Annotated in this window: 202 protein-coding genes, 1 tRNA gene, 1 other RNA gene, 4 pseudogenes and 2 riboswitches (2 of these 210 only partly in view); of the genes and pseudogenes, 61 read left to right on the top strand and 147 right to left on the bottom strand. The window is 53.3% G+C overall.

Going from position 1 to position 230686, the window contains the following annotated elements; all coding sequences use genetic code 11:
* The 7 genes and pseudogenes from SFC07_RS02130 to SFC07_RS02100 all read right to left on the bottom strand — a co-directional run.
* Positions 1–103 carry the 5' portion of a YifB family Mg chelatase-like AAA ATPase gene (locus SFC07_RS02130; RefSeq protein ID WP_411206573.1) on the bottom strand. It extends 1421 nt beyond the left edge of the window, so the window shows 103 of its 1524 coding nt (coding positions 1–103); the start codon lies at positions 101–103; the stop codon falls past the left edge of the window.
* A pseudogene (locus SFC07_RS02125) lies at positions 90–457 on the bottom strand (YraN family protein). The gene SFC07_RS02130 and the pseudogene SFC07_RS02125 overlap by 14 nt, the downstream one beginning before the upstream one ends.
* Positions 458–628: 171 nt before the next feature.
* Positions 629–934, bottom strand: coding sequence for a DUF2469 domain-containing protein (locus tag SFC07_RS02120; RefSeq protein ID WP_411206572.1), 306 nt, complete (start codon positions 932–934; stop codon positions 629–631).
* Positions 931–1599 (bottom strand): ribonuclease HII, encoded by a 669-nt coding sequence (locus SFC07_RS02115; protein WP_411206571.1) that lies wholly within the window; start codon positions 1597–1599, stop codon positions 931–933. Before SFC07_RS02115 ends, SFC07_RS02120 begins: the two co-directional genes overlap by 4 nt.
* Positions 1600–1626: 27 nt before the next feature.
* Positions 1627–2430, bottom strand: coding sequence for a signal peptidase I (gene lepB / locus SFC07_RS02110; protein WP_411206570.1), 804 nt, complete (start codon positions 2428–2430; stop codon positions 1627–1629).
* Positions 2431–2454: 24 nt separating this feature from the next.
* Positions 2455–3087 (bottom strand): hypothetical protein, encoded by a 633-nt coding sequence (locus SFC07_RS02105; RefSeq protein WP_411206569.1) that lies wholly within the window; start codon positions 3085–3087, stop codon positions 2455–2457.
* 78 nt (positions 3088–3165) lie between these two features.
* Entirely contained in the window at positions 3166–4755 is a 1590-nt protein-coding gene (locus tag SFC07_RS02100) for a S1C family serine protease (protein WP_411206568.1), read from the bottom strand.
* A 295-nt stretch (positions 4756–5050) separates the two neighbouring features.
* On the opposite strand from SFC07_RS02100, the gene SFC07_RS02095 reads away from it, so the two are divergent.
* The gene (locus SFC07_RS02095; RefSeq protein ID WP_411206567.1) at positions 5051–5989 is read left to right on the top strand and encodes an ABC transporter substrate-binding protein; all 939 of its coding nucleotides are present in this window, start codon (positions 5051–5053) and stop codon (positions 5987–5989) included.
* Positions 5990–6101: 112 nt separating this feature from the next.
* Here the strand turns inward: SFC07_RS02095 and rplS are convergent, their stop codons facing one another.
* Positions 6102–6443: a 50S ribosomal protein L19 gene (gene rplS, locus SFC07_RS02090; RefSeq protein WP_411206566.1), complete on the bottom strand. Its 342-nt coding sequence runs from the start codon at positions 6441–6443 to the stop codon at positions 6102–6104.
* Positions 6444–6681: 238 nt separating this feature from the next.
* Positions 6682–6794, top strand: a riboswitch (TPP riboswitch).
* Positions 6795–6799: 5 nt separating this feature from the next.
* Here rplS and SFC07_RS02085 point away from each other — a divergent pair.
* From SFC07_RS02085 to SFC07_RS02065, 5 genes are read left to right on the top strand one after another with little or no spacing between them, the layout of a single operon-like run.
* Positions 6800–7471 (top strand): thiamine phosphate synthase, encoded by a 672-nt coding sequence (locus SFC07_RS02085; protein WP_411206758.1) that lies wholly within the window; start codon positions 6800–6802, stop codon positions 7469–7471.
* A complete protein-coding gene (gene thiO / locus SFC07_RS02080) occupies positions 7468–8610 on the top strand; it encodes a glycine oxidase ThiO (RefSeq protein WP_411206565.1) in 1143 nt (380 codons plus the stop codon). Before SFC07_RS02085 ends, thiO begins: the two co-directional genes overlap by 4 nt.
* Positions 8607–8804 (top strand): sulfur carrier protein ThiS, encoded by a 198-nt coding sequence (gene thiS / locus SFC07_RS02075; RefSeq protein WP_411206564.1) that lies wholly within the window; start codon positions 8607–8609, stop codon positions 8802–8804. Before thiO ends, thiS begins: the two co-directional genes overlap by 4 nt.
* Position 8805: 1 nt before the next feature.
* Entirely contained in the window at positions 8806–9588 is a 783-nt protein-coding gene (locus SFC07_RS02070) for a thiazole synthase (RefSeq protein WP_411206563.1), read from the top strand.
* Positions 9589–10668: a ThiF family adenylyltransferase gene (locus SFC07_RS02065; protein ID WP_411206562.1), complete on the top strand. Its 1080-nt coding sequence runs from the start codon at positions 9589–9591 to the stop codon at positions 10666–10668.
* A gap of 76 nt (positions 10669–10744) precedes the next feature.
* Here SFC07_RS02065 and SFC07_RS02060 read toward each other — a convergent pair whose 3' ends face one another.
* From SFC07_RS02060 to trmD, 4 genes are read right to left on the bottom strand one after another with little or no spacing between them, the layout of a single operon-like run.
* On the bottom strand, positions 10745–13024 hold the full coding sequence (locus SFC07_RS02060; RefSeq protein WP_411206561.1) for a Tex family protein: 2280 nt from the start codon (positions 13022–13024) through the stop codon (positions 10745–10747).
* Positions 13025–13061: 37 nt separating this feature from the next.
* Positions 13062–13433 carry a hypothetical protein gene (locus SFC07_RS02055; protein ID WP_411206560.1) on the bottom strand — a complete coding sequence of 124 codons (372 nt, stop codon included), beginning with the start codon at positions 13431–13433 and terminating at the stop codon, positions 13062–13064.
* Positions 13434–13444: 11 nt separating this feature from the next.
* Positions 13445–14143: a DedA family protein gene (locus tag SFC07_RS02050; protein ID WP_411206559.1), complete on the bottom strand. Its 699-nt coding sequence runs from the start codon at positions 14141–14143 to the stop codon at positions 13445–13447.
* Positions 14144–15013, bottom strand: coding sequence for a tRNA (guanosine(37)-N1)-methyltransferase TrmD (gene trmD / locus SFC07_RS02045; RefSeq protein WP_411206558.1), 870 nt, complete (start codon positions 15011–15013; stop codon positions 14144–14146).
* A gap of 35 nt (positions 15014–15048) precedes the next feature.
* Here trmD and SFC07_RS02040 point away from each other — a divergent pair, with 35 nt between their 5' ends.
* On the top strand, positions 15049–15735 hold the full coding sequence (locus SFC07_RS02040; protein ID WP_411206557.1) for a DUF4232 domain-containing protein: 687 nt from the start codon (positions 15049–15051) through the stop codon (positions 15733–15735).
* A 16-nt stretch (positions 15736–15751) separates the two neighbouring features.
* Here SFC07_RS02040 and rimM read toward each other — a convergent pair whose 3' ends face one another.
* Both rimM and rpsP read right to left on the bottom strand, forming a co-directional pair.
* On the bottom strand, positions 15752–16267 hold the full coding sequence (gene rimM / locus SFC07_RS02035; RefSeq protein ID WP_411206556.1) for a ribosome maturation factor RimM: 516 nt from the start codon (positions 16265–16267) through the stop codon (positions 15752–15754).
* Positions 16268–16508: 241 nt separating this feature from the next.
* Positions 16509–17006: a 30S ribosomal protein S16 gene (gene rpsP / locus SFC07_RS02030; protein ID WP_411206555.1), complete on the bottom strand. Its 498-nt coding sequence runs from the start codon at positions 17004–17006 to the stop codon at positions 16509–16511.
* A gap of 299 nt (positions 17007–17305) precedes the next feature.
* Here rpsP and SFC07_RS02025 point away from each other — a divergent pair, with 299 nt between their 5' ends.
* Positions 17306–17782 carry an ankyrin repeat domain-containing protein gene (locus SFC07_RS02025; RefSeq protein ID WP_411206554.1) on the top strand — a complete coding sequence of 159 codons (477 nt, stop codon included), beginning with the start codon at positions 17306–17308 and terminating at the stop codon, positions 17780–17782.
* Positions 17783–17848: 66 nt separating this feature from the next.
* Here the strand turns inward: SFC07_RS02025 and ffh are convergent, their stop codons facing one another.
* From ffh to gdhA, 15 genes are all read right to left on the bottom strand, one after another.
* On the bottom strand, positions 17849–19477 hold the full coding sequence (ffh, locus tag SFC07_RS02020; RefSeq protein ID WP_411206553.1) for a signal recognition particle protein: 1629 nt from the start codon (positions 19475–19477) through the stop codon (positions 17849–17851).
* A gap of 78 nt (positions 19478–19555) precedes the next feature.
* The gene (locus SFC07_RS02015) at positions 19556–21634 is read right to left on the bottom strand and encodes a [protein-PII] uridylyltransferase (RefSeq protein ID WP_411206552.1); all 2079 of its coding nucleotides are present in this window, start codon (positions 21632–21634) and stop codon (positions 19556–19558) included.
* 27 nt (positions 21635–21661) lie between these two features.
* Complete coding sequence (gene glnK / locus SFC07_RS02010; protein WP_411206551.1) at positions 21662–22000, bottom strand: P-II family nitrogen regulator GlnK; 339 nt, start codon at positions 21998–22000, stop codon at positions 21662–21664.
* A 46-nt stretch (positions 22001–22046) separates the two neighbouring features.
* Positions 22047–23363, bottom strand: a complete 1317-nt coding sequence (locus tag SFC07_RS02005) for an ammonium transporter (protein ID WP_411206550.1) — start codon at positions 23361–23363, stop codon at positions 22047–22049.
* A 424-nt stretch (positions 23364–23787) separates the two neighbouring features.
* Positions 23788–25620 carry a signal recognition particle-docking protein FtsY gene (gene ftsY, locus SFC07_RS02000; RefSeq protein ID WP_411206549.1) on the bottom strand — a complete coding sequence of 611 codons (1833 nt, stop codon included), beginning with the start codon at positions 25618–25620 and terminating at the stop codon, positions 23788–23790.
* Positions 25621–25886: 266 nt separating this feature from the next.
* The gene (locus SFC07_RS01995; RefSeq protein ID WP_411206548.1) at positions 25887–29261 is read right to left on the bottom strand and encodes a hypothetical protein; all 3375 of its coding nucleotides are present in this window, start codon (positions 29259–29261) and stop codon (positions 25887–25889) included.
* A 140-nt stretch (positions 29262–29401) separates the two neighbouring features.
* The gene (gene smc / locus SFC07_RS01990; protein ID WP_411206547.1) at positions 29402–32863 is read right to left on the bottom strand and encodes a chromosome segregation protein SMC; all 3462 of its coding nucleotides are present in this window, start codon (positions 32861–32863) and stop codon (positions 29402–29404) included.
* 14 nt (positions 32864–32877) lie between these two features.
* On the bottom strand, positions 32878–33162 hold the full coding sequence (locus SFC07_RS01985) for an acylphosphatase (protein ID WP_411206546.1): 285 nt from the start codon (positions 33160–33162) through the stop codon (positions 32878–32880).
* Positions 33163–33238: 76 nt separating this feature from the next.
* Positions 33239–35071: a hypothetical protein gene (locus SFC07_RS01980; protein ID WP_411206545.1), complete on the bottom strand. Its 1833-nt coding sequence runs from the start codon at positions 35069–35071 to the stop codon at positions 33239–33241.
* Positions 35072–35260: 189 nt separating this feature from the next.
* The gene (locus SFC07_RS01975) at positions 35261–36733 is read right to left on the bottom strand and encodes an alanine/glycine:cation symporter family protein (protein ID WP_411206544.1); all 1473 of its coding nucleotides are present in this window, start codon (positions 36731–36733) and stop codon (positions 35261–35263) included.
* Positions 36734–36841: 108 nt separating this feature from the next.
* On the bottom strand, positions 36842–37696 hold the full coding sequence (gene mutM / locus SFC07_RS01970) for a bifunctional DNA-formamidopyrimidine glycosylase/DNA-(apurinic or apyrimidinic site) lyase (protein WP_411206543.1): 855 nt from the start codon (positions 37694–37696) through the stop codon (positions 36842–36844).
* Positions 37689–38432, bottom strand: a complete 744-nt coding sequence (gene rnc, locus SFC07_RS01965) for a ribonuclease III (protein WP_411206542.1) — start codon at positions 38430–38432, stop codon at positions 37689–37691. Before rnc ends, mutM begins: the two co-directional genes overlap by 8 nt.
* A complete protein-coding gene (locus tag SFC07_RS01960) occupies positions 38429–38959 on the bottom strand; it encodes a YceD family protein (protein WP_411206541.1) in 531 nt (176 codons plus the stop codon). The genes rnc and SFC07_RS01960 overlap by 4 nt, the downstream gene beginning before the upstream one ends.
* An 82-nt stretch (positions 38960–39041) precedes the next feature.
* A complete protein-coding gene (locus SFC07_RS01955; protein WP_411206540.1) occupies positions 39042–39821 on the bottom strand; it encodes a DivIVA domain-containing protein in 780 nt (259 codons plus the stop codon).
* A 160-nt stretch (positions 39822–39981) separates the two neighbouring features.
* Positions 39982–41325 (bottom strand): NADP-specific glutamate dehydrogenase, encoded by a 1344-nt coding sequence (gene gdhA / locus SFC07_RS01950; RefSeq protein WP_411206539.1) that lies wholly within the window; start codon positions 41323–41325, stop codon positions 39982–39984.
* A gap of 610 nt (positions 41326–41935) precedes the next feature.
* Here gdhA and SFC07_RS01945 point away from each other — a divergent pair.
* Entirely contained in the window at positions 41936–43036 is a 1101-nt protein-coding gene (locus SFC07_RS01945; protein WP_411206538.1) for a glycerate kinase, read from the top strand.
* Here SFC07_RS01945 and SFC07_RS01940 read toward each other — a convergent pair.
* Positions 43033–43431 (bottom strand): hypothetical protein, encoded by a 399-nt coding sequence (locus SFC07_RS01940; protein ID WP_411206537.1) that lies wholly within the window; start codon positions 43429–43431, stop codon positions 43033–43035. The genes SFC07_RS01945 and SFC07_RS01940 overlap by 4 nt on opposite strands.
* A 236-nt stretch (positions 43432–43667) precedes the next feature.
* On the opposite strand from SFC07_RS01940, the gene SFC07_RS01935 reads away from it, so the two are divergent.
* Positions 43668–44921 carry an amidohydrolase gene (locus SFC07_RS01935; protein WP_411206536.1) on the top strand — a complete coding sequence of 418 codons (1254 nt, stop codon included), beginning with the start codon at positions 43668–43670 and terminating at the stop codon, positions 44919–44921.
* On the opposite strand, the pseudogene glgP reads toward SFC07_RS01935, so the two are convergent.
* From glgP to hisD, 20 genes and pseudogenes are all read right to left on the bottom strand, one after another.
* Positions 44912–46247 (bottom strand): annotated as a pseudogene (glgP, locus tag SFC07_RS01930) (alpha-glucan family phosphorylase). The gene SFC07_RS01935 and the pseudogene glgP overlap by 10 nt on opposite strands.
* A 45-nt stretch (positions 46248–46292) precedes the next feature.
* On the bottom strand, positions 46293–46547 hold the full coding sequence (locus SFC07_RS01925) for a hypothetical protein (protein WP_411206535.1): 255 nt from the start codon (positions 46545–46547) through the stop codon (positions 46293–46295).
* Positions 46544–46783: a hypothetical protein gene (locus tag SFC07_RS01920; RefSeq protein ID WP_411206534.1), complete on the bottom strand. Its 240-nt coding sequence runs from the start codon at positions 46781–46783 to the stop codon at positions 46544–46546. Before SFC07_RS01920 ends, SFC07_RS01925 begins: the two co-directional genes overlap by 4 nt.
* Positions 46784–46858: 75 nt before the next feature.
* On the bottom strand, positions 46859–47170 hold the full coding sequence (locus SFC07_RS01915; protein WP_411206764.1) for a hypothetical protein: 312 nt from the start codon (positions 47168–47170) through the stop codon (positions 46859–46861).
* Between the two features lie 26 nt (positions 47171–47196).
* Positions 47197–47361: pseudogene (locus SFC07_RS01910) on the bottom strand (DUF3417 domain-containing protein); the annotation flags it as partial.
* A gap of 133 nt (positions 47362–47494) precedes the next feature.
* A complete protein-coding gene (locus SFC07_RS01905) occupies positions 47495–48397 on the bottom strand; it encodes a VOC family protein (RefSeq protein WP_411206533.1) in 903 nt (300 codons plus the stop codon).
* 171 nt (positions 48398–48568) lie between these two features.
* Positions 48569–49993 (bottom strand): pyruvate kinase, encoded by a 1425-nt coding sequence (pyk, locus tag SFC07_RS01900; RefSeq protein ID WP_411206532.1) that lies wholly within the window; start codon positions 49991–49993, stop codon positions 48569–48571.
* 213 nt (positions 49994–50206) lie between these two features.
* Positions 50207–51136 carry a prolipoprotein diacylglyceryl transferase gene (gene lgt / locus SFC07_RS01895; RefSeq protein WP_411206531.1) on the bottom strand — a complete coding sequence of 310 codons (930 nt, stop codon included), beginning with the start codon at positions 51134–51136 and terminating at the stop codon, positions 50207–50209.
* 116 nt (positions 51137–51252) lie between these two features.
* The gene (locus SFC07_RS01890; RefSeq protein ID WP_411206530.1) at positions 51253–52038 is read right to left on the bottom strand and encodes an indole-3-glycerol-phosphate synthase; all 786 of its coding nucleotides are present in this window, start codon (positions 52036–52038) and stop codon (positions 51253–51255) included.
* 77 nt (positions 52039–52115) lie between these two features.
* Entirely contained in the window at positions 52116–52775 is a 660-nt protein-coding gene (locus SFC07_RS01885; protein ID WP_411206529.1) for a TIGR02234 family membrane protein, read from the bottom strand.
* A gap of 25 nt (positions 52776–52800) precedes the next feature.
* Complete coding sequence (hisI, locus tag SFC07_RS01880; RefSeq protein ID WP_411206528.1) at positions 52801–53157, bottom strand: phosphoribosyl-AMP cyclohydrolase; 357 nt, start codon at positions 53155–53157, stop codon at positions 52801–52803.
* Positions 53157–53930, bottom strand: coding sequence for an imidazole glycerol phosphate synthase subunit HisF (hisF, locus tag SFC07_RS01875; RefSeq protein WP_411206527.1), 774 nt, complete (start codon positions 53928–53930; stop codon positions 53157–53159). Before hisF ends, hisI begins: the two co-directional genes overlap by 1 nt.
* A gap of 25 nt (positions 53931–53955) precedes the next feature.
* Positions 53956–54759, bottom strand: a complete 804-nt coding sequence (locus tag SFC07_RS01870) for an inositol monophosphatase family protein (protein WP_411206526.1) — start codon at positions 54757–54759, stop codon at positions 53956–53958.
* A gap of 3 nt (positions 54760–54762) precedes the next feature.
* Complete coding sequence (gene priA / locus SFC07_RS01865) at positions 54763–55503, bottom strand: bifunctional 1-(5-phosphoribosyl)-5-((5-phosphoribosylamino)methylideneamino)imidazole-4-carboxamide isomerase/phosphoribosylanthranilate isomerase PriA (protein ID WP_411206525.1); 741 nt, start codon at positions 55501–55503, stop codon at positions 54763–54765.
* An 18-nt stretch (positions 55504–55521) separates the two neighbouring features.
* Complete coding sequence (gene hisH / locus SFC07_RS01860; protein ID WP_411206524.1) at positions 55522–56157, bottom strand: imidazole glycerol phosphate synthase subunit HisH; 636 nt, start codon at positions 56155–56157, stop codon at positions 55522–55524.
* Positions 56158–56233: 76 nt separating this feature from the next.
* The gene (locus tag SFC07_RS01855; RefSeq protein WP_411206523.1) at positions 56234–57598 is read right to left on the bottom strand and encodes an MFS transporter; all 1365 of its coding nucleotides are present in this window, start codon (positions 57596–57598) and stop codon (positions 56234–56236) included.
* Between the two features lie 48 nt (positions 57599–57646).
* Positions 57647–57874, bottom strand: coding sequence for a hypothetical protein (locus SFC07_RS01850; protein ID WP_411206522.1), 228 nt, complete (start codon positions 57872–57874; stop codon positions 57647–57649).
* Positions 57875–57877: 3 nt separating this feature from the next.
* Positions 57878–58480 carry an imidazoleglycerol-phosphate dehydratase HisB gene (gene hisB, locus SFC07_RS01845; RefSeq protein WP_411206521.1) on the bottom strand — a complete coding sequence of 201 codons (603 nt, stop codon included), beginning with the start codon at positions 58478–58480 and terminating at the stop codon, positions 57878–57880.
* A 15-nt stretch (positions 58481–58495) separates the two neighbouring features.
* Positions 58496–59614: a histidinol-phosphate transaminase gene (locus SFC07_RS01840; RefSeq protein ID WP_411206520.1), complete on the bottom strand. Its 1119-nt coding sequence runs from the start codon at positions 59612–59614 to the stop codon at positions 58496–58498.
* A 3-nt stretch (positions 59615–59617) separates the two neighbouring features.
* Positions 59618–60946 (bottom strand): histidinol dehydrogenase, encoded by a 1329-nt coding sequence (hisD, locus tag SFC07_RS01835; RefSeq protein ID WP_411206519.1) that lies wholly within the window; start codon positions 60944–60946, stop codon positions 59618–59620.
* Between the two features lie 249 nt (positions 60947–61195).
* Here hisD and SFC07_RS01830 point away from each other — a divergent pair, with 249 nt between their 5' ends.
* Positions 61196–62326 (top strand): YbjN domain-containing protein, encoded by a 1131-nt coding sequence (locus SFC07_RS01830; protein WP_411206518.1) that lies wholly within the window; start codon positions 61196–61198, stop codon positions 62324–62326.
* On the opposite strand, the gene SFC07_RS01825 is transcribed toward SFC07_RS01830, so the two are convergent.
* Both SFC07_RS01825 and SFC07_RS01820 read right to left on the bottom strand, forming a co-directional pair.
* Entirely contained in the window at positions 62323–62961 is a 639-nt protein-coding gene (locus SFC07_RS01825) for a hypothetical protein (protein WP_411206517.1), read from the bottom strand. The genes SFC07_RS01830 and SFC07_RS01825 overlap by 4 nt on opposite strands.
* 131 nt (positions 62962–63092) lie before the next feature.
* The gene (locus SFC07_RS01820; RefSeq protein ID WP_411206516.1) at positions 63093–63752 is read right to left on the bottom strand and encodes a hypothetical protein; all 660 of its coding nucleotides are present in this window, start codon (positions 63750–63752) and stop codon (positions 63093–63095) included.
* A 126-nt stretch (positions 63753–63878) separates the two neighbouring features.
* Here SFC07_RS01820 and SFC07_RS01815 point away from each other — a divergent pair, with 126 nt between their 5' ends.
* The 3 genes from SFC07_RS01815 to SFC07_RS01805 all read left to right on the top strand — a co-directional run bounded on the left by SFC07_RS01815 (position 63879) and on the right by SFC07_RS01805 (position 68475).
* Positions 63879–64424, top strand: a complete 546-nt coding sequence (locus SFC07_RS01815) for a TetR family transcriptional regulator (protein WP_411206515.1) — start codon at positions 63879–63881, stop codon at positions 64422–64424.
* A gap of 6 nt (positions 64425–64430) precedes the next feature.
* Positions 64431–67160 (top strand): glycogen debranching protein GlgX, encoded by a 2730-nt coding sequence (glgX, locus tag SFC07_RS01810; RefSeq protein ID WP_411206514.1) that lies wholly within the window; start codon positions 64431–64433, stop codon positions 67158–67160.
* Positions 67161–67629: 469 nt separating this feature from the next.
* Entirely contained in the window at positions 67630–68475 is an 846-nt protein-coding gene (locus SFC07_RS01805; RefSeq protein WP_411206757.1) for a hypothetical protein, read from the top strand.
* Here the strand turns inward: SFC07_RS01805 and SFC07_RS01800 are convergent.
* Complete coding sequence (locus SFC07_RS01800; protein WP_411206513.1) at positions 68393–68758, bottom strand: MBL fold metallo-hydrolase; 366 nt, start codon at positions 68756–68758, stop codon at positions 68393–68395. The genes SFC07_RS01805 and SFC07_RS01800 overlap by 83 nt on opposite strands.
* 228 nt (positions 68759–68986) lie before the next feature.
* On the opposite strand from SFC07_RS01800, the gene SFC07_RS01795 reads away from it, so the two are divergent.
* A complete protein-coding gene (locus tag SFC07_RS01795) occupies positions 68987–70705 on the top strand; it encodes a CocE/NonD family hydrolase (protein ID WP_411206512.1) in 1719 nt (572 codons plus the stop codon).
* Positions 70706–70798: 93 nt separating this feature from the next.
* Here the strand turns inward: SFC07_RS01795 and SFC07_RS01790 are convergent, their stop codons facing one another.
* A complete protein-coding gene (locus SFC07_RS01790) occupies positions 70799–71236 on the bottom strand; it encodes a winged helix-turn-helix transcriptional regulator (protein WP_411206511.1) in 438 nt (145 codons plus the stop codon).
* A gap of 235 nt (positions 71237–71471) precedes the next feature.
* On the opposite strand from SFC07_RS01790, the gene SFC07_RS01785 reads away from it, so the two are divergent.
* Entirely contained in the window at positions 71472–72857 is a 1386-nt protein-coding gene (locus SFC07_RS01785) for an exonuclease domain-containing protein (protein WP_411206510.1), read from the top strand.
* Here the strand turns inward: SFC07_RS01785 and SFC07_RS01780 are convergent.
* Complete coding sequence (locus SFC07_RS01780; protein ID WP_411206509.1) at positions 72854–73546, bottom strand: hypothetical protein; 693 nt, start codon at positions 73544–73546, stop codon at positions 72854–72856. The two genes, SFC07_RS01785 and SFC07_RS01780, sit on opposite strands and share 4 nt — an antisense overlap.
* A 21-nt stretch (positions 73547–73567) precedes the next feature.
* Positions 73568–73969 (bottom strand): hypothetical protein, encoded by a 402-nt coding sequence (locus tag SFC07_RS01775; RefSeq protein ID WP_411206508.1) that lies wholly within the window; start codon positions 73967–73969, stop codon positions 73568–73570.
* Positions 73970–74506: 537 nt separating this feature from the next.
* Here SFC07_RS01775 and SFC07_RS01770 point away from each other — a divergent pair.
* The 5 genes from SFC07_RS01770 (at position 74507) to SFC07_RS01750 (ending at position 80244) form a co-directional block, all read left to right on the top strand.
* The gene (locus tag SFC07_RS01770) at positions 74507–75109 is read left to right on the top strand and encodes a hypothetical protein (RefSeq protein WP_411206507.1); all 603 of its coding nucleotides are present in this window, start codon (positions 74507–74509) and stop codon (positions 75107–75109) included.
* Between the two features lie 81 nt (positions 75110–75190).
* A complete protein-coding gene (treY, locus tag SFC07_RS01765) occupies positions 75191–77698 on the top strand; it encodes a malto-oligosyltrehalose synthase (protein ID WP_411206506.1) in 2508 nt (835 codons plus the stop codon).
* 42 nt (positions 77699–77740) lie between these two features.
* Positions 77741–78784: a GTP pyrophosphokinase family protein gene (locus SFC07_RS01760; RefSeq protein ID WP_411206505.1), complete on the top strand. Its 1044-nt coding sequence runs from the start codon at positions 77741–77743 to the stop codon at positions 78782–78784.
* Between the two features lie 73 nt (positions 78785–78857).
* On the top strand, positions 78858–78989 hold the full coding sequence (locus SFC07_RS01755; RefSeq protein WP_282101427.1) for a hypothetical protein: 132 nt from the start codon (positions 78858–78860) through the stop codon (positions 78987–78989).
* 187 nt (positions 78990–79176) lie between these two features.
* A complete protein-coding gene (locus tag SFC07_RS01750; protein ID WP_411206504.1) occupies positions 79177–80244 on the top strand; it encodes an LLM class flavin-dependent oxidoreductase in 1068 nt (355 codons plus the stop codon).
* Between the two features lie 66 nt (positions 80245–80310).
* On the opposite strand, the gene SFC07_RS01745 is transcribed toward SFC07_RS01750, so the two are convergent.
* The 3 genes from SFC07_RS01745 to SFC07_RS01735 are packed head-to-tail and all read right to left on the bottom strand — an operon-like array spanning position 80311 to position 81648.
* Positions 80311–80691: an RNA-binding S4 domain-containing protein gene (locus SFC07_RS01745; RefSeq protein ID WP_411206503.1), complete on the bottom strand. Its 381-nt coding sequence runs from the start codon at positions 80689–80691 to the stop codon at positions 80311–80313.
* A gap of 21 nt (positions 80692–80712) precedes the next feature.
* Entirely contained in the window at positions 80713–80946 is a 234-nt protein-coding gene (locus SFC07_RS01740) for a hypothetical protein (RefSeq protein ID WP_411206502.1), read from the bottom strand.
* A 24-nt stretch (positions 80947–80970) separates the two neighbouring features.
* The gene (locus tag SFC07_RS01735) at positions 80971–81648 is read right to left on the bottom strand and encodes a YigZ family protein (RefSeq protein WP_411206501.1); all 678 of its coding nucleotides are present in this window, start codon (positions 81646–81648) and stop codon (positions 80971–80973) included.
* A 53-nt stretch (positions 81649–81701) separates the two neighbouring features.
* Between SFC07_RS01735 and treZ the strand changes: the two genes are divergently transcribed.
* Complete coding sequence (gene treZ, locus SFC07_RS01730) at positions 81702–83423, top strand: malto-oligosyltrehalose trehalohydrolase (protein ID WP_411206500.1); 1722 nt, start codon at positions 81702–81704, stop codon at positions 83421–83423.
* On the opposite strand, the gene SFC07_RS01725 is transcribed toward treZ, so the two are convergent.
* The gene (locus tag SFC07_RS01725) at positions 83420–84001 is read right to left on the bottom strand and encodes a TetR/AcrR family transcriptional regulator (protein ID WP_411206499.1); all 582 of its coding nucleotides are present in this window, start codon (positions 83999–84001) and stop codon (positions 83420–83422) included. The two genes, treZ and SFC07_RS01725, sit on opposite strands and share 4 nt — an antisense overlap.
* A gap of 91 nt (positions 84002–84092) precedes the next feature.
* On the opposite strand from SFC07_RS01725, the gene SFC07_RS01720 reads away from it, so the two are divergent.
* Both SFC07_RS01720 and SFC07_RS01715 read left to right on the top strand, forming a co-directional pair.
* Positions 84093–84479: a DUF1304 domain-containing protein gene (locus SFC07_RS01720; protein WP_411206498.1), complete on the top strand. Its 387-nt coding sequence runs from the start codon at positions 84093–84095 to the stop codon at positions 84477–84479.
* Between the two features lie 25 nt (positions 84480–84504).
* Positions 84505–85515: an NADP-dependent oxidoreductase gene (locus SFC07_RS01715; RefSeq protein WP_411206497.1), complete on the top strand. Its 1011-nt coding sequence runs from the start codon at positions 84505–84507 to the stop codon at positions 85513–85515.
* A 67-nt stretch (positions 85516–85582) separates the two neighbouring features.
* Here the strand turns inward: SFC07_RS01715 and ilvA are convergent, their stop codons facing one another.
* The gene (ilvA, locus tag SFC07_RS01710; protein WP_411206496.1) at positions 85583–86893 is read right to left on the bottom strand and encodes a threonine ammonia-lyase IlvA; all 1311 of its coding nucleotides are present in this window, start codon (positions 86891–86893) and stop codon (positions 85583–85585) included.
* A gap of 157 nt (positions 86894–87050) precedes the next feature.
* Between ilvA and SFC07_RS01705 the strand changes: the two genes are divergently transcribed.
* On the top strand, positions 87051–87554 hold the full coding sequence (locus SFC07_RS01705; RefSeq protein WP_411206495.1) for a hypothetical protein: 504 nt from the start codon (positions 87051–87053) through the stop codon (positions 87552–87554).
* 107 nt (positions 87555–87661) lie between these two features.
* On the opposite strand, the gene SFC07_RS01700 is transcribed toward SFC07_RS01705, so the two are convergent.
* Both SFC07_RS01700 and dnaE read right to left on the bottom strand, forming a co-directional pair.
* Positions 87662–88867 carry a cobalamin-independent methionine synthase II family protein gene (locus SFC07_RS01700; RefSeq protein WP_411206494.1) on the bottom strand — a complete coding sequence of 402 codons (1206 nt, stop codon included), beginning with the start codon at positions 88865–88867 and terminating at the stop codon, positions 87662–87664.
* Positions 88868–88976: 109 nt separating this feature from the next.
* The gene (dnaE, locus tag SFC07_RS01695) at positions 88977–92543 is read right to left on the bottom strand and encodes a DNA polymerase III subunit alpha (RefSeq protein WP_411206493.1); all 3567 of its coding nucleotides are present in this window, start codon (positions 92541–92543) and stop codon (positions 88977–88979) included.
* A 107-nt stretch (positions 92544–92650) separates the two neighbouring features.
* On the opposite strand from dnaE, the gene rarD reads away from it, so the two are divergent.
* Positions 92651–93514: an EamA family transporter RarD gene (rarD, locus tag SFC07_RS01690; protein WP_411206492.1), complete on the top strand. Its 864-nt coding sequence runs from the start codon at positions 92651–92653 to the stop codon at positions 93512–93514.
* On the opposite strand, the gene SFC07_RS01685 is transcribed toward rarD, so the two are convergent.
* The 3 genes from SFC07_RS01685 to lspA are packed head-to-tail and all read right to left on the bottom strand — an operon-like array spanning position 93511 to position 95540.
* A complete protein-coding gene (locus tag SFC07_RS01685; protein ID WP_411206491.1) occupies positions 93511–94101 on the bottom strand; it encodes a hypothetical protein in 591 nt (196 codons plus the stop codon). The two genes, rarD and SFC07_RS01685, sit on opposite strands and share 4 nt — an antisense overlap.
* Positions 94102–95031 carry an RluA family pseudouridine synthase gene (locus SFC07_RS01680; RefSeq protein ID WP_411206490.1) on the bottom strand — a complete coding sequence of 310 codons (930 nt, stop codon included), beginning with the start codon at positions 95029–95031 and terminating at the stop codon, positions 94102–94104. It abuts the gene before it with no gap.
* Complete coding sequence (gene lspA, locus SFC07_RS01675) at positions 95031–95540, bottom strand: signal peptidase II (protein ID WP_411206489.1); 510 nt, start codon at positions 95538–95540, stop codon at positions 95031–95033. The genes SFC07_RS01680 and lspA overlap by 1 nt, the downstream gene beginning before the upstream one ends.
* A 296-nt stretch (positions 95541–95836) precedes the next feature.
* Here lspA and SFC07_RS01670 point away from each other — a divergent pair, with 296 nt between their 5' ends.
* Positions 95837–96907, top strand: a complete 1071-nt coding sequence (locus SFC07_RS01670) for a hypothetical protein (protein ID WP_411206488.1) — start codon at positions 95837–95839, stop codon at positions 96905–96907.
* 180 nt (positions 96908–97087) lie between these two features.
* Complete coding sequence (locus SFC07_RS01665; protein WP_411206487.1) at positions 97088–98725, top strand: ABC-F family ATP-binding cassette domain-containing protein; 1638 nt, start codon at positions 97088–97090, stop codon at positions 98723–98725.
* A 2-nt stretch (positions 98726–98727) separates the two neighbouring features.
* On the opposite strand, the gene SFC07_RS01660 is transcribed toward SFC07_RS01665, so the two are convergent.
* Positions 98728–99279, bottom strand: a complete 552-nt coding sequence (locus tag SFC07_RS01660; protein ID WP_411206486.1) for a hypothetical protein — start codon at positions 99277–99279, stop codon at positions 98728–98730.
* Positions 99280–99524: 245 nt separating this feature from the next.
* Here SFC07_RS01660 and SFC07_RS01655 point away from each other — a divergent pair, with 245 nt between their 5' ends.
* Positions 99525–100502 (top strand): asparaginase, encoded by a 978-nt coding sequence (locus SFC07_RS01655; protein WP_411206485.1) that lies wholly within the window; start codon positions 99525–99527, stop codon positions 100500–100502.
* 6 nt (positions 100503–100508) lie between these two features.
* Here the strand turns inward: SFC07_RS01655 and SFC07_RS01650 are convergent, their stop codons facing one another.
* The 26 genes from SFC07_RS01650 to SFC07_RS01525 form a co-directional block, all read right to left on the bottom strand.
* Positions 100509–101942 carry a DNA polymerase IV gene (locus SFC07_RS01650; RefSeq protein WP_411206484.1) on the bottom strand — a complete coding sequence of 478 codons (1434 nt, stop codon included), beginning with the start codon at positions 101940–101942 and terminating at the stop codon, positions 100509–100511.
* Between the two features lie 97 nt (positions 101943–102039).
* The gene (locus tag SFC07_RS01645; RefSeq protein ID WP_411206756.1) at positions 102040–102846 is read right to left on the bottom strand and encodes an EamA family transporter; all 807 of its coding nucleotides are present in this window, start codon (positions 102844–102846) and stop codon (positions 102040–102042) included.
* Between the two features lie 97 nt (positions 102847–102943).
* Positions 102944–103972, bottom strand: coding sequence for a MerR family transcriptional regulator (locus SFC07_RS01640; protein WP_411206483.1), 1029 nt, complete (start codon positions 103970–103972; stop codon positions 102944–102946).
* Entirely contained in the window at positions 103966–104544 is a 579-nt protein-coding gene (locus SFC07_RS01635) for a HEAT repeat domain-containing protein (protein ID WP_411206482.1), read from the bottom strand. The genes SFC07_RS01640 and SFC07_RS01635 overlap by 7 nt, the downstream gene beginning before the upstream one ends.
* Positions 104545–104642: 98 nt before the next feature.
* Positions 104643–107807, bottom strand: a complete 3165-nt coding sequence (ileS, locus tag SFC07_RS01630; RefSeq protein WP_411206481.1) for an isoleucine--tRNA ligase — start codon at positions 107805–107807, stop codon at positions 104643–104645.
* Between the two features lie 326 nt (positions 107808–108133).
* Complete coding sequence (locus tag SFC07_RS01625; protein WP_411206480.1) at positions 108134–108295, bottom strand: hypothetical protein; 162 nt, start codon at positions 108293–108295, stop codon at positions 108134–108136.
* A gap of 112 nt (positions 108296–108407) precedes the next feature.
* Positions 108408–109499, bottom strand: a complete 1092-nt coding sequence (locus SFC07_RS01620) for a DivIVA domain-containing protein (protein WP_411206479.1) — start codon at positions 109497–109499, stop codon at positions 108408–108410.
* Positions 109500–109972: 473 nt separating this feature from the next.
* On the bottom strand, positions 109973–110260 hold the full coding sequence (locus SFC07_RS01615) for a YggT family protein (protein WP_411206478.1): 288 nt from the start codon (positions 110258–110260) through the stop codon (positions 109973–109975).
* A 228-nt stretch (positions 110261–110488) separates the two neighbouring features.
* Positions 110489–110941: a cell division protein SepF gene (locus SFC07_RS01610; protein ID WP_411206477.1), complete on the bottom strand. Its 453-nt coding sequence runs from the start codon at positions 110939–110941 to the stop codon at positions 110489–110491.
* Positions 110942–111017: 76 nt separating this feature from the next.
* Positions 111018–111722: a YggS family pyridoxal phosphate-dependent enzyme gene (locus tag SFC07_RS01605; protein WP_411206476.1), complete on the bottom strand. Its 705-nt coding sequence runs from the start codon at positions 111720–111722 to the stop codon at positions 111018–111020.
* On the bottom strand, positions 111723–112463 hold the full coding sequence (gene pgeF / locus SFC07_RS01600) for a peptidoglycan editing factor PgeF (RefSeq protein ID WP_411206475.1): 741 nt from the start codon (positions 112461–112463) through the stop codon (positions 111723–111725).
* A 26-nt stretch (positions 112464–112489) separates the two neighbouring features.
* Positions 112490–113797 carry a cell division protein FtsZ gene (gene ftsZ / locus SFC07_RS01595; protein ID WP_411206474.1) on the bottom strand — a complete coding sequence of 436 codons (1308 nt, stop codon included), beginning with the start codon at positions 113795–113797 and terminating at the stop codon, positions 112490–112492.
* Between the two features lie 266 nt (positions 113798–114063).
* Positions 114064–114738 carry a cell division protein FtsQ/DivIB gene (locus SFC07_RS01590; RefSeq protein ID WP_411206473.1) on the bottom strand — a complete coding sequence of 225 codons (675 nt, stop codon included), beginning with the start codon at positions 114736–114738 and terminating at the stop codon, positions 114064–114066.
* Positions 114739–114759: 21 nt separating this feature from the next.
* Positions 114760–116217, bottom strand: a complete 1458-nt coding sequence (gene murC / locus SFC07_RS01585; RefSeq protein WP_411206472.1) for a UDP-N-acetylmuramate--L-alanine ligase — start codon at positions 116215–116217, stop codon at positions 114760–114762.
* Positions 116218–116248: 31 nt separating this feature from the next.
* The gene (murG, locus tag SFC07_RS01580; RefSeq protein ID WP_411206471.1) at positions 116249–117331 is read right to left on the bottom strand and encodes an undecaprenyldiphospho-muramoylpentapeptide beta-N-acetylglucosaminyltransferase; all 1083 of its coding nucleotides are present in this window, start codon (positions 117329–117331) and stop codon (positions 116249–116251) included.
* Positions 117332–117360: 29 nt separating this feature from the next.
* The gene (locus tag SFC07_RS01575) at positions 117361–119034 is read right to left on the bottom strand and encodes an FtsW/RodA/SpoVE family cell cycle protein (protein WP_411206470.1); all 1674 of its coding nucleotides are present in this window, start codon (positions 119032–119034) and stop codon (positions 117361–117363) included.
* A gap of 2 nt (positions 119035–119036) precedes the next feature.
* Complete coding sequence (gene murD / locus SFC07_RS01570) at positions 119037–120455, bottom strand: UDP-N-acetylmuramoyl-L-alanine--D-glutamate ligase (RefSeq protein ID WP_411206469.1); 1419 nt, start codon at positions 120453–120455, stop codon at positions 119037–119039.
* Between the two features lie 3 nt (positions 120456–120458).
* Positions 120459–121559: a phospho-N-acetylmuramoyl-pentapeptide-transferase gene (gene mraY / locus SFC07_RS01565; RefSeq protein WP_411206468.1), complete on the bottom strand. Its 1101-nt coding sequence runs from the start codon at positions 121557–121559 to the stop codon at positions 120459–120461.
* 3 nt (positions 121560–121562) lie between these two features.
* On the bottom strand, positions 121563–123113 hold the full coding sequence (locus tag SFC07_RS01560; protein ID WP_411206467.1) for a UDP-N-acetylmuramoyl-tripeptide--D-alanyl-D-alanine ligase: 1551 nt from the start codon (positions 123111–123113) through the stop codon (positions 121563–121565).
* A gap of 9 nt (positions 123114–123122) precedes the next feature.
* Complete coding sequence (locus tag SFC07_RS01555; RefSeq protein ID WP_411206466.1) at positions 123123–124709, bottom strand: UDP-N-acetylmuramoyl-L-alanyl-D-glutamate--2,6-diaminopimelate ligase; 1587 nt, start codon at positions 124707–124709, stop codon at positions 123123–123125.
* A gap of 107 nt (positions 124710–124816) precedes the next feature.
* Positions 124817–126922, bottom strand: coding sequence for a peptidoglycan D,D-transpeptidase FtsI family protein (locus SFC07_RS01550; protein ID WP_411206465.1), 2106 nt, complete (start codon positions 126920–126922; stop codon positions 124817–124819).
* The gene (locus tag SFC07_RS01545) at positions 126919–127698 is read right to left on the bottom strand and encodes a hypothetical protein (RefSeq protein WP_411206464.1); all 780 of its coding nucleotides are present in this window, start codon (positions 127696–127698) and stop codon (positions 126919–126921) included. The genes SFC07_RS01550 and SFC07_RS01545 overlap by 4 nt, the downstream gene beginning before the upstream one ends.
* Entirely contained in the window at positions 127695–128708 is a 1014-nt protein-coding gene (gene rsmH, locus SFC07_RS01540; protein WP_411206463.1) for a 16S rRNA (cytosine(1402)-N(4))-methyltransferase RsmH, read from the bottom strand. Before rsmH ends, SFC07_RS01545 begins: the two co-directional genes overlap by 4 nt.
* Positions 128709–128948: 240 nt before the next feature.
* Entirely contained in the window at positions 128949–129380 is a 432-nt protein-coding gene (gene mraZ / locus SFC07_RS01535; protein ID WP_411206462.1) for a division/cell wall cluster transcriptional repressor MraZ, read from the bottom strand.
* A gap of 652 nt (positions 129381–130032) precedes the next feature.
* Positions 130033–130425 carry a DUF3040 domain-containing protein gene (locus SFC07_RS01530; protein ID WP_411206461.1) on the bottom strand — a complete coding sequence of 131 codons (393 nt, stop codon included), beginning with the start codon at positions 130423–130425 and terminating at the stop codon, positions 130033–130035.
* Positions 130426–130611: 186 nt separating this feature from the next.
* Positions 130612–131037: an SAV_6107 family HEPN domain-containing protein gene (locus SFC07_RS01525; protein ID WP_411206460.1), complete on the bottom strand. Its 426-nt coding sequence runs from the start codon at positions 131035–131037 to the stop codon at positions 130612–130614.
* A gap of 192 nt (positions 131038–131229) precedes the next feature.
* Here SFC07_RS01525 and SFC07_RS01520 point away from each other — a divergent pair, with 192 nt between their 5' ends.
* A complete protein-coding gene (locus SFC07_RS01520; RefSeq protein WP_411206459.1) occupies positions 131230–131802 on the top strand; it encodes a GNAT family N-acetyltransferase in 573 nt (190 codons plus the stop codon).
* Here the strand turns inward: SFC07_RS01520 and metF are convergent, their stop codons facing one another.
* The gene (gene metF, locus SFC07_RS01515) at positions 131803–132783 is read right to left on the bottom strand and encodes a methylenetetrahydrofolate reductase [NAD(P)H] (protein ID WP_411206458.1); all 981 of its coding nucleotides are present in this window, start codon (positions 132781–132783) and stop codon (positions 131803–131805) included. It abuts the gene before it with no gap.
* A gap of 112 nt (positions 132784–132895) precedes the next feature.
* On the opposite strand from metF, the gene SFC07_RS01510 reads away from it, so the two are divergent.
* Positions 132896–133996: a polyprenyl synthetase family protein gene (locus SFC07_RS01510; RefSeq protein WP_411206457.1), complete on the top strand. Its 1101-nt coding sequence runs from the start codon at positions 132896–132898 to the stop codon at positions 133994–133996.
* Positions 133997–134001: 5 nt separating this feature from the next.
* Entirely contained in the window at positions 134002–135612 is a 1611-nt protein-coding gene (locus tag SFC07_RS01505) for an alpha-(1->6)-mannopyranosyltransferase A (RefSeq protein WP_411206456.1), read from the top strand.
* Positions 135613–135722: 110 nt separating this feature from the next.
* Here SFC07_RS01505 and SFC07_RS01500 read toward each other — a convergent pair whose 3' ends face one another.
* Positions 135723–136094, bottom strand: a complete 372-nt coding sequence (locus SFC07_RS01500) for an Rv2175c family DNA-binding protein (protein WP_411206455.1) — start codon at positions 136092–136094, stop codon at positions 135723–135725.
* 208 nt (positions 136095–136302) lie between these two features.
* Here SFC07_RS01500 and pknB point away from each other — a divergent pair, with 208 nt between their 5' ends.
* The 3 genes from pknB (at position 136303) to SFC07_RS01485 (ending at position 141130) form a co-directional block, all read left to right on the top strand.
* Positions 136303–138537 carry a Stk1 family PASTA domain-containing Ser/Thr kinase gene (gene pknB / locus SFC07_RS01495; RefSeq protein ID WP_411206454.1) on the top strand — a complete coding sequence of 745 codons (2235 nt, stop codon included), beginning with the start codon at positions 136303–136305 and terminating at the stop codon, positions 138535–138537.
* 5 nt (positions 138538–138542) lie between these two features.
* Positions 138543–139757, top strand: a complete 1215-nt coding sequence (locus SFC07_RS01490; protein ID WP_411206453.1) for a glycosyltransferase 87 family protein — start codon at positions 138543–138545, stop codon at positions 139755–139757.
* Between the two features lie 95 nt (positions 139758–139852).
* Entirely contained in the window at positions 139853–141130 is a 1278-nt protein-coding gene (locus SFC07_RS01485; RefSeq protein ID WP_411206452.1) for a glycosyltransferase family 87 protein, read from the top strand.
* A gap of 72 nt (positions 141131–141202) precedes the next feature.
* Here the strand turns inward: SFC07_RS01485 and SFC07_RS01480 are convergent, their stop codons facing one another.
* Both SFC07_RS01480 and SFC07_RS01475 read right to left on the bottom strand, forming a co-directional pair.
* Positions 141203–142591 carry a class II 3-deoxy-7-phosphoheptulonate synthase gene (locus SFC07_RS01480; RefSeq protein ID WP_411206451.1) on the bottom strand — a complete coding sequence of 463 codons (1389 nt, stop codon included), beginning with the start codon at positions 142589–142591 and terminating at the stop codon, positions 141203–141205.
* Positions 142592–142676: 85 nt separating this feature from the next.
* On the bottom strand, positions 142677–143180 hold the full coding sequence (locus SFC07_RS01475; protein WP_411206450.1) for a polyadenylate-specific 3'-exoribonuclease AS: 504 nt from the start codon (positions 143178–143180) through the stop codon (positions 142677–142679).
* Between the two features lie 130 nt (positions 143181–143310).
* Here SFC07_RS01475 and SFC07_RS01470 point away from each other — a divergent pair, with 130 nt between their 5' ends.
* Entirely contained in the window at positions 143311–145698 is a 2388-nt protein-coding gene (locus tag SFC07_RS01470) for a glycosyltransferase 87 family protein (protein ID WP_411206449.1), read from the top strand.
* Positions 145699–145724: 26 nt separating this feature from the next.
* Here the strand turns inward: SFC07_RS01470 and SFC07_RS01465 are convergent, their stop codons facing one another.
* The 7 genes from SFC07_RS01465 to SFC07_RS01435 all read right to left on the bottom strand — a co-directional run bounded on the left by SFC07_RS01465 (position 145725) and on the right by SFC07_RS01435 (position 152408).
* Complete coding sequence (locus SFC07_RS01465; protein WP_411206448.1) at positions 145725–145883, bottom strand: hypothetical protein; 159 nt, start codon at positions 145881–145883, stop codon at positions 145725–145727.
* A 35-nt stretch (positions 145884–145918) separates the two neighbouring features.
* The gene (locus SFC07_RS01460) at positions 145919–147097 is read right to left on the bottom strand and encodes an acyltransferase family protein (protein ID WP_411206447.1); all 1179 of its coding nucleotides are present in this window, start codon (positions 147095–147097) and stop codon (positions 145919–145921) included.
* Between the two features lie 355 nt (positions 147098–147452).
* Complete coding sequence (locus SFC07_RS01455) at positions 147453–148187, bottom strand: lysophospholipid acyltransferase family protein (RefSeq protein ID WP_411206446.1); 735 nt, start codon at positions 148185–148187, stop codon at positions 147453–147455.
* 140 nt (positions 148188–148327) lie between these two features.
* Positions 148328–149290 (bottom strand): ROK family glucokinase, encoded by a 963-nt coding sequence (locus tag SFC07_RS01450; RefSeq protein ID WP_411206445.1) that lies wholly within the window; start codon positions 149288–149290, stop codon positions 148328–148330.
* Positions 149291–149369: 79 nt separating this feature from the next.
* A complete protein-coding gene (locus tag SFC07_RS01445) occupies positions 149370–150515 on the bottom strand; it encodes a glycosyltransferase family 4 protein (protein WP_411206444.1) in 1146 nt (381 codons plus the stop codon).
* Between the two features lie 26 nt (positions 150516–150541).
* Positions 150542–151561, bottom strand: coding sequence for an NlpC/P60 family protein (locus tag SFC07_RS01440; protein ID WP_411206443.1), 1020 nt, complete (start codon positions 151559–151561; stop codon positions 150542–150544).
* 211 nt (positions 151562–151772) lie between these two features.
* Positions 151773–152408, bottom strand: a complete 636-nt coding sequence (locus SFC07_RS01435) for a C40 family peptidase (RefSeq protein ID WP_411206442.1) — start codon at positions 152406–152408, stop codon at positions 151773–151775.
* A gap of 11 nt (positions 152409–152419) precedes the next feature.
* Positions 152420–152589, bottom strand: a riboswitch (cyclic di-AMP (ydaO/yuaA leader).
* 331 nt (positions 152590–152920) lie between these two features.
* On the opposite strand from SFC07_RS01435, the gene SFC07_RS01430 reads away from it, so the two are divergent.
* On the top strand, positions 152921–153187 hold the full coding sequence (locus tag SFC07_RS01430; protein WP_411206441.1) for a hypothetical protein: 267 nt from the start codon (positions 152921–152923) through the stop codon (positions 153185–153187).
* 132 nt (positions 153188–153319) lie between these two features.
* On the opposite strand, the gene SFC07_RS01425 is transcribed toward SFC07_RS01430, so the two are convergent.
* The 6 genes from SFC07_RS01425 to SFC07_RS01400 all read right to left on the bottom strand — a co-directional run bounded on the left by SFC07_RS01425 (position 153320) and on the right by SFC07_RS01400 (position 159808).
* Positions 153320–154933, bottom strand: coding sequence for a cytochrome b (locus SFC07_RS01425; protein WP_411206440.1), 1614 nt, complete (start codon positions 154931–154933; stop codon positions 153320–153322).
* Positions 154930–156156: a ubiquinol-cytochrome c reductase iron-sulfur subunit gene (locus SFC07_RS01420; protein ID WP_411206439.1), complete on the bottom strand. Its 1227-nt coding sequence runs from the start codon at positions 156154–156156 to the stop codon at positions 154930–154932. Before SFC07_RS01420 ends, SFC07_RS01425 begins: the two co-directional genes overlap by 4 nt.
* The gene (locus SFC07_RS01415) at positions 156153–157043 is read right to left on the bottom strand and encodes a c-type cytochrome (protein ID WP_411206438.1); all 891 of its coding nucleotides are present in this window, start codon (positions 157041–157043) and stop codon (positions 156153–156155) included. The genes SFC07_RS01420 and SFC07_RS01415 overlap by 4 nt, the downstream gene beginning before the upstream one ends.
* Positions 157044–157121: 78 nt before the next feature.
* Entirely contained in the window at positions 157122–157739 is a 618-nt protein-coding gene (locus SFC07_RS01410; RefSeq protein ID WP_411206437.1) for a heme-copper oxidase subunit III, read from the bottom strand.
* Between the two features lie 540 nt (positions 157740–158279).
* Positions 158280–158711, bottom strand: a complete 432-nt coding sequence (locus tag SFC07_RS01405; RefSeq protein WP_411206436.1) for a cytochrome c oxidase subunit 4 — start codon at positions 158709–158711, stop codon at positions 158280–158282.
* A gap of 17 nt (positions 158712–158728) precedes the next feature.
* Positions 158729–159808, bottom strand: coding sequence for a cytochrome c oxidase subunit II (locus SFC07_RS01400; RefSeq protein ID WP_411206435.1), 1080 nt, complete (start codon positions 159806–159808; stop codon positions 158729–158731).
* Positions 159809–160330: 522 nt separating this feature from the next.
* Here SFC07_RS01400 and asnB point away from each other — a divergent pair.
* On the top strand, positions 160331–162253 hold the full coding sequence (gene asnB, locus SFC07_RS01395; RefSeq protein WP_411206434.1) for an asparagine synthase (glutamine-hydrolyzing): 1923 nt from the start codon (positions 160331–160333) through the stop codon (positions 162251–162253).
* Positions 162254–162418: 165 nt separating this feature from the next.
* Here the strand turns inward: asnB and SFC07_RS01390 are convergent, their stop codons facing one another.
* A complete protein-coding gene (locus SFC07_RS01390; RefSeq protein WP_015651722.1) occupies positions 162419–162763 on the bottom strand; it encodes a HesB/IscA family protein in 345 nt (114 codons plus the stop codon).
* A 330-nt stretch (positions 162764–163093) separates the two neighbouring features.
* Between SFC07_RS01390 and SFC07_RS01385 the strand changes: the two genes are divergently transcribed.
* Both SFC07_RS01385 and cobT read left to right on the top strand, forming a co-directional pair.
* Entirely contained in the window at positions 163094–163828 is a 735-nt protein-coding gene (locus SFC07_RS01385) for a DUF3043 domain-containing protein (RefSeq protein WP_411206433.1), read from the top strand.
* Between the two features lie 108 nt (positions 163829–163936).
* Complete coding sequence (cobT, locus tag SFC07_RS01380) at positions 163937–165019, top strand: nicotinate-nucleotide--dimethylbenzimidazole phosphoribosyltransferase (RefSeq protein ID WP_411206432.1); 1083 nt, start codon at positions 163937–163939, stop codon at positions 165017–165019.
* On the opposite strand, the gene SFC07_RS01375 is transcribed toward cobT, so the two are convergent.
* Positions 165016–165732 carry an SDR family NAD(P)-dependent oxidoreductase gene (locus SFC07_RS01375; protein WP_411206431.1) on the bottom strand — a complete coding sequence of 239 codons (717 nt, stop codon included), beginning with the start codon at positions 165730–165732 and terminating at the stop codon, positions 165016–165018. The genes cobT and SFC07_RS01375 overlap by 4 nt on opposite strands.
* Before the next feature lie 199 nt (positions 165733–165931).
* Positions 165932–167035, bottom strand: a complete 1104-nt coding sequence (locus SFC07_RS01370; RefSeq protein WP_411206430.1) for a branched-chain amino acid aminotransferase — start codon at positions 167033–167035, stop codon at positions 165932–165934.
* Between the two features lie 191 nt (positions 167036–167226).
* On the opposite strand from SFC07_RS01370, the gene SFC07_RS01365 reads away from it, so the two are divergent.
* Positions 167227–168771 carry a leucyl aminopeptidase gene (locus SFC07_RS01365; RefSeq protein WP_411206429.1) on the top strand — a complete coding sequence of 515 codons (1545 nt, stop codon included), beginning with the start codon at positions 167227–167229 and terminating at the stop codon, positions 168769–168771.
* Here SFC07_RS01365 and SFC07_RS01360 read toward each other — a convergent pair whose 3' ends face one another.
* Complete coding sequence (locus SFC07_RS01360) at positions 168772–169167, bottom strand: oxidoreductase (RefSeq protein WP_411206428.1); 396 nt, start codon at positions 169165–169167, stop codon at positions 168772–168774.
* A gap of 126 nt (positions 169168–169293) precedes the next feature.
* Here SFC07_RS01360 and sucB point away from each other — a divergent pair, with 126 nt between their 5' ends.
* The 5 genes from sucB to SFC07_RS01335 all read left to right on the top strand — a co-directional run bounded on the left by sucB (position 169294) and on the right by SFC07_RS01335 (position 176161).
* Entirely contained in the window at positions 169294–171393 is a 2100-nt protein-coding gene (gene sucB / locus SFC07_RS01355; protein ID WP_411206427.1) for a 2-oxoglutarate dehydrogenase, E2 component, dihydrolipoamide succinyltransferase, read from the top strand.
* Positions 171394–171509: 116 nt separating this feature from the next.
* Complete coding sequence (gene lipB, locus SFC07_RS01350) at positions 171510–172265, top strand: lipoyl(octanoyl) transferase LipB (protein WP_411206426.1); 756 nt, start codon at positions 171510–171512, stop codon at positions 172263–172265.
* A gap of 124 nt (positions 172266–172389) precedes the next feature.
* On the top strand, positions 172390–173436 hold the full coding sequence (gene lipA, locus SFC07_RS01345) for a lipoyl synthase (RefSeq protein WP_411206425.1): 1047 nt from the start codon (positions 172390–172392) through the stop codon (positions 173434–173436).
* A 154-nt stretch (positions 173437–173590) separates the two neighbouring features.
* Positions 173591–174373: a DUF4191 domain-containing protein gene (locus tag SFC07_RS01340; protein WP_411206424.1), complete on the top strand. Its 783-nt coding sequence runs from the start codon at positions 173591–173593 to the stop codon at positions 174371–174373.
* A gap of 168 nt (positions 174374–174541) precedes the next feature.
* A complete protein-coding gene (locus SFC07_RS01335; protein ID WP_411206423.1) occupies positions 174542–176161 on the top strand; it encodes an aspartate:alanine exchanger family transporter in 1620 nt (539 codons plus the stop codon).
* Between the two features lie 57 nt (positions 176162–176218).
* On the opposite strand, the gene SFC07_RS01330 is transcribed toward SFC07_RS01335, so the two are convergent.
* Positions 176219–176692 carry an RDD family protein gene (locus SFC07_RS01330; protein ID WP_411206422.1) on the bottom strand — a complete coding sequence of 158 codons (474 nt, stop codon included), beginning with the start codon at positions 176690–176692 and terminating at the stop codon, positions 176219–176221.
* A 325-nt stretch (positions 176693–177017) separates the two neighbouring features.
* Between SFC07_RS01330 and glnA the strand changes: the two genes are divergently transcribed.
* The gene (glnA, locus tag SFC07_RS01325) at positions 177018–178451 is read left to right on the top strand and encodes a type I glutamate--ammonia ligase (protein ID WP_411206421.1); all 1434 of its coding nucleotides are present in this window, start codon (positions 177018–177020) and stop codon (positions 178449–178451) included.
* A 151-nt stretch (positions 178452–178602) separates the two neighbouring features.
* Here glnA and SFC07_RS01320 read toward each other — a convergent pair whose 3' ends face one another.
* The 9 genes from SFC07_RS01320 to SFC07_RS01280 form a co-directional block, all read right to left on the bottom strand.
* Positions 178603–179394 carry an abortive infection family protein gene (locus SFC07_RS01320; RefSeq protein ID WP_411206420.1) on the bottom strand — a complete coding sequence of 264 codons (792 nt, stop codon included), beginning with the start codon at positions 179392–179394 and terminating at the stop codon, positions 178603–178605.
* 31 nt (positions 179395–179425) lie between these two features.
* The gene (locus SFC07_RS01315; RefSeq protein WP_411206419.1) at positions 179426–180184 is read right to left on the bottom strand and encodes an ATP-binding protein; all 759 of its coding nucleotides are present in this window, start codon (positions 180182–180184) and stop codon (positions 179426–179428) included.
* Positions 180181–181794: an IS21 family transposase gene (gene istA, locus SFC07_RS01310; protein WP_411206755.1), complete on the bottom strand. Its 1614-nt coding sequence runs from the start codon at positions 181792–181794 to the stop codon at positions 180181–180183. Before istA ends, SFC07_RS01315 begins: the two co-directional genes overlap by 4 nt.
* Before the next feature lie 409 nt (positions 181795–182203).
* Positions 182204–184009 (bottom strand): UvrD-helicase domain-containing protein, encoded by a 1806-nt coding sequence (locus SFC07_RS01305; protein ID WP_411206418.1) that lies wholly within the window; start codon positions 184007–184009, stop codon positions 182204–182206.
* A gap of 3 nt (positions 184010–184012) precedes the next feature.
* Complete coding sequence (locus SFC07_RS01300; RefSeq protein WP_411206417.1) at positions 184013–185884, bottom strand: ATP-dependent nuclease; 1872 nt, start codon at positions 185882–185884, stop codon at positions 184013–184015.
* Between the two features lie 379 nt (positions 185885–186263).
* Positions 186264–186995, bottom strand: a complete 732-nt coding sequence (locus tag SFC07_RS01295) for a M48 family metallopeptidase (protein WP_411206416.1) — start codon at positions 186993–186995, stop codon at positions 186264–186266.
* Positions 186982–190065: a type I restriction endonuclease subunit R gene (locus tag SFC07_RS01290; RefSeq protein WP_411206415.1), complete on the bottom strand. Its 3084-nt coding sequence runs from the start codon at positions 190063–190065 to the stop codon at positions 186982–186984. Before SFC07_RS01290 ends, SFC07_RS01295 begins: the two co-directional genes overlap by 14 nt.
* Positions 190062–191264: a restriction endonuclease subunit S gene (locus SFC07_RS01285; protein WP_411206414.1), complete on the bottom strand. Its 1203-nt coding sequence runs from the start codon at positions 191262–191264 to the stop codon at positions 190062–190064. Before SFC07_RS01285 ends, SFC07_RS01290 begins: the two co-directional genes overlap by 4 nt.
* Positions 191257–193692: a type I restriction-modification system subunit M gene (locus SFC07_RS01280; RefSeq protein WP_411206413.1), complete on the bottom strand. Its 2436-nt coding sequence runs from the start codon at positions 193690–193692 to the stop codon at positions 191257–191259. The genes SFC07_RS01285 and SFC07_RS01280 overlap by 8 nt, the downstream gene beginning before the upstream one ends.
* A gap of 351 nt (positions 193693–194043) precedes the next feature.
* Here SFC07_RS01280 and SFC07_RS01275 point away from each other — a divergent pair, with 351 nt between their 5' ends.
* On the top strand, positions 194044–194337 hold the full coding sequence (locus SFC07_RS01275) for a HigA family addiction module antitoxin (protein WP_411206412.1): 294 nt from the start codon (positions 194044–194046) through the stop codon (positions 194335–194337).
* A 10-nt stretch (positions 194338–194347) separates the two neighbouring features.
* Here the strand turns inward: SFC07_RS01275 and SFC07_RS01270 are convergent, their stop codons facing one another.
* The 4 genes from SFC07_RS01270 to thrC all read right to left on the bottom strand — a co-directional run bounded on the left by SFC07_RS01270 (position 194348) and on the right by thrC (position 197818).
* Complete coding sequence (locus SFC07_RS01270; protein ID WP_411206411.1) at positions 194348–195193, bottom strand: SGNH/GDSL hydrolase family protein; 846 nt, start codon at positions 195191–195193, stop codon at positions 194348–194350.
* A gap of 25 nt (positions 195194–195218) precedes the next feature.
* Positions 195219–195386 (bottom strand): hypothetical protein, encoded by a 168-nt coding sequence (locus SFC07_RS01265; RefSeq protein ID WP_411206410.1) that lies wholly within the window; start codon positions 195384–195386, stop codon positions 195219–195221.
* A gap of 307 nt (positions 195387–195693) precedes the next feature.
* The gene (locus SFC07_RS01260) at positions 195694–196224 is read right to left on the bottom strand and encodes an NUDIX hydrolase (protein ID WP_411206409.1); all 531 of its coding nucleotides are present in this window, start codon (positions 196222–196224) and stop codon (positions 195694–195696) included.
* 148 nt (positions 196225–196372) lie between these two features.
* Positions 196373–197818, bottom strand: a complete 1446-nt coding sequence (thrC, locus tag SFC07_RS01255; RefSeq protein ID WP_411206408.1) for a threonine synthase — start codon at positions 197816–197818, stop codon at positions 196373–196375.
* Between the two features lie 136 nt (positions 197819–197954).
* On the opposite strand from thrC, the gene SFC07_RS01250 reads away from it, so the two are divergent.
* Together SFC07_RS01250 and SFC07_RS01245 are read left to right on the top strand one after the other, a co-directional pair.
* Positions 197955–198245 carry a hypothetical protein gene (locus SFC07_RS01250; protein ID WP_411206407.1) on the top strand — a complete coding sequence of 97 codons (291 nt, stop codon included), beginning with the start codon at positions 197955–197957 and terminating at the stop codon, positions 198243–198245.
* Positions 198246–198324: 79 nt separating this feature from the next.
* Positions 198325–199680, top strand: a complete 1356-nt coding sequence (locus tag SFC07_RS01245; protein WP_411206406.1) for an MFS transporter — start codon at positions 198325–198327, stop codon at positions 199678–199680.
* 77 nt (positions 199681–199757) lie between these two features.
* Here SFC07_RS01245 and SFC07_RS01240 read toward each other — a convergent pair whose 3' ends face one another.
* The 4 genes from SFC07_RS01240 to SFC07_RS01225 all read right to left on the bottom strand — a co-directional run bounded on the left by SFC07_RS01240 (position 199758) and on the right by SFC07_RS01225 (position 205746).
* Positions 199758–200195: a hypothetical protein gene (locus tag SFC07_RS01240; protein ID WP_411206405.1), complete on the bottom strand. Its 438-nt coding sequence runs from the start codon at positions 200193–200195 to the stop codon at positions 199758–199760.
* 138 nt (positions 200196–200333) lie between these two features.
* Complete coding sequence (locus SFC07_RS01235; protein ID WP_411206404.1) at positions 200334–200996, bottom strand: heme oxygenase (biliverdin-producing); 663 nt, start codon at positions 200994–200996, stop codon at positions 200334–200336.
* Positions 200997–201237: 241 nt separating this feature from the next.
* Positions 201238–204372, bottom strand: a complete 3135-nt coding sequence (locus SFC07_RS01230) for a bifunctional [glutamine synthetase] adenylyltransferase/[glutamine synthetase]-adenylyl-L-tyrosine phosphorylase (RefSeq protein ID WP_411206403.1) — start codon at positions 204370–204372, stop codon at positions 201238–201240.
* A gap of 33 nt (positions 204373–204405) precedes the next feature.
* Entirely contained in the window at positions 204406–205746 is a 1341-nt protein-coding gene (locus SFC07_RS01225) for a glutamine synthetase family protein (protein WP_411206402.1), read from the bottom strand.
* Positions 205747–205944: 198 nt separating this feature from the next.
* Here SFC07_RS01225 and SFC07_RS01220 point away from each other — a divergent pair, with 198 nt between their 5' ends.
* Entirely contained in the window at positions 205945–207039 is a 1095-nt protein-coding gene (locus tag SFC07_RS01220; RefSeq protein WP_411206401.1) for a hypothetical protein, read from the top strand.
* A gap of 160 nt (positions 207040–207199) precedes the next feature.
* Positions 207200–209023, top strand: coding sequence for a CHAD domain-containing protein (locus SFC07_RS01215; protein WP_411206400.1), 1824 nt, complete (start codon positions 207200–207202; stop codon positions 209021–209023).
* Between the two features lie 103 nt (positions 209024–209126).
* On the opposite strand, the gene SFC07_RS01210 is transcribed toward SFC07_RS01215, so the two are convergent.
* Entirely contained in the window at positions 209127–209309 is a 183-nt protein-coding gene (locus SFC07_RS01210; RefSeq protein WP_411206399.1) for an SPOR domain-containing protein, read from the bottom strand.
* A 164-nt stretch (positions 209310–209473) separates the two neighbouring features.
* Between SFC07_RS01210 and SFC07_RS01205 the strand changes: the two genes are divergently transcribed.
* The gene (locus SFC07_RS01205) at positions 209474–210778 is read left to right on the top strand and encodes a galactokinase family protein (RefSeq protein WP_411206398.1); all 1305 of its coding nucleotides are present in this window, start codon (positions 209474–209476) and stop codon (positions 210776–210778) included.
* Positions 210779–210782: 4 nt separating this feature from the next.
* Here SFC07_RS01205 and SFC07_RS01200 read toward each other — a convergent pair whose 3' ends face one another.
* The 7 genes and pseudogenes from SFC07_RS01200 to SFC07_RS01170 form a co-directional block, all read right to left on the bottom strand.
* A complete protein-coding gene (locus SFC07_RS01200) occupies positions 210783–212192 on the bottom strand; it encodes an RNB domain-containing ribonuclease (protein ID WP_411206397.1) in 1410 nt (469 codons plus the stop codon).
* A 39-nt stretch (positions 212193–212231) separates the two neighbouring features.
* An RNA gene (gene rnpB, locus SFC07_RS01195) (RNase P RNA component class A) lies at positions 212232–212646 on the bottom strand.
* A gap of 205 nt (positions 212647–212851) precedes the next feature.
* A complete protein-coding gene (locus SFC07_RS01190) occupies positions 212852–213184 on the bottom strand; it encodes a HigA family addiction module antitoxin (RefSeq protein ID WP_411206754.1) in 333 nt (110 codons plus the stop codon).
* Positions 213159–213316, bottom strand: a pseudogene (locus SFC07_RS01185) (type II toxin-antitoxin system RelE/ParE family toxin); the annotation flags it as partial. The gene SFC07_RS01190 and the pseudogene SFC07_RS01185, both read right to left, overlap by 26 nt.
* 231 nt (positions 213317–213547) lie before the next feature.
* A complete protein-coding gene (locus SFC07_RS01180) occupies positions 213548–214729 on the bottom strand; it encodes a bifunctional RNase H/acid phosphatase (protein WP_411206396.1) in 1182 nt (393 codons plus the stop codon).
* A gap of 8 nt (positions 214730–214737) precedes the next feature.
* On the bottom strand, positions 214738–215457 hold the full coding sequence (locus SFC07_RS01175; RefSeq protein ID WP_411206395.1) for a zinc ribbon domain-containing protein: 720 nt from the start codon (positions 215455–215457) through the stop codon (positions 214738–214740).
* 21 nt (positions 215458–215478) lie between these two features.
* On the bottom strand, positions 215479–216636 hold the full coding sequence (locus SFC07_RS01170) for a Nif3-like dinuclear metal center hexameric protein (RefSeq protein WP_411206394.1): 1158 nt from the start codon (positions 216634–216636) through the stop codon (positions 215479–215481).
* Positions 216637–216732: 96 nt separating this feature from the next.
* On the opposite strand from SFC07_RS01170, the gene SFC07_RS01165 reads away from it, so the two are divergent.
* Genes SFC07_RS01165 through SFC07_RS01155 form a run of 3 tightly spaced genes read left to right on the top strand, consistent with a single transcriptional unit; the run spans position 216733 to position 218971 of the window.
* Positions 216733–217389 carry an HAD-IA family hydrolase gene (locus SFC07_RS01165; protein WP_411206393.1) on the top strand — a complete coding sequence of 219 codons (657 nt, stop codon included), beginning with the start codon at positions 216733–216735 and terminating at the stop codon, positions 217387–217389.
* The gene (locus SFC07_RS01160; protein ID WP_411206392.1) at positions 217376–217876 is read left to right on the top strand and encodes a low molecular weight protein-tyrosine-phosphatase; all 501 of its coding nucleotides are present in this window, start codon (positions 217376–217378) and stop codon (positions 217874–217876) included. The genes SFC07_RS01165 and SFC07_RS01160 overlap by 14 nt, the downstream gene beginning before the upstream one ends.
* Before the next feature lie 33 nt (positions 217877–217909).
* Complete coding sequence (locus SFC07_RS01155; RefSeq protein WP_411206391.1) at positions 217910–218971, top strand: SURF1 family protein; 1062 nt, start codon at positions 217910–217912, stop codon at positions 218969–218971.
* Positions 218972–219150: 179 nt separating this feature from the next.
* Here SFC07_RS01155 and SFC07_RS01150 read toward each other — a convergent pair.
* Positions 219151–219223, bottom strand: a tRNA-Val gene (locus SFC07_RS01150).
* Positions 219224–219331: 108 nt separating this feature from the next.
* Positions 219332–219763 carry a DUF3052 domain-containing protein gene (locus SFC07_RS01145; RefSeq protein ID WP_411206390.1) on the bottom strand — a complete coding sequence of 144 codons (432 nt, stop codon included), beginning with the start codon at positions 219761–219763 and terminating at the stop codon, positions 219332–219334.
* A 709-nt stretch (positions 219764–220472) separates the two neighbouring features.
* Here SFC07_RS01145 and aceE point away from each other — a divergent pair.
* A complete protein-coding gene (gene aceE, locus SFC07_RS01140) occupies positions 220473–223241 on the top strand; it encodes a pyruvate dehydrogenase (acetyl-transferring), homodimeric type (RefSeq protein WP_411206389.1) in 2769 nt (922 codons plus the stop codon).
* Between the two features lie 76 nt (positions 223242–223317).
* Here aceE and SFC07_RS01135 read toward each other — a convergent pair whose 3' ends face one another.
* Genes SFC07_RS01135 through SFC07_RS01125 form a run of 3 tightly spaced genes read right to left on the bottom strand, consistent with a single transcriptional unit; the run spans position 223318 to position 226010 of the window.
* Complete coding sequence (locus SFC07_RS01135) at positions 223318–224109, bottom strand: ABC transporter ATP-binding protein (RefSeq protein ID WP_411206388.1); 792 nt, start codon at positions 224107–224109, stop codon at positions 223318–223320.
* Between the two features lie 6 nt (positions 224110–224115).
* On the bottom strand, positions 224116–225021 hold the full coding sequence (locus SFC07_RS01130; protein ID WP_411206387.1) for an ABC transporter permease: 906 nt from the start codon (positions 225019–225021) through the stop codon (positions 224116–224118).
* The gene (locus SFC07_RS01125; RefSeq protein WP_411206386.1) at positions 225018–226010 is read right to left on the bottom strand and encodes an ABC transporter substrate-binding protein; all 993 of its coding nucleotides are present in this window, start codon (positions 226008–226010) and stop codon (positions 225018–225020) included. Before SFC07_RS01125 ends, SFC07_RS01130 begins: the two co-directional genes overlap by 4 nt.
* A 229-nt stretch (positions 226011–226239) precedes the next feature.
* Between SFC07_RS01125 and SFC07_RS01120 the strand changes: the two genes are divergently transcribed.
* The gene (locus SFC07_RS01120; protein ID WP_411206385.1) at positions 226240–226950 is read left to right on the top strand and encodes a DUF1707 domain-containing protein; all 711 of its coding nucleotides are present in this window, start codon (positions 226240–226242) and stop codon (positions 226948–226950) included.
* 3 nt (positions 226951–226953) lie between these two features.
* Here the strand turns inward: SFC07_RS01120 and SFC07_RS01115 are convergent, their stop codons facing one another.
* Positions 226954–227967, bottom strand: coding sequence for an alpha/beta fold hydrolase (locus SFC07_RS01115; RefSeq protein ID WP_411206384.1), 1014 nt, complete (start codon positions 227965–227967; stop codon positions 226954–226956).
* 58 nt (positions 227968–228025) lie between these two features.
* Here SFC07_RS01115 and SFC07_RS01110 point away from each other — a divergent pair, with 58 nt between their 5' ends.
* The 3 genes from SFC07_RS01110 to SFC07_RS01100 all read left to right on the top strand — a co-directional run bounded on the left by SFC07_RS01110 (position 228026) and on the right by SFC07_RS01100 (position 230328).
* Complete coding sequence (locus SFC07_RS01110) at positions 228026–228352, top strand: acyl carrier protein (protein ID WP_411206383.1); 327 nt, start codon at positions 228026–228028, stop codon at positions 228350–228352.
* A gap of 63 nt (positions 228353–228415) precedes the next feature.
* Positions 228416–229240: an HAD-IIA family hydrolase gene (locus SFC07_RS01105; RefSeq protein WP_411206382.1), complete on the top strand. Its 825-nt coding sequence runs from the start codon at positions 228416–228418 to the stop codon at positions 229238–229240.
* Between the two features lie 41 nt (positions 229241–229281).
* The gene (locus SFC07_RS01100; RefSeq protein WP_411206381.1) at positions 229282–230328 is read left to right on the top strand and encodes an App1 family protein; all 1047 of its coding nucleotides are present in this window, start codon (positions 229282–229284) and stop codon (positions 230326–230328) included.
* A 29-nt stretch (positions 230329–230357) separates the two neighbouring features.
* On the opposite strand, the gene SFC07_RS01095 is transcribed toward SFC07_RS01100, so the two are convergent.
* Positions 230358–230686 carry the 3' portion of an aldo/keto reductase gene (locus SFC07_RS01095; RefSeq protein WP_411206380.1) on the bottom strand. Its footprint extends 604 nt past the window's final position, so the window shows 329 of its 933 coding nt (coding positions 605–933); its start codon lies off the right edge, out of view; its stop codon occupies positions 230358–230360.

Genomic DNA, 230686 nt, shown 5'->3' with positions numbered 1-230686 from the left:
CAATGTAGGTGCCCGGTAACCCGGGCCCGATATTGGCCTCAACGCGCACAATGGTGGCGTTGACGCCAGTTTGGGCGGTGGTAAGTGTTCTAGCGAGCGCCATGGTCAACCCCCTCATAGGACTCGATCTCGCACTCGCCCGTAAAAGGATCTACCTGGATAACAAGGACATCAAAGCGGATTGAAACATAGGGTTTGTCACGCAACCAATTAACCGCTGCCCTTTTAATGCGCAGCATTTTATTGCGGCCTACTGCCTCGGCACCACCAAAAGCCGCACCCCGGCGCGTTTTTACCTCAAAAAAACTATTTCTCCATTGGGTTCTTGGACAATAATGTCTATTTCTCCGTTGAGATAGCGCACATTTCTATCTAGGATCACCCCGCCCCTGGAGGTATAAAAGTTGGCGCCTACTTTTTCCCCAAAGCCCCCGAGTTGTTGTTGCGGTGTTGTCATTATTAGTCCCCCGATTCACGATTTATCTGCTGTGATTCAGATTCAACCGCCAGGGTTAAGCATCCGGCAAGGACACAACAAAAGCCCCTGTGCATAACTGGGAAAACTAGATAAAAACGAGCTAGTTATCCACAGCTAGCTGCACTGGGGCTTGACAAAAACCGAGGAATATTATTCCGGCATCAAAATTTCTGGCTTGTCCAATTCCTCAATGTTGACATCCTTGTAGGTGATTACGCGGACATAACGCACAAAGCGTGCAGAGCGGTACATATCCCATACCCAAGCATCTGACATGCGCACTTCGTAGTAGACATCATTGCCACTGTTGTGGGGAATGAGCTGAACGGCATTGGCCAGGTAAAAACGACGTTCTGTCTCTACAACATAGGAAAACTGGCTCACTACGTCGCGATATTCGCGGTATAGCGATAGCTCGACTTCTGCCTCATAATTGTCGAGTTCTTCAGCGCTCATGCTTCACCTTCCGTCGTTTTACTTTTAGCACTTCGTAGCCACTGCTTATGTGCTGCAGCCACATTTGCATAACTATATCTATGCTCGGGGCTTCCGCCGTGCTGGCGCACCGCATCCATATGAATTTTAGTGCTATAACCTTTATGAATTTCCAAGCCATAATGCGGATACTCGGCAGCCATCTGCATCATGAGGTCATCGCGGGTTTGTTTGGCCAGCACACTCGCTGCTGCAATACAGCGCGCGCTGGCGTCTCCTCCGATTATCGGCAGGTGAGGCATAGAAAACCCCGGGACTTTCATGGCATCAGTGAGCACATATCCGGGGCGCAGGGAAAGCTCAGCAACGGCTCGCCTCATGCCTGAGATATTGGCATGTTGGATGCCAAAACGATCAATATCCGTCGCGGAAATTAGCACAACAGACCAGGCCAAAGCATATTTCTTAATAAGTGGCATGAGGCGCTCACGGGTGGCAGCGCTTAACTTCTTGGAGTCAGTTAGCTGCGCTAATTCCGGAATCGGGCGTTCCGGCAGAATGCAGGCTGCAATAGAAATCGGACCGCAGCAGGCACCGCGACCTGCCTCATCCACTCCGGCAACGGGCCCTAGCCCGTTGCGCGACAAGGTGACCTCAAAGGTCCGCAGCTGCTTTAAGCGCCGCATAACGTCGAGGCGTCGAGAAGCATCTTTTTAGCCTTGAATGTCATAATCCTGGACGCCACCGATGCGGCTAAATGGCAGCACAATGGCCTGAACCTTGCCCTTGATATTTTCTTCAGGAATGGTGCCCTGGTACTGATCGCCCAGGTGGTAGCGCGAATCCATGGAGTTGGTACGGTTATCGCCCATCATGAAGTAATTGCCCTCAGGCACGGTGATGGGTCCAAAATACATGCCACCACACTCGGCGGAACCAGAAGTCTCATCAATTGGGTACTGGGCTGGCTGCAAGGTGTAGCTATCATCAACTTCCTTGCCATCAACCATGATTCCGGGATCACCCTCCTGGCAGGAAACGGTCTGGCCACCTTCAGCAATAATGCGCTTGACCAGGTCGTTTTCATCTGGAGCCACCAGCCCAACATAGGAACCTAGGTTCTGTAGACCGCGGAGGACGGAATTTTCCGAGCGCTGGGTGGTAAAACCAACATTCCAGGAATCAGTGCCCTTAAAAACCACGACGTCGCCGGGCTCAGGATCGCTGAAATAGTAGCTCACCTTTTCCACCAAAATACGGTCACCGGTGCAGCCTTCACAGCCGTGCAAGGTGGGTTCCATGGAACCACTGGGAATCATGTACATACGTCCCACAAAGGTCTGAAGTACAAAAATCAAGGCTAGAGTCAGGACTATGACGACTGGAATTTCCACGTACCAGGGAGTTGGCGTGGATTCCTTTTTGGATTTTCCAGCTCTCTTTCCACCACTCGCACCTGCGCCCGAGGCAGATTGGGTGGGGTCTTCAGCATTTGATGCACTAGAAAAATCGCTCACGAGGATTCACTCTAGCAGCACCATTCACCTCAGAGTTGGCAGATTATGCAGCAGCGCGTCAAAAAGCGCGGCATCATATCGGCGTTGCCGAGGCTCCACCGCATCAATGTCCACGTCCCATCCCACTACACTGCCAGGGTCTGCCTCCTCCAATGCCTGATACCACTCCCTGAGTGGTTCCCTGAGCTGCACCTGGAGCTCAAAATCCGCGCGTACCCGCACGGAGTCTAAGTTTTTACGTTGGCGGAGCTCATCCTGAGTGGGAAAATTAACGGCGATTGCATCGGCAAAACCAATACGCTTTTCGACGAGTGCCTCACGCACTAGCATGGCCTCAAATTCAAATCTCTCCTTGGGTGCATGCCCACTGCGAGCCAGGGTCCAGGAATAGTGCAGGTGCATGGGGTCAGTGTCACAGATCGCCAGCCCTGACTTATTTTCCAAAAGCCGTGCCGCATTCCATCTGGTGGTGTTGACGTTATTCCAAAAGTGAGCCTGCACCTCAATGGATTTATCGGCAGGCTCACCTCCGGTGGGTTGATACTCTGGCACAATCGTTCTTTCCCACTGTTGGCAAAGCGTTGTTTTTCCGGCTGCGCTTGGCCCCTCAACTGCGATAATCATCAGTTTTTCCTCCATTTCCTGAGTTGGGGTCATTGGGTTCCGGGCTTTTAGCCAGAGTAACTACTCCTTATTCTTGGTGATGGTGTTTTGGCGGTTTTTCCTCGCAAGCTTCTAAAGGAAGCGGAAAGTCGCTGCAATTTCTTCGAGGACTGTGGTCAGCTCATATTCCGTGTGCAATTTGAGCAGCACTACCAAGGTTCCCGTGGCTTCATAGTCTTGAGTGGCTAGCACTGCAACGGTGGTTCCAGCACAGTCATATTGGATGTATTCGCCACGGTAGTAGCCATCATCCCATGGCCCTTGATCCGTTTGGCTGCAACTACCCATGGGATCAAATTGAGCCAGCGCATCTCCAGTACTCAATGATGGATCCGTACCGAGCATCCACACACCCGGGGCGTCAAAGCCACTAAAGAAGGCATTGAGATCAGTTGATATTGCCAAAGAGCTCCAGTCCCGGCCACTATCGTCGCTAAAGCCAGCGCCATCAATTTCAGCCCATTCCACCGGCACGGTTACTGCAATGCTATTGCTATCGTCGGAGACATCTACGGTTTCACCGCTATAACCATCGGCAGCAACTGCTTCCGAACCATCCGTCACGTTTTCTTGAGTTACTTCCAGCTCGCGGCCATTGATTTGACCAGCCATAAGAGAGCCGTCTGAAGGTCGCAGAATTTCCACGTCCATGGTTCCATCACTGCCGTGAGTGTCAAGGACTTGGCAATAACTGGCTAGAGTTCCTTGGTCACCGACGCTAACACCTGCCAGTTTGAGGATAAGATCACCAGGTTTAATACCTGCTTTGTCAGCAGGGCCACCTGCTTCAACCGAGTTCACCCATACGCCAAAGAATTCCGGATCGCCACTATCCCAGGCAGATGCGTTAATACCGATCGAGGAAATCCGCTCACCATTTTTGAGGTCTTCAAAAACCTGCTGGGCGACATCTCGGTGAATGGCGAAGCTATAGTCTAGTGAGTCATCGCCGGCATAGTTCACACCCACCACCTTGGCATCTGAGGTAATTAGTGGACCACCAGAGTTGCCACCACGAATGCGCGCATCATGCTCAATGACCTGATCAAGTGAGGCCCAGAGGGTGTCAAATTCAAAATCCGCTTTGGACACAATGCCGCGCGTGAGAGTGAATTCCTCTGCAGCACCTACTGGATAACCAGCAGAAAAGACATCAAGGCCAGTGGTGATATCACCCTCAAACCAATCAAAATAAGGCAGCTCTTTGGAATTGAGTTGCACCACTGCCAGGTCAAGGCATTCTGAGGCGCCCAAGACTTTGACACTGGCCTTTTCTTTTCCATCTTCACCAAATGTGGCATCGAGACGGCCGGCACCAACCACCACGTGGTTGTTAGTAATGGCAATGCCAGAAGGATCAATGATAAATCCTGAGCCCTGCCAGGCAGATTCTGAAGCGGAGGTTTGGCCAGGCTCAATAAAAGTGCCCTGGCCACTGATACGAATGGTTGCGTCCACAATCGTTTCAAAATCAACGGCGTTTCCGGCGCTAGCATCTCCAACAGCCACGGTGCCGCTGGCAGCATCTGCTGAGCTACCTTCCGTGGAGGTATCTGAGGATGAGGAACATCCCGCCACCAATAGCGTTGTCGCAGAAAGCAGTGCGGCACCGGTTTTTAGGTGCGTTCTTCCATTGCGATTTTTCCTGAATTTTCTTGACATGATGCACTCCCTAACTTCCCTTGAGATGCAGGTCTTAGAAACCTCGCTCAAGAGACTGAGGCGTGGCTATCCATTCACCTGCATCGTTTTTAACCAAATAGGAGTTAGGAATTCTCCGCTTAAAGGAACATTCCAATGCTAATGACTGCTTAAGTTCTAACAAGGTTTAATTGATAATAATTTTACTATGTTTTAATACAAAACAACAGCACAGCACCAGCATTTTCACATCTTTATAAGTAAAATCATTAACAATAATTGACAATTAGTTTTAGGCAAGGCTAACTTTCTAAATATGCAAAAGAACATTAGCCGGCGCGCCTTCCTTGGCGCTATGCTCGGCGCTTCTGCCGTTGTTGTCGCAGCCTGCACCTCTAGCAGCAATAACACCAGCGCAGAAGGCTCTTCCACCACTGCCGGATCCACGGAACCCAGCAGCGCTGATCAAACCCAAAGGGTTGTAGCACTTAACACCGGCCAGCTCGACAACCTGCTCACCCTCGGAATTCTGCCCGTCGGCGTCGCAGCTGCCAAAAACGCAGATCTAATTCCTGAATTCATTCGCAATCGTTTTGGCGCTGATTTTGACCTTGATTCCATCGTTAATTGTGGGCTCCGCGCAGAGCCCGACGTAGAAGTAATTGCCAGCCTCAATCCCACCCTTATCTGTGCTAACTCCCGCACCGATGAGACAATCCTGGAGAAGCTACGAGCAATTGCACCACTAGTTACCGGTGCAGGTGGCGGTGAAAACTGGAAAGAAGACTTCACCACAATCGCTGCTGGTGTTGGCAAAGAAGCAGAAGCAAAAACTCTGCTTGCCGACTATGAGCAAAGGGCAGCCAAAATTGCAGCAGACCAGCCTGCCACCCCTCCCTCTGTTTCTTTTTTGCGCACCAATGATGATGCTGCTTTCCAGATGTACGGCCTTAATTCCATGACTGGAACCGTGGCAGCCGACTGCGGCTATGCCCGCCCTGAGGCTCAGCAATTCACTGATAAAGCCGGCCATGATCTTTCTGCTGAACTACTCGCACAGGCAGATGCCGATTGGATTTTCTACGGCGTCCAAGCTGGCTCCCCGAGCCCGGTAGATACCGCACTGTGGCCTTCATTGCAGGCAGTGCAAGACCAGCGGGCCATTGAAATCAATTTTGATTCCTGGTTTGTCAATGCTTCCCTACTTTCAGCAGAGATCATCATGGATGGCCTACGCTCCACCATCAAGGCATAACCCCAAGCCCCAAAAAGAATATAGGCAAGAAAAAGCCCTTATACTCTCCACAAATGAAGAGCACAAGGGCTTAAACAATTGCTTAGCTAAGCAATTGGGGAAAACGATAGAATTATCGCTTTTCCTTGATGCGAGCAGCCTTACCGCGCAGCTCACGCAGGTAGTACAGCTTAGCGCGACGAACATCGCCACGACGGACGACCTCGATCTTCTCAAGGTTTGGGGAGTGTACTGGGAAAGTACGCTCAACACCGATGCCGAAGGAAACCTTACGAACGGTGAAGGTTTCGCGGACACCGCTGCCCTGGCGACGAATGACAACACCCTTGAAAAGCTGGGTACGGGTGTTTGCACCTTCGATGACCTTGACGTGAACGTCGAGGGTATCGCCGGGGCGGAAAGCAGGAACGTCGTCGCGCAAGTATGCGGAATCGACCTTATCCAAAAGGTTCATGAAAAATCCTTTGACTAGTAGGGAAAGAGGACCCTGGCGGCACTTCCCCTGATGGGGCGCTCGGCCGGTTCATATCCGTTTCAATTGTGCGCCGCTACTACCTGTCCCCCATTGCTGCGGGATATGTAGAGTCAACCTAGGTATTCTTTCACATTTCACCCCCATTAACAAACTCGCCTTTTACCAGCAAAAAGAATCTGTGCGTTGACAAAATTACTTTTTCGCGCTTAACTAGCTGCCAATACCCCACGGGTGCCCAAAGCATTGGGCTGAGATGTGCGCTGTCGCTGCGCCGGACCGTCTGAACCTGTCTGGTTAATGCCAGCGAAGGAAGTGAGGACTTCATAACTGTGTCTATACCTATCTCAAGAACCCCACTTGACCTGCGATGTTATGTGGTCACAGGTGCTGGAACTCCCACAGAAATTGTCCGGGTTGCCCAAGAAGCAGCCGCAGGTGGTGCCGGCGTTGTACAAATCCGCTCCAAGCCGATTAGTGCCCGCGCGCTACTGGAGCTGGGCGAAAAGGTGGCCAGCGCGGTTGCGCTTGCCAATCCACACACTAAGACGCTTATCGACGACCGCCTCGACGTTGCAGCTATCCTCATGCGCCGCGGACTCCCCGTACACGGAGTTCATCTTGGACAAAGCGATATTCCGGTTACTGCTGCCCGTGAGCTTTTGGGCCCGGATGCCATCATCGGTCTGACCACCGGAACCGCAGAGCTGGTTCATGCAGCCAATGCCTACGCGGGAATTATCGATTACATCGGTGCTGGCCCCTTCCGTCCCACGCCCACCAAGGATTCCGGCAGGCCACCTCTAGGGCTCGAAGGCTACCGCGAATTGGTGGAAATTTCGAAGCTTCCCATCGTGGCCATTGGTGATGTCCAACCTGAGGACGTATTTTCCCTGGCACAAACAGGCGTGGCCGGGTGCGCAATGGTACGCGCTTTCATGGAGGCCAAACACCCCCGCGCAGTTTCAGAAAGCGTAAATGCTCAATTTATTGCAGGATCACAAGCATGACTGATCAGGTAATTGTTATTGGCGGCGGAATCATTGGCCTAAGCACCTGCTTTGAACTCCAGGAGGCAGGCTTCCAGGTCACGCTCATTGATCCAGACCCCATTTCTGGAGCCACCCATCATGCTGGCGGAATGTTAGCACCCATGTCAGAGGTGCAATATCAACAATCCGAGCTGTTGACACTCATGAAGGCCTCCGCCCGAATTTATCCTGATCTCATTAAAAGAGTAAGCGCTGCTAGCAAACTTCCCACGGGATATCGCAACAACGGCACCTTATTGATCGGAGCTGATCGCGCCGATGCCTCCCACCTGGGCAATTTGCTGCGATATATGAATTTTGACAATATCGCCGCTGATCCCCTCACCATCCGCGCAGCTCGCGCCCTCGAACCTGCACTTTCACCACGTATTTCCAAAGCGATCAGCATTGAGGGCGATCATCAGCTTGATCCCCGTCTTTTTGCGCGGGCACTGCTTGATGCCGTGCTCAACCGTGGTGCCGAGTTGATTCAAGAGGCGGTGGTTTCAATTGACGGCCACAATCCCTGCCGCACGGTGACTTTGACGTCTGGGGTGAGGGCGGCGTCGAAAAGCACTGTGGTTTTAGCAGCAGGCCTCGGCGCTGCCTCAATTCCGGGGTGGTTTAGTGGCAGCAACCCGCTGCGTTTGCGCCCGGTTTATGGCGATATCCTGCGGGTGCGCGTGCCGGATGCAATGCAACCACTGATTTCGCAGGTGGTGCGCGGTTTTGTGGAGGACCGGCCGGTGTATCTGATCCCGCGTCTTGATGGCACGATCACCATCGGCGCGAGCAGCCGTGAAGATAGTCCGCAGCCGCGGACCGGCGCGATTCATGATCTGCTGCGCGATGCCATTCGGCTGGTTCCGGGCATTGCGGAAACGGAGTTTATTGAGGCTACCTGTGGTGCACGTCCTGGCACCCCGGACGATAAGCCATATCTTGGGCTGGTTGGTTCCAACCTCATTGTGTCCACTGGTTTTTTCCGCCACGGCATTTTATTGGCTGCTCTTGCCGCCCGTGCAACTGTAGATCTAGTACTTGAGCAGACCACTTTCGTAGATATTCAGTCCTGCTATCCCCTTCGACACGCTTTGGAAGATTCGAGGACCTCATGATCCCCCTTACTTTAAATGGCTCCGCCACCGTGGCCACAGCCACAACGGTAGAAGATTTAGTACATGGAGAAGTTGGCACCACCGAGGGTGTGGCCGTGGCAATTAATGCCCGTGTGCTACCACGTTCTCAATGGTCACGAGTCCTTAATGAGGGCGATCAGGTGGATATTCTCAGCGCAGCGCAGGGCGGATAATATGCTAAAAATTGCTGATAAGACCTTTAACTCCCACCTCATCATGGGCACCGGTGGCGCTACCTCCCACAGCATTTTGGAAGAGGCTCTTATTGCCAGCGGCACTGAGCTCACCACTGTCGCCATGCGCTATCACCGTGCCAGCAGTACTCCCGAGGAATCCATCTTTGCTCTGCTCCAGCGCCTAAATATTGAGCTGCTGCCCAATACTGCAGGATGCCGCACGGCCCGTGACGCCGTGTTAACCGCACAGCTTGCCCGCGAGGCACTTGGTACCAACTGGGTAAAAGTAGAGGTCATTGCCGATGAGCACACGTTATTGCCTGATACCACGGAACTCCTTGAAGCCTGTGAGCTGCTGGTTAATGATGATTTCACAGTTTTGGCCTATACCTCTGATGATCCCGTAATTGCCAAACGCCTCGAGGATGTAGGCGTGGCTGCGGTCATGCCCTTAGGCTCTCCTATTGGCACTGGGTTGGGGATTCTCAACCCGCACAATATTGAGCTCATTACCCGGCGCGCCCACGTGCCCGTAATTTTGGATGCTGGCATCGGCACTGCCTCGGATGCTGCTTTAGCCATGGAACTTGGTTGTGATGGTGTGCTCTTAGCTTCGGCGATTAACCGCGCGGAAGATCCTGTCGCTATGGCCCGTGCCATGGCTCACGCGGTGGAAGCTGGCCGATTGGCAGCGAGTGCGGGGCGAATTCCCAAACGTGAGCACGCGGTGGCCTCCTCAAGTTTTGAGGGCTTGGCATCGTGGTCGGAGCAGGTGTTATAAATGCCTTTAACCCAGGCCGAACTGCGTAGAACCGCCCGCCATCTTTCCCTCCCCGGTTTTGGCATCGCGGAACAAGAACGCCTGCACAATGCCCATGTGCTCATGGTGGGTGCCGGTGGTCTCGGCTGTCCGGCGTTGCAGTCTTTAGCTGCTGCAGGCATTGGCACCATCACCATCATTGATGATGACACCGTTGATCTCAGCAATATCCACCGCCAGATCCTTTTTGGCGCAGCCGATATTGGAAAGCCAAAGGTGGAAGTAGCAGCCGCACGGCTTAAAGAACTCCAGCCCGGAATTACCGTTCATACCCTGCAGGAACGCTTCACAGTGGACAATGCCCTAGCACTGCTTAGAAATGCAGATATTGTGCTGGATGGCTCCGATACCTTTGCTACCTCCTATCTCATTGCCGATGCTGCAGAAATAACTGGAACGCCACTGGTCTGGGCTACGGTCTTGCGTTTTCATGGCGATCTAGCGCTCTTCCACTCGGGCCCCTCACACCGCGGGGTGGGTTTAAGAGACCTCTTCCCCACCCAACCACCTGGAGATTTAGTCCCCGATTGCGCTACAGCCGGCGTACTGGGTGCAACCACTGCGGTGATGGGATCGCTCATGGCCACTCACACCATCGGTTTTCTCGCAGGACTTCAAGGTATTGAGCCCGGAACTATGCTCACCTATGATGCTTTCCCCGCCAGCACCCGCAGCTTTGTTATTGCTGCAGACCCGGCGCGCAGCGTGGTTACGCAACTAGCACCTAACTACGGCGAGACGATGTGCGAGATTGCGCCGGATTTATTGGAACGCGTGCGCAGCGGTGAGCTGCTGGCCCTAGACATCCGCGAGGAGCACGAAGTGCTGCTTGCAGATCTTCCCGCTCACATCCCTTCGGTGAAGTTGCCGCTGAGTCAGATCATCTCCCCGCATGACGTCCAAAAGGCAATCGGCGAGCACCCAAAAGTGCTGGTCTATTGCGCATCCGGGGTGCGCAGCGCCAACTTCACTAAGAAGTATCACGACCTCAACGCCGAGCTTTTAAGCCTGCCCGGTGGAGTTCAGGCCTACCAAAACTAGGCTTTTCGACGCCGCCCCACCGCCTGCCACCCACCGCGGTGCTACGGGAGTCGCGGCGAGTGGGCGTCGAGAAGCGTTATTTAAGGCCAGCGCGGCGCAGGGCCTCGGCCATGGAACCGGAAGCCGCTGGCTGATTGCGGGCAGGTTGGCTCTTTTCGGCGCGCTTGGGGGCCGGGTTGTGGGACTTCTTTTTTGGCGCTGCTGCGCCGGGCTCGTCATTGAGGCGCAGGGAAAGGCCGATGCGCTTGCGGTCCACATCAACTTCCATGACCTTCACCTTGACCACCTGGCCCGAGCGCACCACCTCGTGGGGATCGCTGATGAATTTATCGCTCATGGCAGAAACGTGGACCAGTCCGTCTTGGTGCACTCCGACATCAACAAAGGCGCCGAAGGCAGCCACGTTGGTGACAGTTCCCTCCAAAATCATGCCGGGTTTAAGGTCAGAGATTTTTTCTACGCCTTCTTTGAAGCTGGCGGTCTTGAACTCTGGACGGGGGTCGCGGCCGGGTTTATCCAGCTCGGCGATGATATCGCTGGCGGTGGGCACACCGAAGCGTTCATCGGCAAAGTCCGCAGGCTGCAGCTTGGACAGTACGGCGGTATTGCCAATGAGACCTGCAACATCAAGCCCCGTTTTTTGGGCAATGTGGCGCACCACCGGATAAGCCTCAGGGTGTACGGCAGAAGCATCAAGTGGATCCTTGCCACCGTTAATGCGCAAGAAGCCGGCGCACTGCTCAAAGGCTTTTGGCCCCAGGCGTGGCACCTTGTTGAGGTCTTTGCGGGAATCAAAACCGCCGTGTTCATCGCGGTAAGCCACAATATTATTAGCCAAGGTACTGGTCACACCGGCCACACGGCTGAGCAAAGGTGCAGAGGCGGTATTGAGGTTTACACCCACCGCATTCACGGCATCCTCCACCACGGCGTCGAGGGTTTTCGCCAGCGCAAATTGGTTTACATCATGCTGGTATTGGCCCACACCGATGGCCTTGGGATCAATTTTCACCAGCTCTGCCAGTGGGTCCTGCAGGCGGCGGGCAATGGAGACCGCACCGCGCAGGGAAACATCCATATCGGGGAATTCTGCAGCTGCTAGCTCCGAGGCGGAGTACACCGAGGCGCCCGATTCTGAGACCACCACTGGGGTGGGACGCTTGCCACCTGCGGTTTTAATGAGGTCTGCCACCTCACCTGCCAGCTTTTCAGTTTCGCGGGAGGCGGTGCCGTTACCAATGGCCATTAATTCCACCGAGTGCGTAGCACACAGATTGGCGAGTTCCTGAACTGCTTCCTGCCAGCGGTTTTGCGGCTGGTGCGGGTACACAATGGTGGTGGCCAGGGGTTTGCCGGTTTGGTCAACCACAGCCACCTTCACGCCATTGCGGAACCCTGGGTCCAGGCCAATGGTGGCGCGCTGGCCTGCAGGTGCAGCCAACAAGACATCGCGGAGGTTGGTGGCAAAAATTTCAAGCGCACCTTCCTCAGCTTTTTCCTTTAGTCGCATGCGTACATCCAGGCCGGAGGAAACATAGAGCTTGGTGCGCCAACCCCAACGCACAGCCTCAGCCAACCAGCTGGAGGTGTGGGTATCGAGCTCAAAACGCTGGGCAATCATGCCTTCATAAATGGCGTCCTCACCGGCATCCAGATTTAGTGAGAGCACACCCTCATTTTCACCGCGCAGCAGCGCCAAAATGCGGTGGGATGGCAGGGAGTCAAAAGGCTCATTAAATTCAAAATAGTCCTTGAATTTTGCACCCTCTGCTTCTTTGCCAGCCACTACGCTGGCGCTCATTGATCCGCTGCGATACATCTGCTCGCGGACCTCGCCCACTAAGTCCGCATCCAGTGCAAAACGGTCGATCAAAATAGCGCGGGCGCCTTCCAGCACCTTTTTAGAATCCTCAAAACCTTCGGTTTTATAGGCCTCAGCCACCGTGGCAGCCGCAGCGCTGGGGTTCTGAATAAGCTTGTCGACGAGTTCCTCCAGGCCAGCTTCCCGAGCGATATCAGCTTTGGTTTTGCGACGCTTTTTAAAGGGCAGGTAGAGATCTTCCAAACGCGCCTTGGTATCACAGCCAAGAATTAGGGCGCGGAGATCATCGGTGAGTTTGCCTTGTTCTTCAATAGCCGCCAGAATTGTCTGTGTGCGATCTTCCAGCTCCCGCAGGTAGGAAAGGCGTTCTTCCAGCTCGCGCAGCTGGGTATCATCCAAACCGCCGGTGACTTCTTTGCGGTAGCGGGCGATAAAAGGAACAGTATTTCCCTCATCCAGCAGCTTAATGGTTGCTTGGACCTGTTCTTCTCTTACCGCCAGTTCGCGGGCAATCTGTGCAGAAATTAATGACATTTCGCTAATTCTAGCGAATCCTTGAGCTTTAAGGCGGTTAAGGACGGTGCTGCCAGGCACATGCTGCATTAACGCCAGGCTCGGTGGCACCGGCATAGGAGCTGCCATACCAGTACAAGCCCTTGGGCAATGCAGCCACTACCACCTTGGTCAGTTCTTTCAGTCCCAGCTCTGAGGAGCCATTGATGACCACGCGGTACAGCACCTCCACGATGGGTGGATGGCCTTCCATCTGGGAAAACTGCGTAACCAGCATATTGTCTGGCTCACAGGTGAGGTCCACGATCTGTGCGTGGATGTCCGTTGCCTCATAGCCTGCTGCCTGGAGTGCTGCGGGTAGGGATTCCACCGCGCGTTCCCACTCAGCGGGAGTGATCAATATATTAAGGTCAGTTGATACCTGAGCCATGGGTGCATCCTCTATTTCTTAAGTTGCTTCCTGCCGCGGTAGAACATCACAGCCAGCAAGGCGATGGTAATCCACAGCATATAGCGGTTGATCACATTAACAATGTCCAGCACTTCTTGGCCGAAGGTAAATCCCAACCAAATAAAAAGGCCATTAATCAGCAGCACACAAGCCGCGTTTAAAGCCAGCATGACGAGGAAGCGGATTTTAAGCAGTCCGGCAATGGCATTAAGAACAGTGCTAGGAACAGGTCCCGGCAGATAACCAAAGGGCAAAAGACCCAGCACCCAGGCATAGAGACTGGTGGATTCACTTTCCACGGCCTTTTTGAAGATGCGGTGAGCACGGGGCATATATTGCAGGGACATATCAATAAACTCCATGCCCCAACGCTTGCCCATCAGCCAATACACCGGCATAAATTTCAGCGCGCCCACCAGGGTGCACAGCAGATAAATCCACCAGGTGCCATTGCCCACCGAGGCATTAGCTCCCGAAACCACGGCGCTGGTGTAGCCGCCCACGATCAAGGTATAAGCCAGTGGTTGGGTGAGTAACCAAGCACGTAGCGGAATCATGCACAGGGAGAAAATGCCCATCGCAATAAGCAGGACAAAAAGCACGATGTCCATCTTTTGCGGTTTGGTTAAGAAGGCAGGTAATTCCGGTTCTTTTTGAGCCGGGGCCGGGTTGTCCATCGGTTCAGTCATTTAATCCAGCCCTAATACTTTGCGGTCAGTGGCGTCGAGGGTGGAGTCGTCGAGAAGCTCAGGCCGCACCGCCCGGGTGCGTAATAACGCCTGATCACGTCGCCACCTGTCGACCTTTGCGTGGTTGCCCGAGAATAGCACCTCGGGCACATCAAGTCCGCGCCAGCTGCGTGGCTTAGTATAAGAAGGGCCTTCGAGCAGGCCGTCAGAGAAGCTATCTTCCTCATGGCTGCGGCGATTTCCCAGCACACCGGGGATAAGACGTACCACTGCCTCTGCGATGACCAGCACCGCAACTTCACCCCCGATGAGCACATAATCACCGATGGAGACCTCACGCACGCGATAGCGATTGGCGGCATCATCAATAACGCGCTGGTCAATGCCCTCATAGCGGCCGCACGCAAACACAATATGGCGCTCATTGGACCAGGCACGCGCATCGGCTTGGGTAAAAGGCTTGCCGGCCGGGGTGGGTACCAGCAACAGTGGGAGGTCCAGGTCTTCTTCTCCCGCCTCATAAAAGCGCTTTTCGACGCCTTCTAGCTCATCGTGTCGCGCAGTTTTTAGGTGTGGGCTCGCCGATTCCAGCTGCTCGCCGACCACATGGCCTGCAGCAATATCATCCAAGGCAGGTCCCCACACCTCGGGCTTCATCACCATGCCGGGGCCACCGCCATAGGGAGTATCGTCAACGGCTTTGTGTCCGCCGGTAGCCCATTTGCGGAGGTCATGCACTCCCACCTCGAGGATGCCATCTTCAATTGCCTTGCCCAGCAGCGCATGGCGCAGCGGATCAAGGTATTCGGGGAAGATGCTAATAACATCTAGGCGTAAACGGTGTGCATCATGTTCAGGGGAGCTAGTCACGGACTCAAATCTACCAAGAGGACTATCCTGAGGTTATGAAGCCTCATGCTCTCCTGCGTTTTGTTGCAGGGATTGGCAGTTTTTGCGGAGTTCTTGTGCTGAGTGCCTGTGCTGGAAGTGGAAACGAATCGAGCAGTTCCAGCAGCTCTAGCAGCTCTGTTTCCGCGGGGGCTGCGCAGTCACCTGCAGTGGCAACCGTTGTGTCCACAACTATTTCTACCTTCACGGAAGCACCGGTTTCGGCTTCTTCGAGCTCCGCGCCGGCTACCCCTACCCCGGTTCCGGTGGACACTGAGTCTTCCGCTCCCCTGTGTGCCACCTCTCAGCTCGCAGTTTTCCTCGGTGATCAGGATAGCGCTGCTGGTAGCACCTATATCAACATTATCTTCATCAACATTGGAGCAACCGAGTGTGTGCTCCAGGGCTATCCGGGGGTGAGTCTTGTCGGTTTTGGCAATGGCACCCAAATTGGTGCCCCAGCTGCTCGGGACTTTAATGCCGCTCCCCTGATTTCTCTGCCACCTGGCATTAGTACGAGCTCCAGGGTGCGAATTACCCGCGCGGAAAACTTTGACCCCAGCTGGTGTTCTCCGCAGCCTATTGATGGCCTGCGGATCTATCCTCCAGAGGAAACCCATGCAGCTTTTGTACCGCTCAGTGGCTTTAGTGGCTGTAGCAATCCGGAGGTGGAGTTGCTCTCAACAACAGCTGTGGGAATCTAACATCTTTCCAAATTTCTTAGAGGTCCAGCAAGCCCTCCGGTGGGGTAATCGTTGCCGTGCCTGCTTCGAGATCAACCTCGGGAACAATGGCATGGACAAAAGGAATGAGTACTTCTTTACCGCCGTTTAGCTCAACTTCTAGAGTTTCGCCAGCTGGTCCGTGCAGAACTCCAGTGACCACGCCGATGTCTTCCCCATCGTGGATGATGTGCAGACCTTCAAGCTCGTGATCATAAAAGCCGTCTTCATCGTCCTCAGTTTCCAGCGGTGGTGCGAAAAAGCGCGTACCACGGAGGGAATCTGCGGTGTTGCGGTCTGGAACCTCCGCAAATTTAATGAGCAGGCGGCCCTGGTGGAAACGGGCTGCATCAATGGTGAGGCTATGTTCTTTGCCAGCCTGTTTGCCGGTGAGAACTGCACCGATCTCATAACGAATCTCTGGTTCATCGGTAGTGACTTCAACAACCACTTCGCCTTTGATGCCGTGGGATTTGATGACCCGGCCGATTTGCAATTCCTGCTCTGTACTCATGGGTAGAAATTCTATGTTACTTAGTCCTCTGCTTCCCAGCTGGGGCGCGCTTTGGCTAAACCTCGAATTCAGTAGCTCGAAAGGAGTCGATTTTTTGAAAATATCGGCTCCTTTCGAGGCCGTGAATTCGAGGTTTTCAACGTTGCCACGCGTTACCGCGCCTGGAGACAAAGAAAACCGCCTAGTGATTAGATCACTAGGCGGTGTTTACCTCACCAAAAGGGGAAAGGAGAGAAAAGACTTAAGCCTCTTCTGCAGCAGGAGCCTCTGCAGCTTCAGCCTCGGCCTCAGCAGCGGCAGCCTTCTCAGCAGCAGCCTTTTCAGCTGCAGCCTTAGCTTCCTTCTCCTCGCGAGCCTTCTTCTTCTTTTCGGTGATAGCCTCTGCGGTTGGGCCGTTGTTAGCCTCGGAGAGAGCCTGGTTGAAGAGCTCGAGCTTGGATGGCTTAGGCTCAGCAACCTTGAGGGTGCCTTCCTGGCCGTCGATGCCCTTGAACTTCTGCCAGTCGCCGGTCACCTTAAGCAGTGCTGCAACAGCCTCGGTTGGCTGAGCGCCAACGGAAAGCCAGTGCTGAGCGCGCTCAGAGTTGATCTTGATTACGGAAGGCTCAGCCTTTGGCTCGTAGGTACCGATGTTCTCGATAACCTTGCCGTCGCGCTTGGTGCGTGCATCAGCGATGACAACGCGGTAGTGCGGGGTACGAATCTTGCCGAGGCGCTGGAGCTTAATCTTTACAGCCATGTGAAATTTCCTCACTGGTCACTGGGCAGTTCTGACACTCACCTTGTGCTGGTGAGCCGGTTCAACCCTTTTTGTTTTACCTGCGCGTGACTCCTCCGGACGACCGTAGTCGTTGGCGGCATTACGCAGGAAAGTCTTTTAAAGTTGCCACACCCATGCGAGTGCAGACAACCTTTAACATTCTAGCCATCTGGAGTTCAAAAAAGAAATCGCCCGCTAACAGGCACTTTATAGATGCTCTCAGCCTTGAACCTGTGGAAAGTATGCGGAATCAATAATGAGGAGTAGATTAGACAACCGTGCTTCCGATTACATCCGGTAAAAGTGACCGGAATTTGATCAGTTATGTTGACGGCGGTCGCTTTGATGAAATTATGCTCACCGGCGACCTGACTGGACTCGACAAGTTCCTTAATAATGCAGGCCCCAATGCCCACGATGCCTATGATAGGCCAGTGCTAATTCGCGCGGCCGAAGCCGGCAATCTCATGGTGGTTGCGCGTTTATTGGATCTGGGTGCAGACCCTAATATTCCTGATCCTCAGGGTGCTACTGCCCTCCACCGCGCTGCCGTTGTGGGCGACGACGGCATTGTGGAATGCCTCATTAATGCAGGTACTGAAGTCGATCTGCTGGACTGCCAAATGCGCACTCCGCTTTGGTATGCCGCAGCTAATCACCTGCCAGATTCTGAGGTGGTTGATGTGTTGTTACGCGCTGGCGCCAACACCCATCACCGCGATATCAATGGCGTAAGCCCAGAAGACCTTCTCTAAAAACCAAAAAGACGCTTTTCGACGCCACCCGCTGCGGGTTTGCGTCGAAAAGCGTCTTTTTATCTTTTATTTTTTGCCGAAGTCCAGGTTATTGAGGTCAATATTTTCCATACCCTTTGGCAACTTTGGCATCTTGCCCATTCCTGGGAGTCCGCCGCCAGCGCCGCCAAGCTGCTTTTGCAACTCAGCTAGGTCCGGCATTCCAGCTCCGCCCATTCCGGGAAGACCTGGCATTCCCGGCATTCCACCTGGCATTTTAGGCTGAGTTGGGCCCTTCTTTGCTGGCTTACGCTTGCCGTTTTTGCCCTTGCGACCCTTAGCTTGCTTCTTGGTTGCGCTGCGAGTTCCGCCGCCCATACCAAATTGGCCAGCCATCTTGCCCATCATCTTCTTGGCTTCGAAGAAGCGCTCAACCAGCTGGTTAACTTCGGACACGCTGACACCAGAACCAAGTGCGATGCGCTTGCGGCGTGAGGCGTTGAGGATCTTTGGATCATTGCGCTCAGCTGGGGTCATACCGCGAATGATGGCCTGGATGCGGTCAAGTTGCTTCTCATCAACCATGTCCGCCATCTGCGACATCTGCTTGCCACCGGGCAGCATCTTCAAGATATTGCCGATGGGTCCCATGCGGCGGATCATGAGCATTTGGTCGAGGAAGTCTTCCAGGGTGAGCTCGCCATTGCCCAGCTTTTGGGCAGCAGCCTCGGCCTTTTCCTGATCCATAACGGCTTCGGCTTGCTCGATGAGGGAGAGCATATCGCCCATGCCCAAGATGCGGCTGGCCATGCGCTCTGGGTGGAAGATATCAAAATCTTCCAGCTTTTCACCGGTGGAGGCGAACATAATTGGCTTGCCGGTGACTTCACGGATGGACAGTGCTGCACCACCGCGGGCATCGCCATCAAGCTTGGTCAGAACCACACCGGTGAAATCGACACCATCGCGGAAGGCTTCAGCGGTATCCACTGCGTCCTGACCGATCATGGAGTCAATAACAAAGAGCACTTCATCAGGGTTGATGGCATCGCGGATATTACGCGCCTGAGTCATCAGGGTTTCATCAATACCGAGGCGACCTGCGGTATCCACAATCACAATGTCATGCTGGGTGCGCTTCGCTTCTTCAATACCGGCGCGAGCAACCTCTACTGGATCACCGTGGGAGGTACCCATCTCATGCTCGAGGGAGTCAATGCTGGTGCCTGGATCTGGCGCGAAGGTCTTAACTCCGGCACGCTCACCCACAATTTGCAGCTGCTGCACTGCGCCGGGGCGCTGCAGGTCACAGGCCACAAGCATGGGGGTGTGCCCCTGCTTAGCCAAGTGCTTAGCCAATTTACCGGCCAAGGTGGTCTTACCTGCACCCTGGAGACCGGCCAACATAATGACTGAAGGTGGGTTCTTAGCCAGCTGCAGGCGACGGGTCTCACCGCCGAGGATCTGAACCAGTTCCTCATTAACAATCTTAATAACCTGCTGTGCAGGATTTAGCGCCTGGGAGACTTCCGCACCAACAGCACGCTCTTTAATACGATTAATAAATGCACGGACAACCGGCAAGGAAACGTCGGCTTCTAACAGCGCGAGACGAATCTCTCGCGCTGTTGCATTAATGTCAGCCTCGGTGAGCTTGCCTTTGCCACGCAGGCCTTGGAGGGCATCATTCAACCGATCGGACAGTGACTCAAACACGAATGAACTCCCAGTAGGTTCTAGAGTGCGGGGTTTCTAATCCCCTTATGGTAGCTGGTCACCCCCAGCAAGGTCACGTTAGCTACCTGCCAGGGCCCTGATAACAGCCCGTTCCACCTGCGCCCGATCAAATCCAGGCTCCAACCCGGCCTGCACAATCAAGGTCGCACCGCGGGTAACAGTACTAATCCACAAAGCATTGGGCAGCGTATTAAGCAGCACAAATATGGGGCCAGCGCGATGTTCAGTACGGACTTCAATGGTATTTCCATGCCAAAATGTTGCCGTCAGGCCCGGCGCTGGCTGCGGCACCTCGGAGTAAATCCCAGATTGATAAGCCTGCACAAAAGACTGCGGATCAAAATCCATAGGGCCGGTAGCGCGGACATCAAATTCACCATGCCACTCCCCTTGCCGCATCATCCGCGAACTATCAATTGTCCACCCCTTGGCAGCAATAACTCCCAAGATCCTGCGGACTTCCTCGCCATGCCAATAGACCGTATAAATACCCTCATGTTCTTTAAGGGCAATCTCCTCCCGCATGGCAACCAGCGGCGGAGTCGGACGTACCTCCACCAAACGGGTTCGAGCCCCGCGCAGGACAATTTTTAGCGCGCTCTCCAAACGGGTTGACCACACACCAGGCCCTGTGGCCTTGGCATCTGCCTCGGTGAGCACCTCCAAAAGATTAAGGGTGACCAGGTCATAACGAACTGCATCAAGCAGCTTGTCGACGGCCTCCTCTGAGTGCGGATCAAGGCGGGCGGCAATTCGGGCGATGGTGGTGTGCTCAGCTACCAGCGTTTGCACGCAGGCGCGATCACGCAGGTTAAGGCCCATGCGGCTCGCTGCGCGTGCCACCATTTCCGCACCCACCTGCTCATGCGGGCGAGATTGTCCTTTGCCCATGTCATGGTAAAGCGCACCCAAGAGCAAAAGATCAGGCCGTGCGACCGTCACTGTTTCCAGGGCACAGCCTGCCACGGTGTTGAGGCTATGTTCATCAATGGTGGATACGTGGTTGGGTTCGCGTGGCATGAGTCCGCGAACATTGTCCCACTCAGGCACAAAGCGAGCCCACAGTCCATGGCGATCCATTTGTTTAATCACGCGGCGTGAATGCTCCGGGCTGGACAGGACTCGGAAAAAATCGCCAGCTGCTGCGGCCGGCCATGGTTCAGGCAGCTCAGGACATTCTTTGAGGCGCTCCCAGGTGGAATCCGCGACAGCCAATCCGGTTTTTGCAGCAGCTGCAGCAACTCTTAATACAAGAGCGGGATCGCTTAGGTCTGGTTTCCGCGACAGCGCCACCGTACCTTGAGCATCCACCACATCAACGTCGAGCGGCCTGCGGTGAGCATTTCTAAAAGCAAAGCCGGAGCGTCGTGGCAGCACGGCGCGGGCAGTGGCGAGCGCTGCGGTGAGGGCATCATCAATGGCGCGGGCAGCATCGGCGATTTCCCGACCCAAATGATAGCGATCCACAAATCCCAGATCAATGGCCACCTCTACGGCAAATTCGGGATCTAAGACATCACGGGAGCGGTGCGCATGGACATGCAAAAGGGTGCGGGTATCGATGAGCAACTGGTGCTGCGTTTCGAGTTTTGGCATATCGCAGAGGTGGCCCAAGGCAAGGGCTGAGATGAGTTCATAATCGCGCAGCCCTCCCCTGCCATGTTTGAGATCTGGCCTGGTCATTGCCACCACTGGTCCAGAACGGCGCCAGCGGGCAATGGCCGTATCAACCACGGCATCAAAATTCTTATTTAGTTCTTGGCGCCACTTACTTAGAATCCTTTGGCGCGTGAGATTAAAAAGTTCTTGGTCTCCTGCAATAAAGCGCATATCCAGCATGGCAAGTGCCGCTGTGGAATCTGCCGAAATCATGCTGGCACATTCCGAAGGGGTGCGAACTGAATAATCGAGGCGCTTTTTTGCGTCCCAGATGGGATACCACAGGTCCTCGATCCCGCTTGGAATCTCATTTTCCGGGTGGATCAATAAGAGATCCAGATCTGAATAGGGAGTGAGTTCACTCCGGGCGAGGGATCCGGTGGCCGCGAGGGCGGTTCCTGCGGGGAGAGACAGAGAACCCAGCAACGCTAGGGCCTCTTGTTCGGCCTGCTGGCGTAGCTGGGTGGGGTTATTCATCTGCAAAATCTTTAAGAGAGTGGTTGCTTAGAGGGCGGATTCGCCGTGTTCACCAGTGCGCACGCGGACTAGTTCTTCGACGTTGGTCATCCAAACCTTGCCGTCGCCGACCTTGCCAGTGCGGGCGGTATCTACGATGACGGAGATAACTTCTTCGGCCTGAGCGTCAGAAACGATGACCTCAATTTTGACCTTTGGTACAAAGTCCACTGCATATTCAGCACCGCGGTACACTTCGGTGTGGCCTTTTTGCTGTCCAAAGCCCTGGGTCTCGGTAACGGTCATTCCCTGGACGCCGGTTTGTTCCAAGGCTTCTTTGATATCGGTAAGGGTAAAAGGTTTAACGATCGCGGTGATGAGTTTCATTGCGTCTCCTTAGGACGTTAGGACGTATGCACGTTTTCTTTTAAACTTAACGAATTTCTGGGCCAGTGGTGTCATAAGCAGACTCACCGTGCTCATGCGTGTCGATGCCCTGCAATTCTTTGTCATCATCGACGCGCCATCCGATAGTTGCCTTGAGAACTAGAGCAATGATAGCTGTGAGGGCTCCGGAGAAGACAACTGCCACCAGTGCGATGACAATCTGAACGATGAAGAGCTTGAATCCTTCGGAACCGCCACCGGTGAACAATCCGATATCGGTTGCCAGGAGGCCGACACCAACGGTGCCCCAGAGGCCAGCGACCAGGTGGACACCAACTACGTCGAGGGAATCGTCAAAGCCGAAGCGGTACTTCAGTCCAACACCGAGGCAAGCCAGGATACCGCCGATAACACCGAGGATGATGGAGGTTAGTGGGTTCAATGCACCAGCTGCTGGGGTGATGGCAACGAGGCCGGCAACAACACCGGAGGCTGCACCAAGGCTGGTTGCGTGTCCGTCGCGGAGCTTCTCCACTGCCAACCAACCAAGCATTGCTGCTGCGGTTGCGACGGTGGTGTTCAGCCATGCAAGGCCAGCGACACCGTTGGCACCGAATGCGGAGCCACCGTTAAAGCCGAACCAACCGAACCAGAGGAGTGCTGCGCCGAGCATAACCATAGGCAGGTTGTGTGGGCGGGCAAAAGACTTACCAAAGTTGCGACGCTTGCCGACGATGAAAGCCAGGACCAATGCTGCGGAACCTGCAGAGATGTGAACTACGGTGCCACCTGCGAAGTCGATGGGGGAAATATTGGAGACGCCATCAGTGGAACCAAACATCCAGGAGGCGAAGCCGCTTTCGAAGTGGGAAAGGATGCCGCCACCCCACACCATGTGAGCTAGTGGGAAGTAAACGAGGGTTGCCCACGCGCCGGAGAATACCAACCAGGTGGAGAACTTCACGCGTTCTGCCAAAGCACCGGAGATCAGTGCGGTGGAGATCACTGCGAAGGTGAGCTGGAATCCAACGTCGATAATGTTGGCGTAGCCGGAGATGCCTTCGATGTAGTTGCCGTCTGCATCTACGATGGAATCCTTAAGTCCGAAGAACTGGAAAGGATTGGCAAAAACTCCGCCAATGGTTTCCGTGCCGTAGGACATTGACCAGCCCCACAACACGTAAATGACGGTAACCACGCCAAGTGAACCAAAGGACATCATCATCATGTTAAGAACGGACTTTTGGCGTGACATGCCGCCATAGAAAAAGGCTAGGGCTGGTGTCATTAGAAGCACCAACGAAGCGGAAATTAGCATCCAGGCGGAGTTACCCGAAGCGGCTGCGATCTGATCTGCGGTCATAGCGTGGACGACCTCCTTTAAGTGAAGTTTTTGCTCTCAAAGATTTAGCGAGTTCACGGGGATCTTCTGGGATTGATACCCCGTGAACCGAATTTAACTATAGACCTACAGAAACCTTTTTCAATAGCGCTATAGAATTCAATTTCTTCAAACCTTAAGCCCACTAAGGTATTTTCGATAGCTCAACAGGTACTTTCCACTAAATGTTAAGTGGGTCACACACTGTGATCGGGGGTAAAATTGGGGGTATCGTGAGGCCTTTTAACACTGCTCAACATGGCCTTTTAAGATCGTTAGAACTTTTGATTTTGGACCACTACCGAGTATTTAAGCCGGAGGCCTTACAGTGTGTCAATCACTGGGAAAATAAAGATATCCCGTTGTTCAGCATCCTGAACAACGGGATATCTTCTGCTTAAATTTCTTAGCCAAGCAAAGCGTCAACAAATCCTTCGACCTCAAAAGGTGCGAGGTCATCGGAGCCTTCGCCAAGGCCGACTAGCTTGACTGGAACACCCAGTTCTTCCTGAACTTGGAAGACAATGCCACCCTTTGCGGTGCCATCAAGCTTGGTTAGAACCACACCGGTAATTTCCACAACGTCACGGAAGATGCGTGCTTGCTGCATACCGTTTTGGCCAACGGTGGAATCAAGGACCAGGAGGACTTCGTCAACAACAGCCTTCTTCTCCACCACGCGCTTAACCTTGCCCAACTGGTCCATAAGACCAGTGGAGGTGTGCAGACGTCCTGCAGTGTCAATCAAAACCACATCAGCCTGGCGCTCAACACCCTTAGCTACAGCATCAAAAGCGACAGATGCTGGATCCGCGCCTTCAGAACCACGCACGGTTTCTGCGCCAACGCGACGACCCCAGGTTTCCAGCTGATCGGCGGCAGCGGCACGGAAAGTATCGGCTGCTCCCAAAATCACCTTGTGCCCCATGGATACCAACACGCGAGCGAGCTTGCCGGTGGTGGTGGTCTTGCCGGTGCCGTTAACTCCAACCACCAGAACCACAGCTGGCTTACCCTCATAAGGCATAGCCTTGATGGAACGGTCAAGGTCGGGGCGGCAGGCGTCGATAAGCGTTTGGCGCAGCATCGCACGTGCCTCAGCCTCGCTGGCCACACCATGCAGCGCGATCTTTTCGCGCAATTCATCAACAACGCGGGCGGTGACCTTGGAACCAAGATCCGCCTTGATCAACATTGCTTCAATGTCTTCCCAAGCGTCCTCGTCCAAATCGCCGGCGCTTAAGATGCCGAGCACAGACTTGCCAAAGACGTTTTGGGAACGGGACAGGCGCCCGCGCAGCTTGCCAATACGGCCAGCAGCTGGGGCGATCTCATCAAGCGGCTCAGCGGCTGGGGCTGGTTCGGTGTCTGGAACCGGAGTCTGCTCGCGCGCAGCTTCAGCAAATTCAGCGGTAACCTGTGCAGCTTCTGCAGCCTCAACTGCTTCAGTTTCAGCTTCTTGAAGAGCCTGAACCTCGGCGTTTTCGGCAGCCTCAGCGCCCGCAATAGCTACCGGCTCTGCCACATTTTCAACAGTTTCCTCAAAAATTGGGGAGGCGTTATCGATAGGCTCATCGGCAATGACATGGTCTTCGCCCTCAACCTCAGCTGCAATTGGTGCTTCTTCGAGGACCTCCGCGGTTTCTGCGGAGATCTCCTCCGGAACCTCAGCAGCGGTGTCGGCCTCAGTTTCTGGTTTAGTTTCCACAGGGGTCTCGGAAACCTCAGCCACTGCAGGTGCCTGCTCGGCAGGTTTCTCAGCAGCCTCCTCAACCACTGGCTTCTCTGGGGCAGGCTGAGCTGCAAAAGTATCAGTAGGAGAATTCTTGGCAGCTTCTTCTGCCTTCGTATCAGCCACTTCAGCCGTTTCAGCTGGTTTAGCAGTTTCAGCCGGCGCTGGAGTTTCATCCTGTACAGCGCCTGGTGGGATAACTGGTGGAATCACCTGTGGTGCCACGGGCTGGGTTGCACTCTCGGTTTCAGCAGCTGGCTTCGAGGAAAGCTCCTGGCCCTGATTAAGAACTGGTTCTGCGTCTTTCTTTGCTGGTGCAAAGTTGAAGCCACCTTGGGCTTGGTAGTTACCAGACTTTTCTTGTTGGGTTAGTTCCTTCTTTTCCTCTGCGGGCTTTTCAAAACTAACGGTTTTTGATTTCGCTCGTTGATTGCCAACGATCAGCACAATGATGATCGCCAGCACAACGAGGACAACTAATCCAATAATCCACATTGTCGGTTCCATACCCTCTATAGTGGCAGGTTTGCCCGCCACATACACAGCTAGCCCTCGATTATTTGGGGATTATTTATAGATTATTTAAAAATTATTAGCCAAAAACCTGCTACAACACTTCCACTTGCGGGCGCTGCCCCCTCCACGCCAGCGCCCCACCATCCCGTTGCCGGAAAGAAAAGAAACACCGAAGGCGGCCGCACTCCCCCATTGCTGAGAGGTGTAGCCGCCTTAAAGCTCCAGATCTTAAGCGACAGACTTAAGAGGAAGCGCTATTAATCAACAAGGCCTGGGTGGCGCACGCCCAAGACCATGGCCTCGGCAGAAATAAGGTCACCGGTTACCAGATCAGGCACAATATCGGCAATGCGTCCCCATCCACCAGCAGCGCGATCCAGGGTTCGGGTCTTGCCAATCATCTCATGGGCATGGAGACGAGAGGACAGTGCAAACACCAAGGACACCACTGGAGTCAAGGCCCACACATTGTCTGGGTTGTCGGTGTTGACGCCGTCAAGCTTGTCAAAACGGATGCGAGCAGAGGAATACAGCTGACGCTGAGTGCCACGCATTGCACGCAACAATTCCACTGCGGTCTTGATGAGGCCTTCAGTTTGCAGAACCTCACGCAACTGATCGCGCTTCTTGAAGGTCTCAAACACTGCCATGAGACGGGTGTTATCTTCCATCAAAGGTCCAGGCACAATATCGGCGTTGCTGAAGAACATATCCAGCAGAGCTCTTTGCTGGGCCTCGTTCATGCTGGCGATCGCCACAGTGGACTGATCAATGCATGCGGTATCCAGGGTGGAATCACGGCCGGTTGCCAAGGTGGAAAGAATATTCTTGCCTGCCACTTCTTCCAGCTGCGCCAAAATTGGCAGCAATGGAGTGCGGTTGCCTAGTTCTTCTGCCTCTTTAAAGGCATTTGGCAAGAGTCCAAGCAGCTGCAGGGTGCCAATCCACGCGGTGCGATGAACCTCAGTAGCTGGGGCATCGGTGGTAAAAGGTGATGCAGCCAAACCGGAGGAAATAACCTTGCCCGGCAGTGCTTGAGCAGGCACCAAGGAGGCAGAAAGACCCTTCAGCGCTGCTGCTGGTGAAGATCGCAAGGCCGAGTGGACTACTGGCAGGTGCTCAGTATTTCCCTGTTCAGTCCAAATATGGGAAACATCCCACAGTGCTGGAACCACGGCATCGCTAATTGGTGGTTCTTCAACCTGACCGCCGAAGAAGGCAGAAAGCTGCGCAAATTCCTCAGACTGAGCAGCGTAGTAGCCCTCTTGTTCCACCGTGATGGCAGCCTTGCCTGGTGACAATGGCGTGATCAAGGTGGTGAAAGGATCGGCAGTGTGCAGCTGCACAATGAGGTTGCCTGCACCCACCAGGTTTTCTGGCAGTGGAATTTCAGCGCCGTTAATTGGCACTTCTACTGCTCGAATCCATGGTGCAGTCTGTGGCCAGATCCAGGCACCCAAATTGCGGCCAGCAGCAAGCTCTGCAAATACAAGCTTGCCGTCTTCGATGCTGATGCCCTCGCAGTGCGGGGTCTTATCAATGACCGCAATGGTCACAGAGACTCGTCGATCAGCACGGCGGTCGGTCCATTCAAATTCAATGGAACCACGTGGCATCACAAAGGTGCTGGCAGCAATTTCTTTCATGCTGCTTACCCAGGTACGGCCATTATCAGGGCTGGTCATCTTCACAGTGCGCAGTGGTGAACCATGATGGTTGCGCACACTGACCTTAGGATCGCCCACGTCAACACCGGTGCGGATACGTAGTTCACCAGCGCCGTCGAGATCACGAGGACCACAGACGGTACGGGTGACACGCCACATCGCAGGTTCGGTGATCAGTGGCAATTCAATGGAGATCTGTGGCGGCACAAAACGCAAAGGCATTTGATCGCCTTCATCGGTGGTAACCACAAAAGAAGCATTGGGATCAGTTGCGCCCACGCCGACCAAACGAGGCTCGGCGGTGAAATGCTTTTCGCCAGAACGCACACGCAAGGTAGCTTCACTCAAACCAGTGGTGGTGGGAATTCGGAAGGACGCGCCGGAGGCAATCTCCAGCTCAGTGGTCATGCCCTCAACAATGGCAAACTCATGGCGGAAGGATTCATTGCGAGGTCCGCGCAGACGCACCAAGTACTCGCCTACCCAGGGAGCGTCATAAATTTCAGGGTCAAAGATATAGAAAACGCCGCCCTCAGCTGGCACTTCCAAAGGCTCTGGTTCAGCAATTTCTTCACCAGCAGCACCCACACCTGCAAATGCAGAAATGGTGAGCATCCAGGTTTCATCACGGCCGCTGATGGTCGGTGGGAATTCCGCAACCAAAGACTGCGCATAAACCGGCAGACCGGAGGTAGAGCGCACATGTGCCACCAATTCAGCTGGGTGGTGGAAAGCCACGCGGCGGCGGGGATCAATGCAGCGAACTTCCTTACTCACCTTCAGGGAGGAAAGTCCACGTGCATCAACACGGGAGCAAACCCAAGAAGTCCAGCCCTCAACCTGGAAAGTTTCAAGTACTGGAACTTCCTGGCCGGTCACCATATCTTCCAGCACAGCCTCAGCAGGGGCGAGTACATAAATTTCCTGGTGGTGCAGGGAGACTTTATCGCTCAGGTTTTCTCCGCGCTTAGAGAACACCAACACAGGATCATTAAAGTCCACCACTGGTACTACCCAGGTGATCTGGTTTGCAGTATCGGTGACGGTGGTTTCCCGCACCTGGCGTTCCAGGGTGATATCAAGCGCTTGGGAATAACCCGAGGTATCACCCCAGGCACGACGAGTGGAATAAATCCGGGTGGTGCCCTCGAGGCTTACCCGCCAGTTAATTTCCTCATCATTAACCTTTTGCTCAGGCAGACGCAGGCACACCTTGCGGCGCTCTGCGTCAAGGATCAAACGCGGACGCAATTCACGCAGCGCCACACCCACAGAGTTTTCACGATCAGCAGTGCCAACTGGGCGTTCGCGCAGCTCAGCGACCACAATTTCATCAATCATGGCAGGCAGGCTGGAGGTGCGCTCACGGTCTGGCCAACTGGTTGGGTGCAAGGTGGCAAATTCAATTACCTCAGACACACCAGCCAACAGCGCAGCAGCCCATTCCGGCGCCAACCGCTGCGCAGTATCAAACATAAAAGGAAACTCAGTGGCGCCAGCCTCAACCTCGGCCAACACCGCAGCAACCTCACGGTTGCTAATTCCGGCATGAACGCTCAAAATCTCCAGCGCCGTTGCCGATTCAGCGGGGACTGCCAAACCAGCTTGCACAAAGAGCTTTTCGACGTTTCCCTCCAGCGCCGCGGCATACTCGGCGCCTAAGCCCAAACCACCGAAATATTCACCGAAGAAATCGCTGGGATCACCAATTTGGGATGCGCGCGAAACAAGGGAGGCGACGGTGAGGCAAGGGGTCATCTCAAAGAGATCAATGATGGAAGCACCCGCAGCGAGCTGGCGGGAGAGGAAGGTTCCAAAAAAGCGATCGATTCTTTCCAGTTCATCTCGTCGAAGTTGAACTTGAGGGAAGTATTCAACACCTGCAAGTCGCTGGTTGAGATCCAGCTCAGTTTGTGATGCCCATCCGAGCAATGAATCGGTCATGTCTGCGATGCCAGCCGGCATTTATACACTCTCCCCGCGCATTATGCGTTTTCTACTAGAAGCAACTTAATTCTCTCACACTACCCCACCGTTGGTTGGATAAATGTTGATGCCCAACCTCCTGCCCTGCATAGGACAGGAGTCGGTAACCAAGCCCACATTTAGGCTTGGTTGAGAGCTGCTGCGCGCTCCATTCTTTGGGAGATTACCCTGGTAACGCCATCCCCGCGCATGGTCACACCATAGAGCACATTGGCCACATCCATGGTGGGCTTTTGGTGGGTGATCACAATCAGCTGGGAATCTTTACGAAGCTCCTCAAAAAGCGCAATGAGGCGTCGCAAATTCACATCATCAAGGGCTGCTTCCACCTCATCCATGACATAAAAAGGGCTAGGTCGCGCGCGGAAGATAGCAACGAGCATTGCCAAAGCCGTGAGTGATTTTTCACCGCCAGAAAGCAAAGACAGACGCTTGACTTTCTTTCCAGGAGGACGCGCTTCCACCTCAATACCGGTGGCCAACATATCGCCTGGTTCAGTCAAAATCAGACGACCTTCACCACCTGGGAACAGGGTGTTAAATACGCGTGGGAATTCCGCTTCCACATCAGTCCAGGCATCAGTAAAGAGCTGCAGAATCTTAGCGTCCACCTCATCAATTACCTTGCTCAGGTCCGCGCGGGCCTGTTGCACATCGGCCAATTGGGTGGAGAGGAATTCATAACGTTCCTCCAAAGCCTTAAATTCTTCCAAGGCCAGGGGGTTCACCTTGCCAAGTGCAGCGAGATCCTTTTCCGCCTGCTTGAGTCGAGCCCGCTGGAATTTCTCATCAAAATCTTCCTCCGGGGTGTAGTCCCGCATGAGGTCAGGCAAGGAAATAGCCAATTGCTCAGTAATTTTGGTGACTGCCTCCTCCATGCGCACCTGAGCTTGGCTGCGCGCCAGCTCCATGGCATGGGCATTATCGCTAAGACGATTAAGTTGCTGACGAGCAGCATTAACAGTGTCTTTGGCGCGGGCAACCTGGGTGGACAGTAGGGCTTTTTTCTGGTTGCGGGCATCACGCTCGGCAGCAGCCTGCGCCAAAGCAGCAGCCACTCGCTCGGATACATCACGAGCACCTTGATAAACCACGCTTGCCAATTCCACCCGTCGACGACGCGCCTGCATAGCTTGTTCATGGCGAATCTTGGCCTGTTTTTCATGCTCGGCCTGGCGTCGCAGATTATCTCCACGGCCACGCTGCTGCCCGGCGCGCTCCTCAGCGGTGCGCAGCGCAAGGCGAGCCTCCATTTCCATGGCTCTGATCTGCGCCAACATGGTTTGGGCTGCATCACGTTCCTGGGTGGATGGTTCAGAAACCTCTTCCTCATCCTCAACACGGGAGAGTCGATCCACAATCTCATCGAGTTGCGCGCGCAGTTCTTCTCGGCGTGTTTCAGCCCGGGTCAACCGTGCAAGATGGCGTGCGCGTTCACTTTCTGCGGCCTGATGTTGTTTTTCCAAACGGCTGAGATCACGGTTGAGTGAATCCCGGGCCAGATCCAATTCCCGCAAAGAGGCACGCTGCGCAGCCACTTCCACTCGGGTGTTCTCGGTGGCTTGAAGCGCACCGGCAAAGGTTCCGGCGCTGTCTTTCAGTTCTTGTTGTACCTGTGCCAATTCAGCGGTGGCTGCGTCAATTTGAGAGGAAATTTCCACGGTGGTGGTGCCACTTCCCAATTGCACCCAACCTGCACCAATGAGCACACCATCTGGGGTTACCGCTCTTAAACGCGGGTCCTCATGGACAATGTCGCGACCGTGCTGGGTGTCGTCGACAAGCACTACGTCGGCAAGCACGCGGTTAACCGGGCCCGCAATGGTTGCGTCTAAGGTGACGTGATCCAGGAGCCAGCTGCTGCCGCTAGGCAGCGTGGCGTCAAGGCGCCAGGCTGCGGGCGCAATGGTGTGATCAACGATGACGGTGCGTGGTACCCCGGCCTTTAAAAGCTTTTCGATGAGTCCGTCCCCGGCGTCGCCGGCAAAGGCTTCGGCATGCGCGCCCAAGGCCGCAGCCACCGCCTTTTCGACGTTGGGCTGCACGCTGAGCAGGCTCGCCAATTTGGGATAATCAATCTCATCCTCCACCGCAGAGCGGGGCCGGTTTTGGCTGAGCGTATCAATGCGCGATTCCAGGCGGGAGACATCCTTGTCCAGATTGCCACGGGCGCTGCGCAATTCCTCCAGGCGGGTTTCCGCAGCTTCGGCCTCATGGGTGGCCTCTGCCATCGCTGCTTCCAAAGGCTCGCGTTCACTATCAAGCTCCTGCTGCTTTTGAAACAGCAGGCGGGTTTCGCGCTCAACATCAAGAATGCGGCCAATAAACTCTTCCAGCTGCTCAGCGAGGCGCTCGGCTTCCTCTTCGGCTGCCTGGAGCTGGGTACGCAGAGATTCCTCGCTAGCGAGGAGGCGCACTACTCCCTCGCGGCGGTCGGCAATGGCACGTACCTGTGCCAGGTGTTCTTGCTCTGCTTCGCGGGCCAGGGTGGCTTTTTCTTCCACATCCTCGCGGATGGATTCTAGGCGTTGGGCGGCTATTTCCACTGCCATCTCAAGTTCTTCAAGCTCTTGATCGGCTTTTTCGGCACGGCGCAGCAGCTCTTCTGGATCTTGGCCAGCATAGGCGGTATCCACCGCACCGGAGTTGGCACGGTCTTGGGCGATACGCATAGTTGCCGAAACTCGCTCTGCCAGCGAAGATAATTCAAACCAGAGTTGTTGGGCAGCTTCAGCCCGTGGGGTGAGCTCAGCAAGTGATTGCTCCAACTCCATTTGTTCTTCGCTTGCCTGCTCAAGTTGTTCCTGGGCAGCCTCTGTTTGTTGCTTAATGAGCTTTTCGCGTTCGCTGGAGGTTTCCAGCTTTTCCGAGAGCTTTAGGATCTCAAAACCAGCGATTTTAAAACGCGCATCTCTGAGATCTGCCTGCACGGTGGCAGCGCGCTGTGCAGCTTCAGCTTGGCGTGCCAGTGGTTTTAGCTGCTTGGAGAGCTCATGGGTGAGGTCTTGCAAACGATCCAGGTTGACCTGCATCCCTTGAAGTTTGCGCTGTGCTTTTTCTTTGCGGCGACGGTGTTTAAGCACACCAGCTGCCTCTTCGATATAGGCGCGACGTTCCTCTGGGCGAGATTCCAAAATCTCGGCCAGTTTTCCCTGGCCGACCATAACGTGCATTTCCCGGCCAATGCCGGAATCAGAAAGCAACTCCTGAATATCCATTAGGCGCGCTTTGGCACCATTAATCTCATATTCGCTGGCGCCATCCCTAAACATTCTGCGGGTAACAGACACCTCAGAATATTCAATGGGCAGAGCACCATCAGAATTATCAATGGTTAGTGTTACTTCTGCACGGCCCAGCGGTTTACGATCGCCAGCACCAGCAAAGATGACGTCTTCCATCTTGCCACCGCGCAGCGTTTTGGCAGAGCCCTCGCCCATTACCCAGGCAAGAGCATCCACCACATTAGATTTGCCGGAACCATTGGGGCCGACAACGGCGCAGATCCCCGGTTCAAATTTTAGGGTCGTCGCAGACGCGAAAGACTTAAACCCCTTGAGCGTCAACGATTTCAAATACATAACGGGGTTAAAGTCTAGCGTTTCACAAAACCCTCAATGCCACGAGACTCACCCCATTGCGCAATAACTGTCTCAACATTGCCCACTCGCTGGTAGCGGCTGGGTTGTTCCTGCAGTCTTTTCAACATTTCCTCGCACTTTTCCCGTGGCCCTTCGGCAACCACGCATACTCTGCCATCTGCCAAATTGGTGGCTGAACCCTGGAGTTTGAGCTCCCTAGCTTGGCGCATGGTCCACCAGCGAAATCCCACTCCTTGGACGGTGCCATGGACAAAAGCCGTTAGTCTTACCTGTTCCATTGGTGAGATCTCCTTAAGTTATGGTTGCTGTATGCGTGCTACGTTCGCGTGCCCTATCCCGCTATTTTATCCACACTTATCGGCTTAAAAACTTTAATTTTGGCTTGATTGGTCCTGCTTCCACTTGATTTAGCAGTCCAGGTTCCAATCCTTGTTGTGACATATAGGCTAATGCCTTTTCGACGGCCTCAAGTTTGCGCTTTACCCCTGCCACGGTAGGTGACTTATCATCGGAAATATTTTCCAAACGGGTGAGTTCTCTTCTTAGGCTTCTTTCCGAATCCACAAAGTAGTTCCAGGTTTCTGGATCATTGTCCAGCTGATGAATTTGGTTGAGGATCACCACTGCCAACTTCTGTGCAACCAGTGCCTCAACTTCCTCGGCCGTAGTGCTGGATTTTAAGACACCTACGGCAATGCCACTACTGCCAGCAGAAATGAGTGTCCCGGCAGTGAGCAATCCGCCGGCAATTCCGCCGGGGCCAAAACCAACCAGGGCACTAGTAATCGCGGCAGCTCCTGCAACACCAGGGGCCGCAGCCAAAGCCAAACCCCCACTTGCAGCAGCAAGGGCGGCAGTGCCAAAGCCTAAGGCACCCCATTTAAGCCAACGTGCTTTACGGCCAGTGGAGATGAGATCTTCTGCCTTGTTCAGCGACAACATAACATCCGCACCGAATTGACTGCCCAACTGGCATTCCTCGGAGAAATCTTTCATTGCTTCAAAGCGAATATTATCGTCCACTTCAATTTCAAAAGGATGCAAAAGGTTAAGCCCCACTAGATCCACAAATTGGCGGGCAGCTTCTTCTTTGTGCACATAGGGGCTAGGTAGTGGAATTGGTGCAGCTGCCTCAGGATCTGCAAAATCAAACTCCAGATGCTTAATTTCTACAGGATTTGGACGGTTTTCAGCCTGATTATGGGCCAAAATTTCCTGCACAAAGCGCGCTTGGGTATCACGCAGTGCGAGATTAAACCGCTGTTGCTTCTCCCCTTGCAGACGTTGGGAAATAAGGTAGGAAAATCGCAGAGCTTGCACCACAAATAGCTCGGCCTCATTAAGTGGCAGGCTGAGGTTCTTTTCTGACACCACGAGCTCTTTTGAGCGAGAGCCAAAAAGACCAAAACCGATGGCCTCTCCCACTGCCGGATCGGCGCAATACTGCTTCGAGGAATGCGCGGTGCCCGGAATCAGCGGAGTTTTAATGCGGTAGTCCAAAACCCAGGGAATTACTCCCGATACTCCCCTTTTGGCAGCTACCGGATCCGTTCCGCTCCAAAAATTCACCCACCAGCGCATATTGGAAGGTGGTTGGTGAAGCAGTTTTTCCACTCGATCAACATTGAAATTGCCATTGGCAAGTGGACTACCGATGGTTACTAAACCTGCAACGCTAAGTTCGGGAGGCAAACGGCGCACCAAATCCGCGGCAATAACGGAGCCAAGACTGTGGCCAATAATGACGACGGAGCCCGCCTCTGGCAATTCGGCAAGGATCCTATTGAGAACCTGGGCTCTTACCTGTTCGCTAGTGAGGTAATTTCGCGCCTGATAAAACCAGGGCAGCTCAACACTTAGAGAGACCACCGCATCGGGCATGCCACCACCGGCCCCTCCATTGTGGCGGCCAAGTCTAAACTCCATGGCCGAGGTACGGTGCCCGAAATTTATGCGATTTTGTCGAGCTGCATCCTTGGTCAAGGTTGGAATGGTCAAAGGAGGAACTTCTTCGGCCTCCTCAAATTCCGCGAAGGCATCGGCGTATTTGGGTGCAATGATCTCGACATTATCTAGATTGGGATATCCGATATCAGTAAGAGTTTGGGAAAGTTGATGGCGCCACTCCTGGGCTAAATCTCCCTGACCTACACCATGTAGATAGAGCAATACTGGTGCCTTATTCATCAAAAACGTCACTCCCCTGTTCATGCTTATTGCACATATAACGCTTTGTTTGTTTGTTGTGTTCCGGAATTTCAAAACACTCAGCTAACGCCCAGAGAACTTTATACAACGCGGATAAGGCATGAAAAAAGCCAGTGTGCAAAGTGACTTTTTAAGTCTGCACACTGGCTTTAGTTAAGCATTTTAATGCTAGGAATTCTTATTAACTTCTGAGACCTCGCGACGGGTAATCGGATCAGATCCATCCCAACATTCCATGCCGTCCCAACCGCGGATGCCCTTGATTTCCTCATCTTCACGGTTGAAGACAGGATCAAGGCCAGCTTTGCGCTGACGGGTGTAGTTACGCAGGACAGCCAAGGCGACTCCGGTCAAAGGAACCACGGCTACCAGGTTGGTAATGGCCATTAGACCTGAGAACACATCGGCAAGTGCCCACACCAAAGGCACGGAGCCAATCGCGCCACCGAATACGCACAGCACCACCAAGGCACGGAAGCCCTGCAGGAAGGAACGGTTTTCAGTCATGTACTCAATATTTGACTCACCGTAGTAGTAGTTACCAATGACGGAGGAAAACGCCAGGAAGATAATTACGACGGTGAGGAAGTGAATGCCCCAGGTACCAACGCTTGAAGCTAGCGCGCTTTGGGTAAGCTCCATTCCGCCGTCGGAGCCATAAAGATCAGGCTTGGCCAGCAGGATGATAAAGGCGGTGATGGAACAAACAATGAGAGTATCGAAATATACGCCCAGGGTCTGAATAAGACCCTGCTTTGCTGGGTGAGACACAGAAGCGGTTGCTGCGGCGTTGGGAACAGAGCCCATACCTGCCTCGTTGGAGAACAAACCACGACGGACACCCTGCATGATCACAGTGCCAAGTGCTGCACCGGCAAATTCACGGATACCAAAGGCGTGGGTAATGATCGAGGCGAACATGGCTGGTACTTCGCCAATATTAAGCACGACCACAACGAGGCCAACGAAGATGTACATGGATGCCATAACAGGCACGAGATACTGAGTCACATTGGCGATGCGCTGAACGCCACCAAAGACGATTGCGGCGGTAAGTGAAGCGAGAATAAGTCCAACGATGATCTTGATAATCATTGCGTCAGATTCAAATGAGGTAGCCACAGAGGATGCGATGGAGTTGGACTGCACCGCATTAAAGACAAAACCGTAGGTCACAGAAATGATGATGGCGAAGAAAAGAGCCAGACCGCGCCAGTTAAGGGCTTTGGTCATGTAGTAGGCAGGGCCACCACGGTAGGAATCTTTATCGCGCACCTTGTAGACCTGTGCCAAGGTTGATTCCATGAAGCTGGTTGCACCGCCAATAATGGCGATCATCCACATCCAGAAGACAGCACCTGGGCCACCCATTGCGATTGCGATGGCCACACCTGCGACGTTGCCGGTTCCCACGCGGGAAGCTGCGGAAATGGTGAAGGCTTTGAAAGCGGAGATACCATCTTTACCTTCGGAAATCTCCGAAGGCTTTTCGACGATGGCTTTGAACATGTCTGGAACGTAACGGATCTGCACAAGACGGGTGGTTGCACAGAACCAAATTCCTGATCCGATAAGAACGGCAATAACGACAAGCCACAGCTTGTCATTAACCATTCCAATAGCGTTGAGTATGGATTCCATAGGGAAAACTTACCCTAGCCTTGTTTTATTTTAAGAATTCAGGCAACAACGATTAGATAACTTTTCCTCAAGTTGAGAAATATGCTTCCCGCCCATTCCAGCCAAAAACTAACGGCGTCGCTGGCAATTCGTACAAAAATGAGTGCCACGTCCGCCCACCACAATTTTAGAAATTGCGGTGCCGCATCGTGCACAAGGTTCCCCAGTTTGGCCATAAGCATTAAGGGATAGGGAAAAATATCCGGAGTTGCCATTGACGTTCACGTAGAGCGCATCAAAGGATGTTCCGCCCTGCGCTAGCGCCTTGATCATGACTTCACGTCCGCACTCCAATAGGTTTTCTAAACGCTTAATCGACAACCTATCGGCCCGCTGTTGGGGATGAATCTGCGCAGCCCACAGCATCTCATCGGCGTAAATATTGCCAATACCCGAAACTATTTCCTGCTCCAGCAGCAGTCTTTTAATATCTTTGCTGCGCTTTTTAAGATTATGGGCAATGGCTGCAAAATCCGCCTGCGAATCCAAAAGATCTGGGGCGATGTGGGAAATTTTGGTGGGCGCACCATCGTGGAGTTCGCCAAGCCACCAATATCCAAAGGTTCTTTGGTCTACAAACCAGACTTCTTTGCCATCGTCTAGTTCCAACTTTGCTCGAAGATGCGGATTGCGGGGCGCTTCTGGATCTTTGATGAGCATTTGTCCGCTCATACCCAAATGCACCAAGAGGCATAAACCAGTGGGATCTAAGGCAGCATCGGCAAGTTCCAACCATAAGAACTTGCCTCGGCGCTTCACCTCAGAAATTTTTAGACCAGCGAGGTTTATTTCTATCTCTACCGTGCCGCCCAGCTGATTGCGGGCCACCCGCGGATGGAACACCTCTGCCTGCACAATTGTGCTACCCGTCGTGTGTTCGGCTAATCCTCGCCGGACTACTTCAACCTCAGGTAATTCAGGCACGCCACTGTCTTAGCTTGCGGAAAGCCTGATGTGCTGCTTCTTGTTCAGCCAGCTTCTTATTGGGACCAATGCCACGTCCCATTTCTTCACCGTCGAAGGACACAATGGCGGTGAATTCAAGATCGTGATCTGGGCCAATGGAGGTAGAAGTGTACTGCGCCATTGGCTTTTTAAGATGTGCCAACTCTTCTTGCAAGGTGGTCTTCCAGTCTTGGTGGAAGCTCTTGGCAGAGGCGTTTTCAATCTTGTGACCGAAGAGGCGGAGCACTACGTCGCGGGCTACTTCGAATCCATGCTGGCGGAAAATCGCACCGAGCAGAGCTTCGGTGGTATCAGCCAGGATGGAATCTTTGCTGCGACCTTCAGTGAGCAGTTCGCCCTTGCCCAGCAAAATATAATCGCCGAGGCCGATTTCACGGGCAATATCAGAAAGTCCATAACGGCTCACAATGGAGGCGCGCATTTTGGACACTTCAGATTCAGGGCTGCTGGGGTAACGCTCATAAAGCTTATTGGCTACGGAAAGACCCAAAACGGCATCGCCCAGGAACTCTAGGCGTTCGTTATTGGGCAGCATGCCGTTTTCATTGGCAAATGAGCGGTGTGTGAGCGCCAAAATCAGCAGATCACGCTGGATATCTACGCCGAGACTCTCCAAAAGTGGAGTGTGATCAACGCTGTCGAAGGCCTCATTGAGCGCGTCAACTCCGGTTACCCTTGGCTTTTTGCGGCTCACAGGAATTTCTCCAGTCCTGCCCAACGAGGGTCGACCTTGGTTTCTTCCGCGGTTTCAGAATCTCCATCTGGAGCTGGAACTTCGCGATCATCGCAAGGACCATATCCAAGGGTTTCGCAGGTGGGATTAAAGGGCAGGCTTAGGCCTGCTTCATCAATGACTGACTGCAGGAGATCAATTTGATCTTGGTGTACCTGTGGGATCTCGTCTTCATCTTCGGCTTCTTCACCAGTAATAAAATCTGGGTCAGCTGCAAACACTTCGGAGATGTGCAGGGTACGGGTAGGAGTGAGCTCACGCAGGCAGCGGGAACACTGGCCGAGCAATTGTGCCTCGACATCAGCTTCCACGGAAAGACCGCCACCGAGGGGGAAGATTTGGGCTTCCACCACGACGTTTCCACCCTCTGGGATGGCAATCATTGCTGGCCCAATACGTGTTGGACTGGGGCCGGACTGCTTAAAAGTTTCCGGGAGTGCGCTGCCGCGCAACATGGCTGCGACATCAAAAACAAATGGTGATTTCATGACCTGGGAAATCCTACTCGTACCCCACTTGAGTTGAGACATCAGTGGGGGTTTGGCTTAAAGACGATGATGAGGTGGAGTCTTAGTAGTCGCGATCATAACCGCGTTCGGGACGCTCATAGTCGCGGTCATAATCTCGGTCGTAGTCGCGGGCTGAAGCGCCCTCTTCGCGGCCTTTGGCGCCGGCGCCACGTCGCAATGCGGTGCGGTCAGCACTAACCGATCGCAAGGTGGTGGATAGTGAGGTTTCAAATTCTGCCAGCTTGGAGTCCACGTATTCATCACATTCCATGCGCAGTTTATTGGAATCGGCATGGGCGGAATCAACAATGCGGTGTGCTTCTTCGGTGGAGCGACGCACTACCTCGGATTCGCTAATAAGGCGTTCTTGTTCAGCCTGGCCTTCAGCGATGGCACGGCGATAAGAATCATTGCCGGAGGCAATGAGGCGATCGGCTTCAGCCTGTGCGCGCTCGATCGTGGTAGCTGCTTCTCGACGAGCGTCTGCGACGATATGGTCAGCGGTGTCATTGGCCTTACCCACGACAGAATGTGCATGCTTGGTGGCGTCTTCCACCATGGCATCAGATTCTTCGGTGGCCCGTGCTAGTAGCTCGCGGGCTTCGTTTTCAGCCTCTTCAACAATCGCGATAGCTTTTTCTTCGGCTTCGCGGATGACAGCGTCACGGTGATCCAAGACATCTTGCGCATCATCTAGTTCCACTGGCAGTGCGTCGCGGATATCATCCAAAAGCGCGATCATATCCTGTCGCGGTACGACGCAGTTGGAGGTCATGGGTACGCCATAGCCACGTTGAACGGTCCGGACTAATTCATCGAGTGCGTCAAAAACCTTGTACATGGGTTTAATCGTACTTAGGCACTCCCCTATTTGCCTTAATTAGTGCTTATTGGCGTGTTTACCGGAACTTTGCAAGCGGGGTTCGTCGAAAAGCGGGGTTTAAAAAACCCTGATCCCCGCCCACGTTGAGGGCAGTGATCAGGGTAGTTTATGAGGCGTCTTAGATAACGCCCTGTGCCAACATGGCGTCGGCGACCTTCTTGAAGCCGGCAATGTTTGCGCCGACAATGTAGTCGTGCTCATGGCCGTACTCAGCAGCGGTTTCTGCGCAGGTCTTGAAGATATTCTTCATGATGCCGTGCAGTCGCTCATCGGTGTACTCGAAGCTCCAGGAATCACGGGAAGCATTCTGCTGCATTTCTAATGCAGAGGTAGCAACACCGCCAGCGTTGGCAGCCTTACCTGGTCCAAAACGCACGCCACGAGCGCGGAAGACCTCAACGGCCTCAGGAGTGGAAGGCATGTTTGCACCTTCAGCAACAAAGCGACAACCATTGTCTGCCAGGGTCTTTGCGTGGTCACCATCGAGCTCGTTCTGGGTAGCACATGGCAATGCGATATCGCACTTAAGATCCCAGATGGAACCATCGGTGTGGTAGGTAGCGCCTTCAACCTCGTCAACGTATACGGATACGCGTGCGCGACGAACTTCCTTGATTTCGCGCAGCTTCTCCACGTCAACGCCATTAGGGGTGTGAACCCAACCGGTGGAGTCGGAGAAACCAATAACGGTAGCGCCCAGTTCCTGAGCCTTTTTGATGGCGTAGATAGCCACGTTGCCGGAACCGGAAACGATAACCTGCTTGCCTGCGATTTCCTCGCCGGCAGCCTTGATCATTTCATCAACAAAGTAAACAGCGCCGTAGCCGGTTGCCTCGGTGCGGACCAAGGATCCACCCCAGGTCAGACCCTTACCGGTAAGAACGCCGGACTCGTGCTGGTTAGCAAGGCGACGGTACTGGCCGAAGAGGTAGCCGATTTCGCGGCCGCCAACTCCGATGTCGCCAGCAGGAACGTCGCGGTATTCGCCGATGTGGCGGTGCAGCTCAGTCATAAAGGACTGGCAGAAACGCATGATCTCGAGGTCAGACTTGCCCTTAGGGTCGAAGTCGGAACCGCCCTTGCCACCGCCGATTGGCAGGCCGGTGAGGGAGTTCTTGAAGATCTGCTCAAAGCCCAGGAACTTAACGATGCCCAGGTTGACGGATGGGTGGAAGCGCAAGCCACCCTTATATGGGCCGAGTGCGGAGTTGAACTGCACACGGAAACCACGGTTGACCTGCACGTTGCCTTCATCATCAACCCAAGGCACGCGGAAAATAAGCTGGCGCTCAGGCTCACAGAGCCTTTGGATGAGGCCATAATCGGCGTAGTGAGGATCCTTTTCCAAGACAATCTTCAAGGAATCAAGGACCTCAGACACAGCCTGGTGGAACTCTGGTTCCCCAGCGTTGCGCTTAAGCAGCATGTCGTAATAGTTGGAGACCTGTTCGTCAACAGTCATGAATTCCACGTTCCCATCTCGGCCTAGAGCGCAGTGGGATCTTTTGAACATCCTCGAACAAAATTGAAAATATTTAGAAATTCACTGCGCCCTCGCCGGCTTGTATTAACTAACGGTTAATAGTTTTAAAGCACTGAGGTATCTGAGAGCAACTTCATTTCAAGAGACTTAACTCACAATGAAAGTATTGGCTGGTCAGTACTCACTAATCGATTATGTCAGCGTTTGGCCAATAAGACCAGAATGAATTAAACCCCCCAGGGAGAGAAGTGTCTCAGCACTAAATTTTCTTTATTTGAGGAAACTTGTGGTCGTTTTCCTAGCGTTTTCTGCAGGTTTTGCTTTCCTTCTCAAGGGCTCGTGGAATTCACAATCGCCAGCAATGAGACGGCGAGATATAACCACTGCACATATTTGTCATATAACCACAAGCGCTCCCGCGAGGGTAGCAGTACTTTGCTGCTACAGCGACCTCATAAGCTCCGCCTCGGCGCCCCGGCAGGCACCCCGTAGAAGCCCAGCGGCAAGGCACTAAGATGAGGGAAATTACTCAAGCCGTTCCCCCGGCACGCCAACTACCGTGCCCAACCTCGAAAGGTTCCACTACCCCGTGAGCAGCTCCGCGAACATCATCATTGCGCCAGATTCTTATAAAGGAACTGCAACTGCAACCCAGGCTGCGGAATATCTTGCTGCCGGGGTCCGCGAGATCCTCCCCGAGGCGACGATCACCTTGGCACCTATGGCCGATGGCGGCGAAGGCACCTCCGCAGTTTTTGGGGGCCAGATTATTACTCTGCCCACTACCAATGCCGCCGGTCGCCTCACCGAGGCTAGCTACACCTTTGATGCTGCCTCCAGTACTGCATATATTGATGTTGCCGCTGCTTCCGGTTTACCTGCCGTAGCTGGCGAAGGTATTTCCACCACCGCGGATTCCTATGGTACTGGCGTGCTTATTGCCGATGCCGTCACCCGCGGCGCTACCCGCATCACACTGGGACTCGGAGGCTCAGCAACCACCGATGCCGGCATGGGAATTTTGGTTGCTTTGGGTGCAGTACCACGGAACAAGGAAGGTTATGCCCTCCGCAAAGGTGGTGCTGACCTAATCAACCTGGACTATATCGACACCGCAGAACTCAACATTCCCGCCGCAGCCGTGGAATGGATCCTGCTCACCGATGTCACCTCCCCCGCCACCGGACCGCAGGGAGCAGCCGCCGTTTTCGGCCCCCAGAAGGGTGCCACCCAAAAAGATATAGAGCTTCTCGACACCGCCCTCCAGCACACCTGCGAACAGCTCAATATTGATGGAACTCAACCAGGAATGGGAGCAGCCGGTGGCATGGCCATTGGGCTCAGCTGGCTATCCACCCTCATGCACGGCACCAGCGAACATATTCATGTGCTGCCCGGCGCGCCTGTTATCGCCCGCGCAACCGGCCTAGAAGAGATGCTTGCTTCTGCTGATCTCCTGATTACTGGCGAAGGCCGCCTGGATTCCCAATCATTTAGCGGCAAAGTAGTGGGAACCTTATACAACCTGGCCCAAGCAGCCCAGGTTCCCCTCGTTGTTGCTGCTGGCCAGGTAGCAGGTGAAATCCCGGCTGATATTTCCGCCTTTGAACTAGAAAAATCTGCCGACGTGGCCGCACAACTGCAAGCAGCGGGGCGCAGCATCGCGCAGAATTTCTTAGAGCAGTCCTAACGGATAATTTCCACAGTCCAGGGATAAACTGCTGGAACTTCATAAGCTAATTCCTGTTCCAGCAGGAAGGCATCCTTGGGCAGATCTGCAGGAGGGGTCAAAATTCGGGAGAAGATCATGGTGATCTGGTTGACGGAACCTTTAACGCCATCAACCTCAATGAGGTAACGGTTCACGGAGGCATTTTCTAAATCCTGGTCCTCATGCTCATCACGGTAGGTTTGGCGCAACTGTGCCTCCACCGCCTCGTGAATTGTCGCTTCCGGATCATGGACCACCAATCCAGAATCCATTAGGTCTTTTTCCACCAGCAGTTTGGAAACGGCGCTAAAACGTCCGGCAAGATCGATGGAGTCGGAATCAGGAACAAGAACATCAAATTGAATCGTTGGCATAGCTACACAGTAGACAATATTGCAGCCATGGTGAATTTTTGCATCTCCTCCCACGTTCCATCCATCACCCGAACTCTCTCCCCTGCTCAGGCTCAATATTTTAAGTCCGTGCGGGATTAACTCTTGTCAGCTTGCGCCAAAACTCTCACACCTTTAAGCGGTGAAGATCACATATCAGCCGGGTTAATAAACGACCCTCGCAAAGCCCACTGCAATTGTGCTCTACTATTTAAGCCATGAGCCCCATTTCAGAACTCCTTAGTAATCACGGTGTCGATTTGTCCTGGCAAGAGGCCGTTTACCAGGATTTACACGAGCACCCCGAGCTTTCTGGTTTTGAAGCGGAGACTGCAGATCGCATTCTCACCTATCTCCAAAGATTTGACTGTGAAGTAATTTCCGGCATCGGCGGATATGGCATTGTGGCCATCTTCCGCAATGGTGAATCCGGCCCGGTTGCCCTCATGCGTGCTGACTTTGATGGGCTCCCCGTCAAGGAAACTACCGGGGTTCCTTTTGCTTCCACCCGCGTGCGTCCCCATGACGGTGTAAATGTTCCTGTTATGCATGCCTGTGGCCATGATGTGCACGTCACTGCCCTCTTGGGCGCTTGCGCCATTTTGGATCAACATCGTGCAGCATGGCAAGGCACTTTTGTCGCACTCTTCCAGCCCTCAGAGGAAAACTCCCAGGGGGCTAATAAGATGGTTGCCGGTGGTCTGGTGGATCTTATTCCTCGCCCCGATGTGTGCTTTGGTCAGCACGTAGTACCCGGAGCTGCAGGAACAGTTATGTCCATGGCCGGTGGTGCTCTAGCTGCCTGTGACTCCATTGAAATTAAGATCAAGGGCCGCAGTGCGCATGGTTCCATGCCTCATAACTCCATCGATCCCACCTATGTAGCAGCCATGATTGTGGTGCGTTTGCAGGGCATTGTGGGACGCGAAGTATCTCCGGAAGATTTTGCCGTGATTTCGGTAGGCACCCTGGAATCAGGCAATACCAATAACACTATTCCTGCGGAAGCTCGCTTGGTGCTGAACTGTCGTTTTTATAATGACAAGGTCAAGCGCAAGGTCTATCGCGCCATTGAAAGAGTGGTGCGCGGCGAGTGTTTGGCCTCTGGAATTGAGAATGAACCCAAGCTGAAGTACTTTGCACATGGCGATCTCACCGACAATACTCCCCAGGTATATTCCACGGTCAGGCCTGTTTTTGATGAGGTCTTTGGTTCAGATTCCCGCGATGCCCAGCGCTGGACTGCCTCTGAGGATTTCCCCTCCATCCCCAAGGCTTTTAATAGCCCCTACCTTTATTGGACGGTGGGTGCGACCCCACGCGAGCAGTGGCAGGAAGCAGTGGAAAAAGATCGCCAAGCGCTAGATATTCCAGCTAATCACATGGGTAATTTCCTTCCCGATTATCACCCCACCATGACTGCTGCCACCAAAGCAGCAGCCGCGGCAGTGTTGACCTACCTTCACAAATAGGTAACCAAGCCGGTTTCCGCCGGGTTGAGAATCATCTCATGGGCAGGCACCACGCGTGCCGTGAAGTCATAATCTCCGGGGATATCGGGGTCTAAGGTGGCGGAATAAATGCCGTCACCGACAGGCTGCAAAGGCACAATGGCAGGGTTGATGAGCTCTCCAGCAGCATCAACTCGACCATAAAGTGCCTGCACCGCAATCTCTTCGTCGAGAAGCACACCTAGATCCACGCGGACGCTGAGCTGAATGGGGTGGCCGGGGCGCACCTGCAGGTTTGACACTGAAACCCCAGGCCAGGCGGTGCGCAGATGCCCAAGCCACTGCGCGTACTCCCCTGCTGTGGCCGGGTTGGCAATCAGGCCAGCTTGGTGGCGCGCCGGGCGGTAGAGATTGTCGGTGTAATCACGCACCATTCGCGTGGAGGTAACCAGGGGCGACAAGGTAGTCCAGGAATGGCGCACTTTTTCTAGCCACTGTTGCGGAATGCCATTTTTATCGCGTGGATAAAACAGCGGCGCAATCCAATGTTCTAGCAGGTCATAGAGGGCTGCAGATTCGGCATTATCGCGGTAGTCGGCATCCTCGCTCTCCACGGTGGGGATGGTCCACCCGGTCTCTCGCGGCATTTCATCCCACCAGCCATCGGAAATAGACAAGGTCAAACCACCATTAAGCACCGCTTTCATACCTGAGGTGCCCGAGGCTTCCTGCGGGCGGAGGGGATTATTGAGCCACACATCGCTGCCCGCAACCAGGGAGTTTGCCAGGGCGAGATCATAATCGGCGAGGAAGAGAAAACGCTCGCACCCCGGCGTCATCGGCAAAGCGGATGATATCTTGCATGAGCTTTTTGCCGGCCTTGTCATTGGGGTGTACTTTGCCGGCAATAACAAATTGCACCGGGCGCTGCTCATTGAGCACAATTGCGCGCAAGCGCTCAGGGTTACGCAGCATCAAAGTCAGGCGCTTGTAAGTGGACACGCGGCGCGCAAAACCGATGGTGAGCACCTCCGGGTCCAGCACTCGGCGCGTCCACCCCAGCTCGGCTGCGTTGTGACCACGCGCCTGCCAGGACTGATCCGTGGCAGCGCGTGCCACCGTGACCAGCTCGGCACGCAACTTATTGCGCACCTTCCACAACTTTTCCAGCTTCACCGCCTCCGGGTTGGGCCAGCTATCGCCCACTGCCAGCTCTACCCCACCAGTAACCCGTTCCACCAGTGGCAACATTGCTGGTTTGGTCAAGGTGGGCAGGTGGACACCGTTGGTGACGTGCCCGATGGGCACCTCAAACTCCTCAAATCCGGGGTACAGGCCGGCGAACATCTTACGGCTTATCTGGCCATGCAGCTTTGCGACGCCGTTCGCATGCTAACTTATATGCAAACCTAAGGGAGCCATGTTGAAGCGGTTGGGATCATTTTCACGGCCTAGTTCTAGTGCTTTATCTAGCTGAACTCCCGGACATAGCTGCTGTTCACTGGGGCGGTCTGCACCTAAATAACGCGCTACTAGGCCCATTTCAAAACGATCAATTCCAGCTGGCACTGGAGTATGGGTGGTGAAGATATTTGAGGCGCGGACTTGTTCAAAAGCTGCCTCAAAGTCTGCGCCGTTAACAATCATTTCCCGGATGCGCTCAATTCCCAGGAAGGCTGCATGCCCTCATTAAGGTGCGCCAATGGCGGTGGTTTTATACCCCGGACCTGGCAGAATGCATTGACAGCGTGCACTCCGCCGACTCCTAAGACAATTTCTTGTTGAATGCGGTGTTCGCTATCACCGCCGTAGAGGCGATCTGTAACCGCACGCAGATGCTCAGGGTTGTGCTCATTATTGCTATTAAGCAATAACAAGGGCACGCGACCCACCTGCGCTAGCCACAGGGTGAGGATTATTTCTTGGCCTTCAGGAAACGCAAGGGAAACCTGGAGTTGCTAGCCCTGCTCATCCACAACCTGTTCTAGTGGTAAGTGGGCTGGGTCGTGGAAGTCATAGTTTTCTTCTTGCCAGCCATCTCCGCTGAGAGTCTGGGTGAAGTATCCCTGGCTATTTAACAACCCCACGCCGATCAGGGGTACGCCTAAGTCAGATGCTGATTTGAGGTGGTCGCCAGCGAGCACTCCCAGGCGGCCGGAATAAATAGGCAGGCTGGGGTGGATTCCAAACTCCATGGAGAAATAAGCCACCAGCAGGTCACGGGCCTTACCCTGTTTGGAGTCCTTGGAGGGGGTTGTTTTTGGTACCACTTCTTGGTTCTGAGATACGCGGTGAGGTTGCGGTCTTCTTCCTTCACACGCGCCAAAAAAGCCTCATCATTTGCAAGGGCATGCAAACGTGAGGCTGAGACTTTTGCTAAAAGCTGCTTTGGATCTTCGGTGAGTTCTTCCCACAGGGATGGGTCAATATCACAGAAGAGTTTTTGGCGTCTTCTCGCCATGACCAGGCAAATTGTGCGCTAGTCGGAGGAGTGGCTCAAGTTGGGCAGGGAGCTGTTGGTGCACTTGCACTTTTTCCACGGCTTTCACAAGACCTAACCTAGCTTGTGAAAGCGTGCCCTGCTACCGGAGAATTTAGCGCTCGAGCAGTTCCTCGGTGGAGGTGATTCCGAGGGAAACGGTGAGCTGGGTGCCCCAAGGATCCTTGGTGATTACAGAGGTGCCGTTATCGGAGTGCTCCCAGGAGCCCAGACGGCTAACCAGCTTGTCCAGATCTTCACGGCCTGGAACAACTACTGCCACATTGGCAAGGCCGAGGGTGGCAGCGCGAGGGCCGGCTCCACCGGAGTGCCAGGTGTTCATAGCGACGTGGTGGTGGTATCCACCTGCAGAGGCAAAGAGTGCGCCGGGGATAGAGGTGGTGGCGTCGAAGCCGATCTTGTCCACGTAGAACTGACGAGCTTGCTCAACATCGCCAACCTGGAGGTGAACGTGGCCGATCTTGGCAGGCAAGATAGCAGTGTTGTTCAACACGGTTTCGCTAAGGTGCTGCTGCAGGTATTGGTTTGGATCCAGGTAGATGGTGTCCATGCGGACATCGCCATTGGCATCGTACTTCCAAGCACTGCGAACGCGGTCTACATAAAGCTCAATGCCATTGCCCTCTGGGTCGGTGAAGTAAAAAGCTTCAGAGACCAAGTGATCGGAGGAACCAACAAAGCGGGAGCGTGGTTCCTGTGCTGCGCGGTAAACGGTAGCGGCCAAGCTTTCCTGGGTATCAAAGAGGAAAGCGGTGTGATAAAGACCTGCTTGACGAGGATCTACACCTGGAAGGTTAGGGGTAGAGATAAGGCGCAGCAATGGGGTGCCATTGCGGCCGAGTACGCGGTGGACTTCCTTGCCACGAACCTTTTCTTCCATTGGTTCAAGTGAAAGAATTGCGGAGTAATAAGAGCTCATGCCTTCGAGGTCACCAACACGCAGGGAAACTGCGTCCATGAAGGTGTTGTCATTAATGCTCTGTTCCAGTGCAGCCATGTTAATCATCCTTGGGGAGTGTGGGGTTTTTCTTTGTTGATACTGAGTTTAAAGTAATTTACTTTCCGTGTCAAGTAAATTCCTAAAGTGGTTCATATCGGCCAACCACCTGCGTAAATACAAAAGGCGCTGACTCCCGTGGTGGGTGTCAGCGCCTTTTAGTAGCTAATACTACTTTGCGATTCGGGTGTCATCTCCGAGGAGGTGAACGTGAATCATGTTGGTGTTACCGGTAACTCCGGGAGGAGAACCTGCAACAACAACCATCATGTCGTCCTTGTTGTACTCAGGCATGGCAAGCAGTGCACGGTCAACTTCGCGCATCATGTCATCGGTATCGGTGACTGGTGGGCAGAGGAAGGTTGTCGCACCCCAGGTCAGAGCAAGCTCGGAGCGAACTGCTGGGTTTGGAGTAAAGACCAGCAAAGGCAGGTGGCTGTGCAGACGAGCCAAACGCTTTGCAGTATCACCGGAGGTGGTGAAGGCGACCAAAGCACGAGCGTTCAGGCGCTCTGCGATGTCACGTGCGGAATAAGAAATCACGCCACGCTTGGTGCGTGGAATGTGGGTGAGGTCAGGAACGCGACCATCGGTTTCCGCGAAGCGGACAATACGAGACATGGTGCGAACCACATTGTGTGGGTCCTTACCAACGGAGGTTTCACCGGAAAGCATGACGGCGTCTGCACCATCCAGCACAGCGTTAGCAACGTCAGATGCTTCAGCGCGGGTTGGGCGGGAGTTTTCGATCATGGAGTCAAGCATCTGAGTTGCCACGATCACTGGCTTTGCATTCTCACGAGCAATTTGGATTGCACGCTTCTGTACCAGTGGAACTTCCTCCAAAGGAACCTCAACACCAAGGTCGCCGCGGGCAACCATGACAGCGTCAAATGCGAGGACGATGGACTCAAGGGCGGAAACTGCCTCTGGCTTTTCCAGCTTGGCGATAACAGGGACACGACGACCCTCTTCATCCATGATGGCATGGACAAGTTCAATATCAGCTGGGGAACGAACGAAGGACAGGGCGATGAAGTCAACGCCGAGCTTAAGTGCGAAGCGGAGGTCGCGGATGTCCTTTTCGGACAATGCAGGCACGGAGATATCCATACCTGGCAGGGAGACACCCTTGTTATTAGATACTGGGCCACCTTCGGTGACTTCACAGATGACGTCATTGCCTTCTACGGAAACGCATACGAGGCCAACCTTGCCATCGTCTACGAGGAGGCGGTCGCCTGGCTTTGCGTCCTTGGCCAGGTTCTTATAAGTGGTGGACACACGGTCGTGGGTGCCATCTACTTCATCAACGGTAATACGGACAGTTTCGCCGGTCTCCCACACAGTGGCGCCGTCGGTAAAACGGCCGAGGCGAATCTTTGGACCTTGAAGGTCGGCGAGGATGCCAACAGCTTTACCTGTCTTGTCAGTGGCCTCGCGGACCCACTTGTAGTTTTGCTCGTGATCTGGGTGGTCACCATGGGAGAAATTGAGGCGGGCAACATCCATGCCATCCTCTACCAGGCGCAAAATTCCATCTGCGCTGGCAACCGCTGGGCCAAGGGTACATACAATCTTCGTTCGTCTTTCCACGTTGCCTAGCCTAGTACCTACCGCCCCTACCAGGCCACAAGTAATATCTTTAACATAACCAAAATACCCCTTTTAGCCATTTATGACCCCCGACACAGTGGCTGCCCGAAACCTGGTTGACGTGCTCAAATCAGAAAAAACCGGGCACCCGTACACTAAAACGGACACCCGGTTAAACCTTAGGTTAATTCTTCACTCAGCCTCTTAAACCACTCAAACCTTGGCGTGGCCAGTCGTTTCTGGCTTCTCATCAGAGCCGACCGACTCCCCTGCTGCAGCCAAAGATGCCTGATAAGTCGGATCTATTTCAGCTGGGGTTTCACGGCCGGGTTTGAGTCGGAAGAATACGATAACAGCGCAAATGAATACCACTGCAGAAACCAGGGTGTTGATGCGCATGCCAAAGACCATCGTCGCTTCGTCGACACGCATCTGTTCAATCCAAAAGCGGCCGAGGGTATAGCCGGCAACATAAAGGGCAAAAACGCGACCATGGCCAAGCTGGAAACGCTTATCCGCCCACATCAACAGGGCAAAGATGAGCAGGTTCCACAAGAGCTCATAAAGGAAGGTGGGGTGAACGGTGGCCATAATTTCACCGGTGGAGGTTCCGGTGACAGGCGCAAATTTACCCTGCTCATCTACGCGGTAATAAATCTCCAATGCCCAGGGAACATTGGTTTCTGCACCATAAAGTTCCTGGTTAAACCAGTTTCCCAAACGGCCAATGCCCTGGGCCAAAATAACACCGGGAGCTACTGCATCAGCAAAAGGAGCCAGCGGAATCTTCTTATAACGGAAGTAGGCGGCTACTGCCAATCCGCCTAAGATTACCGCTCCCCAAATGCCCAAACCGCCGTTGGTGATTTTGAGAGCATCAACGGGATTACAGCTCTCGCAAAAATACTTCTGATTATCGGTGATCACGTGATAAATACGGCCACCAATAATGCCAGCTGGAACGGCAACAATAGCTGCATCCAGAACAACTTCGGGATTTCCTCCGCGGGTAGCGTAGCGCTTTCTGGTCAGCCACACGGCCACCACAATGCCGGCAATAATGCACAAGGCATAGGCTCGAATTGGAATTGGTCCCAAGTACCACACGCCTTGGGGTGGGGAGGGAAACGCGGCCAAAGTCATTACATCCACTGCAGCTTTTTACCTAACGGTGAGGCGGACAACAATGTCCCTTAATCTAGCAACTCCCCTCACCCACCGGCATGTTAGCCACCGACAATAACCATTCAAGCCCCTAATTAACGCGAGGGACAAGCAGGGTGCATCCCGGCACTCACCAGGGATTTTGTGGAGGCAAGCTTGGTATGTGGCACAAAGATGGCATCGGCAGAATAACGCGCAAAGGTCATTAATTCTTTAGGCGTCCAGCAGCCGCCCAGCACAATGCGGGCGACTTCCGCAGGCAGCAGTTGGCAGATTTTAGAAAAAGCCTCAGGCAAGGTCATTGAGCCGGTATAACCGGTGACATCAATGGCGATTACTGAAGCTCCTGACATAACTGCACGTTGCGCCTCGGCGGGGTTACGTACCGAGACAATAGCGGTCATTCCCAGCGATTCTGTGCGGTCAAGTAAGGATTCCAACCGCGGCTGGTCCATCGCCCACACTGGAAGTTCCAAAGCGTCAATACCCATCACGCGGGCTTCGTGGATTTGGTAGGGGTCAATAATGAGGTCACCCAGGAAAACTGGGATATTCACCTTGGACTTAATGTCTCGAACATCACCACAGGCGCGTTCAAATTGACCGCGGCGCACGGTGTAGGCCAGCATGGCGGCACCGCAGCTGGCTACCTTTTCTGCAAAGTCCACGGGGTCGGTGTGATCGGACCAGTCAGAGGCGAAACGATCAAAGGCTGCGACCACATTGCAGCCTGAGGAGAAAAAGACAGAGCGGACATCAATGGCCGGTTGCAGGTGTGAGGACCGAGATTTGGCCTTGACCTCTTGGAAAGGCAGCTTAGCTTCGCGCGCGGCAACTTCCGCAGCGACTTCTTTGAGGATGCGATTATCTGTCGCAACCATGCCACACCTCCTTCCTCCTAATGCACCTTCAAGATTAACCCGAAGGCCCACGGTGAAAGAAATCAAGGCTTCATTTTTTAGCTCTGACCTGGTGATTTATTTGTGGATTCTGGCTTGTCGGTGAAGTCAATATCTTCATCTAATGCGTCCCACATCACACGACCCGACTCCGGAGCTTCTTCCAGATCGGCCTTAATTCGCTCCGCGCGCGCCTGACGGCGTTCATATTGATTGCCTTTGACGGTGTCAACGCCAGGTCGCATTGCTAGCAACACCCCGCCCACCAGCGCCAGCGCGCACCCAATCATGGCAATTATTGCAGCTAGTGGATGGGTGGTGATGGAGGTAATCTCCGCCCAGTCGGACAACAAGGTGCCAGAATTAGCCTTTTGGGAGGCCACTCCTGAGGTCAGCAAAGTACGGGCGCGCTCAGCATCGGGATCTTGGGTCAGCAAGGACAAGGGCGACAGACTAGCACCAATAGCTAGCAGCGCAGCCAGCACGCCAATGACGCGACGGCCGGTTCGGCGTAGCACCAGAGCAGCTGCGAAGGCAGCCAAAAGCGCTAGCGCCAAGGCCATGATCTCGGTGGACCAGGTGGCACCCACCAAGGACTGGGTGGTTGCGCCTGATTTATCATCAAAAGCCTCGATGGTAATCCAGTTCATGCGTGAGCTGATCCACACTACCAAGGCGCCAGCTCCGATCATCAGCGCTGACAACACACGTGGCTTCATAAAAAATTTCCTTAATCTTTAAGCTTTAGAGCAATACATCATTGTCAAAGCAGGTCCGGGAGCCAGTATGGCAGGCACCGCCGGTTTGATTCACCGTCACCAGGACAGTATCGCCGTCACAATCGAGTGCAACAGCGGTAACCTCCTGAACATTTCCCGAGGTTAGTCCCTTAATCCAATACTCATTGCGGGAGCGGGAGAAGTAGGTGCCTTGACGGGTCTCCAAAGTGTAGGCCAATGCGTGGACGTCCATCCACGCCATCATGAGCACCTCCTTGGTCCCGGCGGCTTGGACGACCGCTGGGATGAGGCCGGCGTCGTTAAGCTTTAAACGCTTTTCGACGGCGGGGTCAAGGTTGTAATCGGCAGGGTTAGTACTCATTAACGGACCTCAAAACCTTCTGCGCGAATGGCGTTTTTAACCTCGGTGATGCTTACTTCACCGAAGTGGAAAATGGTGGCTGCCAAGACGGCATTGGCGCCGGCGGTAATAGCTGGTGGGAAGTGCTCTGCGGTGCCAGCTCCGCCAGAGGCGATCACCGGAATGCTCACGGCTTCGCGGACCTTGGTGAGCAGCTCTAGGTCAAAGCCATTTTTAGTGCCGTCGCCGTCCATGGAGTTAAGCAGGATCTCCCCTACTCCCAGTTCCTCGCCGCGGCGTGCCCACTCAACGGCGTCAATGCCAGCGGACTTGGAGCCACCGTGGGTGGTTACCTCAAAGCCGGAGGGCTGGGGCTGTCCGCCTGCTGGTACGCGGCGGGCATCAACAGAGAGCACAATGCACTGTGCACCAAAGCGCTGGGAAAGCTCAGAGAGCAGCTCCGGGCGCGCAATGGCAGCGGTATTAACGGAGACCTTGTCGGCTCCGGCGCGCAGCAACTGGTTAACGTCTTCTTCGCTGCGGATGCCACCACCCACGGTCAAAGGAATAAACACCTGGTCGGCGGTGCGGCGCACCACATCGAGCATAGTGCCGCGGCCGTGCTTGGAGGCGGTGACATCAAGGAAGGTTAGTTCATCTGCACCTTCGGCGTCATAACGCTTGGCTAATTCAACTGGATCTCCGGCATCGCGAAGATTTTCAAAGTTAACGCCCTTGACTACTCGGCCGTTATCAACGTCGAGACAAGGAATAACCCTAATTGCCACGCCCATAAAATTTTTGCTCCTTGAAAGAGGATTAGTCCTGCACCGCTTGCTCGTGCTCAGTCTTAATTTTGTTTATCGTACCCAACAGCACTTCATGGGCATTTTTTGTTCCCGCAATAACTCCATGTCCAGGATGCCACTCATTGCCATCGGTATCGGTGACCACTGCCCCCGCTGCCCGCAAGAGCATGACGCCAGCCGCGTTATCCCAAATATGGGGACTAAAAGATACACAGGCCCCAAAAATTCCCTGCGCCGTAAACGCCAGATCCACACCCACCGAGCCTGTGATGCGGGGACGCAAATAAGATTCGGTCAGCTCGGCCAAAAGATCGCGCCTGACCTCAACGGGGAAAGTGGATTCACGCGGGGACGCCATGGAGCTAAAGCCAATGTGAGCCACCAGATGGGATTGATCTTCCAGTGGCTTTTGAGGCTGCCCATTGATCATCAAGGGTGAGCCCTCAAAAGCAGATAAACGCTTGCCCAGCATTGGCGTGGAGGTAACACCCAAAATGGGCTGATCATCCACCACCAACGACACCAAAATCGCGCTCATTGGGTTTTTGGCGGCAAAGTTGGCAGTGCCATCAATGGGATCAATTACCCAGCGGGTACCAGAGGTCACTCCCCCGGCCTCCTCGCCGATAACGGGAATACCCGTCATAATCTCCAACATGGTGCGCATCTGAGATTCGATCTCTAGATCCACACTGGTGGCAAAGTCACCTGGGGTTTTCATATGGGCAGGCGCAGCACCGAAGCCCTTAATAAAAAGGGCTTCGGCATCATCTACGACGGCCTCAGCGATGGCCAACATCCCGCGTGCATCCATGTTTTAACCGAGCTTTTCGACGGCTGCCAGTGCCTGAGCAAGGGTGAACTTGTGCTCATACAAGGCCTTGCCAATAATCACCGAATCAATGCCCTCATCCTGGTACTTAGCCAGCTCCAGTACATCCTCCAACTTGGAAATACCACCGGAGGCAACAATGGGAGCCTCGGTTGCAGCGGCTACATCGCGCAGCAAATCCACATTGGGTCCGCTCAAGGTACCATCCTTGGACACGTCAGTAACCACAAAACGGGCGCAGCCTTGGGAATCAAGGCGCTCGAGTACCTCCCAGAGGTCACCACCATCAGAAACCCAACCATTGCCACGGGTACGCCATTCGCCAGCTTCCAGGCGCACGGCGATATCCACGGCGATCTTGTCGCCATAACGAGCAATTGCAGAAGCAATCCACTCGGGCTTTTCCAAAGCGGCGGTGCCGATGTTGACGCGACGGGCACCGGTTGCCAATGCGCGCTCGAGGGATTCATCATCGCGGATACCACCGGTGAGTTCCACATCGATATCTAGTTTGCCCACGATTTCAGCCATCATCTCGTGGTTGGAGCCACGGTTAAAAGCTGCATCAAGGTCAACAAAGTGCAGCCACTTAGCGCCCTGTTCCTGCCACTTCAGTGCAGATTCCAAAGGGGTGCCATAGGACTTTTCGGTACCGGCCTCGCCCTGGTCCAAGCGCACTGCCTGGCCATTAACTACATCAACTGCGGGAAGAATATTAAAGCTCATTGTTATTGGTCCTAACGTTTAGATATAGCTAATCCAGTTGCGCAGAAGTTGCGCGCCGGCATCACCGGATTTTTCGGGGTGGAATTGGGTTGCCCACAAAGCCCCGTTTTCTACTGCTGCTACAAAGCGATCATTTTCATGCTGGGCCCACGTTACCTTTGGTGGTGTGGTGAGATCATCGGTTTCCAAGGTCCACTTGCGCACGCCATACGAGTGCACAAAATAAAAACGCTCATCGGCGCTAAGACCTGCAAACATCTCAGAATTGGCGGGTACCTCTACGGTATTCCAGCCCATGTGAGGGAGAATTTCGGTCTGTAGTTTTTCCACCTTGCCGGGCCATTCGCCACAGCCTGCAGCTTTAATGCCGTGTTCTTCGCCCTCTTCAAAAAGGATCTGCATGCCTACGCAGATGCCCATGACGGGACGACCTCCGGCGAGTCGCTGACCAATAATACGATGCCCATATACGGCCTTCAGGCCCTTCATACAAGCATCAAAGGCGCCAACGCCTGGAACTAAAAGTCCATCTGCGTTGGTTGCGATATCGGGATCGGAGGTCACGATAACCTCAGCACCGGCGCGCTCGAGGGCACGCTGGGCGGAGCGGAGATTACCGGATCCATAGTCGAGGAGGGCGACGGTTTTGGTCATGTCGATAGTTTAGGACACCCGTCAACAATGACAAGCACCGCAACCTATTTTCATGCTCAAAAGCTGGGCAAGACTACTAAGAATCAAGATCCTTGTGCTGCTGGATCTTGTCGTCGACAAGCTTAGTAGTGGTACCTTTCCCGCGGACCTCCCGGAAGTTGTGGACCGCTTTGCGGGCCACCGGCACTTGGCGCAGGCGCGCACGGGTGTTGTTGTATTCGGTGATGCGGTATTTGCCGGCGATGCGGTCGGCGACGGTGAGCCCAATGCCCAGCAGGATGACGGCAGCTCCGGCGGTAAATGCACCGCTATAGGCCAGTGCTGCGGCCACAATACCGAGGATAAAACTGCCCAATCCGGTGCCGGCGTCATAGGAAATATTCCACATAGCTGAGGCTTCAGAGACGCGGGAGCGCGGGAGGCGGAAGAACATGGAAAGCAGGGCTTCGTTTTGAACCATGCCAAATCCGCCGCCGAAGAGCACGGCGCCGAGCACCAAAATCCATACTGACCAGCCCTGGTAGATGGTGGCTGCGATGAGTACGACGCCAATAAAGCCTGCGATTTGAGCTGGGATCATGGTGGTTCCAGGCACTCCGCGGCGATCGGAGATTACGCCGGAGAGGTAGCGGAAAACCATGGCAGACGCGCCGGTGAGGGATAGAATAATGCCGGCCAACATGGCGCCGAGGACAGGATCAAGTTCAATCACTGCTGCTGGCAGGAAGGATGATACTGCGCCGAAGGTCATGGACAGCGAGGTTACGGCGAGGGCTGGAATGAGTACCAGTTTCCAGGTGGGCACTTCGGCCTGCGGTTCGGTTGCCCCGGTGGCTCCTGCAACCACTGTGCCCTCCCCTGCTGGGTTCGTCGGCACTGCTTTGGGAGCTGCCTTTAGGCGCGGGATTCTTAAACACATCAAAGCTGCCAGCAGCGCAATTGCGGCGCCAAGGGCGTAGACAATGTCATAGCCAAATTTTGCCCCCAAAGACAGACCTGTGGGCAGGAAGAGCATTTGGGAAAGCCCAATAAATACGCCCAGCATGCCAGAAGCTTTGCCTAAAAAGCGGGAGGGCACCAGTTCTGCAATAAGCGCTGATTCTGCAACAGTGAGCGCACCAAAACCGATTCCGCGCAGGGCTGACACCAGGAGCACTGGGAGTGGATCCATGCTGAGGATATATCCCAGTGCCGGAACGCCGAGCATAAAAGCTGCGAAGGTCATCACCGAGGTGTAGCCAATGTTGCGGAGTGCTGCTGGGGTAAAGATCTGGGTAGCCACAGTTGCAGCCATAAGAATTCCGGTGGTGGCACCAGCAAGTGCGCTGGAGCCACCGTCGTTAAGCACAGCAAGTGGGACTACTGGCAGCAAGAGTGACCAGCTGCCAAAGGCCGCAGCGACCGCGACCATAACAGCGACAAACCCGGGGCTTTGCCACATGCTGGGTAGTTGTTCGATCTCAGCGCGTGTTAAAGCCCTAGATTCCAATTAAGTCATCTCTCCGATCATCCACAGAATTCCGCCGGCGAGAGCAGCAATCGTAATCACGCCAGCCAACACCATAAGCAGGGTGTTTTTTGATTTATACGCAGACCAGGCACCGCCCGCAAAAAGGCCAGCGACAATAAAAAGCGCATAAATCATCCAGCGATTACTGCCGTCAGCGGTGGTCTGCATTGACGCAGTGACCATATCAGAGAGCGTCGCGGATTTCATCTGTTAAAGCGCACCCTTCGTGGAAGGAATGCCAGTTTGGCGTGGATCCATCTCCACTGCTCCCCTAAGTGCACGCGCCACAGCCTTGTATTCTGCCTCGGTAATGTGGTGTGGATCGCGACCATAGTGGCAGATCACATGCAGAGTAATGCGGGAGTTAAGAGCCAAGGTTTCAAAGAAGTGCTCATTGATCACGGTGGCATAGTGTCCGCCAATAACGGAGGTAACCATGTGCTCTGGCTCGCCATTGATCACAAAATAAGGGCGGCCGGAGATATCCACCACGGATTCCACCAAGGCCTCATCCATTGGCAATTGGCAGGATGCAAAGCGGCGAATGCCCTTCTTATCACCAATGGCATCAAGCAGCGCCTGGCCCAGCACAATGGCGGTATCTTCCACGGTGTGGTGCGCGTCGATCTCAATATCGCCCTTGGCGTGGACCTGGAGGTCAAAGCTGCCGTGGACGCCAAAAGCGGTGAGCATATGGTCAAAAAATGGCAGGCCAGTATCAATATCTACTTTTCCGCTGCCATCAAGGTTGATCTCAACGGAAATATCAGACTCGCTGGTGGTGCGGGATGCGCGACCAATTCGAGGGGTCATAGCAGATCCTTCTTTCTACAAGTTCTTATCAAAAACGGTCTGCGCGGCAGCCAAGAAAGCATCATTTTCCGCCGGCACGCCAATGGTGGTGCGCAAATGTCCAGCCACACCCACATCGCGAATGAGCACGCCCTGATCCAAGAATTCCTGCCACGCTGCATGCTGATCTGCAAAACGGCCAAAGAAAACAAAGTTGGATTCGCTAGGCACGATCTCAAAGCCGATTTCTTTAAGACCAGCGACAACTCGCTCACGCTCTTGAGAGAGCTTCTCGACGGTGGCCAGCGTGTCAGCACTGTGGCGCAGCGCCACAATTGCGGCTGCTTGGCTCAAGGCTGAAAGATGATACGGCAGGCGCACCAACATAACGGCCTCAATAAAGGCCGGTGCTGCCACAAAGTAACCGAGGCGGCCACCAGCAAAGTCAAAAGCCTTGCTCATGGTACGAGAAACCACCAGCTTGCTGGGGTATTTAGCAATTAGCGTGGTAGCTGAAGGTGAGGGTGAAAACTCAGCATAGGCCTCATCCACAATGACAATGCCGGGAGCGGCCTGAATGATGCGCTCAATATCAGCGAGGCTGGTGACATCACCGGTGGGGTTATTTGGGGTGGTTACAAAGATGATATCGGGCTGGTGCTGCTCAATGGCTGCTAGTGCCACATCCATGTCAATGCGGAAATCAGCGCCGCGCTGCACCGCAATAAATTGGGTTTGAGTGCCCTGCGCCAGAATGGGGTGCATGGAGTAGCTGGGCTGGAAACCAAGTGCGGAGCGGCCCGGTCCACCAAAGGCCTGCAGCAACTGCTGCAGGATCTCATTGGAACCATTTGCTGCCCACAGGTTGTCTTTGGTGACAGCGACACCGGTTTGGGTGGTGATATACGCAGCGAGGGATTCGCGCAGTTCTACGGCATCGCGTTCAGGGTAGCGATTGAGATCAGAGGCGATCTTGTCCACGGTGGCTACAAGATCTTGGATCAGCGCAGCCGAAGGTGGATATGGGTTTTCATTGGTGTTGAGGCGCACGTCCACATCAAGCTGGGGTGCTCCATAGGCGGTTTCCCCGCGGAGTTCTTCACGCAGTGGCAATTGTGCCAGGGTGGTATCTGCTGCCAGAGTTTGTTCGCTCATTTTTTAGGCCTCATTGGTGGTGGGAAGGTTTTCAAAGCGGGCACGAATTGCCTCACCGTGGGCGGGCAGATCTTCTGCATTGGCAAAATTAATCACCACATCAGAGACTTCCTTCAGCGCAGCCTCATCATATTCAATGAGGTTGACGGGGCGCAGGAAGGTGTGGGTTGACAGACCCGCGGAAAAACGTGAGGTGCCAGAGGTGGGCAGCACGTGGTTGGAACCGGCGGTGTAATCGCCTAGTGGAACTGGGGAGAAATCTCCCACAAAGATGGCACCAGCGTTGGTGATCTTTTCTGCGACAGCACGAGCGTTTTCAGTGTGCACCTCTAGGTGCTCGGCGCCGTACTGATCGGCAACGTCGATGCCTACGGTGATGTCGTCGACAAGCACAATTCCGCTTTGCTTTCCTTCCAGTGCCTGGGCAACACGGTCGGCGTTGCGGGTGATGGAATAGCGCGCTGCGATTTCGCGGTTGACTGCGTTGGCCAGCTCCTCGGAATCAGTAATCAGCACGGAAGCTGCCATGACATCGTGTTCTGCCTGGCTAATGAGGTCATAAGCAACGTTGACCGGGTTTGCGGTGCCGTCAGCCAAAATGGCGATTTCAGTGGGGCCAGCTTCAGCGTCGGTACCGACAACTCCTCGCACCAGACGCTTAGCAGCGGTGACGAAGATATTGCCAGGTCCGGTGATCATATCGACAGGATCCAGACCTTCAGCCTCATCGCCATAGGCCAAAAGTGCAACAGCCTGGCCACCGCCGACGGCCCAGACTTCGTCAACGCCCAAGATGGAACAAGCTGCCAAAATGGTGGGGTGTGGCCAACCACCGTGTTCTGCCTGTGGTGGGGATGCGACCGCCAGGGTGCTAACCCCTGCTTCCTGTGCTGGAACGGTGTTCATGATGACGCTGGAGGGGTAAACAGCATTGCCGCCGGGGACATAAAGGCCAACGCGGTCAATGGGCAGGAATTTCTCGGTGACGGTGCCACCTGGGGCAAGCTCGGTGGTGTGGGATTGTGGCTTTTGTTCAGCGTGAACCTTGCGCACGCGCCTAATGGATTCCTCAATGGATTCGCGCACCAGCGGATCCAGGGCAGCTTCTGCAGCAGCCAACACTTCAGCCGGAACCCGCACCGATGCGGGACGGATATGGTCAAATTTCTCGCCGTATTCCAAGGCGGCTTGGGCGCCGCGTGCTTTCACGTCATCCACCACTGGCTGCACGATGGGAAGGACGGATACTACATCCGTTCCTCCGCGTGGCAGTGCGCGTCGGATATCGCTCTTGGATGGTGTTTGACCGCGGAGGTCAGTGACATTCAACATGGCGAGGCATTCTCCCTGAAGGTTGGGGCGAGAGGTTAGGGCTACTGCATGAGTGTGAGGTAGTAAGTTTCACACCACATGGTTTCCCATTGTATTCCCCACTAATCCTTTTTCTGATTCGGGTACATTCCCAAGCGTGTGGTTTAGTCTTGAAACTTAAAAGACCTCAATATTTTATGGTGAATGAAAAGCTCGCCCTCGGCAGCTCTATTCCTTTCGAAGTACCAAAAGAAAGCCGTTTTTCCTCCTGTGACTGAAAGTAATTCCAGCGCTTTTGACTCCGCACTCCCCTCCCCAGTTGACCTGGACCGGGTGCGGGGCATTTTCCATACCCTGCCCTACCATTTTGAGCTAGGATCCGATCGACTCACAGTTTCCCAGGACCAGCATTTCAGCACGGTTTATTTTGGTGAAGAATCTAGCCTTTGCCTCATTGTCCTCTCCCAAATCCGCATACCTTTGGATATGTTCACCATCAATGAGCTGGCCCGCGCCATTACGCTGTGGAATGCCGAATATCTGGGAGCGGCGGCACTGCTCAATATGGCCGATGATGGCGCTATTGAGGTGCGTTTTCGCTGCAGCCTCAATGTGGAAGAAGGCCTTACTACTGCGCAGTTGGAGAAATTTCTCGCAGGGGCGCTGGCTGCTACCGAGATGGCGGTGGACTTTATGGTGGAGCGTTTCTCAGATCTAGCCATTGCAGGTTCAGGCAGCGATCAACTTCGCGACATTCAAGACGAGATCCTGCGCACCCAAGAAATCCCAGGCCTATTGGTCCCGATGAGTTTTAGTGCTGAAGACGATAAGTTGGATGAATTTGATTTCGAGTTTGCAGATGGTGATCCCGATGCAAACCCAGATGCGGACCCAGACGATGACAGCTATTCCGATGAATACGAGGATTACCTGCAGGAAGACGAACTCATGGAAGCCGAACACCACGTAGACGAGGTGACCATCGAAAAGGTTAATGAGGTCCTGGCGGAGAAAGGAATCGTCCACACTTCCTGGGATGAGCAATTCCTCGGCGCCTGGATCAATGAAATTTTCATCGCATTTGTTCTAGACAATGGCCCAACCTTGGTCATTAAAGGTGATTGGGATCCTGGCCTAGATCCCACTCGCGATTTTATGAAAGTGTTCATGACCTGCAATCAGCACAATGAACGCGCGCTGTTGACCAAAGCTTTTTGCCATGAAAATGGCGATGGACTGCAGGTACGGGTGGAATTTTCCATTGCCGTGGGCGAAGGGCTAAGCAAGGCACAATTAGAGCGCAATGTTGATTTAGCCATTCACCATATTCTGACATCTATTGATGCCCTCAGCAGGGAAATCACGGGCAATACGGCAGTTAATTGGCCGGAGGATTTCTAAACCTGCGCAGCCTCAGCCGAAGCGGCTTCCTCAGGTGTAGCCGCAGGCTCCACCTCATCCTCTGGGGTGACAAAGGTGGCACACCAGTACATGCACACCGATAAAAATGGCGCTGCTGCCAAGGCCACACCAGGCTGCAAGGTGGGAGCTACCTGGAATGATTGGCCGATGGCGTCGGCATAGTCAGCTGGTACCCCATGCAACAAGGTGGAGGCATAACTTCCAAACACCAAGAAGACTACCGCGCCAGCTGCTGCTAAGACACCCAACCACGCCATCATGAGGAGCCCCCGGGTGCGCGGAGACCTAAGGAAAATAAAAAGCGCAATGGCTGCAGCAATAGCACCAGTAGCCAGGGTAAACCAGGCATAGCCGGTAAATTCTACGTTTTCCGCCACTGCTACCGAGGCGGTTTCTACATCTTCTACAAAGGCGGTGTAGGTGGGTCGAAGCAGACCCCAGATCACGCCACCAATGGCAAAAAGTATGAAGGACAAGGCCAGAGCTCCAGCATAGGCACCAACTGATTTATTGATTTTCATCCGTGGTTTTTGAGGCGCAGGCTGCGCAGCCACATCAGCAGCTGCATAGCCTTCATAGGGACTTGTGTTCACGGATACGCCAGAGGTGGTCATGAGCTATGAGAATACCCCCGTACATATTGACCTATCCAAAACCACGCCTGGGAAACGAACCCAAGGAGCAGCAGAAAACCCTGCTAAAGAATATTTTTAGCAGGGTTTGTGGCTCTAAAACCTTTATAAAATTAGTCGCAGAACTTCCACTGTCCACCTTCGCGGAGGAAGCGCTGAGTACCAGAATCGGTTTGGTCACCAGCGGTGGCAACAACCCAAGCAGAAGCAGTTTCACCATTAACGGCAATATCGGATACAGAATCAACGGTGCCGGTGCCCTCGCCACTCAGTGGCACATCTGGAATGGTGTTGAGGTCAATGGCGCCGGTTCCGCCACTTTGCTCAAGCACGCGGGTGCAGGTGTTGTTGAGCATATAGCCCAATGAGGAACGCAAGGTGGTGGCCTGGGAAGCGCCACGAATGAGGGACTCAATAGCTGCGGAATCCTCAGGGGATGCAGCCTGGCCATTTTCTACCGGTGCTAGTTCAGCAAAAGTGATGGGGTTTTCCGAAAGTTCCTGGGACAGGGCTTCAATTTCAGCCTGCTGGGCTGCACCATCTGCTGGTTCTGCAGCTGCACTGGTTGCAGGAGCGGTGGTCGCGCTGGAAGAAGCAGCGGTGGAGGAGCTGGCAGTGGAAGATGCAGAGCTGGATGCTGTGGTCGACGCGGTAGTGGTCGATGAGGATGCAACCTCAGAGCTGGACTCATCGCTGCCACACGCTGCTAGAAACAGCGGTGCAGCCATGAAAGCAGCGAAAACGACTTTCTTAGCGGAAGGACGAATTGACAAGTTTCTGCTCCTGATTTTTCATCGACGTACCCGAAACCTTGAGGATTCCGGGGGTTTCACGCAGATTACCCTAGCAAATCCAGCTTCTTAAGTGGTGGGCACCAGGCTGTTATTATGCTGGGAATCGTGCAGCTAAATAAAGAGTCCATCACGGACGCAGCAATTTCTCTCCTCAACGCCTATGGCCTATCGGATATGACCATGCGTCGCGTCGCCAAGCAGCTTGAGGTCGCGCCCGGCGCGCTCTACTGGCATTTTAAGAACAAACAAGAGCTTGTCGACGCCACCGCGCGCCGGATCCTCGCCCCGCTGCTGGAGCCCGACGTGCAGGGGCGCGTCGAAAAGCGCAATGCGCAGGATACCTGCGCACAGTTAAGGGCCCTAATGATCAGCCACCGCGATGGTGCGGAGGTAGTTAGTGCGGCGCTGAGCAGTCCGACCTTGCGCACTGAATTGGAGACACTAATTGCTGGGGCTTTGGACACCCCCGACGAAATTGGTGCTTTTACGCTTTTACACTTTGTCGTAGGTGCTGTTTTGGCCGAACAAACCCAGCTTCAGCTGCAGGAACTTACGGGAGAAGAGGGTGAAAAAGTTGATTTTGAGCAACGGTTTTCCACTGGGGTACAAATCATCATTGTGGGTCTAGATGCCATTCGCGATATAAGATGACGTTCCATGACAACAACGAGCGATCACAACTACTCCGTATGGCCGGGCGACGCGTATCCTTTGGGCTCTACATATGACGGTGCGGGTACGAATTTTGCGATCTTCTCCGATATCGCTGACCGTGTTGAGCTGTGTCTTCTTGATGAGAACAATAATGAAGTTCGCATCAATTTGGAAGAACGCGATGCTCATATTTGGCACTGCTATCTCCCTGGTGTGCAACCAGGCCAGCGTTATGGCTACCGCGTCCATGGCCCCTGGAACCCGGCCCAAGGCCAACGTTGCGATGCCAACAAGCTCCTGGTTGACCCTTACGCCCGCGCTTTTGACGGTGCTTTTGATGGCCACGCTTCGCTTTTCTCCTATGACATCACCAATCCTGATGATCCCAATGGTCGCAACACAGAGGACAGCATTGACCACACCATGAAGTCCGTGGTGGTTAATCCTTTCTTTGACTGGGACAATGACCGCTCCCCGCGCAAGCCTTATCATGAGACTGTCATTTATGAGGCTCATGTCAAGGGTATGACCATGACTCACCCTGATGTTCCTGAAGAACTTCGAGGCACCTACGCCGGTTTGGCGCACCCTGCCATCATTGATTATTTGGTGGATTTGGGTGTGACCGCCATTGAGCTCATGCCAGTGCACCAATTCCTCCAAGATGATCGCCTGCGCGAGCTTGGCCTGCGCAACTACTGGGGCTATAACTCCTTTGGTTTCTTTGCGCCCTATAACGATTACGCCGCCAACAAAGCACCCGGCGGTGCGGTAGCTGAATTTAAGGGCCTAGTGCGTTCCTTCCATGAAGCTGGCATTGAGGTCATTTTGGACGTGGTGTACAACCACACCGCAGAGGGCAACCATATGGGTCCCACCATTGCCTTCCGCGGCATTGACAATGAAGCCTATTACCGCCTGGTTGATGGCGATAAGCGCCACTATATGGACTACACCGGCACCGGTAACTCCCTTAATGTGCGCGATCCACACTCCCTGCAGTTGATCATGGATTCCCTGCGCTATTGGGTCACCGAAATGCACGTAGATGGTTTCCGCTTTGACCTGGCGTCCACCCTGGCCCGTGAACTCCACGATGTGGACCGCTTGGCTACCTTCTTTGACCTGGTACAGCAGGATCCTGTGGTATCCCAGGTCAAGCTCATCGCTGAGCCTTGGGATGTGGGCGAAGGCGGTTACCAGGTGGGTAACTTCCCTCCCCTATGGACTGAGTGGAATGGTAAATACCGCGATACCGTGCGCGATTTCTGGCGTGGCGAGCCTGCCACCCTGGGTGAATTTGCTTCTCGCCTCACCGGTTCCTCCGACCTTTATGCCAATAACGGCCGACGCCCCACCGCCTCGATTAACTTCGTGACCGCCCATGATGGTTTTACCCTCAATGACTTGGTCAGCTATAACGAAAAGCACAATGATGCCAATGGCGAAGATGGTCGCGATGGTGAATCCCACAACCGTTCTTGGAACTGTGGTGTGGAGGGTCCAACTGAGGATCCAGAAATTAGGCAGCTGCGCGCCCAACAGCGTCGCAACTTCCTGACCACTCTTCTACTTTCCCAGGGCACTCCGATGCTGGCTCATGGCGATGAGATGGCGCGTACCCAGGAAGGCAATAACAATGTTTATTGCCAGGACAATGAGCTGGCCTGGATGAACTGGGATCAGTTGGAGGAAAATGGCGATTTGGTGAGCTTCACCCGCCGTTTGCTGCGCATTCGCGCCAACCACCCGGTGTTCCGTCGTCGTCGCTTCTTGGCCGGTGGTCCTTTGGGTAGCGATGTGCGTGATCGCGATATTGCCTGGTTGGTACCCAATGGCACCTTGATGACTCAAGATGACTGGGACTTTGCCTTTGGTAAGTCTCTGCAGGTCTTTTTCAACGGCGATGCCATTGTTGAGCCTGATGAGCGTGGACAAAAGGTTCATGATGAATCCTTTATCCTCATGTTCAATGCCCACTTTGAGCCCATCGAGTTCACCCTGCCTCCAGAGCATTTTGGTATGAAGTGGAAGCTGCTGGTTGATACCACCGAAGCTATTGGTTATCCGCTGGAGGAATTAACCATTGCTGCCGGCGGTACCTTGACTGTGCCTGCGCGTTCCACCATGCTGCTACGTCAGGTTGAAGCTCCGGATTACACCAAGCTTGATGCCAAGATCGCAGCTGAAAAGGAAGAAGCAGCTAAGACAGCTGAGCGAGAAGCAGCACAGGCTGAAGCAGCCCTGCGCCAAGCTGCACAGAATGCGGAAACCCAGGAGGAGGAAGCAGCCCAGCACCAGGCACAGCCTCATGGAGATGGCTCCAAGGATCAGGCTGCTGCAGATGCAACAGGTGATGCTGCTAATGAGGCTGTGGAAGCTGCCTCTGATTCTGCTTCGACCGAGGCCACCGAGGTCTCAGAGGCCACTGAGGCCACCCAGGCAGCAGAGTCCGACGCAGAGGTGACAGAGTCTGCTGAGGATTCGGCAGCTCCTGCAGCGGCCGACGCCGAGTCCGAGTCTGAACCTGACACCGAAGCAGACGCTGAGGTAGCAGCTCCAGCGGAGGAAGTTCCAGCAGCAGAGACCGAAGCCGATGTGCCAGAGGTTTCTGCCGAAGAGGCTGAGGGCAATGCTGAGCAAGAAGCAGCGGAGCGCACGGAAGCCCAAGAGTTTAAGCGCCTGCGCAATGATGCCGCACGCGCCGATGATTATGATTCCCCACGCGACTAATCAGCAGTAATTTAGTTCTGCTTTAGAGCCTAGTAAGCGGTGTTGAGGTTAATTCCTGAACACCGCTTGTTGTTTCTCTCGGGCTTTTTGGGGGTATGCATTAGCTCCAACCCCAAGTTTTTAATCGTCGAAAAGCATTTTTTGGGGGCACCCGAGGGTGCCCTAACCCGTTTTTACCCCTACCCCTCTTTAAAAATATGTCCTGAGCTGCACAGTTAGAAGTTTAAGTGAGCTGCACAGTTAGAAGTTTAAGTGAGGTGCACCACTAAATCTGTTGACTTTATTATAACAACATGTGAAAGTAGGGGAAAGGAGTTAGAGAGGTCACAATCCTTAAGACAGAGTGCTGCGGCCCCTACGGCAGAGGTAGCGCTTCCTGGCCCACTGTTTCTTCAACGTCAACTGCCGACCAATGACAGGCTCTCCAGGCGATCCAACGTCGCCTGATCCAATGAAGAAAGGTCGTGCCATGCCCGACAACACTTCCGTGGTCAACACCGTCCTCGGCCCTGTTCCGGCAGATCAGCTCGGACCCACAGTTGTGCACGCATCATTGCTTTCTGTGTTTCCCGGCGCTGAATACGCACCCGATATCACCATCAACCGCGCTGAAATTTTCAACATTTTGCGCGACAAACTAAATAGCTTTTATGCAGCCAGTGGCCGCACCATCGTGGATGTCGCAGGCATGTTCCACGGCCGCAACCTCCCTTTCACCCTTGATCTGCTGGAAATCCTCGCACGGACCACGGGCGTTAACAACATCGCCTCCACCGGCATGGGCCCCGAAGAAATGCTCGGCGGATACTTCCTCACCCCACGGACCAATCCCCCAACCCCGTGGCCTGCGGAAAAATTCGCTGATCTCTTCACCAAAGAAATCACGGAAGGCATGGTAGTACCACGAGTTGAACGCCGCCAAGCAGCCGGCCTCATCGTCCCCCTGCCCTCCGCCTCCGGTATGACCGCAACCGATGAAAGCCTGTTGCGAGGTGCAGTGCGCGCAGCTAAAGCCACCGGCGTTGCTGTCTCTCACACCTACGGTGCTGACCTCTTGGCCTTCAACCACATAGGCCACGGAACCGGCAGTATGGCCTGGAGTGTGCACAACCCGCACCTTCACTCCCCCAAGATCAAGCACCTCGCCACCGGTAACAATGATGTCGGGAGACATCTCGCCAGAAATAGCGTGTTCCATCATGGCTGTTTGTTTTGCCTCAGCATCGGGATCATCAATATAGTGCGCGCGCAGGTTGAGGTAATTTTCCACGTGCGCGACGACGCTGCAAATAGTCCACGTCATCTCGATGGATAACCACCTTGGCTTTACGATCAGTCATTTCCCACAGCGCAACAGTGCCACCGAGGTGATCAATGTGGCCGTGGGTCAGCAAAATCCACGTCACATCCTTAATATCGCGACCTAGTTTGGCCAGGCCGTCTCCAACGCCCTTAGCGGTATCGGTAACGCCGGTATCTACCAGTGCCATTTCTGGTGCATCAATAAGGAAGGTATAAAGGCCAAAACGGCCCCAGGGTGCATAAATAGAGTGAATTGGGGTGGGCGTTTGTGCCTGCGCTGCCTCAGGGTGAGCCATTATTTTCTCCTTCTCGTGTTTGTCCCTTAGGTCTTAATGCTAGGTCTGAAACCTGGTTAGTTTTCATTTTTTAAAGCCCAAAACTCTTACACAAGTCACTTTATTATAATAATATTATTTTGTCACCCAATTTAATGAAACAGAGCACACTTCAGATTGTGTTAGGCGCTACACCACAACACCGAGCGTGTCCTGCATAAACACACTTTTCCAACGAAGGAGCCTCATATGAGCGACATCAAGTTTTTTAACGCTGGTGGCCAAAATATTCGAATCCGCAAAGATCTCAGCATCCCCATGCGCGATGGTATTAAACTCGCCGCTGATGCTTATGAGGCAGACGTCGAAAAGCCTCGCCCCGCACTGGTTGCCCCTTCCCCTTATGGCAAGGAGCTCCAAGCCCTTGCGTTGACCACCCCACCACAGCGTCGCCCCTCCCCACTGTGGGATGGCTGCATCGAGGCGTGCGATATCGCGTGCATCGTATCCGAGGACTATGTCCACGTTATTGGCGATCTCCGCGGCTCCGGCGCTTCCGAAGGCGAGCACATTGGCAACTACAATGCCGGCGGTGTGTCACTTGGCCAAGACGCCTATGACTTCATCGAATGGGTCGCTGAGCATCCTTGGTGTGATGGCAATGTAGGCATGGTGGGAATCTCCTACTTTGGTTCCATGCAGGTACTTGCCGCTGCAGAACGCCCACCACACCTTAAGGCCATCTTTGTCTCTGGTGGCCACTATGACTTTTACGAGACCACATACCACGGCGGCATCATGTGGTTCATGCCGCGCGCTGCCCGCGAAGGTCGCGGTGGCGATTCGGGCTGGGCCTTTACCGATGGCGTGAAGTCCCGCATGCTGGAAACCTATAGCCCCGAAGAGCTGCGCGCCAAGGTGGAAGAACGCCTGGCAGATCCCGATATTCAGGCCTGGCCAAACCTGGTTCACACCCTGAACTACCCCAAGAACCACGAAGCTTGGTTCGACATTGTGATGAACCAATTTGATGGACCTTGGTATAAGGAGCGCAATCCCAATGAGCTTGCCTCCAATATTGATATCCCTGTGTGGCTGCAGCTGGATCAGGGCTGTGGCTGGACCCTCGATTCCACCATTGAGGTTTTTGATCGCGTCAAGGGACCAAAGAAGCTGACCATCGGCTCCTACCCTCCGATGCAGTCCCGCCCCTTCATTGAAGAACATGACAAGATGTTCGCCTGGTACGACTACTGGCTCAAGGGCATCGACAATGGCATCATGGACGAGCCGCAGGTGGATGTCTTTGTGGAAGGCTCCCGCGAAACCATTACTGCTGATCAGTGGCCACCAAAGGAAATTGAGTACCGCGAGCTATTCCTGCGCCTGCGCCTCAAGCTCTCCACCGAGCCAGAAACCATGGGTGCGGAATACGCCGCTCCGGACGGCTTCTACCAGGCTCCCCTCACCGTGACCGATGAAGTGCAGATTCTCTCCTGGTCCACCCCAGTTTTGGAGGAAGCCACCGAGATGATCGGCACCGGTGCCGTCCACATCTTTGCCGAGATTGACCAGCCTGACACCAACTTCATCCTGCGTCTGTGGGACTACGCCTCCAATGGCAAGCGTCAGCTGATCACCACCGGCTATCTCAAGGCCAGCCACCGCGAGCTGGAGGAGGAGCGCAGCAGCTATGGCGGTCCCCGTCACCCACACACCCGCGCAGTAGACGTGGAACCGGGCAAGATCGAGGAATACATCATCCGCCTATATCCTTTTGCGGCCTCTTTCCAACCTGGCCACAAGCTCACCGTTGAGCTCCCCAATGCTGAGCCTCTGGTGGATGAGCACAATTCCCTGCTGCCACCAGATGCCTTCCACCTGCCGGTGGGCCGTCCGGTCAGCCACAAGATTTACCGCGACGCCGAGCACCCATCCCGCTTGGTGCTGCCTTTCACCGCCCAATAAGGCGCTTTTCGACGCACAAACGCCCCCGTTTCCACCCATTACTCTCTTCAACGGGGTGTGATGCAGGTGAAACAGGGGCGTGGTTCGTACATTTTAAGCCGAGCGATAAGCCTCAACTTCGCTCACATTATTAACCGCCCAGGAATACATGGCACGGCATGGCTCAATAACAGATTCACCCAGTTCAGTGAGCTGGTAATCAACGCGCGGTGGCACCACGGGATGAGAGGTACGAGTTACTAATCCATCCTCCATCAGCACGCCAAGACGCTGGGTGAGCATCTTGGCGGTAATACCTTCAACCTGTTCTTTAATCTCGCCATTGCGCAATGGGCCATCAGCGATACTCAGCAAAATCAGCACCGCCCATTTATCACTAATGGTGTCCAGCAGATCGCGGCTGGGGCAATTTTTCATAAAGGGATCGCCGGTTGCAGCTGCATGATTCTTCCTTTTGGCGCTCCGAATATCGGTGACGGTGGCACCCTGGATGCGCTCCTTATTAAGGTTCTGTTCAGTTTCGGTGTTCATCTCAGCTCACTATCCTTTGATTCTGTGGCCACCTAAATGGCATGGAATTTTAGGTTCCTGATACTTAAAGCGTCGTTCCCGGCCGGCTTTGTGTTACATCCAGCTAAATTTGTGGTAACTAAAAGTTGCTTTTCGACGCGCCCCTCCCGGACGTTTTCAAATACGGCAACCACAACTATGTCCACCGCACCTAGTAGGGTGGTTTTCATTAACGCAGACCGAAAGGACCTCACCTGTGATCGCGGCACATGGCGCATCTGTCACGTTGGATGATTCCACACTTTTAGTTACCTATTCCCCACTTCTGACCGCTTTGTCTTCGAGTAGCAACCAGGAAGAAACCATCTCCCTGGATGCCATCACCGGTGTATCCCTGCACAACCCCACCGCTTTCACCTGTGGTTTCTTAACCCTTGAAGGTACTGACACCACCATTACCTTCGCCCCCAACCAAACTGCCCAGATGCAGGCACTGGCAGCAGATATTCACAAAGTTCTTCAAGGTGAAGCCCCTTCGCTTAGCTCCACCTCCACCGAATCTGATGCTCCAGTACCAGGATTGGATTTTGTGGGCTTTGACGTGGAAACCGCCAATGATGATTGGGGTTCCATCTGCCAGATTGGCCTTGTTCGATACAAGGACGGCCTCGAGGTAGAAGCAGTGTCCTGGCTGTGCTCCCCACCTGAGCCTTTAAACTTCTTTAATCCCGTCAACATCGGAATCCACGGCATCACCCCAGAGATGGTTGCCGATCAGCCCACCTTTGCTGAACTACTGCCCAAGATGGTCGACTTTGTAGGCGATCTCAGCCTGGTGGCACATAATGCGCAATTTGATTTCACTGCGCTTTCTCGCGCGTGCGCAGCAGCCGGCATTGAGGCCCCTTCAATGATCTACGGCTGTTCCCTCACCCTGGCGCGCAATGAGAAGCTGCAGGTGGAAAACCATAAATTGCCTACCGTTGCACGCTTCCTCGGTGTTGAACTAGAGCACCACCACGACGCCACTGAAGATGCCCGCGCTTGTGCTGCCATAACCATCGCTTTGGCTCGCCGACATGACTTTGAGGGCTCCTTTGTCGATTTCATCCACAGCCGTGGTTTCACTCTGGGCACCATAGATAATGAGAAGGTCTACCCCGTCCTGCGTGATCGTTCAGGCGCCAATGTTGCAGTTCAGCGCCGTCGCCTTGGCTTGAGCGCCCCGCAGCACTCCGAAGTTGCAGCCGTTGTTCCAGCCGTCGAGGAACCCAAGGCCGCTGCGCCCAAGAAGTCTCGGGGTCGTGCACCGTGGGATAAGGTGGCAACCCCTGAGGTCATCCCGGACCCTAATCCTGATGCCGATCCAAACTCCTTGTTATATGGCCACAACATCACCCTCACCGGCGATTTTGAGCCTTATGAAAAGGGAGCGCTGTGGCAGCGCATTGCTGATCAGGGCGCGCAGATTGGCAAGAATGTCACCAAGAAAACCACCATTTTGGTGGCTGGCCAGTGGGCGACCATTACCTCCAAACAAAAGCGCGCTGAAGAGCTTAAAGAAAAAGGCCAAGATATTCAGATCTGGGATGAAAAGCAGCTCTTCAGCGCCCTCGGGTTGGATGAGCAACCACCCTTCTAGGAGTGAGCAACCACGGAATCATCGTGCAATTGATAATTCTTCGGAATATCAATCCCGTGTTCTTTGGCCCATTCAATTTTGGAACGCAGCGCACCCATCCATGGTGGGTTCCCTTCCAAGGCACGTTCCTGATATCGCTGCTGCGCATCAGGAGCTTGATCAAGTTTGATTAGTTCTGCAGCCTCGGCACGGCCTTGAGCTTCCATTTCCTTGGCTACCTCGCTCCAGTCCCAAGATTCCCACTTGGTGTCTTTGACCATAAAGCGGGTGTCTTCATCACCAACAATGAGTGACACACCAGCTAGGGCTTCCAAGGCTGCGCGCTCACCCATCATCTCGTAGATATTCATCAACGAGGTGGCTACCTGCACGCGATACTTGCTCGATTGACCGCCATTGGCGAAGAGAAAATCCGTCATTTTGCGCATTTCATCGCCGGTTTTGGGAATGATGCGTTCTTCCCCGCCCATGACGTAGAGGACATAAGCCCAGTACATCGCCACATCATCCCATTCTTTGCCGGAGTGTTGGCGCCCGAAAAACTCATCAATTGCTAGTGGCACTAGGGCAAACCAGCCTTCGCCAGAAATCATGTGGCTGGAGTTAATAGGCCAACCATATTCGTTATAACGATCTGGACCCCACAACTTATCCAGACCACGATTTGCTTGGGCGTGAATTAAGCGCACCCGCGCTGCAGATTTAAAACCCTAACTAAAGCGGTCAAAAACTCCGTGCAAACCCAGGTTCACAAAGAAGTTGGCGGTTTCGATGCCACGCTGCAAAGGGTTGACCTCAAACATTTGGGTTTCGCCGGTGGCTGAGGACGTGCGATCCTCCAAGGTGGTGGCCCAATATCCAAAGGCGAAGGTAATCTTTTCTGCCATGCGCGTGACGTTGTAATAAGCGATTCGACCTCGCTTCGCTGCTTCCAGATCAATCCACTCAGGGATATTGTCCAGCTGTTCAAAAAGCGCGAGTAACTCTGCTTCGGGGTTTTCGACCTTCTCGATGCCTTCATTGAGGGCAAGTTCAAAATCGGCACTTGCTTTTTGGCTCCCACACGGCGGAACATTTCTGCCACGCGGTTGCCATATTCGTCGGTCTGCCACATGTGGTCATCAAGCAACCGGGTTTGCGGGGTGTCATAGGACCAGTCATCACGCACGTGATGCCATTTATCAAAGAGGGTATGGCGCGCAGTTGACCAGGAGGGCTTCTCAGTTCGACGTTTTGGGGGCTGGCCGCAGGGGCATTCCATCACGGTAGAAGTAGCGGAAGTCTGCATAGGAATTGTCAGAAGGTGGCAAGACTTCTAAATGCGGGGTTGTAATGAGTGTCTCCTTAAGTGGGCGGTGGAAGAAGGATTCTTGCCCGGAATCCTAATGTGACCTATGACATAAGTCAGCCTTTGTGGTGTAAAAAGTTATATACAGCCAACTTCCTTACCCCCATTAAAAATGCTGGTAGAAGGATATTTTATATTATTTTCCATTTATATAGCCTTTATATAGAACAGTTATATGCTTCACTAATAAGCGCCCGCGATTCAAAGCGGGGGTATTAAAAATTTCCATAAACTGGGAACCTTTCGCCCCTTTTGACAGTCCAAAACTTATAGAAGGACTTTAAAAACGAGGGGGAAAACCATGAATAGACTGCTGCGGGACATTCAGCCACGGCTCCACAACCACCGCTGGATTAAGCACTGTCGCCTAAGCGATGACGGCTTTTGCGATAGCCCGGCGCGACTAAGTTTGTCGGCGGAGCTCTATATGGGGCTTAGTGCCCGCGGAAAAACACTCAGCTTTAGGGCCTTGGGGGAATTAGGCTTAAGTATTCGCCAGGCCTGGGATATCTCAGCGGAAAACCTCATAGCTTTAGCTCAGGATGGCGTAGGTGTGCGGCTTGATTTAAGAAGCGCCCATTTTAGTACCGGAATTGAAACCTCAGCTTTGGAAATTAAGGTGCCCGGCGCGCCCATTACTTCTTGGTTAAGCCATCCTCGAACCTTCACTATTTTGAATCGTCATTTAGAGCACCGCTTGGGTGAGCGACTGCGTTATTTGGCACCACACCCCAATATGCTCATTGCGATTGCCGCTAATTCAGCTGAGACGCCACAACTTCTATCCTGGGCAAAGGCCGAATCTAAAGCGCAGGCACGGGAGGAACTCGTCGATAAGCTTTTTAGTTATCACCTGGGGTTCCCTGCCCCGTATGCGCCAAATATTTTGGCGCGGGTGGCTTAGCATCCGACGCGGGCGCAGCGATCTCACTAGGATCAAAAGGCGAACTGTGTGCTGCTCGGAAGATTGCTGGAGGAAAATATTATGTCACGCCCGATTACTGCAACTTATAGGCTGCAAATGCGTGGTCCCCAGGCCGATGAGGCTGGCCGCGCCTTTGGATTTGCCGAGGCCAAGGCACAACTTCCCTATTTGAAAAAGTTGGGGGTAAGTCACCTGTATCTTTCCCCAATTTTGACCTCAATGCCCGATTCCAATCATGGTTATGACGTCATTGATCCCACCTCCATCAATGAGGAGCTCGGCGGCATAGAGGGTTTTAGGGAGCTTGCTGCTGCCACCCATGAACATGGCATGGGCATCATCATTGATATTGTGCCCAACCACTTGGGCGTTGCTGTCCCGCACTTAAATAAGTGGTGGTGGGATGTGCTGAAAAATGGTCAAAAATCTGATTTTGAATTCTATTTTGATATTGACTGGCACACCGACAATGGCTCCGGCGGCAAACTCGGCATGCCTATTTTGGGCGCTGAGGGCGATGAGGACAAGCTTGAATTTGATGTGCTCGGCGAAGACGGCACGCTAAGTGGCAGCGAAGCTCTCGAGGCCGGCGGCACCGGCAGTGGCGCCCAAGGCGGAGAAAAAGTCCTGCGCTACTATGAGCACGTCTTCCCCATCGCACCTGGTACTGATGAGGGCACTCCGCAGGAAGTTTATGAACGCCAGTCCTACCGCCTGCAGTTTTGGCGCGATGGGGTGATCAACTACCGCCGTTTCTTCTCTGTGAATACCCTTGCTGGCATCCGCCAAGAAGATGCCCTGGTGTTTGAACACACCCACCGCGTGTTGCGTGAACTAGTGGCAGAAGATCTTATCGACGGCGTCCGCGTGGACCACCCCGACGGACTCTCCGATCCTTTTGGATATTTGCACCGCCTGCGCGAACTCATTGGCCCTGACCGTTGGCTGATTATTGAGAAAATCCTCGGCGTGGAAGAGCCCCTAGATCCGCGTCTATCCGTCGATGGCACCACCGGTTATGACGCCTTGCGCGAACTAGACGGGGTGTTTGTCTCCCGCGAGGCCGAGGATCACTTCTCTATGCTGGCGCTTAATCAAACCGGATCAACCTGGGATGAACGCGCCTTGCAGTCCACCGAGGAAAACCTCAAGCGCAGCGTTGCCCAAAGCGAACTCTCCGCAGAAATCCGCAGGCTTGCACGCGCCATGCGCCGCGATAACTTCTCCACCGCCGGACACAATGTCAGCGAGGACAACCTCAGCGAAACCATCATCGAGCTGGTTGCTGCCATGCCGGTCTACCGCGCGGACTATATCTCCCTGTCCCGAACCACGGCCTCAGTTATTGCCGATATGTCCAAGCGCTTCCCCTCCCGCCGCGATGCCCTTGACCTCATCTCTGCCGCATTGTTGGGCAATGGCGAAGCTAAGATTCGCTTTGCGCAGGTCTGTGGTGCCGTCATGGCCAAAGGTGTGGAAGATACCACCTTCTACCGCGCTTCCCGCCTAGTCTCCTTGCAGGAAGTGGGTGGCGCGCCGGGCCGCTTTGGCGTCTCCGCAGCTGAGTTCCACCTGCTCCAAGAAGAACGCAGCGTGCTGTGGCCACGGACCATGACCACCCTGTCCACCCACGACACCAAACGTGGCGAGGACACACGCGCCCGCATTATTGAACTGACCGAAGTGCCCAATGATTTTTCCGAATTGGTCAACCGCGTAATGGCCATTTTGCCTGCTCCTGACGGCGCTACCGGACACTTCCTCTTCCAAAACCTGCTCGGAATCTGGCCAGCCGACGGTGTTATCACCGACTCCCTCCGCAGCCGCTTCCTCGACTACGCCGAAAAAGCCATTCGCGAAGCGTCTGTCAAAACCACGTGGGTGGACCCCAACGAGTCCTTTGAGGCTGCGGTATCCGATTGGATTAAGGCGCTTTTCGACGGACCCGCCACGAGCATGATCACTGAATTTGTCTCGCGTCTGGATCTTGGTGCCATTGAAATCTCCCTGGGACGCAAAATGCTGCAACTAATTGGCGCCGGTATTCCCGATACTTACCAGGGTACGGAATTTATGGAAGATTCCCTGGTAGACCCAGATAACCGTCGCTTTGTGGATTACACCGCTCGCGCCCAAATGCTGGAGCAGCTGGAAAATTGGAATTGGGATGAGGTAACCCAGGAATTCCATGATCACCTGCGCGAACATGCCGATATTGCCAAACTTCACGTGGTAAAAGAAGCACTGGCCGTGCGGGCTGAATTCCCAGGCTGTTTTGTCGGTGGCGATCACCAGGCCGTATTTGGTGAAGGCCGCGCAGAATCCCACATTGTGGGTATGGCCCGTGGCACCGACCGCAATCACTTGAGTATCATCGCCCTGGCCACCCGTCGCCCGCTGATTTTGAAGCACCGTGGTGGATGGTTTGATACCACCGTTACCCTGCCCGCTGGCACCTGGTTGGATCGTCTTAGTGGCCGCCGCTATAGCGGAGTGGTTCCTGCTGGCGAGCTTTTCCAGAATCTTCCTACTGCCCTGTTGGTTTTGTTGCCCGAAACGGAGTTTTAGTTTGCTCTCTTACGCTGCGTGCCCGCTACCATAAAGACCGTTATGTCTGACAACACTCTTGCCCAATTTGGCAACTACTATCATGAATTTCGCCGTGCTCACCCCACGGCGGATGTGGACTTTCAAGCAGCTATTGAAGAACTCCTCACCGATGGTGGTGTCACTTTTGACAGGGTCAGCACGCGCGTTAAAGAATGGTCCAGCCTCAAAGCCAAGGCGCGCAAAAAGCGCGCCGATGGCACCTTGATTTATCCGGTGCCCCGCCGAGATATCCATGACATGATCGGCGTGCGCATCACCACCTATCACTCCACGGAAATCCCGGTAGCGCTTAAAGTGCTGCAGGATTCTTTTATTGTGCGTAAATCGGTGGATAAAGCTGCAGAAACCCGTATTTCTGGCGGTTTTGGTTATGGCTCCCACCACCTGATTTTGGAGGTGGATGAGTCCAGCGATGACCTTCAGGAATACAAGGGCTTAGTTTTTGAAGTGCAGGTGCGCACAGTGCTGCAACATGCCTGGGCTGAGTTTGAACATGATCTGCGCTATAAGCGTTCCGATGCCAGCAAAGCCGGTGGCATTGATCCTGAAGTTGACCGCATGTTTACGCTGGCAGCTGGCCTAATCGAGCTTGCAGATCAGCAATTTGACCAGATTGCAGCACTTAAGGATACCGGCCGCGTTACCGATGAATCGGTGGAGCTTACTGCAGAGACCTTGCCAGGTGTGCTCGCGATGCTCATTGGCAATCGTTTCCCACGGCCGCGCTCCACCAACTACCGTTTCTTGGAAGATATTTTGACGGCCAATGCCATTACCTCGGTGGAACAATTGCGCAATCTGCTTAACCCCACCGATATTGAGGTGCTGCTCAAGGTAATGAATTACCGCTTCCACCCCGGCCAGATTCGTATCATTGATGATCTGCTGCTGAAGAAGTTGGGCCAAGCCCATATTGATGCCACCGTATCTGCCGATTCCACCCCGACAGATACAAAACGACAACGCCAACTTAAGCGCAAGCTGGAGCTCATGGCACAGGCTCATATTGCCGAGGCCCCCGGTGACGCGCCCGGGAGTACCTAAATCAACAATCGGCCTATTCACCTGTTAGGCTGGCACTAAATCAACAATCTCGTCTATCAAGGAGCCAATTATTATGGGGTTATCCATCACCGACTTCCCAATGCTCGCAGACTTCCTCCACGTGTGGGGCCTGGCCGTCGCTGATTTCTTCCGCCCAATGGGAATTGATTTCCCACCGGCAAATTGGAGCCTCGGTTCAATCTAAGTTCGAGTAGCACGCAGCTTCTAAATTATGCGCGCCCAGGGAATCACTGCCTTCTATGGCTAGTGGTTCCCTTTTTGTGTCCTGCATCATGACCCCAAGTCTTTCTGGAATAAACTAAAGCTGATATTGTTGACATGTCTACAAGATACTTTTAAAACCCAGAAATTCTCCAGAAACTGAGGACACCATGACTACTCCAACTTCTTCACTCTCCTTCGGACTAGACACCTTCGGCGATGTCACTGTTGATACCGAGGGCAATGCCGTTTCCATGGCACAAACCGTCCGCGATGTTATTGAAGAAGCCAAAATGGCTGAAAAAGTTGGCATAGATATCTTCGGCATCGGCGAACACCATCGCTCGGAATACGCAATCTCTGCCCCTGACATTGTCATGACTGCAATCCTGGCCGGCACCGAAAAGCTCAAGGTGACCTCCTCAGTTACGGTGCTCTCCTCTGATGATCCGGTACGTCTTTTTGAGCGTTATTCCACTATGAATGCACTTTCCAATGGCCGTGCAGAAATCACCCTGGGCCGTGGATCCTTCATTGAATCTTTCCCACTTTTTGGTTTTGACCTCCAAGACTATGAAAAGCTCTTTAATGAACGCCTTGATCTCTTCCGTGCCATCTTGGATGCAGATGCCAAACATGAAGGTGTGACGTGGAAGGGCGAAACTCGTTCCGCACTGGAAAACCAAATGCTCTACCCACCAACTGAAAATGGTATTAAGACCTGGGTTGCAGTTGGTGGCAGCCCAGAGTCTGTGGTGCGTGCTGCAAAGTACCGCTTCCCACTCATGTTGGCCATCATTGGTGGAGCTCCAGATCGCTTCCGCCCCTATGTTGAGCTGTATAAGCGCGCCAATGAGCAGTTTGGCCAGCCACAGCTGCCAATCGGTATTCACTCCCCTGGTCTAGTTGCTGATACCGATGCGGAAGCACGTGAGCTTTCCTTGGAAAACTGGCTGCAGCTGCAAAGGGCTATTGGTGTAGAGCGCGGCTGGGCTCCTGCCGATGCCCGCCAATTTGATCGCGAAGTTGATCACGGTTCCCTTTACATTGGCTCCCCAGAAACCGTGGCCAACCGCATTGCAGACACAATCGAGAAGCTTTCCCTGGATCGCTTCACCATGAAGTACGCCAGTGGCCCAACCCCACATGAACACCACCTGCGCTCCATCGAGCTCTACGGCACCGAGGTTATCCCCATGGTCCGTGCGATCCTCGCAAAGCGCGGCTACGGCAAGTAAATACAGCAACTCAATAAAGTAAGTAAAGCCCTAAAAAATCGCCCTCTTTTCTAAGAGGGCGATTTTTTAACGCATGCCGCGGAAGCTTTCCATCTGCCGGCGTTCCCTTTTAGTCGGCCGGCCTGCACCGCGATCACGCACGGGGATCGCTGCTAGCACCTCCATGGGAGGAGGCGGCGGAGTGTGGTCGATATAGCAGGTCTTAGCAATAGCTGCACCTACCCGCTTATTGATGGTTTTTGTTACCTCAACATCAAATTCGCGGTGATTAACCCACACTCGTACGCGGTCACCGGGCACTACCTGTTGTGCCGGTTTAACCGCAGTGTTATTGATTTTGACATGCCCGGCGCGGCAGGCATCTGCAGCATCTGAGCGTGTTTTATAAAGGCGCACTGCCCACACCCAGGCATCAATTCTGACCTGTGCGTTTACTTGTGCATTCATTTCCATCCAGAAATCTAAGGTTTAGTAGTGGTCTTTTTCATTGATGGTCTTGCGGACCTTGTTATAAAAGAATAAGCCACCGGCCACAGCGACAATTAGGCCCAGCATCATAATGCTGGCAGAGCCGGTAAGCAGCCACAGTAGAGCGCCACCACCAATGCCACCAACCACGCTGACTACGGCGTTGCGGGAATTCTTGCGCACTTCTTGTTTGCGCTTTTCAATGGGGTTTCGGGGATATTGCTGCATGCTCATGGTTTTTAAGTGTAGTGCCCAAACCTAATGCGAGTCACTCAGGGATTCCACCCACATTCTTCCCGCATGTTTTAGCTCAATTTCTGCACCCATCATCGATGACAAAAATGATTCCACTGATTCTTGATGTCCGGGCAGGATTGCCAGGTGAAAGCGCACATCCTCGCCATATTCGGTATCGGTGATCACAACACCTAGCCCGCGCAGATTCGCTTCAATCCGGCCTGCCTCAGCATGGGGCAAATGCAGTTCAAAGATATCCCTAATTGCGCGGGTAGCTTGGGTAACTGCAGGTAGCAGCTCTGTGACAGCATTGGTATAGGCATTAACCAATCCGCCGGTGCCCAATTTGATGCCACCAAAATAGCGCACTACTACCGCTGCAATATCCTTCATCCCAGAACCGCGCAGGGCCTCCAACATGGGTTTTCCAGCAGTGCCAGAGGGTTCACCATCATCAGAGGAACGCTCAATATCATTGGCGTCGTCCACCTGAATAATAAAGGCGCTGCAGTGGTGGCGAGCATCGGGATAGAGCTCACGAATTGAATTTATGAACTCCCGCGCCTGCGGTTCATCCTGTACCCGGGTGATAAAGGTGAGAAAACGCGATCGCTTAATCTCCTTTTCGGCTTCAAAAATCTGTGTGGCAACAGGTAGTTGATATTCCAATAACCGGGGCGGAAGGATGTACTCTGACATATTGTCTTCATCTTAGCCCGCCAAAACTCGCAGTTTTCACTAGCCTGGTGGCTATGTTGAACTCCACACAATATTGCGTTTGGGCGCCCCTGCCCCACGAGGTGCGTCTGCGCCTTAACGGCGACATCCATCCCATGACCAAAGATGAAGATAATTGGTGGACGGCCGCGGTTGAGCCACAGGTCGACGACCGCTACGGTTTTGAGCTTTTCGACGGATCCTCCTGGTCCAAAACGCTCCCCGACCCGCGCTCTGCTTTCCAACCAGATGGTGTCCATGGTTTAAGTCAGTGGATTAATCCCAAATTTGAGTGGCGTGATGAAAATTGGACCGGCCGCATTTTGCCTGGTTCCGTGCTTTATGAGCTACATGTTGGCACTTTTACTCCCGCTGGAACCTTCGAGGCAGTCGTCGAAAAGCTCCCCTATTTGCGCGCGCTCGGGGTCACCGCCCTGGAGCTGATGCCTGTGCAACCTTTTGGCGGCGACCGCAACTGGGGCTATGACGGGGTGCTGTGGCACGCAGTCCACGCCGGTTACGGTGGTCCGCAGGGCCTTAAAAAGCTTGTCGACGCCGCCCACCGGGCGGGAATCGCCGTCTATCTTGATGTGGTTTATAACCACTTTGGCCCTGATGGCAACTACAACGGCCAATTTGGCCCCTATACTGCTGGTGGCAGCACCGGTTGGGGCGATGTGGTGAATATCAACGGCCATGATTCCGATGAGGTCCGCGCCTATATTTTGGATGCTGCGCGGCAGTGGTTTGTTGATTTCCACATTGATGGGCTGCGCCTTGACGCGGTGCACTCCCTTGATGACCGCGGCGCCTATTCAATTTTGGAGCAGCTTGCCATGGTGGCCACGGAGGTTTCTGCAACCACCGGGGTGCCACGCTCCCTGATTGCAGAATCCGAACTTAATGATCAGCGCTTGGTCTCCTCCCGCGAGGCTGGTGGTTTTGGCCTTGATGCCCAGTGGGTTGATGATATTCACCATGCACTGCACGCCCTGGTTTCCGGGGAACGGCAAGGCTATTTTGGGGACTTCGGTTCGGTGGCTACCCTGGCTAAAACCTTGGAGGAAGTCTTTGAACATGATGGCGGATATTCCAGCTTCCGTGGACGCAGCCATGGCCGTCCGGTGCGCCGTGATGTGATTCCAGCGTCGCGCTTTGTCACCTACACCACCACTCATGATCAAACCGGAAACCGAGCCTTGGGTGATCGCCCTTCTATGAATCTCAGCACTGCCCAGCAGGTGCTTAAAGCAGCCGTGATTTATTGCTCTCCTTATACCCCGATGCTTTTTATGGGTGAGGAATTTGGCGCCAAGACTCCCTTCGCGTTCTTCTGCTCCCACACTGACGCGGAGCTTAATCGCTTAACTGCAGAGGGACGCAAGCGCGAATTTGCCCGCATGGGTTGGGATCCAGCCGAAATCCCCTCCCCTGAATTGGAAGCTACTTTTCAAGCCTCCAAGCTGGATTGGAATTTGAGCCCCGAACAAGAAGAGATTTTTGCCGCCTATTCTGAGCTGCTACGTCTGCGCCACGAGTTAGGATTTTCCCAATCTGATCTACTCACTGTTGAGGTGGACTACGGTGATTCCTGGTTGGCCATGGCCAACGGTGAGGGGCGTTTGCTGGCGAACTTTTCCAATGGGCCGGTGGAGGTGCCTTTTGGTGGGGAGTTGATCTACAGCTTTGGACATCCTGTTGTTTCCGCTTTCTCTACTACCCTGCCAGCTTGGGGTTTTGCGATTTTAGCGCGCTAGGCCTGTGCTGCCAGGTCCAGGGCGGTAGACATCATCTCTACCGCCTCCTGGGGTGCCACGCGCACAATGGCATAGGCAGAAATCACCAGTGCGGTTAAAGCTCGGCTCAATGATTTATTTTCTTTGGAGTTTAAGTGTGGCGCTTGAGCCTGCAGGCCTTTGCTAAAAGCGCTGGCGAGCTCGGCGCGGTAATCGCTAATCGCCCGCGCTACTTCTGTATCTGCCGCCAAAGGAGCGGTGGCGGTATTAATAAGCAAGCACCCCCGCGAAATTGGCGAAGGTAGTGGTCTGGCAAACGCCTCCTGCAACATGCTGAGGTAATTGCGCAAGGCCTGAGGAGTTACCTCTGTTGCTTGGAGCTCAGCTAGACGGGGGCGTACTACTTCATCCAAATAGCTTTGCACTGCGGCATCAAAAAGTCCGCGTTTATTTCCGAACACATTATAAAGACTGGACCTGCTTACCCCTGTCGCTTTTTCTAGGTCCGGGATGGAAGTTGCATCAAAACCTCGTTCCCAAAAGACATCTCGGGCTGCCACCACCACTTCTTGGATATCAAAAGCTGCTGTTCTCGCCATTTTTTCACCACTCACTTTCTGAAACGTTCATTACAGTATATACTGAAACGATCGTTCCAGAATCATTGCCCAAGGCATCGGAGAAAACACTGTGTTCATTGCCGGACTGATCTTTAGCGGGCTTGCAGCCTTGCTGCACGTCTATATCTTCTTTTTAGAGTCTTTTAAATGGACCACCCCTGCTGCTCAGAAAGTATTTGGCATCAGTTCAAAAGAAGCCGAAGCCACCCAAGAGATGGCCTTCAACCAGGGTTTTTATAACCTTTTCTTGGCCATCATCAGCTTTGCTGGCCTAGTTTTTTATCTCGCAGGCCATACGGCCGTGGGCGCAGCACTCATCTTCGCCGGCACCGGATCGATGCTGGCAGCAGCTGCTGTCTTACTGATTTCCAGCCCAGATAAATCAGCTGCCGCCATCAAACAAGGAACCTTGCCTCTTCTTGCCATTATCACCTTGGCACTGAGCCTGGCTTTCTAAATCTTTCTCAAGGAGTTTTAAAACAATGAGCGAATTCACCACCACCCAGATTCACTTAATTTCCCGCCCCACCGGCTGGCCCACCCACGACAACTTTGAACAAGTTACCGTCACCGCCACGGAACTTGGCAAGAATGAAGTGCGCGTCAAAAACGCTTTCATCTCCGTCGACCCTTATATGCGTGGCCGCATGAATGACACCCGCAGCTACGTTGCCCCCTACCAGCTTGGTGAAACCATTGCCGGTGGCGCCATTGGTGAGGTTGTCGAATCCAACTCCGCTGAGCTACCAGTAGGAACCATTGTTTTGCACCAGCATGGCTGGAGCGACGGTGTGCAAGCAGATGCCAGCACCTTCCGCGCGGTACCAAATATCCCTGGTGTACCGCTCTCCCTCCGCCTGCACATCTTGGGCATGACCGGAATGACCGCCTATGTTGGTCTGACTGAAATTGCACATATTAAAGAAGGAGACGTTGTTTTCGTTTCCGGCGCTGCGGGTGCCGTGGGATCTGCAGTGGGACAAATTGCCAAGCTCTTGGGCGCAAAGAAGGTAATTGGCTCTGCCGGATCTGCCGAAAAGGTTGCCTTACTCAAAGAAAAGTACGGTTATGATGAGGCCTTCAACTACAAAGATGGCGATGTTCGCGAACTCCTGCGTGCAGCTGCCCCTGAAGGCATTGACCTCTACTTTGACAATGTTGGAGGCGATCACCTGCAAGCAGCTCTTGATTCCTTCAATGATGGTGGCCGCGCAGCACTCTGCGGTGCAATTTCTAGCTACAACACCACTGAGAGCACTCCTGGCCCAGACAATATGTCCAATATCATCACCCGCGCGTTGAACCTACGTGGATTTACCCTGGCTGCTTATCTGCACCTAGCTCCAGAATTCCAGGAGAAGATGAGCGCATGGTTTGCCGATGGCCAGATTTCCTATGATGAAACCATTGTCCACGGCATTGAAAACACGGTTGATGCTTTTATCAACATGATGCAGGGCGCTAACACCGGCAAGATGTTGGTACAGATCTAACTGCTAAATGCTAAAAGGGTTGGGCTGCGGAAAATTTCGCAGCCCAACCCTTTTGTCTTATGTATTTTTAGGTCAGGTACTCATATTCTGGGGTACCTGGCTCCAGGCGACGGCAATCAATAGCCGAGGCTTCCATGCGTTCGAGCAAAGAATCCAAACCCGCAGCCTCGCCCAATTGCAGACCAACCAGCGCAGTTCCGGTTTCTCGATTATTGCGCTTAAGGTACTCAAAGAGGGTGATGTCATCCTCAGGTCCGAGGATATCCTCCAAGAAGTGGCGCAGCTGTCCTGGCTTCTGTGGGAAGTTCACTAGGAAGTAGTGCTTCAAACCACGGTGTACCAAGGAGCGCTCTGCAATTTCCGCATAACGCAGCACGTCGTTGTTACCACCAGAGATAATGCACACCACCACGGAGCCGGGTGCAAAAGACATCTCTTTAAGCCCAGCCACCGAGAGCGCACCAGCAGGTTCTGCAATGATGCCCTCGTTTTGGTAAAGATCAAGCATTTCGGTACACACAGCACCTTCGGTGGCACTCATCATGTGCACGCGACCTTGGTTCTTTTCCACGATGGTGTAGTTAAGATCGCCTACGCGCTTAACTGCAGCACCGTCAACAAAAGGATCAACGTTTTCCAAAGCAACGGGTCCACCAGCACGCAAAGCTGCCTGCATAGATGCAGCGCCAGCAGGCTCCACACCCACAATGGCAGTACGTGGTGCCATGTCAGAGAGGTAGCTGATCACACCAGAAAGCAATCCGCCGCCACCAACTGGAACCATGACATAGTCTGCATGCTTGCCAAGGGAAGTCAGTTGAGACAGGATCTCAGCAGCTACGGTGCCCTGACCTACGACGGTATTGCGGGCGTCGAAAGGCTCAATGAGGGTTGCGCCGGTGCGCTCTGCATCTGCGTGAGCTGCAGCAGAAGCCTCATCAAAGTTATTGCCGGTGACTACGAGGGTGACAAAGTCACCACCGTGGACCAAAATGCGATCACGCTTTTGTTTTGGAGTTTGCACGGGAACGTAGATGCGACCTTGTACTCCGAGTGACTTGCACACATAGGCCACGCCCTGGGCGTGGTTACCTGCAGAGGCGGTGACAATACCGGCATCGCGTTGTTCCTGGGTGAGCTGCACACCAGAGTTCAATGCACCGCGGATCTTATAGGAACGGACGTCTTGGAGGTCTTCGCGCTTGAGGTAAACCTCGGCGCCAACTTCCTGGGATAGGCGGGGGCAGTACTGCAGTGGGGTGGGTGCAATCACCGAGGAAATTCGTGCCTGTGCCGTTTGAATGTCGGCGGCACGAATTGGCTCCGCTCCGCTTGTCATCACTCCTGGACTTTTCTCAGACACTTTGGTTTCACTCATGGTTGTTAAGTGTAATCCCATACGTTTAAGACCACGACTTTGGTACAGAGTTTCATACATGTTCCAGAATATGAGAAAGCTTTTCTAGGCAATACCGTAGTTCGGATACTAGACTCAAACACTGTCTTAAACACCAACACTTGCCAGGAGAATTGTCTTGACTTTGCGTCGTACTTCCTTAACCCTCGTAACGGTTACCGCCGTGACGCTTTCCGCCTTCTCCCCTGTCGCCCACGCACAATCCTCTGAAGCAGTTTCCGGAATCACCGAAAACCTCACTTCTTCCACCATTGTGGATGAAAATGGAGATCCAGTAGACGGTACCGAGCAATGGCCTGGAAGCGTTGAGGGCAGCTCCATGCTCAGCAGTGGTCAAATTCCAGAAGCCCCTTCCATTGGATCTTCTGGAAAAACCTCTGATGATGACACTGTGACCGATGAAGAGCAAGCACAACTTGACGAGTGGTCACAGATCCCAGTCATCGGTTCTGTACTGTCTCCTCCATCTTGGGTGAGTATCCCGCTTGCAATCGTTTATGCACTTGGCTCTGCTACCAGCCTTCTTGCTACCGCTGGCGCGATGGCTCTGCGTATCAATCCAGACCTCAAGCCTATTTTCCGCGATTACCTCACCCAATTGGGCATTAACGTTGATGCTTAAATAGCTATCTCTCCACTGAGGTTAATGTAAAAAAGTGGCTGGCTGCGAAAATAATTCGCGGCCAGCCACTTTATTTTGTTGCTGTTGTGCAACCCTCGCCCTATAGCTTAGAACAGTTCCTTAGTGGCGATGCGAGCGCCCTCTACTAGGGATTCCAACTTTGCCCAGGCAATCTGGGAGTGGAGACGTCCGCCGAGACCACAGTCAGTAGATGCCACAACATTTTCTGGACCGACCAACTTAGCGAACTGCACAATGCGGTCAGCAACCAAACGTGGGTGCTCAACAGCATTGATGGAGTGGGAAACCACACCTGGGTAAATGACAGAGCCTTCAGGAAGCTTGTGATCTTCCCAAACGCGCCACTCATGTGCGTGGCGAGGAGATGCACCCTCGAAGGAGAAGCCGCCCACCTCAGCGCGCAGGATCTCTTCGATGATGTCACCGAATGGAATGTCGGTGGTGTGTGGGCCGTGCCAAGAACCCCAGCAAATGTGCAGACGGGTCTGCTCCTTTGGAAGGCCCTTCACTGCGCTGTTGATAGCGTCGATGCGGGTGCCAATCCACTGGCGGTAATCAGCCAAGCTTGGCTCTGGGTTGATCTGGTCCCAGGCTTCAGCCAAATCTGGGGCGTCGAGCTGGACGGTTAGGCCAGCATCAGTGATGATCTTGTACTCCTGAGAAAGTGCATCTGCGCAGGCAGCTACGACCTCCTCATCGGTGGCGTAGTACTTGTTCTTTAGGCGAGCAGCAGATCCTGGGGAAAGCGCTGCAACGAAGCCATTTTGTGCGCCAGCCTTCTCCATGCCCTTGCGGAGCAGATCAACGTCGGTCTGGGTTTCTTCCTGGCCGATGTAGGTGATGGGGCCAGTAAATTCTGGGTTTCCCACGCTTGCACGGCCAGTGAAAATGCCAGAGGCTGGATCCTCATATGCCTCACGGAAGAGCTCGCGGTCGCGGCGGTCAGAAAAGCTGGTCAGCTTGATGTTGCCAGGGGTGGAACGAATGGCCTCTTGGTTAGCCCAACGGTCCTCATCAGTCATGGTCAGGCCACCCAGGCGGGTAAAGGAGTAGTTCCACCATGCGCCGAAGTCGACGGCACCGGAGGTCACGTGTCCATATTCACCCTCGTTAAGGATGTCGATGCCCAGGTCCGCCTGGCGCTTGACAACATCATCAACGGAAGTCTGAAGGATCTGGAAGAATTCTTCTTCGCCGATCTCACCCTTGGAACGCTTGAGGTTTGCATCAAGCAGTTCTGGGGTACGTGGCAGGGAACCTACGTGGCTAGTCCTGATGTGATCGATGCTCATAAAACTCCATTCACCAAATAAAGAAAATTCTTTCTATAATCCGACTCTAACCGCAGAGCCAGTGCTCTACTCCACTTCACGCGGAAATTTATTCACGGTGGGCGTTTTATTAGCCCAGAATGCCTGGCCCCATAGTTGCTTTGAGATCACCCATTAAGCTGGCAGAACGGTTCACCCGCAGGTGGTCACCGAGGATCATCACGGTAGAGCTATCACCATCGATGAGGTTGAGATATACATCGGAATCACCCTTGTTATCCACCAACACCTGCTTCAGTTTGGCGATATTCGACATGGTGCACTGATCGGTACGCATCGATAGGCGCAGTGGCAAACCTTGACCATTTCCAGGTCCAAGTTCAGGCACACGAAGGTCATCACAGAACAAACTCATACGATCATCCCTGATGGAGACATGAGCCTTGGCCAAAATGATGTTGTCTTCCACGATCAAAGAACCCACGATGGAATAGACCTTGTTGAACACCAGGAGTTCCACCGAGGCACCATTGTGGTCTTCCATGGTCACAATCGCCCACGGTGAGCCATCCTTTTTGGAGAAGCGGCGGTCGACGCCAGAGATAATGCCACCCACAGTCACCTCGGTGCCATGCTTGAGTTCACCGGCCACAATGGTGGTTAGTGGGGTATCAATTTGGGCGGCAATGGCATCTTCATAGCCGTCCAAGGGGTGTCCCGACACATAAAGGCCGAGCATTTCCCTTTCTAGCGCCAGCTCATGTTTACGCTCCCACTTCTCATCGGGAACGTTGATATGGAAGAAGCTGCCTACTTCCTCTTCTGCTGCAGCCCCAAAGGAAGCAAAGAGATCAAATTGTCCCTTATCTGCGGCTTTCTTGGTGGCGATAACCGCATCAACAGCGTCTTCAAAGACCAACATCAAACCCTTGCGCGGGTGACCGAGGGAGTCGAAGGCGCCGGCCTTAATCAAAGATTCGGTGATGCGCTTATTACATGGCAGGGTGTCAATCTTGTCCAGGTAATCGGAGAAGTCTTTAAACATCCCCTTTTCTTTACGGGTGGCAATAATTGAGTCCACCACTTCCGAACCCACGTTGCGGATAGCGCCCAGGCCATAACGAATATCGGTGCCCACTGGCAGGAAATCCAGTGCTGATTCATTGATATCTGGGGACAACACATGGATACCCAGGTGACGGCAGTCTGCCAAATAGATTGCAGATTTATCCTTGTTATCGCCCACGGAGGTCAACAAGGCAGCCATATATTCTGGCGCATAGTGCGCCTTAAGATAGGCCGTCCAGAATGAAACCAAGCCATAACCTGCAGCATGGGACTTGTTAAACGCATAACCTGCGAAAGGCAGAATGGTATCCCACAGAGTCTTAATGGCTTCCTTGGAATAGCCATTGGACTGCATTCCGGCTTCAAAGTTCGCAAACTCCTTAGCCAGCACCTCAGGCTTCTTCTTACCCATGGCTTTACGGAAACCATCGGCCTGACCAGCGGTATAGTTTGCTACCTTTTGCGAGATCTTCATGATCTGCTCCTGGTACACAATCAGACCGTAGGTTTCGCCCAGGATCTCTTCGAGTGCTTCCTCCAGCTCTGGGTGAATTGGAGTAATTGGCTTGCGGCCGTTCTTACGGTCGGCATAATCCCAGTGTGCGTTAACACCCATGGGACCTGGTCGGTACAGGGCCAATGCGGCCACAATGTCATTAAAGCCAGTTGGCTGCATACGCTTTAGCAGCTCTTGCATGCCACCACCATCAAGCTGGAAGACGCCGAGGGTTTCACCACGGCTAAGCAGCTTGTAGGTTTCCTCATCTTCAATGCTGAGGTTTTCCAGGTCAAGCACTTCGCCATTGCGGTTTGCCTTGATGTTTTCAATGGCGTCACCAATAACCGTAAGGTTTCGCAGACCTAGGAAGTCCATCTTCAGCAGGCCAATAGCCTCACAAGCTGGGTAATCCCAACCGGTGATGAGGGCACCGTCGGCAGGTCGCTTCCACATGGGGATGCAGTCCAGCAAAGGTACCGAGGACATAATCACAGCACAGGCGTGCACACCGGATTGGCGCACCACTCCCTCAAGTCCACGCGCAGTGTCATAAATACGCTTAACATCAGGGTCGGTTTCAATCAGCTGACGTGCGGCACCAGCCTCGTTATAACGCGGGTGGCTGGGATCGGTAATACCGGACAGCGGAATGTCCTTGGCCATGATGGCGGGTGGCAATTCCTTGATCACGCGGTCAGCAATTTGATAGCCAGGCTGGCCCATCTGCACACGCGCGGAGTCCTTCAGAGCCTGCTTGGTTTTCACGGTACCGAAGGTAATAACCTGGGCAATTTTATCTTCACCCCAGCGTTCGGCGGCATAGCGAATCATCTCGCCACGACGACGATCGTCGAAGTCGATATCAATATCGGGTGCGGAGGGGCGCTCGGGGTTGAGGAATCGCTCAAAGAGCAGACCGTGTTCGATGGGGTCGATATTGGTGATTGTCAAGGCATAGGCCACCAAAGCACCCGCAGCAGAACCACGGCCTGGACCAACACGGATGCCAATGGAACGAGCATGCTTAATTAGCTCGGCCACGATAAGGAAGTAGGAAGGATAGCCCTTCATATCGATCACGGAGATTTCATACTCGGCGCGTTCGATATATTCATCGGGCACTTTTCGGCCGGGGAAGCGATCTTCCAAACCTGCCATTACCTCATGGTGCAACCAGGAAGTTGGGGTATAGCCTTCTGGCACGTCGGCAATAGGCATGCGATCGTGTGGGTGTTCTTCCCAGATCTCGCCATAATCCTGCACGCGCTCGGCAATCCACAGGGTGTTGTCGCAGCCATCGGGAACCATATCGTCCCATAGTGCGCGCATTTCTTCGGCGGATTTTACATAATATCCCGTGCCCCCGAATTTGAAGCGGTCTTCGTCGTGAAGCGTCTTACCTGTTTGCACGCAAAGCATTGCCTCGTGGGCTTGGGCTTGGGATTCCAGCACATAGTGGCAGTCATTGGTCACCAAGGGTGGCAGGTTGAGCTTGCGGCCAATTTCCAGCAGCTCGCTGCGCACGCGGGTTTCAATGTCTAGGCCATGGTCCATGAGCTCGAGGAAGTAGTTATCGCGGCCATAGATGTCTTGCCACATGGCAGCAGCTTCCAAAGCTTCATCAAATTGGCCCAGGCGCAGGCGGGTTTGCACATCGCCAGAGGGGCAACCGGTGGTGGCAATAATGCCTTCGGCGCGCTCGGCAATAATTTCGGCGTCCATGCGTGGCCACTTGCCCAGCTGGCCTTCATAGGAGGCCATGGAGGACAAATAGAAAAGGTTGCGCAAACCGGTGGCGTTTTCAGCCAGCATGGTTTGGTGCAGGTAGGCACCTGAGGCGGAGACGTCATCGGATTTTTGGTGCGGTTCACCCCAGCGCACACGTTCTTTATTAAAGCGGGATTCTGGTGCCAAATAGGCCTCAATGCCAATGATGGGCTTGACCCCAGCTTCGGTCATCTTGCGATAAAAAGGATTGGAGCCATACATATTGCCGTGGTCAGTAATTCCTACGGCGGGCATCTGCTGACGCGAAACTTCATCAGCCAGCATGTCGATCTTGGCCATTCCGTCCAGCATCGAAAACTCGGTGTGATTATGAAGATGTACAAATGAGGAATGCTTGGCCATGGTGGATAGTCTAGCCATCGAGTCCAAGCGATGAAACTTGCTGCTTATCACCCCACAGTTCGGGTATTAAAGGTGGCAGGTCACCATTGGGTATAAGGTGAGCACTTATGATCTACGGCGTTATCGCTTATCTAATTTGGGGGCTTTTCCCAGCATTTTTCCCATTGCTGCTGCCAGCAGGACCCTTAGAAATTTTGGCACACCGCATCCTGTGGACCGCAGTTCTTATGCTCATCGTGATCACGGTGCGCAAAGGTTGGGGTGAGTTTAAAAAGACTGATCGCGCCACTTGGATTCGAATCGTTTTTGCATCTATTTTTATTGCCGCCAACTGGCTGATTTATGTCATTGCCGTTAATGCTGGTCATGTCACTGAAGCAGCTTTGGGCTACTTTATTAATCCACTGGTCAGCGTGGTTTTCGGCATTATTTTCTTCAAAGAACAGCTGCGCAAATTGCAGGTTTCAGCGGTCCTTATTGCCACCGCTGGTGTGTTGTTCTTAACCTTCTTAGCAGGTCAGCCACCCTATTTAGCACTGACCTTGGCCTTTACCTTTGGTATTTATGGAGCAATCAAAAAGCAGGTCAATATATCTGCCATTGGTTCGCTCACCGCCGAAACCCTGGTGTTGCTGCCCATTGCAGCAGTTTATTTGGGCTGGCTGGAGCTTTCAGGACAAGGCACCTTCTTTAACAATGGGCCTTCTCATATGCTCCTTTTAATGAGCTCAGGTGTGGTGACAGCAGTTCCTTTGCTGATGTTTGCCCTCGCAGCCAAGGCGATCCCACTGTCCACTGTGGGCATGCTGCAGTACATGACTCCCACCATGCAAATGTTGTGGGCATTGCTGGTGGTTAATGAATACCTAGAGCCCGTGCGCTGGATTGGTTTCATCATCATTTGGGTGGCAGTGGCGATTTATATTGTGGATATTTTCCTCCAAAGACGCCACCACCCTCACACCGCTTAAGCGCCGTCGAGCGGAGTGCCGTCCACATTGACGGGACGTACTCCAAAAGCTCCCCAGGCTGCATCAGGTGGCAAGATTTCTACGCTGAAAACCTCCGGGTTTTCAGCTATTTTTTTAACTGCTTCTGGGGTATCCCATACCACCACCCCGTTGAGTTCCTGCGGGGCGCGCACATTGCCGATACCGGCCAGCTGGGCGTCGACAAGCGTTATTTGACGCTGAAAAACGTCAGCGCGGGACTCGCCTGCAATCGGTTCCGGCAACGCCATGGCGGGCGCCGAAAGCATCACCATAGCGTTGACGCGGCCGATCCCGTCAAGCACCGCGGCCGCAGCCTCTGCGTTTAGCGGACGCGCAAAGCTCACCAGCGCATAGGCTTTTTCACCAGCCGGCGCCTCAGCGAGCGAGGTACCAGCGCGTGCGGCGTAGGCATCAATGCTTTCCGACGTCTCCTGGCCGAGCATATCACCATTAATGGCCATCGGCTTCGCCGTGCGATCGCTAAAACTTAAAGCCACTACCAGCGCAATTAAAGCCACAATGGCCAGCAGCGCCAGCGCGCGCCGACCCCGATCAAAACTATCCATCTATGATTCCCGAAGCACATCAAGTGCATGCTGCAAATCATTTGGATAAGGAGATTGGATCTCCATCCAACGTCCATCTGCGGGATGATTAAAGCCCAGGGAAACCGCATGCAGCCACTGCCTGCTAAGGCCCAGGCGCTTGGACAATGCCGGATCAGAGCCGTACATGGGATCGCCACAACAAGGATGGTGCAGGGCCGAAAAGTGCACACGGATCTGGTGGGTGCGTCCGGTTTCCAGATGCACCTTCACCAAGGTGGCTTCTTGGAAAGCCTCCAAGGTCTCATAGTGGGTGACCGCGTGTTTGCCCTCAGTAGTGATAGCAAAACGCCAGCCTGCGGAAGGGTGCCGCCCAATGGGAGCTTCAATGGTGCCAGTGAGTGGATCGGGATGACCCTGCACCAAAGCATGATAGGTCTTATCCACAGTGCGGTCCCTAAAAGCCCGCTTGAGCACGGTGTATCCGCGCTCTGAAGCGGCCACCACCATCACACCAGAGGTGCCAACATCAAGGCGTTGAACAATACCTTTGCGCTCTGGTGGACCGGAGGTGGAAATACGGAATCCCGCTGCAGCCAAACCGCCCACCACAGTTGGGCCTTCCCAACCCACGGTGGGGTGTGCTGCCACACCCACTGGCTTATTTACCGCAATGACATCATTGTCGGCATAAAGAATATCGAGGCCAGGGACGATTTCTTCCTTGGGCATCAGTGGTTGTGCAGGTTCTGGCAAGAGCACATCAAGCATGGTATCTGCTACCAGGCGATCGCTTTTGCCCACCGTGACACCATCAACGCTGACGTCACCTGCCGCAGCAAGTTCCGCCGCGGTGGTGCGGGAAATTCCTAGAAGTTTAGATAGGCCTGCGTCCACCCGCATTCCAGCCAGGCCCTCAGGTACGGGCAGGGTTCTACTTTGTCTACTCATTATGCATCTGCTCCATTAGCTGCCGGGGAATTGTTGGGTTCTGTGTCTTGGGCTTTGTTCCGGGCGAGTTCGCGGTCTTCGAGGAACATCCCAATTAAGAACACAATGACACCACAGGTAATGGAGGCATCGGCGATATTAAAAACTGCAAATCCGCCCACGGAGATGTAGTCGACCACATGGCCAAGGAAGAAGGAAGGAGCCCTAAAAAGGCGATCCAAGAGGTTACCAAGCGCGCCACCAGCAACCAGTGCCAAACCAACTGCAATCCAGCGGTGTTGAATACGCGGGGCGTAAATGGCAATGCCGATAATAAAGGCTAATTGGATACAGGTGAAAATCCAGGTGTTGTTGCCACCCATGGAAAATGCTGCGCCGGGGTTAAAAAGTAAATAGAAACGGAACCACTCGCCGATCACGGGTACCGGGACGCCCGGTTCCAGCCAATTAAGCATCAAAGCCTTCACCAGCTGATCGACGGCTGCAATCACCACGACGATGGCTGCCATTAAAGGAACCACCTGTTTGACGGTTGTCCTCTTTTCTTTCTTTGTCCTGGGGGCTGCACCGGCCCCTGCTTCGTTTGAGGTCACCTAGACTATCTTTCCCCATGGAGGGTGAAAACTTCCACCCGACCCCACCTTTTCCGGCCCTGTGCTGCGCCAGGTCGGCGCGATTTCCGCTGTACCTTGAGCTAGCGAACGGTGATACCCACCTATATTATTGTGAAATTCAAAGCTTAATGGCAGTTGCTTTTCAGGGTGCGCTTGGCCAGCTGCCCTGCATAAGCGATAGGTTTGAGAATGTGCCACTTAAATTTTCTTCGCGTTCTAAAGGTTTCCGTGTTCTAGCCGGCTCCCTGGTTTTATCCTCAGCGCTTACTCTTGCTGCCTGTGGTGAACAAAGCCAGGATGATAGCCCGGCTGTGGAACAGGCTGTTGGCCTCGCCGTTGATGCACCGCGCGTGGTGGTGTTAGAAACGGGCACCGCTCCCCTGCGTACCTTTGCTTATAAGGACGTACCTGCAGCAGATGCAGAAGCAACCACTCAGGAAGTCACCTTGGAAATCGCCCAGGGCTTTGCCCAGTCCGTGGGTGCAGCAGAGCAGGTTGATCCTATTGCCCCTGCTGGTGGCGATGTGACCACCATGACGCTGCCAATCAGTGCCTCGACACAGGCTGCTGAGGCGTCCGAGGAGGAAGCAATTGCTGCTTCCCGCGACATTAGCTACCAGGTGGGAAACCCAGATTTCACTGATCTCAGCCAATCCCCTGAAACCAACACTGCTGCTGGATTCATCTTAGGTATGCGCGCAACTGATAGCGGACAGGCAACCACCATGAGCCTTGCTGCTCCTGTTGATGCCACTGATACTGGTCGCGCGCTCATGGAGCAATACCTGATGACCTTCACCTCTTTGCCAATTATCTTCCCCACCGAGGAGGTTGGTGTGGGTGCCAAGTGGACCGTAGATAGCCGCGTCACTGGTGAATCCACCTTGTTGCAAACTCTCACCTATACCATCACGGCACTGGAGGGGGACAAGGTGGAACTTGAGGTTTCGGTATCCCAGCGCCCAAGCATTTCTGCACTTGATATCACCGCAGATGCCACTGCTACCGCAGCTACCACCGAAGCAACACCGACCACCACTGCAGCGCCTGAGCAGCTCAATGTCCTAAGTTCCAATACCACCTCGGTGGGAAATTTGAGTGTGGATCTCACCCAGCCTTTGCCCACTGCAGGCCAGGTTTCCTGGACCACTCGCGTAATTTATGGTGGTGCTTCCAATAACACTCGCATTGTGCAGGATTCCACCTCTTCGGTGAAATTTGGCGAGTCTGAAACCGCAGCTACGACCACCATCAGCAACTAGCGCCTGCGCGAATGAAGCACCCGCCTAAATAATTGGCTCTTGCCAATTTTTAAAGCTGGGTGCATAATTCAACCATGATCCTTCGATAGTTACACTCTCGGTATTTTTCCGTTTGCTTAGGCTCCACCGCCCCACTTTGGTGTTGAGCCAAAGCTTTGTATGACTTCGAAGGACTTTTTTATGCGTTCCTACGCCACCTATATTGCCGTTGATGGCCTGAGCTTTTCTTACCCCGACCGGCGCGTACTCACTGATATTTCGCTCACCGTTAACCCTGCTGAAATTGTCGGGTTGATTGGTGAAAACGGCGCCGGAAAATCGACACTACTAGCGCTGATCGCGGGCGACCTAGAAGCAGATCAGGGCGATATTTATCTACCCCAAGAAACCGGCTTTATTGCCCAGGAAACTGAGCTGCCCTTTAACTCCCCTGCTCAAGCGCTTATCGACGCTGCCGTCGCACCGATTAAGGCCATTGAAAACACCATCGCTGCCCTCTCCGCACAGATGGCTGAATCAATGAGCGAGGAGGTCTCCGCCTCCTTTGACGCAGCCCTCCACGATGCCGAGGAGTATGGGCTGTGGGAGCTAGATTCCCGCATTGAAACCGTGCTGGCTGGCCTCGGCTTGGCAGATATTGATCGTCAAACTCCCATTAGAGAGCTCTCTGGTGGGCAGCGCCGCCGCTTCGCCTTAGCAGCGCTACTGCTGGAACCTGCCAAGGCTTTGATTTTGGATGAACCCACCAACCACCTTGATGACACCACGGTGGACTTCCTTATCACCGAGCTCAAAAGCTTTAAGGGCCCCATTCTTATTGCCAGCCATGATCGCTTTTTCCTCGATCAAGTAAGTAATAAATTGGTAGACCTGGATCCAGCGCTGGGACCTGAGGGCGGGTCCGGCGAAGCCGTTAAACAAGCTGCTACCTTTGGTGGCGGTTTTAGTGACTACCTGCTTGATCGCGAACAACGTCGCGCTAAATGGGCGCAGCTTTATATTGCCCAAGAAACCGAGCGCGAGAAACTCGAACACGCCACCGGCATCACCGAAGGTGATATTTTCCATTCCTCGGAGTCAAAGTCAGAGGCAAAAGTCACCGCCAAGTTTTATGCCGATCGCGCTGCCAAAACCCAAGGCAATAGGGTGAGCTCAGCTCGCCACCGCCTGGAAGAGCTGGAGAGGTTTGCGCTGCCTGCACCCCCAAAGGTGCTGGAATTCCAAGGTATCCCTGAGGTGTCCCATCATGGCGTGGGCGAAAGTATTGAACTCAGAGATATTGCAGTTGCTGGCCGCGTACAGCCGGTCACCTTCCGCATTGATCCTGGCGCGCACATCCTCCTAGAAGGTCCAAATGGCGTGGGTAAATCCACCTTGCTCTCGGTATTGGCAGGCGATCTCTCCCCCACCCAAGGCGAGTTGATTATCCCCGAGGGGCTGCGCATAACCCGCCTTAAGCAGGATGATCAGTGGAGCCAAGAGCAATTAGCCACTCCCGCCGCTGAGGTTTTTGCACAACTGTCGCACCGCCCGGATGGGCCAGACTTAAGCGATTTGGGACTGCTTAGTCCGGCGTCGCAAAGCGCCCCGTTGGGCGCCTTATCGCTTGGCCAACGTCGCCGGGTGTCACTGGGGCTCGTCCTGGCTAGTCCCCCAGATTTATTGCTTCTCGACGAACCGACCAACCATCTCTCTTTGGCGCTGAGTGAAGAATTGGAAGCCGCAATAGAAAAATTCCCCGGCCGCGTGCTTCTGGCCAGCCATGATAGGTGGGTGAGAAGACGATGGTCGGGGAAGAAAATTAGCTTAAGCAGCTAGTTTTACTGAGCTGGTACCTCAGCTACAGGGGCATCGGTGGCGGTGCCCACGCACATGGCAGGAACCTGTTCCGGAGCGACGGTGTTGGTGATCAAAATACAAGCCCAGTCCTGGGAAAGCTGCCAGCTGCCGTTGGTGTTCACAAACTCCACGCCTTCGGCTTCTTGCTCAGGACGATCTGGAAGCTGGAACATAACGGTGGTCAGAACCTCAGAAGTGGGGTCATAACCTGGAAGCACGGAGCCCACAACCTGGAACTGAGCGCCAGATTCAACCTTGGCCTGAGTCATGGTTTCAAAGAGCTCAGGAGCATTTTCAGAACCCTGAACAGTCTTTACTTTCTCCTCAATTGGAGCATTGGGATCGGTTGCAACTGCGAGGATGGCGTTAAGCTCATCTGCGGTTGGGTAGGCAGCTGCAGCGCTGGTTGATTCTTCGGAGCTGGAGGCAGCTGAGGTTGCTTCAGTGCCGGTGTCCTCGCTGCTGGAGCATGCGCCAAGGGTCAGTGCTGCTGCAACGCCAAGGGTTGCTGCGGTTACCTTAAAAAGCTTCACGTGAAAGAATCCTTTACTTCTGTCTCATCGTTGCCACCCAAAATCTGATCATGGATTTTAGTCCACGACGCGGACGCAGATGGGCGCTAAGCTCATCCGCACACCAACGGTGTGGCAATTTATAAACGGCTTTCCCACAAAGGGTACACGTCATTGCGGAGCGACCCACATTCCTGAGGTCGGGAAATGCTGTGAATCACACTGTAGTTTTTAGGGCTTCATGGCACATTGCTAGTGTTAAACCCATGTCTGAGCAGCCAGCACCGCACACCCACACCCCTGCAGATTCTTCCAATGCCCCGGGAAAAGTTGCAGTAATTACCACCGGTGGCACCATTGCATGCACCTCTGATGCCAATGGACACTTAGTGCCCACCGTTAGCGGCCAAGAATTGCTTGGCACCATCGCCTCACGTTTTGATGGCTCCGCAATTTCTTTTGAGGTTCATGAGCTCAACCGTTTGGATTCCTCCTCCATTACTTTTGCCGATATTGATGACATCAACGCAGCAGTTCATAAGGTATTGGCTGATCCTAAGGTTGTGGGCGTAGTTGTTACCCATGGCACCGATTCCATGGAAGAATCCGCCATTGCTATTGATACCTTCCTTAATGATCCTCGCCCAGTGGTGTTTACCGGCGCCCAAAAACCTTTTGATCATCCCGAGTCCGATGGTCCCTCCAATCTATTTGAAGCCTGTCTCATTGCTTCTGATCCGTCTGCCCGCGGAATTGGTGCGCTGATTGTTTTTGGACATGCGGTACTTCCAGCACGTGGCTGCACCAAGTGGCATACCTCTGATGAATTGGCCTTTGGTTCCAATGCACCCGAAGAACCAGAACGCCCCACCCCACTGCCGCTGGTTTCCTTAAGTGATGTCTCTGTCGAGATCATCCCTGCTTATCCCGGTGCTTCGGGTGCCATGGTGCAGGCTGCTCTTGATGCTGGTGCCCAAGGCCTGGTTGTGGAAGCAATGGGCTCTGGAAATGTCGGCTCCAAAATGGGCGATGCTTTGGGCAAAGCCTTGGATGCCGGAGTACCAGTTATTATGAGCACCCGCGTTGCACGTGGTGAGGTCTCAGGCGTTTATGGCGGTGCCGGTGGCGGTGCTACTTTGGCTGCCAAGGGCGCCATTGGTTCCCGCTATTTCCGTGCTGGCCAGGCTCGTATTTTGCTAGCCATTGCACTTGCTAGTGGTCGCCATCCAGCCACCTTGATCTAATCTCCTTTAGTCCCCAGCTTCCGCTGACTCTTCTTCCTCTGCGGTGCCGTTTTCAGCAAACCACGGCCCCCAATCCAAACTATCGAGGGGATCTGCTTCTTGAAGCAGCGGATCGTCCATGGCAAAACTTCTGGTTTTGCCCTTGACGGTGCTGCGGGTTTCAAAGCGCACAGACACCACGCCATGTCCTGCTCCTTGGACCCATCCATGTCCAAAATCTGGATGAAAAACATCCTGGGTGGCACGCCAGATTCTGGACGAGGTATTCGAGCTTGAACCACCATGAACGTCAGTAATAATTTGTGCCTGCGCACTACTTGATTGCACCCCGGATTCATATTCGGAATCTGGCGCAGCGGGAACCACAATTTGCTGATCAAGCTCTGGAAATAGGATGTCCTGTCGGGATTCTTCCAGGCCGGAAAAACCCACACCTACCAGGCGAATGGGGCCAACTTGCTGCGGATAACGCGCCAATCTAAAAGCCGTTGCCTCCAAGGTGGCGTAATCATCGGTGGCATAGGAAAGCGTAAAAGAACGCGATTCCACCCGAAAATCCGCCATCCGCAATTTCACACTTACAGTGCGGGCGCCTCGGCCGTCTTTAAGCAAGCGCCTATGTGCACCTTGAGCTGCACGAATAATGGCTGCATCGACCTGCGCGCGGGTGAGTAAATCTTTTTCAAAGGTGTGTTCTTGGGAAATCTGCTTAGCTTCAGCCCGCGGAACTACTGGGCGATCATCAATACCGCGGGCAAGATTCCACAGCCCTAAACCGATGGTGGCACCGAGTGAAATTTCTACCTCTTTTGCCGATAGTGCTGCGAGGTCACCGATGGTTTCCACACCCATTTTGGCAAGTTTTGCGCCAGTAACTGGGCCCACTCCCCAAAGCGCGCCCACTGGAAGTGGGTCAAGAAGTTCATGCTGTTTTTCCACGGGCACCACAAAAACGCCATCGGGTTTGGCTTCCCCGGAGCCAATTTTGGCAATTTGTTTACCTGATCCCGCCCCCACAGACGATGGCAGCCCGGTGACCTCGCGGATTTCGGCGCGCAGGTCTTCTGCCCATTGTTTTACTTCCTCAGGTGTAGCTCCGACGAGAGCTTCGGGTTCCATAAAGCCTTCGTCGATGCTGAGGCGTTCAATAATCCCGGCGCGTTTTTCAATAATCTGAAAAACTCGTTGGGAAGCTGCGGAATAGACCTGGTGTCGTGGGGATACCACCACAGCGCCAAATCCTGCTAGTGCTTTTGCTTGGTGCATGGGCATGGCGGAGCGAGCCCCAAATTTTCGGGCTTCATAGGATGCGCCGGCTACAACTCCCCTGCCATTTACTCCGCCGACCAACACCGGACGGCCGCGCAGCGTAGGTCGGGTGAGCTGTTCACAGGAGGCGAAGAAAGCATCCATATCGATGTGCAGAACCCAACGTTGCATAACCTCTATGCTAGGCGCGTCAATGTAGTTTTCCTACATTGGGACACCCTTAAACGCTATTTTGTTCGATACCTGCCCCCAGTTTAAACACACCCATCTAGGGTTTGCGCAGAGCAACTGCCAATACCACCAGAACAATGCCGCAGATTTCTGCCACGCTCAGCATCTGCCCCAGCACAATAGCTCCCATCAGCGCTGCACTAATGGGTAAAATTGCCAAAAGCAGCGCAAAATAGGCGCGGCCTGCCATGCGCAGCACCACTTGGTCCAGACCATAAGGAATCACTGCAGAAAGCACTCCTAAGCCCAGTGCTAACCCGCCCACTTCCCACCAGCTCAAAGAAGTTGCAGACAGCCCTGGCCACCACCACAATGCCAAGGGCAGGGAGAGTACAGAAGCCCAGGTAAAGCCAATGGCCATACTGCTGCGACTGGAGGCTGCATCTCCAGCAATGCGATTTCCCGCCACAATATAAAGTGCCCACAAGGCAGCAGCAGCTAGGGCAAAAAGCACACCGACACTATTGGCAGACCATTGCGCACCGCTAATAATCACCACTCCAACACCGGCCAAGATCAGAGCCAGCCAATCTCTCAAGGTGGAACTGCCTACTGCAGCCACCACGATGGGGCCTAAAAATTCAATGGCCACAGCGGTGCCCATGGGCAAACGGGCAATCGCTTCATAAAAGGTGATGTTCATACTTAAGGTGGCAACGCCATAAATTGCAGCGCTCAAGCCCACACTTCCTAAAAAGGACCGCCAGGCTGGCCGATACATGAGCAATAAGATTAGGGCTGCCGCGGCCACACGCATCCAGGCCACCAAGGCCGGAGAGAAACTCTGGAAAAGCCCCACGGCAATCGCTGCTCCGGCGTAGAGGGAAGCACCGTTTAAGACCATTAATAAAGGTGCGAGCGTTGACTTCGCGGAATTTTCTCCAGTTTTCCCATTCACAAAGGCTAATTTTAGCCGAACCTCACCAAAGCTCAGTGATGCCCTATTTAGCCTGCCGGCCTAATCGAACTGCCTGCGCGGTAAAAGCAACCTGCGGATTTTTATCTCGGCTTAGTTCCTCTAAAAGCTGCTCAACCTGCTCCATACCAGCAGGAAATTCTGCCAAAGCTTGGGTAATTCGCGCCCGTGCCGGATCTGTCACCTCACGTGTTCTAAGCTCTTTGGCAAAACGGTCCAGCACCACCCCAGGCACACCAGCGGCAGCACGCGCTGCCAAGGCTTCTGCAGCTTCCACGTCCTGCACCCCCTCAAGCACCATGGACACCAATTCTGCTTCCACTTCTGCCCCACCGATGCCAATCTCTTTACTTAAAGCCAAGGCAGAATGGGCGCGGATTTCTGCGGAGGGATCATCCAAACAACCAAGCAAAAGCGAGGTGCGCAGGCCACTCGGTTGAGCTGCAGCGATAATACGCACAGCCCGGAATCGAATAGCAGAATCGGCAGCTCTTAAACCTCGTGCCGCCATCGAAACAACCTCCACTACCGAGTCCTCAGCCTGCAATATCGCCCAGGTCAATGCACCTTCCACATTGGGGTTATCTTCCCTCAATGCGGAATCAACCAGCGTTGCTATAAGTGAGCTATTCTTTTTTACCCCCTGGGCAAAGGCAATAGACTGTCGGTGTGCTGGGTTGGAAGATCGCAAAGCACCCATTAGCTCCACTACGTCTAAAGCAGACTGCCAATTGTCCACCTCAGCTGCCTTTACCGCGCGCAGGCGGTGCAATAATTCCTTTTCTGCCCGCAAACGGGCCTGGGAATCGGCAATTAAATCTGCAATAACCGAGCCCGGACGAAAGTGGGGATCATGCAGGGCATCGGCAACCTCAGCAAGGCTTAGCCCCAAACTCCGTAGGCCCTCAATATGGAGAATTCTTTGCACGTCAGCAGCCGAAAACTCCCGAAAACCTGAGCTATTAACCCTTGGTTCCAACAGCCCCAGAGACTCATAGTGGCGCAACATTCTGGCACTAACCCCACTGCGTGCTGCGACCTCACCAATTAGCATGCGCCCATATTATCCACCTTGCGCGCGAGGTGGAGATTTGCTGCAAAGTCAGCGTCTGGATCTTCCCACAGAGCCAGCGTGGCGCGGGTATGCGGGCCCTTAAAGCGCCCTAAAAAGGCGCTTATCGACGCACCCCTGTTACCCAATTCCACAATTGCTCTACTTAAGCTGCGCTGGGTATCGGTATCACCTTGATCTAATTCTTGGCCCAGCTCCTCAAGTAACCATGGCACATCTTTTTCTGGCACTAATCCGGCATAACTACGCCACGCAGTTACTTTGGTATCACTTCGATGGAGCAGCTGAGGGCGGCTTTTAAGCTCGGCCCACACCGAGGTGTTTTTGAGTTTGGAGAAGGTGTGCAGGGCTTGGCTTGCTCCAAAAGGAGTCTCAGCATCCAGCTCTGTCACCAGAAGTGGGATGACCTCATCCTGGGGCATACGGGTTAAAGCCCAGGTGAGCATATCGCGGACGTAGAAATCCTCTTCTACCCCACATTGCTTAATTAGTGCGGGAATGGTGTGTGGATCTGCTTTGATGCCTGCTGTCATAACGGCTTGAAGATTATTCATAGAACCCATTGCACACCTTGACATCGTGTCAAGGTCAAAACGCCGAACCCCCGCTGCCTGGGGTGACCCAAGGCAGCGGGGGCGCGTCGACAAGCGTTTTAGTTCTTGGTGACCTGAGCGTTAACGCCGGTGAGAACCTCGTGGGTCTCGCCGGTCAGCGGCTCGGTGGTGACCTCGAAGGAGGTGGCAAGGACCTCAGCGGCGATATGCTCGGCGTGGGTGTTGATCCACTCCTGCTTATCGGCAGGCACGCTGATCAGCACGGAGATGCGATCAGAGACCTCAAAGCCGGAGTTCTTGCGGGCATCCTGCAGGCCACGGATAACATCGGCAGCCCAACCTTCAGCCTCAAGCTCCTCGGTCAGGGTCATGTCGAGGACAACCAGGCCGTCCACACCATCGATCTGGGCAGTGGAATCAGGGTTGGCAGCAACGAGACGCTCGGTGTACTCGCCTTCCTGCAGCTCAATGCCATCAGCAACCACAACCTCACCTTCGCGGGTGTAGTTTCCGGACTTCACAGCCTTGATCACGCGCTGGACATCCTTGCCCAGGCGCGGACCTGCAACCTTAGCGTTAACAACAACCTCAAAGGTGCCCACAGAATCCACATCAGAGGTCAAATTGACCTCCTTGACGTTGACCTCATCGCGGATGATGGCGGTGAAATCAGCCAAGCGCTGTGCGTCTGGAAGTGCCACAGTCAACGCTGGCAAAGGCAGACGGTTGCGCAGCTTGTGGGACTTACGCACGGAGGAAGCTGCAGAGCAAACGCCACGGATTTCATCCATGGTGCGGACCAGATCATCATCTGCTGGGAAAGCAGCTGCATCTGGGTAATCGGTGAGGTGCACGGAGCGCTCGCCGGTCAGACCACGCCAAATAACCTCGGTGGTCATTGGCAGCAGTGGAGCTGCCACGCGGGTGAGGGTTTCCAGCACGGTGTATAGGGTGTTGAAGGCCTCTGGGTGCTGGTCATCGCCGGCCCAGAAACGATCGCGGGAACGGCGCACGTACCAGTTGGTCAGGGCGTCGCAGAAGTTGCGGACCAGGTCACAAGCCTTAGCAATGTCCGTTGCATCCAAGGCTGCCTGGGTTTCTGCAACGAGGTTGTGCAGCTTGGCCAGGATGTAGCGATCCAGCACATCGGTGGAATCCACAGACCAGGTGGCCTTCTTGGAGGCATAGAGCTGCAGGAAGGAATAGGCATTCCACATTGGCAGCTGTGCCTGGCGTACACCTTCGCGGATACCCTTTTCGGTGACAATCAAATTGCCGCCGCGCAGGATTGGCGAGCTCATGAGGAACCAGCGCATAGCGTCAGAGCCATCGCGGTCAAAAACCTCATTGACGTTGGGGTAATTGCCCTTGGACTTGGACATCTTTAGTCCGTCATCACCAAGCACGATGCCGTGGGCGACAACCTTCTTGAAGGCAGGACGGTCAAAGAGTGCGGTGGACAGCACGTGCAGCAGGTAGAACCAACCACGGGTCTGGCCGATGTACTCCACAATGAAGTCCGCAGGAGCGTGGGTATCAAACCAGTCCTTGTTCTCAAATGGGTAGTGGACCTGCGCAAATGGCATGGAGCCGGAGTCGAACCACACGTCAAGGACGTCGGTGACGCGGCGCATGGTGGACTTTCCGGTTGGATCGTCTGGGTTTGGACGAGTCAGCTCATCGATATATGGGCGGTGCAGGGACTTGGGGCGCACGCCGAAGTCTGCTTCCAGCTCATCGAGGGAGCCGTAGACATCCACACGTGGGTACTCATCGTTATCAGAGATCCACACTGGAATTGGGGAACCCCAGTAGCGGGAGCGGGAGATGTTCCAATCGCGCGCGCCTTCCAGCCACTTGCCAAACTGGCCGTCGCGAATATGGGCTGGCATCCACTCGATGTCCTGGTTGACCTCAACCATGCGGTCACGAATCTCGGTGACATTAACAAACCATGATGGCAGCGCCATGTAGATCAGTGGCTCGCCGGAGCGCCAAGAGTGTGGGTAAGAGTGCTCGATGGTCTGGTGGCGGACCACGCGACCGGCAGCCTTGAGGTCCTTGATGATGTCCTTATTGGCATCAAAAACGAGTAGACCTTGGTATTCCGGAACCAGGCTGGTGAATTTACCATCCATGTCCACCGGAATAACTGGCTCAATGCCCGCCGCATTACAGGTGTTCATATCGTCTTCACCAAAGGCAGGAGCCTGGTGGACGATACCGGTACCATCTTCGGTGGTCACATAATCCGCACCCAAGATCTGGAAAGCCTTAGGGTGCTCGCGGAAGTAATCAAAAATTGGCTCATAAGTCAGGCCCACGAGCTCAGAGCCTGCGTGCTCGGAAATAATCTGCGCCTCAGCGCCGAGCTCCTTGGCATAAGCGCCAACGAGATCCTTTGCCAAAAGCACACGCTTGCCGACGAATCCTGCCTCACCGTCTTCAGCAACCTCAACTAATGCGTAGGTCACCGTTGGGTTCACTGCCAAAGCCAGGTTGGAAGGCAGGGTCCATGGAGTGGTGGTCCAGGCCAGCGCTGAAGCGCCGACCAGATCAGCATTAGCGCCAGAGCCTTCCAGCACACCGGTGATGGGGAAAGTTACAGTCAGGGTTGGGTCCTGACGCAGCTTATAGGAGTCATCCAGGCGGGTTTCCTGGTTGGACAGTGGGGTGTGCTCGGCCCAGGAATAAGGCAGCACGCGGAAACCCTGGTAGATCAAGCCCTTCTTATAAAGCTCTTTAAAGGCCCAGATAACGGATTCCATGAAGGTGAGATCCATGGTCTTGTAGCCGTTTTCAAAGTCAACCCAACGAGCCTGGCGGGTAACGTACTCTTCCCACTCTTTGGTGTACTGCAGCACGGAGGTAGCACAGTACTCGTTGAACTTGGCCAGGCCCATGGCCTCGATCTCGCCCTTGTCCTTGATGCCGAGCTGCTTTTCAGCCTCTAGCTCTGCAGGAAGGCCGTGGGTATCCCAGCCGAAGACGCGGGGAACGCGGTGTCCACGCATGGTCTGGTAGCGCGGAACAATGTCTTTGACATAGCCGGTGAGCAGGTGACCATAGTGTGGGAGACCATTGGCGAAGGGAGGACCGTCATAAAAGACATAGTCCTTAGCGCCTTCACGCTGATCAATACTGGCTTGGAAAGTATCGTCCTTTTTCCAGTACTTAAGAACGTTTTCTTCCATTTCAGGGAATCGAGATGATCCACCAGTCATATCGACCTGGGGGTAGACTCCGCCAACGGCTTCAGTCATGAGTTCCGGCCACATCCTTCACGCAAGTTTGCATTAACAATTTCTTGCCGGGACGCCCCTATTGGACGCGGTACCACCCTGCTTGAGTCAGGCTTGTAGATTTACACAACCTGCTCCACTTGATTGTTCAAAGGTATTTCACGGTCCCACCCGTTCGGTTCTACTGGGCACGCTAGGTGCTGTTCTTCCGAAAAGACTCCCCGGTGATGGCCGGATCAACATCTTCGCCGATCTGCCCTCAGACCCTGTTCGGAATTTTGGACAGTTAAGCGACTGCAGCCAAGTATAGCGCACCAACGGCCAAGTGAAAGTTGAGCGTTGGGTTACTAACGGCTTTTCTTTTTCCGCCATTCATCGATACCAAAGCAGACTAGTCCAGCACTGACCACGACAATCAGCAGCACTGTCCAGATATCAGAATCTGAGACCACCGTGAGCACCAAAAGAATGAAACCGATGATAGATAAAATAATCGCAGCTATAAACATCAGGATCACCTTTCTTAGTCAGCTGCTCAGGGCATACAAAAGCTCTCCCCTGCCCGGTTTATAAGAAATCCGGACCCGGGGAGAGCCGAGTATTTAAAGATGCTGGCGGAGTTTACTCACCAGACTTGTTAGCGGAGTTATTGCTTGGTGCGGAAGATCCGCGCGCATTAAGCTCCTCCAACTGGCCCTCGAGGAGGGTCTTCAAACGAGTGCGGTATTCGCGCTCGAAGGTCTGCAGCTCAGCAATGCGGGTCTCCAGAGCGTTCTGCTGCTCCTTGACTGCCGCCATGGTCTCAGTGTGCTTGCGCTCAGCGTCAGCCTGCAGGGCGTTAGCCTTGTCCTCAGCCTGGCGGATCTGAGCTTCTGCGCGAGAGGTAGAGGCTGCGATGGTAGCAGCCGACTTCTTCTCGGCGTCTGCAACCAGGTTCTTAGCCTTGGTCTCAGCTTCAGAAACCAGGGTGTTGGCACGTGCTTCAGCTTCTGCAAGCTGCTTCTCAGCAGCTGCGCGAGCTTCTTCAAGGGTCCTATTGGAGGTGCTATTAGCTTCCTCGATCTGCTTCTCTGCTGCTTCGCGAGCCTCGTCCAGCATGGACTTGGATTCTGCGCGTGCCTCAGAGGTGAGACGGTCAGCCATTTCCTGAGCCAGTCCCAAAACCTTAGCTGCCTGCATGTGGGTGTCCACATTGGCTGCGCCGCTTGCTACAGCGCCGGCGCCAGCGCCAGCTGCTGCGGAGCTAACGGCGGCAGCCTTGGTGTTGTTGGCACCGTTCTTAGCTTCTGCCTTAGCCTTCTCAGCTTCTTCACGTGCGGCCTTAGCCTCAGACTGAGCGCTCTTAAGCTGGTCTTGTGCAGCCTTTGCGTCGTTCTGAGCCTTTTGAGCGGCCTTAGTCGCATCTTCAAGCTTGGTGGAGTATTCAGCGCGCAGTTTGGCTTCGATTTCCTTGCGCAGTGCTGCTTCATCAACAGACTTGGTGGTTACGCCAGCGCCGGCTGCTGCCGGGGTGCTGGTTGCAGCGCCGTCGTTAAGCTGTGCTTCCAGCTCTTCAACCTGCTGCTTGAGATCATCATTTTCCTCTTGGAACTGTGCGAGGGTGTCCTCAACGAGATCCAGGAACTGATCAACCTCGTCCTCGTTGTAACCACGTTTGCCGATAGGCGGCTTACTGAAAGCGACGTTATGCACATCAGCTGGAGTCAACGGCATTAGCGGATTCCCTTCGATTTAACGGTGGCCCCAGGCAGGGCCGGGACTCAGTCACAAGAATTTCCTGCGACTGGAATTTCCATTTATCATACTGTTCTTCACACGTTATTGTAGCCAGCAGCAAGTTTTTCTCGGGCAACCGCGCCGAAAATCCCTAAGTATTTTCGCCGTGTTCGCGCAACCGTAGTTGCTGTGACCCTTCTTGGACCACACACCAGTGACAAACATGTGAATGGGGCTTACCCTACCCCTCACAATTACAAATATGTCATTTGAATTGCGTTTTTAAGGACTTTTTGGACCTTAAAGTGTATTCCTTTGCCCCGTTTTGACCGGTTATTAGCTTTAGTGTTGAACTGATCACAATTGCGAATAACTTTCGCTATGTAGCCGATAAACGGGTGTGCATTTAGGGGGTAAATTTTTGTCACCACTCACCCTGCGAACGGTGACAAACTTCCTAAAGGTGCACTTTAAGCAAACATGATGATGACTCTTTGAAGCACTGACAGTGCGAAAAAGAGCACCAGTACGGAGATGTCAAGGCGCACATTACCCAATGGCAGTGGCGGAATAACTCGACGCAAGAGCTTTACTGGCGGATCTGTAATAAGGAAGATTGGTTCGGCAATGAAGAAGAACCACTTCGGCGGAGCGAAAGATCGGGAAAATGATTGGATCATTTCAATCACAATGCGTGCTACTAGCACCCAGGTGTAGAGACTAATGATCCAAGCAATTAAATATGCAATGGTACCCACGAGGAAACAGCCTAACCGAATTTGATGGTCGATGAAATTATTTCAGCCCTGATTAAACTAAAACCGCCACTCTCCCACCCCGATCAATGTGGTCAGGATAAGGAGAACTGGCGGTCAAAGTTAGGATTTCCGTTCACGCTGCACATGAAGCGGTTGTGAAGAGCCTTCCGAAGATGACTATCAATCCAGCAACCCTTTGCGATCCGGCAAATCGAGTTTCGCTAGGTGTTAGCGAAGACGAGCTGCGCGTTCCAGCTCAGCGGTGGTGACGGTAGACAGCTCTGGGATAACCGCGAAGGTGAGGTTGTCAATCTTCTTCATCTGTCCACGCAGTGCAAAGCACAGGCCAGCTGCGAAGTCGACAATACGACGGGACTCGTCACGAGACAGCAGGCTCATATCAAAGACCACTGCATCGCCATCGCGGAAAGACGCACCGATGATTTGTGCATCTTCAAAGGAATTCAGTTCCACTGGCACGATGGTGGACTGGTAGCTGCGTGGTGCTGGAGCAGCAGGTGCAACAGGTTCTGGGGTGTAACCGTATTCGCGATCACGGTATTCCGGCGCGTAGGCAGGAGCTGCTTCGTAGCGTGGCTCATCTGCATAGTAGGCGTCATCATGGTCGGTCTCATAAGGAGCGAGTCCGAAGAATTCTTTGGTCTTCTTGAGCATTGACATGGCAGTTTCCCTTCACCTGGAATGTCTATTTATTCATGTGCAGCTGGGGTGCTCATCACACCCTTAACTTGATTTTCTACGCTAGCGGTCGCGTTCCCAGAATTTCAGTTCCGACACGCACGATTGTTGAGCCATGCATAATTGCTTCCGCGAGATCTCCAGACATACCTGCGGAAAATTCCAAAGACCTGTCAAAGTGGTGTTCTAAACCTGAAAGAATCTCTCTTGCCTGGGCAAATGCACGTTCAGGCTCCCAGTTAAGCGGGGGTACACACATTACACCCGCGAAGTCGAGGTGTGTCGCCTTTTCGATGGCTTCTGCAAGTGCTGTGACCTCCTCTAAAGGAGTTCCACCACGGGCTGGATCGCCATCCAAACTCAGCTGAATAAAACTTTGCAGGCTTGGCGTGGTGCGGTCACCTCTTTCCAGCGCTAATTCCATGCCGTGGTCAAGGCCCTGAGCGATTTTTAGGCTGTCGATGGAATGTACGGCTGCTGCCCACCGCGCCACAGAGTTAACCTTTTTGGACTGGATTTGGCCGATCATATGGAAATCCATGGTTGCTAATTTCGCTGCTTTATCGCGTGCTTCTTGTTCCCGGTTCTCCCCCACTGCGGTCACTCCCAGGCTCTGCAGGATTTCCACATCAGAAAGCGGATGGAATTTGGTTACGGGCAGCAAGACCGCACTACCTGCAGGCCGAGCTGCGGCCTGGAGGGCGGAGTCGATACGCGTTTGTACTTTGGTGAGGTTGTGCTGAAGCTCAGTGACTCTATCCATTTACGCCACCTCTGGTAGCCAAATAACGCCAGCTTGGCGGCCGGTGGTGCCTTCGCGGCGGTAGGAGAAGAAGTCCTTGTCCTCGATGGTGCAGCGCGGATCGGAGTCAATGGCGTGCACGCCCAGGCTTAACAATTGGCGCAAGAGACCGGCGCGGATGTCCAGTCCAGTTGTGCCTTTGGTGGTGCGGGCAATAGAGCCAGGCAACTTGGCTTCCACATCGCGGGCCATTTCTGCGGGCACCTCATAATTTTTGCCGGATGCTGCCGCCCCCATGAGAACGTGGATATTGGCAGGTTTGGCACCCAGCTCAACCATTGTGGCAATGGTCTTTTTCATAATTCCATTGCGTGCGCCCATGCGTCCGGCGTGAACAGCTGCAATAACGCCAGCTTCGGTATCAGAAAGCAGCACCGGCACGCAGTCCGCAACAAGGACCACCAGCGCAAGGCCACGCTGGGTGGTGACCAAAGCGTCCGTCATTTCCACCGGAGCGTCTACTGGAGGTGCTTGATCCACCACGGTGACGTTATTGGAATGAATTTGTTCCATGTACACCATGCGCTCCGGCGCCAAGCCAATGCTGGCGGCCAGGCGGTCACGATTGGCAGCAACTGCTGCTGGATCATCGCCAACATGATCTCCCAGGTTGAAGGAGTTATAGGGAGATTGCGAAACCCCGCCGGCACGGGTGCTAAACACCTTGCGGACGGGGCGGGAGTGAAGATCAAGACTATCCATAGTGGACTAGTCTATTCACCTTTTGCTTAACGCAGGAAGCTAGGTACATCCAGATCGTCGCCACGATCATCGCGACGGTCATCACGGCGCTCATCACGGCGCTCATCACGGCGATCATAATCACGATCGTCGCGGCGATCATCACGAGGGTAGTCGCGCTCACCATTGGTGAAGAGTCCACCGCTGGAGCGGGTCTCTTCAATACGATGACGCGCACCTGCGGAACGAGACTGATAAGGATCGTTCTCTTCGCGGGAACCGCCGAAGATGTTTTCATCCTTTGGTGGCACGGTGGCGTTGGACTGTGGCACCTGGCGCTCGCGGTTAGCCTGCTCAGCTGCGTTATTTGCAGCGTTGCCCGCGCGACGGTTCTCAGAAGCGGTAGCGCGAGCAGCGTCAAAGCCGGTGGCAATAACGGTTACGCGGACTTCATCACCGAGGTTGTCGTCGATGATGGTACCGAAGATGAGGTTAACGTCCTCGTCGGAACGCTCGCGCACCATAGAGGCAGCAGCGTTGACTTCCATCAGACCAAGATCAGATCCACCTGCGAAGGAGAGCAGGACGCCAGTTGCGCCGTCCATGGTTGCTTCCAGCAGTGGGGAGTTAATTGCTTGCTCGGTAGCGGTAACCACGCGGTTATCGCCCCGTGCAGAGCCAACACCCATCAATGCGGAGCCAGCTTCGGACATAACGGAGCGAACGTCCGCGAAGTCCACGTTGATCACACCAGGGATGGTGATGAGGTTGGTAATACCCTGCACACCATTGTGGAGGACCTCATCGGCAGCACGGAATGCTTCCATCATGGAGAGGTTGGCATCGCCGAGTTCCAGCAGACGGTCATTTGGGATGACGATGAGGGTATCGCAGACCTCTTTAAGAGCTGCGATACCTTCTTCTGCCTGGCGGGTGCGGCGACGACCCTCAAATTCGAAAGGCTTGGTAACAACGCCGATGGTCAGCGCGCCCATCTTCTTTGCAATACCAGCAACAACTGGAGCTGCACCGGTACCGGTGCCACCACCTTCACCGGCGGTAACGAAGACCATGTCAGCGCCCTTGATGGTCTCTTCGATTTCGTTTTTGTGGTCTTCTGCAGAGGTACGTCCAACCTCTGGGTTTGCGCCGGCGCCGAGGCCACGGGTGGCTTCCCTACCAATGTCGAGCTTAACGTCGGCATCGGAGAACATGAGAGCCTGCGAGTCAGTGTTCACCGCGATGAACTCCACACCCTTGAGGCCTTCTTCAATCATGCGGTTGACGGCGTTGACTCCGCCGCCGCCCACGCCGACGACCTTAATCTTGGCGAGGTAGTTGTTCGGTGAGGTCATGGTCGATGTCTCGCCTTTCGAAGAGTTGATACTAAAAGAGCTTTTATATAAATATTTTGAACAAGACTATCAGGCATATCTCAGCCCACTAGTCATTATCCGGCTGTTATACATCTTGTGCGAAAAGGCACCCAATGTGTCGGACATTTCCGGCGGCGTGTCGTACCCTCAACCTTTACTTTAAGGTTCTTGAGGTGGAGAAACGCTCCCCGCCCCCGTGTCTAAAGCAGCTATAAACTACCCTAAAACTGGTTCAGGTAGCCACTTTAGCGGACACTGACCATTGACGGTGAGCTGATATTCCAATGCTGGCCTTCACGCTTGACTACAGTAGCCATGGCGACTGCTTTATCGTGATTATTTTCCGCCGAACCCCAGTAAATTTCCCGACCATCTTTAAGTTTCAGCAAAATATCATATTGGTCTGGAGCTTCTACTGTTGCCACATTGTTCAGCAGCGCTGCATCTTGGTCCCTAATGGAGTTTATCACCGAGATGACTGCAGGCAGGATGGCTTCATTGGCTGCATCTGTTGCGGTTACTTCCACGGTGCCAGGAGGTGGCGTGCCAATAATGATCGGCTTGCCTTCAGTATCATAAATAACATTGCCATCGGCAGTATTTTGGAACACCGCAGCCACCCGCTCTTGCACCTCAATAGCAATGGTGCTCGGTATCTTTCGGTTAATGGTCACCGTTTTCACCCAGGGCAATTCCGCAATTTTATGAGCGGCACCAGAGGCATCTACCCGCAATAGGTTTTCTCCCACGGTGATCCCTGAGGTTTCTTCAACGACCACCGCGCCGGTAATGGGAGCACCTGTTACCTCAATGGTGTTGACTTTCAGGATGGGCACAAACCAGGCGACAACAGCCAGAATTGCAGCGATGACCACCAGGGATACCGCTGCAATGGCAATAGTTTTCTTTTTCACAGGCATAAACCTTCGCTCTCAACAGAGCTAGTCTTGAAGTTGAGCAAGGATCTCCGGAGCCAACATGGTCACAGAACCTGCGCCCATGGTCAGCACAATATCGTCCGCGCCGGCAACCTCTGCAATACGCTCTGGAACTGCCGAGAAATTAGGTTCATAAACCACGGGAATGCTCATCTTTTCAGCGATAATGCGGGAGCTAACACCTTCGACAGGTTGTTCACGCGCACCATAAATCTCCAACAACACGGCTGCATCTGCCAGGGACAACGCAGCTGCAAACTCCTTGGCAAACTCAATGGTGCGCGAGTACAGGTGCGGTTGGAAGGCCACAATGACGCGGCCCTTCCCCGCTGCTTCCACGCGCTCACGGGCAGCGGTGAGCACTGCCTGCACCTCGGTTGGGTGGTGCGCATAATCATCAAACACGGAAGTGCCCGCAAATTTACCCGCCTCCACAGTGCCGTGGTGCTCAAAGCGGCGGCGCACACCTGAAAAGTCACTTAGACCAGAAACAAGCTTCTCGACGTCGCCACCCACCAGGGAACCGGCCACCAAGGCGGCCGCACCGTTGAGCACCATATGATCGCCGGGGATCTGCAAAATAACTGACAGCGTCTTGCCCTCAAGTTCAATGGTGGCGCGCGTTCCCTCAGCTACAACTTCAGTATCAACAATGGTGGCCAGAGCTGGTACATCTGGATGTGCAGCTACAGCTTCAAGAGTGCCATAGCCTACAGCCTTAATTCCCTTGCGGATTGCACGCTCACCCAAGGCGGCAGCATGTGGATCATTAAGGCACACCACCAAGGTGCCACCGGGGGTAAGGCGACCAGCAAAATCATCAAACACCTGGAAATAAGCTTCAGGGGTTTTGAAGAAGTCGAGGTGATCTGGCTCCACGTTGGTCACCACTGCAATTGCTGGCTTATAACGCAGCAAGGAGGCATCAGATTCATCGGCTTCTGCCACAAAGACCTCGCCGGTGCCATGATGAGCGTTGGTACCAGCCTTATTGAGCTGACCGCCAATGGCAAAGCTGGGATCCATGCCCGCAGCCTGCATAGCTACCACCGTCATAGAAGTAGTAGAGGTCTTGCCGTGAGTGCCGGCGATAAGCACCTGGGTGTGGCCTTCCATCAGCTCCCCGAGCAAATCAGAGCGGCGGATAACCGGGATATTTTCTTCTCGTGCGCGCACTAACTCTGGGTTGTCCTGCGGGATCGCAGCAAAGGAGGTCACAACGACAGTAGGAAGTTCGCCTGCAAGCTCCAGGTTTTCGGGAGCATGGCCAACGGCGATCTTGGCCCCAACAGCACGAAGTGGCAACAGCGTGCGGGAATCCTTGGCATCAGAACCAGTGACGGTCTTGCCGCGAGCCAACAAAATACGAGCTACACCTGACATTCCGGCGCCACCGATACCAATGAGGTGGACGCGGGAAAGATCAATATTCTGCGGGGTTTCTGCAGCTGGATTTGTCATCGAAGGTGTCCTTTAAGTTGTGAAAAGATTTTTATCGTTTAATGGTATCTGCAATAAGGTCAGCGATGACCTCGGCTGCATTACCAACACCAGATTCTTTAGCAGCGGTAGCCATGTGCTGATGAATAGCCGGGTTGTTGAGAATCCTCAAGATCTCGTCGACAAGCACCTGTGCGCTGAGGTCTGCATCTTTGAGCTCAACCGCAGCCCCCGCCTCGATTACCGCTGAGGCGTTGAGCGCCTGCTCGCCGTTGCCGTGTGGCAGCGGAATATAAATGGCTGGCAGCCCAGCTGCCGTCACCTCGGCCACGGTCATCGCACCAGAACGGCACACAATGAGGTCAGCCACGGTGTAAGCGGCCTGCATATCCTCAATAAAAGGCACCGGTACGTATCCAGGTTTGGCAGCTGGCAGTTCATTTTTCTTGCCTACTGCGTGTAGGACCTGGAAGCCAGCGTTGAGCAACTGATCGATTGCCCCGGCCAGCGCCTTATTAATGCTGGCCGCGCCTTGGGAACCACCGGTAACCAAAATGGTGCTGCGGTCTGCTTCCAAACCCCATTTCGTACGCGCACGCTCAGCCGCGGCCTCATCGCGCGCGCCACCTAGAGCCTTACGGATTGGAATGCCCACTACTTGGCCTTCCATACCGGAACCAGCAACTGCGTTGAGGCCCACGCCACCCAGCTTGACACCAAGTTTATTGGCCATACCAGCCCGCGCATTTGCCTCATGCACAAAATAGGGCAAGCCTAGGGAACGAGCGGCCAAATATGCCGGCGCAGACACATAACCACCAAACCCAATTACTGCTTGGGCCTTGGTGTTTTTCAAAATGCTGCGGGTTTGCCCCAAAGCCTTCACCACTCGGAAAGGCAGCTTAAAAAGCGCGACATTAACCTTGCGTGGAACGGGGACTGGCTCGATGAGTTCAAGCTTAAATCCACGGTCTGGAACCAAGGAGGTTTCCAAGCCCCGAGCGGTACCCAGGGCAACAACCTCGGCCTGATATTTATCGCGCAGTGCTTCTGCCACAGCCAAAGCTGGTTCAATATGACCTGCAGTGCCACCGCCGGCGACGACCACATTAAATGGATGTTGAGGTTGGCTCATCTCTACCTAATTCTCCTGACTTCCAAGGTCTAGCGACGATAACGATCATTCCACCTACCGCTATCATCTGGACCCCCGCGTTTGCGGGCGTCGGGGCGTGGCGGATTGTTCTCGCTTTGTTTTCTGACGCTACCAGTAGCGCCACGGCCGGTGGCATTAGATGTACCACTGCGACCACCCCGTGCATCCATACGAGGATCAGTTCGTGGATTGGAACGTGGGTTTGCGCGAGGCTCCTCGCGGCGCAAATTATCCCTACGCGGTGTCGCATCGCTGCGAGTTTTGGTGCGCGCGGTTACTGGCTGCCCAAACCTTTGTTGCGAGGCCTTGGATTCTTTTGCAGCCTTGGACGCAGTTGGCTCCTTCTTAGTCCGTCGCGGTGCATTGCTGCGGGTGAGCTCACTCGATGGCTCTTTTAGTCCCAGCAAACGGTCAATCGGTGGGCGACCATAAGACGCCATGGCAGAAACCGCCTCTGGCTCGTGGCGGGCACAGCTAATGAGCAAGCCCATTGACGCCAAGGTAATAACCGCGGAGGTACCACCGGCAGAGATCATGGGAAGCTGAATACCGGTCACGGGGAGCAAACCAACCACATAGCCGATGTTGATAAGGGCCTGCGAGCTCACGGCAGCGGTCAAAGTAGCAGCCATGAGACTCAAAAAAGGATCGTGGCTGCGTTTAGCGGTACGCAAGCCGAAGTAGAGCAAGCCAGCAAAAAGTGCGATAACTAGTGCGCCACCGAGCAGACCAAGTTCCTCACCGATGATGGCGAAGATGAAGTCATTTTTAGCTTCGGGGAGATAGAACCATTTGGCACGTGACTGCCCAAGGCCCACACCCAATCCAGCGCCATCGGCCAAGGAAAGGAAGCCCTGATAGGACTGGAAGGCGATACCGCGGACATCTTGGAAGTTGCCAAAGAGCGCGTCAAAATAGACTTCAAAACGGTTGGAACGGAAGCCTCCGCCGACCGCCAACACCACCAAGGCTGCTGCCATGAGCAAACCGGCCAAGGCCATCCAGCCCATTGCAATGCCTGCAAAAAACAGCATAAAGAGCACAACCAGCACAAAAGATACTGCCATGCCGGCGTCACCTTCGAGGAAGATAAGGACTGTCATAAAGCCACCAACGGCGGCAAATTTCATATGGTGGTTAAAGAACCAGTGCTCAGCTTGACCTTTTCCAGCCAAATAGTGTGCACCCCAGACGGCAATGGCTACCTTGGCAATTTCCGAGGGCTGGAATTGAATTGGTCCCAGCACAATCCAAGACTGCGAGCCGACCTCTTCCCTACCGGTACCAATACCTGGAACCTGGACTGCCAGCAGCAAAATAATTGCGACGACCAAAAATGCAGGTGCCAGGTTTCTAATTGTTTGGGGCCTGATCATCAGGGCTATCCACATGGCAACAAAGCCCAAAACAATCATGACGCCCTGGCGTAAAGCGGTTCCCCATACGGATCCGCCCTCCTGGAGGGACCAGGTCATGGAGGAGGAATACACCATGACCACGCCCAGGCAAGACAAAATCACCACAATGCATAGGAGCATGATGTAGTCGGTCAGGGGTCGAGAAAGCAGATCATTCCAGGCATTCGAAACGCGCTCACGGATTCCCAGCCCTGTCCGCGTGCGGGATTCTCCCTCTGAGGATGCAGGAGCTGCGGATTTCCTATATGCGCTGCCGGAAGTCATGATTAGCCTTTCTCTTCCACGTGTTGCTCGATTGTCTCAACGACAGTGCGAGCAAAAAGATCGCCACGCTGGCCCATTCCCTTAAACATATCCAAGGACGCAGCCGCTGGTGCCAAAAGCACAGTATCGCCAGGTGCTTTGAGGCGGAAAGCCTCGGCCACAAGTTCCGCGGTGGCTGCCTCTGGGTCGGTGGAATCAGTGACAAAAATGTGGGCGGCTGGGGCATGCCGCTTTAGTGCCTCCACAATTTCTGCGCGGTCCACGCCCAGCACCAAGGCTGCCTTGAGGCGAGCTGCATGCTTAATAACCAGCTCAGAAATATCGGTGCCTTTAAGCTGTCCGCCCACAATCCAAATGACGGAATCGTGACCAGCCAGAGCAGAATCAGCCGCATGCGGATTGGTGGCCTTGGAATTATCAATAAAGTCCACGCCATCTTCAGTAGCAACTACCTGGCCACGGTGCCCGGCAACCTCAAAGGCCGCCAGCGCAGCGGCAATCGCGGCTGCAGAAACACCCTGCGAGCGCGCAATCGCAGCGGCCGCTAAAGCGTCCAAAACACCAGCGGGGCCTGCGGGGTTAATGCCATCAGCAGGGGCAAGGGCGAGCTGCTCGGCGAAAGCATTATCGACGAGTTCCCCACCGCGCACACCCAATTGTTTGGCAGCAGGCTCTCCGAGGGTAAAGCTCTTAAGATCTGCAATGTTGAGTTCTTCCACGAGCTCGCTGAGATAAGCATCATCAGCGCCGATGACGGCAACCGCTCCACTCAAAACCTTAGCCTTGGCCAGGGCGTAATCGCGCATGGAGCCATGCCAGTCAATGTGGTCTTCTGCAAGGTTGAGCAAAACACCCGCATCGGGTTTAAAAGTAGGAGCCCAGTGCAGTTGGAAGCTGGAAAGTTCAGCCACGAGCACTTCAATTCGCTCTTTGGCAGTTAGTGCTTCAGATACTGGCACGCCGATATTTCCTACGGCTTTGGCAGCAAAGCCACCTTCATTCATCATGCCGGCCAGCATGGCCGTGGTGGTGGTTTTACCATTGGTGCCGGTGACTGCGAGCCAGGTGTGGGGCTCGCCGAAAACGCCTGCCTGATCTAGGCGCCAAGCAACCTCAACGTCACCGATAACCTCAAGTCCGCGGCGGTGGGCGTCGACAAGCAAAGGACTGTCTGGACGCCAACCCGGTGAGGTGACTACTACGGAGAAAGTATCAAGTTCGGCGCGAGCCTGAGCGGTGCTCATCTCTTGTGCGTCGACCATCTCGATGAGGATGTGGCGGGCGGTTTCATTGTCATCGGCCACAACAACATCGCAGTGCAGGTCACTGAGCATGCGGGCGATGGAGATTCCGGATACACCGGCGCCAGCCACGAGGACGCGGCCTTGAAGCTGCGCGGGGAGGTGGGAAAGTTCAGTCATTGTTTATACCTCTGCCAATCTCAACCAGTCACTATAAAACACAGCCATGCCGCCGAGGACACCCATAACGGCGATGAGCCAGAAACGGACAACCACGGTGGTTTCCGCCCAGCCTACTGCCTCAAAGTGGTGGTGGATGGGGGCCATCTTAAAGACGCGCTTGCCGCGGGTTTTAAAGGAGAAGATTTGGATGGCTACGGAGGCTACCTCGATAACAAAGAGGGAGCCGATGATGACCATCAAGAGTTCGGTGCGGGTGACTACGGAAAGGCCTGCGACCAAACCGCCCAAAGCCAGGGAGCCGGTATCGCCCATGAAGATTTTGGCTGGTGCAGCATTCCACCACAAAAATCCCAGGGTGGCACCAAGTCCTGCGGCACAGAGCACGGAAATATCCAGTGGATCGCGGACGGTATAACAGCCTGCTGCAACCTCCGTAGCGCAAGAATTGCGGAACTGCCAGAAGGTCACAATCGTGTAGGCGCCCATGACAAAAGCAGTGGAACCTGCAGCCAGCCCATCTAGACCATCGGTGATATTAACGGCATTGGACCAAGCACTCACCACCACATAGATGAAGATGAGGAAGATGATAATGCCAATGATGCTGCCACCAAAGGCGAGGTCAATGGTGTCAATATCGCGGATGAAGGAGAGATGCGTGGAGGCTGGGGTGATGCCACTTTCATCGGGGAAACGCAAAACCAATAGGCCAAAGATCAAAGCGATGGCCAGCTGAGATACCAACTTTGCGGTCTTGTTGAGCCCGAGGTTGCGGTTCATATAGAGCTTGATGAAGTCATCGGCAAAGCCAGTAGCGCCCAGGCCGAGGGTTAAGCCCAAAACTAGGAGTCCGGACACGGTGAAGTTGCCAACACCTTGAGCCATGGCGATGAGGTTGGTAACCACATAAGCCACGGTGATACCAGCGATGATGGCGATACCACCCATGGTTGGGGTGCCGCGTTTGCGCAAGTGTGACTGCAAACCTTCTTCACGGATCTCTTGGCCAAGCTGGCGATTGGTGAAATACCGGATGAGCAGTGGAGTTAGGAAGATGGAGACCAGGAAGGCTACTGCCCCGCTGATAATGATCTGTTGCATGGATTAATGTCCTTCCACATTCCGGCTGGAATTGCCGTCACTTGCTGCGAGCAGCGCTTCAGCCACTCGCCATAAACGATCTGCATTGGATGCCTTTACCAGCACCACATCATCGTGTTTGAGTTCCCGTTGCAGCAGCTGAGTTGCTTCCTGCACATCAGCGACCGCGTTGGTGTTGATGCCACGGGCATGCGCAGCAGTTGCCAGCGCATGGCTATTGGGATTATCTCCCACCGCAATAAGACGGTCGACGTGATACTTGACTAGTTCTGCGCCCAATTCAGCATGGGCATCTTGAGCGTCATCGCCCAATTCACCCATTTGTCCCAACACGGCCCAGCTGGTCGCTTCGGTACGACCGCTAGCAGTATAGGCAAGTGCTGCGATACCAGCACGCATGGAATCTGGGTTGGCATTATAAGAATCATTGATGATGGTGACGCCATCTTTGCGAGTGCGCACATCCATGCGGTGGGCAGATGCCGCTGCATGGGCCTGCAGCCCTGCCACTACCTGCTCAGGATTGACCCCTGCTTCAATGGCGATTGCTGCTGCTGCCAGCGCATTTGCCACCTGGTGTTCGCCAAAAACCTGGAGGGTTACAGGCCAGGACCCGGCCTGAGTGTGGAGGGTGAAGCTCGCGCGGGCCACGTCGTCAAGCACAATATCGGTGGCCCAATAGTCGACGGACATGGCTGCTTTGCCGGTCTTCTGGGTTTTAGCAGTTTTGGGGGTGGAGCCAGTTGCTGAGAAGTACACCACCTTGGCGGTGGTGCGTGGTGCCATGGCTGCTACCAATGCGTCATCGGCGTTGAGTACTGCGATTCCGCCTGCAGCAGCTGCTGGCAGTGCCTCAATAATCTCACCCTTGGCCTGGGCAATGTTCTCCCGGGAACCGAACTCGCCGAGGTGTGCGCTGCCAACGTTGAGCACCGCAGCGATCTTGGGCGGTGCGATCTCGGTGAGGTGACGGATATGTCCGATGCCACGGGCGGACATTTCAGCCACCAAAAACTCAGTGCTGGTGGTGCACCGGAGCGCGGTATGGGGCAGGCCGAGCTCATTATTAAAAGATCCGGGAGGGGCTACGGTCTCCCCTACCTGGGAAAAGATGGTGGCAATAAAATCTTTGGTGGAGGTTTTACCTGCTGAACCGGTAACCGCAACCACGGAAAGAGAATGTTCAGCCACGCAGAGATCAACCACTCGGCGTGCCAGCTTTGATAGTGCAGCTACGACTGCAGCGCCATGTCCTTCCGGATCATGGGCATAAATATCAGCGTTGGAGTTGGTTTGAGCAACTTTGGGCACGATGATGGCAGGTGCCGGGACTTCGCGCGCAGCAAGGACTGCAACCGCGCCTTTTTCCACTGCGACGGCAGCATATTCGTGTCCATCTACCCGTGCGCCGGGAAGGGCAAGGAAGAGGCCTCCCGGAACAATTGCACGAGAATCAAATTCGACGCTTCCCAGCACGGGTGTGTGCGCCTCGGCGCCACCGCTGAGTGTGCCGCCAACAATCTCGGCGATCTCCCCAAGTGTCAGCTGAATCATGAGTGTGGCCTATTTTCCTTCCGTACTGCCCGGGAGCTCTTGCTCCACCAAAGGGTTAAGTTTTTCTTGCAGTGCTGCTCGCACTTGTTCGCGATCATCGAAGTGGTGTGTTACGCCGGCAACTAATTGCCCGACCTCATGTCCCTTGCCAGCTACAACAATGCCATCTCCAGGCTGTGCCCACTCGATCAAAGCGCGAATTGCCGCCGCGCGGTCACCGATCTCTCGCACTTCCACCTCATGAGTGGCTGTTGCAGCGGCCGCTTGGGCTCCAGCCAGCACCGCAGCACGGATGATGGCAGGGTCCTCGGAGCGTGGATTGTCATCGGTGATGATGACCAAATTGGCACGTTCCACTGATAGCTGCCCCATGGGTCCGCGCTTGGTGGCATCGCGGTCACCGCCGGCGCCGATTACCACACCGAGGCGGCCTTCGATTTGGGTTTTGAGGGTGTCCAGCACGGCTGCCACGGCACCTGGTTTGTGGGCATAATCCACCACGGCCAGGAAGTCTTGGCCTTCGTCAATTCTTTCCATTCGCCCAGGTACAGCGACTGCTGCCAGGCCTTGGATAAAGGCGTTGAGATCCACCCCAGCTTGGCTTGCTGCGGCAATAGCCAAGGTGGCATTGGCGACGTTAAAAGCACCTGGTAGTTCCAGTTTGACGGTGATGTCTGTGCTGCCGGTATCTGCGTTGCCTGGCAGGGTGACCTTAAAGGTTTGAGCGCCGGTATCGCTGACCGCGATGTCATGCGCGCGGAAATCTGCCGCTGCACCTTGGGTGGAGACTGTTAGGGCGTTTGCAGCCACTGCTGCCATGCGCACGCCCCACTCATCATCAATGCATACTGCCTGCTTGCGGGCAGAAAGTGGAGATTCTGGGCGGAAGAACAAGGCCTTGGCCTCAAAATAATCTTCCATAGTGGGGTGGAAATCGAGGTGATCCTGCGAGAGGTTGGTAAAGGCAGAAACATCAAAGTGGGAGCCCGCTACGCGACCCAAAGACAGTGCATGGCTAGAAACTTCCATCACCACATGGCTGACTCCACTTTCACGCATGCGCGCAAAAAGCGCCTGCAAGGTGGGAGCTTCTGGGGTGGTGAGCTTGGTGGGAATTGCTTCACCATTGATGCGCGTACCGGTGGTGCCAATGAGGCCAACCTTGTGGCCGGCAGCCATCAAGCCCTTTTCCAGCAGGTAGCTGGTGGTGGTTTTGCCTGAGGTACCGGTAACACCGATTAGTACAAAGTCCGCCGAAGGATCGCCATAAATGCTTGCCGACGCAACGCCGAGCACCTCCCGCACGTTGTCAACCACGATAAAGGGACGCTGCTCCCCTGCTTCTTCTAGAATCTGGCTGCCTTCAGCATCGGTAAGGATTGTCACAGCAGTGGCGGCCTGATCCTGCTGCGCAAAGGTTGCGCCATGAACTCGGGTACCTGGAACTGCAGCAAAGATAGCGCCGGAGGCAGGAAGGTTGGCGGAATCTAGACCAATAGCGGTGAGCTGGAGGTCTGAGTCCTGGGAGTTACTTTCCTGGAAATTTTTGAGGGTGCCTTGGACCAGTGTGGCGAGGGCATGCAATGAAGTAGCCATTGGTTTCTCCTCCATTTGGGGGCTTCTAGGTTGGACGATCAGTGGGCCATAAATGGCATGTGATGGTGCCGATAATGTTGAATCTTATTGAGCTTAATAGAGGGCAGCTACTGCGCTTGCAGCACTATCGGTTCTCCAACTTCAGACAGCGGAATATTGTCGCGGTTGAGCAACCAGGTGGCGATATCCTTGAACAAAGGCGCAGCAGATTGTCCGCCCTGACCATGGACTCCACGTTCTGGCTCATCGAGCATGATGGCAACCACAAAGCGCGGATCATCAGCAGGAGCAATACCAGCGAAGGTGATCCAATACTCAGAGTTGGAATAAGCTCCGGTATTTTCATCAATCTTCTGGGCAGTACCGGTCTTGCCGGAAATCTGATATCCCTCAATGGCTGCATCGGCTGCAGTACCCTGCTGCACCCCAGTTGGATCCGATTGGGTGACAGCGCGGAACATATTCACCGTCATTTTTGCAGCTTCAGGGCTAACCACCTGAACTTTTTCTGGTTCTGGTTGCTCGATGGGAGTGCCATCGGCAGCGGTTGCGCTTTTGATTATGCGTGGTTCAACACGTTCGCCACCATTAGCCAGGGTTTGATAAATACCTGCCATTTGCAAGGTGGTGATAGACATACCCTGACCAATAGGCAGGTTGGCGAAGGTACCACCTGACCATTGTTCACGTGCGGGCAAAAGGCCCTCGGATTCACTAGGCAATTCAATGCCAGTGGATTGACCAAGGCCAAAAAGCTCTAAGTAGTCGGCAAATTTATCTTCACCCAGGCGCTCTGCCAGCATAAGTGTGCCAACGTTGGATGACTTACCAAAAACACCAGCAGTGGTATAAGGAACTACGCCGTGATCCCACGCATCGCGCACGGTTACTCCAGCCATTTCAATACTGCCAGGAACCTGCAGCACTTCCTCTGGAGTAGTCAGACCTTCCTGCAGCACACCGGCTGCAGTAATGATCTTGGCTACCGAACCTGGTTCAAAAGGATGGGTGACGGAAGGGTTATCAAAACTCTTACCCTGTTCAATCTGCTTGGCGGTATCTTCATTGGGATTAATGGTGGAGGTATTCGCCATGGCCAAAACTTCCGCAGTTTTGGCATCAAGCACTACCGCGGAAGCATCATCTGCGCCAGAGGCTGCTTTAGCCTGTTCCAGGGCTTGCTGGACATAGGTCTGCAAGTCTAGATCCAAGGTGAGCTCAACGCTGGCGCCATCTACTGCCGGAATTTGATCACGCAAAGTACCGGGAATGGCTTGGCCCAAAATAGACATGTCTTGGGTGGAGCGGCCATTGTTTCCAGCTAGCAAAGAATCATTAGAGGCTTCGAACCCAAATTGTCCTTCACCGTCCATGCTGATGCGTCCGATGATATTTTCACCAATCGCCCCATTGGGGTATTCGCGAATATCTTGGTGGTCAGCAGCAATGTTGGGCATTTCAGCGGTGACTTCAGAGGCAATATCTGGATCAACATTGCGTACCAGCACCTCATATTGGCTCTCAGCGTTGAGTTTCTCCAGGATTTCAGAGGATTTGATATTGCTGACATCCTTGCCATGAGATTTGATGATCTCAGGGATGCGGGTGGAAATATTTTCCATTCGCTCCTTGACCTTCTCATCAAGGATTGTTTCTTTTTGCTCTGCAGAAGCATTCACATAGGCTGTGCCCTCTTCGATGGTGACATAGCTTTCCACATTTTTGGGATCGGTTTCCTCAGAGGCCAAACGCAGTGCCAAATCAGTGCCGGTGCGCAGCTCGGTGCGCATCACATTTGGCGATACAGTCAAGGATCGAGCCTGCATTGTGAATGCCAATTGGTTGCCTTCACGGTCAGTAATGGAACCACGGCGAGCAGGATCAACATAAACGCGGGTGCGCTGCTCGGAAGCATTAAGGGAAAGCTCCGGACCCCATACAACCTGCACCCAACCGAGACGGAGGATAAGTACGCCAGCTACCACTAGCGCGATGAGGGTAACCGCATTAACGCGGTGTTTGTGGGCGCCACCGTCGGAGCTGGCATTAGGCCTAAAGGTCGTTCCGGCAGGTGTTTCTGGAATTCCTTTACGTCGCTTTAGCTCACGTTCGCGGGCTGCGCGGCGACTTTCATCCTGATATGCCGAACGGCGGGACGTGTCTTCACGTCCCGCTCGTTGGTCTCGACTCCGTCCATCGCTGGGGAAAGTCACTGCCCTGCGCCACCTGCTTGGTTAGTGGTGGCAGCGTATGGAAGGTTGCCACTGCCACTTTGGTAAGGAGGGGTCGCAGCAGTCTGTGGAACAGTTGCTGCAGGTGGGATGGCCTGCAGGTTATTGGTCACAGCGCTCGTTGCGTTGGGGTTGCTCGACGCCTGGTTCGGAGCCACTTCACCATTGATATCAATGATGGGGCGGGTTTCGGGATCAGCTGGGCGCTTCTCCACAACATCGCCATTGCCCTGGACCTCCAGGACTCCTGGTTCAACTGGAGAAACCAAACCCATATCGGCAGCATTTGATGCCAGGGTGGAAGCGGAACGTGCCTCTTCTACGTCACGGGTCAGTGATTCAATGCGGTTGCTGAGGTCAGTCTCGGTGGACTGCAGCTCCTGCAATTGGAAAGTTTGTTGAGTAGAGGTACCGGAGAGTGCCATGGTGGCGCCGACACCGCCGCATAGCAAAAACACGATCATGATCGCGATTCTAATGACCTTAGGGTCTGCCCGCTTGGCAACAACGCGACGTCCGCGTACCGAAATAACCTGCTGCGATCCAGTCTTGTGCTGGAAGCGGCGCTTACGGGTCGGCTGAGCACCCGGGTTAACAAGGCCCCGGGTGGTGTGGCGCTCGGGTACGCGCACGCTTGTCGACGCGCCCCTGCCCGCGGTAGAGAAGTCGCGGCTAACTGACACGCCGCGAGGGGTGCGGGCTACCATACGAGTTTCTTCAGGCCGACGTTCGGTGCGGGAGTTGTTGGTCATTGTCATGATCGATCTCCTGGCTGGTTGGTGATTCTCTCGATGGCTCTTACCTTGACTGGTGCAGCACGGGGGTTTTCTTCAATCTCGGCCTCTGATGCCGTTTCGGCACCGCGAGTGACCTGCTTGAACTTGGGTGCAGTTCCCGGCAAATCCACCGGCAATCCACGTGGGGTTTTAGAGGTGGTCAGCTCAGTGAAGAACTTCTTCACCAACTTGTCTTCATGGGATTGGTAGCTCATGAAGACAGCCCGACCACCCACGTTGAGGGCATCAGTGATCTGTGGGAGCACGTTTTGTAGCGAGTCGAGCTCGTTATTAACCTCAACTCGCAGCGCCTGGAAGGTGCGCTTGGCTGGGTGACCACCGGTGCGTCGAGTAGCAGCGGGGATAGCGTCATAGAGCAACTCCACCAAGCGAGCCGATGTGGTGAATGGCTCTTTTTCGCGTTCTTTGAGCACCGCGGAAGCAATCTTGCCGGCAAAGCGCTCATCACCATAGGTTTTGAGAATGCGGGCAATATCGCCATGGGAATAGGTGTTAAGTATATCGGCGGCGGTAATGCCCTGGGAAGGATCCATGCGCATATCTAGCGGCGCGTCAGTGCGATAAGCAAAGCCTCGCTCCACCTGATCCAATTGCATGGAGGACACACCTAGATCAAAAAGCGCTCCGGAAATTCCGTGCTCGCGAGCGATATCAAAGATTTCGCCTTCTTCGTTTTCAAGCACATCAGCTAGCCCATCAAAGCGGGTTTGCACTCCGACAAAACGTGCCCCAAAAGGAGCCAGGCGCATGCGGGCATCACGCAGCGCATTTTCATCTCGATCGAGACCGATCAGACGTGCTTGAGGGAAAGTCTTCAGGAAGAATTCCGAGTGTCCGCCCGCACCTAAAGTGGCGTCGACAATGACAGCGTTGTCCCCCATTGCCTCGACTTTTTCGGCAATTAGCGCTGCCATGCGGTCACGCATTACGGGAACGTGACCGTGGTTCCCATCAATTGAGAAATCTTCCATGAACGCCTTCCCCCCTTTTTTCTCTCCACAATTAACAACGATCTGTACTCATGTTTTTAAATAAAAAAACCGCATGACAATGCTGAAGCCACTAGTCACGCAGTCCTTTTTTAAATTGCATGAAGTGCGTACAGGGCCCTACTCGAGAAGTTCCGATCTGATGTTGGGGAAGTACACCAGAGCTCATCCTCCTCGAGCAGAGTCCATACACGCGCTCCGTGTTCCAAAGAAGTGTTGCCACTAGAGCAAACCTCCCAGAACGTCATCCTCCGCTGCAGAGAATGCAGCTTCAGTTTCTTCCTGGTACGTAGCCCAGGCCTGAGCGTCCCAAATTTCAAGAAAATCAACTGATCCGATAACCACACACTCTTTGGTTAAGCCCGCATAATTGCGATGCCCCGCCGAAAGGGTGATGCGCCCTTGGCCATCTGGTCGTTGTTCATCCGCACTTGCTGCAAGGTTTCGGATAAACGCACGTGCCTCTGGATTTGTCCGTGAAACCGCTGCCGCCTTGCGAGCTCTGGCAGCGAACTCCTCTTTGGGATAAACCGCGAGACTGTGGTCTTGACCTTTTGTCACCATTAGCCCTCCTGCAAGCTCCTCACGAAACTTTGCCGGAAGTGTCAATCTGCCTTTGTCATCAAGTTTTGGGGTGTAGGTACCAAGGAACATCCTTGAGGTCCCCTTCCCCAGTCACCTTCTGGCATCGGTAGATCAATTTCATTTCTGACGGTGCCTAGTGATCTCTCATGCAAGACCACTATGCACCGCTGAAGCCCACAATACCCCACTTTCCCCCACCTGAATCAAGTACCAACACAATTTTCCCCCGAAACACATATATAAGACCAGTTCAAAGCCAAAAAATCAAAGTGGGGCACTCTTGGTGTCGCCCCCTCTTTTCCATTCACACCTCCCACTTTACTAACTTTTTTTAACTCTGTTCACTCACACTTAAAACGGGATGAGCCCCAACATAAAATGCCCACAACCTGGCAAAATGCTAAAAAATCTCAGCAAAATTTCAGAAAACTCTGCCCGGAATGAGACTTTTTTAATAAATGTATAGCTATTTTTCTAATGGTGGGATTCTAGGTGGGGGAAAATGGGGGAAAAATGGGTTTGCTAGCCCTACAGCACAAAACCCACCTATTTCGTCATCTTTCCCGCCCCACATAGAAGAGCACCGTGTGCGATCCCTGATCTAAACAGAGACCACACCCGGTGCTGGGGGAAATAAGCCCTACCTACAAAATCATTAAGGCCTGGCCACTTCTACCACTATCGGCAAAAGCAGCCAGGCCTTGTTACTGCAATTGTGCAGTTATTTACCCTCAAAGCGACGACGAAAGTTTTCTTCCATTTTGTCGCTCAAGGAGGATGACCCTCCACGTCCGCGCGAAGGGGATGCCGAGGAAACCGACGAGAAAGAAATTCTTCCCGAGCCATTTCCGCGCAACATCCACACACCCGAACCAAACATGACAAGAAATCCGATAATTCCTAGCACAACGAACCACAAGGTTTGCTGACTTAGGGCAACGCCAGCGATCAGGAGAACAAGCCCAAGGACAAACAATGCAATCCCTCTAAGAGTTAAGGCACCGCCCCCAAGACCACTGTCACTTGCGACGACTTTTCCGAATTTCGGATCATCAGCCATAAGCGCCTGTTCAATTTCCCGCAGCGCTCGTTGCTCCTGCTCAGAAAGCGACATGATGTCCTCCCGGTACCTTTTGTTGAGACGTTTTACTTCTATGTTTTATTAACGCTCAGAATATCCGGAATGTTCCCTTCAATGCTAATGGCCTTAAAATTCTCTTTTCGCCAGCATTTAAGAAGGCTTTCAAATCCGAGCTCAAGGCCTATCCAACCCTAAACCCAATTAGGATTCAGCAAGATTTTAAGCAGCTTCAGTTGACCAACCGAGGCTCTGTTCCGCTTCTTCAAGGAAGTGCGCAACCTGCAACAGGAACCTATCCAGCTTTTCTTGACTGAGGCTAACCGCTAACCCACTCGCAGCTCGAGAACGGAGTTGGGAAAACTGCGATAGTTCATCTGCCCATGTGGCAGCCTGCGCATCAACAAGCCGCAATTGATCCCAAGCTCCGCGTGGCTTGCGCTTGCGCTTCGCCACCGGACTTCCTGCAATTACAGCTCCAGCAGTGCGAAGGGCGGATTGATATCCAAGCTCCAAAGCGAGGAGCAGGTCCCCCTCTCGGCGATGCTGTTTAGCTTGCCGCAACAACACTGTGGCTTTGGAAAGGAATTCTGCCTCCTTTCCTTGAACTCGCATAAAACGCGTCGTTGCCGAAATTATCTCGCCCATCACGTTCACGCCCTTCTTTAACTTGGTTCCCGTCTCTGTCAATCGGATTGCCCATGATGTTAAACGCTAGGGTGGACACCTTCCCCAAACTATTCGAACAATTGTTTTATTTTTGGTGGCAGACCCACTCAAAATGGGGTTTTAGAGGAAAAGACACAATCCAAAGGAATGAGATCTGGTTTGATAGTGAACGTGTCCCTTACTATTCGCAGGCTAAGCATTCCTGAATTCACGACCAATACCCCAGTTCTCGTTGATGTCTACATCACAGCTATGAAATATCAGCACTCAATTAGGGACACACGTATTGAGGTCTGGCGTCGAAACTCTCAAAATCCAGGTTTTACCGCAGTCTGCGCATTAAAAGACGATGAGGTTGTCGGTGTTGCCTACGGTTTTTATGGCAGCCCTGATCATTGGTGGCAACACCAGCTTCGGCGCGGACTACGCCACAAAGGCGGTCCCACAGCAGAAGAAGTAGACATCATTCAAAACTACTTTGAGGTTGCAGAGGTCCACGTCCTACCCGGTTTCCAAGGACATGGAATCGGCAGAAAAATGATGTTTGAGTTGCTCCGGGATCAACCACGATCACACGCAATACTGTCTACCCCCGAGGTTGAGCAGGAGTCCAACCATGCTTTTGGACTTTACCGCTCCCTCGGCTTTAGTGATCTACTTCGCCACTTCCGCTTTGATGGTGACCAAAGAGAATTTGCGGTACTAACTACTGCCCTGCCCTTGCGGTCAGCACAATCGTCTTAATTAGCGCACCGCATCCTGACCATGCTCAGCACCCCATGCTGGTGCCATGCCCAAGTTGTGCAGAACTTCTTGGGTTGCGCGGGTGAAATTGAGGGTCATAAAGTGCAAGTCAACTGCACCTTCAGCAATAAGACGCTCCGCCATCTGAGTGGTGTATTCAATACCGACTTTGCGGATTTCATCCCTATTGGCTTCCTCATCCCCATTGGCCGCTTTCAGCAGTCTATCTTCCAACTCACGTGGCAATTGGGCGCCAGATAGCTCAACCTGTCGACGCACAGACTTCAAGCTGGTGATGGGCATTAGACCCGGAATAATCGGCTTCGCTCCATGCACAGGATCCGCAGCGATGAGACGATCACGTAGACGCAAATAATCATCGACATCAAAAAACATCTGCGTAATGGAATACTCTGCCCCGGCGCGCAATTTAGCCAGGGTGTACTGCGTATCTTCCTCCAAAGTGCGGGCCCGGAAATGTCCCTCAGGGAAGGAAGCAATGCCGATATCAAAGTGCTGATATTTCGGTGACTTTTTGATCAGTTCGATAAGTTCATTTGCGTAGTTCAGTCCACCGGGAGTTTGCTGCCACTCTCCCAAAGGATCTCCTGGAGGATCCCCACGCAACGCCAGAAGATTTATTAATCCCAGCTCGGAATATTCCTGCAGGATTTGTTCCATTTCTTCCCTGCTGTGATTAACCAAGGTGAGATGCACCAAAGTTGTTAAAGGCTGGCGAGACAAGCGTCGCGCAATTCGCGAGGTTCGTTCACGAGTTGATCCACCAGCGCCGTAGGTTACCGAGACAAATGATGCACCCAGGTCGTGGAAAACCTCAGCTGCACGATAAAGGCGTTCTTCAGCTGCATCATCTCGGGGAGGCATAAACTCAACAGAGAAGGGCACTCGACCTGGCGATGGGCGCTTTAATACATCACTAATAGCCCATTGAGAAGAGGCTGGGATGTTAGATGACTGCATGCCTGAGTATCTTAGTGTGAGGAAGTCGTTTTTTAGGGACTATGCAACAGCATAAATTCATGTCTGAAAAACGCTCACAGCTCACACCACTATCTTGACGAAGGACGACCACTTGAGCACCTTTGATGCCCACGACCTTGACCTCAACCGAATTCCTGCGGTTGTTCATGATCGTCTCAGCGGATTTCTCGATTCTAAAGACGAAGATATTGCAGCCATCGGCACGCCAGTCTCAGATGCGGTCTCCTATTTACGATCTTTTGTCCTTAATGGTGGAAAACGCATTCGTCCCCTTTATGCGTGGGCAGGCTTTGTCGCAGCTGGCGGTTTAGAGCACAGCTCAGAAAAAATCGAGGCTGTCCTCGACGCCGCCGCTAGCCTGGAGTTTATTCAGGCTTGTGCGTTGATTCATGATGACATTATTGATTCTTCAGATACTCGTCGTGGAGCTCCTACAGTTCACCGCGCGGTGGAGGCTTATCACCGGGAGCACAGCCTTGAGGGAAGCGCTGCGCACTTTGGAGAATCAGTCTCCATTCTGGCCGGCGATATGGCTTTGGTTTGGGCCGAAGATATGCTGCAGGATTCTGGTCTTTCCGCAGCAGCTCTCCAGCGCTCCCGCCCAGCTTGGCGAGGCATGCGCACCGAGGTCATTGGAGGCCAGCTCCTGGATATCTATTTGGAAGCGCACGCAAATGAGTCTGTAGAGCTAGCTAACTCCGTCAATCGTTTTAAAACTGCTGCTTACACCATTGAAAGGCCCCTACATCTGGGAGCGTCTATTGCCGGTGCTAGCCCTGAACTCATTGGGGCGCTGCGCAATTATGGTCATGATATTGGCATCGCTTTCCAGTTGCGTGATGATCTCCTCGGTGTTTTTGGTGATCCGGCTATTACTGGCAAGCCTGCCGGCGATGACCTTCGTGAAGGAAAGCGCACAGTGCTGCTAGCAAAGGCATTGGAAAGGGCAGATCGCAACTCCCCTGCTGCAGCCGCTGCTATTCGCGCCGGTATTGGAAAAGTGACTCAGCCTGCAGATATTGCAGAGCTTGCGCAGCTTATTCGAGAAACAGGAGCGGAAGCTGAGATTGAGGAAATGATCGCTAATCTCACCACTTCTGGTCTTGAGCATTTGGAAACTGTCACTATGCCTGCGGAGGTCAAAACGCTATTGCGTGACCTTGCTATTCGCTCGACCGAGCGACGGATGTAAGAGAAATGACTTCTACCCTGCTACATTCACTGCGCCATTCCGCGGCGTTTCGGACACTTACCAACCCAGTATTCCTGGCAGTTGCTGCAGGCATAATGCTGATGCTGGGCTCTTTTGGCGGTGGCGCCATTCGTTATCGTGGCGGTGTTTTGGACGCTCTGGGTTTAAGTTTTTTGGCTTATGGCCACGGTCAAGGACTGTCCAATACAGTGCTCTTTATTGGCCAGATCTTATTAATTGGTTCATGGGTCCATCTAGGACATCGCCTTTTCAAAGGCGGTTTTGACGTCGAAAAGCGTCTTGAACTGGTCAAGCGCACCCTGGTTGCGCTGCTGATCCCCTTGTTTTTTGCCGCGCCGATGATGTCGCGCGATGTTTATTCTTATTTGATGCAGGGCGCAATGTTGCGCGATGGTTTTGATCCCTACACCGAGGGCGCGGCCGTCAACCCAGGGCCTATGTTGCTGGAAGTCTCCCACGATTGGCGTAACACCACCACACCTTATGGCCCCCTCCACCTGTGGATTGGTAACATTATTACCACGATGGTGGGCGACAATGTCACCCTGGGCGTCATGGCTTATAAGGTGATTTCCATTGCTGGCCTGATCGGCATCGCCTATGGTGTTTCCGGAATCGCCAAGCATTTTGGCGCGGATCAGGCAGTGGCTCTCTGGATCGGCGTGGCCAACCCGGTGATGATCATTCACATGATCGGGGGCATGCACAATGAATCCTTGATGGTTGGCTTGGTCAGTTGTGGATTATTGCTGGTTTTGCGGAAGAAATACGTCTTGGGTGTGGCGCTCATCGCGATCGCAGTTTCCCTTAAAGCCACCGCCGCGATTGCTCTACCCTTTGTCGTATGGATTGGCATGTTCTATTTTGCGCAGCGCCTGGCAAATAAGAAGGGCCACACTGAACCCACCCTGGTACAGCGTCTCATCGCTTTTGTCAGCGCCGGTGCTGTCGGAGTTGCGATTACCGGAGTTGTGGTCAGCGCAATTACCTGGATGTCTGGCGCTTCGTGGGGCTGGATCAGTGAAATCAGTGGCAATAGCAAGGTTATTAATCCACTTGCTTTCCCGTCTTTAGTTGCAAGCGTCATTGGTCTGGTCGCACGCATTTTTATGGACGATTTTAATTACAACGCAGTGGTTGATGTACTGCGAAATGTCTCTATGGTGCTCATGCTGCTGGGACTCATTATTTGTTGGTGGCTTTTCCGCCGTACACCCCGGCGCGCCATTGCCGGTACTGCCGCAGCTTATGCCGTGGCCTTTGTATTTAATTCGGTCACCTTGCCCTGGTATTACGCTAGCCTCTTTTCCCTGGTGGGAACCTTCCGCCCACCTTCATGGCTCTTGCGCTTCTTTGCGGCATTTTCGGTGTTTATAGCTTTGATGTTTAGTGGTAGTGGAAACCACATGCTTTATACCATCGTCATGGTCATCATTGCCATGCTCATCGCGTGGATTGCCACTGTGGTGATTTTTGATGATGCAAAGGGAAACACTGTGCTCACGGCGAAACCAAACACAGTGCCAAACTCGGTGCCAAACACTGAGCCAAACACAGCTCTAAACACAGTGCCAAAGCAGGACCCCACCAGCTAGGTCGGCCACACAGTCCAGGTTGAGGTCCAGGTCGAGGCCTAGAACCTCATACTTAGAGGGGCACGTTTAGCAATCTGGACGTGCCCCTCTATTTCTATTTTTAAAAACTCTTAAAAAGCCATGGCCTGTGCGCGGCGCATGACCTCGCGAGCGAGGTGCCCGTGCAACCCGTCGATGGGGCGACCTGGCAAAGAGTCATCCTCAGTAAAGAGGAACTTCAAAATTTCTTCATCGCTGTAGCCACCATCGGACAGCAAAGCGATAACACCTGGAATAAAGCGGTTGGTGTTTTCCTTCTTGGTGCTTAGGAAAGCTTCTGGAATATAACGGACACCATCTTTTTGGACGGTAATCAGTTTGTGCTCGCTGACCATATCCATCACCCTGGTCACTACAACGTTTAGACGTTCAGCGATTTCAGGGATGGTGAGCAAAGGCTCGTTCTCTGGCAGGACTTCATGGGATGCATTGTTGGAACTCACAGCACTAATTTAGCCCCTCACCTGCCTAAGAGTGAAGTGGGTTTTAAGTAGCACCTGCTCACAGCCCTTTTCCGAATCCCCTCATCTCCCCCAAAACCAGATCCAACCTCGACAAAACCATGAAAAACCACGAGAAAACCACGAAAAACCTCCGGTGTCAACGCCTCTCACTACCACTTTGGGCCCTGATTCCGACATACTGGAACTCATGGTGAACTTGAAGGTCGGGGACATTTTAGAGGACAGGTATCGGATCGACGCTCCGATTGCGCGAGGTGGCATGTCCACTGTTTATCGCTGTGTTGACCTCCGTCTTGGCCGGTCAGTAGCGCTTAAGGTGATGGATCGCGAGTATGTAAATGATCCAATTTTCCGGCAGCGTTTTCGCCGTGAGGCGCGTTCCATGGCGCAGCTTAATCACCCTAATTTGGTCAATGTTTATGATTTCTCCGCAGCTAGTGGCCACGTTTATTTGGTAATGGAACTTATCACCGGTGGCACCTTGCGTGAGTTATTAGCTGAGCGCGGTCCCATGCCACCCCATGCCGCCATTGCAGTGATGCGCGGAGTGCTTACCGGACTGTCCGCAGCCCATAAAGCAGGCATGGTGCACCGCGATATTAAACCTGACAATGTGCTGATCAATAGCGATCACCGCGTTAAGCTCTCAGATTTTGGCTTGGTACGCGCGGCTTATGCGGGCCAGTCTTTAGATAACCAGATTGTGGGCACCGTGGGTTATCTCTCCCCGGAGCAGGTTGAAGGGGAAGAAATTGGTCCCGCCAGCGATGTCTATTCCGCCGGCATTGTGCTCTTTGAGCTGCTCACTGGCCAAACTCCCTTCAGTGGCAAGGATGACATTTCCCACGCCTATGCGCGCCTTTCAACGGTAGTGCCAGCACCGAGTTCGCTTATCGACGGCGTACCGTCGCTGGTGGATGAGCTGGTTGCCACGGCTACAGCGCGCGAGCCCGCTGACCGTTTTTCCGATGCAGCAGAGTTCCTCAATGCCTTGGAAGACGTTGCCGCCGAGTTGCATCTGCCCTCCTTCAGAGTGCCAGTGCCAGTTAATTCTGCAGCGCACCGGGCTAATGTTGAATCCCCCGCAGCTCCACCCACGGATATGTTCACTACCCAGATCCCTAAGGTTGAAGCCGAAGATCACACCACGATTATTCCGGCGGCTCCTGCGCCTGCAGCAGAAACTTCCATCCTTCCGGAATATGTACCTGCTAAAGCGACTCCGGATTATGGCGATGCAGATTTCGCACCAGCTCCAGCTGATTATGTCCCGCAGCAACCGGAAACCAATCTGCATATGGAGGATCAATCCTTAGTCCCCCAAGAAGAGCCTGATATACCGGCGGTGAGTAATCGCTCCCGGCTTAAAGTCACTCTCTGGTCCATCTTTGTGGTTATCGTCATTGCTGCTGTTGCGGTGGGCGGCTGGTGGTTTGGCTCTGGCCGTTATGGTGAAATCCCGCAGGTCTTGGGGATGGATAAGGTTCAGGCTGTGGCCTTGGTTGAGGAGGCTGGTTTTGCAGCCCACACCGAGCAGCGTTATGACAATGAGGTTCCAGTCGGATCAATCATTGGAACTGAACCGTCTTTTGGTGAGCGCCTTCCTCGCGGCGAGGATGTCAATATCCTTGTTTCTCAGGGGCGCCCTGAAGTACCGGATCTCGGCGAGGACCGATCCGTGTCAACTGTCCGTACTGCTTTAGAAGATCGCACCCTGGTGTGGGTTGATGGCCCGGCAGAATATTCAGATGAGATTCCTGAAGGCCAGGTTTCTTCCACCACTCCGCGCGCTGGCACTTCCCTAGATGTGGGTTCCACGGTGCAGGTTCACTTAAGTCGGGGACCGGCACCTGTTGCTATTCCTGATGTTTCTGGCATGAAAGCTGACAAAGCAATCAAGGTGTTGGAAGGTGCGGGATTAGTTGTTAGCTCCACTACCGAGGCCTTTGATGCCTCCACCAAAGCTGGAGAGGTTTTTGCTACCGAGCCTGCTGCTTCAACTGAGGTAAAACGTGGCAGTAGCGTGGTGCTTAAGGTTTCTAATGCCATTGAAATTCCAGATGTGGTGGGGATGGATAAGGATAAGGCCACGGAAACGTTGGCCGAAGCTGGCTTGGTTGTTGCGTCGACAAGCGTTGTCCCCGGTGAGGCCGCCAGCTCGGCTGATACCGTTGTCAGTGTCCAGCCCGAGTTGGGCGCATTGGTTGACCCTGCCAACCCGCAGGTCACGCTCGGCCTGGCGGGTGAGGTTGAAGTGCCTAGCATCGTTGGACGCAAGGTCAGTGATGCCCGTGAGATTCTCGCTGAAGCAGGATTGGTGCTCATCACTGATGCTGCCGATGATGATCGTGTTATTACTCAAACTCCACGTGCACGCAGTGAACTCTCCGTAGGTGGAGAAGTAACCATCAGGGCTTTTTAGAGATCATGAATAAACAGACATTTTATTGGGTAAGCACCTCCTTGGTATTGATGGGTGCTCTAGGAACCATCCTCTTAGGATGGCCACTGGCCTGGCGTGCCCCCATTGACTTGGAGGTTTATTGGCAAGGTGCACAAGAATTCTGGACCGGCTCCAATCTTTATGAACTGCGCTTTCCCACGCGCACGACTACCCTGCCCTTTACCTATCCGCCTTTTGCCGCCATTATTTTCACTCCGGTTTGGTGGTTGGTAGATCTCGTTGGCCTCACTATTAGCAGCCTTATTTTTACGCTGCTCTCATTGCTGATGCTCTTCTATATTTCCAAACTCCTGCTCAGCATTGCTGGCATCCACAGTCGCCTGTGGATCTTCGTTGGTGGTGTAGCCATGTGCCTTACAGTGCCGGTTCATTCCACCTTAAATATTGGTCAAATCAATATCGCTTTGATGACCTTGACGCTTATCGACGTCACCCGCTCGGGTCACTTCGACAAGCCCACCGGGTGGATAAGGTGGGTGCCACTCGGGCTCCTCACCGGAATCGCCGCCGCGATTAAGCTCACTCCCCTCGTCTTTGGGCTCTATTTCCTCATGTTATGGATCATGGGTAAATCCCCACGGGGTCTTTTGGGCATGCTGGGTGGCTTTTTTGGTGCCACCGCCCTGGCATTTATTGTGCAACCTGCAACTAGTTTGCAATATTTCACTCAGGTGCTTTTTGCTACCGATCGCATTGGGGATCAAAGTTATGCCAAGAACGTTTCCTTCCGTGGCATGATTGAACGTTTTCCAGAACTTGGTTCCGCAGCTTCTCTCGTGTGGGTACTAACAGTATTTGTGGTGCTTGTGCTCATCGAAGTTGCCCTATTTAGAATCCTGTCTCGCGGATTCACTCCTCGCACCACCATATTGGCTGTGAGTGTAGTGTCTTTGGCAGCGGTTTTATGCTCACCCGTAAGTTGGTATCATCATTGGGTCTGGTTAGTACCACTAGTGGCCGCTTTATGGATTAATGGTTTTCATAAGTTGGCCCTCTGGGGAGTTTTCGCCCAAACCGTAGGCTCTTTCCATATGTACCTACCTGCAAAAAATGGTGCAGAACTTAGCTGGAACCCCTTTATGCATATCCTTGCCACACATTATTTGTGGTACTCACTTGCTGTGATCATTGTGCTAATTATCAAAGAAGTGCCTGCACCAAAGGAAGTTTCCCGTTAGCAATGTCCTATAATGGCACCTTTGGCAGAAATCTTCATGGGGTCATACCGCTTATATAAGCTCCATGTTCTCAAAACAGGAAAGGACCTCGCATCTTGCCAACTTCACAGTCCTCCCCCGCTGAGGAGGCTTTTAAGCTCTCTCCACGCATGCTGCTAAGTCTAATTTCACTGCTCGGAATCGTCGCAGGCTTGATCGTCAACAAAATTCTGATTGAGAAGTTCGACTGGCGCATCGATGCTGCGGTGTATCGACAAGGCGTGCTGGCGCTGGTAAACGGTGAGTCTCTTTATACCGAGCCTTTTGATATGGGCGATATTTCTTTGCCTTTTATCTATCCGCCCATTGGTGCGGCCGTCTTTTATCCCTTTGGTTATTTTGAGTTCCTCAATGATGAACTATTGGGCAACTTCATGGTGGTTGTTTCCTCTTTATTGATGCTCTTTTGCCTTTATTTAGTAACCAATGCAGTGCTCAAAGGCCAAGATCGTCTGACATCATTTGCCATCGCTGCCATTGCTTGGCCGGTTGTATTGTTAACGGAGCCGGTCATTCTTAATGCCGATCTCGGTCAGATCAATATCATCATCATGGCCTTGGTTGTTTATGATCTCTTACCTATAAAACGCCGTATTCCGCGGGGTGTACTCATAGGCTTAGCAGCAGCAATTAAGCTCACTCCTTTGGCAATGCTGCTCTATTTCCTGGTCAAAAAAGACTTCCGGGGCATTATCAACGCGTTGGTATCCTTGGTGGCTTTTACTGCCATTGGTGCGCTCATCACCTGGGATAACACCAAAGAGTATTTCTTGCACACGCTCTTTGCGCTTAATGCCTCTGGTGACTCCGGAGTTAGTACTGTCTTCCAATCGAATAGTTCACTCCAGGCCATGATTTACCGCTGGTGGCTGACCGATGATGCAGCGATGTCTGGATCTGCGCCAATGATTATCTGGATTGTCCTCAGTTTGATTGCGATTATTGCTTGCGCAATCCTTATGCATCACCTGTTTATCCGTAATCTCATCCCCGAAGCAGCCATGGTTAACGCCATGTTGATGCTGTTGATTTCCCCCATCTCTTGGTCCCATCACTGGGTCTGGTTGTCTCTGTGGGCGCTAGTATTTGTGGTGCGCTATGTCCAACATCCGCAACACCCACGCCCCTTGCTTATCAGCGGCATTATTCTCGCCATCGTCCAGCTGATTCTGCCACCTAAATGGTGGTTTGGTCGCGATGGAGTTGATGTTTTTGCACTGAATTTCTGGCAAAAGCTCATAATCTCGGATTGGACTTGGCTCTCAATTGGCCTTTTGATTACCTTGGCTTTCAGCCTTAAGGCTTTCCCAAAGACCACGGCCTCAACCTCATAGTTTTTAAGGAAGAAAAATCCCGATGTCAGGTGCCATCGGGATTTTCATTGTGCAGCTTTCTCAAGCTAACTCCTAGTTGCGCAGCATTTCTGCAACCAGGAAGGACAGCTCGAGGGACTGCTGAGTGTTTAGACGAGGATCGCAGGCTGATTCATAACGGCCTGGCAGGTCAACATCGGTAATGTCTTCTGCGCCACCCAGGCACTCGGTGACATCTTCACCAGTGAACTCAATGTGGATTCCGCCTGGGTGGGTGCCCAGGGCACGGTGCACCTCAAAGAAGCCCTGGACTTCATCAATAACCTTGTCAAAGTGACGGGTCTTGTATCCATTGGAGGCGGTAAAGGTATTGCCGTGCATAGGGTCGGACTGCCAAATAACCTTATGTCCGGAAGCCTCAACAGCCTGGATAACTCCAGGAAGCACCGAGCGCACCTTATCGTGACCCATACGAGCCACGATGGTGAGGCGACCTGGTACGAAGTTTGGATCCAGCTTGTCTGCATAAGCAACAGCTTCTTCTGGAGTAATGCCTGGGCCGATCTTGATACCAATTGGGTTGGCGATCATAGATGCAAAGTTCACGTGGAAATCATCCATGCCACGAGTACGCTCACCGATCCACAGCTGGTGTGCGGAAAGATCATAAAGCTCCTGGTTGCCATCTTCATCGGTGGCCAGGCGCAGCATGGAGCGCTCATAATCCACCAGCAAGGCTTCGTGGGAGCAGTAGATATCGGCAGCTCGCAAAGACTCATCAGAGACGCCACAAGCCTCCATGAAGCGCAGGCCAGAGTCGATCTCACGAGCCAGTGCTTCATAACGAGCACCTGCTGGGGAATTCGCCACAAACTCGCGGTTCCACTCGCTCAGGCGATAAAGATCAGCGGTACCAGAGCTGGTCAGCGCACGAACCAAGTTCATTGCAGCTGAGGCATTAGCGTAGGCACGAATCATGCGGGCTGGATCGTGGCGACGAGCCTCAGGGGTTGCTTCGACGCCGTTGACAATGTCGCCGCGGTAATTGGGCAAGCCGTTGCCATCGAGATCAGAGGAACGTGGCTTGGCATATTGGCCGGCAATACGCGCCATCTTGATAACTGGGGTGGAGGCGCCGTAAGTAAGAACAACTGCCATCTGCAGCAAAGTCTTGATATTGGCACGGATATGAGGTTCTGTGTTGGACTCAAAGGTCTCAGCGCAGTCACCACCCTGCAATAGGAATGCTTTACCATTGGCTACGTCGGCAAGTTTCTTCTTAAGCTCTACAACTTCTGGTGCCACCACAATCGGAGGTACAGATTCTAGAATCTTGCGAACGTTTTCGGCTTGGCTACGGTCCCAGGTCGGCTGTTGTTTTGCGTCGCGGGAAATGATGTCCTCAAACTGCTGCTGCATGCCAACTGGCAATGGGGGCAAATCAGGGAGAACTTCTTTAGGGATGTCTACTGTCCAACTCACACCCCTATTCATATCACGAGTGAGTTGTTTTATGGAATGGAACTTTTAGCCGATTCTCTCTCGAGCTATGAAACAGGCCCGCTTTCTACACCCGGTTGCGGGCACCTAAAGGTAATGCCTGCATACATACCCGGAATTTAGCCAAGTTGTGTCGAGCATCTACTAAGGCATCATGGTTACCCTGCGGCAGTGCGGGCAGCGTCGGGTGCCCTGCCATTTCCCAATACTGTTTTAGTTCTCGGGTATAACGTGGAATTTCCCGAGGTAAAGCTGCCATATCACCCCACAATTGAGCCAAAAGGACATGGTCATAGGCTCCCACCCAAGCCCAAAGTTCAATGGGGCCAGCGCCCGCGCTAAGAAACTTCAACACCTCTGCGCGGATGGTGTCATTGGATTTCCACACTGGTGAGGAGGGATTGGGGAGTTTATCCAGTACGTTTACCCGAACCCAAGAATTTGCCTTGGCGGGATCAAAGCTGGTGGACACTGCATAATATTCGCGGCCGTCCTCCGCCACAATGCCGATGGAGACTAAATCAATCGTGCGTCCATCTTCAATGAACTCGGTGTCATAAAAATAGCGCACGAAAGTAAAAGTCCTTTACAGCTAGGAAAAAGTTAACTGTGCTTCATCCTAGCCGGAAACCCCATGTGGCCGAGCTTAAAGTCCACCTCTAACTCCTGAATAGTTCCCACGAACAGTTAGACTGCTATTTATGTCCGGAGATAAGTCCCCAGCTGGAATAGCGGGAATTGCTAAGAATTTCACACTGAGAGGCTATTTCTCTCACCCCACTATTCGTAAAGCGCTCGTGGTGATGGCAGCACTGGCTACCACCCTCACGCTGTGGCCCTCCATTTTTAATGTCCGCGCCATTGAGCAATTCACCTTTTTCTATCACATAGATAGTGATGTCTACCGTGCTGGCGCGCTAGCGTTCCTGCATGGAGAAAACCTCTATACCCAGGATTATCAGGTGGGTGGTATTCAATTACCTTTCACCTATCCACCGATTGCCGCTGCAGTATTTGTCCCCTTGGGCATCATTCCCAGCAATATCGCTGGCATCTTGCTCACACTTTTGTCCACGGTGGCGTTGTGGTGGTGTATTGCTATTGTGCTGCGCCGGACTTTCACCAGCATGGACACTCCTGATTCCCGCCTTTTGGCATTCCTTATTTTGCCTATCGCCTTGTCTACTGAGCCGGTATTTCAGACTGTGCAATTTGGGCAAGTCAATATTTTCCTCATGACCTTGGTCCTTATGGATACATTCACCAAGAAGCCTTGGTTCCCGCGCGGTTTTTGGATTGGACTGGCTGCTTCAATCAAACTCACCCCGGCAGTTTTTGGGCTCTATTTCCTGGTGAAGAAGGATTGGAAGGGGGCTGCAGTTTCTGTTGCCTCAGGTGTAGGTTTTTCTGCCTTGGCTTTCCTGCTGGCACCGTCTAGTTCCAAGATTTATTGGACTGAAACCCTCAGCGATCCCACGCGAATTGGCAACCTGTCGTATATCACCAACCAATCGATGCGTGGCACCTTAAGCCGAATGCTCCATGAGAATCAGGGTCTCGTCGAGAAGCTTTGGTACGTGGCCGTGCTTGCCTGCCTAGTTGGTGTTGCGGTGGCAATGTGGCGCGCGGTGCGCGCTGGAAATCCACTGGGTGCACTGCTGTTGAACTCCCTGATTGCGCTGCTGTGTTCGCCTGTGTCTTGGTCACACCACTGGGTGTGGCTGATTCCTTTGGCGCTAGCACTGGCAGCTAGTGCGTGGAATCAGCGCCACAGTGCGCCGGCGACCGCTGCCACGGCTGCGTTGCTTTCACTGATGAGCACCGTGCCGATGTTTATTCCAGCGTTTTGGAATATGCCTTATGATCCTGAAGCTGCACCCAGCTGGCCCTTGTTGCTACAACCTGCAGGCAATTCCTATGTGGTGGTTGCGCTCATAATCACCATTGTGGCGATCTTTAAGCCCGGAATTTTTGGCAATGCGCCAGCCAGCACCAAGCAGCCTGCGCAAATTTTGGCAGTGGCCTTGGGCCTGATTGTGCTGTCCCTGGCTGCCAATATTTGGTTTAAGGGCAATATGTCTAATGAAACCCTGATCCAATACCCATTGCAGACGCTGGAAGGACGCGGCCTCACACAATTGGGTGATGTACTGGCCAGTCCGCTTTATTTCGCGAATCCAGGGGTGGCGCTGGCGGTGGTCGGCCTCATCAATAGTATGGCATTGCTGTGGACGCTATGGCTTTTGGTGCAGCGTTTTTCCACTTTCACACCCCACTTGCTGATCTTCCTTGGTGCAGTGGTATTTGCGTTGATTTCTTTCCCCGTTCAAGACGCACTGCAATTTGGCTCGCTAACCTTGGTTTCTTTGGCGCTTATTTGCACCGATTTCTTTGCGCCTAAAACGCTTTGGCGCCGTGGCTTGCTCACGGGTATCGCAGCTGGCTTAAGTGGCTGGCCGATTCTGATTTTGGTGGGTTATCTGATTCAGCGCCGTTTCCAGCCTGCCCTCTTCGCTGCGGGCACTGCGTTGGTGTTGTGGCTGCTAGGTATTCTGGCCAACCCGAAGTCCTTCAACCTGAATTTGTATTATCAGTGGTTTAGTGGCCGCGATGGTCGCGATAATATCTCCATTTTTGCCTTTGTGGCACGCTGGATTAGCAATTCCCAAGTACTGATGATCTCTTGGTTCATTCTCGGCTTGGTTCTGGGTGCCTTTGCAATTTATCGCACCTTTAGCCGTGGTGAGCTGGCGCTATCTCAAGCTTTGACGATTGCTTTACCGGCTCTTGCGCTGCCCACAGTCGAACTACACCACTGGGTGTTACTGCTTCCATTGCTTGCGGTGCTATTGTCTGAGCGTCGTTTTGTCCAGCTATATCTACTGCTCTTGGTGTATTTCTTTGCCTGGCTACCACAGCATTTGTCCTATGGCGCTGTATTTCCGCTAAATAATCCAGCCCCCACCGGATATGTCGCGCATTTTGGTTGGTACCTTTTGGTCGAGCCGCTGGCGCTTGCCCCCGCCTCGATTGTGCTCGGTGTTTTTATCAGCGCAGAGTTGTCGCCTAAAGAAAAAAGCGCTGCCTAGCGCTTTTCGACGAAAAGATGATGGTGTTATTTCTTTTTCCGGGTGGGAAAAAATAACACCACGGCGATAGCTATGACCACTAAGGGCGCTACCGTCTCTCGTGCCATATCAAAGGCTGCGGCGAGTACATACACCACAATTAACAAGGTGACGGCGAGCAGCTTATAAAGCAATGAATTTTCCACCAGATATCCTTCTTTCCAGTTTTCTTTTCCAGATGTTACTTGGAGAGCTCACGTTTGGAAGGCACCGGCTGTGCATTTTCACGCCGCTGCGCAATCTTTAGTTTGGTTTCTTCCATCAACTTTGATGCCGGCAAACGCGGCGGAACAACAGTCCAGCCCACAATCGGAATCCGGGAAATAAGGTAGACTATGTAACTTCCCAGTAGCGCACATACAAAAGCGATGAGCATCCAAGTTCCACTCCACTGCCACATATTGGGTGAGGTGTTGTCGATGTGCACAAGTTGCGGGCGCAACCCCAAGCGGAAAATGAGCGTGAGCCCCAGTGCATGCCCAATATAAATAGGTAGCGTATGGCGTCCGAGAAACTTAAGCACCACCTTCACCGGGCCGATTTTAGCCAGCCACACGCAAAGCACGATGCCAATCGGCAAGGAAAATAAGCGGATGAGCACAGCTGGGATGTGGTCTAGATCCGCTGGGGTGAGTTGGCCTCCAAGTGAGGTAGCAAAAGCGTCTTTAAACCGAATTAGCAGCTGCATAGTCAATCCATAAGATTCGCGGTTTCTTATAGAGTCCGCGAAAGCTCCCACAGCCAGGCCCGCAACATAAAGTGCAAAAGCAAAAACCACTATGGTGGCCTGCGTTGCCGAGGCTGCGAACTTACTGATTAATGGGCGGAAATAGGCTCCAATAAAAAACGCAGGCATATAAATAAGACTTTTGCGCACCAACTCAAGTTCACTAAAAACTGGCATAAATAGCCACGGAGCCAGTACCACGGCCGCAATTGTCCAGGCGGGGAGTTTTTTGGTGGCCCATAAGGCGATATTAAAAAGCACCAGCATAAAGAGGAACCAGTACATATTCTCGCCGCTGAGAATACTCTCAAGGTACCAATCTATTTCAGAGAAGGGCCGACCTACGGCCAGGTTTGCTTCCAGGTTGAAGGCATAAAGATTGACTGGAACCCAGCAAAGATAAGGAACTGCGTAAAACCATAGGCGCCCGCGGAAAAGCTGACTAAAGCTTTGGTTTAGAACCTTGACCGCAAAAAATCCACTAACCAAGAAGAAAAGTGGCATTCTCAGCGGATCCAGCAGCAGGTTTAGCTGCGCAACGAAGGTATTTTCAGCCTCGGGAATGGCCATGGTGACATGGAGTAACACCACGCCCAAAATCGAGAGACCTTTGGCTATGTCTGGCCAGTCCATCCGTTGATTCGCTGATTTTTTAAGGGTGCTGTTTTTTAAGTCCCCTGACAGACGTGCTGGTTTAAGGCTTCCAGTTTCCACGTTGGCAAAAGCTCCTAGCATTCAGCAGCGAACTCTCAAGTGGAATTCAGACGGCCAAATATTGAATCTCTAAGCAGACTGTTAAAACTGAAACCCGTTAGTTTTTCCAGCATTTTCCGGAAGTTTCCTAAGTCTTAACTTATGGTTCTCCTAGAATACCTGCCGTCCAATTAAAAAGAAAAACCTTTGCAAGAATCTGAGTGTCATCTCACGCTCCTCAAAGAGGACGATGAGGTCACACCCAAAACTGCAAAGGTCATCTTCTGAAATGGATTTACTGAGGCTCAGTGCCCGGTGGGAAACCCTCACCTGCTGCGAGGGACTTCTTTACATCGGCGGCATAGGCATCCACATAGGACCCACCGGTGAGATCAGCCAGAATAAACATCACGTGATCAGTCAATTGGCGTGCCGCTTCATAACTGCCCAGTTCCAGGCCTTTTTCTGCAATAAATGCGCGGGGATCAATGGGGGTTCCCACCTTCACTCGCACCTTGGCTGGGCGCGGAATGGTGGTGCCAATGGGGTTGGCATTGCGGCTGCCGATCATCGCAATGGGGATGATCTCCACACCGGTTTCCATAGCCACATAGGCCATGCCGGTTTTACCCTTATAAATGCGTCCATCAGGTGAACGGGAGCCTTCTGGATAAATTCCAAAGAGGTCTCCCCTACCCAAGACCTTCTTTGCGGTATTCATCAAAGAATCCATGGCATTATCGGCGGTGCGATCCAAGGGCTCTTGGCCAACAGCGGTAAAAAACCACTTTTGGAAACGGCCTTTAAGCCCCGTGCCGGTGAAGTATTCCGCCTTAGCGGGGAAGGTAATCTGCCGTGGGCACAACAAAGGGAAATAGAAGGAGTCCATAACAGCCTGGTGGTTGGAGGCCAAGATGGCAGGGCCTTGGCTTGGGATGTTTTCCCCGCCTTCAATTTCCGGCCGATTATAAACACGCAAGAATGGGCCAACCAGGACATATTTGAATACCCGATACCAATTGTTGTTCATGGTTTCAAGAATCCCTTTCTCCGCATTAACGAGCCAGAGGTGGCACCTCTGGAGTTTCCTTTACAAGACTACTTCACCCTGCCTGTACTTTGCCTTAAATCCCCTTCAAAGCATGGCAGGGTGCGTCGAAAAGCACTCTTTTAAAGCGCTTGGCGCGCAATATCGGCGGCGCCAATCATACCGGCGTCGGCGCCGAGCAGCGCGGTGCTAACCCGCGCCTGCGGACGATAACCTGCACCCACGATGCGGGTGGAAAAATGCTCCACGGCAGCGTGAAGGTAAAGGTCAGCGTCCTGGGAGACACCACCACCAATGACGATGAGACCAGGATCAAGGACATCAGCCACAATGGACAAGGTTTCGCCCAGCCAGATACTAAAATCCTCCATGACCGCCAGGCCCAAAGGATCCTGCTGGCGGGCGGCCTCAGTGATCATCTTGCCGCTGAGGTCATCGATCTCCATCGAATCGAGGTGCTTGAGCAGCTCGCTGCCCTCAAAGTGTCCGTTAGCAGCAAGCTCGCGGGCGGTATCAACCATGGCGGTACCTGAGCAATAGCGCTCCAAGCAGCCCTTTTTACCACAGGGGCAGGGGCGACCATTGGGAACTGCGCGCAGGTGGCCAAATTCCGGCGCCGTACCGAAGGCACCGCGGTAGATCTTTCCATCAGCAATCAGCGCTGCACCAATTCCAGTTCCCAACGCCAGCAGCACCCAATTGTCTTCACCTTGGGCGCTTCCATATCGGTATTCACCCCAGGCAGCAGAGTTGGCATCGTGTTCAAGGCGCACCGGGAGCTGCAAAAGATCCTCCAGGCGGGAGCGCACTGGCTCATCGCGCCAAGGCAAATGCGGGGCAAAACGCACCCGCTCACCTTTGGGGTCAAGAAATCCGGCCACGGCCATTCCAACAGCGCTAATGGGGAATTCTGCCTGCAACTTGGCAGTCAGATGGGCAATCCCCTGCTCGATGGCGTCGGTGGTTTGGGGCGAAGGTGCTGACAGGCTCTTAATAATTCGCCCGGTTTCATCAACAACTCCCGCGCGCATATTTGTCCCGCCAATGTCGAAGCCCACCGCATAGCTGGTCGGATTCTGTGGCATTTACTTAAGGCCTCGCGTTCTTGACAAAGGTTTTTGAAAATAATCTTTCAAAGTATATCTAGCACTTGCCCGCGAACCATCATCGTGGCTCCCCTTGCAAAATTTCATGCAGGCGCTGCCCCATTATTTCCCACGCCCACTTTTCCTCCACATGCTGGCGCCCAGCCGCCCCCATCTCGGCCCGGAGCTGCGGCTTACCCAGCAGATCCACCAGCACCTCAGAGAGCTTCTCGACGTCCCTACCCTCAACCACAACGCCGGTGCCGGCAGTTAAGGTCTCAGGGGCTCCGCCGGAGGTACCAGCGACAACTGGCACCCCACTTGCCTGCGCTTCCAAGTACACAATGCCCAAACCCTCAACGTCGAGGCCTTTGCCGCGCGTGCGTGCGGGCATCGCAAAAATATCTGCTGCAGCGAGGATTTGCACCATTTCTTGATGTTCCAAGCGGCCCAAAAATTGCACATTCTTGTTTAGCCCGGCTGCGAGTTTGCGAAGTTTAGCCTCATAGGGGCCGCTTCCAACAAAAAGCAGCTGCGTGGTGGGAAAGCTTTTGAGCACTTTAGGCAACGCTTTAATAAGAGAATCCTGCCCCTTGCGCGGTACCAATCGAGAGATGCACACAATAACCGGGGTTTCTCCCTCCAAGCCGTGGGCCTTCCTGGTGTTGAGGATCTGCGTGTCGGTGGATGGCTGGAAAGTATGGATATCCACGCCTGAGGGGAGGTGGCGATATTCCGGCTGCTCACCAAAGGCCTTTTGGAATCGGTTGAGGGTGTAATCCGAGATATAGGTGATTACATCAACCTCATTGCCGATTTTGCGGAGCAAATCTTTTGACACCGGCAACATGGACCAGCCCACCTCATGGCCATGGGTGGAGGCAATAATCTTGCTGGCACCTGCTTGGCGTGCAGCTCCAGCCATTAGGGCCAAAGGTGCTGCTGCCCCGAACCACACATTGTCAATGTCTCTGGCTTTGATAATCTCCACCATGGCCTGCGCTGTGGTTGGCGATGGCAACATCACCGAGCGCGGCCAGCGAATAACCTCATAATCCAAGGTGGCATCGTAGGCCCGGGCTTCCTCGGTATTTTGGGTGGAGGCAAATACTGTGATCGTGGCAGGGTCTTGGGTGCCGATAAAATCTCTCAAATAGCTTTGGATTCCGCCGACCCGTGGCGGAAAATCATTGGTCACCACTAGTGTTCTGAGAGTTTTAGGCACGAAAGCCCTCCTTTGAAAATGAGAAACTAGTAGCGGCGTGCTCCATAAAATGGTGCTGAATCAACAGATACCACCTGGACAGGGATTCCATAATCCGAGGCATGCACGATCTTGCCATCCCCGATGTACATACCCACATGTGTTGCACCTGGATAATAACCGATGACATCACCTGGCTGCAGCTCATCCTTGCTTACAGGGGTACCGCCAGCCATCTGAGCTTGGGAGGTACGTGGCAGGGTTTTACCCATTTGCTGATATGCCCAAAAAATCAAACCAGAGCAATCAAATTCATTGGGTCCGGCTGCGCCCCAGCCGTAGGGAGAGCCGAGCTTTGAAAGAGCTGCATCAACAGCAGCGGAAGCCGCGGTGCCACTGCCCAAGAAGTCATTGATGTTGATATCCACCGGGCCGTTTTTGGCGATCCACAGCTCTCGTTCCTGCTGAGACAGCTGATTAACGCGATCTTTGATCTCAGCTTGCTTTACATCAAGCTCTTGTTTTTCTTTGTTTAGCTTGTCAAGGCGCGCTTTGAGGTCACCTAATTGGAACTCGGCTTCGGCTTTTGCACGATTGGCCTTCCCTAAAGCTTCTGCAGATTCCGCAGAGGCATCCTGCAAGGACTCCACAGCTTCGCTTGTGGTTTTGGAGAGAGTGCGCAAATAACTCATGCGATCAATGGCATTTTGAGGGTTTTCCGCTGATACTGCGATAGAAATTGGATCAAGCACGGTTCCGCGATATTTCGCCTGTGCGATCTTATCAATATCGCCGTGGTTAGCTTCGACATTTTGAGCAGCTAAATCGGCCGCTGCTTTGAGCTGATTAACCTCGTTTTGAATTTCTGCCACGTGGGCTTCGCGCGCAATAACATCCTGCTCAAGTTGTTTGACTTCCTCATTTTGCGCCGAGACGGTTTGGGAAATGGTATCCATCTCTGCGATGAGTTGATCAACCTCTGTAGCAAAGGCTGCATGGGGGCTTTGCAGGAGTGAGCATAGAAGCACACCAGAGGTCACCAGCCCGACCCAACGACGTGTAAACACAGAAACTCCCGAAGACAGATGTAATCCAAGTGATTGAAGATTCCCCAGCTGCCCGCACTTGGATTGAGGCTTAAACACCAGGACTTTCACTGTGAAAATCTTAACGTAGTTACTTATTTCTGAATAGACCAAAACACCTTAAATAAAGCAAAGAACCTCTAGCTGATCAAATCAGCTAGAGGTTCAATGGCGATGCGTGTTCAGGTAAGTCTTAGAAACGCACTGCAGAGTAGAAAGGCATGTAATCAATTGGGCTCTCGGACAAAGGAGTGCTTTCGTTCAGAGCGTGGATCACGGTGCCGTGGCCGGAGTAGATTCCTACGTGGGTAGCGCCGGAGTAGAAAGCAACAATGTCGCCAGCCTGGAGGTCAGAGTAAGCAACTGGGGTGCCCTGTGCTGCCTGAGCCTGGGAAGTACGAGGAATGGACTTGCCTACCTGGCTATATGCCCAAGAGGTAAGGCCAGAGCAGTCGAAAGCGTTAGGGCCAGCTGCACCCCAACCGTATGGGGAACCAATCTTGGTACGAGCAGCGTCGACAATCGCCTGTCCGGTGCTCTGTGCAGGAGCTACTTGAGCTTCAACTGCTGGTGCATCTACAACTGCTGCGTAAGCAACAGGTGCGGCCTGGTTTGCCAGGGAAGGAATCCACTGATCAATGCCAGGAACATTGTTAATACCTGGGGTGTTCTCAATGCCCGCAACCTCAACACTGTATCCAGTGTTAGGGACTACTACCTGCGCTGCTTGCGCTGGCTGCGCAATTGCGGCGGTAGCGCCGAGCGCAACTGCTGATGCTGCTACAACGTTACGAGTTGCGTTCGAATGTACTTGACGGTGCTTGCCCACTGTTGAAACTCCAAATCTTCCTGTTTGCCTACCGAGTTAGCTGTCGGGTTCGGAGCGGAAGGCCCCTATCTTCACTCTTTCCTCTGGCTTTAAGCCGTTGGCCCTTGTGAAGAACTCACCCCAGGAACGCGTGTGGTTCCCCGGCTCGCTTTGTTGCTATCTCTTCCGGCTATGAGCCTTTGAAATACCGCCTGGCGACTAAGCATGTTCTATTGTTTCTCTGATGCTGGCGGATTAGATATTCCCAATCCCTCCTGCAAGGTCTCAATAAGGTTACGAAACCGCATCAACCCTTGTCTAGTTCTCCACCAAATTCCACAGCGTTACAGAACCGTTATCGTTGTTTGATTTGACCGAGACTAATTTGCTTTACTCAACTCCCCCAACCAGATTAGGCCACTGATTGTGCCTCCGATTTAGCCCTTAACAGGAGGTTCGCAACAATCGACGGTTTAATGAAAATTCTTGGCATACCCTAAACTCGACACCCTTCAATACCTATCATCAACGATGTGACCTTTCCCACATTTGATTTAAAAAGGCCAAGCGAGCTTTATAAAGCACGAAAAACTGGGTATTTTCCAACCGATTTAAAGGGCATTAGAGGGCTTTTTGGGGCACCTTTGCCGGTGCCAAATGGCATCTCCGACATAAGGGTTTCAGACGATAAACAAGCGCCTTATGTGCATATGAAAACTCTGCGTTTACTAAGACGTGTGCAGGAGATTTTTATACCTATATATAAGGAACAGAATGAACGCGAAGCGGAGTCTATCTAGCAAGTGGCGAGACGGTGATAAAGGGGCCTGTCTAGACTCCATAATCTGCCCTATCAATAGGAACCTGTTAAAGAAATGGGCATAAAAAATGGACCCTCCGAAGAGAGTCCATTTTCTTAAAGAGCGGGAGGCTTAGTGATTACCCTTGTCGCGCTCAATATTTGCCTCGTTGAGGGCGCGCAGTGCTGCGGCTTCCTCAGCGTGGTTAGCGTGCTGAATGTGAGCAGCCTTCTCGCGGATATCCTCAGGATCAGAGCTGAAGAATCCGCCGCGGGTCTCAACCTCAGCGAAGCCAAGCTGGTTCATCTGCTTTGGAACAGCTGCGCCAGCGTAAGGCAGTGGGATTGGGTGGCCGTGATCATCCACAGGTCCCAGAGGCTGGTGAACTTCAATGAAGGCACCATTTGGCATCTGCTTGATAACGCCAGTCTCAATACCGTGCTCGAGGACCTCGCGGTCAGAGCGCTGCAAGCCAATGCAGATTCGGTAGGTGATGAAGTAAGCAATTGCAGGAGCCAAGATCAAGCCGATACGGCCAATCCAGGTCATAGCATTCAGAGAAACGTGGAACTGCATTGCGTAGACGTCGTTACCACCAGAGATGGTGAGCAGGCCGTAGAAGACTAGAGCCATAACACCAAGGGAAGTACGAACTGGAACGTCGCGAGGGCGCTGCAGCAAGTTGTGGTGAGCATCGTCGCCGGTGAACTTACGCTCCAAGAATGGGTAAGCAATCAAGAGACCGACCAAGATCATCAGCATCAAAGCAACCCAGAACACTGCAGGGATGGTGTAGTTACCGAGGTAAAGCTCCCACGCAGGCATAACACGGGCCGCACCGTCAGTCCACAGCATGTAAACGTCAGGCTGAGAGCCAGCGGAAACCTGTGATGGGTTGTATGGTCCCAAGGTCCAAATAGCGTTGATGGTGGTGACGCCAGCAAGCAGAGCCAAGAAACCGAAGACGATAAGGCCGAAAGCGATTGCCTTCACTGCGAACAGTGGCATGATGCGGACGCCGACAACGTTGTTCTCTGCACGGCCAGCACCTGGGAACTGGGTGTGCTTCTGGTACCAAACCAGTGCCAGGTGAGCAGCGATCAAGCCGAGGATGATTCCTGGAATGATCAGCACGTGTGCAATGTAGAAGCGGTCAAGCATGATTTCGGATGGGAAGTCGCCACCGAAGATCATCCAGTGCATCCAGGTACCGATGATTGGCAGACCAACGATGATCGCGGACATAATGCGCAGACCAACACCGGAAAGCAGGTCATCAGGAAGGGAGTAACCCATGAAGCCTTCTGCCATACCGAGGAGCAAGAGGACAACACCAATGATCCAGTTAGCTTCACGTGGGCGACGGAAAGCGCCGGTGAAGAAAATACGGAGCATGTGAACCAGCATGGAAACCACGAAGAGCAATGCTGCCCAGTGGTGCATCTGGCGGATGAAGAGTCCACCACGGACCTCGAAGGAGAGGTTCAGAGCAGTCTCATATGCACGAGACATTTCCACACCGTTAAGTGGGAGGTATGCACCGTCATAGATGACCTTAGTAATAGAAGGATCGAAGAACAGGGTCAGGTAAACACCGGTGAGCAGCAGGACGATAAAGCTGTAAAGAGCAATTTCGCCGAGCATGAAGGACCAGTGGGTCGGAAAGACCTTGTTGATCTGGCGACGGATACCCGCAGCCATGGTGTAACGGGAATCAAGATTGTTTCCCACGGTAGCTAGACTCATGACTTACGCTCCCAGAATGCCGGGCCAACAGGCTCAATGAAGTTACCTGCGGCTACGAGGTAACCCTCTTCGTCAACAGTGATCGGCAGCTGTGGCAATGCGCGGGCAGCAGGTCCGAAGACTGGCTTGCCGTAGTGCAAAGCGTCGAACTGCGACTGGTGGCACGGACACAGGATGCGGTTGGTCTGAGCCTCATAAAGAGAGGTTGGGCAGCCGATGTGCGTGCAAATCTTTGAATATGCGTAGTAATCGCCGTAGTGGAAGGTCTCCTGACCTTCGCGCTCAACAACCTTTTCAGCATCTTCGGTACGCAGACGGATCAACATAACTGCGTTGCGTGGTCCGTGAACCGAGTGCATCTGGTGCTCGTAGACATCCTTTGCAGGATCGTATTCTGCACCGTCGTTAACCATCTCTGCTGGCAATGGGAAAACAGTTTCCATGGAAGCAGCAGCGAGGTCCTCAGGACGCATACGGACCAGGCGGGAAACACCGGTGGTGGACCAGTGCTCGCCGGTTGCATCAGTGTGGGACTCCGCAATAGCTGCAGTGTCGCGACCAAGGTAAACCTTGACGTTCTTTTCGGTGAGGGTCCAACCGGAGGTCCACAGGGTGCCGTCACCCTGAACATCCATTGGGCCTTCCTTAGGCTTCCAAGGGTTCTTGATCATACCGCCAAGTGGAGCGATGATGGTCAGACCTGCGAGGACTGCGCCACCACCAGCAAGACCCATGAGAAGCTTGCGACGACCAAGGGTGGAAGTCTGCCAAGAATCATTAAGCAGTGCGACGATGGTACGGCGATCAACTTCCTCAGAAGGACCGTCGTGGCGACGCTGTACTGCGATTTCCTCTGGAATGAACTTCTTTACGTAAAGGGTTACGGCGAAGCCAAGGCCAAGGATGCACAAGCCGGCGGTGATGCCGAGCATTGGGGTGTACAAGGTGTACATAAGTAGACCTTCATCACCGTGACCCTTGTAGTGCCATGGCCAGAAGATGTAGGTAGCCAGGAAGCCCAAGCCACCGATAATTCCCAGGATCAGCCAGAAGTTAACGAGGCGAGATGCTCGCTTCTCTGCTGGATCATTAGCAATTGGGAAACGCTCTTTGCGGTAAGCAATGGTGACATCGTCAAGCTCAGTGCCTAGACGTGCCAGATCCTCATTGCTCATTGCGTTGAGTTCTTGCTTTGTGTACTGCTTGTTGGTGTTGTTGCTCATGAACGTGATCCAATCCACATAGCGGCGGCCACGAGGACCAAAATGCCGAATACCCACATGAAGAGTCCCTCAGCAACTGGGCCCAATCCGCCAAGTGAGTAGCCACCTGGGGATGGGGTTTCCTTGCTGGACTTGATGAATGCGATGATGTCCTTCTTCTCATCAGCGGAGAGCTGACGATCGGAGAACTTAGGCATGTTCTGTGGACCGGTGAGCATTGCCTGGTAGATTTCCTGCTCATTGGCAGCATCAAGGTTAGGTGCGTACTTGCCGGAGGAAAGTGCGCCACCGCGACCGGTGAAGTTGTGGCATGATGCACAGTTCAGACGGAATAGGTCACCGCCGCGAGCGACGTCGGCAGGATCAATCTGTCCGTCATAGTTCTCTCCACGGAGTTCTTCCATGGCGATGGTGCCGTCTTCGTTGTAAACGAGTTCAGGGCCGCCACCGTTAGCGGCAACATAAGCAGCGATAGCGAGGGTCTGTGCCTCGGTGTAGCGAGGTGCCTTGCGCTCAGCCTGAGCTTCATTGCGCAGCATTGGCATACGACCGGAGTGAACCTGGAAGTATACAGCGCCTTCGCCAACACCTACGAGGGAAGGACCGCGGTCCTCAACACCTTGGAGGTTGACACCGTGGCAGGTGATACAAGCAACGTCATAGAGGTCTTTACCCTCAGAGATTAGTGCTTGCTGATCGACATCTGCGGTTGCGATCTGGGCATCAGGAGTGATCGCGGTAGCGAGAATTCCTGCTCCGCTCAGTCCGATGGTCAGCGCCAAAGCACCGGCCACTGTACGCCGGACTTTGCGGCGATTCTTGACCTTTTTAGCCGGAGGCTTAGCCGTGTTGGCTGCCTCGGGGGTCTGCGGGTTGGTTTCCATCATTTCCCTTTGAATCTCGACTTGGAAGTGAAGGGCTTTGGGCTACCACTCAGGAATTCACCTAAGCAGCAGTCTTCAGGCCTACTGAATGAAATAGATCGTGATAAAGAGGCCGATCCAGACCACGTCAACGAAGTGCCAGTAATAGGACACAACCATTGCTGCGGTTGCCTGTGCCGGGGTGAACTTTGCCTTCTGGATTCTCATCAAGTAGATGATGAAGGCAAGAATTCCCGCAATCACGTGGGCTGCGTGGAACCCGGTGGTAATGAAGAAAGCAGAACCATAAACACTGCTCTGGATGGTCATTCCGTGATGTACAAGTTCGATGTACTCATAGGTTTGACCCAGAACGAAGGTTGTACCCAAAATGATCGTTACCAAGAACCACTTGCGGAGGCCGTATACGTCACCCCTTTCAGCCGCAAAAACTCCGAACTGGCAAGTGACCGATGAGGAGACCAGGATGACCGTAATCAACAGTGCCCAAGGCACGTTGAGGTGGTCTGCTCCCTCTCCCCATGATCCATTTGCCAGTCCATTCGCACGGGACACGAAGTACATCGCGAACAAACCGGCGAAGAACATTAATTCCTGAGACAGGAACACAATGGTGCCAACACTGACCATATTGGGACGGTTCAGTGCCGCAACACGTTGTGGTGCTGCCATACCTGTATTTCCAACTGCGCTCGTCACGTTATCTAGTATGGCCGTTTAGCTCGCCAAAGTCACTTCATGCCCCCCGTTTCAATTGAAAGTTTGAACCCCGGTTTTCAGCTAAATTTGGAGCATATTTTTCTAAGTTTTTTTGGAAATCGATGGAACTTTTTCACCCTTTTGTCCGACGGCTACATAATCGCAGGTTAAAGGGTTCACAGGAAACTCAAATTTTGATCCAAAGTTCTACAATCTGCAATGCCAGCTATTTTGAGAGTGTAAATTAGCTCTCCCGCAGGTTTTTTCCTGAGAGACACGTCACAAGCTTTTAGCCTGAAGCAGGAACTCTCTTCAAACTTTCGGTTGACCCCCGCATTCCTGCGTTTTTCCAGCTTAACGCAGGGTAACTTAGCCCCACTCCCCCACTATCCGTCTCGAAACAAACTTTTTGGGAAAGTCTGGGAACTTTATTCATTGAGATTTACTGTCATGCTTTTCGTCGAGAAGCACCCGTGTTCGCATAGCAAAAACCCGCTTAACACTTAGTGTTAAGCGGGTTTGGACTTTGGTTTTAAAGACTTAGTGCTTCTCGCGTGGAACTCCGTACTGGAAGTTGAGCTTTGCAACGGTGAAGACAAGGATGCCTGCACCTACAAAAATCATCCAGTAGTGGAAGTAGATGATGCCAAATCCGAGGAATCCCACGGCGCCGGCCATTGCTGCAGGCCAGATGGAGCTAGGGCTGAAGAAGCCCAGGGTTCCAGCCTTGTCAGCAACTTCAGCTTCTTCCCAGTCTTCGGGGAGAACGTCAACGCGAACTTCGGTGAAGTGCAGGTAGACGCCGAGCATCAAGGTCAGGCCGGTGGAAAGTACCAAAGCTACAGCGCCGACCCACTCAAGGCCAGGAGTGCTGCCCTTATCGTCAACGTGCATGGTAGCGAAGATGTAGATTACTGCCATGGCCGCCAAGAAGATGGTCAGGCCGTACATGATTTTTGCTGATGACTTCATTGTTAAGCAGCTCCTTCTTAAGCGTTGCTCTCGGCGTTGTCACCGTCGCGGGTGGCAGTACGCTCGGAAACGAACGGGCTGGTAGAGGTTGCGTAAGGAGCCTCGCCGATGTGCTCAAGAGCCTCAGCGTTGGTTGCCTGTGGGTTAGCATCGCGGAAGCTGATGTACTCAGCGAAGGAATCGCGATCCACAACACGAACCTCAAAGTTCATCATAGCGTGGTAGGTACCGCACATTTCAGCACAGCGACCAACGAAGGCGCCTTCTTCCAGGATTTCAGAGATCTGGAAGATTCGCTGAGACTGGTTAGCCTCTGGATGAGGGTAAGCGTCACGCTTGAAGAGGAATTCTGGAACCCAGAAGGAGTGTGCAACGTCTGCAGAAGCAAGGTTGAACTCGATTGGGGTGTTGCTAGGAAGGACTAGAACTGGAATCTCATCGGTGGTGCCGAGGGTCTCAATTCGGTTGAACTCCAAGTAAGAGATATCGGACTTGGACTTGCCGTGAATTGGGTTTTCTCCAGAAGGATCTTCCTGAGAAGCTTCAGCTGCTGCTTGACGGTCAGCGTCGGTACCCTGGTAATCCTGGTTGTTTGGAGCCAGATCGGCTGCAACCTCGGAGTAACCAAACTTCCAGTTCCACTGGTAAGCGGTCACGTCAACGGTGACCTCAGGGTTCTTATCCAGAGCAGTAACCTTGTCCTGGGTCTGAACCGTGAAGAAGAACAGCACCATGACAATAATAATTGGCACGATGGTAAGAACTAGCTCCAAAGGAACGTTGTACTGCAGCTGCTTAGGGAATTCACCCTCGCCGCGCTTTTCTGCCTTCTTTGCGTTCCACGCAAAGATAGCGGTGAGGAAGAGTCCCCACATGATGATGCCGATGATCCAGGCAGCAACCCAGACCCAGGACCAGAAGTTACCCATTTCAATTGCTTCAGGGGTGATGCCGTCAGGCCATCCCATGCGTAGGAATGATCCAAGCGCACCACCTGGAGGGGCGACTTCACAGCCCGCCATGGCGAGGCCACCTAAGCCCAAGACACCGCCGAGCAGGGCCTTGCGCTTTAAACCACGCTTATTTTGCTGTTCCACGTGTGTTCTGCCTTCCTGTCCACACAAAAACCAGAGACCTTACGGTCATTTCTATCTTCGCAGAATAGCCTATTTGCCAGCAGTTTCCATATCTTGCAATTGGGCGTTTATTCTTCTGACATCTAAGTCTAAGGCAGAGCCAAACTACGTCTAACTGCAGTGATAGCCAGGAAGTCGGAGGTTATCGGGCAAACGCCAAGTTAATACATGTCGGCTACGTCACAGACCATCATCCTTTTGATTGCCCTTATAATTCCCCCACCATTACCCCCACAGGCCCCTTAAGGTGCATTTATTGTTCCAACTGAGTCCTGTTATGCCTTTGAGGATTGATTCCCACCAGCGCAGCCAGACCCGGAAAATTGGTTTTTAAGCGCTCTTAGGCGAGCCCTTTTTACTCTCTTCCGCAATTCGCCGTATCGTTGAGGTTGTTTTAACACCGGGCGTCAAAAATGCGCTGGCTTTAGACGGTCAGCGCAGTGTTGATAGATGCCTAAAATCTATTTCAGGAGGACCTTTCCTATGTGCGGCCTGCTCGGCATTTTGACTGCTAACGGAAATGCAGAAGACTTTGTTCCTGCCCTCAAGCGGGCCCTTCCGTGCATGCGTCACCGTGGCCCGGATGATGCAGGTACCTGGCACGATGCAGATGCAGCCTTTGGCTTTAACCGTCTGTCCATTATTGATATTGCCCATTCCCACCAGCCTTTGCGCTGGGGTCCTGCAGATGAGCCTGACCGTTATGCCATGACTTTTAATGGCGAAATCTACAACTACGTTGAACTTCGCAAAGAGCTCATCGAGTTGGGGTATTCCTTTAATACTTCTGGCGACGGCGAGCCCATCGTCGTAGGTTTCCACCACTGGGGCGAAGCTGTTGTTGAGCACCTGCGTGGCATGTTTGGCATCGCTATTTGGGACACCAAGGAAAAGACCCTCTTCCTTGCCCGCGATCAATTTGGTATTAAGCCATTGTTCTTTGCAACCACTGAACAAGGCACTGTGTTCTCTTCTGAGAAGAAGACCATCCTAGAGATGGCAGCAGAGCTGAATCTAGATCTCAGCCTTGATAAGCGTGCGATTGAGCACTATGTGGATCTGCAGTATGTGCCAGAGCCAGAAAGCCTGCACGCCAATATCAGCCGTTTGGAGTCCGGTTGCACCGCAACTGTGAAGCCAGGTGGCAAGTTGGTGCAGAAGCGTTATTTCAAGCCTCGTTTCCCGGTGCAGCCAGTTGTCAAGGGTAAAGAGCAGGATCTTTTTGATCGTATTGCAAGGGTGCTTGAGGATTCCGTCGAAAAGCACATGCGCGCTGACGTGACTGTGGGCTCGTTCCTGTCTGGCGGCATTGATTCCACCGCTATTGCGGCGCTTGCAAAGCGCCACAACCCTAATCTGCTGACCTTCACCACCGGTTTTGAGCGCGAGGGTTACTCAGAGGTGGATGTGGCGGCAGAGTCTGCTGCTGCGATTGGTGCAGAGCACATCGTTAAGATTGTTTCCCCGGAAGAATATGCCAACGCTATTCCAAAGATTATGTGGTACCTGGATGATCCAGTAGCCGATCCATCTTTGGTTCCTTTGTACTTCGTGGCTGCTGAGGCCCGTAAGCACGTTAAGGTTGTGCTCTCCGGCGAGGGTGCCGATGAGCTCTTCGGTGGTTACACCATTTATAAGGAACCACTTTCCTTGGCTCCTTTTGAGAAGATCCCTTCCCCACTGCGCCGTGGTCTCGGCCAGCTCAGCAAGGTGCTTCCCGACGGTATGAAGGGCAAATCCCTGCTTGAGCGCGGTTCCATGACTATGGAAGAGCGTTATTATGGCAATGCTCGTTCCTTTAACTTTGAGCAGATGCAGCGCGTAATTCCTTGGGCTAAGCGCGAATGGGATCACCGCGAGGTCACTGCGCCAATTTACGCTCAGTCCCGTGGCTTTGATCCAGTTGCCCGCATGCAGCACCTAGACCTTTTCACCTGGATGCGCGGCGATATTTTGGTCAAGGCTGACAAGATTAATATGGCTAACTCCTTGGAGCTGCGCGTGCCGTTCTTGGATAAGGAAGTATTTAAGGTCGCTGAGACCATTCCTTATGATTTGAAGATCGCCAATGGCACCACTAAATATGCGCTGCGTAAGGCACTGGAGCAGATTGTTCCTCCGCACGTTTTGCACCGTAAGAAATTGGGCTTCCCTGTCCCAATGCGCCATTGGCTTGCCGGCGATGAACTCTTTGGATGGGCACAAGACACCATTCAGGATTCTCAGACCGATGAGATCTTCAACAAGAAGGCTGTGCTGGAGATGCTCCATGAGCACCGCGCCGGCACTTCTGATCATTCTCGCCGTCTGTGGACCGTGCTTGCTTTCATGGTGTGGCATGGCATCTTTGTGGAAAACCGCATCGATCCTCAGATCGAGAACCGCAAGTACCCAGTAGAGCTCTAAGCCTAGGTCAAGCGTTCCCAGACGCCCCGCTCCCCTACCGGGGCTGCGGGATCACCCAGGAACAAGGGGCACCGCCCCCCCTAAAACCCCAAAACGAAAACTGCGCTGTCCTTCCACACCAGGTGGGAAGGACAGCGCAGTTTTTAGTTAATGCGGGAGTACTTCTTAGTTGAAGGAATCTCCACAAGCGCAAGAGCTGCCTGCATTAGGGTTGTCGATGGTGAAGCCCTGCTGCTCAATGGTGTCAGCAAAGTCGATCTGAGCGCCGAGCAGGTAAGGGGTGCTCATCTTGTCTACAACAAGACGGATGCCACCGATGTTGTCTTCCTTGTCGCCATCCAGGGTGCGGTCGTCAAAGTAGAGCTGGTAACGCAGGCCGGAGCAGCCACCTGGCTGAACAGCAATGCGCAGGGCTAGATCATCGCGACCCTCTTGGTCAATGAGAGCTTTAGCCTTGGATGCGGCCGCCTCGGTCAGGATAACGCCGGTGTTGGTTGATGGAGCGGTCATCGCTTTAGTCTCCTTAACTATTGGCCCCAAATGGGCCGGAACTTCAATGATGGCTTGGAGTTTACTCCCCGCCCCCGCGATTCCCATGAGCGCGGGCTCAAAAGATTCAGCAGGACGGAAAATAAAGTTGATGGTGCCTACCCTACCGAGAGTTCCTTGGTGGGTAAACCTCCGAATTGTTATGAAATTTTTGAAAAAGCATTCTTAGGTGGAGATTGCGGTGCCTACAAGCCTGGATATTCCACTAAGAAAAGCCTTCTGCACCCGTTCAACACCATGTAGGGCACCCCTATTCCCGAAAATTCAGGTTTTCCTTGTAGCCTGTTGAGTGTGAAACTTCCGTGGGATAAAAATAACAACTCTAAGGGTGCTGAAAGCGCGAACAACGACGCTAGCAGCAACCAAACCAGCACCAGCACCTCCGTTGCACACAAGGCTGAATCCGATCAGCCTTTGCCAAAGGGCTACACCCCGCCAAAGGGCCGTCCTACCCCAAAGCGCCGTGAAGTAGAGCTGGAGCGTGGCATTGTCGGCCGTCAGTCCTTGGCACCTGCTGAAAGCTATAGCCAGCAGCGTCAAAAGCGCAAGGAGCTGAAAGCTTCTATGTCCAAAGAAGAGTACAAGGCCTATAAGAATAAAGAGCGCGATGCTCGCCTCAAGCGCCAGCGTGAGGCTCAGGCTGCCATGGACCGGGGCGAAGAAGCTTATTTGATGGATCGCGATAAGGGCGAGGTTCGTCGTTTCGCTCGCGACTGGATCGATGCGCGCCGTTTTGCTTCCAACTTTGTCATGCCCGTTGCGATTGCGCTGCTGGTCGTAATGTTGGTTGGTAACTTCTATCCTGAGTTTGCTGCCACCGCCTCTATCTTTGCCATGTTGCTCATGGCGGTGTTCTTTGTGGAGGGCATTTCCACCGGTATTCGCGTGAATAAGGCCGCTCGCGCCAAGTTCCCCGAGACCACCGAAACTGGCTTTGCACTGGGCTATTACGCTTATTCTCGTTCCGTGCAGCCACGTAAGTGGCGCACCCCACGTGCCCGCGTTGAGGTCGGCGCCGAGGTTTAGCACCGCGCACAGGGGCGCGTCGAAAAGCTGCTTTTCGACGCAAACCCGCAGCTTTTGGCGCAATCGCGCTAAAATTGATTTCGATTTGTTCGATATTGAGGAGTGTCCATGGTTCCAGCTGAGCTTTTTGCGCGCGTAGATTTTCCTGACCACAAGGTGCTGGAGCAGGCTCAAGAATTCCATCGCACGCTGACCAAGCCTGCTGGTTCTTTGGGATCTTTGGAAAAGTTGGGCGCTTTTATTGCTGCCTGCCAGGGCCAGGTTCCGCCCCGTCCTATTGAGCGTGCTCGGGTGGTTATTTTTGCTGGTGACCACGGTGTGGCTGCGAAGGGCGTCTCCGCTTATTCCCCTGATCACACTGTGCAAATTGCACAAAATATCCTCAACGGTGGCTCCGCCATTAATGTGATTGCACGACAATTCGACGCCGGTGTTCGCCTTGTAGATGTCTCCTTGGACCATGAGGCCTGGGGCGAGGAGCGAGTCTCTAGGTCTTGTGGCTCCATCGATGTTGAAGATGCCATGACTGAGGAGCAATTGCTGCGCGCCCTAGAAATTGGCAAGCGCATTGCGGATCAGGAAATTGATTCCGGTGCCGATATCCTTATCCCCGGTGATATCGGAATTGGAAATACCACCACTGCCGCTGCCCTTGTTGGTACATTTACGCTGGCAGAGCCGGTTGTTGTGGTGGGCCGTGGCACTGGCATTGATGATGAAGCCTGGAAAACCAAGGTTGCAGCAATCCGCGATGCTATGTTCCGCGTGCGTACTTTACGTCAGGAACCTTTGACCATTGCACAAAAGATTTCTTCGCCCGACCTCGCAGCGCTGGCAGCCTTTATTGCCCAAGCTGCAGTGCGCCGCACCCCAGTGCTTCTCGACGGAGTGACTGTGACGGCAGCTGCGCTTTTGGCCAATAAATTAGCTCCCGGCGCACGCCGTTGGTTTATTGCCAGCCACCGCTCCCCCGAGCTTGCCCACTCCATTGCCCTTGATGCTTTGGCTCTCACGCCACTTTTGGATTTGGGCATGAACTTGGGCGAGGCCAGTGGCGCTGCAACGGCATTGCCACTGCTCAAGATCGCTGTTGACCTCATGAATGATATGTCCCAGCTGCCAGCAGCAGAAGCTGCTGGCGTTGAGGACACCTCGGGTGTTGAGTCCGATGAGTCGGCGGCTGAGAATTAGACCTGATCGCGTGGGGTAATGCGGATCTTGTCCACGTTCATATGCTTGGGCAAGGTCGCAATCCAGCGCACAGATTCAGCGATATCTTCAGCTTGGAGGTTGAGTACATTTTCGTACACAGCCTCAGCCTTTTCCTTATCTCCGCCAAAACGCACTAGGGAGAATTCCTCTGTTGCAACACGGCCGGGTGCGAGTTCAGTAACGCGCAGCGGCTGATTGTGGGTTTCCAGACGGAGCACACGGTTAAACGCAGCCACGCCGAACTTAGCTGAGTTATAGCCCGCGCCACCTACATATGGAGTGTCACCGGCTGTGGAACTGACGTTGATGACCTGCCCGTCACGAGCGATCAGTCCATCCATAAAGGCACGGGTGACGCGTACGGTGCCTAATACGTTGGTGTCATACATCCACTTCCAATCGTCAATGTTGGCATTGCGGATGCTATCAAGGCCTTTAGCGCCGCCGGCGTTGTTTACTAGCAGATCAATTTCGCCCACGATTGCCGCTGCAGCATCGACGGATTCCTGATCAGTGATGTCGAGCGCCACTGCAGTTCCGCCGATTTCTTCCGCAAGCTTTTCCAAGCGATCGATGCGACGCGCTGCGACAAAAACTTTCCAGCCATCTGCTGCTAGCGCGCGGGCACTTGCTGCACCAATGCCACTGGATGCACCAGTAACCAATGCAATCTTTTGGGTGTTCTCACCCATGGGTTTCCTCCTAGTGTTCGGTTTTACCTCGTCCAGGATGCCACCGACTTTGCAATACAAACACCCCCATAACCCCTGTGTGCTCCCCCGCCACCGCGCAACACTTTTAGAATTTCTATCAACCTATAGAAAAACCCGCTGCTTAAAGCCTATTTTTTAGGATTTTAAGCAACGGGTTTTATCCAGCTAAGTGCAGAATTTAATCCACGAGGGTGTGCAGCCAATTGTGGGTATCAGCCACGGTGCCGTGCTGAATTCCGGTCAGAGCTTCGCGCAGCTTCATGGTGATCTCACCAACTTCATTGTTGTTAACTGTGAAATCTCCATGTGCAGACTTCACGGTTCCAACTGGGGTGATTACTGCTGCGGTACCGCAGGCAAAGGCCTCGACCATAGCGCCGGACTTTGCATCCTCTTCCCATTCCTGGGTGGAGATGCGGCGCTCTTCAACCTCGTAGCCCAGGTCAGCTGCAACCTGAAGCAGGGAGTCACGAGTAATACCTGGCAGCAGGGAGCCGGAGAGTTCAGGGGTAACCAGCTTGATCTTGTCACCATTGCGGTAGATAAAGCCGAGGTTCATACCGCCCATCTCTTCGATGTACTTGCGCTCGATGGCGTCAAGCCATACAACCTGATCGCAGCCCTTTTCGGCAGCCTGTGCCTGAGCCAAAAGGGAGGCTGCGTAGTTGCCAGCAAACTTTGCTGCGCCGGTACCGCCCGGAGCTGCGCGAACATAATCCTCGCTGAGCCACACGGAAACTGGCTTAATTCCGCCGGAGAAATAAGCGCCAACAGGGGAAGCGATCACGATGAACTTATAGGCATTTGCTGGGCTCACGCCGAGGGAAACCTCAGTGGAGATCATGAAAGGACGCAGGTAGAGGGATGCTTCCCCACCAGCTGCAGGTACCCAGTCCTGATCAACCTCAACCAAAAGCTCCAAAGCCTTGATGAAGGTTTCCTGTGGCAATTCAGGCATTGCCATGCGGGTTGCGGAGCGCTGTAGGCGTTCTGCGTTTGCCTCTGGGCGGAAGGTCTTGATGGAACCATCTTCGTGTCGGTAAGCCTTGATTCCCTCAAAAATTGCTTGTCCATAATGGAATACCGTGGTGGCAGGGTCCATCGGAATTGGAGCATAAGGAATTACCTGAGCATCGTGCCAGCCTTCAGCTTCGGTCCAGTCGATGGTCACCATATGGTCGGTGAAGAACTTACCGAATTTGGGAGCGGTAAGGATTTCCTTCAAGCGATCGGGTGACGTCGGATTATCGGTACGGGATACTGTGAACTCAATTGACGTCATAAAAATTAAGTTACACCCGCAGCCTTTGTTAATCACTAGCTGGGTGGACTTTTTGGGACAAATCTTAAAGTTTGTCTCACAAGTTTTGCTTGTGGCTAGGCTGGACGGAAGTTGTTGATAGGAATAGCCAACGCCAGCAGCGCGTTGAACTGCCCTAAATAAAGAGTTAGTAGATGAAAGGACCAATATTCATGGCTAAACAGGCTTATGAAACCACCGCTCCGACCAAGGTCACCAAGGACGCTTCACTGCCGGTACGCGGTTATGTGGCTGAGCTCAGCCTCGACAAAAAGCTCCCCAAGGATCTTGACGCCCTTGTAGTCGCAGTCTTTGCGGGCGAGGATTCCCTCGAGCTCTCCGGCGGTGACCTCCTCGATTTCATCTTCAGCACCGAGCAGCAGGCCGAAATCCTGCGCCAACTCGAGGCCGTCGGCGCCACCGGCAAGAAAAACGAAGTAACCCGCATCCCAGGCATCACCGAGGTCGGCCCGGTCATTGCGGTGGGCTTGGGTAAAGCTGAGGAGCTTGTCGACGAAACCCTGCGCCGCGCCACCGGCACCGCTGCCCGTGCGCTTAAGGGGCTTGCCACTGTAGCTACCACCATTGGCGATCTGGGCCTAGAGGCTGCCGTCATAGGATTTGGACTCGGCTCCTACTCCTACACTGGCCTGCGTAAAGAGCCTGCCACCAAGGATGAAACCCCCACCACCATCCACTTCATCAGCACCAACAAGGCTGATAAGGATGTATTTGTTGCAGCCCAAATCATTGTGGAATCTGTGGTTTTGGCACGTGACCTCGTCAACACTCCTTCCTCCCACCTTTACCCTGAGTCCTACGCAGTCATCGCTGCCAATGAAGCCTCCAAGTTTGGCCTCAAGACCGAGATCCTTGATGAAAAGCAGCTGGCAGAGCAGGGCTTTGGTGGCATCTTGGCCGTGGGCAATGGTTCTTCCCGCAAGCCACGCCTGTTGAAGGTGGAATGGAAGCCACGCAAGGCCTCTACCTCCATTGCCCTAGTTGGTAAGGGAATTACCTTTGACACCGGCGGAATTTCTTTGAAGCCAGGTGCCAGCATGGAAAACATGGTCTCTGACATGGGTGGCTCCGCCACTATGTTGGCCACCATCATCGCTGCAGCTCGCCTCAACCTCCCGCTCGAGGTCATCGCTTATCTACCCATGGCAGAAAATATGCCTTCCGGGGACGCTTTCCGCCCAGGCGATGTGATCACCCACTTTGGTGGCCTGACCTCTGAGATTCTTAACACCGATGCTGAAGGTCGCCTCATTCTGGCCGATGCCATCGCCTATGCCTCTGAGTCCAAGCCAGATTATTTGCTGGATGCAGCAACCCTCACCGGCGCACAGCTAGTTGCCTTGGGTCTCCGCACCAGTGGCGTTATGGGTGACGCCGAATTCCGTGACGCAGTGGCAGAAACTGGCCGCTCCGTTGGAGAGCATGCCTGGGCAATGCCAATCCCTGAGGAACTTGATGAAGAGGTGAAGTCCCCAGTGGCCGATATCCGCAACACCACCAATTCCCGCTTTGCTGGCATGTGCGCTGCGGCGCGTTATCTGCAGGAGTTTGTGGGTGAGGATATCTCTTGGGCTCACGTAGATATCGCCGGACCTGCCTACAACACCGCTGCCCCATATGGCTACACCCCAAAGCGCGCAACCGGACAGCCTGTGCGCACATTCATTCAGGTATTGCAGGACCTATCTGAAAAGTAATTAACTATCAGGATGCTCGCCGCGCTCGAATTTAGCGCGGCGAGCTTTTTGTTCCTCGCGTTTTCTAATGATGCGTTCCAATTCAATTCTCTCGCGCATCCTTTGGGGGTAACCGGTCTCCTCCACGTCATAAACCGGAATTTTTAGTTTTTTGATGATCACATCGATGCCCTTGGGTCCACCAATTCTTCTGCGCACAAAAACGCCACGATCATCAACCAGAACCACTGACATTTCATTGACCAGCGTTTCCGGCTCTACATAGGCCTCTACAAAGGGCTTATCTTTAACCCACTGCTGCAAAAATTCAAGGTCGTGAGGGCGCACTGTATCGCCCGGACCACGGGGTGGACGCAGATTAGAGCGCGACGTTTTCCGACCAAATAAATTGAACACAAAACCATTGTAGGGGGCATTTGGGGAGGTTGATATGACCCGAAGTCCACACTTAGCAATTCGAATCGGTATTCTTTGGGTATTAGTTTCCAAATTAACGACACGACTTGCGAGGAGTCTTAAATAATGGCGTTCTCCGTAGAGATGCCCGAGCTGGGCGAATCAGTAACCGAAGGCACAATCACCCAGTGGCTGAAGGCTGTTGGTGACACTGTTGAGGTTGACGAGCCACTGCTCGAGGTTTCCACCGACAAGGTTGACACCGAAATTCCTTCCCCAGTAGCTGGTGTAATCCTTGAAATTAAGGCAGAAGAGGACGACACCGTTGATGTTGGCGGCATTATCGCCATCATCGGCGAGGCTGGCGAATCCGCCGGCGCTGCAGCTGAGGAAGCTCCAGCTGCTGAGGCTCCTGCCGCAGAAGTTGAAGAAGAAGCACCTGCCGCTGAGGCTCCTGCTGCTGCACCTGCAGCATCCGGCGCAGCTACCGACGTTGAAATGCCAGAACTCGGCGAATCCGTCACCGAAGGCACCATTACCCAATGGTTGAAGCAAGTTGGCGACACCGTCGAAATCGACGAGCCACTGCTCGAGGTATCCACCGACAAGGTTGACACCGAAATTCCTTCCCCAGTAGCCGGCACCATCGTCGAAATCCTGGCCAACGAAGACGACACCGTCGACGTCGGGGCAGTTATCGCACGCATCGGTGATGCAAACGCAGCTCCAGCAGCTGAAGCAGCACCAGCCAAGGAAGAGCCAAAGCAGGAAGCTCCAAAGGCTGAGCCAGCACCTGTTAAGGAAGAAGCTCCAAAGGCTGAGCCAGCACCTGTTAAGGAAGAAGCACCTGCCGCTGAGGCTCCTGCTGCTGCACCTGCAGCATCCGGCGCAGCTACCGACGTTGAAATGCCAGAACTCGGCGAATCCGTCACCGAAGGCACCATTACCCAATGGTTGAAGCAAGTTGGCGACACCGTCGAAATCGACGAGCCACTGCTCGAGGTATCCACCGACAAGGTTGACACCGAAATTCCTTCCCCAGTAGCCGGCACCATCGTCGAAATCCTGGCCAACGAAGACGACACCGTCGACGTCGGCGCAGTTATCGCACGCATCGGTGATGCAAACGCAGCTCCAGCAGCTGAAGCAGCACCAGCCAAGGAAGAGCCAAAGCAGGAAGCTCCAAAGGCTGAGCCAGCACCTGTTAAGGAAGAAGCTCCAAAGACTGAGGCTCCAAAGGCAGCACCTGCCCCTGCAGCTGCTAAGGCCAAGGCTCCTGCAGCTTCTGCTTCCAGCGACAACGTTCCTTATGTCACCCCACTGGTTCGCAAGCTTGCTGAGAAGCACAATGTTGATCTCAACACCGTGACCGGCACCGGCATCGGTGGCCGAATCCGCAAGCAGGATGTTTTGGCTGCTGCTAATGGCGAGTCTGCACCTGCTCAGGCTGCTGCAGCTCCTGCATCCGCTGCTTCCACCAAGTCTGTTGATCCTGAGAAGGCTAAGCTCCGCGGCACCACTCAGAAGGTCAACCGCATCCGCGAGATCACCGCTAAGAAGACCGTTGAGGCGTTGCAGATCTCCGCACAGCTCACCCAGCTGCACGAGGTTGATATGACCCGCGTTGCTGAGCTGCGTAAGAACAACAAGCCTGCCTTCATCGAGAAGCATGGTGTTAACCTCACCTACCTGCCATTCTTCGTGAAGGCTGTTGTTGAGGCTTTGGTTTCCCACCCGAACGTCAATGCGTCCTACAACGCACAGACCAAGGAGATGACCTACCACTCCTCCGTCAACATCTCCATTGCTGTTGACACCCCTGCTGGCCTGCTCACCCCAGTTATCCACGATGCCCAGGATCTCTCCCTTCCTGAGATCGCTAAGGCAATCGTTGATCTGGCTGACCGCGCTCGCAACAACAAGCTCAAGCCAAATGATCTCTCCGGTGGTACCTTCACCATCACCAACATTGGCTCTGAGGGCGCACTTTCCGATACCCCAATTCTGGTTCCACCACAGGCTGGCATCTTGGGCACCGGCGCTATCGTCAAGCGCCCAGTTGTCATCACCGAGGATGGCATCGATTCCATCGCAATCCGTCAGATGGTCTTCCTGCCACTGACCTACGATCACCAGGTCGTTGACGGTGCCGATGCAGGTCGCTTCTTGACCACCATCAAGGATCGTCTGGAAACCGCTAACTTCTTGGGTGACCTTGATCTCTAAGATCACTTAAATTAGCGTCTAAAGCCGCTTAGTTCCCATTTGGGGCTAAGCGGCTTTTTGTATGACCTGGGCCAGTGTGACGAGATCCCAAAAGAGGGCTAGGGTTGATTACCATCATGACTGCACCACGAGATCCCTTCTTCCCCGCCGATCTCTCGATTAGAGCATCGGATCAACCCATTGAGATTCAGCGTTTGGGTTTAGTTGATTATCAAAAAGCCTGGGATTATCAGGCGGAGCTGGCTGCACAACGCGCCCGCGATGAAATCAATGACCAGCTGCTGATCCTGGAGCACCCCTCGATTTATACCGCAGGTAAACGCACCCAGCCTGAAGATATGCCCACCAATGGCCTGCCTGTCATTAAGGCCGACCGCGGCGGACGCATTACCTGGCATGGCCCCGGCCAATTGGTGATGTACCCCATCATCAAGCTGGCAGAGCCAATCGATGTTGTGGATTATGTGCGCCGCCTTGAAGAGGCTCTCATTCAGGTGGTCCGCGATATGGGCGTGCATGAAGCAGGCCGCGTTGATGGCCGTTCTGGTGTGTGGGTTCCGGCTCATGATGGCTGGGCTGATAGCAAGGTAGCTGCCTTGGGTATTCGGGTTACGCGCGGAGTAACTATGCATGGTCTGGCCATCAACTGCAATAACACCCTGGATTTTTATGAGCACATTGTGCCCTGTGGCATTGCCGATGCAGGTTTAACCACGCTCTCGCGCGAATTGGAGCGCGATGTCACCACTGAAGAGCTCATTGAGCCGATGATCACGGCGCTTGATGATGCCCTGGCAGGACGCCTGGTGGTGGCCAATCACAGTTTTGCTAGCGCGCCTGATCCCACTAAGGTTCGCCCTAATCGGGGGTAGCAGAGGAAATTAGCCGGCAACCCGCAGCGTTGAAGGCAACAGCAACACCCGGACTCAGAACGTCGAAAAGCGTTTTTAGTTTCTCTTTAAAAATTAACTATTTGAAAGATGTAAGGTTGCATTTGTGACTATCGCACCTGAAGGACGACGACTACTGCGCGTCGAGGCTCGTAACTCGGAGACCCCGATTGAGACCAAGCCTCGATGGATTAGAAACCAGGTCAAGAATGGACCTGAATACAAGGACATGAAGGAAAGGGTTGCTGGCGCATCCTTGCACACTGTGTGTCAAGAAGCCGGATGTCCCAATATCCATGAATGTTGGGAATCCCGCGAAGCAACCTTCCTTATTGGTGGCGCAAACTGCTCCCGCCGTTGCGATTTCTGCATGATTAACTCTGCTCGCCCAGAGCCCCTGGACCGTGGCGAGCCTTTGCGTGTGGCTGAGTCTGTCCGCGAAATGCAGCTCAACTACTCCACCATCACCGGCGTTACCCGCGATGACCTCGACGATGAGGGCGCTTGGCTCTACGCCGAGGTTGTACGCAAGATCCACGAGCTCAACCCCAACACCGGTGTTGAGAACCTGGTTCCTGACTTCTCCGGCAAGAAGGATCTGCTGCAGGAAGTTTTTGAATCCCGCCCTGAGGTGTTTGCCCACAATGTGGAGACCGTTCCCCGCATTTTCAAGCGCATTCGCCCAGCTTTCCGTTATGAGCGTTCCCTGGACGTAATCCGCCAGGCTCGCGACTTTGGTCTAGTAACCAAGTCCAACCTAATTCTGGGCATGGGCGAGACCAAGGAAGAAGTTAACTCCGCACTGCAGGATCTGCACGATGCTGGCTGTGACATCATCACCATCACCCAGTACCTGCGCCCTGGCCCCCTCTTCCACCCCATCGAGCGTTGGGTTAAGCCTGAAGAGTTCGTTGAGCACGCTGAAGCTGCTAAGGAAATGGGCTTTGCGGCCGTCATGTCTGGACCTTTGGTTCGCTCCTCTTACCGTGCAGGCCGTCTGTACGCACAGGCTATGCAGTTCCGCGGCGAGGAAATCCCCGCGCACCTAAGCCACCTCAAGGAAAACTCTGGCGATTCCACTGCTCAGGAAGCTTCCACCTTGCTGGCCCGCTACGGCGCCTCCGAGGAGACCCCAGTAGTTGCTTTTAACTAGCACGCTAAAGCTTCAAACCTGCCCCAGATTTTAACTTTCTGGGGCAGGTTTTTTGCTGCCCCAAGAGCTAATCAAGGCGCGGTGAGAAGGGCACCATATCCCCTAAAGTGGCGTTATTTTCGCAGTTCTTGGCATATCGCCTACTATTAAAAACATGGCAGACGCGAAGAAGCAGGCGGATAAAGCCGCCAAGAAGCAGATCAGAGCAGCAAAAAACGCTCAACGTAAACAAACTTGGTCACAGATGTGGCAGGTTTTCAAGATGCAGAGCAAGAAGGATAAAGCACTTATTCCTTTGATGCTGCTGGCAATTCTTGGCATTCCGTTGATTCTTTTCTTGCTGGGTATGCTCTGGGGCGGCCAGTGGTGGATGCTTCCCATCGGTATTGCCGCCGGCATTGTTGCTGCAATGTTTATTTTCACCCGTCGTGTTGAGCGCGATGTATATAAGCAGGCCGAAGGCCAGCAGGGTGCTGCAGCCTGGGCGGTAGAAAACCTCCGTTCCGGCGTTGGCATGACCTGGCGCACCAAGACCGGCATCGCAGTAACCACTCATATGGATGCTGTGCACCGCGTCATCGGCCTCTCCGGCGTGGTGCTGGTGGGCGAAGGTGCTGCACACCGCCTCAAGCCTTTGATGGCTCAGCAGCGCAAGCGCCTTAACCGCGTCGCTCCTGGCGTTCCGGTTTATGAGATCATCACCGGCGAGGGCGAGGGTCTGACTCCTATCGCCAAGCTGCAGCGCGAGCTGGTTAAGCTTCCTCGCAACTACAAGAAGAACGAGGTTGCTTCCCTGGCAGCTCGTATTGAGGCAATGGACAACGTTGGAAACGGCCCTGGTGCTGCACTTCCAAAGGGTCCTTTGCCAAAGGGTGCAAGCATGTCCGGTATGAACCGTCGTGCGCGTCGCCAGGCTGAGCGCAAGGGTGACAAGTAAAATTCACGCCGCTGCCTAAGCCTTAAGTAGTTTTTTCAGGCGCACTTTCCCACTTTCGGGAGGGTGCGTCTTTTTGGTTTCCAGATATTTTCAGCCCCAAAGGTAGTATGTTACGTAACACAACTCATTGCTGAGTATTTCCCCGCGGACCGTGCCATCATTAGCGGTGTGAGCCTGCTTATCGAAAACCAATTATTAGCCTTGACCGTCATCATGTCCCTGGGACTGCTCATCGGCCGAATCCGAATTTTCGGATTCCGCCTGGGTGTTGCAGCAGTCCTCTTTGTCGGCCTGATTTTCACCACCATCGAGCCCGAGATCACCATTCCTCCACTGGTGTACGTCATCGGCCTTTCCCTCTTTGTCTACACCATCGGCCTAGAATCCGGACCGGGCTTCTTCAAATCCATGAAGGCTGTGGGTTTAAGAAACAACAGCCTCGCCTTTGGCTCGATTGTGGCAGCCACGGCGCTGGCCTGGGCCTTGATCAAACTCTTTAACATCGACGCCGCCTCTGGCGCCGGCATATTAACCGGTGCGCTGACCAACACCCCAGCCATGGCCGCCGTGGTCGATGCCTTACCGGCGCTTATCGACGACGAGACCCAGCTTCACGTGATCTCTGAACTCCCGGTCATCGCCTACTCGCTGGCCTATCCTCTGGGCGTTCTCATTGTGATTATCTCCATCGCAATTTTCACCGCGGTGTTCAAAATCGATCACAATAAGGAAGCTGAAGAAGCAGGGGTTGCCGTGCAGCAATTGTTGGGCAAGCGTATTCGCATCACCCATGATGATCTACCAGCCATTAACAACATCCCTGAACTGCTGGACCTCCACATCATCGTCTCCCGCGTGGAGCGTGGCGGTTCCCAGTTCATCCCCGAAGCAGGCGATAGAACCCGCGTGGGCGATATCCTCACCGTGGTGGGCACCGAGGAGGAGCTGGAACTTGCCGAAGATAGACTGGGCGAGCTAATCAGCGGACACCCTTATAAGAGCCTTGACCTGGACTACCGCCGAATTTTTGTTTCTAAAGAATCGGTGGTCGGTATTCCACTGAAGCACCTGCGTCCACGTTTCCACGGCATGCTCATTACCCGTATTCGCCGTGGCGATACCGACCTGGTGGCTGATCCCGATATGTCCTTGCAGCTGGGTGACCGCGTGCGCGTGGTAGCTCCTGCCGATCGTATGGATGAGGCCACTCGCCTGCTGGGTGATTCCTATAAGAAGCTCTCGGACTTCAACCTGCTGCCTTTGGTCGCTGGTTTAGCCTTGGGTGTGCTGGTGGGCATGATTGAAATCCCGTTGCCTGGCGGTAGCTCCCTCAAGCTTGGTAATGCCGGTGGCCCGCTGATTGTGGCGCTGCTGCTGGGATCTTTGGGACGCTCCGGAAAAGTTGTGTGGCAAATCCCCTATGGTGCCAACCTGGCCCTGCGCCAATTTGGCATCACGCTCTTCTTGGCTGCGATTGGTACCACTGCAGGTGCCGGCTTCCGCAAGGCGCTCAGTGATCCAGAATCACTGAAGATCATTGGTGTGGGCGCGCTGGTTACCCTCTTCCTCTCCCTAAGTGTGCTCATTATTGGCCACAAGCTGCTGAAGATTCCTTTTGGTGAAACCGCCGGTATTTTGGCCGGTAGCCAAACCCACCCTGCGGTGCTCAGCTACGTTTCCGAAAGCACCCGCAATGAGTTGCCAGCAATGGGCTATACCTCGGTATATCCGCTGGCGATGGTGTCTAAAATTTTGGCAGCCCAGGTGTTGCTGTTCCTGCTGCTCTAGGTACCCCCATAAAAAACGCCCGGTAGCGTGCAAGCTCCGGGCGTCGAAAAGCGGGGTTTAACCGCGAATGACCGCGGTGCCGGTGGCCTTATCGTGCAGGCCACGGCCGTCGGAATCGACCATGACGGCGGGCAGGATAAGGATGGTGAGCACGGAGCGGACGAGCGCGCGCCACCAGCCAACGTGGGCGGTGGCGTCCACGCGGGCGATGCCCATGCCAAGGATTGCGTGGCCGGGGGTACGAGCGAAGAACCAGCCGCTGAGCCAGCCGAGGATGACAAAGATGATCAGCGTGGTGGTGGCGACATCGCCGAGCGCGCTGGTGAAGTTGCTCAAGACGATGGCGATGATCCAGGAGAAGAACCAGTCAATACACACGCCACCGATGCGACGCATCACTGAAACCAGGGAACCGGCGCCCTCTTTGGGTAAGCCTAGTTTTTCGCCAGGCCAGCGGCCGGGTGCATCGGGATCATCAAAATCGGCGGGAATTTGTGGTCCATCGAGCCAACTTCTTTTCGGCTTTGCCATTTTCTAAAACCAAATCCAAACGTGTCGAGGGCGAGAAATCAGAGAATGCAGTCTGTATTTTTGGCCTTTAAAAGCGACACTCTTGGGTTTACAGAGTGTCATTTAAGGACACAAGTTCACAGATTTTCCAAAATATAGAAAACTATCGAACCAGCTCAAAGATTATTTTTACAAAAGTTTTGATAGATCGACAGATAATGCTCTATACTTTAAAACGTCGCAAGGACTACATTTGCAGCCAAGTCTACTACCTGATCTCAAGAGTCCAGGAATTGTGACAAAAGCTTCAGATAAACCTTTCCGCCCATGTCAATGAGGAGTTACCGTGGCGTTTAAAACCCCGGAAGAAGTAACCAAGTTCATCAAAGATGAAAACGTCGAGTTCATTGACGTTCGATTCACTGACCTTCCCGGCACCGAGCAGCACTTCAGCATCCCAGCAGCTGCGTTCGACGAAGACGCAATCGAAGAGGGTCTAGCATTCGACGGATCTTCCATCCGCGGATTCACCACCATCGACGAGTCCGATATGAACCTGCTTCCGGACCTCACCACCGCCACCATCGATCCTTTCCGCAAGGCGAAGACCCTGAACATCAAGTTCTTCGTGCACGATCCTTTCACCCGCGAGGCATTCTCCCGCGACCCACGTAACGTGGCTCGTAAGGCTGAGCAGTACTTGGCATCCACCGGCATTGCAGATACCTGCAACTTTGGCGCAGAAGCTGAGTTCTACCTCTTCGATTCCGTGCGTTACTCCACCGAAATGAACGCTGGTTTCTACCACGTTGATTCCGATGAGGGCTGGTGGAACCGTGGCAACGAGTTCAACATCGATGGCTCCCGCAACCTGGGCTCCAAGAACCGCGTCAAGGGTGGCTACTTCCCAGTTGCTCCTTATGACCAGTCCGTAGACGTACGTGACGACATGGTTCGTAACCTAGCAGAAGCTGGCTTCAACCTCGAGCGTTTCCACCACGAGGTTGGCGGTGGACAGCAGGAGATCAACTACCGCTTCAACACCCTGCTGCACGCTGCTGATGATATCCAGACCTTCAAGTACATCATCAAGAACACCGCTAAGCTGCACGGCAAGGCCGCAACCTTCATGCCTAAGCCACTTGCTGGCGACAACGGCTCCGGTATGCACGCGCACCAGTCCCTGTGGAAGGACGGCAAGCCACTCTTCCACGATGAGTCCGGCTACGCAGGACTTTCCGATATCGCCCGTTACTACATCGGCGGTATCCTGCACCACGCTGGCGCAGTTCTTGCCTTCACAAACCCAACCTTGAACTCCTACCACCGTCTGGTTCCAGGCTTCGAGGCCCCAATCAACTTGGTTTACTCCCAGCGCAACCGTTCTGCTGCTGTTCGTATCCCAATCACCGGTTCCAACCCTAAGGCTAAGCGCATTGAGTTCCGCGCTCCGGACCCATCAGGCAACCCATACTTGGGCTTCGCTGCGATGATGATGGCTGGCCTTGACGGTGTTAAGAACCGCATTGAGCCACACGCACCAGTGGACAAGGACCTGTACGAGCTGCCTCCAGAGGAAGCTGCATCCATCCCACAGGCTCCTACCTCCCTCGAGGCATCCATCAAGGCTCTGCAGGAAGACTCCGACTTCCTCACCGAGTCCGATGTGTTCACCGAGGATCTCATCGAGGCATACATTCAGTACAAGTATGACAACGAGATCTCCCCAGTTCGCCTGCGCCCAACCCCACAGGAGTTCGAGCTCTACTTCGATTGCTAAGTCGAGCTACAGCGGGAACTAGTTCCTAAAGCAAACCCCTGAGAATCATTTTGATTCTCAGGGGTTTTGTGGTGGTTGGGTTTTGGGGTTAGTTGGGGCGGTTAATTCCAAAGCTCATTACCTGCCGTTTTAAGAAATATCGGCCGATTGACTATTTCTGCGACAGACTCAAAAGATGAGTGTTCCACAAATACTGAGTTAACGTCAGAGCCACACCGGCCGATAGTCGTGCGTGCCGCTCACTTAATCCCTTATAATTCTCTTCCTTGCCATGCCCAGTCCCAAATGAATTGCGCAACTCGACCAAAGAATTGGAAGTTTGTGCCAAATTCGACAGGAGGACTTCGACAGTCTGGGACTCCAGAATTTCAGGGTCGACGTCATTTGCGTTAATACCAAGAGAGGCCATAGCCTTGCGGACTAGTTTTGGCATATCGTCTTTTCTCGAAAAATTGCCTCCACGTTCCACCAAAATTGTCCGGGCGCATGATTCCACCATTTCCTTGGAAATACCGATCGCAAGTGTCGGGTTGTTCCTTACTCCGTCAGTGAGGAGCTCACGCTGATTATCCAAATATTCACTGGAGAATCCAGCCTCAACCAAGCTATCACCACGAAGCTCCACTGGAATAAGGTTAGCTTTTAGGTTATTGAGCTGTTCAAAACACCTCGTAGATAATTCAAATTCTTCATCAGATATCGTGTTTGGTGAAGTCAATAGCCATTCTTTCATCAACGCCTCAAGTAACTTAATTGCATCAGCGCGAGGAGCCTCGGCTAAATAACACTCTAGTGATTTACCTTTGGAAAGCTGATACTTATCCCCTAGCCGCAATCCAACAATCTCTTCGGTGAATTCATTGAAACCGTTGTTCCGAACGGGTATTTTGAAGCACCGTGGTGACAAACGTGAAGCACTGGAGTGAGCATCGTGAAGCAGCACCCACCCCAGCACCAGGACGCCTAACCGCCTGTTAACTCATCGTCGGTTTCAACCTCATGTTCGGACCATCCAGGTTGATGATCTCAGCGCCACCAACAAGCCGATTCAGCAATGACTCCGCGACCACCTTGTCCGCCATCGAGGTGTACCACTCTTCCGGATTGAACTGGGACGTAACCATCGTCGATCCACGCCCCTCGCGAGCGGCCAAAATATTGAACAACACATCAGCCGTATCCGCGCTGATCGGGGTCGTGAGAAAATCATCCAGAACCAGCAGATCCGTCGTGGTGATCTGATTAATGAACTGAACCCGCTTGGGATCGTGGTAATCCATCACCGCCAGCCGCGCTGCCAGATCATCAGTCCGGAAGAACCGGGCGGTGTAATCCCGCCGACAGGCAGCATTCAACAACGCCAAGGCCAGATAGGTTTTCCCCACCGATGATTTGCCTAGGACAATGACGTTGGTGGCCTTGGCTACCCATTGACAGTGAGCTAACCGTGTCGTTAACTCACGGTTGAGGTTGCGATCAGGTCGGTAGTCGAGTTCTTCTACACAAGCATCAGGGTTTGGCGACTGGGATGCTTTGAGTAGTTTTGCAAAGCGGCGTTCCGATCGGGCCGCAACCTCTTTATCCAGGGCAAAGGCAATCTGTTGGGAAAAGGTCCACTCGTCATAAGCGGCGTCGTTGGCGATATCGATGACTGTCTGGCCAAATGCAGTCATCCGTAGCCTGGTGAATGTTTCCAGCCAGGTGTCATCAAGGTGAATAGAAGAATCGCTCACGGCTGATCCTCCTTCTTACCCATCAAGGAATCCAAGCTGAACTGGTCGGCCCCGCCCAACAAACCACCCCGCCTGCGATGATGCTGTGACCTCTGATCTTGACCACTCGGGCGCGGTGGCACCTGAGTAGTGGTCGTGGGGCGATCTGCCAGATCGCTACGCACCGCAGCCATCATGTTCTTCACCGCCGTGTAGGACACGGCCCGGGATTGATCACCCTCCCCGACGAGCCGGCGGCATGCTTCTTCCAGGATGATCTTGTTGTCACCTTTGCCCATCCCTAGGATATTGCGGGCAGGAAGATACCCCTGGGCCACGATGGGTTTGGCAGCCAGCAATGCACCGATGGTCTTCCTGGTATTGGGCCCCACCCTGGCTGCCTGATTGAGGAAATACGCCGCTGACCATAGGTTATTAGGATCTTCCATTCCCGGTGGGCAATGAGCAATATCGGTGACATAGGCACCTCGTTGGGTGGTGACCTGGTGAGTGGCAATAGTGATGCCACCAGCAAAGACATCGAGTTGCTCCCCGCGGATACGGACATCGACAGTGTCACCGACATAGGTATACGGGATGGAGCAATGCACCGTGGATACCGTGATGTTCCAGTTCGGAGCGACCTTCGCTTTCTTCCACACTGTGGATACAAACGGCTGGTGAGGTAGTTCAGCCAAGAGGTCCTGTTCAGCATCGATGAAGATCTGGCGTCTGGATATCGGCTGGTCACGAAAGGGAGTACGGTCATTGATCTCATCAACTGCTCCCCGAAGAGCACCGTTGAGGTCGTCCAGGTTGGTGAAGTCCCTGCCCGCTAGTTTCAGGATTGCCCAGTTGGTGATGACTTTGACCCCGGATTCCACATTGCCTTTATCCTTGGGCCGCAGGGGGCGTGCCGGCAATGCTGCAGTGTTGTAGTGGGTCAAAAACTCCTGATAACTAGTGTTGACCCTGCGTGCCCTATCCCCGGTGGTAATGACATTGGATGCGGTGGAGGCATTATCCGGCACGATGACTTCAGGTACTCCCCCGAAGTAGTCGAAGGCCAGGCGGTGCGCGGCCAGCCAGCTGGGTTGGCGTTGGTCGAGGAAACCGTGGGCGAAGACCAACCCGGAGTAAGGCAAGGTGGCGACGAAGATGCTGACCTTGGTGGTTTTCCTGCTGATCGGGTCGATCAACTGCATTGTCGTTCCAGCCCAATCGACCTGGCAAGTGTGTCCTGGGATGTGGTGGACCCGGGTGGTCAGGCCTTGCGCGGCGATGTGACGGTTGACGAGCTGCCGGAAACGTTCATAGCTGTAGTGCCGAAGCCCTTCAGGTGCGGGGATGTTCAGGTAGTTGGCCCACAGGACGTTGAGTGGGGTTTTCTTCCTGCCGGTTCTGGCTTTTATGATGGTGTCGATGTCGATGGTGACGAATTCACCTGCGGTGGTGGCCCGGCCATCGCCGATCATCAATGCCAGGTCTTCATTGCTGTGGCCCATGATGTGAGCTTCGGTGGTGAGATTGTGTTGGTCGAGTGCTTTACGCGCTTTAGCGATCGTGGCGTGTGCGGCACCGCAGTGGGCTTGGATTGTCCTGTATGAATTGCCTCGAAGAAGCAGAGTCATGATCAACTGGTAGTTGGTCACGGTCCAGGTCCTTTCTAGTGTTCACCTGACCGAGTTGTCGGGTGATACTAGAAGTGTGGGGTCTGACTCCGGTTACCGCTTCACGAAGCTCACCATACTGCTTCACGATTGTCACCACGGTGCTTCAAAATAGCCGTTCCTAACAAAACCGTCACTTGAGAACTCGAGCACATACCCATCGCTATTAAGGAGAGAAATGAAATCTCGCCGCTCGGTATAACGCAAGGAATCAGGAACTGGCATTTGCAATATTTCTCCTTAAAAGCATTAACCTAAGCAAAGTATCTACGTGCAATAGGCATAGCTGACCGGTCTTAGCTCTCAGATTTGGTGTAGTTCTCTATTTATGCTATTAGTTCATATCGGTAAAGTTATCGACCCGTCGCTTTTAGTCTTCGACTGGTCTAATTTTCTCCAATATTTCCAAGTCTTCATTCCACCGAGAGGCGTTTACTGATGTCTTACTTAATTGACTAACCAGGTCACTCTCGAGTGAGGGTGGGACTGCGATTATTAGAAGCTTTTGAGCTCGTGAAGCCCCTACATAGTAAAGGCGCCGCTCTTCCGTCGATTGTCCACGCGACCAGCTTCTAATGAACTCATTAGATTTCTGTGTAACCCGTCTATTTTCAGGTTGATCTAATACCAGAACTACTGATTCGTACTGCTTGCCCTTACTTCCGAAGATTGTATCGAATTCAAAGTTTCCTTGTTTTGGGGGCCTAATTTTATTGAGGACGCTTTGCCAGTCAGCATTACTTGGTGCAAACTTCGCTTGTTGACGTACAAACAGACCAAGCTCTTTCGTACAGACTTCAATAATCCGACGTTTAAATTCATCCTGGACTAGCTCAGTAGGATCACCAACAAAGAAAGCCAGTTTAAGGCAGGCTTCTCTAACCGATAAACCCAAGCTTCCTAAGTGCTCTTCTAGTTTTGGCCTGGCAAGGGGCTCATCTTTCTCGATGTAAAAATTGTCCTGCAAAGCAATAGTCAAACGCTCAATCGACCTGATTAATGCACGATTATCTCCATGAGCGGAAACAATTCCAGAAATTGCGCTAAGGAAATGATGTGATGATTCTGTTCTATAAACCTTTGTCGCTTGTTCGCCACCAGCAGCGCTCGCAGCGGCTTCCCAACCCGTCGCCAAAAACACAGGACTACCAACACCCAACCGCGAAATAGACGGAGTAGAAAGCAGTTTAGTAACCTGACTCGATAATTCTTCGCGTTGCTTATAAGGGAGAACTACTACCCCAATATCATCAACGTTTATCTCTGTGGGGATATCAACGACATTACTGCTAGCTCGTAGCTCGGAAACTAATCCGCAGATCGAAGGCGTACTTCGAAAATTGTGAACCATCCTAATCTCGCGTAGTTTGAGCTCCGTTGCGAGTTCTCTTACTTTTGATGCATTAGTCCCCCGAAATGAGTAAATATCCTGGTCAAGGTCACCAATAAGGGAGATAACTACACCACGCCTGTTTAACTCTCGGAGCAGAGCAAGATCAACAGAGTTACAATCCTGCACCTCATCGACAAGAATTTCTCTGAATCGTGTAGAAATTATGTCTACAATTCTGTAGGGATTATGCTTCAGAACGTACTCCACAATTTCTCGCGCTTCATCATGCGTCATAAATCCTTGACGTACCAATGCTCTTCGTCGTGCGACCATAGCATCTTTGATTTCCTGTACTTGGATCCTAGTCGCTCCGAGGAGCACTCCATTTCTCTTAATGGTCTGAAGTGGATCAGGTTCATTCCAATCAATTTCTGACAGTCCGACAATCGCTTTGGAATTAGAAATGAAGCTGGCCAGTTCTATTCTGGCGACTTTACCAAGATCATCCCACGATTCATGGATGCTAGGTGTAGTCCCGTATTCAGCCTCACAGAACGGACGAGTAAGAAATGTAATTAGGAAGGAATCAATCGTCCCAATAAAGTGAACGCCGTTCTTCTTTCCCGTCTGGTTATCGACTCGAGTTTGAATTTCCTCGGTGGCATTATTAGTAAATGTCAGCACCGGCATCCCCTGCTTTTCTCCCCTCCGCTGACATTGGTGTACAAACCGCCTAGAAATAGTTTCGGTCTTACCTGCTCCAGGCACCGCAACAACAAAAAGACCCTCATCACTTGCCTCGACGAAATCAATTTGTTCTGCCGTTGGCGTGTATTCCCTCACTAATTACGCCTCAGCAATCTTGTCGAGCAGCTCTACTAAATGGTTAGGGATTTTAAATTCGGCATTGGGTTCTTCTGCCAGCTTTACTGCTAAATCGTGAGCAAACTGCCCTTTACCGATATCCAGTGAGTCCGTGCCTCTTACTGAAGATTGCATCATTTCGTACATCTTTAATTTCAAATCTCTATTCGACTTAACGTTGCTCCACTTCACACTCGAATTGGGATGCTGCTGCAAATACACCTCCCCAAGGAAATTGACATTCTCATCGGAATCTCCAAGTAGGGAAACCTCGAGAGTGTATGGGGATTCAGAAACTGTTATTGCCGAGCCACCCACCTTCCGAAGATCTGACGCGCGATTGTATGGTGTCTTCGGGTCTCCACCTGTCGGTTCGATTAAGTTGGGATCTTCATCGGTAAGTACAAATAATGAATCAATGAGCGGAACTACATTCCCGCCAGTTTTCGTAGTAGTCGAAAACGTCATCAGCTTGATATATGGCGCGAAGTCAACGGAACCTAAGCTGACGATTGTAGCTGCTCTAAAAGAGCGGTACTTCGCTTTATTGCCCGCAAAGTGCCTTAGGGCGAGAGCTGGAAGGATTACTGCCTCGGCAATCCCTTCGACCAAAACTACTTTTCTAGAAAAGAGTAGCTCAGCCCTTGTGACATCAAGATATTGATTAATTTTACGGCGGTTCCGCTTGCCCTCAACTCCATCGCCGAGATTTACATCTACAAGAGGAAGCGCAACTGTCCCGTTCGATTGAGTGTTTTTCAAGACCACAATGTCGTCAATCTCTAGTGAGCTTGTGATATTGGGTGAGTGAGTCGTCGCAATAACCTGGATGCGCCCATGCTTTGCGGTATCGGCTTTAGAGTCTCTATCTTCATCTCTATTTTTGACTACCTCATCACCGTTTTGCGCATAGTCACGAAGAAAATCGAGGAGCGCAATTTGTAACTGCGGATGAAGATGTGCTTCTGGCTCTTCAAGAAGCAAGAGTGTTAGCTCTGAATCAGTCGCTAGCGATAATTCAATAAGAACGGTTGAGATGAAGAGTAAGTTGGCATAGCCAAGGCCGGATGAGGCCAGTTCAATTGGATCAACGCCATTCTCCGCCATTTTGAGACGAAGGCCTCTGGCTAGACTTTCAATACTCGGTGTCTGAAATCCCAGTTCTACTGCTTGTCCTCTAATGGAGTCAGTGAGACCAGATAGATGCTCCTGGATCGAGCTTTGTATTAAATTAACCGGTTCTTTTTCTAGTAAACTTTTGAATCCCTCAGAGGCTGCTTTAACAAATTTTTCTTGTTCGCTCTGACTAAGCATCGACCGCAAAATTATCCCTAGTCCACGACCATTTCCAGAGTCGAGGTGCTGTTTTGCGTCACGTAATGGAGCCAGGTAGACATGGTTAATTTTTGATCGATTTTCTGGCTCCGCATCAACACCTTCAAGTGGCCCTGCAGTACGTTTGCGGATTCCTCTTGGAGCCTGCTGAGTCGCCGGAGTGTAACTTGTCTGAAAATGAATATTGCCAGTTTTCGCATCCAGGCCAGAAATAAGCAAAGCTTTCTGAAAATTGCTAGCGCCAGCAAGTTTTATACTTATATTAATTGCAGCTTTGGTTTCCCTTGTTCGGTCATCTTCTGAGAAGTACCTTGTGGATTTGCTGCTAAGTGGGTCTGTAGCGAGACGGAGCGCATCAATGACGTTTGACTTTCCGGAGTTATTTTCTCCTACAAGGAGAGTAATTCCTGGCCGCAAAGGGACGGTCACCGACTCACAAGACCTGAAATTTGAAATAACCACCGAGTCAAGCCAGAGCCCACCCTGGTTGTTCTTATCGCTTACTTGTTGTTCAGGCATTTGTTCTAACTCCCAATAACCGATATGCCTTAGCAAATCGCATAGATTTATTAGACCTATTTTACCAATTCAGGAAGCAGAGTTGCGTTTTAGTCTTTGACCTCGACCTATGACTATTGACCTGAACCATTTATGAATGCCATAGAAAGCAAAGTATTTGAATTATCTCAAGAATTATTACCTTCTGATAGGAATTAAGTCGCTACCCTAGGGTTACTGTACGGCTCCCCTTCTGGTGAAAATATGGAAAAAGTAATAAGCACCATTAGGTCAAGGCTAAAAGACCCAATCGCTGGAACTTTTTATCAGTTACACCGGCCAGGGGCTTGTTTTAAATGCAGTAAACTAGCCTGGAAGGGCTTTTCCATGCCCCCGAGTTTTATTCTTCGCTCGACCACTTCTCTTCAGAAAGTGGTGAAGCATCCAATCTATTCCTGCGCTCACGCCAATCTGCCATGTGCCGATCCATGAGCGCAACGAAAGCATCGCCGTGACCGGTCTCGAAATAGTGCATCATTTCATGAACGACAATGTACTCAATCGCCTCGGGCTCTTTTTTGGCTAGCTCAAGGTTGAACCAGATGTGCCGAGAGTTTCGGTTGCATGAACCCCACTTGGTTTTCATACGCCTAATAGTCCACTTGGGGACTTGGACGTTAAGCTTCTTCTCCCAAGTAGAAATCAGAGGCGGAATCTCGACCTTGAGAATATCCCGGTACCAATCCTCCAGCTTACGGAATCGGTAGTCCCGGCTAATCTCCGCTGGAGTGCGAAGCTCAAGCCGGTTGCCGTTAATGGCAAACGACGTACGCCCAGGCTGTTCGATGACACGCAGGCGAAAACGCCGACCCAACACATAATGAGTTTCACCTTCAACCATCAGACGTTTTGTCTGACGATCGGCAGTAGCAAACCGCTTCTGTTCCTTACGAATCCAGGTCAGCCGCTGAATCACTGCTAGACGAATCTGCTCCTCGTCATACTGCAATGGTGCAGAAACTCGAACCTGCCCTTCTGGAGGATAAACAGAAATATGAAGATTTTTAATGTCCTTGAATGAGACCGCTACCGGTGTTCCAGAAACTTCTAGAGCTAGGTTACTTGTATTCATCCTGCATCTTTACGAGGTTAAGGAGATCGTCAATTCGGTCAAATTCATCGCCCAATGACTTGGCTAATGCTCGCTTAACTACGCGCTCCTTAATAGGCTTTCCCACCCAATTGTGAGGCTTGGAAGTCAGAATTACGTTATCTAGCTCAAGCACCAAAGACTCACTGAAACCAAAATCAAATAGCGAGCGCATCGCCGGGGTGTTAATTGAAGCGGGAAGTGAGCCATCTCCTCGATCCTCAACCTGTCGGCCAACCTCAAGAATCCGCTTCAGATACTCCTTGTACTCCAGAACTCCCTTACGCCAGTCCTCAAGAACTGAATCAAGCAACTTACTCATTTTCTCGTAATACGCAGGGTTAATGTCGTGCTTATCGATGATCGTTGAGCGAACATTGTTAGCCACAGCAGCGGCGACTGCTTCCTTATCCTTGCGCATATTTGGAGGAAGTTTTTTAATCGCCTTCTCACCATTCTTCAGGATCAATTCAACGAGGCTAACACCAGAGAAATCGGTGATCAACACAGACTGATCAGCTTGAATGTAATGATCGAGCAAATGACGCATCCCAGCCTCATACTGCTTGAAATCAACATTCTCCCCAGCACCAATCTTTACCTCGGTACGGATATTGATGAAGTCGGAAATCTCCTTACGGATCTTCTCTGCATCGGCACCGCTGTAGCCAGCTTCAGCCATATCATTGGCGATATTGGCATAGGCACGGCTAACTGCGGCCACAGACTTATAGAGCTCTACGCGCTTCTGCTCATTCACCTTGATCTGCTCAGCATTGCCTGGCTCGACAGAAACGAAATAATGCTGGTATTCAGAGGAGGATTTTGGTGGAGCAACAGGCTCAACCAAGGCACGAATCCGCTCCAAGGCCGCGTCGAGGTCTTCCCTACCCCGCTCAATGCGATTGGTCAGCAGGCCATTGACATCCTCTTTGTCATAACCACCAAGTGCATCGGAAGTGTAATCATCAATCGCGCTCTCGAGCGAATTGAAAAGGTCACGGTAGTCGATGATGTAGCCATAATCCTTAGAATCACCATCAAGACGATTGACTCGGCAAATAGCCTGGAAGAGACCGTGATCCTTCATATTCTTATCGATATATAGATAAGTGGCACTCGGAGCATCAAAACCAGTCAGAAGCTTGTCCACAACAATCAGCAGGCGCATCTGCCCTGGCTCTTTGGTGAACTGCTCTTTAACCTTCTTCTCGAACTCTTCAACGCGCAGAACGGCAGTCTCTTCTGGCTCATTGAAGTAGCGTGAGAGCATCCTGCGATAAGTGTCATACTGGCGAATTTTTTCAGTCTTGCCCTCGCCAGAGTCTTCCTTGGAAATATCCGAGGCATTAGGAACATAGCTGGTGACAATAGCGCACTTACCAGCTAGATCAGTCTGCTCGAACAAGTCATAGAACTTGCAGGCTTGGTAAATACTCGAGCCAACCAACATGGCATTACCAGTGCGATCCATCAACCGTGGCCTGGTCTCCATGTCAATCAAAATGTCATTGACTATCTGACGTGCACGAGGCTCAGAGGTAGATACCTTCTGGATATTGCCCCAACGCTTTTTAAGCTCGGCTTTGCTGAGGTCGGTCATACCATTGGTTTTGAGATCAAACCATTGGTCAATCTTCTCAGGGCTGGTGATGAATTGGTCGATATTTCGTGGCTCATAAGACAGGTCTAGAACCACACCGTCGTTGACGGCTTCATTGAACTTATAGGTGTGGATGTATGAACCAAAGGTCTCAATACTGGTTGCTTTATCTTTTTTCAGAAGTGGCGTTCCAGTAAAACCAATAAACATAGCATCGGGCAGAATTTCCTTCATTGCCTTATGCATCGTGCCAGACTGGGTTCGGTGTGCCTCATCCACAAAGACAAAGATATTGCCTTTGGCCTTGAAGTCTGCAGGTAGATTAGCTTTGAGCTGGGCAATGTAGTCTTCTGTTGCCTCAACTTCAGACTTCGTCTTATCTGCCACACCAAACTTGTGCACCAGGGAGCCGATCAGCCACTGTTCGCTGGTGTTAAGGGTATTGATCAGGTCGATGCCGCTCTTGGTGCGGTACAGAACTTCGCTAACGCCCTTGAATACCTTCTCAATCTGTTCATCGAGCTCGGTTCGGTCGGTAATCAGCAAGACTCGAGCGTCTTTCTGGTTCTCGCGAATCCATTTTGCCAGCCACACCATTGTGAGGGATTTTCCTGAACCCTGGGTATGCCAGATGATGCCATTTTCACGCTCTGCAATGCGTTTTTGAGCGGCCTTAATGCCAAAGTATTGGTTGTGGCGAGGCCCTTTTTTAACACCACGGTCAAAGACGATGAAATCATGAATAAGCTCAAGGAAGCGAGTCTTATCTACCATCTGGAGAAGAGCGCGGTCGAGAGGATTAGCATTCTCAAACCCTTCCTCTTTCCACTCCAGCCAATACTTTTCCGGTGAGTCAATTACGCCATAGCGAAGACCTTCAATGTCGTTACCGGCGAAGACATACTGCACGGTTGAGAAGAAGTGACGGATAAAGTCCTTCTTCTGGTTACCAATTGTCTGACGAATACCCTCAGAGACATTTACTAGCGAGCGCTTCAGTTCAATCGTGCTAATGGCAATGCCGTTGATATACAGCACGATATCTGGGCGCTTCTTATTAACTCCCTGGATAGAGACCTCTTCCGCGAAAGCAAAATGATTGTTAGTAGGAGTCTTCCAGTCGATGAGGTAGACGGACTCAGTCTGCTCACCAATACCAGCCTTCTCCTTCGCACCGTATCGCAGGATTGAATAGACTTCCTGGTTCGCTTCATACAGGTCACGACCAGCACTTAGTGTCGATGCTTTCTGAAGGTGGCTAACAGCGCGATTAATCAGTCTTTCATCGTATCCGCGAGCTCGTAGGTTTTGTTCCAGCAAGCCGACCTCGATATTTGAATTGCCTTGGCGATGCTCCCAATTGCCGAGATACTCAAATCCGAGTTGGTCTCTAAGTAGCTCAACTACTCGATTCTGGGTCTTGCGCTCAATTTGTCCTAGGTTGCTCATGCTTTCACCTCCTGATCTAGCGGCAAACGCACCCGACCAGTGAGGAGCTGTTGCATCATGCCTTGTTTAATATCTTTGACTTTGGCGAGCTTTTGTTCAAGGAGGGAGATCTCTTTATCTAGCGTAAGAAGTACTTGCCCGATAGCCTCTTGCTCGAACATTGGGGGAATCTTAAACTCCAAGTTTTTTACTACATTCCATTCAGCTCTGGGCATATGGGTACCAGCACCCTCGCTGGCAGTATTAACAAACTCGTCAGTCTCCACGAGATACCTCAGGTATTCACTAGTGACCTGGTGCTTTGGTTTCAAGACCCAAAATTCTGTCGAGCATAATCCAGGACTTGTGGCCAGTAGATATTTTCGAAGGTAAGACCTTAACTTGCCAAACAAGACATCGCCGGATTCAAAGTAACTTTTCATTGAGGTTGCTTCTGAAGAGCTTCGACTAAATAATAAAGTTCCCGTTCCTTGACCGATTTGGTCCATTTCGATCAACAGAGTCTCTGATGAGACTTTCGCAGGCCATGCCTTCTTGCTGCTAGGCTCGCATAGATCAACTACCTTGAATTGTTTCCATTTACCCCCGAACCCAGGTAATCGAGTGCGACCAGTCAGGAGTTGTTGCAATACTCCCTGTTTGATATCGCGCTTCTTTGAAATCAAGCCATCTATTGCAAGTAAGTATTTATCAATTTTCTTTAGCGTGGATGAAATATTCTCTTGCTCTGACCGAGATTTGGGAAGACCAACCTCAAAACCCTGAATCCTTCCTAGGGCAAGTTTGGGTTGAGCACCGACAGTTTGAACTGCCAAAATCTCAGACTGAATCGTGTCAGACATAAGAAAATATTGAAGATAGTCGATGTCGCACTTAATTCCAGTTAGACGATCCGCATTCTCGGTCAGATTTGCACCATCAAGCTTTTTTGGAATTCGACCTACAATTCCAAGAGTTCCTGCAACACTAATAAAGATATCATCGGCAAAAATTCTGTACCGAGAAATCAGGGGCGCTACATCATCCGGCACATAATGTAGGTCATCTAAGGAGACCGATCCTGGATACATGTCACTAACCCTGATGTAAGGAAATCGAGTCTTATTTTTTGTTAAAGATTTCCCTTTTGGCAAACGCTTTCCACCGCGCACATCTGCAATATCGGAAACTCGGACAGTTTCCCAAGTAGAGCTAGTCATTCATGAGCCCCAATAGTTGAAAAATTTCTGCGCCCTCTTTTTCAGCGAATTCATGTTGTCTTGCAACATCTCCAAGAGTCTCTTTATATCGAACACCTAATGTGTTTAGTCTAGAAACTAGGCCTTGTATTAAGACGTTTACAGCGGCATCAATACGTTCTGCAACTGTAGAATTCCATTTAGCCACAACAACTATCTGTTTGATTTCTGAAACCAAGATCTCTGGGTATTTCCCTAGCACTGCTTCATCAAGCTCAGCCTGTGTTTCCTTGACTGCCTTCTTTGCCTTGTCGTCAGCAGCATAAAGCTTGGAGACTGTGTTAAGCGCAGTAATCTCTTCAGCCTCGCCCTCGAGCTTGGCGGCCTTTAGCCGTTTAGCAACTAAGGCCTTAGAGATCTTCTCGTCCTCCATTGCTTCGGCTAGTAATCCGTCTTCACCAGCGTTCTCCTCCAAGAAGGATTCGAGCTCCTGAGCCGCCTGGTCAGCCTGCGCGATCAGGTCGTCTAGGTTTCGCTGGTCATCGGCAAAATAACGATCAACAATCAGCTTCGGTGGAATCAAATCCATCTTGAACTTGGAAGCCTTCTTGCCGGTACCGATAACCAGATCAGGTTCTTCCTTGAGCTTGCGCTCCTTATCGTCAATCGCAAGACGTGGCTTAGATGCTTCAACCCAGCCCGAGCCCATAATTAGGACTACATCATCGTGCATGGACTCATGCCAATAAGACATAAACTGCTCATAAACAGCGTATTCATCAAGCAGTGGTACGTTTTTGAACCGTGCCAATAAGTCCTCAGAGATTTCAGCAATCAAATCGTTCGGTACGGTTTCTGCGCCCACAGACTCTAGGGGCTCGCGCCACTGAGATTTCCACTCTTCGGTAATTGCATCGACCTTAGAAGAGAATTCCTTAAAATCCTCAGAGTTAAGAATCGTCTGCTGAACGTCCTCAGGTTCAATCGCAAGATCGCTATAGCCTGGACGGTTTTCCTTAAACAGCGCAGTTCGCAGGTTTGGGAACGCGTTCCAGTACTCATTCAAGAGGTCTAGGTCGCGGTTTGGAATGCCGCCATTGAGGTGAGCGTCAAGATCCTGCAGATCTTCTGGCTCAGAGGAGTCAATATAACGTGGAATATTAAGGTTGTAATCGTTCTTCTCATCCGAGATCTCACCCATCGGAACCATTCGAGAATAGCCATCTATCTCGAGCTGGTTATTGAAGGTGGTCACAACCTGGTGAATATCACGACTACGCAGACGGTTCTTGTTGCCATCTTTAATAAAGCCCTTGGATGCATCGATCATGAAGATGCCAGTACGTGCCTGAGCATTTTCCTTATCTATAACGATGATGCAGGCTGGGATACCGGTGCCGTAGAACAAGTTGGCAGGAAGACCAATAATTCCCTTGATATATCCGCGTCGGATAAGTTCCTTACGGATCGTGGCTTCCGCATTTCCTCGGAATAGCACTCCGTGGGGCAAAATGATCGCACCCTTGCCCGTGCTCTTCAGAGAAGTCAGGGCATGAAGCAAGAAAGCGTAGTCGCCGTTCTTCTCCGGAGGCATGCCAAGCTCAAACCGGCCATACTCTTCTTCAAGGCCATTGCTCCAGGCCTTAACTGAGAACGGTGGGTTCATGACGACATAATCGAAAGTCTGCAGGCGATCACCTTCAACAAACTGCGGGTTGGTGATAGTGTCGCCCTTTTCGATCTCTGCAGTCTCGTTATTGTGCAGAATCATATTCATCTTCGATAACGCCCAGGTGGCGTTATCTTTTTCCTGACCGTAAATGGTCATACCTCGAGGAGCTTCTGCCGCAGCCTTTAAAAGCAACGAACCTGAACCTGCCGCTGGGTCATAAACAGTCTCGTCTTGGCTGGTGCTTGCTCCAATACCAACAACTTTGGCCAAGATACGAGACACCTCGGCAGGGGTATAGAACTGGCCTTTGCTCTTGCCAGATTCGGTGGCGAAGTGACGCATTAGGTACTCATAGGCATCGCCTAGAAGGTCGTCACCTTCAGCACCTGAGCTGCGGAAGTCGATGTCATTGAAGATCGTAACTAGCTTGGAGAGCCTATCTTGCATCTCCTTGCCCTTGCCAAGCTTCTCTTCGTCGTTAAAGTCGGCAACGTCAATTACATTGCGCAGACCATTAGCTTCAGCGAGCTTGGCAATAATCTTATTGAGCTGATCGCCGATATCCTTTTCGCCTTTGGCGGCGAGCATATCGTCGAAAGAGCCGCCCTCTGGGACATCAATGAGGCTATCCGGATCAGACTTAGCCTTATCCGAGACGTATTTAACGAAGAGCAGAGTGAGAATGTAGTCCTTGTACTGACTAGCATCCATGCCGCCACGAAGCTGATCAGCACTAGCCCAAAGTGAGGAATAGAGGTCAGATTTTTTAAGAGCCATTACTTTGCCACCGCTTTCAACAACTTGGCCAGAACTTTTGTGCCTTGCATTTTCTTAACCATTACTTCCCCTCCTCCGCGCGCAGTGGCCATTCAATATTAGGATTTAATATTACTGTCTCGTCGAACGTGGACCTGATAGGAGCCTTGTACCTGCAACTCGTGTCGGCACAGACCAGCCTCATCAATTAAGTACAAAGGCCTCAAGTAAACCACTGACCAGCACCTTTAAACTTTGAATGAAGCACTCATCCATAATTGAGAATCTAAGAATATATCGAACCCTAGTTTGAAGGTTCATCGCTACAGCTTAATATTCATATACACCCACAAATAGAAATGAGGTGACAACATGTCCATGAAAGCAACCAAGCCAGCACCGCTACTTCCTCCAGGAACCTACATCGAGGAGTGGATGGAAGAGCATCCTCAAATCACTCAATCAGATGTCGCCAAGCGCCTAGGAATCTCAACAGGTCACCTCGGTCAGGTTATCAATGGAGATGAGCCGATTTCTCAAGATCTAGCCACCCGATTGGCTGCCTTGACTGGATATTCAAAAGAGTTCTGGCCTACCTATCAGGCACGTTATGAAGCCCGCAAAGTAGTAACTCACCAAAATACGCGCCAAGTCAAGGAATCTTAAGAGCAAAGCCCTAGCTCCCCACCACCGCCCTCACAGCAGCAGCCATCGCAACATGCCCAGCCTGCGTCATGTGCTCGGGGTAAGAGTCAGTATCAAAGCCCTCAAAGTCTGCCCAACGCTGCGCCGGAGCAACGCAGGCGGTGTGTTCGGCGGCATCAACAGGCATCACATAATCGGCACCATTGCGGGTGGCGGCCTCGGCAATTTTTTGGTTCAAAGAATATGAGAGCTCCAAAGCCCATTGCTGATCTTCAGGCGATACCGCAGCCAACTCCGGACACTCCCCCGCCGCCAACAACAACATATATCCGGTGGTTACTACCTGCGCCTGCGGTGAGCGCGCATGGATCTCAGTGTAAACATCATCCAGATTGGGGCCCAGATCATTAAAATCAATGAACACTTGATCCCGGCAGTCCTCGGTGCTGCCTTCCATTTCGGCACGGATACAGCCGGTGACATCACCAAAACCAACATCATTAGCGCCAATGGTCAACGTAATCAGTTTGGTATCAGAGCTAAGCTCATCAAATTGTGGCGCAAGCGTACCTTCATCGGTATCGCGCGTATTAAAAAGATCGCCAATCATGCCGCCCTGGCAGCTCACATCATCAACGTTGGGATCCACTAGCTGCGGGTAATTCCCCTCAGTACGCAGGCAAAAGGAATCGCGCAGTGGGCTAAATCGCGATGCGGTCGAGGCATAGGAATCACCCAGGGCAACGTAATCGCTCGTGTTTGTCGACGCCCCCGCACCAGAAAACACCACGCCCTCATGCAAGGTTAAGCTTGCCGGCGCAGCGCTACATGCGCTGAGTGCAAAGACACTAAGAAGGGTGCCGACTAAATATTTCATACCCTTCTTTGTATTCTTCTTTTGCTTAAATTCCGATTAGCTCCGAAGCAATAACATCGGAAAGGCAGATGGTGCCATGTGGTTCGCCCCGGAAGAGGAGGAGATGATCGGCATTAATGATGACTTCGAGCTGACGTTCAAGGGTGAAAGTCTCCCAGACCTTCATTTCATTTGCGCGGATTCTTAATCCCATTTTCCTTCTCCTCTCATAACTTCCCGGAACAAACATTGTGTGCTTCAAATCACTTTTAGTAATTCTTGCGTTATAGGTCATCTTAGGGGGTGGATGAAGAAAAATTGTAGCCGAGGACCATTATTACCCCGTTTCAACCCCGAAAATCACCCCTGATCAGGCGTAATATGAAGCTTCCCTCACGTTCCAACTCGGACATTTGCCCCACTTCCCAAACATAACGGGGGTACTGTTTTTATTGCAAAAAACCGCCACCCCGCACGTTTTGGGTGCGGGGTGACGGCAGAGGGCGGCGTCGAAAAGCGGTTTAGGCTTGGCGCTTTTCATAACCCATGCGAGGCCTAAAGCCCTGTGGGTGCTTGAGCTGGGCGACGGCATCCGCGATGACCATGCGGAAACGCTGGTTGGCCACCGGCATATTGGAAATTGGAAGCCAGGCGACCTCGGTGTTTTCATCATCAGCCACAAAAGGCTCGTCAGAACCAATAACCGCGCAGCGCATGGCGGTGTCCATATAGCTGGAAACGTCACCATTTTCATAGGTGACAGGCCCAACCATGCCCACGCCGAGCAGCGCTTCCACGGAAACGTTGAGGCCGGTCTCCTCCAGCACCTCGCGCTGGGCGGCAATATGTGGCTGCTCGCCCGGATCAACGATGCCAGTCGGCGGAGTCCACTCGCCATTATCGGCGCGCTTAACCAGCAAAACGTCTGGGACTACGTGGAATGGGGATCCCGGGGGGACGTCACGGATAATCACAGCGGTCACCGAAGGCAGCCACAAAGGCTCATGGCCGATGTGCTCACGCAATTTAACAATAAAATCTGGGATCGCCACGGGCGCTCTCCCCTTTCCCTCTTTTTAAGCAGTTTTATTTAAGGCTACGCCATGTGCCACAACAGCTTTAAAGGCCAGGTCCCGCAAGCGGGGAACCTGGCCTCAAGCGCTTTTCGACGAAACTTTTCGACGGCGCTACTTCACACTGTTATTTAACGGTGGAGTTAGCGATGGAGTCCACAATGAACTGCTTGACTGCCTCGGTATCATTTGGCAGTTCGATGACCTTGAAGGGAGCATCCATAATCTTGGCAAAGCGTTCTGGCATTTCCGGCTCAGTGCCGATGGCCTCGACGATGGTATCGGCAAACTTCACTGGCAGCGCGGTTTCCAGCACGATAATCGGGGTGGAAATCTCCGCAGCCCACTGACGGGCAACGTGCACGCCATCGGCGGTGTGGGGATCAATCAGCACGCCGGTGTTCTTGTGAACATCTGCGATGGTTGCCACGCGGTCAGCATGGGTGGAGCGACCGGAAGCAAAGCCATATTCTGCTGCAGCCTTAGGGAACTGAGGATCTTCTGCAAGCGAGAATCCGCCCTGGCGGACCTGGGTGCCAAAAAGATCATTCACACGAGCGGCATCGCGGCCGAGCAGATCGAAGATGAAACGCTCGAAGTTGGACGCCCTGGAGATATCCATAGATGGTGAGGAGGTCTCGTAGGTGTCTGCCGAGCTGCGCACGCGGTAATCGCCGGTGCGGAAGAACTCATCAAGCACGTCATTTTCATTGGTGGCAACGATCAGGCGATCGATGGGCAGACCCATGGAACGTGCGATGTGACCTGCGCAGATATCGCCGAAGTTACCGGTTGGAACCGAGAAGCTGACCTTTTGATCATTGCTCTCAGTGGTGCGAATCCAGGAGGAAACGTAGTACACAACCTGAGCCATTAGGCGTGCCCAGTTAATGGAGTTCACAGCACCAATGCGCTGCTCACGCTTGAAGTCTGCATCCGCAGAAACAGCCTTGACCACGTCCTGGCAATCATCGAAGACGCCGTCGAGGGCAATATTGAAGATATTTGGATCATCCAGGCCAAACATCTGGGCCTGCTGGAAAGGAGTCATGCGTCCAGCTGGGGTCAGCATAAAGACGCGGATGCCCTCGCGGCCGCGCATGGCATATTCCGCAGAGGAGCCGGTATCACCAGAGGTAGCGCCGAGGATGTTGATGGTTTCATCGCGGCGGCGCAGCTCATATTCAAAAAGCTCGCCGAGCAGCTGCATGGCCATATCTTTAAAGGCTGCAGTAGGGCCTTCGGAAAGGTGGCCGAGGAAGATATTTCCTTCCAGCTTAGTTACTGGAACGATTTCTTCACTGGAGAACTTAGGGAAGGTATAAGCACGGGCGGTGATTGCCTTGATGTCTTCTACTGGGATGTCATCCACAAAGAGGCTAATAACCTCGGCCGCCAGTGCTGCATAACCTTCGTTGGCAAGCACCTCGCGCCACTTGGTTAAGGTGGCATCATCAAGCTGTGGATATTCTGCAGGCAGATAGAGGCCACCGTCTGGGGCTAGGCCACCGAGCAAAATATCGCTAAAGCGGGCAGGGGTACGGCTAGAATCACGCGTCGAAATGTAGTCCACGCCTTCTAGACTATCCCAAGGGGTGACACAATACTCCCCCATGGTGTCCCAAATTTTGCAGAATTACTGACTAAAGCGCTGTGATCACCTAGAGTGTTCCTGATCACTCTTCGCCATAGTTTTAGGATGTGCACACATGGCTACCCCAACTTCCTCTCCTCAAGGCACCGAGCACGGCGTTTCCGCAGCTGCCGGTGACTCCGCTGTCGCCGGTGCCGGTGCTGGTGCTGCTGGCGCTCCTGGCGCTGCTGCAGAGAAGTCTTCTCAATTAACTGCTATTGAGCTGCTTAACCCAGAACCAGTATCCAAATGGAACCTCTATGTTCTCATCGGCTGCTGCGTTCTTGTTGTGGTGCTGGTCTTCTTAGGTCCCTGGATTTACCCACATGTTGCTGAACTCACTGCAACTTTGTGGAATGCCTCCTAAAAAGCCTTTTGCATCGAAGAAATAACTAAATGACCCCTTGGTATTACATTTTAGGCATAGGGGTCTACCCTAAATACTTGTGAAGAATACAGATCAAAAAGCTTCGCCCAATCCCAAAGAAAAAGTCACCGCACGTGCAGTAATCGTGTGGGCTGCAGCCTGTCTGGTTTATATCGCCGCAGTGACCAGCCGCACCAGTTTTGGTGTGGCCGGCGTTGAGGCGATTGATCGTTTCCAAGTAGATGCAACCCGCATTGCAGTATTCACCTCTGTGCAGGTAGGCGTATACGCCTTTGCCCAAATCCCCATGGGCATGCTCATTGATAAATTTGGCCCCCGCAAATTGCTGGCCATCGGCGCCCTCATCATGGGTGTGGGCCAAATCATCTTGGGCCTAACAGATGCTTATGGTGTAGCCATTATCGCCCGTGTGCTCATTGGCGCCGGCGATGCATCCATCTTCCTTTCGGTGATGCGTATTTTGCCTTCCTGGTTCCCACTGAAGGCCACCCCGATTTTCACCCAGCTCACCACCAGTTTGGGCCAGCTGGGACAGTTCATTTCCGCCGTTCCTTTCCTGGCGCTTTTGGGTGCTTCAGGTTGGACCACTGCCTTTGTGAGCCTGGGCGCAGTTGTTTCCATCATCGCCCTTGCAGCACTCATCGCAGTGCGTGATACCCCGGCAATCCCGGCGGCGCAGGCTGCTGAAAAGGCTGCTGCGAAAGCTCAGACCAAGCCCGCGGAAACCAGTGTCACACCGGTGAAAAATAGCCTGGGCACCAGCCTCAAGCTGATTATTAGAAACCCTTTGTGCTGGCAGGGATTCTTTATCCACTACACCCTGATGTTGTGGCTCAACGTATTTAACCTCATGTGGGGTCTGCCCATGATGACCTTGGGCATGGGACTTTCCACCTCAACAGTGGGTATTGTGCTCACCGTCAGCACGATTTGTTTGGTATTCGCTGCACCCGTTATGGGCATTATTTCTGCACGTACTGGCTACCGTCGCGATGTTGTTGCCATCGGTTTTTCTTTCATTCAAGCCCTGGCCTGGATTATCTTCCTCTCTTCCGAGACTCCACGTGGCGTAACCGCAATTGTGCTGGTCAATATTGCGATGGGTCTCACCACCGCTGCGTCCAACTTTGGTTTTGATAGCATCCGCGAGCGCCTAGATCGCAATATTCTGGCTGCTGGCACCGGCTTGGCCAATATGGGTGGTTTTATTTCCGCCATGGCTGCAGCTCAAATTGTGGGCATTTTGCTCGACCACTCCGCACATGGAAATACCTACACCTGGCATGATTTCCGCCTTGCTTATATCGCGGTCATCATTATCTGGCTCCTAGGCGTCTTGGGATTTGTGGTGGCTCGCCTAAAGGGTGGTCCCGGTCGCCGTATGGTGACCACGATCCGCCACGCCTCTCACTAAAATCCTCCCGGATACAGCAAAGCACCCCAGGGGCGGTGGCCACTGAGGTGCGGGGATGCGTCGAAAAGCGCGGGTTTTTAGAAGCGACGGCCTGGACCGAAGGGGCCAAATGGGCCGCCGAAGTTGCCATAACCTGGGCCGTGTCCGCGGCCGCGGGAGGCGATTAGGCCCTGCACGAAGTTGTTGACAGCCTCGCCGATCTCGCCGACGACATCCTCGGTGTAGGGGCGCTCATCGCGGTGACGGCGCGGACGAGGCTCATCATCTTCATCGATGAGGTCCTCCACATAAATGGGGCCTTCCTCGCCGATGCCCTCATACTCCATCTCGGCGTCCTCGAATGGAGGGAAAACATCGTCGGGCTCAAGATCGCCATCAAACTCAATGCTGAGGACATTGCCCTCAAAATTGATCTTCTCATCGGCATCAACGCCGAGCTGATGGGCATAACCGATTACTGCGGAAAGCTCCGCAAAAGTAGCATCTGAAAGGTCGATAGAAAGCTTAATTGCCATGGTGAAATCCTTGCTGTCGGGAGTGCGAACCTGCTCTTGCCTCCGACAGTACGTCCACCCACCGAGGCTGTAAACCGCTTAGGGGCAAAGATCAGGGAATTCCCCTAAACCTGTTAGCAACCCCGATTGTGTGGGACCCTAGCCAAGGGACGCAAAAACCTGCTGGTTAAAGCTAAAAGCCAGGGCTGCTTCCGCCAACATTGTCGCGTGTTCCGCAGGCGTGAGCGTGAGTGCATCAAGCTGGGCACGGTAGGAATCCTTATAGGGCTTGATCTTGCCGATGTCGGAAAATTCATAAAAGCTCAAAGCCTCCGCACCGATCCCATATTCGCGGCCGACCAACCGCGCAATTACCTGCCCGCCAGAGAGATCGCCCAGGTAGCGGACATAATGGTGCGCCATAAGGCACGGGAAATCCGCAGCCGCGGCGATCTCATTGAGGCGATTTACATACCGGGTCGTGGCAGCGGTGGGTGCCACCTGAGCCCGCCAGCCGGCGTGGCCGTGGAGGGCGTCAAGGTCTTTTTCAAGCGCTTCTCGACGTTCCAATCGGCGGTCTAACAACACCTTGGAACGCGGGTCCTCGCTGCACCTTCGCACTGCGCCCTCCAATGCGGAGTAGAAAAGCCAGCTTTGTTCCTGCAATGCGATAAATGCTGCTTGATCCAGTTTTCCGCCCAGCAAATCACTAATAAAAGGTGAGTATTCCGCACTCTCATGGGCCTTAGCGGTATGCCTGCGCAGATCTTCCGAAAGGCTGCGGGCGTTTAGGTGAGTTTCATCTTTAAGCGAGGTAGACATGGCTTTCCTTCAGTGTGGAGTTTTGGTGGGTGGCGGCAATTCCTGGTTGCCTGGGTTTTCAGCGCGCCAGGTTTTGCCGGGTTTCCGGGCTTCCGGGCCACTGGGTTTCCGGGGCGGCGGGTTTACCGGCCCACCTTTTCCACTTAGGTTAGCCTTTGCTACCTATGATGGATATGGGTAAATAGTTGGAGCTTTTACCCAATTCCCTCTCAAACGCTTTAGCGTGCTTTTCCTGAACTCCTTAAACGCGCTGTTCCATGCCGTCCACGCCCCAGAAGACCTCGTCTACAACCTGGCGACTCTTGCGGGTGACCTTGAGGTAGTGCTCCAAATACTCCTGGTATTCATCAGGATCCCAGCCGGAAGCACCTGCTACCTGCGCCAACTGTGGGCCAGGGGTGGGCAGCTGATCCGCCTTTTTCCCCTTGACCAATACCAAAGCGTTGCGCGCAGCAGTTGCTGTGAGCCACGCTTCGCGCAGGATCTGAGCCTGGTTGGGGCTAATGATCTCCTTTTGCTCCACTACGTCCAGGACTTCAAGGGTAGAAGTGTTGTGCAGCTCAGGAACCTCGTGGGCGTGCAACATAGTGAGCAACTGCACGGTCCACTCAATATCAGAGAGCGCTCCCCTACCAAGTTTGGTGTGGGTGTTGCGATCGGCGCCGCGTGGCAGCCTTTCACTATCCACGCGGGCTTTCATGCGACGCACATCTCTGATTTGTGACTGGGAGGCGCCATTTTCTGGGTAACGGAATCTATCGATCGACTCGAGGAATTCAATACCCAATTCCTTATCGCCGGCTACCCACGCAGCACGCAGCAAGGCCTGAATTTCCCAGGTCTCACCCCATTTTTCGTAGTAGTTAACGTAGGATTCGATGGTGCGGACCACAGCACCGGAACGTCCCTCGGGACGCAGGCCGAGGTCAACTTCCAAAGGTGGATCTCCCGAAGGCTTGGCCAGACGGGCACGCATAGAATCACAGATATCAATCGCCCAGGTGATGGCATCATGTTCAGCAACGCCTGGAGCTGGTTCGCACACAAACATCACGTCAGCATCTGATCCATAACCAAGCTCTGCACCACCTAGACGCCCCATGCCGATAACAGCGATCTTGGCTTGCACCTCATTTGGCTTTTGTGGATCATTAAGCGCAGCTCGGATTTCTGCATCGAGGGCAGAATCGAGTACCGCATCCCACACCATTGACAGGCTCCAGCACACTTCCTGCACGGTGAGCATGTTGAGCAAATCGGCGGAGGCAATTCGGGCGAGCTCTTGGCGACGCAGCGAGCGGGCGGCTTGAATCGCGCGATCTGGCGAATCATGGCGTGACACTGTTGCCTTAAGCGCCTTAATCACCTGGTCAGGGGCAGTAGCCAGGAGCTTTGGACCGGTTGCTTCATCGCCCAATTGCTTCACAAAATCCGGAGTGGAAATAATGAGCTCCGAAATATAGGGAGAGTTACCCAAAATACGCATGAGGCGTTGGCCCACGATGCCTTCATCGCGCAGCATGCGGAGGAACCAGCTGCGGTCGAGGGCAGCATCAGAAAGCTTGCGATAATTTAGCAGGCCAGCGTCTGGATCGGCGGTTTGTGAAAGCCATTCCATGAGCGTTGGCAGGAGCATGGACTGGATCTTTGCCTTACGGCTGGCTCCCGCAGCCAAGGCAGTCAGGTGCTCATAGGCACGTACTGGGTGCTTATAACCCAATGCTGCCAGCTGGAGTTTTGCCGCTTCTGGGGAAAGCTTGATGGCATCCACACTGAAGTTGACCACCGAGTTAAGCAGTGGTCGGTAAAATAGCTGGCTGTGCAAGGATTGAATCTGCAGACGCACTTTACGCAGGTGGTTTTCCATCGCGCGCGCAGAGCTGTGCTCCCCTGATCCGGTGAAGCCCGAGGCACGTGCCAACCACCGCATATTCATGCGGTCTTCATTCTTGGGCATCATGTGGGTACGCTTCACGCGTTCCAGCTGGAGGCGGTGCTCCAAAAGACGCAGGAACTCATAAGACTCAATGAGATTATTGCCGTCTTCCCGTCCGACATAACCTTGTTTAACCAGGGCTTGCAGCGCCTTCACAGTAGAGCGCACGCGCAGTGCCTCATCTGAACGTCCATGCACCATCTGCAAAAGCTGGACAGCAAACTCGACGTCCCTCAAACCACCGCGGCCCAATTTAAGTTCACGATCTCGGAGGTCTTCCGGCACATTGTCCAAAACGCGGCGGCGCATTGCTTGGACATCTTCCACAAAGGATTCGCGCTGGCTAGCGCCCCAAATGAGGGGCGAAAGCTCATCAACATAAGCCTGTCCGAGCTTAATATCGCCGGTCATGGGCCGTGCTTTAAGCAATGCTTGGAATTCCCAGGTTTCCGCCCAGCGCTTGTAATAGGCCATATGAGATTCCAAAGACCTCACCAGCGCACCGCTTTTTCCTTCTGGACGCAGGGCTGCGTCAACTTCGAAGAAGGAGCTGCAACCAATGCGGATGAATTCCGCGGCCATGCGGGTTGCTCGGGAGCTTGCGGGTTCCGCGATGAAGACCACGTCAACGTCAGAAATATAGTTGAGCTCTTGGGCACCGCATTTACCCATTGCCATGATGGCGAGGGTGGCGTCAACAGGCTTTTCGCCATACACATTGGTAATGGCCACGGATAGACCTGCCGTGAGTGCTGCGTCTGCGAGGTCGCTGAGCTGCAGGGTGACGGTAGTAAAAGGTACGCGATCTTGGCCATTTCGGCGGGCATCGTTGGGGTAGGTGCCAGCCAGGTCTAGGGCTGCAATGCGCATGAGCAAAGTGCGGTAGGTCCACTTCAACACGCGCTCAGCCTCAGCGCCGGTGATGGCGCTCTTATAAAAACCAGGGGTTGTTAGATCTGCGCGGGCGGGATTATCCGCCTCTGGATGGTCTTCCACCTGGAGTTCAGCAGGAGTTGCTTCAACGCTGCTCAACATAATGTTGAACATTTCTTCCCTGGTGGGGGCGTCTTCCAACAACAGTTTCCATTGCTCGGGATTAGCCACGAGGTGATCACCAATGGCTGAAGAACCACCTAGCAAAGCGATAAGGCGCACACGCAATTTGAGGTCGGTGCGAATTGCCTTATCTAGCTCTTCTTTGTGGGCTGCTCCTTTTTCTTCCAGGACCTGATAGAGCCTAATGAGGTGGTTTAGTGCAACGTCTGGATCGCCTGCTCCAGAAAGAGCCCATAACAAATCGATGGATTCAACATTGCGCCAGCCGAGTTCCTCGAGGTCCGCTTGCGCGTGGTCAGATTTCAGCGATAGCGAAGCGACCTTTGGCAAAGGATCTCGGACGAAGCCAACAACTTTACGATCATTAATTAGCGGGCCAGACATTTTAAAAGCACCTCTCCCCTAAAAAACTGGGTTTTAATAGTCAAGATTATTACGTAGTTCCCAAGGGGTGATTTGCTCTTGGTAGTCGCGCCATTCCTGCCACTTATTGCGCAGGAAGTACTCAAAAACGTGCTCGCCGAGGATATCGGCCACGAGCTCAGACTTCTCCATCAAACGCAAAGCGTGATCAAGGCTTGAGGGCAAATCCTTATATCCCATTGCGCGGCGTTCACGATAGCTCAAGTTGGAGATATCGTCCTCTGCCGGATCATCAAGTTCATAACCTTCCTTGATGCCCTTAAGTCCGGCACCGATCATGACAGAGAAGGCCAAATAAGGGTTACATGCAGTGTCAGGCAGACGAACCTCTACCCGGCGCGACTCCTCCTTATTCAGACGATAGGTGGGCACACGGACCAGCGCAGAGCGGTTGGAGACACCCCAGGTTGCTGCGGTTGGGGCTTCATTGCCGTAGACAATGCGCTTATAAGAGTTAACCCACTGGTTGGTGACAGCCGTAAATTCTGGGGCGTGGTGCAAAATGCCGGCGATAAACTGCTTTGCCGTCTTGGAAAGCATGTAGGGATCATCAGGATCGTGGAAAGCATTGGTATCGCCTTCAAAAAGCGACATATGCGTGTGCATTGCTGAGCCCGCATGTTCTTGGAAAGGCTTGGGCATAAAGGATGCACCCACGCCTTGATCCCTGGCTACCTGCTTCATGATGTAGCGGAAGGTCATGATGTTGTCAGCCATGGTCAGCGCATCGGCATGGCGGAGGTCAATTTCCTGCTGGCCGGGGGCGGTTTCATGGTGCGAGAATTCCACCGGGATGCCCAACTCTTCTAGCGCAACCATGGCATTGCGGCGGAAGTTTGGGGCCTCGTTAAAGGTGGCTTGGTCAAAATATCCACCATTGTCGGTGGGCACTGGCGGTTGGCCGTTGGTGCGCAGGCTTTGCACCAGGTAGAACTCGATTTCCGGGGAAATCATGCAGGTAAGGCCCTCGTCGGCGGCTAATTGAACTTGTCGACGCAAAACCTGGCGAGGATCTGAGAATGATGGTTTTCCATCTGGCATGGTGACATCGCAGAAAAGACGCGCAGCTTGGAGCTTGGATACGCCTGCTTCCAGTGGCAAAACCTGGAATGTTGAAGGGTCGGGGCGTGCGATGGTGTCTGCCTCAGAGACACGGGCATAACCTTCAATTGCTGAACCATCAAATCCAATGCCTTCTTCCAGCGCGGATTCTAATTCAGCCGGAGCCACGACAACGGACTTGAGGTGTCCAAGAATGTCGGTAAACCACAAGCGCACAAACTTGATTTCACGTTCTTCAATGGCGCTAAGGACAAATTGCTGTTGGCTGTTCATGGTCACTAATTTACGCAGCGACCGGACACCAATTGCGAAAACCACCCCTCCAAGCCACCAACGGGGGTATGTTTGCTGCGAAAAATAGGTGTTCAAGGGATTTTTTACATCGTCGGGGGTAGGAGAAGTCCGGGGCAACTAGTTAATTGGGAGTCGCTCGACAAATAGAACACATCTACGAAGCCTAGGAGCTTGATCATGACCACGTCCTATGAATCCCACCTGGTTAGCAGCGATGACCTCAAATCCCATCGCTATCACAATGATTTGATGGGCACCATCATTAAGAAAATGGTGACTTGTGCCTTTAAGGGGTGGACTCCCCAGGATCTCCGCCACGAATTTGGTTCGCATCTTGATCCCCTTTTTAGACTGGCACAAGACCACATCACTGGGGTGGCCTCAGAAAAGACCCTGGAATATTGGGATCGCCAAACGGGAAGGGATATCCTCGACCCACCTGACATTGCCACATTGCACTCAATCAACGCGCACTTTAATCGAGTGGAAGTCCTACCCGACTGGGATCTCATTCCCTATTTATACCGAGTTGAGGCTTTTGAATCCCGCCTCATGTCCGCTGATCATTTGGAACAACGCCACCGGATATCCCGGCTCCATAAGAAAGCGGAAGCAACAGCAGTGGCTACTGAAGCACAGGATTTTCACTTCACTGCGGAGCTCGGTTATCACCGGTTACGCCTAGAATCCCTCATGCTTTATTCCCATTATGAGGACACCCAATTTTTCGATGACGCGATAAGTGCAAAGAGGATATACCTTTCAGCACCATGGGTTCGTTATCAATTTCAGCTACTTAGCGCCATTGCCAGAGCAAATGATTGCCAAGCTCTCTTGTTAACGCGATCTGGGATTTCAACTGTCATTGGCATGATGGAAGACACCACACACGTTGCCGAGCTCTATGACATTTTTAATCGCCAACGCGAACGCTTTATGAAGCTCCACGCAAGCGCCCCATTCAATCAAACCCCACCATCAACCAGTACCAAGCGCCGAGCTTTTATGATCTCTTTTAATGCCCAAGTTTCTCAGATCCTCAAAGACGCTGCAGAACAAGCTACAGCCGAAATCGATGCGGAGTTCCCCTACGCCCTAAGTGCCATCAAGCCCCATCTAAGGCGATCACAAAAATTGGGAGAAATTGAAGTTATCAATAGCATTCCGCATACATTGGCCATTCCCCGCGAGGAGGTGGAAACACCTCCCTATGATGATGAGTCCTCCCCTAACCCCTTACCTCCAGAGGGCTACCTTTATTACCCGCGTTAAAAAAAGTGCTTTCAACCGGGGGTTAACCCTATGTCTGGGTAGTTTCCCGCGTAGCATGAGAAGTACTTAAAGGGTGTTTTACCTGCCAATCTATCTTGGTATTTGAAACACCTTCAACCAATAACATTTCATTAGCACCAGAAGAAACGGGTAGGTAACTATGAACCAGCATTTGGAAGTGGAAGCAAAGTTTTCAGTAAGTGAATCCACACAGGTTCCAAATCTTGGAGAGATTGTTGGTATCGACCGCGTAGACAACACCGAAATCCATAACCTCAGTGCGGTCTATTTTGATACCGAGGATCTCAGACTTACCCGTTCGAAGATCACTCTGCGTCGACGAACTGGTGGCAATGACGCTGGCTGGCATATTAAGTTCCCAGGTGAGGTTGGCCGTCGCGAGGTTCAGGCAAGCCTTGACGCTGAAGGTGCTAGCGAGAGCACCCCGCCAAAGGAATTGCTCGGCCATATCCGCGCGCTTATCCAGGGTCGCCCATTGCTCCCCATCGCGCAGGTAGATAATGAACGCCACATGTCCTACCTGGTCAACGCTGAAGGCGCATTGCTTGCAGAATTCTGCGATGACCATGTTTCCACCATTTCCTACCTACCTGGCGGTGTCCGCAAGCAATGGCGCGAATGGGAATTGGAACTTAGCGAAGTTTCCCTAGAAGCAGGCACTGGTGCTGCTTTACTTGAAAACGCAGCTCAGACTTTGCGCGCAGCGGGTGCTTTCCCATCTTCCAGCCCTTCCAAGCTTTTCTATGCACTGGATGATTCCATCAACCATGCTCCGCTACCTCCACAGATGGCGGAGTTGGATGAGGATGATCCAGCTCGTGGCGTTCTTGCCGCAATTGCTGCAAATGCCACCAAGATCGCAGAATACGATCCTCGCGTACGCGCTGATGAATATGATTCCGTACACCAAATGCGTGTTGCTACTCGTGAGCTGCGCAGCCACTTGCAAACCTTTGAGGGCATTCTCGGCGGTGAAGAATACCTCAACATTGAAAAGGAACTAAAGGTTCTGGCAAATATCTTGGGTCGTGCTCGCGACGCTGAGGTTATTGAAGAGCGCCTTGCCGCTTTGGTTGACACCGAGATCGGCGATGCCATTGAGGAAAGCACCAAGGAAGAGCTGCTTGAAGATCTTCGTGCTGAGTACCAGCGTGAGCATGCCCGTGTGGTCCGCGCTCTAGATGATGATCGATACACCAACCTGCTGCAGTCTTTGGAAAACCTGTTGGTTAATCCCCCACTGGTAACCGAGGTTGAAGTTGAGGCCGAGGTTGAGACCGCCGAAACCGACGAAGCCATCGATCCCGAAGAGGTAGCTCAGCCAGTAGCTGAGGCAACCCCTCGCCACCTAGCTGAGGATGCTAAGGACGAAGCAGCCGAAGAAACCAACGGTGCAGAGGCTGAGGACCCAGCCGAGGACACCGCAGAAAGTGCAACAGAAGAAGCACCAGCCGAGGACGCTCCTGCTAAGAAGAAGCCAGCCAAGGTTGACGCCGCATTGGTCCTGCTCAAGCACCTGGATAAGGCGCACTCTAAACTGGTCAAGCTGGATAAGAAGGCCCGCAGCGAGTGGGAGAATACTGAGCTTTCCTCCCTCGAGCGCGAAGAAAACTACCACAATGTGCGTAAGGCAGCGAAGAAGCTGCGTTATAGCGCGGAGGCAGTTTCCAAGGCAACCGATGTCAACACCAAGAAGCTTTACAAAGCCTGCAGCACCCTGCAGTCTATACTTGGTGATTTCCAAGATGCCATTACTTCTCGTGATGAACTACTCAAGCGCGCTAAGGCAGCTAGCCGTCAGCAGCGCGATACCTTCGCATATGGTGTGCTCTACCAGCATGAACACACTCTTTCCCGTCAGTACCTCAAGGGCTACCCAGAGGCATACCGGGAAGTTGCCAAGGCCTATAAGAAACTCGAGGAAGAAACCGCTAAGCGCGTGAAAAAAGCACAGCGTAAGTAATCACACAGGTAGTTAAACAAAAAGGTGGACTGGTACAAGAAACAATCTTGTACCAGTCCGCCTTTTCGCCCCCTCGATCCCCTAAGAGATCAACGGGAAAGAATTAATCGTCTTCTTCATCCCAGTCATCTGCAGCTTCAGTACGAGCTGCAGCAATCTCAATTGCCTTGCGCGCCTCTGCCTCAGAATCATAAGGTCCCATGCGGTTTTCAAAGCCCGCGCTCTTACCCTGGGAAACCTCTTTGGTGGAAAGATCATAAAACCACTTGTCGTCTGCATCGCTCATGCGGTCCAGCTCCCATCTCAGTTCATCGTTTTCCAATAGTCGCCCCCACTATAGTGCCGATTTCAACGGCAGCGCAGGCTCCCCAATCTGTCAGAAAGTTTTGCAGGCTAGAGTGGATCTGTTCTATTAATTACGTTTTCTAATTTGGGGAGGCTTTTAACCCAATGGCCATTTGGCAGCCAGAATTGCTCACTCCGCAGGGAAAATCCATTGAGTTAACCCCACAATCCATGGTGGAAGCATGCGTCGCACACCACCGGCAGCACTTTAATAAAGAACCCAAGGGTGCTGCTACTGCTCCCGCAACCTGGTCAATGATTGGTGAACACACCGATTATGCAGGTGGAGTGGTGTTGAGCTCCATGAGCAATTGGCTCACAGCCGTTTCAGTAAGCCCCAATTCTGAGAAAATTTTTAATGTGATGCTCCACGGCGAGCAGGGGCACGTCGAAAAGCACTCAATGAGTGCTGCGGAGATCGCCTCGCGCGCGCAGGCCCAGTTGCTCACCCATGATGCGCTGGGCCGCCCGGCCACTCCCCCGCTGCCTGAGGGCGGAATTGCCGCCCGCCTGGGTGGCATTGCCTGGACCATGATTCATAAGCAAATGCTTTCTCGTGATACCAAAGGCCTTGATATCACGGTGCTCAGCAGCATCCCTAATGGCGTGGGATTGGGCGAGTTTGCTGCCATGGACATTGCGCTGGCGTTGGCTCTTTATCAAGAAGATATTGATGAAGCCCCAGTTCGCGCCCGGATTGCAGATATCTGCGCACACTCCGCCTTTATGTTTAGCGAGTCCACAGCTTTACATGCGCGCTACACTGCGGCTCTGCGTGCAGAGAGTGGTAAGATGGCAGTTATTGACAATGCCGATGGATCGGTCACGCAGGCTCCCCATCCGGTCAGCCGTTCTGCCGGTTTACAGGCCTACCTTGTTGCCACGCCTGCGCCCCAGGAGCTGGAGGTTGCGCTGCTCACCTACCACCGCCATAGTTTTATTGACGAGGCAAGCAAGGCCTTTAGCACCGAGTCGCTGCGCCGTTTGCCAGATGCGCCGACCCGCGTGGTTGATTGGCTGCAGGCAGTTTTGGAGGTCACCGGCCGCAGTGACCTGCCCACCGTCGCACAAGCTAGGCAGTGGCTGAACTTTTGGGAGCAGGAAACTCAGCGCGCACAGCAAACCGCAAGTGCCCTGCGCTCGCGTCGCCTCCCCGTGCTCGCCGCCACCCTTGCCGCCTCGCAGCGCGACCTCACCGAGGTCTACGGCATTTTCACGCCCGACACCGCGCTCGCCCAACTCTGCATGCAACGCGGTGCCTTCTCCGCGCGCTACTCCAGCGCCGGCGTCACCCGCGGCGTCATTGCGCTTATCGACGAAAAACATGGCACGAACTTCGCCGCTGACCTCTCTGACGATGGCCTTTTAGTCATTCCTTTGGGACACGGCCTCACCGCAGCCCAAGCCTAATTTTTTAATCAGCTGGCCAAGCAAAAAGCACTTCCCTTTTCACCAGATCAGCCTTCACCAAAGTTACTTCCTGGTGAGTTCCTTGGGTGGGTGAACCGCTGCACTTGGCCAGTACTGGAGGATTGAGCACAAAAAGCCGCGCCTGGTTTTTCTCCGGTTCGCTGGTTAACACCACCGATTGGAAATTCTGGCCCTCCCAGAATTTCAGCACCGTGGCTTCTGTCAGATCCAGGCACGCATTATCCACTTGGCTGGCATGGATGGAGGTGTACTTCATTGACTCCAATGCCTTTTCCTCCACGGCAGTTACCCACTCTGGCACCGCGGTGTTATTGGCGATGGCCAGGCAATGCTCAGTGGCAAAACGATCAATCAGACGCCGCAAAGGTGCGGTGACGTGCGCATAATATCCGCCCACACCAGCATGGACCTCCGGTTTTCCATCGTGCACGCTGGCATATCCGGAACCGCGCAATAGTTTTTGAGCCTCGCGCTGGATCGCCATTCCCTGTGGAGTGTTGGGATCAACACTTTGGAGGAACTGCCCAATCGCTTGATCGGGGGCGATCTCAAAACCCAGTGCCTTTGCTTCCGCACGGAATGTGGCTTCTGCTTCTGGAGTGGCAGGTGCCAAAGTGCGCAATAACCCATGGCCTGCCTGCACCATCATCTCGCCGGCGACCATGCCACAGAGTAGGGAAATCTCTGAGTTATAGTCCATGATCGGCAGGCGTGGCTCAATGACAATCTCATAGTGCTCGCCCGCTTCATCATTAGGAACTTTAACCACCCGCTGACTTGGGATTGAAAGATTAATAGCGTCTCGACGCAGGGCACTTTCCTGGCGTAGGCGTCCTACCTCTGGCAAATGCTCAATGGAGGGATGCAACTGGCCGGCTTCTGCGTCGGCTTGAGCTTGTTCATAATCCAAACGCGCCTGGGATTGCACCAGTGCGCGACGCACCGTGGAACCTAGCACTTCCCCGCGGGAATCAAGATCAATCGACCACACCACAGCGGGACGTATTTTCCCAGCAAGCAGGCTGGCGGCATCTTCTGAAAGTTCTTCTGGATGCAGGCGCGCAGGCTCATCTGGCAAATAAATAGTTTGACCGCGGGCAATTGATGCAGCTTCCAGCTCACTACCAGGCTGAACAAAAGCAGCCACATCAGCAATGGCATAGTGCACTTTAAAGCCAGACTTGGTGGCCTCAATGAGGACCGCTTGATCGAGGTCTTTGGAACCTACCGGGTCAATAGTGACAAAGGGTAAGTGGCTGAGATCCTCGCGTTGTGCAGCGAAACGGTCAGTTGCGGTAGCAGCCTCTTGATGAATGTGAGGCTCAAAACCACGTACCACCCCAAATTCCTCTGCAACTGGATCATAGTCAAGGACGGCGGCATAGAGCTTCATGCGCTCCAATTGTTCCACACCCCTCTAAGCGGTGCAGGGCGAATGAGCCGATCTATAAGCCGGATTCTGTACCACCACACAAGATTCCTTGTATGAAGGCGGTGATCATCCATCTCGTCGCAATCATTGCTGACTGCCTCTAGCAGCTACCTGCAGGCTAGGCGAGCAGCCGTAACACCTGCACAGACATACCATTGGATACGTCCTCATGCCTTGCTCCCGGTGGGGTTTACCTGGCCAGATCAGTCACCTGACCTGCCGGTGCGCTCTTACCGCACCTTTTCACCCTTACCGCCGGAAAACCGACGGCGGTTTACTTTCTGTTGCACTTTCCCGCAGCTCGCGCCGGGTTGTCGTTAACAACCACCGTGCTCTATGGAGTCCGGACTTTCCTCGGCCGATGCCTACACGCTTACGCATGCGGTTCACCGAACGCAATCACCCAATCGACTCATTCGCAGACACTCACCTTACACCTGTTGCGGCCTGCTTTTAAAATACCTGCAGGCCTGAAAGCTGAAGCTGGGTAGTTTCTAGTGGTCGTTCTAGTGGTCGAGGAAACACTAATCTCGCAATTCTTTCACCAGCCCCAGCTACTTAACCATGAGTTCAGCCGAATCTGAGGGGTATAAAAGACTGTGAGTGCCAGCAGTGAACGACTATCCAGCATTCAGTGGAATGATTGCAGCGATCTCATCTTGCAACACACGACGTTCAAGCCGTATCTCATAGTTTGATTGCAGAGCCATCCACATCTCCTCGGATGTACCGAAGAATCGAGCCAGACGAATCGCCGTATCAGCGGTAATGCCGCGCTCACCATGTACGATCTCATTGATTCGCCGTGGTGGTACGCCGATAGACACAGCAAGCTTATGCTGTGTAATCCCAAAGCCATTAATAAAATATTTCATCAGGATTTCACCTGGATGGATTGGATCGATAAATTCATTCTCAGGCATAGTCTCAGTGATAGTCGACGAGTTCGACATTTTCTGCACCTCTATTTCTCCAGACGAAGCAAAGTCGCCATTGCGCATTTACGCGAATGCTTGCTGCCCACGTCGGTTGCCAGCCAAACTCTCCAGGCGATTTCCTGGTGGAATCCGAAGATCCTCGACGTCCTTCGCTGTATTTAAAGGTGACGCACGATCCTAAGGATTCTTGATAAATGAATTCTAAGCTGCGCAGTTTTGGTTTACTACCCTCTAAATGGATCCTTTGTGCCTATTTTTACTGTGACTATTGAAGATCCCTAGCCACGCACTACGGCAAGGTGCCCCGAACCGCCCTACCGAAAGGTACAGCGGCTCGCCCCACTGAGACTCCCCGGACAGGCCTAAAACAGTTGAACCTTAGGCATCCAGGTGCGAGGTGTCATTAAAAAGACGCAGGCAGCTAGGGCCCTCATCGTGGAATTCGGTGATAGAAAGTGATGCCAAATCCAGGTGCGCCTTCTTGAAGAAGGCCGGGCCCGCATCCAGCGCCTGGCGGACCAAGGACTTAATCGGGGTCACATGGCTTACCACCAGCACATTTGCCGCACCATATTCTTTTTGCAGCTCTTGGCGTACACCTTTAACGCGGCGGTGCACCGCCTGGAGGGATTCTCCACCGGGAGGTGCAACGGAGGTATCTTTAAGCCACTTATCGTGCAGCTCTGGATCAAGGTCTCGAGCTTCATCAAAGGTCTTGCCATCCCACAGTCCGAAGTCGGTCTCAATTAGACCATCAACAATACGGACTTTCATCCCCAAAGCATCGGCAACAGCTTCTGCAGTTTGGCGGGTGCGCAACAGTGGAGAGCTCACAATCGCATCAATGCCACCACGCTGAGCTAGACGCCTTGCAGCAGCTGTTGCTTGCTGCTCACCAAGTGCTGAAAGTGGCGGGTTGGAGCGTCCAGAATATTGACGCGCTGCAGACATAGCGGTTTGGCCATGGCGCAGCAATAACAGCCGGGTGGGGTCAGTGGTGGCACCGTTCCAATTGGCTGGTTTGGTGACGTCACAGTTGAGGTCCTTGGATTCAGCCTCCGGAGCCTCCGCGGCCTCAGCAGACTCCACCACCGGAACAGCTCCAGCAGCCGAACCACCCACCGGGCCTTCAGGTTTGCCAGCAGCTGCAGCATCCATCGCCACGTTGGACAAGGCATCAGCGCGCTTATTTTTCTCACGTGGAATCCAGGTATAGCTCACATTGCCAATCGCGTTCGCGATCTCCTTGGCTTCAATGGCCATGACCTTCATATCGGGGTGCTTGATCTTCCAGCGTCCCGACATTTGCTCCACCACCAGCTTGGAGTCCATGTAGACATCCACCTCGGTGGCGCCGAGTTCCCGCGCAGCTTTTAAACCTTCTAAAAGTCCGCGGTATTCGGCAACGTTATTGGTAGCTTTGGTGCCCACCACATAGGCGATTTCGCGCAAGACCTCAGCCTTGTTGGCGGAATACACCACGGTGCCGGACCCAGCCACGCCTGGATTTCCACGAGAACCGCCGTCGGCCTCGATAACTAGTTTTGAATGCTCAGCCACACTGCAACCTAGGAGATATCGCGAATGAGGTAGGAACCGCACTCTGGGCAATGAGGAACTTCATTGGCTGGGGTGTTGCGGATCTCAGAAATACCATTGGCAGGCAGCACCATAGCGCAGCCACCACAGGAACGGCCATTAAATAGTGCTGCTCCAATGCCATTTTCTTCACGCTGTTCACGGAAAGCAGCAATAACCTCAGCAGGTAGCTCCTCTTCCAAACGAGCGATCAATACGGTGGGATCTTCAACTTCCCCGGCGCGCTCCTGAGCCGCAGTTAGAGCTTCGCGAGCCTCAGAAACCTTGCGTTCTGCGTCCTTCACTCGGGACTGTGCAAGGTCGCGGTTGTTGCGCAGGGCGTGGACTTCATTGTGGGCTTCTTGCAGCTCACTCATCAAATCGGCGATCCGGGACTTGGAGGTGTAGATATCGTGGGTGAGGTCGCGGCGACGTTCCTCATCAGTTTCGGCACCCAGGGCGTCCTGGCCATCCTTCTTACGCAGACGCAGCTTGCGCTCATCAGCCTGGATGCGCAGGATCTCATTTTCCATGTCATCAACAGCCATTTGAGCAGCAGCGGCAGCGTCGCGCAGACGGGTTTGTTCAGCAATGGCCTTGTCCAAAGCTTGCTGCTCTTTGGTGTCCTGAGCGGACAGCTTTGCGTCTTTAAGACGAAGCGCAGTTGCCAAATCGAGCAATAGCTTCTGCTTTGACTGTTCCAATTTCATGGGGTTTCTCCTCTTTAGTTCTCAGTTATCGCCAGCATCGGGCGCGGACTTTGTTGCCATTGTCCACGGATCAGTGCGGATGGAAAGTACAGTGACCTCGGTTTGTGGGGCTTGGGAGGCAAGCAGTTCTTTTACCTGCTCGGTCCACGGAAACTCACTCGACCAATGCGCAGTATCTACTACTGCTGGGCCACCCTCGCGCAGATACTCATCCACCGGGTGGTGTCGCAGATCGGAGGTGACATATACGTCTACTCCGAGCTTAATCACATCACTTAAGAAACTATCACCTGACCCCGAAGAAACCGCAACGCGAGAAACCATCTGCTCCGGATCACCGGTGGCACGCACGCCCCAGGCAGTGGTCGGCAAATTATTGGCAACCTGCTGCACGAAGTCCGCCAAACGCATAGGCTCTGGCAAATTTCCGATTCTTCCCAGGCCATAAGCCTGTTCCAAATCACCGGTTGGTTCTAATTCCACAATGTCAAAAGCCGGCTCCTCATAGGGATGTTCCTCATGCACAACCGCGATCAGGGCGCCACGTAAGCGTCGCGGGGCGACAAATTCAATGCGCAACTCGGCGTCCCTAAAGAGCTTTTCGACGTCTCCCTGCGTCGGATTGGATCCTGCCATGGGTTTAAACTGCCCCATGCCTTCGATCTCGAAAGCGCATTCCCGATAGTCACCGATTGCGCCGGCTCCTGCGTCGAAAAGCCTCTTTTTAAAATGCTCTGCATCTTTATGCAGCACCTGCACGCCCCACTTATCTAGGGCGCCGAGGTAACGCGGCGCAATGGGGCGGCCGGGCGTAATGCCCACGAGCTCGGCGAGCTTATCGTTAACGCCGGGGCGCGCGGAATCGGCGTTGGTGTGGGCGGCAAAAAGCGCAACTCCCCCGCGGATGAGGGTGTGCAGCACCTTGCCCTTAGGCTCATCGGCGGCCACCGAGGTCACCCCGCGCAGCAACAAGGGGTGGTGGATGATGAGCATATCAACGCCCATTTCCACGGCCTTTTCTGCAACTTCCTGAGTGCAGTCCAGCGCGAGTGCAATTTTTTGAACCGGCTCAGCGGGATCGCCACAGATCAGGCCCACCTTATCCCAGCTTTCTGCCAGTGCTGGTGGATATGCCCGATCCATGAGGCGACGGATATCTGCGACGGTTAAAACACTCACTATTAAAACTCCTGAATTGCCTTGATGTCAGAGCCTTAAGTCTAGCCGAGGGCGCGGACGGCTACGCGGGCTAGATTTTCTGGCAAAGTAAAGGACATGAAAGATAATTCCAATAAAACCCTGCTTTTTGATCTTGATGGCACCCTGGTGGATTCTTTCCCCGGAATCCGAACCTCCTTCCTGCACACCCTGTGCGTCATGGACTGGGAAATCCCTACCGAAGAACGCATTAGTCGGGTTCCAGGTCCGCCAATGGAATGGACCTTGCGGGATCTAGGCATGACTCCCACTCAGGCTCAGGAAGGTTTGCAGATTTACCTCAAGCACTATGGCGAGGTGGGTTGGGATATGTCCTCAGAATTCCCCGGCATGCGTAATCTGCTGATTCGCCTTAAAGCTGAGGGCTTTAGGTTGTGCACTGCTACCTCCAAGGGCGAGTTTTTTGCCGAGCAAGTACTCAAGAAATTTAATATGTTTGAGCTTTTTGAGTTCATGGGTGCTGCCCAAGAAGATGGTCCCCGCCGCAATAAGCCCGCCGTGATTAAGCATGTTTTGGATAGTGTGGGATTAACTGAACCCGCCAATATTTTGATGATCGGCGATCGTTCCCATGACATCGAGGGCTCAGCAGAATTTGGCATTGACTGTGTGGCTGTAACCTGGGGTTATGGCGAGGCTGCCGAATGGCAACACGCTCGTTATACCGCAACCTCAGCTGCCGAACTAGAAAGGATTATCCATGAGTGGGCCTAATTTCACTTTGCCGCTGGAAATCGTCTTTGTGTGCACCGGCAATATTTGTCGCTCCCCCATGGCCGAGGTCATTGCACGTGCCAAAGCTGAGGAAGCAGGCCTTAGCGATGAAGTAATTTTCTCCTCCTGTGGCATGGGCGATTGGCATGTGGGCCAACCTGCTGACCGTCGCGCTGTCGCTGAGCTCAAAGCTGCCGGTTATGACGGCTCCACTCACCGCGCAGCCCAGCTGGGACCAGAGCATATGCGTGCTGATCTTTTTGTAGCTATGGATAACGGCCATGCCCATGAGCTGGCTGCCACCGGAGCACCCAATGACAAGATCCGCCTCATGCGCTCTTTTGATCCCGAGTCCAACCCTGATGATGATGTCGCCGACCCCTATTACGGCACCCAGCAGGACTTTGCCCTGACCCGGGAAAATATTGAGGACGCCATGCCTGGTCTTTTGGAATGGGTTGTTAATCACACCTCTAATCGTGCTTAGGTCTTTGGAGATTTAAGTTCTAAGGTGTCAAGTGTGGAAAGCAAGCAAAAGAACACTGCCCATGCGAGCTATGCAGGCACTCCTAGAACCAGCGGTCCAAAGCAAAAACCCAAGGGTCTTAAAGCATTCTTGACCCCTGGGTGGATTATCTCTGTGCTGCTCATCGTCTCTTTCTCCTATGCAGCCATTTCCATGCTGGCGCCCTGGCAGCTGAATAAGGACGAGGATATCGTCGCCCGCAATGAACAAATCTTGGAGGGCTTCGAGCGTGAGGTGGTCCCCTACTCCGAGCTTTTCGACGCGGCCGGCGTGGTTCCTCAAACCTCTGAGTACTTCCGGGTTTCACTAACCGGGCACTACTTGCCCGATAGTGAAGTACTTTTGCGCCTGCGCCCCGTAAATGACGGCCCCGCTTTCCAATCCCTCACCCCTTTTGAGCTTGAGGATGGCCGCGTGGTTCTTATCAACCGTGGCTTTGTGTCCTCTGAGGGCACCATCGTTCCTGAAATCGCCCCGGCTCCTGCTGGCGAGACCACCATCGTTGGCCTGGCTCGTAAGAATGAAAGAGTGCCTGGAACTGCACCGATGGAAGATAGCGGCTACAAGCAGGTCTACGGAATTAATACCGAACAGATCTCTGAGGTTACTGGCCTCGATCTGGGTACCGACTACGTACAGCTGTCTGAAAACCAACCTGGTGTGCTTAGCGCAATGCCTATTCCACAGCTTGACCGCGGCAGCCACCTCTCCTATGGCTTCCAGTGGATTGCCTTTGGCATTATGGCGCCGCTGGGCTTGGGATATTTTGTGTGGGCTGAGTTCCGCGAACGCCGCCGCGAAAAGCAAGAGCGCGCGGAAATGGCTGAGCTTGTTGAGACTGCTGGGCAGTCCGAGCCTGCAACGGGGTTGGAGAAGCCTAGTGCCGCGGTGGCTGAGCCCCAGCAGGTAACTGTTGCTTTGGAGGAGCCCAACGCGGTTGAAATCGATGAAGACGCTGCCACGAAGGATTCAGCGCGCAAGCGCCGCGCCCGCTATGGCAATCAGCATCCCAATCACTATCAGCAGCTTTCCAAGCGAGATGAGCAGCGCTTCTAATTTCTCTTGAATTTTCTCCCCAGATATGGAGCTCTCACCCGAGCTTGAGGTCTGGGGAGATTTTTTATGCCCAAAATGCGCTCAGCTCTAAAATCCCTCGGATTCACAACCTCGGAAGCAAGCAAAAAACCTCGGATTCAGTACTCTTTCCGAAGTACTGAATCCGAGGTTTTTAATTGTGCGCCCTGACGGGCTCGAACCGCCGACCTGCTGGGTGTAAACCAGCTGCTCTTCCAGCTGAGCTAAAGGCGCTCACGTGCTTTCACAGACTGTCTGGCAGCTGTTGAAGCAACGAGAGAAATACTAACACAACATTCCCAAACTCTAAAAATCGCTGCTCAGAGCGGGAAAATGAAGCTCTTAGTCTTTCTTGTTTCCGCGCTGAACAAGACAAGAACCCTGCCAAGCGCCGAGGCGCTCAGCTTTAGTCTGAACCAAGCCGGCCAATTGAGCGGATTCGGAGATAACTCCTGGAGCCAGTGCCCCATCTTTTCCTACACCAGGGCTCAAAAGCCAGATTCGACCATTTTCCGCGAGGGAACGAATGGAATCCACCAGTCCGTCGACAAGATCACCGTCGTCCTCGCGCCACCAGAGCAGCACGACATCGCACAGCTCGTCGGTTTCCTCATCGAGTAGTTCCTCGCCAATAGCGTCCTCGATGGACTCACTAATGAGCGAATCACAATCTTCATCCCATCCAACTTCTTGAACAGTCTGACCCGATTGAATGCCGAGTAGTTGAGCATAATCCTGGGCACCTTGCTTGACTGCGCCCGGAGCGTCGGCCACTTTAATGTTCCTCCTTGTGATGGGCCCCTTTGAGTAGAACCGCCAACTTTCCAAGCTGGCAGTCCTGGGGCGTTTTCTATATACGGAATGCACATTACCGCCCCACCCCCATAAAGAACCACATTTCCCAGCAAATTTTTTCCGCCTTCGCCCCCATTACCTGAAAAAATGGCGCTTTTCGACGCATCCCTTCCGCACGCCGCAGCCACGTCGACGCTCCAAGTGGCGCCGACCGCAAACCCTCATAACGCGATAGGAATCGCACTTAAAACATTTTTATGCGCATGAAAAATATTTGTGAGAGAAAGGTCACACCCCTTAGTAGGCTTTCCACATAGCGGAAAAGGTACCCCAATAAACTTTGCAAAAATTAGCAGCGTGGAGAGTATTTGCAGCTAGTTGTGTTAACTAAGAAACAAACAAACTCAACAAACATGGCTGCTTTCCAAGCCAACTCCCGTAATGGTCGTATGAAATGCATTTATGGGTAGCAACACAATTACGACGTATTAAACCCAACTCAGGTTATTGCGTATTCTTGGGGACGACTTATGCGTTCACCCTAACTTCAGTTTTTTAAAACGTTTACTGCACTTGGTCCACAGCCCTTCCGGGTCTGGTTCGAATGCCGTGAATTAAAACTGTGTGAAGGTGCCGGAATACCGGAATTGCATAACTGAAATAAAACATTCCAACAGGAGGTGTGGAAATGGCCGATCAAGCAAAACTTGGTGGCAAGCCCTCGGATGACACCAACTTCGCGATGATCCGCGATGGCGTTGCATCTTATTTGAACGATTCTGATCCGGAGGAGACCAAAGAGTGGATGGATTCACTCGATGGATTGCTTCAAGAGTCTTCCCCGGAACGCGCTCGCTACCTAATGTTGCGTCTGCTTGAACGTGCATCCGCAAAGCGTGTATCCCTTCCCCCAATGACGTCTACCGACTACGTCAACACCATTCCTACCTCCATGGAGCCTGACTTCCCTGGTGATGAGGAAATGGAAAAGCGCTACCGCCGTTGGATCCGCTGGAATGCGGCCATCATGGTGCACCGCGCACAGCGCCCAGGCATCGGAGTGGGCGGACACATCTCCACCTACGCCGGCGCAGCCCCACTGTACGAAGTTGGCTTCAACCACTTCTTCCGCGGCAAGGACCATCCAGGCGGCGGCGACCAGATCTTCTTCCAGGGTCACGCTTCACCAGGTATGTACGCCCGTGCATTCATGGAAGGCCGTCTCACCGAGGATGACCTCGACGGTTTCCGTCAGGAAGTCTCCCGTGAGCAGGGTGGCATCCCTTCCTACCCTCACCCTCACGGCATGAAGGATTTCTGGGAATTCCCAACCGTGTCCATGGGTCTGGGCCCAATGGATGCAATTTACCAGGCACGTTTTAACCGTTACCTCGAAAACCGTGGCATCAAGGACACCTCTGACCAGCACGTCTGGGCATTCCTTGGCGACGGCGAAATGGACGAGCCAGAGTCCCGCGGCCTCATTCAGCAGGCAGCACTCAACAACCTGGACAACCTGACCTTCGTGGTGAACTGTAACCTGCAGCGCCTTGACGGCCCTGTGCGCGGTAACACCAAGATCATCCAGGAACTCGAGTCCTTCTTCCGCGGTGCCGGCTGGTCCGTCATCAAGGTCGTTTGGGGCCGCGAGTGGGATGAACTGCTGGAAAAGGATAAGGACGGTGCGCTTGTTGAGATCATGAACAGCACCTCCGATGGTGACTACCAGACCTTCAAGGCTAACGACGGCGCCTACGTCCGCGAGCACTTCTTCGGTCGCGATCCTCGCACCGCAAAGCTCGTTGAAGACATGACCGACGATGAAATCTGGAAGCTGCCTCGCGGTGGACACGACTACCGCAAGGTTTACGCAGCTTATAAGCGCGCACTTGAGACCAAGGATCGTCCAACCGTAATCCTGGCTCACACCATTAAGGGCTATGGCTTGGGCCATAACTTCGAGGGCCGCAATGCGACCCACCAGATGAAGAAGCTCACCCTTGATGATCTCAAGCTCTTCCGCGACAAGCAGGGCATCCCAATCTCCGATGAGGAATTGGAAAAGAACCCATACCTGCCTCCTTACTACCACCCCGGTGAGGACGCTCCGGAGATCAAGTACATGAAGGAACGTCGCGCAGCATTGGGCGGTTACCTGCCTGAGCGTCGTGAGAACTACGAGCCCATCGTGGTTCCTCCGATCGACAAGCTGCGTTCTGTCCGCAAGGGTTCCGGTAAGCAGCAGGTTGCTACCACCATGGCAACCGTGCGTACCTTCAAGGAACTGATGCGCGATAAGAACATCGCTGATCGCCTCGTGCCAATCATCCCTGATGAGGCTCGTACCTTCGGCCTTGACTCCTGGTTCCCAACCCTGAAGATCTACAATCCTCACGGCCAGAACTACGTCCCAGTTGACCACGACCTCATGCTCTCCTACCGTGAGGCTCCAACCGGACAGATCCTGCACGAAGGTATCAATGAAGCAGGCTCCATGGCTTCCTTCATTGCAGCTGGTACTTCCTATGCCACCCACGGCAAGGCTATGATCCCGCTGTACATCTTCTACTCCATGTTCGGCTTCCAGCGCACCGGTGACTCCGTCTGGGCTGCAGCTGACCAAATGGCACGTGGCTTCTTGCTGGGTGCAACTGCTGGCCGTACCACCCTTACCGGTGAAGGTCTGCAGCACATGGATGGTCACTCCCCTGTTTTGGCTTCCACCAACCCAGGTGTTGAGACCTACGATCCTGCTTTCTCCTACGAGATTGCACACCTGATTCACCGCGGTATTGATCGTATGTATGGCCCTGGCAAGGGCGAGAATGTTATCTACTACATCACCATCTACAACGAGCCAGTGCCACAGCCTGCAGAGCCTGAGAATCTGGACCTCGAGGGCTTGCACAAGGGTATTTACCTCTACTCCCGCGGCGAGGGAACCGGCCACGAGGCCAACATCCTGGCTTCTGGTGTAGGTATGCAGTGGGCTATCAAGGCACAGGGCATCCTGGAGGAAGAGTACGGCGTGCGCGCTAACATCTACTCCGCTACCTCTTGGGTTAACCTTGCTCGTGACGGCGCACGTCGCAACAAGGAAGCTCTCCGCAACCCAGGTTCCAACGTTGGTGAAGCATTTGTGACCACCCAGCTTAAGCAGACCTCCGGTCCTTATGTTGCAGTCTCCGACTTCTCCACCGATCTGCCTAACCAGATCCGCGAATGGGTTCCAGGCGATTACACCGTTCTGGGTGCAGATGGATTCGGTTTCTCCGATACCCGCCCTGCAGCTCGTCGTTTCTTCAACATCGACGCTGAGTCCATCGTGGTGGCAGTTCTTAACGGACTGGCACGCGAGGGCAAGATCGATGTCTCTGTAGCTGCTCAGGCTGCTGAGAAGTTCCAGATCAGCGATCCAACTGTAGTTTCTGTGGATCCAGACGCTCCTGAAGAGTAAACACTCCTAGAGCATCAAAAAAACCGCTGCCAGACCTTGGTCTGGCAGCGGTTTTTCGTCGAAAAGCGCGGTTTTATTAACCCAAAAATGCCTTATCGGACAGGGTTGCGCCCTTGATGTTGGCAAACTCCTGGAGCAGATCGCGCACCGTGAGCTTAGACTTAGTTGCCTGGTCAGCCTGATAAACGATCTGACCTTCATGCATCATGATCAGCCTATTTCCCAGGCGCAGCGCCTGTTCCATATTGTGGGTAACCATAAGCGTGGTCAAGCCACCATCAGCAACAATCTTTTGCGTCAAGGTGGTCACCAGCTCTGCGCGCTGCGGATCAAGCGCTGCGGTGTGTTCATCGAGCAACATGATCTTAGGCTGCGTAAAACCAGCCATAAGCAGCGACAATGCCTGACGCTGGCCGCCAGAAAGCAGGCCGACCTTTGCACCCAGCCGGTTTTCCAGCCCCAGTTCCAGCCGTTCCAATTCCGCTTTAAAAAGCTGTCGACGCTTGGAGCTCAACGCCATACCCAAGCCGCGGCTCTTACCACGCAACAACGCAATAGCTAGGTTTTCTTCAACGGTGAGATTGGGAGCAGTGCCAGCCAAAGGATCCTGGAATACACGGCCCACATAACGAGCGCGCTTATGCTCAGGCATCTTGTTGACATTGATGCCGTCAATGCTGATATTTCCAGAATCGACCAGCAAGCGGCCAGAAACGGTGTTTAGCAAGGTGGATTTACCAGCGCCATTGGAACCAATGACGGTGACAAAATCCCCCTCAACCATCTCGAGGTTAAGTTTCTGCAGGGCACGGCGCTCATTGACCGTTCCGGGGAAGAAGGTCTTATTGATGTTGTCAATCTTCAACATGACTGCTTAACCCACCTTTTCCGAAACCGTGGCAGCAGGAACTTCCGCTGCTGCGGGCTTGCGCTTGAACTTAGTTTTCCAGCGCGGAACCAACATGGCAATAACTACCAAGATGGCAGAAATAGCCTTCATATCATTGGGATCAAGTCCCAAACGTAGAGCTGCGAAAATGATCAAGCGGTACACAATTGCACCGATGACAACGGCAAGGACTGCCAGCCATACGCGCTTTTGGCCAAAAATGGCCTGGCCCAAAATAACCGAGGCCAGACCAATCACGATAAGGCCAATACCCATTGAGATATCGGAGAAGCCCTGGTACTGCGCAATAAGTGCACCAGCCAATCCCACAAAACCATTGGAGAGAGAAATGGTAAGAACCTTGGTGAAGTCGGTGGATACACCAAAGGACTGCACCATGGGACCATTATCACCCGTTGAGCGCAAAGCTAGGCCGATATCGGTATTAAGCAACCACACCACCAAAACGGCCAGTACAGCAACAGCTACGGCAATAATGCCTGGGCCTGCCCAGGTACCCAAAAGATCGGCGTCACGCAAAGGGCTGAAGAGGTTATCGGTACGCAGCAGCGGAACATTGGCTCCACCCATAATGCGCAGGTTCACCGACCACAGTGCGATCATGGTGAGAATTCCGGCGAGCAGACCATCAATTTTGCCCTTGGTGTGCAAAAGACCAGTGATCATGCCGGCGAGAAAACCGGTGACAAAACCAGCGGCGGTGGCCAAAATTGGGTTCCACCCCGCCATCAAAGTCATGGCCGCAGTAGCTGCACCGGTGGTGAAGCTACCGTCCACGGTCAAGTCCGGAAAGTTCAGTACCCGGAAAGTGAGGTAAACGCCGAGCGCCACCACACCGTATAAAAGGCCAAATTCTAAAGCGCCAATCATACGCGGTCGGCCTTGTCCAGAATCTCCTGAGGAATGGTGACACCCTGGCGAGCAGCTGCGTCTTCATTGATCACGTAGGTGAATTCGGTGGCAGTTTCCACTGGCATGGTGGCAGGGTCTGCACCTTCTTCGAGGATGCGCAGGGCCATTTCACCGGTCTGACGGCCGAGCTCGGTGTAGTCGATACCCAAGGTAGCTACTGCGCCACCTTCCACGGTGCCGGATTCTGCAGCGATAACTGGGATGGTCTTCTGCTCAGCTACCTGAACGAGGGAGGAGATACCGGAAACAACCATATTGTCGGTTGGAACGTAGATGGCATCAACATCGCCCAGGGCTTCAACTGCCTGCTGGATTTCATTGACGGAGGTAACAGTCTGGGTCTTGACCTCAATGCCCAGTGGCTTTGCAGCCTCAGTGACCTGATCAACCTGGACCTGGGAGTTGACCTCGCCGGAGGCGTAGACAATGCCGATGGTCTTTGCATCTGGAACCAGTTCCTGCAGCAGTGCTAGCTGCTCGTCAATTGGTGCCATATCGGAGGTACCGGTGACGTTTCCACCAGGTGCTTCGTTGGAATCAACCAACTCTGCAGAAACTGCATCGGTAACAGCGGTGAACAAAACTGGGGTATCGGTGATGTTCTGGGCGGTTGCCTGAGCTGCTGGAGTAGCAACGGCAAGAACGAGGTCGAGATTGTCAGAAGCGAACTGCTGGGCAATGGTCAAAGCAGTGCCCTGCTCGCCATTGGCATTTTGCTCCTCGAAGGTTACATCGACGCCGGCGTCAGCAAAAGCTTCTTTGAAGCCTGCGGTTGCAGCGTCTAGTGCTGGGTGCTGCACCAATTGGTTGATGCCGATGGTGTAGGACTCTCCACCAGCAGAATCGGCGGTGGCTGAATCCTCACTGGAATCGCTGGAGCACGATGCCAGGGTGAGCGCACCTACAGTGACAATGCCGGCAAGGATCTTCGAACGAGAAGAAAACATGGCATATCTCCTTATATAAACGTGGGGCACAAAGTGTCTGCTACAGTCCCTTCGTGGAGCACCTTGTGAAGTGACTCATATTTGAAGATACTTGTTCCCATATTCATATGTGCAATCTTTCCGGTGATGCGGGTACACCTTTCAATACCCCTACCGAAATCCAACTTCCCCAAGACCCTACAAAATTTTGCTGCAAGAGCTGTTTTAGATCGCTAAGGTGGGGTTTATCATGAATGCCTTCCCACAAAAGCCCAGTGATTCCGACCGTGAGTTCCTCCAAGCAGAACTTACCCGTTTGGTAGGTCAAGGCCGCTTGGATCTGGACAAGTACCAGGAAATTTTGGATATAGTCTGGTCCACTGATGACAATGCAGACCTCATGCGCATTCGTGCACAATTCCTTGGTGATCCCCGCGGAAACATCCCTGCCCCGCAGCCACCCGCTGCCCCGCCACTGCCTCCTGCCCAACCCCCGACCCAACCACCGGCTGCTCAGTTCCATACTGGTACGCCCGGAATTCCTATGGGTGGACATTTGCCGCAGCCCTATAATTCGACACCGCAAGATGTCCCGGAACAATCCACTATGGGCTCAATTAAGAAAACTGGCGAGTGGTTAGTTCCTGCCTATTCTTCTTATAAATTAAATGGCGCTGATCTCCATCTTGATTTGCGCAAAGCTACAGCCGCAGCGCCGGTTGTCACCATCAATGTCACTATGAATATGTCCAGCATGGTGTTGATTGTCCCTCCTGGAGTTCATGTTGATGTGCAGATGGCATCAAAGAACTGGTCGGATTTTAAGGTGGAGAACACTGCCCCACTCCCCGGCGCGCCACGGGTGATCCTCAATGGGGTGTCACGGGCCTCAACATTGAAGGTGTTTAGCAAGAGCCCAAATGAGCCCTATGGTTTTTGGGGCCAGATTTTCGGGGCTTAGGCTCTACTCCTCCAGCCCCTGTTCTTTTAGAAGCCTGGAAATCGCATTGTTCAAAATAGCTGGGGCTTCCAAAGGCAGCATATGTCCGGCACCCTGCGCTACCTGAAGTTTTGCCTCCGGCCAGAGCTCGCAGATACGAGTGGCCTGGCTAATGGGGGTGACATCATCTTTTTCACCGGCCAACACAAAGCCACTTAAGCCCTGGAGCGCTGGGGCAGCATCAAGTTCATCGTGTTCTTGGAGATCATCAAAAAATCCTACGAAGGTATCTAGTGGGGTTTCATGAATCATCGCGGCGTGAAATTGAATTACCTCCTTGCTGGTTTTCCTTTGGAAAACGGCAGTGGCCAAGGTGGGGGCGAGAAATTTGGAGGCATATTCGCGGAATTTTTGGGCGTCTTCTGGCGCTGTTTCCACTGCGTTTTTTACATTATCGGCAATGGGTGACGCTAAAACCTGAGGCAATCCCTGAGCCGAGAGAGATTCAATAGAGGTAGCAACCAGCACCAAGCCCACAATTCTGTCGCGCACAGCTGCGGGAGCTCTTTTCACGAGGTTTAGGGCGGTTAATCCGCCGAGGGAATGCCCCACCAAAATCAATGGACCGGTTTCGGCGTGGGCCTTAATGGCTGCGAAGACGTCATCGGCAGTCCCCTCCACCGTGCACCGTTCAGGCGCCACGGGGCCGGTGGCACCGTGGCCGCGCGCGTCGATAAGCACGCTTTTGGTATGTGGAAAATGTTTTTCCAGGAACTCAGTTTGGAGGTAGTAGACCTCGGCGGCGAGGGTGAAACCATGGATAAAAACCACTGTCGCCGCAGCCTGCGCGGGGCCGACAACATAGGTGTGGATGGCAATGTCATCGGATTCAACGGTGCTATGAAGATCCACACGCGATAAACCAGGCGTGCGGCTTTTGCTGTAGTTGGCGCCGGTGCGCAAGAATTTTCGGGTGCGCCTACGCCGGCCCGGAAGCTGGGTGAGACGGTGACTATGCTTATTTTTCTCCCGCGACATTCCCACAGCCTACAAGTGCGAACCGGGGTTACTGCACCTAATGGGGTAATTTGGGGGAATGAACTCTTTTCAAGACAAATTGGGATCCCTCTCCTCCATCAATGAGCAGGACGCACAGCCCAAGGCCACAAATGAAGCCTCAACCGATGCCGATATTTTTAAGTCTTTGGCAAAGATGGTGCAGGATATCGGCGGAATTTCCGCGGAGAATGTCACTCCAGAATCCCGCTTCTCTGAGGACCTTGCTATTAGCTCCCTCAATTTGATTGAACTTATTGTCACCGTGGAAGATCACTTTGGCGTGCGCATTGAGGATAATGACGCCAAGCATTTTAAGACCGTCCAAGACGTACTTGATTTTGTGCAGTCCCACCAGGCTTCTTAAGACCAGGCTTCTTAGGCTAGATTCCCCGGACGCCCGGCGCCAAAATAGAGCACAATAGAGTCCATGACAGTGAATATCTCTTATTTGACCGATATGGACGGCGTCCTCATCAAAGAGGGCGAGATGATCCCCGGTGCCGACCGCTTTTTGCAGGCGCTAACAAATAACAACATCGAGTTTATGGTGCTTACCAATAACTCGATTTTCACTCCGCGCGATCTCTCCGCCCGCCTGCGCTCCTCTGGCCTTGATATTCCACCAGAGCGCATTTGGACCTCTGCTACTGCCACCGCGCATTTCCTTAAAGCCCAGGTCAAAGAAGGTACGGCCTATGTGGTCGGCGAATCTGGCCTGACCACCGCTTTGCATACTGCGGGTTGGATTCTTACGGATTCACACCCGGAGTTTGTGGTGTTGGGTGAAACCCGCACCTATTCCTTTGAGGCAATCACCACCGCCATCAACCTGATTTTGCAGGGCGCGCGCTTTATTTGTACCAATCCGGACGTAACCGGGCCTTCCCCACAGGGCATTTTGCCGGCGACCGGCTCCGTGGCTGCGCTTATTACCGCAGCTACCGGCGCTGAGCCTTATTATATTGGCAAGCCAAATCCGGTGATGATGCGCAGCGCGCTGAATAACATTCGGGCACACTCGGAAAATACGGTCATGATTGGCGACCGTATGGATACCGATATCAAGTCTGGTCTGGAAGCTGGTCTGCGCACCGTGCTGGTACGCAGTGGTATTTCCGATGACGCCGAGATCCGCCGTTATCCTTTCCGCCCCACCCGCGTGGCCAATTCCATTGCAGACCTCGCCGACACCTGGGACGATCCTTTTGGCGATGGCTCCTTCGAGCTGGGCCCAGAACCTGAGGATATGTAAGTCCCCTGCACATAACCTGCTTGTTGTCTAGGGTTGTTCCCATGGCACTTGCAGATATTGTTCGCAAAATTGAATTCCGCACCAATGACGCGACCCTCAAATGGTCGCGCAACCAAGGCTGGAAACCCGAGGTCATAGGCTTTTCCGGATATGGTTCCGGCCACCGGGTGCGGGTTCTAGCGCGCGTTATCATGACCAACCCCAAAAAGGCGCTCGTCGACGCCCCCTCCCGCACCACCGCGGGAAACATCAGCGAAAAAGCCCAACGAGGTTGGCGCCAATTCTTCACCATTCAGGTCGCTGACCTGCCCGTTACTGTAAAACTGGGCGAAAAGACGGTGGAGTCCCGCACCGATCAAAGTGGCTATGTGGATCTGCTAATTGAGGATCACCACTTGGAGCCAGGCTGGCATGAGGTAGAAATTACCGCCGAGGGCTCAGCTACCGAAATCGCGCGGGTACTCATTGTTGATGACAATGCCCGCATCGGCCTGGTCTCTGATATTGATGACACCATCATGGTTACTTGGCTGCCCCGCGCAGTGCTGGCTGCCTGGAATTCCTGGGTCCGCCACACCAATACCCGCAAGCCAGTTCCGGGCATGAATAAGTTCTATGCCGAGCTGCTAAAAAATGATCCCCAAGCGCCTGTGTTTTATCTTTCCACCGGAGCCTGGAATACCTTTGCAACGCTGCAGGATTTCCTGGGCAAACACGATCTTCCCGATGGCCCCATGCTGCTGACGGACTGGGGTCCAACCCCCACTGGCCTTTTTAGATCTGGCCAAGAACACAAAAAGGTGCAGCTACGCAACCTCTTTATTGAATACCCGAATATAACCTGGATTTTGGTGGGCGATGACGGCCAGCACGATCCACTGATTTATGGCGAAGCCGTGGCTGAGCACCCTAATCGTATTGCCGGCGTTGCTATTCGTGAGCTCTCCCCCAGTGAGCATGTGCTCTCCCACGGAACGACGGGAGCCCTATCCACCATTACGACAAATGGTGGACAGGGCGTCCCGATTGTGCACGGCAAAGATGGTTTCGAGTTGTTAAAAAACTACTCCACCAAGCCGTTCATTTAAGCTGCGTTTTTGCGTCGAAAAGCAGCGGTTTAGGCGAAGGTCTGGGCAGCCTCGTCGAGCGCTGCTACCTCGTCTTTATCAAGTTCGAGCGTTGCGGCGGCAACGAGCGCTGGCAACTGCTCGGGGCTGGAGGCAGAAGCAATTGGGGCGGTAACGCCCTTGGCCAGCTGCCATGCCAGCGCGACCGTGGCAGGGGCAACGTCGCGGGCGGTGGCGACTTCAACAAGCTTGTCGACGACTTTAAAGCCTTCATCAGTTGCGTATCCCTCCACAAAACCAGCACGGTTTTGGCCCTCGAGGTCAGCTGCGGAACGGTACTTGCCGGTAAGGAATCCGGAGGCCAGCGCGAAGTAAGTAA

Origin of the sequence: Corynebacterium callunae, assembly GCF_046592015.1 — a bacterium.
Taxonomy (GTDB): Bacteria; Actinomycetota; Actinomycetes; order Mycobacteriales; family Mycobacteriaceae; genus Corynebacterium; species Corynebacterium callunae_A.
The sequence above is the reverse complement of the archived record's forward strand: the minus strand, read 5'-3'. Positions and strand labels throughout refer to the sequence as shown.

What these genes read in the sequence shown, in the direction of transcription:
- SFC07_RS01375 (WP_411206431.1), bottom strand. Translation starts at nt 165,732, where the DNA reads ATGGGTGAGAACACCCAAAAGATTGCATTGGTTACTGGTGCATCCAGT.
- ftsZ (WP_411206474.1), bottom strand. Translation starts at nt 113,797, where the DNA reads ATGACCTCACCGAACAACTACCTCGCCAAGATTAAGGTCGTCGGCGTG.
- SFC07_RS01265 (WP_411206410.1), bottom strand. Translation starts at nt 195,386, where the DNA reads ATGGGATTAAGAATCCGCGCAAATGAAATGAAGGTCTGGGAGACTTTC.
- priA (WP_411206525.1), bottom strand. Translation starts at nt 55,503, where the DNA reads ATGAGCTTTAATATTCTTCCCGCAGTTGATGTAGTTAATGGCCAGGCA.
- SFC07_RS01210 (WP_411206399.1), bottom strand. Translation starts at nt 209,309, where the DNA reads ATGAGCGATGCAGACGACAAGTGGTTTTATGATCTTTCCACCAAAGAG.
- murG (WP_411206471.1), bottom strand. Translation starts at nt 117,331, where the DNA reads ATGAGCCAACCTCAACATCCATTTAATGTGGTCGTCGCCGGCGGTGGC.
- hisF (WP_411206527.1), bottom strand. Translation starts at nt 53,930, where the DNA reads ATGGGCGTGGCAATTAGGGTTATTCCTTGTCTCGACGTTGATAACGGC.
- SFC07_RS01840 (WP_411206520.1), bottom strand. Translation starts at nt 59,614, where the DNA reads ATGAGCGAACAAACTCTGGCAGCAGATACCACCCTGGCACAATTGCCA.
- SFC07_RS01220 (WP_411206401.1), top strand. Translation starts at nt 205,945, where the DNA reads ATGACCACGTCCTATGAATCCCACCTGGTTAGCAGCGATGACCTCAAA.
- SFC07_RS01490 (WP_411206453.1), top strand. Translation starts at nt 138,543, where the DNA reads ATGAATAAACAGACATTTTATTGGGTAAGCACCTCCTTGGTATTGATG.
- SFC07_RS02060 (WP_411206561.1), bottom strand. Translation starts at nt 13,024, where the DNA reads ATGTCATTAATTTCTGCACAGATTGCCCGCGAACTGGCGGTAAGAGAA.
- hisI (WP_411206528.1), bottom strand. Translation starts at nt 53,157, where the DNA reads ATGAGTACTAACCCTGCCGATTACAACCTTGACCCCGCCGTCGAAAAG.
- SFC07_RS01420 (WP_411206439.1), bottom strand. Translation starts at nt 156,156, where the DNA reads ATGAGCAACAACACCAACAAGCAGTACACAAAGCAAGAACTCAACGCA.
- pknB (WP_411206454.1), top strand. Translation starts at nt 136,303, where the DNA reads ATGGTGAACTTGAAGGTCGGGGACATTTTAGAGGACAGGTATCGGATC.
- SFC07_RS01300 (WP_411206417.1), bottom strand. Translation starts at nt 185,884, where the DNA reads ATGCCTGAACAACAAGTAAGCGATAAGAACAACCAGGGTGGGCTCTGG.
- glgX (WP_411206514.1), top strand. Translation starts at nt 64,431, where the DNA reads ATGACAACAACGAGCGATCACAACTACTCCGTATGGCCGGGCGACGCG.
- SFC07_RS01625 (WP_411206480.1), bottom strand. Translation starts at nt 108,295, where the DNA reads ATGTTTATAGCTGCGATTATTTTATCTATCATCGGTTTCATTCTTTTG.
- glnK (WP_411206551.1), bottom strand. Translation starts at nt 22,000, where the DNA reads ATGAAACTCATCACCGCGATCGTTAAACCTTTTACCCTTACCGATATC.
- SFC07_RS01365 (WP_411206429.1), top strand. Translation starts at nt 167,227, where the DNA reads ATGGCTAAACAGGCTTATGAAACCACCGCTCCGACCAAGGTCACCAAG.
- SFC07_RS01130 (WP_411206387.1), bottom strand. Translation starts at nt 225,021, where the DNA reads ATGATTGGCGCTTTAGAATTTGGCCTTTTATACGGTGTGGTGGCGCTC.
- SFC07_RS01405 (WP_411206436.1), bottom strand. Translation starts at nt 158,711, where the DNA reads ATGAAGTCATCAGCAAAAATCATGTACGGCCTGACCATCTTCTTGGCG.
- SFC07_RS01525 (WP_411206460.1), bottom strand. Translation starts at nt 131,037, where the DNA reads ATGGGCGAGATAATTTCGGCAACGACGCGTTTTATGCGAGTTCAAGGA.
- SFC07_RS01740 (WP_411206502.1), bottom strand. Translation starts at nt 80,946, where the DNA reads ATGAGCATGCAGCAATATCCCCGAAACCCCATTGAAAAGCGCAAACAA.
- SFC07_RS01755 (WP_282101427.1), top strand. Translation starts at nt 78,858, where the DNA reads ATGGGGTTATCCATCACCGACTTCCCAATGCTCGCAGACTTCCTCCAC.
- SFC07_RS01125 (WP_411206386.1), bottom strand. Translation starts at nt 226,010, where the DNA reads ATGTTTTCTTCTCGTTCGAAGATCCTTGCCGGCATTGTCACTGTAGGT.
- lspA (WP_411206489.1), bottom strand. Translation starts at nt 95,540, where the DNA reads ATGGCAGCCATCGTCGTGGTGATTGCAGCCGTCGATCAGCTGGTGAAG.
- hisD (WP_411206519.1), bottom strand. Translation starts at nt 60,946, where the DNA reads ATGTTGAATGTCACTGACCTCCGCGGTCAAACACCATCCAAGAGCGAT.
- SFC07_RS01975 (WP_411206544.1), bottom strand. Translation starts at nt 36,733, where the DNA reads ATGGAATCCATACTCAACGCTATTGGAATGGTTAATGACAAGCTGTGG.
- SFC07_RS01135 (WP_411206388.1), bottom strand. Translation starts at nt 224,109, where the DNA reads ATGTTGAAGATTGACAACATCAATAAGACCTTCTTCCCCGGAACGGTC.
- SFC07_RS02055 (WP_411206560.1), bottom strand. Translation starts at nt 13,433, where the DNA reads ATGGCTCAGGTATCAACTGACCTTAATATATTGATCACTCCCGCTGAG.
- SFC07_RS01560 (WP_411206467.1), bottom strand. Translation starts at nt 123,113, where the DNA reads ATGATTCAGCTGACACTTGGGGAGATCGCCGAGATTGTTGGCGGCACA.
- SFC07_RS01415 (WP_411206438.1), bottom strand. Translation starts at nt 157,043, where the DNA reads ATGATGGAAACCAACCCGCAGACCCCCGAGGCAGCCAACACGGCTAAG.
- rarD (WP_411206492.1), top strand. Translation starts at nt 92,651, where the DNA reads ATGATCTACGGCGTTATCGCTTATCTAATTTGGGGGCTTTTCCCAGCA.
- SFC07_RS01165 (WP_411206393.1), top strand. Translation starts at nt 216,733, where the DNA reads ATGAAAGATAATTCCAATAAAACCCTGCTTTTTGATCTTGATGGCACC.
- SFC07_RS01460 (WP_411206447.1), bottom strand. Translation starts at nt 147,097, where the DNA reads ATGGACTGGCCAGACATAGCCAAAGGTCTCTCGATTTTGGGCGTGGTG.
- SFC07_RS01890 (WP_411206530.1), bottom strand. Translation starts at nt 52,038, where the DNA reads ATGGTTGCGACAGATAATCGCATCCTCAAAGAAGTCGCTGCGGAAGTT.
- SFC07_RS01235 (WP_411206404.1), bottom strand. Translation starts at nt 200,996, where the DNA reads ATGTCTACCTCGCTTAAAGATGAAACTCACCTAAACGCCCGCAGCCTT.
- SFC07_RS02070 (WP_411206563.1), top strand. Translation starts at nt 8,806, where the DNA reads ATGCTAAAAATTGCTGATAAGACCTTTAACTCCCACCTCATCATGGGC.
- SFC07_RS01115 (WP_411206384.1), bottom strand. Translation starts at nt 227,967, where the DNA reads ATGTCGCGGGAGAAAAATAAGCATAGTCACCGTCTCACCCAGCTTCCG.
- SFC07_RS01455 (WP_411206446.1), bottom strand. Translation starts at nt 148,187, where the DNA reads ATGAACAACAATTGGTATCGGGTATTCAAATATGTCCTGGTTGGCCCA.
- SFC07_RS01800 (WP_411206513.1), bottom strand. Translation starts at nt 68,758, where the DNA reads ATGGCTCACCCTGAGGCAGCGCAGGCACAAACGCCCACCCCAATTCAC.
- SFC07_RS01295 (WP_411206416.1), bottom strand. Translation starts at nt 186,995, where the DNA reads ATGAATACAAGTAACCTAGCTCTAGAAGTTTCTGGAACACCGGTAGCG.
- SFC07_RS01640 (WP_411206483.1), bottom strand. Translation starts at nt 103,972, where the DNA reads ATGCTAATTGGTGAGGTCGCAGCACGCAGTGGGGTTAGTGCCAGAATG.
- SFC07_RS01620 (WP_411206479.1), bottom strand. Translation starts at nt 109,499, where the DNA reads ATGCCGTTGACTCCAGCTGATGTGCATAACGTCGCTTTCAGTAAGCCG.
- SFC07_RS01190 (WP_411206754.1), bottom strand. Translation starts at nt 213,184, where the DNA reads ATGTCGAACTCGTCGACTATCACTGAGACTATGCCTGAGAATGAATTT.
- SFC07_RS01635 (WP_411206482.1), bottom strand. Translation starts at nt 104,544, where the DNA reads ATGAATAATCTTCAAGCCGTTATGACAGCAGGCATCAAAGCAGATCCA.
- SFC07_RS01175 (WP_411206395.1), bottom strand. Translation starts at nt 215,457, where the DNA reads ATGAAATTGGAACAGTCAAAGCAGAAGCTATTGCTCGATTTGGCAACT.
- SFC07_RS01340 (WP_411206424.1), top strand. Translation starts at nt 173,591, where the DNA reads ATGGCAGACGCGAAGAAGCAGGCGGATAAAGCCGCCAAGAAGCAGATC.
- SFC07_RS01665 (WP_411206487.1), top strand. Translation starts at nt 97,088, where the DNA reads ATGCGTTCCTACGCCACCTATATTGCCGTTGATGGCCTGAGCTTTTCT.
- SFC07_RS02095 (WP_411206567.1), top strand. Translation starts at nt 5,051, where the DNA reads ATGCAAAAGAACATTAGCCGGCGCGCCTTCCTTGGCGCTATGCTCGGC.
- SFC07_RS01955 (WP_411206540.1), bottom strand. Translation starts at nt 39,821, where the DNA reads ATGTACAAGGTTTTTGACGCACTCGATGAATTAGTCCGGACCGTTCAA.
- SFC07_RS01995 (WP_411206548.1), bottom strand. Translation starts at nt 29,261, where the DNA reads ATGCCGGCTGGCATCGCAGACATGACCGATTCATTGCTCGGATGGGCA.
- rplS (WP_411206566.1), bottom strand. Translation starts at nt 6,443, where the DNA reads ATGAACCTTTTGGATAAGGTCGATTCCGCATACTTGCGCGACGACGTT.
- SFC07_RS01610 (WP_411206477.1), bottom strand. Translation starts at nt 110,941, where the DNA reads ATGTCAATGCTCAAGAAGACCAAAGAATTCTTCGGACTCGCTCCTTAT.
- SFC07_RS01370 (WP_411206430.1), bottom strand. Translation starts at nt 167,035, where the DNA reads ATGACGTCAATTGAGTTCACAGTATCCCGTACCGATAATCCGACGTCA.
- SFC07_RS01505 (WP_411206456.1), top strand. Translation starts at nt 134,002, where the DNA reads ATGACTTCTACCCTGCTACATTCACTGCGCCATTCCGCGGCGTTTCGG.
- ftsY (WP_411206549.1), bottom strand. Translation starts at nt 25,620, where the DNA reads ATGGAACCGACAATGTGGATTATTGGATTAGTTGTCCTCGTTGTGCTG.
- SFC07_RS01470 (WP_411206449.1), top strand. Translation starts at nt 143,311, where the DNA reads ATGTCCGGAGATAAGTCCCCAGCTGGAATAGCGGGAATTGCTAAGAAT.
- SFC07_RS02105 (WP_411206569.1), bottom strand. Translation starts at nt 3,087, where the DNA reads ATGACCCCAACTCAGGAAATGGAGGAAAAACTGATGATTATCGCAGTT.
- SFC07_RS02015 (WP_411206552.1), bottom strand. Translation starts at nt 21,634, where the DNA reads ATGAATAACCCCACCCAGCTACGCCAGCAGGCCGAACAAGAGGCCCTA.
- mraY (WP_411206468.1), bottom strand. Translation starts at nt 121,559, where the DNA reads ATGCAACAGATCATTATCAGCGGGGCAGTAGCCTTCCTGGTCTCCATC.
- thiO (WP_411206565.1), top strand. Translation starts at nt 7,468, where the DNA reads ATGACTGATCAGGTAATTGTTATTGGCGGCGGAATCATTGGCCTAAGC.
- SFC07_RS01885 (WP_411206529.1), bottom strand. Translation starts at nt 52,775, where the DNA reads ATGAAGCCACGTGTGTTGTCAGCGCTGATGATCGGAGCTGGCGCCTTG.
- istA (WP_411206755.1), bottom strand. Translation starts at nt 181,794, where the DNA reads ATGACTCTGCTTCTTCGAGGCAATTCATACAGGACAATCCAAGCCCAC.
- SFC07_RS01725 (WP_411206499.1), bottom strand. Translation starts at nt 84,001, where the DNA reads ATGGCGAGAACAGCAGCTTTTGATATCCAAGAAGTGGTGGTGGCAGCC.
- SFC07_RS01700 (WP_411206494.1), bottom strand. Translation starts at nt 88,867, where the DNA reads ATGAGCATCGATCACATCAGGACTAGCCACGTAGGTTCCCTGCCACGT.
- dnaE (WP_411206493.1), bottom strand. Translation starts at nt 92,543, where the DNA reads ATGGCCAAGCATTCCTCATTTGTACATCTTCATAATCACACCGAGTTT.
- SFC07_RS01200 (WP_411206397.1), bottom strand. Translation starts at nt 212,192, where the DNA reads ATGAAGCTCTATGCCGCCGTCCTTGACTATGATCCAGTTGCAGAGGAA.
- SFC07_RS01450 (WP_411206445.1), bottom strand. Translation starts at nt 149,290, where the DNA reads ATGCCACAGAATCCGACCAGCTATGCGGTGGGCTTCGACATTGGCGGG.
- metF (WP_411206458.1), bottom strand. Translation starts at nt 132,783, where the DNA reads ATGCAGTCATCTAACATCCCAGCCTCTTCTCAATGGGCTATTAGTGAT.
- SFC07_RS01905 (WP_411206533.1), bottom strand. Translation starts at nt 48,397, where the DNA reads ATGGCTGCACTGGAACAGAGCATTAATGACAACACCTTCATGGACGCA.
- SFC07_RS01225 (WP_411206402.1), bottom strand. Translation starts at nt 205,746, where the DNA reads ATGAACAGCCAACAGCAATTTGTCCTTAGCGCCATTGAAGAACGTGAA.
- SFC07_RS01280 (WP_411206413.1), bottom strand. Translation starts at nt 193,692, where the DNA reads ATGGCTCTTAAAAAATCTGACCTCTATTCCTCACTTTGGGCTAGTGCT.
- SFC07_RS01100 (WP_411206381.1), top strand. Translation starts at nt 229,282, where the DNA reads ATGGCACTTGCAGATATTGTTCGCAAAATTGAATTCCGCACCAATGAC.
- SFC07_RS01590 (WP_411206473.1), bottom strand. Translation starts at nt 114,738, where the DNA reads ATGCCTGTGAAAAAGAAAACTATTGCCATTGCAGCGGTATCCCTGGTG.
- rpsP (WP_411206555.1), bottom strand. Translation starts at nt 17,006, where the DNA reads ATGGCTGTAAAGATTAAGCTCCAGCGCCTCGGCAAGATTCGTACCCCG.
- rimM (WP_411206556.1), bottom strand. Translation starts at nt 16,267, where the DNA reads ATGAGTACAGAGCAGGAATTGCAAATCGGCCGGGTCATCAAATCCCAC.
- SFC07_RS01940 (WP_411206537.1), bottom strand. Translation starts at nt 43,431, where the DNA reads ATGCCAACGATTCAATTTGATGTTCTTGTTCCTGATTCCGACTCCATC.
- SFC07_RS01160 (WP_411206392.1), top strand. Translation starts at nt 217,376, where the DNA reads ATGAGTGGGCCTAATTTCACTTTGCCGCTGGAAATCGTCTTTGTGTGC.
- treY (WP_411206506.1), top strand. Translation starts at nt 75,191, where the DNA reads ATGTCACGCCCGATTACTGCAACTTATAGGCTGCAAATGCGTGGTCCC.
- treZ (WP_411206500.1), top strand. Translation starts at nt 81,702, where the DNA reads ATGTTGAACTCCACACAATATTGCGTTTGGGCGCCCCTGCCCCACGAG.
- SFC07_RS01770 (WP_411206507.1), top strand. Translation starts at nt 74,507, where the DNA reads ATGAATAGACTGCTGCGGGACATTCAGCCACGGCTCCACAACCACCGC.
- SFC07_RS01825 (WP_411206517.1), bottom strand. Translation starts at nt 62,961, where the DNA reads ATGACCACCTCTGGCGTATCCGTGAACACAAGTCCCTATGAAGGCTAT.
- SFC07_RS01795 (WP_411206512.1), top strand. Translation starts at nt 68,987, where the DNA reads ATGAGCGACATCAAGTTTTTTAACGCTGGTGGCCAAAATATTCGAATC.
- SFC07_RS01760 (WP_411206505.1), top strand. Translation starts at nt 77,741, where the DNA reads ATGTCTGACAACACTCTTGCCCAATTTGGCAACTACTATCATGAATTT.
- gdhA (WP_411206539.1), bottom strand. Translation starts at nt 41,325, where the DNA reads ATGACTGTTGACGAACAGGTCTCCAACTATTACGACATGCTGCTTAAG.
- SFC07_RS01645 (WP_411206756.1), bottom strand. Translation starts at nt 102,846, where the DNA reads ATGGTCTTAAACGGTGCTTCCCTCTACGCCGGAGCAGCGATTGCCGTG.
- SFC07_RS01870 (WP_411206526.1), bottom strand. Translation starts at nt 54,759, where the DNA reads ATGGATGCACGCGGGATGTTGGCCATCGCTGAGGCCGTCGTAGATGAT.
- SFC07_RS01105 (WP_411206382.1), top strand. Translation starts at nt 228,416, where the DNA reads ATGACAGTGAATATCTCTTATTTGACCGATATGGACGGCGTCCTCATC.
- SFC07_RS01545 (WP_411206464.1), bottom strand. Translation starts at nt 127,698, where the DNA reads ATGACAATGACCAACAACTCCCGCACCGAACGTCGGCCTGAAGAAACT.
- SFC07_RS01230 (WP_411206403.1), bottom strand. Translation starts at nt 204,372, where the DNA reads ATGTCTGGCCCGCTAATTAATGATCGTAAAGTTGTTGGCTTCGTCCGA.
- SFC07_RS01215 (WP_411206400.1), top strand. Translation starts at nt 207,200, where the DNA reads ATGAACCAGCATTTGGAAGTGGAAGCAAAGTTTTCAGTAAGTGAATCC.
- SFC07_RS01985 (WP_411206546.1), bottom strand. Translation starts at nt 33,162, where the DNA reads ATGGAACAGGTAAGACTAACGGCTTTTGTCCATGGCACCGTCCAAGGA.
- SFC07_RS01250 (WP_411206407.1), top strand. Translation starts at nt 197,955, where the DNA reads ATGGCTACCCCAACTTCCTCTCCTCAAGGCACCGAGCACGGCGTTTCC.
- lgt (WP_411206531.1), bottom strand. Translation starts at nt 51,136, where the DNA reads ATGACTTTGGCCGCGTTTCCCTCCCCACCCCAAGGCGTGTGGTACTTG.
- mraZ (WP_411206462.1), bottom strand. Translation starts at nt 129,380, where the DNA reads ATGTTCCTTGGTACCTACACCCCAAAACTTGATGACAAAGGCAGATTG.
- SFC07_RS02100 (WP_411206568.1), bottom strand. Translation starts at nt 4,755, where the DNA reads ATGTCAAGAAAATTCAGGAAAAATCGCAATGGAAGAACGCACCTAAAA.
- SFC07_RS01555 (WP_411206466.1), bottom strand. Translation starts at nt 124,709, where the DNA reads ATGGCTACTTCATTGCATGCCCTCGCCACACTGGTCCAAGGCACCCTC.
- SFC07_RS02065 (WP_411206562.1), top strand. Translation starts at nt 9,589, where the DNA reads ATGCCTTTAACCCAGGCCGAACTGCGTAGAACCGCCCGCCATCTTTCC.
- rsmH (WP_411206463.1), bottom strand. Translation starts at nt 128,708, where the DNA reads ATGGAAGATTTCTCAATTGATGGGAACCACGGTCACGTTCCCGTAATG.
- SFC07_RS01425 (WP_411206440.1), bottom strand. Translation starts at nt 154,933, where the DNA reads ATGAGTCTAGCTACCGTGGGAAACAATCTTGATTCCCGTTACACCATG.
- SFC07_RS01850 (WP_411206522.1), bottom strand. Translation starts at nt 57,874, where the DNA reads ATGAAATCCGCGACGCTCTCTGATATGGTCACTGCGTCAATGCAGACC.
- SFC07_RS01805 (WP_411206757.1), top strand. Translation starts at nt 67,630, where the DNA reads ATGCCCGACAACACTTCCGTGGTCAACACCGTCCTCGGCCCTGTTCCG.
- SFC07_RS01855 (WP_411206523.1), bottom strand. Translation starts at nt 57,598, where the DNA reads ATGTGGCAAAGCCCCGGGTTTGTCGCTGTTATGGTCGCGGTCGCTGCG.
- sucB (WP_411206427.1), top strand. Translation starts at nt 169,294, where the DNA reads ATGGCGTTCTCCGTAGAGATGCCCGAGCTGGGCGAATCAGTAACCGAA.
- SFC07_RS01120 (WP_411206385.1), top strand. Translation starts at nt 226,240, where the DNA reads ATGAATGCCTTCCCACAAAAGCCCAGTGATTCCGACCGTGAGTTCCTC.
- SFC07_RS01530 (WP_411206461.1), bottom strand. Translation starts at nt 130,425, where the DNA reads ATGTCGCTTTCTGAGCAGGAGCAACGAGCGCTGCGGGAAATTGAACAG.
- SFC07_RS01735 (WP_411206501.1), bottom strand. Translation starts at nt 81,648, where the DNA reads ATGTCAGAGTACATCCTTCCGCCCCGGTTATTGGAATATCAACTACCT.
- SFC07_RS01290 (WP_411206415.1), bottom strand. Translation starts at nt 190,065, where the DNA reads ATGAGCAACCTAGGACAAATTGAGCGCAAGACCCAGAATCGAGTAGTT.
- cobT (WP_411206432.1), top strand. Translation starts at nt 163,937, where the DNA reads ATGGTTCCAGCTGAGCTTTTTGCGCGCGTAGATTTTCCTGACCACAAG.
- SFC07_RS02005 (WP_411206550.1), bottom strand. Translation starts at nt 23,363, where the DNA reads ATGACCGCAGATCAGATCGCAGCCGCTTCGGGTAACTCCGCCTGGATG.
- hisH (WP_411206524.1), bottom strand. Translation starts at nt 56,157, where the DNA reads ATGACCAAAACCGTCGCCCTCCTCGACTATGGATCCGGTAATCTCCGC.
- asnB (WP_411206434.1), top strand. Translation starts at nt 160,331, where the DNA reads ATGTGCGGCCTGCTCGGCATTTTGACTGCTAACGGAAATGCAGAAGAC.
- hisB (WP_411206521.1), bottom strand. Translation starts at nt 58,480, where the DNA reads ATGACCCCTCGAATTGGTCGCGCATCCCGCACCACCAGCGAGTCTGAT.
- SFC07_RS01655 (WP_411206485.1), top strand. Translation starts at nt 99,525, where the DNA reads ATGTCTGAGCAGCCAGCACCGCACACCCACACCCCTGCAGATTCTTCC.
- SFC07_RS01960 (WP_411206541.1), bottom strand. Translation starts at nt 38,959, where the DNA reads ATGAAATCACCATTTGTTTTTGATGTCGCAGCCATGTTGCGCGGCAGC.
- SFC07_RS01715 (WP_411206497.1), top strand. Translation starts at nt 84,505, where the DNA reads ATGAGCGAATTCACCACCACCCAGATTCACTTAATTTCCCGCCCCACC.
- SFC07_RS01240 (WP_411206405.1), bottom strand. Translation starts at nt 200,195, where the DNA reads ATGGCAATTAAGCTTTCTATCGACCTTTCAGATGCTACTTTTGCGGAG.
- aceE (WP_411206389.1), top strand. Translation starts at nt 220,473, where the DNA reads ATGGCCGATCAAGCAAAACTTGGTGGCAAGCCCTCGGATGACACCAAC.
- SFC07_RS01285 (WP_411206414.1), bottom strand. Translation starts at nt 191,264, where the DNA reads ATGACTAGCTCTACTTGGGAAACTGTCCGAGTTTCCGATATTGCAGAT.
- SFC07_RS01270 (WP_411206411.1), bottom strand. Translation starts at nt 195,193, where the DNA reads ATGAAATATTTAGTCGGCACCCTTCTTAGTGTCTTTGCACTCAGCGCA.
- SFC07_RS02115 (WP_411206571.1), bottom strand. Translation starts at nt 1,599, where the DNA reads ATGCGGCGCTTAAAGCAGCTGCGGACCTTTGAGGTCACCTTGTCGCGC.
- ileS (WP_411206481.1), bottom strand. Translation starts at nt 107,807, where the DNA reads ATGACTGAAGCCGTTGGCGGAGTCTACCCCCAGGTCGATATGACTGGT.
- murC (WP_411206472.1), bottom strand. Translation starts at nt 116,217, where the DNA reads ATGACAAATCCAGCTGCAGAAACCCCGCAGAATATTGATCTTTCCCGC.
- SFC07_RS01685 (WP_411206491.1), bottom strand. Translation starts at nt 94,101, where the DNA reads ATGGATAGTTTTGATCGGGGTCGGCGCGCGCTGGCGCTGCTGGCCATT.
- SFC07_RS01925 (WP_411206535.1), bottom strand. Translation starts at nt 46,547, where the DNA reads ATGATTGTTAACGGCGCAGACTTTGAGGCAGCTTTTGAACAAGTCCGC.
- SFC07_RS01745 (WP_411206503.1), bottom strand. Translation starts at nt 80,691, where the DNA reads ATGAATGCACAAGTAAACGCACAGGTCAGAATTGATGCCTGGGTGTGG.
- SFC07_RS01750 (WP_411206504.1), top strand. Translation starts at nt 79,177, where the DNA reads ATGACTACTCCAACTTCTTCACTCTCCTTCGGACTAGACACCTTCGGC.
- SFC07_RS01275 (WP_411206412.1), top strand. Translation starts at nt 194,044, where the DNA reads ATGTCCATGAAAGCAACCAAGCCAGCACCGCTACTTCCTCCAGGAACC.
- ilvA (WP_411206496.1), bottom strand. Translation starts at nt 86,893, where the DNA reads ATGAGTGAAACCAAAGTGTCTGAGAAAAGTCCAGGAGTGATGACAAGC.
- SFC07_RS01650 (WP_411206484.1), bottom strand. Translation starts at nt 101,942, where the DNA reads ATGCAACGTTGGGTTCTGCACATCGATATGGATGCTTTCTTCGCCTCC.
- SFC07_RS01935 (WP_411206536.1), top strand. Translation starts at nt 43,668, where the DNA reads ATGAGCCCCATTTCAGAACTCCTTAGTAATCACGGTGTCGATTTGTCC.
- pgeF (WP_411206475.1), bottom strand. Translation starts at nt 112,463, where the DNA reads ATGGATAGTCTTGATCTTCACTCCCGCCCCGTCCGCAAGGTGTTTAGC.
- SFC07_RS01205 (WP_411206398.1), top strand. Translation starts at nt 209,474, where the DNA reads ATGGCCATTTGGCAGCCAGAATTGCTCACTCCGCAGGGAAAATCCATT.
- SFC07_RS01680 (WP_411206490.1), bottom strand. Translation starts at nt 95,031, where the DNA reads ATGAGTAGACAAAGTAGAACCCTGCCCGTACCTGAGGGCCTGGCTGGA.
- SFC07_RS02120 (WP_411206572.1), bottom strand. Translation starts at nt 934, where the DNA reads ATGAGCGCTGAAGAACTCGACAATTATGAGGCAGAAGTCGAGCTATCG.
- SFC07_RS01110 (WP_411206383.1), top strand. Translation starts at nt 228,026, where the DNA reads ATGAACTCTTTTCAAGACAAATTGGGATCCCTCTCCTCCATCAATGAG.
- SFC07_RS01390 (WP_015651722.1), bottom strand. Translation starts at nt 162,763, where the DNA reads ATGACCGCTCCATCAACCAACACCGGCGTTATCCTGACCGAGGCGGCC.
- SFC07_RS01980 (WP_411206545.1), bottom strand. Translation starts at nt 35,071, where the DNA reads ATGAATAAGGCACCAGTATTGCTCTATCTACATGGTGTAGGTCAGGGA.
- SFC07_RS02040 (WP_411206557.1), top strand. Translation starts at nt 15,049, where the DNA reads ATGAAGCCTCATGCTCTCCTGCGTTTTGTTGCAGGGATTGGCAGTTTT.
- SFC07_RS01790 (WP_411206511.1), bottom strand. Translation starts at nt 71,236, where the DNA reads ATGAACACCGAAACTGAACAGAACCTTAATAAGGAGCGCATCCAGGGT.
- SFC07_RS01330 (WP_411206422.1), bottom strand. Translation starts at nt 176,692, where the DNA reads ATGGCAAAGCCGAAAAGAAGTTGGCTCGATGGACCACAAATTCCCGCC.
- thiS (WP_411206564.1), top strand. Translation starts at nt 8,607, where the DNA reads ATGATCCCCCTTACTTTAAATGGCTCCGCCACCGTGGCCACAGCCACA.
- smc (WP_411206547.1), bottom strand. Translation starts at nt 32,863, where the DNA reads ATGTATTTGAAATCGTTGACGCTCAAGGGGTTTAAGTCTTTCGCGTCT.
- lipB (WP_411206426.1), top strand. Translation starts at nt 171,510, where the DNA reads ATGACTGCACCACGAGATCCCTTCTTCCCCGCCGATCTCTCGATTAGA.
- murD (WP_411206469.1), bottom strand. Translation starts at nt 120,455, where the DNA reads ATGACTGAACTTTCCCACCTCCCCGCGCAGCTTCAAGGCCGCGTCCTC.
- SFC07_RS02050 (WP_411206559.1), bottom strand. Translation starts at nt 14,143, where the DNA reads ATGACTGAACCGATGGACAACCCGGCCCCGGCTCAAAAAGAACCGGAA.
- SFC07_RS01575 (WP_411206470.1), bottom strand. Translation starts at nt 119,034, where the DNA reads ATGACTTCCGGCAGCGCATATAGGAAATCCGCAGCTCCTGCATCCTCA.
- SFC07_RS01605 (WP_411206476.1), bottom strand. Translation starts at nt 111,722, where the DNA reads ATGGATAGAGTCACTGAGCTTCAGCACAACCTCACCAAAGTACAAACG.